A 230686-nucleotide genomic window follows, 5' to 3' on the forward strand; every position below is an offset into this window, starting at 1 on the left:
ACTGCGAACAGCATGGTGCTTTCCTTCGGCGGTGGCCGGTACCGGAGGCGCCGGTACCGAGGGGGCGGGGGTGGGGCGTTGGGTCCGGTCGCGGCGTCCGGTCCCTGGTCCGGTCTCAGGCCGGGTCGAGGACGAAGTCGTAGGTGACCTCATGGCCCTCGCCGCTCCGGGCGGCGGCCGGGGCGAGGATCAGCTCGGGCTTCACGGCCGAGGCGATGTCGTCGTCCACATGGCGGGTGCCCCGGAAGTAGAGCTGGGTGGTGATCAGTTGGTGGCCGGGGGCGGAGACCTTCAGATGGAGGTGGGCGGGGCGCCAGGCGTGCCAGCCGGCCGCCGCGATCAGCCGGCCGCAGGAGCCGTCGGTGGGTATCTGATACGGCGCCGGCTCCACGGTGCGGATCGCGAAGCCGCCCCGCTCGTCCGCGACGACGGTGCCCCGCAGATTCCACTCGGGCAGCCCCGGAGCGTACCGGGAGTAGAAGCCGTCCGCGTCGGCGTGCCACATCTCGATCCGCGCGCCGGGGAGCGGGGTGCCGTCCACCGAGGTCACCCGGCCCTGGAAGAGCAGCGGGGTGCCCGGCTCGTCCGCGCGCATCGGCAGGGCGGCCGCACCGTCGAAGGAGGGCGAGCCGGGGACGTAGTACGGGCCCTCGATGGTGCCCTTGCTGCCTCTGCGGTCCTCGTTGGCGACCTCCTCCACCACATGCTCGACCCAGACATCGAGGAAGAGGGGCCACTCGCCGTCCAGCCCGACCTGGATCAGCCAGGACTTCAGGGCGTCGTACTCGGCATAGCTCACCCGGTGCCGGCGGACCACCTCGTGGACGGCGGCCAGGACCTCGGAGACCAGGGTGTCGACCCGCTGGGTGTCGGCGGCGGCGCCCCCCGATGCGGACTGCTTGCTGCGGAAACGCTCGGTCGCGGCGGCCCCGGAGGCGGCGGCGCCGGCCTGCTCGGGCAGCGGGGCCACGGCGGTCCCGGTGGCGGTCCCGGTGGCGGTCGCGACGGCGGTCTCGATGTCGGTGTCGGTCATGGTGTCTCGGCTTTCCGTTCGGCTGGATGACGCGGGAGAAGGAGTCAGATCAGAGGGGTAAGGGGGGGCGGAGGGGGAAGGAGTCGGGCCGCTCAGCCGTCCTGGCGGTAGCGGGCCAGCTTGTCGGGGTCGACGACGATGCCGAGCCCCGCGCCCTCCCGTACCCGCAGCTCCCCGTCCGCGATGGAGAGCGGCTCGGCGAGGAGGTCGTCGCTCATGTCCAGGAAGTTGGACAGCTCACCGGCGTGCCGGGTGGACGACCGATGGGCCGCGCCGAAGGCCACCGAGCAGAGGGTGCCGATCTGCCCGTCGATCTGGTTGCCCATGACCACGGCCACACCCAGCCCCTCGCACTGGTGCAACACCCGCTGGGAGGCGGTGAATCCGGTACGGGCCGTCTTGACGCTGATCGCGGTGGCCGAGCCGCCCAGCAGCTCCCGGGTGACCTCGGCGGGCCGGGTCGCGCTCTCGTCGGCGATGAAGGGGACCGTGCACTGCCCCACCAGCCAGCGCCGCCCCAGCACATCGTCGGCCGGACACAGCTCCTCGGCGAAGGTCAGCCCGAGGTCCGCCATCTCCCGCAGCGCGCGGGCCGATTCGGCGGCCGTCCACCCCCGGTTGCCGTCGATGTACAGCTCCGCCTCCGGGCCGAGGGCCTCGCGCAGCGCCCGGCAGGCGGTGACATCGTCGGTGTACGGCCGCCGGCCCACCTTGACCTTGAAGGTGGTGATGCCGTACGTCTCCCGGATCCGCAGGGCCTCGGTGACCATGGCCCCGGCGGGGGCGAAGCCCACCATATGGCTCACCCGCATCCGGTCGGTCCAGCCGCCGAGGAGCGTGGCGACCGGCACCCCGGCGGCCTGGCCGAGGATGTCCCAGAGCGCCATGTCGAGGGCGGACTTGGCCGCCGGGTTGCCGACGGTCCGGTCCAGCAGGGCGTGGACGGTCTCCCGCTCCAGCGCGCAGAGCCCCAGCAGCTGGGGGGCGAAGACCCGGTCGATCACGGCGACGATCGACTCCTGGGTCTCGCCGTAGGTGTACGGCCTCGGCGGCGCCTCGGCGGTTCCCGTCAGACCGCTGTCGGTGTGCACCCGTACCAGGACATGTTCGGCGGTGTGCACTTCACCGCTGGCGAATCTCAGCGGCTTTCGGTAGGGAATGGCAAAGGGGATCGTCTCAATTCCGGTAATTTTCATGCCGTGCCCCGTCGGGATTCTCTCCTTGATGGTCGGGCCGATAGTCGGGCGGATACTCGGGCCGATATTCGGGCGGATACTCGGACCGGCACCCGATCTGGCAGCCGGACTGATGCCCGGGCTGTTTCTCCGGGTGTTCCCCGGGTGTGCCGAACATGCCGTGTGCTTCCAGGGTCTCCAGCAGATTCCTCAGCAGCGGTGAGGCGTCGTCCGCGCGCCAGGCCAGCACCAGACCCACGGGCGGCGCGTCCACGATCTCCTTGCAGACCACGCCCTCCCGGCGGGCGGCCCGGATGGAGTCCGGCAGCACGGCGACACCGAGCCCGGCGGCGACCAGCGCCAGCGCCGTGGAGGTCTCGGCGACCTCATGGGCGCGGCGCGGCCGGAAACCCGCCGCCAGACAGCCGCTGATCACCGCCTCATGGACGACGGAGCCCAGCTCGGCCCGGTACAGGATGAAGTCCTCCTCCCGCAGCTGCGCCATCCGTACCGACTCCGCCCCCCTGAGCCAGTGCTCCTCCGGCACCGCCAGGACCAGCGGCTCGTCCGCCAGCGCCCGGTGGGCGATGCCCTCCCGGCGGACCGGCGGGCGCAGTACGCCCATATCGAGACGGAGATCCAGCAGCCCCGCCTCCTGGGCGGGGGTCAGCAGCTCGGTGTGCACCTCCAGCGTCACCCCGGGCAGGGCGTGCTTGACCAGCCGCGCCAGGGCGGGCAGCTGACGATAGGAGGCGGATCCCGTCAGACCGATCCGCAGCACTCCCGCCGCGCCGGCGGCGAACCGCTCCACACGGGCCACCGCTTCGTCCACGGCCGTCAGGATGCGCCGTACATCGGCGTGGAACACCTCGCCCGCGCCGGTCAGGGTGACCTGCCGGGTGGTGCGGGCGAAGAGTGCGACACCGAGTTCCCGCTCCAGCCGGCGGACCGCCTGGGAAAGCGGCGGCTGGGCCATGTGCAGCCGCTCGGCGGCCCGGCCGAAATGGCTGGTGTCGGCGACCGCGGCGAAATACCGGAGGTGTCTGAGTTCCATCGGAATCTCCCTCGATTGCGCCTCATCGTAGGGACCGGATCCCATACGCAACAAATATCTGAATGCAGCGTATTGATATGCGGGAGATATCAATACCCCCCTGGGTCAACCCTGGGGAAACGCCTGGGGCCGCAGGCTTCACCTCGGTGTCATGGTGCTGAAAAGCAGCCGTAACGATCGAAGGGACCAGACCATGGCCGATGACCGGGGCCGTGCGCGGGCCATCCTCGAGGACGCTCTGGAGGAGGACCCCGAGAGCGGTGTGTACCGCGTCCGCCGGAGCGTCTTCACGGACGAGGAACTCTTCGAGCTGGAGATGAAGCACATCTTCGAGGGCAACTGGGTCTATCTCGCCCATGACAGCCAGATTCCCGGGCCCGGGGACTACTTCACCACCTACATCGGCCGCCAGCCCGTCGTCGTCACCCGCGACAAGCAGGGCGAGCTGCACGCCCTCGTCAACGCGTGCAGCCACCGGGGCGCGATGCTCTGCCGCCGCAAGACGGACAACCGCACCACCTTCACCTGCCCCTTCCACGGCTGGACGTTCAGCAATACGGGCAGGCTCCTCAAGGTCAAGGATCCGCGCGGGGCCGGCTATCCCGAGCAGTTCAACACCGACGGCTCCCACGACCTGACCCGGGTCGCCCGCTTCGAGAGCTACCGGGGATTCCTCTTCGGCAGCCTCAACCCGGATGTCGTCCCCCTCACCGAGCACCTCGGTGAGGCCGCGAAGGTCATCGACATGGTGGTCGACCAGTCGCCCGAGGGGCTGGAGGTGCTGCGCGGCTCCTCCACGTACACCTATGACGGCAACTGGAAGCTCCAGACGGAGAACGGGGCCGACGGCTACCACGTCTCCGCGACCCACTGGAACTACGCGGCCACCCAGGCGCGCCGCGCCTCCGGGGAGTCGGCCAATGACACCAGGACCATGGACGCCGGGGGCTGGTCCCGGCAGCAGGGCGGCTTCTACTCCTTCGACCACGGCCATCTGCTGCTCTGGACGAAGTGGCTCGACCCCGCCAACCGCCCCCTGCACGACCGGCGCGACGAGCTGGTCGCCGCGTTCGGGGAGGCGAAGGCGGACTGGATGATCGGCGTCTCCCGCAATCTCTGCCTCTATCCGAATGTCTATCTCATGGACCAGTTCAGCTCCCAGATCCGGCACTTCCGGCCGATCTCGGTGGACCGGACGGAGGTCACGATCTACTGCATCGCCCCCAAGGGGGAGAGCGCCGAGGCACGGACCCTGCGGATCCGCCAGTACGAGGACTTCTTCAACGCAGCTGGCATGGCCACGCCAGACGATCTTGAGGAGTTCCGCTCCTGTCAGAAGACCTATCTGGCGGGCGCGGCGCCGTGGAACGACCTCAGCAGGGGTGCGGTCCACCAGATCGACGGCCCCGACGAGGACGCCCGGCTCATCGGTCTGGAGCCCCTCGCCAGCGGGGTGCGCACGGAGGACGAGGGCCTCTACCCGATCCAGCACGGCTACTGGCAGCGGACCCTGCGCCGGGCGCTGGACGGCTGACCGACCCCGTACGGAACATCCGCGGCGACCGCGCCACGACCCGAAGGGACCCCCTACCACCATGACGCTGTCCGATGCCCCGGCCGATCCCGCGGTCGACGCTCCGGCCGATGCCCCCGCCGTGCCGCTGGAGACGGTCCGCCGCTTCCTCTACCGCGAGGCCCGCCACCTCGACGACCGCGAGTTCGAGAAGTGGCTGGAGTGCTACCACCCGGACGCCGAGTTCTGGATGCCGGCCTGGGCCGACGACGAGGAACTCACCCGCGACCCCCGGACCGAGATCTCACTGATCTACTACGCCAACCGGGGCGGCCTGGAGGACCGGGTCTTCCGTATCCGCACCGATCGCTCCAGCGCCACCAGCCTGCCCGAGCCGCGCACCGGCCACAACATCACCAATGTGGAGATCACCGGGGAGTCCGGCGGCGTCGTGGAGGTGCGCTTCAACTGGTTCACGCTCTACTACCGCTACCAGAGCGTCGACACCTACTTCGGCACCTCCTTCTACCGCGTCGACTTCTCCGGCGACGCCCCGCTGATCCTCAGCAAGAAGGTCGTGCTCAAGAACGACTACGTCCACCATGTCGTCGACGTGTACCACGTCTGACAGGTCCGAATCGAGTACCCCATGAGCACCCCCACGGCCTTCCAGGTCGCCCTGAGCTTCGAGGACGGCATCACCCGCTTCATCGACTGCCGACCGGGCGAGACCGTCGCCGACGCCTCGTACAAGGCACGCATCAATATCCCGCTCGACTGCCGCGACGGGGCCTGCGGCACCTGCAAGTCGTACTGCGAGTCGGGCAGTTACGACGGCGGCGACTACATCGAGGAGGCGCTGACCGACGACGAGGCCGCGAGCGGCTACTGTCTGCCCTGCCAGATGACCCCGCTGAGCGATCTGGTGCTGCGGGTCCCCGCCACCTCGGCCGCCGCCCGGACCTCGGCCGCCGTCCACACCGCGACGGTCACGGCCGTCGAGCGGCACTCCGGGCGCGTCGTCGGCCTCACCCTCGACCTCGACGACCGCCGGACGCTGGACTTCCTGCCCGGCCAGTACGTCAACATCACGGTCCCCGGTACCGATCAGCACCGCTCCTACTCCTTCAGCTCGGGGCCGAACCAGCGGGCGGCCTCCTTCCTGGTCCGGATCGTCGACGGCGGTGCGATGTCCGGCTATCTCACCGAGCGCGCCCGGCCCGGTGACCGGATCGAATTCACCGGCCCCATGGGCACCTTCTACCTCCGTCCGCTGACCCGTCCCGCACTCTTCCTGGCGGGGGGTACGGGGCTCGCCCCTCTGCTGTCGATGCTGGAGAAGCTCGCCCAGGGCCAGGGCCAGGGCCAGGGCCAGGCACCGGTCGCCCACCCCGTGCATCTCCTCTATGGCGTCACCACCGACGAGGACCTGGTCCATCTGGACACCCTCGCCGACTACGCCGCCGTCATCCCCGGCTTCACCTTCGACCACTGTGTCGCCGACCCGGCCTCCCGCGCACGGAACAAGGGCTTTGTCACCGGGCTCATCGACGCGGAGACCCTGCACGGCGGTGATGTGGACATCTATCTCTGCGGGCCGCCGCCCATGGTCGACGCGGTGCGGAGCCATGTCGCCGCGCTCGGGATCGCACCGGCGGCCTTCCACTACGAGCGGTTCGCCCCGGCGAAGGAGACCGCGGGGGCCGCCCGGTGATCGCGCATCCGGGCCGGTTCAGCGGCCGTACGGTCCTGGTCACCGGGGCCGCCCAGGGCATCGGGCTCGCCGTCGCCCGCCGGCTGGCGGCGGAATCGGCCCGGGTGGTCCTCGCCGACCGCGCCGAAGCCGTCCACGATGCCGCCGCCGAGGTGGGCGGGGCCGCCGTCGTCGCCGATCTGGAGCGGTACGAGGGAGCGGAGGCGGCGGTCGCGGCGGCCCTGGCCCGGGACGGCCGGATCGACTGCCTCGTCAACACCGTCGGGGGCACCATCTGGGCCAGGCCCTATGAGCACTACACCCCCGACCGGATCCGCGCCGAGATCGAGCGCTCCCTCTTCCCGACCCTGTGGATGTGCCGGGCCGTGCTGCCCCATCTCATCGAGCGGCGCTCCGGCACGATCGTCAATGTCTCCTCCGTCGCCACCCGGGGCGTCAACCGGGTGCCCTACGCGGCGGCCAAGGGCGGGGTGAACGCCATCACCACCGCACTGGCCCTGGAGGCCGCCCCCTATGGCATCCGGGTCGTGGCGACCGCCCCCGGCGGCACCGAAGCGCCCGCCCGCCGCATCCCGCGCGGGCCCGCGCCCGAGGGCGGCCGGGAGGAGGAGTGGTACCGGCAGATCGTGGACCAGACGGTGGCCTCCTCGCCGATGAAGCGGTACGGGTCGCTGGAGGAGCAGGCGGCGGCGATCGTCTTCCTCGCCTCCGACGAGGCCTCCTACATCACGGGAACCGTCCTGCCCGTCGCGGGCGGCGACCTGGGCTGAGCCGTTCCCGGCCGGCGGCGTCCGGTGCCAGGGGTCCTGCCGTGCCAGGGCCAGGGCCAGGGCCCGGTTCCGGGCAGGCGCGGTGCCCGTGCTGCGGCCGGAAGGGTCGCCTTGGGTCCGGGGGTTCGGTGTGTGGCCTCCTTCCCCGGGGCCGGTCGAGCGGGGGTCCCTTCGGATCGCCCGGGGCGTGCGAGGGGTCTGCCCGGCCCCGGCCCGGGACAGGCGTGGTGCCGGGGCTCTGCGCGGCGCTCCGGCCTGGCCTGTTCTCGCGGGCGTGGTGCCGCTGCTGGGGCGGGAGAGGGCTGCCCCCGGCCTGGGGTCTTCGGTACGGGGTGCTGCCCCGGCGCCGGTCGAGTGAGGGCTCCCGGGCCCGCGCGTGGTGGCCCGGGTCGGGTCGGTCCCGCCCGCGTTCCGACGCACGTGGTGCCGGTGCTGCGGCCGGAAGGGTCCGCCCCGGGCCCCGAGCCTCCACCCGGGACAGGCGCGGTGACGGGTCTCCTGCGTGGTGCTCCGGCCGGGCCCGTTCGCGGGAACGCCGTGCCGGGCCTCGGTCGGAAGGGTCCGCCGGGGGACTCGGTCCTCGGCGGCACGAGGTGCTCGCCCGGCCCGGGGTGAGCGCGGGCCCGGGGCAAGGCGGGTGTCGTGGCGGGCCGGTGGGTGTCGGCGGCCGCAGTGCTAGCGTGCTGACCCATGGAGAACCGCCCTGACCAGCGCGGTCCGATCGGACGGGCCGGGGAGATCGCGGCGCTGGCCTGTGCGCTCCGGGCGGCCCGCGCGGGCCGCCCCTCGGTGGTGCTCATCGAGGGCCCGGCGGGCAGCGGCAAGACGGCCCTCGCCGGGCATGTCCTCGCGGCGCGGGCCGCCGGGACCGGCCCGCCGCAGCCCGTACCGGACGGGCCGGCCCCGGCCGCCGGGCTCCCCGGACCCTCCGGGCGTACCGGGCCGCCGGTGTCTCCCGGGGCCGCCACCGCCCCTCTGGTCTCGCTCACTTCCCTGGCCTCTCCGGCATCGCCCGGGGACGAGGGCCCTCCGGCACGGGAGCTGCGGATCGTCCGGGTCACCGGGGTGCCCTGGGAGTCCGGGCAGCCGCTCGGTCTGGCGGAACAGCTGGCGCGGGCCTGCGCGCCGGCCCCCGCCCCCGGACCCGTCTCCCCTCGGACGGTCCTCGGCGCGGGCGCGTGCCTCCACCGGCTCTGGGCCGACGCCCAGCGGCAGGGCCCCCTCGCGGTGGTCGTGGACGACGCCCACTGGGCCGACCCGGAGAGCCTGCGCGCCATCGGCTCCGCCGTCCGCGCCCTCACCACGGAGCGGGTCCTCGTGCTGCTGCTCGCCCGGGACGACCTCCACGGACCCCATGAGGAGGTCCCCGTACAGACCCTGGAATTCCTCGACGGCCACCGCGACGGGGCGATACGGCTCGGTCCGCTCGGCCCCGAGGAGATCCGGGAACTGGCCCGTGCCACCGCCGGTCCCGCGCTCTCCCTCCCCACCGCCCGCCATCTCGGCCGGCACACCCGGGGCAACCCCCGGCAGATCCTCCGGCTGCTCGACGAGGTGCCCCGGGAGACCTGGCGGGACCGGCAGCCCGCCCTCCCCGCCCCGGCCCGCTGGACCGCCGATGTACGGCACCGGCTCGCCCGCTGCGGTGACGCGGCCCGCGCCCTGGTCGAGGCGTGCTCCGTCCTGGTCGACGGCGACAGCGGCGGCGACAACGACGGCGGGGGCGCGGACGCCGTCCCCGTCGCCTCGGCGGCCGCCCTCGTCCACCTGGCGGACGCCCTGCCCGCCGCCGACGAGGCCTGCGCCGCCGGACTGCTCACCGCCACCGTCGAACCGGGCCGTACCCTGCTCTCCTTCCCCCACCCCCTGACCCGGGCCGCCGTCCGTACCGGGATCGGCCTGGCCCGCCGGCGCGAGCTGCACGGCCGCGCGGCGGAGCTGGCCGAGGACCCCGGCCTGCGGCTCACCCATCGCGCCGCCGCCACCACGGCCGACGCCGAACTCGCCGGGGAACTCGACCGGTACGCCGCCGAGCGGGCCTCGGCCGGGGAGTGGGCCGCCGTCGCCGACGCCCTGGTCCGGGCGAGCCGGCTGAGCACGGACCGGGCCGCCCGCCAGGACCGGCTGCTGCGCGCCGTCGACGCCATGATCGCGGCCGGGGACGTACCCCGGGCCGCGGCCTTCGCCGCGGAGCTGGAGAGCTTCCCCGCCGGCACCCTCCGCGATGTCGTCCTCGGCTATCTCGCCATCATGCGGGGCCGCTCGGCGGAGGCCGAGACCTTCCTCGGCCAGGCGGAGAAGGGCTGTGTCCCCGGACAGCGGCCCGATCTGATGGCCCGGATCTGCCAGCGGCGGGTCCTGCACGCCCTGGGCCGCTGGGACGCGCCCGCCCTGGTCGCCTGGGCCCGGCGCGCGCTGGAGTGCGCCGACCCCGGCGACCCCTCCGCCATCGAGTCCGAGGCGGTGCTCGGACTCGGACTCGCCGCCCTGGGGCGCCCCGAGGAGGCCGTCGCCGTCTACGAGAGAGCCCTCGCCAAGGATTCCGGAGGGGCCCAGTCCCAGCGGTTCCGGCTCGGACGCGGCTGGGTCGACCTCGCCCATGACGCCCCCGAGGCCGCCCGCCGCGAACTGGAGGGGGCCGTGCCCACCGGCTACCGGATGGGCTCCACCCGGATCTCGCTCTGGGCCAGGGCCTGGCTGGCCCGTACCCAGTTCGCGCTGGGCGCCTGGCCGGAGGCGCTGGAGACGGTCGACCGCGCGGCGGCCCGGCTCACCGAGGTCAGGATCGAACTCGTCCGCCCGGCGGTGCACTGGACCGGGGCGCAGATCCACGCCCTGCGGGGCGACTGGGCGGCGGCCGAACGCCATCTGGAGGAGGCGTCGGCGGGTATGCACCACTACGAGGTCATGGTGGTCCCCTCCTGCCTGGCCCGCGCCCAGGTCGCGGAGGCCCGCGGCGACTACGCGAGGGTGGTCGAGGCCCTCGCCCCGGTGGTCCGGCTGCCGGACCGGGCGGGTATCGACGAACCCGGCTTCTGGCCCTGGCAGGACGTCTACGCCAATGCCCTGGTGATGACCCACCGCGTCGAGGAGGCCGATGCCTTCCTCGCCCCGTACGAGGAGCTGGCGGCCCGCCGGGGGCACCGGTCGACGCAGGCGCGGCTGGGCCTGGTCCGGGGGCGGATCACGGCCGCCCGGGGCGATGTCGCCGCCGCGCGCGAGGCGTTCGAGGCCGCCCTCGCCCACCTCGGCAGCCTCCCCCTGCCCTATGACCGCGCGCGGGTGAACTTCGCGTACGGGCAGACCCTGCGCCGCGCGGGCAAGCGCCGGGACGCCGACACGGTCCTCAAGAACGCCCGCGACGCCTACCGTGCCCTCGGCGCCCGTACCTACATCGACCGCTGCGACCGCGAACTCCAGGCGGGCGGGGTGAGCACCGGCCGGGGCACCTCGGGCCCCTCCCCGCTCACCGCCCAGGAACAGGCCGTGGCCCGGCTCGTCGCCCAGGGCGCGAGCAATCAGCGGACGGCCTCGGAACTCTTCATCTCCGTCAAGACCGTGCAGTACCACCTGACGCGGATCTACGCGAAGCTCGGCATCCGCTCCCGGGGCGAACTGGCCGCCCGCCGCCACGAGATCCCCCATCCCGAGGGCCCGGCTTCCGAGGGCTGACCTCCGGCACCACCGGGTCCGGTCCGCTCACCCCGGGGCCACGAGGAGGCGGTAGCCGGCGTCGATCTCCTCGCGGTCGAGCAGGTCGGCATGGCGTCGGTGCCACCGGCCCGATGACAGGTCGTCGGAGAGCCGCTCCAGACCCGGCCGGAGGACTTCCTCCGGGGCCCGGGCGAGAATCGAGATACCCGCCCTGACCCGCGGATCGAGGTAGGCCTCGGGCCGCCGCCAGAAGGCGGCGAGGAAGCCGTCGGTGCAGTCGTGCGGGACGGGGACGGTCTCCACGCGGGCACCGCCCAGCAGGGTCACCAGGCGATCGACCCCGAACGCCCGTGCGTCGTCGGCCGGGGTCAGCACCTCGGGCAGATACTCCTTCAACAGCCACATATCGCGGCTGACCCCCTGGTCGAAGGTGAGGACGACGATCCGTTCCCGGGCGATGCGGCGGAGTTCCCCGATGCCGGCCTCCAGGTCGCTCCAGTGGTGCACGGTCAGGAGGGCCATCACCGCGTCGGCCGAGTCGTCGGCGAGCGGGATCGACTCCGCGGACGCCCGCAGGGCCCGCGCGGATCCGGCCGGCCGCTGGGCGATCATCACCGAGCTGGGTTCGACGGCCAGGACCGTCTGCGGTGGTTCGTAGGAGCCGGTGCCGGCCCCCACATTGATCACCGTGGCGGCACCGCCGAGGGCCCGATGGATCCTGGCGGCGATACGGGGGTCCGGTCGCCGGGTGTCGGTGTAGCTCGCACCGATGCTGTTGTAGATCGCCACACCCCCAGTATGGGCCTGCCGCGCCAACACCGGGAGGAGTCCGAGGTGTTGGCGGCGTGGCGTCGTGTACGGCGTCGGCCCCGTTGGGCCGGGGGGGCTCAGTTCGGCCGGGTGGGGCTCAGAGGCTGCGGGCGGTGATGTCCCCGTACCCGGTGGTCGCGTGGATGGCCAGGCCGATGGTGCCGGCGCTGTTCGCGAGTGCGTTGTGGACACGGCCGTAGGTGGTGCCGGAGTCCAGGGAGGCGGCGACCCCGCGGGCGGCGGCGACCGACACATCGCCGGCCTCGGTGCGCAGTACGACCGTGCCGTGCACGGCCTCGGCGACGGTGATGTCGCCCTTCTGGGTGCTGATCTCCGCCGCGCCGCCCAGACGGCCGACCGAGATGCCGCCGGCGAGGAGGGTGAGGCGGGCGCTCGCGGTCTCGTCGAGCTTGATCGAGCCGTGTGCGCCCTGGAGGGTGACGTCGCCGAGGCGTCCCACACCCCGGAACTCGGCGTCGGCCGCCTTCGCCTCGACGCGGGAGCCGGCGGGCAGCTGGACGGTCACCTCGATGGACCCGGAGTGGCCGACGACCCGGTTCCCGGCCGGCGCGGCGCCGATCCGCAGGACACCATCGGCGTACTCCACGGTGGTCCGTTCCGCCGCCGTCACGTCGTGGCCCTTCGAGGCGTCCGCCGGCCGGACCTCGACGGTGGTGTCGGCCCGGTCGGCGGCGATGAACCGGACGCGCCCCGCGGGGATGTCGAGGACGGCGGAGATGGGGGCGGTGGTGTCGAACTTCTGCATGGTGTTCTCCTTGCGGTTCCGTGCTGGCGTCTCGTTGTTTCCGACAAGGGAAAAGCTACGTTGCGTTCGCGGAAGCATCAATAAGCGTGTTGCGCAGAATCGACATAAATGCAGGTCGGAGCGGTGAAATCGTTGCAACGACCTTTAAGGTTAACGCAATGAGGCCTCCGTGTTCGTTGCAATGGGTTGAGAGTGAAAGCTAAGGTGGGGGCACCATGGACCAGAAGAGGAGGCCACCGTGCCGGGAGGCAGGCTCACCCAGCAGGAACGTCGGCAGATCGCGTTGGGGATGGCCGACGGCCTCGCCTACGCGGAGATCGCCCGGCGCCTCGACCGCCCGACCTCGACGGTCACCCGTGAGGTGACGCGCAACGGCGGGCCCACCGCCTACCGCGCCGATCTGGCCCACCTCGCCACCGAGCGCCGCGCCCACCGGCGCCGGCCGGCCGCGACCCGGGAGGCCCCGGCCCCGGCACCCCTCCATGGGCGCGACGCCGAGGCCGTGCGCGCGTACGAGGAGCTGTTCACCACCGTCCTCATGGCCTCGGGCAGCCCCAGGATGATGGCCCGGGTGCTGGCCTGTCTCACCCTCACCGACACGGGCAGCCTCACCGCCTCCGAACTCGTCCGGCATCTCCAGGTCAGCCCCGCGTCCGTCTCCAAGGCGGTCGCGTTCCTGGAGGGTCAGGGCCTGATCCGCCGGGAGCGCGACGAACGCCGCCGCGAGCGCTATGTCGTCGACGACGACGTCTGGTACCAGTCGATGATGGCCAGCGCCCGGGCCAGCGCCCAGCTCGTCGAGATCGCACGGCAGGGCGTCGGTGTCCTCGGCCCCCGGACCCGGGCCGCCGACCGCCTGGAGAACATCGCCCGCTTTGTCGACTTCGTCTCCGAGAGCATCGCCCGCGCCGCCGAGCAGGCCCGCGAGATCCTCCACACACGCCCCGGACCACCGTCGGACGACACCGCCGCCCCGAGTGGCCCGAGTGCCCCGATCGGCTGAACGGCCCGCGGCCCGGGGGTGTTTCCCCCGGTCAGGACGGCGGCGCGGCGCGCGTTCCCCGTACCTCGGAGAGGATCCGTTCGGTGCGCCGGAAGCGCCGGAGCAGATGAGGTGCCCGCGCGCCGACGGCGGCGAGCAGCGTCATGGGCACCCAGCGGCCCGCCAGCACGGTCAGGGCGATGGACCACGGCGGGATGCCCGCCAGCGCGCACGCCAGCACGGCCACCCGGGGTGTCCACGGCAGCAGGGAGAGCAGGGCGAGGGCCCAGAGACCGTGCTCCGCCACCCGCGCGGCGGCCTCCCGCAGCTCGTCCCGGCCGGGAGCGGCGTCGCCGAAGGTCTCCAGCAGCCAGGGCCCGGCCAGTTGTACGACCGTCGCCGCCAGGAACGCGCCCAGGGCGGAGGCGACGGCAAAGGTCAGGGCGACGGCCGGCCAGCGCCGTGGGTGGAGCGCCGAAACCCCCATGAGCAGCATCTGGTTGGGCAGGACCGGCAGCGCGTAGTCGCCGAGCGGGAAGACGGCGAGCGCCGGAAGGAACCACGGCCGGTGCGCGGCGCGGTCGAGCCGTGCCAGGATCCGTCCGGTACGGGTGGTGGGCGCGCGGTGGGCGGCGGCCGGGGCGTCAGCCATGGCGCAGCGCCCGGTAGCCGACGGACGGGGCGATCCGCATCAGCGCGGGCAGCAGACGGGCCTTCCCGACCGGGATCTCCGCCCGGTCGCGGTGGATGCCCGCGATCACCGCACGGGCCGCCTCGTCCGGGCTGATCTTGTTCCGGCCCCGGCCCGCGGTCATATCGGTCTCCACGAGAGGGAGGATCACCTCCATCACCCGGACCTGGGGCGCGGACTCCTCGCACTGGTAGCGCAGGGCCCGGGTGAAGGTCCGCACCGCGGACTTGGCGGCGCAGTACACGGGTGCCGATGCCTTGGGGATGACGGCCAGCCCGCTGCCGATGTTCACGATCGCGGCCGACGGCCGGTTCCGGAGATGGGGGAGCAGGCCCGTGGAGAGGGTGATGACGGCATCCAGATTGACGGCCAGCTCCCGCCGGAGGACCGGCCGCAGATCGCGCGGATCGCCGTTCAGGAAGTCGCTGAGGTTCTGTACCCCGGCGTTGTTGACGACCACGGACAGCTCGGGATACCGGTCGGGCAGCCCGTCGCCGAAGGCGTCGACGGCGTCGGTGTCGGAGAGGTCCAGGATCTCGGCCGACACCCGGTCGCCGTACTCGGCGGTGAGATCCGCCAGGCCGCGGGGGTCCCGGCCCACGGCCACCACGTGCGTACCGAGCCCGATCAGCCGCCGGGTCAGGGCCCGGCCGACGCCTCGGGTCGCGCCCGTGACGAGCACTGTTCTGCCGGTGAGGTTCATGAGGTCCTTCTGTTCGTCGGTTCCTGGGTACGGGCCGCCGGCCCATCGGGGGCCGGCCGCCGGAACGCCGCGCGGTAGACCGAGGGGGTCATGGCGGTCCGCACCTTGAAGTGGCGGGTGAAATGGGGCTGGTCGGCATAGCCGCAGGCGAAGCCGATGACGCTGACGGTGTGCCCGCCGTGCATCAGCAGCTCGGCGGCGATCTCCGTACGTACGCGCGCCAGCAGTCCGCTGAAGCCTCCCGCGTCCCTCAGCCGCCGCTGGAGACTCCGGGGCGGAAGCCCCAGCTCGGCGGCGAGGCAGCCGAGTGTCCACCGCCGGGCGGGATCGGCGGCGAGCAGCCGGTACGCCCGCGAGGCCGCGTCCTGACCGGCGTCCTCGGCCGGGGCGCGTACGGGGGGTGCCGTATGCGGCCAGGTGAACCGCCACAGGGCGCTGTCCCGCAGTCGTGGCGCGGCCGTGAAGGCGCCGTCCGTGAACACGGTGACCGGCCCGTCGTGGCCGGTGGCGACCACGAGGTCCCGCGCCCCGCACAGCGACAGCAGCACCGTCAGCACACCGAGGACGAGGGCGTCCTCGGCGGGTTCCGGTGGCGCCGAGGGCGGTCCGATGTGCTCCGCCAGGAGATGGCCCGTGCCGTGCTCCCGGACCACCACCCGGTGGCGGGAGTGGGTGAACCGCTCCAGCCGCTGCCACCGTTCGAACAGATCGTGCGGGCCCACGGCGCTCAGCAGGGCCGAGACAGCGGGGTCGGAGGAGGCCGCCGGGAGCGCCGAGCCGACGCGCAGCAGGGGCAGCAGGCCGTGGTCGTGGGCGACACCCGTCAGGAAGGCGCGTTTCGCGGCGAACGGCAGCAGCGCGCCGTCGCTCACGGGCGGGACGGCATGGATGCCCTCGGCCGCCAGGGCGTGCCGGACCAGCTCCAGCAGCCTGGCACTCGCGTACTCCTCCGCCATGACCTCCCCTTCCCCGGGCCTCTCCCGCTCCGGGGCGAACGGTAGGCCGGGCGGCCGGGGGTGTCTTGAACGATCGCGCCACCGGGCCCGTGCCAGGGGGCCGCCCGTCACCCGAGGCCGGTGGCTGTCCCTCACCCGCCACCGGCGGCCTGCCCGTCACCCGTCACCCGAGGCCGGTGGCGGCCCGGAAAATCCCGCCGCCCACCCGTTCGACTGCTGCTACTGTCGGCGGCGCGGGGCGGCTCCCCGGCGGGCTTCCTTCTGACTTCCTTTTCGCGAGGAAAACCACTTCAGCGCGCCGAATTTCCGCCCCGCACCCTGATCCTGTGCCGGGGGACCTTGTGCCCGGGACCTGGTGGCCGTCCCCTCGTGCCCGGGACTCTATGTCCGGGGCCTGGTGTCCGGCCCCATGACGACGCACGGAGTTGAGGAGCACGGTGGGCAGGTCCACGAAGGGCGGTCGGCGTACCCTCGCCGAGGTGCTGCTCGCCCGGCGCGGCGCCGTCTACACACCCGAAGGGACCGCACCGGTCTCCGGGGGAGCCCCGCCCGTCCCCGCCGGCCTGGGCATCCCGCTGCTGGAGACGGACCTCCTCGACCGGGGCTTTCTGCTGGCACCCGGACTCCGCCGGGCGCTGGGGGCGCTCGACACCACCACCCTCGCCGGCGAGGGCACCGCCCTGCTGGCCGCCGTGGACTCCGCGCTCGGCGCCGACCGCGACCACACCCCGCTCTTCCGCGACTTCCCGCACAGCACCCCCCACGACACCGACGCCTTCTACGTCGACCGGGTCCTGACCCTGCTCCTCCAGGCCCCCGAACAGCCCTGTGTGCTCTGCGGCACCGACGGCACCGTGCGGCCGGTCCGGCCCTGCGCCCATCTGGTCTGCGGGGCCTGCTTCGACGGCGCCGACCTCTCGGCCTGCCCGGTCTGCCACCGCCGGATCGACGCCGACAGCCCCTTTCTGCGGCCCTCCCGCCCCCGGCCCGCAGCCGCCCCCGACCGGGCGCTCCCGGCCCGTACCCGGATCCTCGCCCACGGCGGCGGCCCCGCCGCCCGCGCCGCCGACGCGGCGGCGGAACTCGCCGCCCTGCTCGCCCGCCCGAACGCCCTCGGCCCCCAGGACACCGACGACCTCGCCGTGCTGCTCGACGAGGCCGGGGACCGCGCCGACACCTCATGGCTGCCCGGGGAGATACCCGGCCGGGAGACCAAGGCCCGGCTGCTGGCCTGGCTCCTCCACGACCCCGGGCACCACACCACGACCGTCCCCGCGGCGGTACGCCTGATCACCACGGCCACCGATGTCCTGCGGCTGCTCGTGGTGGGCTCCGGCGGCGACCCCGGCCTGACCGAACCGCCCCGCTTCGGCCCCGTACCGCGCCCGCTGCGCCGCGCCCTCCTCGGGGCCCTCGACGCGCTCGACCCCGTTCTCCTGACCGAGGACCTGCTGCGGCACCCGAAGGCATGGCTGCACGCCGCCGAGCGGCTCCACCCCTTCGAGAAAGCCGGCCGCCATCCACGTACCGCCCTCGGCTTCGCCGTGCTCCGGGGACTCCGCCTCACCGACGACGCGCTCTCCCGTACCCTGCGCGACACGGCCCGGGGACTCCCGCACATCGACGCCTCCGGCGACCGGGTGACGGTACGGTCCTGGACCGCCCGGGTCGAGGCGGCCGTCGCCGCCGCCGATGTCACCACCGCCCTCGATCTGCTCGCCCGGCGGCCGGGCGAACTGCTGCGCCGCCTCGACCATCTGCTGCGGCTGACGACGGACGGACCGGCCGCCGAGGCCGTGACGACCGTCCTGGAGAAGGCCGTCCCCGGGGCCGCTCCGGCCGTCCTCGTCTCCGCACTCGGCGCGCTCCGCGCCCGCCACCGCGGTGAGGGCGCCGCCGGGGAACGGGTGTTCTTCCCCAAGGGCGCGGCCGCGAAGCCGCACATCGAACCCGAGCGGCGCGACCCGCTGCCCCCCGGGGCCGCCGCCCGGGCCGTGGAGATCCTCGACGGCGAGGTGCTCCGGCGCGCCGGTGAACTGCCCCGGGCGGCCGTCGCCGTGGTGGACACCGCCCTCGCCGGTCTGATCGCGCCCTTCGGCGAGCGCACCGCCTCCCGCGCCCTGCACACCCTGCCGCGCGGCAGCGAACTCCCCCTGCCGGACGGCCGTACGGTACGGCTCTTCCTGCACTGGATGGACAACCCCGGCCCCGACGGCGACGATCTGGACCTCTCCGCCGCCCTCTTCGACGCCGCGTGGCGGCACCTGGGCACCTGCGACTACACCAACCTCCGGTACGGGACGGACGCCGCGGTCCACTCCGGCGACCTGACCAGCGCACCGCCTCCCGCCGGCGCCTCCGAGTTCATCGACCTCGACCTGGACCGGCTGGACCGGGCGGGCGTGCGCCACCTGGTCGTCGCGGTCTTCTCGTACAGCGACACCCCGTTCACGGAACTGCCCGAGGCCTTCGCCGGGCTGATGGTCCGTGACGGTCCGGGCGGCAGCGGACCGGTCTTCGACCCGCGCCAGGTCGAGCAGCGCTTCGATCTGACCAGCCCGGCCCGCGCCTCGGTGCCCCTGGTGATCGATGTGGCCGCCCGCACCCTGCGCTGGCTCGATGTGGTGCGCGGCGTCACCGGCACCCGCCACGCCGTGCACCGCCATGTGAACCATCTGACCACCCTCGGCCGGTCGCTCACCGGCCTGTTCGCCTCGGGCGCCCGGGTCGGGCTGCTCGAACTCGCCGTCCGCCACGCGGCGGCCCGCGCCCGCACCGTGGTGCTCCGGCACCCGGACGGCACGGCCACCGTCTATCGCCGCCGGGACACCGAGGACGCCGGGGCCTTCGCCGGCCGGATCGGCACACCGGACGACGACCCCGGGCCCGTGTCCGGCGCCGACGGACCCCAGCTGGGGTATCTCCTCCACGGCGACGCGGACCTCCCGGCGGGCAGCGAGGTGTACGCCCTGTACCCCGGCGCCCTGGACGCCCGCACGGTGCGCCTGCTCACCGCGTCGGACCTGGTGACCTCACTGGCCCCGGCCCCGTAGCCCGCGCCGCCGTTCACCCCGAGGCGTACGCGCGCAGGGGCGGTTCACGGTGGCCGCGCGGGGCCTCGGCGAGGGCCTTCGCCGCCGCCGGGGCCACTACGGTCGTCGCATGGGCGACTTCGAGGAGGCCGACTCCGGGGAGGTACGGATCGCCGAGACAGGCACCGGGCGGAAGGCGCCGGGGGTCGGCGGGGCCGGGGTGGCCCAGCGCGTCCTGGGCCAGCCGGAAGACCACCGAGTCGTAGACCAGGCCGATATGGGTCACCAGCCGGATGCCGCACACCTCCTGGACACCGATATTGCGCGCCCCCTCCTTCACCGCCGTCCGGTGCGGGGTGGCGACCATGTCGTCACGGGTGTGGATCGAGGTGTAGTCCACGTTCCCGGGGGTCTCGTCACCGGAGTTCAGCGCGGTGAGGAAGGCCGATCCCCGGGTCATCTGGTGTGCCGCCGCCGCACAGGGCAGGGTGCACAGCAGATCACCGGCGGAGGTGCCGTGCTCGGGCGTGCCGAGGCTGACCACGTCGTCCACCATCCCCCGCAGCCCCGGCCACCAGGTCAGCCCCCAGCGGATCTGGAGGCCGCCCTGGCTGTGCGCGATGACATCGGTCCTGCGGCCGGTGGCGGTGTGCAGCGCGGCGGCGGCGTGGACGACGTACTCGGCGGACTCCTGGATGTCCCCGGTCGACCGGTCCGGCAGATCGACGGTGCAGACGTCGTACCCCCGGTCCCGGAGCGCGGGGGCGTAGTTCCAGCCCCAGTTGAGATCGGCGTCCACCCCCGTGCCATGGACGAGGAGGACGGGCTCGCGCCGGGAGCGCGGGAAGTCCGCCGGGCAGTCCAGGGCCGCGGCCAGCCGCTCCGGCGGTGTCCTCAGCGGCGGGCCCTCGACCGTGACCCCGCCGGCCCATCGCGCGGGCTGCGCCGTCGCGGGCTGGACGGGGGTGGAGACGGTGGCCGTGAGAAGGAGCGCGCCGAGTACGCCGGAGAGACCGAGGAGGCGGCGGAAGCGGCGGGCGCGCCCCGGCCGTCGCCTGGGCTCCTGGGCTCCCTGAGTTCCGTGTGCTCCCTGTGTTTCCTGGGGAAGCGCTTCGTGGGGGTGCATGAGGGCTCCTTCCGCCCGGTGGTCCGGTGCTCCGGTGGTGGGGAGCCGCATCTCACCCGGGTACGGGCCGGTCTCGTCGGGAGTGCGCACCGTGCGGGGCCACCTCCGCTGGCCATGGGGTCCATAGGTTAGTGGCACTTCACTTGCTGGTCCATGGGCTCAGGAAAAAGCCGATGATAACTTCACAGAAATAGATGGATCCGATTCACTTGGGCCGGAGTTGACGCACCTTCGGGGAGGGAGCCGCGATGCCGTTGCGAGGACGGACCGGGACGGACGTACCAGGGGACGGGGAAGGCCCGGAGGATGCCGCGCGCCGTGCGGTGGGGGCGCCCTGCGGGGAACTCGCCGAGTTCTACCGTTTGATCGACACCGTCCTGGCCGCCTGCCGGGACTTCCACGGCGCCCTGGAGCGCGTGGAGGACTCCCTGGGGGAGCTGCGCGCCACCCGCCGGCCGGGCCCGCCGCCCGCAGTGCTCGGCGGCGGGTCCGCCCATACGGCGTGGACGGATCTCTCCGTCGCGTTCCGCGCCCTGAACGGCGCCCTGGCCGATGCCCGGGGGGAGGGCTACCGGGCCGCCGTCGACGACGGCGGCCTCACCCTCACCGAGCTGGCCCGGGTCTCCGGCCGCTCCCGCCAGCAGGTCACCCGGCTGGTGAACAGGGGCCGTGACGCCCAGCGGGCCGGTCCGGGGCGCCCCGCCCCCGGCCGCTGACCGATGCCCGCCCCCGGTGGCCGACCGGAGCCCGGCCCCGCCCACCGGCCATGACGGCCATGACGGCCATGACGGCCTGACGGCCTGACGGGCGGGCAGACAGGGCAGGCAGGGCGGACGGGGCCGGATCATCCGGCGCGGACGGGCCGGGTCGGGGCGCGGCGGTCAGAAACCGGTGACCCCGGCGCCGGCCGCGGCCTCCCGCGCGTCCCTGGGCAGCCGGGTGTCCAGCGGTGCCCGCTTCGCCCCCGGAGTCAGCCGGTTCAACTCCCAGCCGCCGCGGTCCCTGGCGGTCGCCCGCAGATTCCAGGACGAGGCCATGCCCGCGTACAGGAACCCCTTGTCCTCGAAGGGCAGGAAGACCCGCACCCCGTGCTGGGAGCGGTTGCCGAAGCCGTTCAGCGTCTCGGCCACGGCCGGCCGGGCCGGGTCGTCCATCCGCCAGACGTCCCCACCGCCGAGGGTGGCCTTCAGCGACGGGCCCACCACCGACTCCAGCTGCTTCTTCACCGTCCGCGACAGCCCGTTGTTGACCGCGGTGAAGTGCGAACCCGGGGTGATCAGCCCACTGCCGTCGAAGGTGGCCATGTACAGCCGGTCCTGGAAGACCGTGAAGGTCCAGGCGTACGAGTTGGCGACATTGCCGTTGAAGCCCGACGGGCCGAACTTCGGCTTCTGCCCCAGCAGATTGGGCTTGGCGCTCCACCGCTTGGTGTTCGGATCGAAGACCGGCAGCTTCTCCTCCCCGTACAGCAGGGTGGTCCGCTGCTTCTCGGTGCCCGGGTCGCTGATCCGGAAGAGCGTGGCCGGGCGGCTCGCCGAGATCATGTCCCGCTTGCGCAGGGTGTCGCCCTTGGGCTGCCCGTACGCCTTCCACAGGGTCTGGACCGCGCCCACCGACGCCTGGTTGTAGCTGCCGACGTACAGCTCGCCCCGCCACTCCGTGAGCGCGCCCCAGGCGACGCCCTTGCCGAGGACCGGGTCCGGGTCGTACGCGTCCCAGGAGAAGATCGGCCGCCAGGCCGCCGCGCCGTCGAAGGTGAGCCCCGACGACGGGATCGGCGGGCTCATCCAGACCTTCGCGGGGCCGCCGCTGACGGCGCCCCGCTCACCGGGGAGCTGCGTTCCCCAGCCGGAGGCGACCAGCCGGTCCTCGAAGGTGGTGAGATAGCCGGGGTCGTTCTCCAGCTGGGCGACGACCTCGAAGGCGAACGGGTTCTCCTTGTCACCGGTCCAGCGCAGCACCCGGCCGCCGTTGACCCCGGGCGCGCGGCCCGCCAGATAGAGATTGCCGTCCGGGGCCACCACCCCGCCGCGCGCGCTGACCAGGTCGGTGTAGTTCCTGGAGCCGAGGAAGGTGCCGGTGCTGCCCTCGAAGGCGAACATCGACAGACTCTGGCCCACGGCCTGGCCCTCGTTCACCGACTGTCCGAAGAGGAAGACCACGTCGTCGTGGGCGGCGGCACCGCGCAGCCCCAGGGTGCGCTTGATCAGCGGGTCCGAGGCCGGTGTCAGATCCTCCACCTTCTGGGTGTCGGCGTTGACGCGCAGCACCTGGGGGGTGCGGGCGTCACCGTAGATCCCGCCCAGCGCCCCGGCGTTGGTGCCCTTGCCGAACTCGCACACATCCGCGTTCTTCACGAGGTAGGGCGTGGTGTCGCCGGAGTAGGTGGAGGAGGCGTTGCAGGTGATGTTGGAGAGCGTGCCGAAGTAGGCGTGGTCACCGGAGCGTGCCGCGCTCCAGACATAGGCGCCGTTGATCTTCGGCTGGAAGCCCGACGGGCAGACCCCGCCCTGCGGTTGCGGGCGCGGGCCGCCGATGGACCGGAAGCACTCGTCCACCTGGGCGCGGGCCGTCTGCCGTACGTCGAGGACCGGCCCTCGGTGGGCCGCGGCTGCGGCGGAGGCGGGCCCGGGCTCCTTCGGTACGGTGGGCGCCGCCATGGCGCCGGTCTGCGGCGCGACAAGCGCCGCGAGGGCGGTCGCGCCCGTGGCCAGCAGCGCCAGACGGCGGCTGCGGGACGGTCGGCCGGTTCTGGACAGTCTCATGTCAGGGGCACCTCTGTGTCGTCGTCCGCTCGCTTCTGGGACACGACCGAGCATCGGGGCGCACGCTGGGGGTGCGTCAACGCCCTTCGCCCGGGGCCCGTGCCCTTCCCCGGGCCTCCGCGTCCTTCGCCGGGGCCCCTTCCGGATCACCCGGCCCGGGTGAAGCGATAGCCGGCGTGCCGGAGGACGCTGTCCCGGAATGTGCCGAAGGCCCAGAAGCCCAGGTCGTCCAGGTAGGTGATGCGCGAGCCGTCGATCCAGTAGCGCCCCCGATAGGCGCTCCGCCGCTCTCCGCGTGCCTCGTCGTACCGCCCGTCGGGCAGGAGTTCCTGCCGGACGAAGTCGTTCTCGTCGACCCACAGACCGGTGTACGGGTGGTCGGTGGTGTGGGAGGGGGCCGGGGGATCCGTCGCGTCGGAGGGGGCTCCGGGAGCGGTGCCGTCCGGGGTACGGCCGTTCCGGAGCCGGACCCGGCCGCCGATGAACAGCAGGTCCAGCCGGGCGCCCTGGGCCGGAAAGGCTCCCGGCGGTGCCGCCGCCGGCTCGTCGGCGATCCGCAGGACGGCGATGTCCGCGGGCGCCCCGGGGGTGAGGGCGGCGACCGGGCCGGGCGCGGTGAAGTCGACGGCGGCGGGCAGGACGACCGTGCCCGAGCAGTCGATGACGATCATGTTGTCGTCCTCGGCCGCCGTCAGCAGGCCCGGGCCCACCCCGACGATCACCGATCCGCCGATGAGGACATCGGCTCTCGCCCAGCCGCCCATCAAGGGGTCGGCGGTGATGACGCTGCCGCCGGTCAGGAGCAGCGGACGCCCCTGGATGCCCTGGAGTACGGCCGGGGTGGGACGGTCCGGGGTGGCGTCCGTGCGGGCGGGGTCCGTGCGGGCGGGGTCGGTGCGGGCGGGGTCGGTGCGGGCGGCGTGGTCCATGGCGACCTGCTTTCATCGGCTCGGGTGAGTGGCCGCCCGGCCGTGGTGCGGTACGCGGGTACCCGGCCGGACCCTGTCACCTTCGCCGGGGCCGGACTCCCCTTCCAGGCCCCGGTCTTCCTGGGTGCGCCGCACCCTCCCTGACGCCCTACGGCGCGCTCCCGGGGTCGGCGGACGGAACCACCGGCCCGTCGGCCGGGGCGCTCAGCGCGGTGAACGCCTCGGCGGTCGCGGTGGCCGGCTCGGCCTGGTAGACGATCAGTTGCTGATGGGGGGCGCCGTTCACGGTGAAGGCGGAGAACTGGATGTGCAGATCGCCCACGGCCGGGTGCTTGAGGTGCTTGCCCTCCTGGGACTTGCTCCGCACCTGGTGCCGCGGCCAGAGCACGGCGAACTCCTCGCTCCCCGCCGTCAGCTCCGCCACCACCTCCGCGATCGGGACCGACTCGGGATCATGGCCGTAGGCGGCCCGGATCTCGGCCACACAGGCATGTGCCGCCCGCTCCCACTCCTGGTAGAAGTCGCGGCCCGCCGGATCCAGGAACACCATCCGCGCCAGATTGTCGAACGCGTCGAACCCGGAGTGGAGCGCCACGGCCAGGGAGTTGGCGGCCAGCACATCCAGGGCGGGCCCCAGCACGAAGGCGGGGGAGCGGTGCCATCCGTCCATCAGCCGCACCAGCTGCGGGCTCACCTCCTGATGGGCCCTGCCATGGCGTGGACGCCGTACCGGGGCGAGGCAGAGCCGGTGCAGATGGTCGCAGGCCTCCGCGTCCAGCCGGAGGGTCCGGGCGATGGCGTCGAGCACCTGGGGCGAGGGGCTGCTCTCGCGCCCCTGCTCCAGCCGGATGTAGTAGTCGGAGCTGACCCCGGAGAGCAGGGCCACCTCCTCGCGCCGCAGCCCCGGAACACGCCGCCGGCCGTGTGCGGGCAGCCCCACATCGCCCGGTGCGAGAGCCCCGCGACGGGCTCTGAGGAAGTCACCCAGGGGTGTTCCATGGCTCATCCGGCCAGCGTAGACCGACGACGGGGAGCACCGTACGTCGAGAAAGCGCCTTCCTGGGTGTGGGGCACCCAGGAGGACCACGGCCTGGTTCGGGCCCGGGTCCGGGCCGACGCTGTGGACACCGGCGCGGCCGGACCCGGCTCTCCCGCCCCGGCCCGTACCGCCTCCCCGGCCCCCGTACCGCCCCCGTACCGCCCCCCTGCCCCGTCGTCCGATCGGAGCTCCCATGTATGCCGACACCACCGCCCGACCGGAGCTGCTCGCCCGGCTGTGCGCTCCCGACCCCCGCCGCAGAACGCTGCTGACCGGCGCGACCGTCGTCACGATGGACCCCCGGACGGGCATCCTGCCCCGGGGCGATCTCCTGATCGACGGCAGCCGCATCGCCGCCGTGGGACCCGGTCTCCTGGCCCGGGGCGCGGCCACCGACGCCGTGGTGGTCGATGTGAGCGGCTGCGTCCTGACGCCCGGCTTTGTGGACACCCACCGCCATGCCTGGCAGGCCCAACTGCGCCGGGTGATGCCCGATGTCGACGACCTCGGCACCTATGTACGCGCCACGCTCCTCGGCCACGCCCCCCGGTACCGGCCGCACGACATGTACATCGGGACCAGGCTGGCGGCGCTGACCGCGCTGGACGCCGGCATCACGACGATGCTCGACTTCTCCCACAACTCCCGTACCGCCGCCCACTCCGACAGCGCCGTCCGGGCCCTGCTCGACACCGGGATCCGCGGGGTGCACGCGGCGATGGGGCCGCACTTCGGGGAGTGGGACCGGCAGTGGCCCGCGGATCTCGCCCGGCTGCGGGACCGGTACCGGGACGATCTGCTGACCTTCCGCCTCGCCGCGCTCGCGACCGAGGAGATCGCCGGCCCGCAGCTTGCCTACGGCCCCGCCCTCGCCCGTACCGCACGTGAACTGGGGGTGGGCGTGAGCGTCGACGCCGTCTTCGGCCTTCCGTCGTCCCGGGCCGTCCTGGAGTGGGAACGCCAGGGGCTGCTGGGCCCCGACCTCACCCTCATCCATGCCACCGGCCTGACCCCCGAGGCCTGGCGCGCGGTGGGGGAGACCGGCACCACCGTCGCGCTGGCCCCGACGTCCGACGCCCAGATCGGCCTGGAGACCGCCGTTCCGGCCGTGGACGAGGCGCTGGGCGCGGGGGTACGGCCAGGGCTGAGCATCGATGTGGAAGTGGCCCTGGCCGGCGATATGTTCACCCAGATGCGCGCCCTGCACACCCTTCAGCGGATGCGGGCCGTCAACGCCGCCTACGGCACCGGGCGGGAGCCCTCCCGTATCCGTACCCATGACGTCCTCGACTTCGCCACCGCACAGGGCGCGCGGACCAACGGCCTCGCGGACGTGACCGGTTCGCTCACGGTGGGCAAACAGGCGGACCTGCTGGTGATCAGGGCGGAGGACATCAACAACATGCCGCTGAACGACCCGGTCGGGACCGTCGTCCTCGGCTCGGACGCCCGCAATATCGACACCGTGTTCGTCGCCGGGCGGATCCGCAAGTGGGACGGCCGGCTCCTCGGCGTCGACCTGCCCGCGCTGCGTGCGGAGGTCCACGCCTCGCGGGACCACATCCTGGGGACGGACGGCTGAAGTCCTCGGTCGCCTCCGCCGCGCGACGGCGCGGACACCGGCACCCGCCGGGACACCGGTACCCGCACCCGCCCGGACACCGGTGTACGTACCAGACCGGCCATGGGCGCGGCCTGTCCGGGCCACGGAGGCCGATCCCGCACAGAATGGAGCGATGCCCCTGTCTCCCCCCGGTCCTGAGCGACCCCGTCTCCTCGGGCGGCAGCGCGAGCGCGCCGCCCTGGACACCCTGCTCGAAGAACTCGCCGCCGGTCGCGGCGGTGCCACGGTGATCTGCGGCGAGGCCGGGATCGGCAAGTCCGCCCTGCTGGAGTACGCGCGCTCCGCCCCCGGGCCGCGCGTTCTGCGGGCCGAGGGGGCCGAGTTCGAGACCGACTTCGCCTTCGCCGCACTCCACCAGCTCTGCGGACCCGTCCTCCCCGGGCTCGCCGCCCTGCCGGCCCCTCAGCGGGCGGAGCTGGAGACCGCCTTCGGCCTGCGGGACGGCGACACCCCCGACCGCTTCCGGGTCGGTCTCGCCCTCCTCCATCTGCTGTCGAACGCCGCGGGGAGCACCCCATTGCTCTGCACCGTGGACGATGCCCAGTGGCTCGACCCGACCTCGGCACAGGCGCTCGCCTTCGCCGCGCGCCGGGTGCGGGACGAGCCGATCGCGCTGGTCATCGCGGTACGGGACCCGGCGACCCGCCCCGAGTTACGGGGCCTGCCGCGCCTGGCGCTGACCGGGCTGGCCGAGGCGGACGCCCGGAGCCTCCTCATGGCCCGGATCAGGGCACCCCTCGACATCCGGGTACGGGAACGGGTTCTCGCCGAGGCCCGGGGCAACCCGCTCGCCCTGCTCGAACTGCCCGGCGCGGGCGGACTCGCCGGGGGATTCGCCCGCCCCGACGCCTCCGCCGCACCGGCCGTGATCGAGTCGACCTTCCGGGCCAGACTGGCCGGACTCCCGGACCGTACCCGGACCCTGCTGCTGATGGCCGCCGCCGAACCCACCGGCAACCCCGCACTGCTGATGCGGGCCGCGGCCGGACGGGACCTCGGCACCGGCGACGCCCGCCCCGCCGAGGAGGCCGGACTGGTCACCTTCGGGACCTGGGTGCGCTTCCGCCACCCCCTCGTACGCTCCGCGGTCTATCGCTCCGCCTCCCCGGAGCAGCGACGCGCGGCACACCGGGCACTGGCCGATGCCCTCGCCCCGGCGGGCGACGGCGACAGCGGGCAGGAGAGCGACGGCGGGCAGGAGAGCGACGGCGACCGCGCGGCCTGGCACCGGGCCCAGGCCGCCGTCGGACCCGACGGGGACATCGCCGACGCGATGCACCGCTCGGCCGCCCGCGCACGGGCCCGAGGGGGATCCGCCGCGGCGGCGGTCTTCCTCGCCGAGGCGGCCCGGCTGACCCCCCGGCCGGGCCCGCGCGCCGAGCGGGCGCTGGCCGCAGCGGCGGCGAAACATGAGGCCGGAGCCCTCGACGAGGCCCTCGGACTGCTCTCCGTGGCCCGTACCGGACCCCTGGGACCCCTTGCGCGGGCCCAGGCCCTGACCCTGAGCGCCAGGATCGCCTTCGACCGGAACCGGGACGACGCGGCGGTCGCCCAACTCCTCGACGCCTCCCGCGCCCTGGCCGGGGTCGACCGCCCGGCGGCCCGCGAGACCCTGCTCGACACCCTCGCCGCCGCCGTCTTCGTCGGCCGGTTCGCCCACTCGGTCCGGATGTCCGAGGTGGCCGGGGCCGCCCGGGAGATGCTCGGTGACGACACCCCCGTACGCCCGCTGGATCTGCTCCTGGACGCGCTGACCACCCAGACCACCCAGGGTTTCGCGGCGGCGGTCCCGCTGCTGCGCGCCGTGGTACGGGTGTACGGGGAACAGGGCGACGGCGGCCGGCCCGCCACGGGTGAACTGTGGCTCGCCTGCTGCGCCGCCATGGACCTCTGGGAGGACACCGCGTGGATCTCCCTGGCCGGACGCCAGCTGGCGGACTCCCGGGCGGCGGGCGCGCTGACCGTGCTGCCCGTGGCGCTGAGCTACCGGGCGCTCGCCCATATCCACACCGGCGAGTTCGACGACGCCGCCACCCTCGTCGCGGAGGCCTATGCCATCGCCGACGAGGTCGGCGCCCCGGGCCTGGAGTACGTCGAGGTGACCGTGGCCGCGTGGCGGGGGGAGGAGAGACGGACCCTGGAGCTGGCGGAACGGGCCAGGGCCGGTGCCGAGGAACGGGGCGAGGGCCGGCTCGTCACCGCGGTCGAGTACGCCCAGGCGGTCCTCTTCAACGGCCTCGGGCGCTACGACGCCGCCCTGGAGGTCCTGCACCCCGCCTGCCTCCTGGACGAGCTGGGATTCCACGCCTGGCTCCTCACCGAGTTCCTGGAGGCCGCGGCCCGTACCGGGGAACGGGAACGGGCCGCACCGCTGCTCCGGCGGCTGCTGGAACGCACGGAGAGCACCGGAACCGACTGGGCGAGGGGCGTTGCCCTGCGCGGCCGGGCCCTGCTGACGGACGGCCCCGAGGCCGAGGAGTGGTACCGGGAGGCGATCGTCCGGCTCGACCGCACCGAGGGCGCGGTGCACGCGGCCCGCGCCCGCCTGGTCTACGGCGAATGGCTGCGGCGTGCGGGACGCCGTCTGGAGGCCCGGACCCTGCTGCGCGCCGCGCACGGGAGTTTCCGGGCGATGGGGGCCGGGGCCTTCGCGGCCCGTGCCGCCCGCGAGCTGGACAGTACGGGGGAGCACCCCCGGAGCCGTCGGGTCCCGGCCCCGGTCGGGCTGACGGCGCAGGAGTTCCGGATCGCCCGTCTGGTCGCCACCGGGGCCACCTCGAAGGAGGTCGGGACCCAGCTCTTTCTGAGCCCCAGGACCATCGACGCCCATCTGAGGAACATCTTCCGCAAGCTCGGCATCACCTCGCGCAGACAGCTCCGGCGGCTTCCGCTGCACCGTGATGACCTCCACGGCGACGGCTCCCCGGTCGACCGGAGCGGCTGAACGGCCCCGCATTATTGTTGACGTGTCCTCAAACGTGGGAGGGTGGGTGCGGCACCCGTGCCGCAGGGGTGGGGTCCGCCCATGGCCCTGCGCGGCCGGGGTCCGCCGACGGCGGCCGCAGCGGAGGAGGGGGACACCCACATGCCCGCACAGGGAGGGACACCCGAACCGCCTCCGGGGATACCGGGGATACCGGGGCCACCGGGGGCAACGGGAACACCCGGGAGCCCGGGGCTCGTCGGCCGGCGGCGGGAGATCCGGCGGCTCCAGCGGATCGTCGACGACCTCGCCGCCGGACGCGGTGGAGCCCTGCTGCTCCTCGGCGACCAGGGCATCGGGAAGACCGCCCTGCTCGCATCGGTGCGGACCCCACCGGGGACGACCGTCCTGCGCACCGGCGGCGGGGAGCGGTACGGGCGGCGCGACCACGACGGGCTGCGCCGGCTGTGCGCTCCTCTGTCGGCCTCGGTCGCCGGACTGCCGAAGCCGCGACGCCGGGCCCTGGAGGCGGTGTTCCACCCGGGCGCCGACGGTGGACCGGACCCCTTCCTCGTGGCGGCGGCCACCCTGGCGCTGCTCTCCGAAGCCTCGGCCGAACGGCCCGTGCTGTGTGTCATCGATGACGCGCACGGGCTGGACCGGGCCTCCGTCCGGGCCCTCGCCTTCGCCGCCCGCAGGGCCGGTGACACCCGGGTCGCCTTTCTCCTCGCGGCCCGCCGGCCCGATGACGGGACCGATGACGGGACCGATGACCGGCCCGGCGACCCGCCCGGTGACCGGATCGGCGACGGGGCCGATGACCGGGTCGATCACCGGGCCGATGAACGGATCGGCGGTCGGAGCGAGCTGGCGAGCCTTCCCTCCCTGCTCCTCACCGGACTTCCGGAGCGGGACGCGCGGGGGCTCCTGGCGCGGGCCCCCGTCCCCCTGGACCGTTCCGTACGGGACCGGGTCATCGCCGAGGCCGGGGGCAACCCCCTCGCCCTCCTCGAACTCTCCCGGGCGGCGGGCCTCCCCGCCCCGGACATGCCTCCCGGACCACCCCTGGAGGCGCGGCTCCGCGGACGCATCACCGCCCTTCCCCCGGACACCCGGACGCTCCTGCTGGTGGCCGCCGCGGAGCCCACCGGCCACCCCCTGCACCTGTGGCGGGCCCTGCGGCACCTGGGCATCGGTACGGAGGCGGCGGCCCCCGCCGAAGAGGCCGCCCTCCTCCGGGTCGACCTGTGGATCCGCTTCGGCCACCCCCGTATACGCTCCCTCGTCTGGTACGGGGCCACACCCGCCGAACGCCGGACCGCCCACCGTGCCCTCGCGGCGGCGGCGGAGGCCGCCGAGGAGCCGGACCGCCGGCTCTGGCACCACGCCCAGTCGCTCCCGGGCCCGGACGAAGCCACGGCGGGGGCCCTGGAACGGTCCGCCGCACCGGAGCGGGCACCGGGCCGGGCCGCCGCCTTCCTCGAAGCGGCGGCCCGGCTCACCCCCGACGCCCGGGACCGTGCCGCGCGCATCCTGAGCGCCGCCGCGACCCGGCGCGACGCCGGGGCCCACGACGCGGCCGAACGGCTGCTGGCCCTCGCCCGCGCCGCCCCCCTCGACCAGCGGCTCACGGCCCGTGCCGAGGCCCTGCGGGCCCGGATGGCCCTGGACCGGGGCCGGTACGACACGGCGGCCGGACTCCTTGGGCGGGCGGCCGCGCTGATGTCGCCCGTGGACGCCGCCCTGGCCCGGGAGATCCAGCTGGACGCTGTGGCCGCCGCCGGGTGCGCGGGCCGTCTCGCGACCGGGCAGCCCGCGCCCGGCATTCCCCCGGCACCCGGCCCCCCGCGCCCGCTCGACCTGCTGCTGGACGCCCTCACCGAACGGGAACGCGCGGGTCTCACGGCCGCCGCCCCCGCGCTGCGACGCGCACTCCGCGCCTATCTCGACGGTCGGCACACCCACCCCTACGGCCCCGGAGAGGCATGGGCCCTGTGCGGCGCGGCGATCGATCTGTGGGACGAGTCCGCATGGCGCCGGCTCGCCGACCGCCAGCTGCGCAACGCCCGGCGCGCGGCCGCGCCGACCCTGCTGCCCGCCGCCCTGAGCCGGCGGGCCCTGGTCCATGTCCACGCGGGTGACCTCGGCACGGCGGCGGCGCTCCTCCGTGAGATCGGCGCACTGCCGGGCGGGACCACCGGCTGGGGTGTCTCCGCCGTACGGATCGTTCTCGCGGCCTGGCGGGGAGAGCGGGCCCGGACGGCGGAGCTGGCCGTCGCGGCCCGGCGCGACGCCTTCGCGCGCGGGGGCGGCGAACTCCTCACGGCCGTCGGGTACGCCCGGGCCCTGCTCTCCAACGGGCTCGGCCGCCCCGCCGACGCCGTACGGGCCTGGCGGACGGAGCGTCACCTCGACGAGAGCGGCCCGTACACCTGGGGCCTGGTCGAGCTGGTGGAAGCGGCGGCCCGCGCGGGAGAGCCCGACCTCGCCCATGCGGCGCTGGACGGGGTCCTCCACCGCACCCGGGCCTGCTCCACCGACTGGGCGCTCGGGGTGTGCCTGCGCTCCCGGGCGCTCCTCGGCGGCGGCGCCGAGGCGGGAGACCTCCATGAGGAGGCCGTACGGCGGCTCGATCGCGGCGAGGCGGCCCTCGACGCGGCCCGGGGCCGCCTTCTCTACGGCGCGTGGCTGCGGGCCGGCGGCTACCGGGCCGACGCACGGACACAACTGCACCGGGCCTATACGGTGTTCTCCGCCCGGGGCGCCACCGCCTTCGCCGCCCGTACCGCCCGGGAGCTGCGCGCGGCCGGGGAGCCCGCCCGCGCGCTCCGGCCCGGCCGGCCCGACCCCTCCGCCCTGACCCCGCAGGAACACCGGATCGCCCGGCTGGTGGCGACGGGCGCCACCTCCAGGGAAGTCGGGGCCGAGTTGAATCTGAGCCCCAGGACGGTCGAGGCCCATTTACGCGGCGTATTCAAGAAGATGGGAATTCTCTCCCGCCGCCAACTGCACGACAGGATTCCCCTGGACGGTGCCGGTCCATCCGTGAAGTCCGGGGACCGGCAGGAGTTCTGTGCGGGTGTCCGGGAATGAGGAAATCCCGCACCCGCCCATGCGAAAGGCGTGACAGTCGGGGCCGAATTCGCCTCCGATGGCCCGCCGGCCCTCTGCTACATTCCCCTCCATGGGAGAACCGCGATGGCTGGACGACCGGGAGGCACAGGTCTGGAAAATGTACCGGGACCTGCGCCGGGATCTCCAGAGCGCGCAGGACCGCCAGCTCCTGCGGGACTCCGGCCTCTCGGGCGCCGACTACGCCCTGCTCGTCCCCCTCTCCACCGCCCCCGACGGCCTGCTGAGGTCGAGGGAGCTGGGCCTGGAGGTCGGCTGGGAACGCAGCCGGCTGTCCCACCAGATCATCCGTATGGAGAAGCGGGGACTCGTCACCCGGGAGCCCTGCGTCGACGATGCCCGGGGCTCCATGGTGCGGCTGACCGCCGAGGGGCGGGCCGCGATCGAAGGCGCCGCACCCCTGCATGTGGAGACGGTCCGCCGGTGTTTCTTCGACCCCTTGACCCCCCGGGAGATCGAAACCCTGGGAATCCTGATGGGCAAAATGCTGGACGCGGTCGGCCGCGAACAGGGATGAGGAATCCGGCCGGGGCCGAGGGGCGCTTTTCCGGCGGCCCGCGAGAGGTTCCACAAGTCCCGTAAGTCCCGCCGATCCTGTCGTCTCTGTCATCCCTGTCGTCCCTGTTGATCCCGCCGACCCTGCCGATCCCGTGGGAATTCCCGGACCGGACCGGGATCACAGCTCGCCGGGGGGCGCGTACCGGGTGAAGAAGGGCCCCATGTGTGCGGCGATGGCCCGGGTGAGGCCGGAGCTGTCCTCCAGCAGCCGTGCGCCGGGGTCGAGATCGCCGATGAGGACGGGGTCGAGACCGGCGTCCCGGATGAGCTGTTCGGTGATGCCCCTGGCCTCCGGATCGCAGGCGAAGAGAGCGCTCGGCCCGACCCGCTGCGCCGGGATCCGCTCATAGGTGGTGGCGAAGACCGTGGAGAAGGACTTGGCGGTCGGGCCGCCGACGATCGACTTGATCTGATGGGAGAGCGAGGGGAACGAACCGTCCCGCTCCCGGTAGATGTTGGTGGCGTCGATGGTCGTCCGGCCGGAGAGGCCGGACACCCGGCCCAGCGCCTCGGCGATGGCCCGGCCGGGCACCGCCACCAGCACGGCGTCGGCGCCGGTGGCGTCCCCGCCGTCCCGCCCGAGCGCGGTGACCGTATGGCCCGCGTCGGTCCACAGCCGGGCGAGCCCGCCGCCGACCCGGCCCCGGCCGACCACAGTGATCCTCATCGTGCGACTCCTCAGGAGGTCTGTCCGCCGGCCGTGGGGCACAGGGCCCCGCTCACCGCCGGAAGCCGGGTGGCGGGCGGGTCACTTCCCGTCGAGGCCGAGCAGCTGGAGTTCCCAGGCCAGGCTGGTGCCGAAGACACCGCCGTGCTCCAGCAGGATCTCGGTCATGCCCGGTACGGTCGCCTCACGGGCCCAGTCCCGCTGCCACTCCCCGATGACCGTTCCGGAACAGGTCGGTATCACCCCGGCCTGGATCATGCGCTGGATGCCGCGCTCATGGGCCTCGACACTGGTGGCGCCCGAGGCGTCCGTCACCGCGAACACCCGGTAGCCGTCGGCGAGGGCGTGCACGGCGGGCCAGGCCAGACAGATGTCCGTCCAGAGCCCCGCCATGACGATGTCCCGGCGGCCCGTCGCGGCGACGGCGTCCACCACCCGCTGGTCCTCCCAGGTGTTGATCGCCGTACGGTCGATCGGGGTCTGGTCGGGGAACACCTCCTGGATCTGGGGGATGAGCCGGCCACCCCGGTCCGCCACGACGGTGGTCAGGACGGTCGGCACCTCGAAGAGTCTGGCCCCCTTGGCCAGCGCGGTCACATGGTTGACCACCAGGGTCGCGTCCATGCTGCGCATGCCCGCGAACTGGGCGCCCTGATGGTCGATCAGGAGGAGAACGGAGTTCTCCGGCGTGAGGAGCGCGTCGAGGCCGGTGTAGGTGATGCCCTGGGCTGCCATGGATTCTCCCGCTGGTCGTATCGGTCCGCGGCCGTGGTGCCGCCGCGTCCCGACCCTTCCACCGTGCCGCACCCGCTCGCGTCGGTGACAACCACCTAGGTGAGGTCCGGGACACGAAGGACACGCCCCGGCGCCGTTCGGGGCGGAGCGGGCGGGCCGCAGGCCTCAGATGACCTGGGCGGTGGGGAGGACGGTGACCTCGGTGAGATTGACATGGCGCGGCACGGCGGCCATGAAGGCGACGGTCTCGGCGATATCGGCGCCCTGGAGGACATCGATGCCATGGATGAGGTCCGCCATGAGCCGGGAGGCGTCCGGGTCGGTGACATGGTCGGGCAGTTCGGTGTCGACCATGCCGGGTTCCACGGTGGCCACCCGGACCATCCTCGGGCCGAGTTCGACCCGCAGCAGACGGGTGAGATGGCTGATGTAGGCCTTGGTCCCGGAGTAGACGGAGAACTTCTCCAGGATGCGGGTGGCGGCGATGGACGAGGTGTTGATCAGGTCGGCGGGCCCGCCCCGGGCGGCGGCTTCCGTGAGCTGGGGCAGAAAGGCGGCGATCACGTTCATGACGCCGGTGATGTTCAGGTCGATCTGACGCTGCCAGTCGTCCACCCGCAGTTCCTCGATACCGGAGACGAGCTGGACGCCGGCGTTGTTGAGGACGAGGTCGGCCCGGCCGTACCGGTCGGCGACCTCCCGGGCGGCCGCGGTGACCGCCTCGCGGTCGGTGACATCGACGGCGAGGGCGAGCGCCTTGCCGCCCGCCGCCCCGATACCGGCGGCGACGCTGTTCAGCCTCTCCTCGCGGCGGGCGAGGAGGACCACGGTGGCCCCCAGCCCGGCGAGGCGTTCGGCGGTGGCGGCACCGATCCCGCTGGAGGCGCCGGAGACGACGGCGACCCGGCCGGTGAGGGGGGTGCCGGTGAGCAGTGCGGCAGACATGGCGATGTCCTCTTCCGGTGTGTGGTTCCGATACGTGGTTCCGATGTGTTGTCCGATGGACCTCCGATGGGTCCATGACATGAGTCTGTGCGGCGGAGCGCCGGGAAAGAAGGCCGGCTCGTTCCTGGGAGTACCGCACCCAGCCAGGAACGGATGGGTGTCATCAGCAGGAAGTAGGGGACCGATCCCGCCGACCCCGGGCTCGCACGGCGGCCCCCTGGTGTGACACATGGATACGGGCTACCTTTATAGGTATGTCACGTTCGGATGGGCATCCGGTCCCGGACCATGTGGTCGCGGCGGCCCTGCGGGTCGCCGAGGCCCGCGGGGTGGACGCGGCCGATGTGCCGCTGCTGGCCGTCGCCCAGGAGGCGGGGATCTCCCGCAGCACCCTGGTACGCCGGCTCGGCGGCACCCGGCGGGCGCTGGACGAGGCCATCCGCGCGGCCGGGGTCGACCCCGGCGGCAGGCTTCCGGTCCATGACCGGGCGCTGGCCGCCGGAGCCGCTCTGATCAGCGAGAACGGACTGGCCTCCCTCTCCCTGGAACGGGTCGCCACCGCCGCGCGATGCTCCGTGCACAGCCTCTACGCCGTCTTCGGCGGCCGCGATGAACTCCTCCGGGCCATCTTCGAGCGCTACAGCCCCATCCTGGACATCGAGGCGGTCCTCGCCGACCCCCACCAGGGCTTCGAGGAGCGGGTCCATGCGATCCACCGGCTCTTCGCCGAGGCCCTCGGCCGTGAACCCCGGGTCGTCCCCGCCATGCTCGCCGAGGCACTGGCCCGCCCCGGCGACGAGGCCGTCCAGGCACTGGTACGCCATGCCTTCCCGCGCATGCTCGGCGCGGTCGGCCAGTGGCTGGCCGCCGAGGCCGCCGCCGGGCACATCCGTGATCTGCCCCCTCTTCTGCTCGCCCAGCAGTTCACCGGACCGCTGCTCACCCACTTCCTGCTGCGCCCCGCCGTGCGCGAGGTGCCCGGGGTGCGGCTGCCGCCGGCCGACGAGGTGTGCGCAGCCTTCGCCGACGCCTTCCTCCGCGCCGTCGCCCCCACCTCCGCCACTCCGCCGTCCGCCGCCGACCCGGTGGCGCGCCCGAACCGCTCCCCTTGAGCCAGGCGGGAGCCAGCCCCTGGAGGCCGGAATGCCGCTCGTCATCGATCTGCACGCCATCGACGCCACGATGGTGCCCCGCGTCGGGGGCAAGGCCGCGAACCTGGGCGAACTGCTGCGCGCGGGGCTCCCCGTACCCCCCGGCTTCTGTGTGACCACCGACGCCTACCGCACCGTGGCCACCCCCCACGCGCCGGCGGGCCTCGCCCCCGAGGCGGCCCGGCGGGCCCTGCTCGACACACCGGTGCCACCCCGGGTGCACCAGGAGATCCTCACCGCCTACCGCGCGCTCGGCGACGACGTCCCGGTCGCGGTCCGGTCCAGCGCCACCGCGGAGGATCTGCCGTTCGCGAGCTTCGCCGGCCAGCAGGACACCTGTCTCAACGTCATCGGCGCGGACGCCGTCGCCGACGCGGTCCGGCGCTGCTGGGCCTCGCTCTGGACCGACCGGGCCGTCGCCTACCGCGAGACCAACGGCATCGCCCATGACACGGTGAGCCTCGCCGTCGTCGTCCAGCGCATGGTCGGATCGGCCGTCTCCGGAGTGCTCTTCACCGCCGACCCGGTGACCGGCGACCGGGGACGGATGGTGATCGACGCGGCCCCCGGGCTCGGCGAGGCCGTCGTCTCCGGCGCCGTCAACCCCGATCACTTCGTCGTGGCGGGCGACACGATCGTGGAACGGCGCCCCGGGGACAAACGGGTCGCCGTCCGCCCCCTGCCCGGCGGCGGCACCGAACAGATCACCGCCGACGCGGACGAGGAGCCCTGTCTGACCGGGGACCAGATCCACCGGCTCGTCGCCCTCGGCGCGGCGGTGCGCGACCACTACGGCACCCCCCAGGACATCGAGTGGGCGATCGACACCGACGGAGTGCTCCAGCTGACCCAGGCCCGGCCCATCACCACCCTCTTCCCTGTACCGGAGAGGGAGGGCTTCCACGTCTACTTCTGCTTCAGCCTCGCCCAGGGCCTGGAGCGCCCGATCACCCCCGCCGGACGCGCCGCGTTCCGCGAGATCGCCCGTACCGTCAACGAGATCGTCATCGGCGACCCGGGCGCCACCGGCTACACCGAGGCGGGCGAGCGGATCTTCCTCGACCTGACCCGCGCACTGCGCGACCGGACCGGCCGGGCGTTCGTCCTGCGCCTGCTCGGCCTCATGGAGGCCCGGTCCGCCCGGACCCTCGCCGAACTCTGCGACCGGGACCCCCGTCTGAGCCTCGACCGCACCTCGGTCCGGCCCGCCGTCCGCCGCGCGTTCCGCCTCGCCCGGCGGTTCCACGTCCCGGCCACCGCCGTCCGCGCACTCGTCCGCCCCGAGGCCGCCGTACGGCACGCGCACCGGCTGGAGGCCGGGGTCGTGGCGGGGGCCCGCGCCACGACCGCCCGGGGCGCCCTGCGCGAGCGGATCGTCCCCGTCCTCCCGGCCGTCGCCCCCGCCGCACTCGTCGGATACGGGCTGCTCGCCCTCGTCGGCCGGATCGTCCGCACCGGGCCGGGGGAACTCCAGACCGTGCTCCGCGGACTGCCGCACAATGTCACCACCGAGATGGATCTGGCCCTGGAGGGCCTCGCGGACACCCTCCGCGCCGACCCCGCCGCCGCCCGCCTGTTCCAGGACCCGGACCTCAATGCTGCCGGGGCCGCCCACGCCTACCGGGACGGCCTGCTTCCGCCCGCCGCCCAGCAGGGCCTCGCCGCCTTCCTGGACCGCTGGGGCCACCGCGCCGTCGCCGAGATCGACATCGGCCTGCCCCGCTGGTCCGAGGACCCCTCGTACCTCATCGGCGTCCTCGGCAACCTGCTGCGCACCGAGGACCCGGCGGCCCGGCCCGACGCCGTCTTCGCCCGCGCCCGCGCCGACGCCGAGGCCATGGTCGAACGCCTCGCCCGGCGCGCCGGGCCCCGCGCCCCCCTGGTGCGGTTCGCGCTGCGCCGCACCCGGCTCCTCGCCGGCCTGCGCGAATATCCGAAGTACCTCGCCGTCCGGGTGCTGGCCGTGGTGCGCGAACGGATCGCCGAACGCGGGGCGCAACTCCACGCGGAGGGCCGGATCGACGACCCGCGGGATGTGTTCTTCCTGGACTTCACGGAGATGGAGACCGAGGGAGGGGATCTGCGCGGTACGGTCGCCCACCGCCGGGAGAGCTACGCCCGGGAGCTGCGCCGCCGCCCGGTCCCCCGGGTCCTGCTCTCGGACGGCACGGCCCCCGAGGAACACCGCCCGCCGGCCGCGCCCGGCTCCCTGACCGGCACTCCGGCCTCCGTCGGGACGGTCACCGCCCCGGCCCGGGTGATCATGGATCCGGTCGGCGCCCGGCTGGAACCGGGCGAGATCCTGGTGGCCCCTTCCACCGACCCGGGCTGGACACCCCTCTTCCTCACCGCCGGCGGTCTGGTGATGGAGATGGGCGGCGCCAACTCCCATGGGGCGGTGGTGGCGAGGGAGTACGGGATCCCCGCCGTGGTGGGCGTGCGGGGGGCGATGGACGCCATCCGGACGGGGGAGACCGTCACCGTGGACGGGGGCGCCGGGGTGGTGTCGGTGCGCCGCACCTGAGACGGACCGGCTGCGCGCCGGGTCCGGGGCGGGACCGGGCCGGTCAGGTGTCAGGCGGCCGGCGCGCCGGGCTGGTCGTGGGTGGCGCAGTGGATCCCGCCGCCGCCCGAGGCCACGGTGTCGATGTCGACCTGGACGACGTCCCGGTCGGGGAAGTGCTCCCGCAGGATGCCCCGGGCGCGGTCGTCGGCCTTCCGGTCGCCGAACCGGGGCAGGAAGACGGAGTCGTTGGCGATGTAGAAGTTGGCGTACGACGCCAGGAAGTCATCGCCCACGCCCGTGATCCTCCGCAGATCGGGCTGCGGCAGATCGATGATCTCGAAGCGCCGGCCCCGGGCGTCCGTCGCCTTCGCCAGCACGGACTGGGCCTGATCGGCCGAGCGGGACCAGGAGTCCGGCGGGGTGCCGGGGAAGGCCCGGTCCAGCAGGACCACCCCGGGCTCGGTGAAGCGCACCAGGCTGTCCACATGGGCGTCGGTGATGTCCTCGCCGCGCACCCCGGCCAGCCAGACCACCTTCTCCATGCCGAGGGTCCGCTTGAGTTCGGCCTCGATCCGGTCCCGGCTCTTGCCCGGGTTGCGGTTGACATTGACGATCGAGCTTTCGGTGATCAGCAGCGTGCCCTCGCCGTCGGTCTCGAAGGAGCCGCCCTCGGAGACCAGCGGGGCCTGCTCGCGGGGGATCCCGTACTCCGGGAGCAGGGTGCGTCCGACTCGTCCGTCGTTGGTGTGCTCCTGCTTGTCGCCCCAGCCGTTGAAGTTGAAGTCGACACCGGTGACCCTGCCGTTCTCCTCGACGAAGACGGGGACGGTGTCACGGGCCCACAGGTCGTCCACGGCCAGGGGGATGACCTCGACCTGGGAACCGCAGGCCCGCTGGGCCGCCTTCACCTGGGCGGGCCGGGCCAGCATGACGACCGCCTCGTACTCCCCGATGGCCCGGGCGATCCGGGCGATGTCCTTCCGTACATAGGGCAGGTCCTGCTCCCAGACCGAGGTCAGGGCCGGCCAGGACATGAAGGTACGGGTATGGCTCTCCCACTCGGCGCCCAGCCGGCGCCCTTCGGCCTTCGTGGCGGACCGGGAGGATCCCTCGCTGGCGCGGGTACGGGCGGCGGGCTCGGCGGGCCCGCAGGCCGAGGCCCCCAGGACCAGGGTGCCGAGTCCGGCGAGGGTGCGAAGGGCGGACCGTCGGGTGGGGGAGAGGAAGGACACGGGCGGTTCCTGTCGTGGGCGGCCGGAAGGTCCTCCGGCCGGGCGGGCGGGTGTACGGGGTGGGCGGACGGCACGTCCCCGGCACCAGGATGCGCACAGGGGGCCGTGAAGGGCCGGTGCACACGACGAGGCGGCGGGGCCCCGGGCTGCCACCCTGACACTGACGGGATTTTCAGTCAACTCATGTCGCGGTGTGGAGTCGCCTGACCGCAGAGAGGTGTCGAATGGTATCCATCATCCCTTTTGCCGGATCGATGGCGGGTGTGCACGGGGAGGGAGGCCCGGGTGGATGCCGGTGTCGGGCGCTTCTTCCACCCTCGGGCTGAAATTCTGGTCAGGAAAGTGCCGGAGAAGGTCGGGAGAGGGCTGGGAGAGGTCGCGGAGAGGGGCCGGGGAGGGTCCGGGGAGGTCGCGGGACACCCGCCGGGGTACCGGGTGCCCAGCGGCCCGCACCCCCGGTGACCTGCCGCGCGTACCCCTCTCCCGGGCCCCGGTAGAGTGCCCGCCATGGCGTCTCGCAGCACTCAGATCCTTGAAGCCGCCGCCCGGGTGATCGCCCGGCGCGGGGTACGCGGCCTGCGTGTGGAGGAACTGGCGGCCGAGGCCGGCGTCTCCACCGCGCTGATCTACTACCACTTCAAGGACCGCACCGGGGTGCTGCGCGAGACCCTGGGATTCATCAGCGACCGCGCCGAGCGCTACACCACCGACCGGGACCCGCAGGCGCCGCCCCCCACCCCCCGCGAGGAGCTGGAGGACGCCCTTCTGCTGGAGCTCCAGGACGATGTGGAGGTACGGGAGAACAGCGCCGCCTGGGGCGAGCTGCGGGCGAGCGCGGTCTTCGAGGAGGCGCTGCGCGAGGATCTCGCGCGGGCGACCCTGGAGTGGATCCAGGAGGTCGCCGCACTGCTGGGTCGGGTCCAGCCGCTGGCGCCGCCCTCCTCGCTCGCCGCCGCCGCCGAACGGCTCACCGCGCTGCTGGAGGGGCTCAGCATGCGCTGGCTCAGCGGCGGGATCCGGCTCGACCACGCCCGGGAGCTGGTCCGGGGCGCCGTCGGCGCCGAACTGGAAGGGCTCCGCCGGGGCTGACCCCTGTCCCCTGTCCCCGCCGCCCCGGCGGCACCGACCCCCTCCGCCCCCCCGCCGGGCGGTGGCGTCACGGGGCCTGCCGCAGCCGGTCCCGGAGGGCGTCCGGGGTCGCCGGCAGCCCATAGGCCGATGTCAGCCACGGCCCCAGCTCGCCCGACTCCCAGGCCGCGCCGGCGGTCGGCAGTGCCCCGAGGGCCGCCCGTCGCCAGGGGGTCAGCTCCCCGGCGGGAACCGTGTCCAGATCGCCCAGCGCATCCACGACCAGACCCGAGGCCAGCTCCGCCGCGGTCTCCGGGGTCAACTCCCCGTCGCGCAGCAGACGGGCCACGACCGTGAGCGCCCCGTCCTCGCGGGACGGCGGCAGGCGCCGCAGGGTCGCCGTGATCAGCGCACCGACATCGCCCCGGTGGAAGCGGCTGCCCCGGACCGTCTCGTACGGCTCCGGGTCCAGGGCGATCCGGGCCAGCTCCGCGATCAGCGTCTCCACCACGGCGGGTGGGATGTCCGGCGCGGTGATACGGGCGAGGGCGACCCCGGCGGCCCAGCGGTCCACCCCGGCTCCGGCGGCCAGGACCGCCTCCAGACGGGCGATGTCGGAGCGGTCGCCCGAAGCGCCCGCGAGCAGCCCGAGCGCGATGAACGCGGTGGACCGCTCCGGTCCCGGGCGTGCCCGCTCGCAGAACGGGCGCAGCCGGGGCAGGATCTCGGCGGCCCGGTTCGGGAACCAGGCCAGCAGTTCCGCCGCGGCGCCCGCCGTCGCCGGGTCGTCATCGGCGAGACGGGGCAGCACGGCGCCGATCCCGTCGCTCAGCGCGGTATGCACGGCCCGCGCCACCGGCAGCCGGGTGTGCCGCTCCGGGTCGAGCCCGTCGGGCAGCCATCCGCCGTCCTCGGATTCCATCTCCACCAGGCCGCAGAGGAAGCCCAGCAGGCGCTGCGGCTCGGGGGTCGGTCCATCGGTGAGCAGCCCCAGCAGGAAGGGCACCACCGGTACGGCGGCGGGGTGGACGGCGCCCTGATGGCAGAGGTGGGTGTCCAGCCAGTGCCAGGCCGGGGCGCGGGCCGCCGCGTCCTCCGCCGTCAGGGCCCGCAGCCGCTCCGGGGCCTGCTCCAGAAGGTCGCCCGGCGTACCCCGGGACAGCTCGTCCACTTCCGCGAGGGGTCGCGTACCCGACACCGTTCCCCAACTCCCCTGTCCAGTACGGGAACCGGCTCGCCGGTCCGGTCCGGGTGGTGGCCGGAGCCATGACGGACGGCCGACCGTACCACCGTGGCCGAGCGGCGGAGCCGACCGTAACCGCACACCGTCCTGACAACTTCCTGACGTGTGCCGGTGAGTCTGGGGTCGCCCGTCCACCAGGGACGGGCCGGCGGCGGCCGGATGCCGTCGCCGCCGCGCGGGCGGTCGTTCCGCCGGAGACATGAAGAGGCAGGAGACCCGCATGGGGACGAGGCAGAGCGGGAAGGCCGTCGGCGGCCGGGTACGCGCAGGGGTTCTGGTCACGGGTGCCGCGGTGGCCCTGCTCGGGGCGGTCGTCCCCGCACCGGCCGTGGGAGCCGCACCGGTCAAGGGCCCCGCCCTGGTCGTCGGAGCCACCCCGGCCGCCGGGTCCGCTTCCGCCGCCGCCGGGTCCGCTTCCGCCGCTGCGGGGGCGGGTTCGGCCCCGGTGGGCCGGGCGACCTATGACCTGGGCGAGCTGGCGTTCGAGCCCGGCGCCCCGTACCGGGGCAGAAGCGAGCTGGCCGCGGTGGTCCACTACCCCCAGGGGCCGGGAGCCAAGGGCATGGCCCGGGGCAGGCATCCGCTGATCGTCATGCAGCACGGCTACTGGCACACCTGCGCGGACCGCGCCGCCCAGAAGCGGCTGACGGCGGCACAGAAGGCCCTGGCCGACGCCGAGAAGGCCGGCAACGCGGCCGAGGAGGCCCGACAACTGGAGATCATCGGGAAGATGAGCGACCGGCTGTGGGCCTGGCCCTGCCGACCGGGGACCGCGCCGCTCCCGAGCGGTTCCGGCTATGACTATCTGGCCCGGGACCTGGCCCGGCAGGGCTTTGTAGTGGTCTCCATGGGAGCCAACGGCATCAACGCGACCAGCGGCGGCCAGGCGGAGTCGGTCTACCGGGCGCGTGCCGGGCTGATCAATGAGCATCTGGAGCTGTGGCGGAAGCTCGACGCGGGCAAGGGGCCCCTGAAGGGCCGGATCAAGGACCCCGCCACCGGCCGGGCGAGCGATGCCTCCTTCACCGGGCGGGTCGATCTCGGGAGGGTCGGCACCCTGGGCCACTCCATGGGCGGCGGTGGCGTCATGGAACATGCCGCCGACGGGCGCCGCGGCGACTGGCCCGCCGGCGTGAAGGTGAAGGCTGCGATGGGCCTGGCACCCACCGCCACCTGGGAGAACGAGCCCATCACCCGGGTCCCGCTGGCCGTGCTGTGGGGCACCTGCGACCAGGTGAACACCGGTGAGTTCGTGAAGTGGAACAAGGGGCGGAACACGGCACCCCTCCATGGCATCACCCTCACCGGCGGCAACCACAACTACGCCAACACCCAGTGGTCCCCCCGCGGCGGACAGGTGGGCGGCGCCGACGACGCCGTCCCTGGCACCCGACCCGGCCGGTGCGTCGCCCAGGACGGGACCCAGAAGCAGCACCGGGGGCTCGACGAGGCCACCCAGCGCAAGATCACCCAGGGGTACACCGTCGCCTTCTTCCGCCGCCATCTGCTGGGCGACACCTCGGCACAGGCCCTGCTGACCGGCCGGGCGAAGCTGCCCCGCGTACCGGATGTGACGCGGGTGGAGTACGTGGCGCCGCGCTGACGGCCCCCACCGCGACCCGATGGCCCGGGATCAGCCGTGGTGGCTCAGCGGATCCCGCGAGGTGGTGCCGGTGACCGGGCCGTCCTGGGCCATCGGCTCCCGTGACAGGAAGCCGACGACCGGGCCGTCGTCGGTCTCCACGGCCCAGACCTCGAACTCCTCCCCGGGGAAGGCGTCGGCCAGGGCACCCCGCCAGGAGGCGCGGAGGGCGTCGGCGACGGCGGAGAGCGCCCGGTCGATCTCCTCACCGGCATCGCAGTGGATCACATCGGCCAGGACCAGACGGTTGAGAAACCCCTCGACGGCCCGGACATCACCCCCGCATTGGGCGAGCAGCCTGTCGACCAGCTCCCTGCCACCCGGCTGCTCCCGGAGCGTGCAGCCCCGGTACCGCACAAAGCGCGGCCGGAACACCCGCTGGAATGCCAGCCATTCGGCGATGCCCGTCCGGTCGGTGAGGAAGTCGACATGGTCGAGGCCGGCACCGGGAAAGCCGCTCGTCCACTCCTTGATCGGAGAGAAATCATCGGGGTTCATCCGGATATCCTCCGCTACGGCGATGATCCGGGCGGCCGGACCCCGGCAGGGCGGCGGTCCTGTCCCCGCCGGGAACACCCGGTGGCGTCCGCCGTGTCGGTGGCGGACCGTAGGGTCTCCGTATGGACGTCGCTCAGCAGAACGCGTTGCGGGCACAGGCGCAGCCCGGTGTGCAGTGGTACTACGAACAGTATGCGGAGGCCCTGGCCGAGCGGTACGAAGGGCTGAGCTTCCCGGAGCTGTACGAGGAGGTGCTGCCGCATCTCCCCGTACCGCCCGCCAGGGCCGCCGACATCGGGGCCGGAAGCGGGCGCGACGCCGCCGCGCTGGCCCGGATGGGCTGGCGGGTGACGGCCGTCGAGCCGGTGCGGGCGCTGCGGGAGACGGCGGCTCGGCTGCATCCGGAGGACGTGCGCTGGCTGGCGGATTCACTGCCGGAGCTGAGCGGTGTGGACGGCCCCTTCGAGCTGTTGCTGCTCTCGGCGGTGTGGATGCATCTGGACCACGACGAGCGGCCGGTCGCCATGGAGCGGCTGAGCGGCCTGCTGACCGGGGGCGGGCGTCTGGTGATCACCTTGCGGCACGGGGAGCCGCCGCGCGACCGGCGGATGTTCGACGTCCCGGTGGGCGAGACGGTGGGCCTCGCCGCCGCCCAGGGGCTGACCCTGCTGCACCGGAGCGGCGGCGAGGACCGGCTCGGCCGGGACGGCGTGCACTGGAGCCGGCTGGTCTTCGAGAAGGCGCCCGAGCCGGACGGGGAAACCGCCGGGGAGCCGGCCGAGCGGCAGGGGTGAGGTCCGGAGGCGGTCGGCCCCCGGGAGGCCCCCCGGGTGCTCCGCCCCCTCGCGGCACGGCGGTGGCGGCGCGGTCAGAGCCATCCGTTCCGCTGCGCCTGGAGGGCCAGCTGAAAGCGGTTGGCCGCACCCGAGCGGGCCATCAGCACCTGGAGACGGCGGAAGAGCGTACGGCGGCTGATGCCCAGCTCACGGGCGATGACATCGTCGCTCGCACCGCCCGCGAGCAGCCACAGCAGCCGCCGGTCTGCGGGGTGCAGACCGCCCGGCCGGGTGGTGCGGCCCTCGAACGGCAGCGCGCTCTGCCAGGACTGCTCGAAGAGTGCCATGAGCGCGGAGAGCAGACCGCACGGCTGCACGACCAGCATCGAGTTGTGCACATCCGCCTCCTTGATCGACAACGAGACCAGTGCATACGCCTCATCGATGATCACCAGCTTGACCGGTACCGAGGGCAGCACCCGCGCCTGCTCGCCGGCCCGTACACAGGGCTCGATCACCTCCTGCAGATGGCCCGGCTGCTCCAGTGACGCCCGCGAGTACACCACCCGCTGGATCACCCCCCGGGCCAGCGTGGCCAGCGCGTCCTGGGTGGCGCCGGGGAGCGGGAAGTACGGCGGTGACTCGAACTGCCGGATCTGCTCGCGGGCGCTCGCCCACGCCTGCCGGATCCTGGTGCCGACCGCGTCACCGGTCACCACCTCGACCAGATCGTCGTTGTAGGCGGCGAGCCGCTGCCGCCGGAACGACTCGAACGCACCCCCCACGGCGATCCGCGACTCCTCCACCTCCGCCGCCCGGTGCCGGGCGAGGATCTCCAGACCGGCGGTGGGCGGCACCGGCGCCACCACCGCCCCGCCCTCCTCGGCCGGGCTGGCCAGACCGGCCGCCACCAGCGCGCCGTACGCCCCGGCCAGCTCCCCGCCGTCCACCCCGGCCGCCACCGCGACCGTGCTCAGCGGGGCGGGGGCCACATCGAGCAGGGCCAGATACACCCGGGCCGCCACCGGGTCGAGCCCCAGATGCCGCAGGGCCTCGCTGAGCTTCGCGTTCGTCATGCCCCCATTGTCGACGGCTCCGGCCCGGCCATGGCCGATCCGTGCCACTGACATGTTCCGGCGCCGAGCGGCCCCGGCGCGGGATACGTTCCCCAGGCCGCGCCGCCCCCGCGCCCCTGGCCGGCGGGTCGGCCCACCCAGCGGAACCACTCCACCCAGAGGAAGGTGCACACCATGGCGAAAGGCCGGAAGAACGGTCTCTACTCAGGGATCTCCGAGGAACTGTCCGCCCTGATGCGCACGGGATGGGCGGACACCGAGCGCCGCGACCTCGTCCTCGACGAGCAGGCGCCCTACGCCGCCCGCCGCCGCGCCGCACTCTCCGCGCGCTTCCCGGGCGAACGCCTCGTCGTCCCCTCGGGGAACCTCACCGTCCGCTCGAACGACGACACCTACCCGTTCCGGCCGTACTCGGCCTATGTGCATCTGACCGGGGACCAGGCCCGGGACGGCGCCCTCGTCCTCGAACCCCGCGCGGACGGCGGCCATGACGCCTACTGCTACCAGCTGCCCCGGGACAGCAGGGACAACGACGAGTTCTGGACCGGCCCCACGGCCGAGCTGTGGATGGGCCGCCGCCGCTCCCTCGCCGAGGCGGAGCTGGTCCTGGGGCTGCCCTGCCGCGATGTCCGCACGGCCGCCGCCGACCTGGCCGCCTCCGACGCCCCCACCCGGATCGTCCGGGGCGTCGACCCCGCCCTGGAGGCCGCCCTCACCACCGACGAGGAGCGCGACGACGAGCTGGAGGAGACCCTCAGCGAACTCCGCCTGGTCAAGGACGACTGGGAGATCGCCGAGCTGCGCAAGGCCGTGGACTCCACCGTCCGCGGCTTCACCGATGCGATAGGCGAGCTGTCCCGGGCGGTGGCGTCCTCCGAGCGATGGATCGAGGGCACCTTCTTCCGCCGGGCGCGCCTGGAGGGCAACTCCGTCGGCTACGGCTCGATCTGCGCGGCCGGCGAGCACGCCACGATCATGCACTGGACGGACAACGACGGCCCGGTGCGCCCGGGGGAGCTGCTCCTCCTCGACGCCGGCGTGGAGACCCGTACCCTCTACACCGCCGATGTCACCCGCACCCTGCCGATCAGCGGGACCTTCACACCCGTCCAGCGCACGGTGTACGACGCGGTGTACGAGGCCCAGGAGGCCGGCATGGCCGCCGTCAAGCCGGGGGCCGCGTACCGCGACTTCCATGAGGCGTCCCAGCGGTATCTGGCGACCCGGCTGGTCGAGTGGGGCTTCATCGAGGGCCCGGCCGACCGCGCGTACGAGCTGAGCCTCCAGCGCCGGTTCACCATGGCGGGCACCGGCCATATGCTCGGCCTCGATGTCCACGACTGCGCCCAGGCCCGGAACGAGGAGTATGTCGACGGCGTCCTGGAGCCGGGCATGGTGCTCACCGTGGAGCCCGGTCTGTACTTCCAGCCGGACGACCTGACCGTGCCCGAGGAGTGGCGCGGCATCGGGGTGCGGATCGAGGACGACCTGCTGGTCACCGAGGACGGTCACGAGAACCTGTCGGCGGGCCTGCCGAGGTCGGCGGAGGAAGTGGAGGCGTGGATGGCCCGCTGCGCGGGCTGAGCACGCGCCGAACGGCCCGCCCGGTGCGGGCCGTTCGGCCGCTGTGGGGCAGTAGCGTTGTCGCGTCGACACCCCACAACGCACGGAGGTACCGCCCCATGACAGCCGAGAAGCCGGGTACGGGACAGTCGGCGATCGACACCCGCTCGCCGCAATCCGCCCGGGTCTGGAACTACTGGCTGGGCGGCAAGGACAACTACCCGGTCGACCAGGAGGTCGGCGAGGCCTTCCGGGCCTTCTTCCCCGGGGTGGTCGACCTCGCCCGCGACTCCCGCGCCTTCCTGGGGCGCACGGTCCGTCATCTGGCCGAGGATCTGGAGATCCACCAGTTCCTGGACATCGGGACCGGTCTGCCCACCGCGGACAACACACATCAGATCGCCCAGCGGTCCGTGCCGTCCGCGCGGGTGGTCTATGTGGACAACGATCCGCTGGTGCTCACCCATGCCCGCGCGCTGCTGGTCAGCACCCCGGAAGGCGCCACCGACTACATCGACGCCGATCTCCACGACCCGGGGACGATCCTGCGCGAGGCGGCACGGACCCTGGACCTCGGCCGCCCGGTCGGCCTCACCCTGATGCAGGTGGTCGGCCATGTCGCCGCCTACCGGGAGGCCCGGTGGATCGTGGACCGGCTGATGGCGGCCCTGCCGTCGGGGAGCTGTCTGGTGCTCAACGACAGTGTGGACACCCATGCGGCCAACGCGGAGGCCACCCGCCGCTACAACGCCAGCGGGGCCGCGCCCTATCAGCTGCGCGCCCCCGGGGAGATCGCCGGATTCTTCGACGGTCTGGAGCTGCTGGACCCCGGCGTCGTGCCGCTGGCCGAGTGGCGTCCGGACGCCGCCACGGGGACACCGGGCGAGGTGATCGCCGTGGGCGGGGTGGGGCGCAAGCGCTGAGCGGCGCGGGGCCCGGTACGCGATCCCGGTACGTGGCCCCGGTACGCGGAAGGCCCGCCGTCAGGCGGGCCTTCCCTCAGGGCCGGGGCTCAGTCCTCGAACTCCCCCGTACCGCCGTCGGTGCTTCCCGTGCCCGGCTCCCGGTCGCCGCCCTCGCCGTTGCCGTCGCCCTCTTCCTCGGAGGGGTCCGGCTTGGGCGGGTCGGGGATGTGGAGGCGGTTGAAGTCGGGTGCGTCCTTGTCGGCGAGGGCCCCGGTCATCGCCTGGCGCCAGACCGAGCCGGGGACATCCCCGCCGAAGACCTTGGCCTTGTAGCGGTCGCCGATGGTGATGTTGAACATCTTCACCTGCTGGGTCGGGCTGCCCACCCAGACCGCGCCGGAGAGATTGGGGGTGTAGCCGACGAACCAGGCGTTCTTCCGGCCGTCCGTGGTCCCCGTCTTGCCCGCGTTGTCCCGGCCGGAGAGCCCCGCCGTCCGGCCCGTACCGGCGTCCGAGACCACATCCTTCAGCAGCGAGTTGACCGTGTCGGCGGTCCGCTCGGACATCGCCCGCTCACAGGTGGACTTCGGCACGCGGAGCTTGCGGCCGGCGGCCGTGGTGACGGAGCCGATGGCGACCGGGGTGCAGTAGGTGCCCCGGTTGGCGAAGGCCGCGTAGGCGGAGGCCATGGTCAGCGGGGACATGCCCTCCGAGCCCAGCGTCAGCGAGGAGGGCTCGGCGAGCAGCTTCTTCCCGTTGCCGACCTTCAGCCCCAGCTTGTCGGTGGTCTTCACGACCGGGCAGAGGCCGATATCGGCGAGCATCTGGACGAAGTAGGTGTTGACCGACATCGCCATGGCCTGCTTGAGGGCGTACGGGCCCTTCTCGGAGGCCAGCTCGTTCCTGAGGTCGGCCCCGGCGCCGTTCACCCACGGGGTGCCCGGGGAGCAGGTCTTGATGGGGCTCGGGTAGCTCATCGAGTACGGGGACGAGTAGGTCTGGGTCGCCGGGCGGCCCTCCTCCAGGGCGGCGGCGGCCACAAAGGGCTTGAAGGTCGAGCCGACCGGGAAGCCGAAGTTGGAGCCGCCCATCTTCTGGTCGACGGAGTAGTTGATCTGGCTCTCGTTCCGCCCGAAGCCGTACGGGCGGGACTGGCCCATCGCGAGGATCCTGCCGGTGCCCGGCTCGACCAGGGTCACGGCGGTGGCCACCTGGTCCGTCCGGTGGACATACTCCTTGATCGACCCCTGGACGGAACTCTGCGCGGCCGGGTCGAGCGTCGTCCGGACGGTGAGCCCGCCGCGGTTCCAGAGCTTGGCCCGCTCCTCCCGGCTCTTGCCGAAGACGGGGTCGGTCAGGAAGACGTTCCGTACGTAGTCGCAGAAGAAGCCCGCGCCCTTCACGGCGGTGATACAGCCGTTGCGCGGCTTCTTGACCTTCAGCCCGAGCGGGGCGCGCTTCGCCTTCTCGGCGCGGTCCCGGGTGATGTCGCCCGAGGCGACCATCCGTCCGAGGACGGTGTTGCGGCGCTTCTCGGCACGCTCCGGGAAGGCGGTTGGGTCGAAGTAGGTGGGGGACTGGACGACTCCGGCGAGCATCGCCGCCTGCTCCAGCTTCAGCTTCTTCGCCGGGGTGGAGAAGTAGCGCTGTGAGGCGGCCTCGATGCCGTACGCCTGCTGGCCGAAGAAGGTGATGTTGAGATAGTTCTCCAGGATCTTCTTCTTGCCCAGCTCCTCCTCGACCTGGATGGCGTACTTCAGCTCACGGATCTTCCGCCCGGCGGTCTGCTGGGTCGCCTGGGCGAACTTGGCGGCGTCGTCGCCCGCCTCCTCCACGAAGACGTTCTTCACATACTGCTGGGTGAGGGTGGAGGCGCCCTCGGTGACCTCGCCCGAGCGGGCGTTCTTGTTGAGGGCGCGCAGGATGCCCTTGAGGTCGATGGCGCCGTGCTCGTAGAAGCGCGCGTCCTCGATGGCGATGATCGCCTGCTGCATGTACGGGGAGATGTCCTGGAGCGGGACCACGGTGCGGTCGCGCGAGTAGACCGAGGCGATGAGGTCCCCGTCGGCGTCCAGGATGGTGGTGCGCTCGCTGAGCGGGGGCCGCTTGAGGTTGGCGGGGATGCTGTCGAACTTGCCGGCGGCTCCCTTGGCCGCCATCCCGACCATGCCGACGCCTGGCAGGGCGATACCCGCGAGCACCACTCCGGAGAGGGTGCTGACGGCGAGGAACAGCGCCAGGCGCCGACCCTTCGCCGGGCCCATGCCGGGACGTTTCTTCTGCATGCGTGTCAACCTCGTTGTTCTCAGGCGGCCGGAGGGCGTAACCGGTGGGAGGGCGGCCTCCGTCCCGGCCGCCCTCGGTGTCGTTCGGTGGTGTCCCGGTGCCGGTCGCGTGCCCGGAGCGGGCGGACCGCACACCGTCGACCTCTGAGACAGGGAAGGGCCGGGCCGGGTTGTGCGGGAACCGTGTGATTTTTCTCCGGATCCGCGCGCCGGGGGCACACTCAGGTTCCTGTCGGCTGGCGGGGCCCGGCGGAGGGGCCCGGCGGTACGGGTCCGCCGGGCCCCGTACCCGGGTCAGGAGCGGTCGAGCTGCTTGAGGATCTCCGGCGGGATCTGCGTTCCGGAGTACGCGACCAGCAGCTTCGCCTCCGCCGGGGTGTCCCCGACGGCGATGGCGACCTCAGGGGCGACGCCCCGCACGGCATAGGCCGTGGCGCTCGTCCCGTCCCGCTCGTCCCGCTCGGGGCCGTCGGTGTCGTCGCAGGGCGGGGCGACGGCGGTGCCCAGCCTGCCGCCGACGGTGAACTCCCGCTCGGCGACGTCCCGGTACTCACGGCCGTCGTAGGTGACCTGATAGGCGCAGGCCGCCGCTGACTTCCCGCCATCGGTTCCGGTGGCCGAGCAGCCCACCGCCGTCACTCCGATGACCGCCAGCAGTGTGCCCGCGGTCCGTCCGGCCCAGTTCATCGTTGTCTCCTCCGTCATCGCCGGGTTGTCACGCGGGGAGGGCGGGCCTCCCGCTGGGGGAGCCCCGCCCTTTCCCTGAACGAACGACGGAGAAGGGGCCCGAAAGGACGAACTGCCACGTGTCATCACCGGGTGATGTGTGTCACGTACGCCCAGGGGCCCGGTCAGGGCGTCAGAGGACCACCGCACCGAGGACGAGGACGAAGGCGAGGGCGGTGAGGCCCTGGACGAGGGTGGCCGCCGTCTGGGCGCGGTAGGCGGTCTTCACATCCATACCGGAGAACTGGGAGACGACCCAGAAGTAGGAGTCGTTGACATGGCTGACGACCATGGCACCGGCGCCGATGGCGAGCACGGCCATGACCTGGCCGATCGGGATGGAGCCGAGGGTGCCGTCGAGTCCGAGGGCGGGCAGCAGGGGCTGGGCCAGGGTGGAGGTGATGATCAGTGCGGCGGTGCTGCTGCCCTGGGCGGTCTTGAGGAGGGCCGCGAGTCCGAAGAGGACCAGGAGGGCGGTGACGCCGCTGACCGAGGAGCCGTCCCCGATGAGCGAGGCGATGTAGTCGGCGATCGGGGTGCCCTTGATGACCGCGCCGAACGCGCCGCCGGCGCCGGTGATGACCAGGATGGGCGCGGCGTCCACCAGCCCTTCGGCGACCCAGGTGGTGAGCGCCTTGGCGTCCCGCTTGGGGGGCAGCAGGGCCAGGGCCAGCACGACGCCGATGAGCAGGGCGTTGACCGGGTTGCCGAGGTCGGTGAGGAAGGCCCCGAGAACGCCGTCGACCAGGGTGCCGCCGCCGTCGGCGGGGAAGGCGGCGACGGAGCCGATCGCCATCAGCACGATGGGGACGATGATCGGCGCCAGGGCGTCGCGCATCCGCGGCAGCCGCTCGAACTGCGCCTTGTACTCCTCGAAGGTCTGGTGCGCGTCGGGCAGCTTGCTCTCCAGGTCACCGGTGCGGCGCAGCGCCCAGGCGAGACCGGCCGCGGCGGCGACCAGGGAGACGGGGATGCTGAAGAGGATGACCCAGATGAGCCCGTCGGAGCCGATGCCGACATTGCCCGCGGCGGCGATCGGGCCGGGTGTCGGGGGGACGAAGGTGTGGGAGGCGTACAGCCCGGTGGCCAGCGCGGTACCGAGGACGACGGGGTTCTTGCCCGTCTTGCGGGCTATGGAGCGCTGGAGCGGGGAGAGCACCACATAGCCGGAGTCGCAGAAGACCGGTACCGAGACGACCCAGCCCATCAGGGACATGGCCAGGGCCGGATGGCGCTTGCCGACCACCTTGAGCACGCCTTCGGCGAGGGTGACGGCGGCTCCCGTCCGCTCCAGCACCTTGCCGATGATGGTGCCGAAGAGGATGACCAGGCCGATGCTGGCGAGGATGGAGCCGAAGCCCTCGGCGATCGTCCCCGCGAGATTGTCGACGAACTTCCGGTCGGCGTCGGTGGCGACCCCGACGCCCATGGCCAGCAGACCGAAGGCATAGGTGGCCAGCACGATGGCGAGGAAGGGGTGCAGACGGAACCGTCCGCACAGAAGGATGATCAGCCCGATGCTGGCCGCCAGGGCGGCGAGCAGGGCGGGACCGGCGGTGCTCATGGGACTCCTGCCAGGGGGACGGGACGGAACAGGACAAAACCATGGGGTGGTGCCGCGCCGGTGGACCGGCGGTCGGCGGTGCGCCCCGGGGACGACGGACGTGCGGCGTGCTCAGGGCGCGGGGTGTGCGGGGGTGCGGGTGCGCGGGGTGCGCGGGGCCGCGCCGCGCGGGCTCAGGCCCGGTGCAGGCGCAGCACCTGTTCGGCGGTGTCCGCCAGCAGTCCGGCGGCGGAACCGGTCATCGCGTCGAGGGTCCGGGGGCCGTCGGCGATGCTGAAGGCGGCGGTCAGCCCGAGGTCGTGCAGTGCGGTCAGCGGCGGGACGATCTGTCCGGCCACGGCCACGGCGGGGATACCGCGCTCGGCGGCGAGCCGGGCGACCAGGGAGACGACCTTGCCCCCGGCGCTCTGCCGGTCGAGCCGGCCCTCACCGGTGAGGACCAGGTCGGCGCCGTCCAGGGCGGCCGGCAGCCCGACGGCCCGTGCCACGAGTTCGCATCCGGGCAGCGCCTCGGCGCCCAGGACGGCGAGCATGCCGCCGCAGGTGCCGCCGGCGGCTCCGGCGCCCGGGACATGGTGCACGGCGATGCCGAGCCGGTCGGCGAGGACATCGGCGAGCCGGGTCAGCCCGCGTTCGAGTACCCGGATCGCGGCCGGGTCGGCGCCCTTCTGGGGGCCGAAGACGGCCGCCGCGCCCTCCGGGCCGATCAGCGGGTTGGCCACGTCGCAGGCGATCCGGAACTGTGTCCGGCGGACCTCGGCCGGCACCGCGTCGAACTCCACCCGGGCGAGCCGCACGAGGGCGCCGCCGCCGGGCGGGAGGTCGTTGCCCGAGGAGTCCAGGAAGCGGACGCCCAGGGCGCGCAGCAGCCCCGTACCGCCGTCGGTGCTGGCACTGCCTCCGACACAGACCAGGACCGACCGGGCGCCCCGGCGGATGGCGTCGGCGATGAGCTGTCCGGTGCCGGTGGTGTCCGCGCGCAGGGGGTCCAGGCGGTCGGCGGGGACCAGGGGGAGGCCGGAGGCGGCGGCGAGTTCGACCACGGCGGAGGAGCTTTTGGTGTCGAGCAGATAGCGGGCGGTGACCGGAGCGCCGAGCGGCCCGCTGACGTCGAGGGAGATCTCCCGGCCGCCGGTGGCCGCGCCGACGCAGTCGAGGGTGCCCTCCCCTCCGTCGGCCATCGGCACCCGGACGACCTGGGCGTCGGGAACGGCCCGGAGCACTCCCGCCTCCAGCGCCGCGCACACGGCGTCGGCGGTCAGGCTGCCCTTGAAGGAGTCGGGGGCGAGAACGACACGCACAGGCAGAGCCCCATTTCTGGAGGAAGGTGGGATAACGGTCTCTCGATGAGCCGTGTCGGCACTCTAGGCACTCCGGTCACGCGTGCGTATGGGTCGGGTGAACGGAATTCCTCCGTCCTCCGTCCCCTGAATTTATGCACGGTGCACAAGGGGGACCGGAAGGGTACGGGCCGTGCGCCACCTCCGCGGCACCCGCGGGTGCTCTCAGTCGGTCTCGCACAGATGCAGCGCGGCCTGGAGGACGGTGGCGTCCTGGAAGACCCGGGGGTCCCTGCCGGTCAGCTCGGTGATCCGGCCCAGCCGGTAGGTGAGGGTGTTGCGGTGCACCCGCAGCCGGGCGGCGGACTCGGTCACCCCCCGGTCACAGGCGAAGTAGACCGCCAGGGTCCGGCGCAGCTCGGCGGGGAGGGGCCCGAGTACCCGCTCGGCCGCCGCCGCGCGGACCGCGGGGTCGAGCCGGGCCAGCAGGACCGGGAGTTCCCGGTCGGCCAGCCGCACCTCCCCGGCCGGCGGGCGGCGCAGGGCGAGCCGGGCCCGCTCGGCCCGCTCCAGCAGTGCGGGAAAGTCCTCGGCCCGTCCCGCGTCGAGGAAACCGGCGGCCGGATCCGCCGCACAGAGCCGCGCCAGCCGGTGGCGCAGGACGACGGAGGCGCTGCCCCCGGTGACCATCCAGACCGTGCCGGTGCCGTCCGGGGCGATCAGCGCGGACCGTTCGTCGGCCTCCAGCACCCGGTACAGCTCGCGCGGCTCCCCCCGGTGGTTCGGGTGCGCCGCCCCCGCCGGGGCCAGTGTCCCCGCCGGGGTGAGTTCGCCGCCCCGGGCCGCGAGGAGGGTGTACGGGGCGTCCACGCGGCAGCCGCCGAGCTGCTGCCCCTGCCGCCAGCCCTCCTCGGTCAGCCGCCCGCTCAGCAGATCGCCGATCAGCTGCCGGCGGACCTGGTGCCGCCAGCCGGTCTCCCCGGCGAAGGTCTCCCGCATCACCATCAGCTCGGCGAGCCGGGCGACCGCCCGCGCGATCTCCCCCACCTCGTCCGGCTCGCCCCGGACCCCGACCACCCCCACGATCCGGCCGTCCACCCGCAGCGGCAGATTCACCCCGGCCTGGGTCCCGTCCAGGGCCCGTGCCGCGCCCCGGGTCAGTGAGAGGGGCTGCCCGGTGCGCAGGACCCGTACCGCCCCCTCATGGGTCTGCCCCACCCGTGAGCGGTCACTGCTGGCGACGATCACCCCGCGCTCGTCCATGATGTTCACCCTGACCCCGAGACGGGTCACGACATCGTCGACGATGGACTGGGCCACGGCATCCGCGAACATTCCCGGAATATAGCCCCGGCCGGGAGGGCCCGCGCGGGCGCGGCCCCGGCGGCCGGGGGCCGGACGGTTCGTCAGGCCGGCGGGGCGAACGCGTCGAGCAGGGCGGCCGCCGTCGTCACATCGTCGGTCAGCGGACGGTCGGCGGGGTTGTCCGGCAGTGCCCCGCAGGCCAGCTCGAAGGCGTCCCGGGAGGCGAGGCCGGGGGCGGGCCGCAGGCCGCGCAGGCGCAGGGCCCGGACCGCGGCGACCAGTTCGCAGCCGACGACGAGCCGGAACGCCCCGGCCGCGCGCAGGGTCTGCCGGGCGGCGAGCGAGGCGAAGCTGGCCTGTTCCTCCACACCCCGGGAGAGCACGGTGTGGCCGAGGGAGGCGGGGGCGGAGAAGGCTCGCAGATCGCCGAGGGCGGCCCCGGCGGCGTACTCCAGGATCATCACCCCGGAGCTGGCCGCTTCCCCGGCGGCGAGGAAGGGCCGGAGCCGGGTGAACGCCGGTTCGTTGAGGGCGGCGAGGCGGGAGGTGGAGAGCCGGGCGGTCTGGGTGAGGGCGAGCCGGAAGTGGTCGAGCGCGAGGGCGAGTCCAGCGAGATAGAAGCCGCCGTGGTGGTAGGCGGCCTGGTCGGGCGGGGAGATCAGGGGGTTCTCGGTGGCCGTGTTGACCTCGGTGGCGATGGCCGCTCCGAGGGCGTCGGCCGCCGCGTGCGCGGGCCCGTGTATCTGGGGCAGACAGCGGAAGCCGTACGGGTCCTGGATCCGGCCGAGCGGCGGATGGGGCCGGGCGGGCGCGCCGAGCAGGGTCCGCATCCGGGCGGCGACACCATGGGCCGGCAGGCCCGCGCGGGGGGCGTGGACGGGTTCGGCATAGGGCTCGTAGGAGCCGTCGACGGCCAGATGGGAGAGGGCCGCCACCACCTCCGTCGCCAGCACCAGGGTGCGCAGTTCGGCGAGGGCGAGGGCGGCCTGGCCGAGGGTGAGGGCGTTGGAGCTGATCAGCGCCAGGGCGTCGTTGTTGTCGAGGGGGAGGGGCGCGGGCGGGGTCCCGCCGCGCCAGGGATGTTCGCCCGCGAGGGCGAGGCCCATCTGGGCGAGGGCGGCGATATCGCCGGTGCCGACCGAGCCGAACTCGTTGACGACGGGGTACGCGCCGGAGTCCAGCGCGGCGCAGAGTGCGGTGATGACGGCGGGGTTGAGCCCGGCGCCGCCCGCGAGAAGCTGGTTGGCGCGGATCACGAGCATGGCACGGACCTCGCGGGCGGGGAGTTCACCGCCGATGGCCCCGGCATGGGAGCGGAGCAGCCGGCGGCCGTGGTCGGCTCCGCCGCCGCTGGGGACGGATTCGCCGCGGTTGGCGCCGACCCCGGTGGAGCGGCCGTAGACCCGTCCCGTGAGGGCGAGCCGGCGGGCGGTCTCCCAGGAGTCATGGGCGCGGTCGAGGGCGGCGGGGGAGGGGACGGCGCGGACCGATCCGTCGGCGATCCGGACGGCGGTGGCGGGGGAGAGGCCGAGGCCGTCGAGGGTCACGGTCCCGCCGGGCCGGGCCGGGCCCGTGGGTCCGGAGGCATCGATGGTATCGATGGTATCGGAGGCACCGGGGGCATCAGGGGCATCGGCGGGCGGGGCCGCCCCGGACGGTCCGGTGCCCGGCTCCGGCGGTGTCCCCGGCGACCCGCCCGGCGTGCGCGACGACGTCATGGGCGAAATCCCCCTCTCCGAACATGCCGAATTCCGTCATCCGGGCGCCGATCGACGGCGATTCACCCCGGGGCATTGACAACTTATTCAGACAGCGAGAACTCTGCATGACTATATGCAGCCGGGGCAAGGGGCGATTAATGATCGAATTCCGGGCAGTGCACAAACGGTTCCCCCAGGGCACGACGGCCGTTCACGACCTCACCCTCACCATGCCCGCGGGCGGGATCACCGTTCTCGTCGGCTCCTCGGGGTGCGGCAAGACGACCACACTCCGCATGATCAACCGCATGGTCGAACCGACCTCCGGCACCATCCATGTCGACGGCAGGGACATCGGCTCCCAGGACGCGGCCCTGCTCCGCCGTTCCATCGGCTATGTCATCCAGCAGTCCGGCCTCTTCCCGCACCGGACCGTCCTCGACAACATCGCCACCGTGCCGCTGCTGCTCGGCTGGGGCCGCCGCCGGGCACGGGAGCGCGCCGCCGCGCTGCTGGAGACCGTGGGCCTCACCGCGGAGGCGGGCCGGCGCTATCCGCACCAGCTCTCCGGCGGTCAGCAGCAGCGCGTCGGCGTCGCCCGCGCGCTCGCCGCCGACCCGCCGGTCCTGCTCATGGACGAACCCTTCGGCGCGGTCGACCCCGTCGTCCGCACCCAGCTCCAGGACGAACTCCTGCGGCTCCAGAAGGACCTGGGCAAGACCATCGTCTTCGTCACCCATGACATCGACGAGGCGGTGCGCCTCGGCGACCGGATCGCGGTCTTCCGTACCGGCGGCCATCTGGTGCAGTGCGCCACCCCGGCGGAGCTGCTGGCCCGCCCCGCCGACCCCTTCGTCGCCGACTTCCTCGGCGCCGAACGGGGACTCATGCTGCTCTCCCTGGTCCCGCTCGGCGATCTGCCCCAGGGGCCGGTGCCGGAGGGCGGCCGGTGGGAGCTGGTCCTCGGCGCCGGCCGCAGACCCGAGGGGTGGCGGGCCCGCCCGGGAGGCGACGGTGACGGCGCGCTCCTGCCCGTACGGCCGCTGCGGGACACGGATTCGCTGCTCTCGGCGCTCAACGAGTCGCTGGGCTCCCCCTGCGGACTGGTCGTCCGGGTCGACGCCGATGGCGCGCTGACCGGTGTCACCTCCCGCGAGGAGATCCACGACCGGGCGGGCGCGGCCCATGCGTCGGCGGCTCGTCCTTCGGCGGCTCGTCCTTCGGCCGCTCATCCGCCGGTGGCCCGGACGGCGGGAACACCCCCCGAGCCCGCCCCGCCCCCGGCCGCCCCCGCGGACCCCCGTACCCCCGGCGGCACCCCATGACCATCGAATGGGACTGGATCGCCGACCACACCGGCGAGCTGACCGAGCTGAGCGTCTCGCATCTCCAGGCCGCGCTGACCGCCGTCCTCCTCGGGCTGCTGCTCTCCCTGCCCCTCGCGGTCCTCGCCCACCGGGTGCGGTTGCTGCGCGGACCGCTCCTCGGGATCGCGAACATCCTGTTCACCATCCCCTCCATCGCCGTCTTCGTCCTGCTGCTCCCGGTCTCCGGGCTCACCCGGACCACCACCGTCATCGGTCTGACCGTCTACACCCTGGTCGTCCTGCTCCGTAATACGGTCGAGGGGCTCGACGCGGTCCCGGCGAAGGCCAAGGAGGCGGCGAAGGCGATGGGCACCCGCCCGCTGCGGACCCTGCTGACCGTCGAACTCCCGCTCGCGCTGCCCGTGATCATGGCCGGGGTACGGATCGCCACGGTCATGTCGATCTCCCTGGTCAGTGTGGCCACCTATATCGGCGACGGGGGCCTGGGCCAGCTCTTCACCGACGGCTTCCAGCGGAACTTCCCCACCCCCGTCTTCGCCGGGGTCGTCCTCACCCTCCTCCTCGCACTGATCGCGGACGCGTTCCTGGTGGCGGTGGAGTACCTCCTCACCCCCTGGAACCGGAAGGGACGGAGAGCCTGAGATGGGCGAACTCCTCAAGGATCTCGGTGCCTGGCTGACCAGCGGCGATCAGTGGTCGGGCGTCGACGGGATCGCCAACCGGCTCGGCGAGCACCTGGAGTACTCGCTGATCGCCACCGTCATCGCCGCCGTGATCGCCCTGCCGATCGGCCTGCTCATCGGGCACACCGGCCGCGGTGCCTTTCTCGCGATCAACCTCTCCTCCTTCGGCCGCGCCCTGCCGACCGTCGGACTGATCGTGCTGGTCTTCCTGGCCAGCGGGCTCTCGATGACCCCGGTCTATGTCTCCCTCGTCGCACTCGCCGTCCCGTCCATCGTCACCAACACCTATGCCGGGATGCGCGCCGTCGACCCCGACACCCGGGACGCGGCCCGGGGGCAGGGCATGCGCGCCCATCAGGTCCTGCTGAGGGTGGAGATCCCGCTGGCGCTGCCGCTGATCATGACCGGGCTGCGGCTGGCCCTGATCCAGGTGGTGGCGACCGCCACCATCGCCGCCTATGTCAGCTTCGGCGGGCTGGGCCGCTATGTCTTCGACGGGCTCGCCCAGCGCGATCTCGTACAGGTGCTCGGCGGTGCGGTGCTGGTCGCCGCCGTCGCCCTGGTGCTCGACCTCGCCCTCGCGGCGCTCCAGCGGGTCATGTTCGGCAACCGCCCCGCCTGAAGCCCCTCCTCCGGACCCCGCCGGCCCACCCGGCGCCGTCCTCCGGATCCGCCGGCCCCATCCGGCCCGAGCACCGCGCACCTCCCCGGCCCGCAGCAACGGCAGAACGGACGCATCATGCCTCGCCCTCTCCCCGGCTCTCCCACCCCCCGGCGCGCCCTGCTCGGCGGGCTGCTCGCCGCCGCCTCCGTACCCGCCCTGGCCGCATGCAGCGGCGGGATCACCTCCCTCGACGGCGGAGGTGATCTCTCCGGCGGCGGCTCCAGCGAGGACGGCATCACCATCGGCACCGCCAACTTCACCGAGAACCAGATCCTCGGCCATCTCTATGCCGCCGTGCTGAAGGAGGCGGGGGTGAAGGTCCGGGTCCGGCCGAACATCGGCAGCCGGGAGATCCTCTTCCCCGCCGTCCGGGGCGGTGAGATCGATCTGCTCCCCGAGTACCAGGGGGCTCTCCTCCACCATCTCGACGAGAAGGCGAAGGCGACGGAGGAGGGCGAGATGCAGAACCGTATCGCCATGGCCCTGCCCGCCGGGCTCCAGATCCTCCCCTACGGTCTGGCCGAGAACTCCGACGCGTTCGCCGTCACCCGTGCGACCGCCGAGAAATACGGTCTGCGCACCCTCGCCGATCTGGCGAAGCACAACGGCGAACTGACCATCGGCGCCCTGCCCGAGGTCAAGACCCGGGTGGTGGGGGTGGTGGGACTGAAGGAGGTGTACGGGGTCGAGTTCAAGGAGTTCAAGTCCCTGGACTCCTCGGGCCCCCTGGTCAAGGGCGCGCTGCGGAAGGGCGATGTGGATGTCGCCAACCTCTTCACCACGGACACCGACATCGAGGCGGAGGGGTGGGTCGTGCTCGGTGACCCCAGGAATCTGATCCCCGGCCAGCATGTGGTCCCGCTGATCGCGGACCGCCGCGCCGACTCCCGGGTGCGCAAGGCGCTGGCCGGGCTCGGGACCGTCCTGACGACGGAGGCGCTGACCGGACTGAACCGGCTGGTGGACAAGGAGAAGGAGGACGCGGACGACGTGGCGGTGGCCTGGGCGCGCGAGGCCGGGCTCATCGGCTGAGCCCTTCCGCCGACCGGGTCCGTCGGTCGGCGGCGAAGGCACGCGCGGTCGTGGGTGCGGTCGTGGGTGCGGGCGCGGATCGCCCGGCAGCGGCCCGTAACCCCGTGTGGATCAGCACAGTTGACCCGGTATGTCTGCGCATCGTCCCGCAGTGTCCCCGTCCGGTCCCAGCGGCGATCCGTCGATGCTGCGGGTCGCGTCGGCGTCGCTCGTGGGAACCGCCATCGAGTTCTACGACTTCTTCGTCTACGGCACCGCCGCGGCACTCGTCCTCGGGCCGCTCTTCTTCCCCACCTTCTCACCGCTCACCGGCACCCTGGCCGCCTTCGGCACCTTCGCCGTCGGCTTCATCGCCCGCCCGCTCGGCTCCCTGCTGTTCGGCCATATCGGCGACCGCTACGGACGGCGCCCGGTCCTGGTCGCGTCGCTGCTCACCACCGGGCTCGCCACCACCGCCGTGGGGCTCCTCCCGGCCTACGGCAGCATCGGCCTGGCCGCCCCCGTACTCCTGCTGGTGCTCCGCTTCGTCCAGGGGATCGGACTCGGCGGCGAGTGGGGCGGCGCCGTGCTGCTCACCGCCGAGCACGCGCCACCGGAGCGGCGCGCGCTCTGGGGCAGCTTCCCCCAGATGGGGCCGCCGCTGGGCTTTCTGCTCGCCAACGGCACGACCCTGGCCCTGACCGCGTCGCTCTCCCCCGCGCAGTTCCTCTCCTGGGGCTGGCGGGTGCCGTTCTGGGCCGCGGGCGTCCTGACCATCGGCGGTCTGCTGCTGCGGGCCTCGCTCGCCGAGACCCCGCACTTCCGGGAGCTGGCCGAGAGCGGACGCCGTGCCGACGCGCCCGCCCGTGAGGTGCTACGGGACCACTGGCGGCTGCTGCTGCTCACCGCGGGCGGCCTCTCCGTGGGGTACGGGGTCTTCTACGCCGTGAGTACCTGGTCGCTGGTGTACGGAACCGACCGGCTGGGCCTCAGCCCCGTCCTGATGCTGTCCCTGGTGACGGCGGCGGTCGCGGTCCAGGGGACACTGACGCCGTTCGCCGCGATCCTCGGCGACCGCTTCGGCCGCCGCCCGATGTGCCTGGCGGGCAGCCTGCTCGCGGCCGGCTGGATGTTCCCGTTCATCGCGCTGCTGCACACCGGTGAACCGGTGCTGATGTTCCTGGGCTTCCTGATCGCGCTGATCGCCCTGGTCACGATGTTCTCGGTGATCGCCGCGTATCTGCCGGAGCTGTACGAGCCACGGGTCCGGTGCACCGGTGCCGCCGTCGGCTACAACCTCGCCGGGATCCTGGGCGGGGCGCTCACCCCCATCGTGGCGACGGCGCTCTCCGGGGGCGACGGCCCGCCGTGGGGAGTGGCCGCCTGGCTCACCGGTGTCGGGCTGCTCAGCGCGGCCTGCTTCGCCGCGCTGCCGGAGACCCGGCCGGGGGCGGCCTGGGCCCGTGCGGCGGGCGCCGGCCCGGACGAGGAGCCCGCCCCGGCATGAGCGCCACCGCCGGAGCGGGCCCGGCGGCCCCGCGGGGAGGCCTCCCGCTCCGGCGGTCGGCGGCCCTGCGGGGACGTCTCCCGCTCCGGTGGTCGCGGGGGTCAGCCGGTCGGGAAGTTGTCCGCGGTGCGGATCTTGCCCCGGATCCAGACCCCGGCCTCCTTCAGCGGCGCCGTCCCGGTCCAGGGGCCGTTCTTGGCGCAGGTGCCCTCCTTGAAGACGGCGCCGCTGCGCTGGTCGTCGGAGAAGTTCCAGTTCACCCAGCTGATCTTCTTGCGGGCCATCAGCGACAGATACTTGTCGGTCATCGTGAAGTCGTTGGCGCCCTCGCCCGCGGCGTTCTGGGTGCCGAACTCCGAGACAAAGACCGGCACCTTGGCGGAGGCGCGGTCCAGGGCCTGGAGATAGCGGTCACCGTGCGAGGCGGCGTAGAAGTGGAAGGTGTACATGATGTTCGGGATCGTGAGCGGGTTGTTCACGACCTCGTTCTCGTTGAAGGCGCCGTTCGCGGAGGACATGCTGAAGGACGCCCAGTCGGGGGTGCCGACGAGCACCGGGGAACGGGAGTCGAAGCTGCGGATGTGCGGGATGAGCTGCTCGGCGTAGGACTTGATCGTCCACCAGTCGACGCGCTGGTTCTGCCAGTTCTGGCCGTTGGGCTCATTGGCGATCTCGTAGAGCAGGTTGGTCTTGTTGCTGTGCCGGGTGGCGATGGCCTGGAAGAAGTCCTTCGCCTGCTGCATATAGGTCCAGGGGTCCGCGTCCCCGGGCGTCCGGGTGGGGTAGTTGCCCAGCAGATGCCAGTCCACGATCACATACATGCCGCGGGCGCTGGCCTTCTCGATCAGGTCGTGGACCTGGTTGATGTAGTGGGTGGGGTTCTCCAGATAGCCCTTGTCCGACTGCGGGATGTACAGCGACACCCGCAGGACATCGGCCTTCCAGTCGTTCGCCAGCGCGTTCAGCGAGCCGTCGGTGTAACAGCCGGGGAACCAGCCGATGCCATGGGTGGACATGCCCCGGAGCTGGATGGGCTTGCCGTACTGGTTGCAGAGCTGGGTGCCGCAGACCTGGAGTCTGCCGTTGATGGCGACGGGGGAGCCCGCGGGCGCCCGCACGGCCGAGGTGCCGGGCTTCGCCGCCGCGGCGGGCACGATCCGCGGGGACTTCTCCGCCGGGGCGGGCGCGGCCGGGGCGGCGGGCGCCACGGTCAGCCCCAGGGCCAGCGCGGCGACGGCGGTGCCCGCGCCCGTGAGGACGCGGAGGCGCTTCTGTGCGGGCATGTCTGTTCTCCCTTGTGGGTGGGGTGTGGAGGTGCCGCCGCTTCCCATGGCGCGGGACGGGGCCCGGTCGGGGCCCTGCCGCTGTCTCCCGGCGGTCCTGCCCAGCCTGTACCGGGGCCCACCCCCGGCACATCGTGGAAATCCACGAACCACCCCGGGGCGGTCGTCCGGTGGCCGTGTCCCCACGGGCCGGCCGGACGGCCGCGCCGGGGAGCCGCGTCCGGCCCCGGGAAGTCCGTTCGGCTTCGGGGAGGCCCGTCCGGTCGGCCCGGCAGATGCCGGGTGCCGGGTGTGTGCGGGTGTGCGGGTGTGTACGGCTTTCGGGTGTACGGGCGGTGCCGCCGCGTCTCCACCGTGTCTTCGCCGCGGCTGTCGTGCCCCCGGGGCGGTCGTGTCCGGCCCGTCCGGGTGCGGCTCGGGCCAAGGGGCGGTCCGGGCGCCCGTGTCGGCACCGGGCGGTGCGCCGACGCGGCGGGGAAAGGCCCACGATCATGGCCGGAACTGGCGCACCCTTCCATGGAACGTACACCGATCAGTCTCCGTCCTCGTATCCGGCACCCGCACGCAGCGGGACCCACCGACCGAGGTGACGGGACCGGCCAGGAGGGGGCCATGGCGGTGGCAGGGGAACGGGACACGGCGCTCGCCGAAGCCGCGCGGTGCGCCGCCGAGGCGCGGGCCGGCCGGGGCGGCTGGCTGCTGCTCCACGGCGACACGGGCAGCGGGCGCACCGCACTGCTGGAGGAGATCGTCCGCCGCGAGACCGGCGCCGGACCCTTCCGCCCCCTGCGCGCGCACGCCGCGCCCGGGGAGACCCGCTTCGCCTTCGCGCTGATCCGCCGGCTCCTGGCGGCCTCCGCGGTCTCCGACGCCCTGCCCTTCGCCGAGCCCACCCCCGCCGCCGAGCAACGCCTCTTCCATGGGCTGATGGAGCGTCTGACCGCCCTGACCGCGCAGGGCCCGGTCCTGCTCGCGGTGGACGACCTGCACCTCGCCGACGGGCCCTCCCTCCGCTGGCTCGGCTATCTCACCCACCGGCTGGCCGCCCTCCCCGTCCTGCTGGTCCTGACCACCCGTACCCGCCCCGGCGCTCCGGCCCCCGGCGGCAGGGACACCGGACTCCACCCGGACACCGGTACCGACCTGCCGCTGCCGCCCCTCGACCCCGGCGCGGTCGCCCGGCTGCTCGCGCCCCACGCCCTGAGCGCCGACCTCGCCGAGCTGGCCGCCACGGCGGGTGCGGGCAACCCGATGCTGCTGCGCGCCCTGACCGGGCGGCCGGTTCCCCGTACCCCGCGGGATCTCGTCGGCGACCGCTACCGCGCCGCACTCGACCGCTGGCTGCGCAACCCCGCCGCCCCCGAACGGCGGCCGGCCGCGCTCGCCCTCGCCCTGCTCCTGGAGACTTCCGCACCGACCGACCCCGCGCTGGTCACCGCCGTCGCGGGCCTGCCCCCTGAGCTGTGCGCCACCGCGCTCTCCCCGGCGGGGCCCACCGGGCTCACCGCCATGCTGGCCCCCGCACCGGTCCGGGAGAGCGTCCTCGCCACCGCCGTCCCCGCCGAACTCCGGCGATACCGCCGCCGTCTCGCCCGCGCCCTCTACGAACGCGGCACCCCCGCCCCGGATGTGGCGGAGGTCCTGCTGCGGACACCTCACACCGGCGACGCGTGGATCACCCGGACCCTGGACGAGGCCGCGGACGACGCCCTGCGCCAGGGCCGGACCGACCGCGCGGCCCGGCTGCTGCGCCATGCGCTGACCGGTCCCGCCGACGCCGCCGCCCATCTCGGCCTCACCCTGCGGCTGAGCGCCCTCGACATGTTCGGCTCCGCCCGCGCCGGCACCCGCCGCCTCCAGGAGAACCTCCAGGGCGCGGAGTGCCCCGACCCCCATGCCGTCGCCTCGGCCCTCGGCGGCGCGCTCGCCGCACAGGGGCGGATCCCTACGGCGATCCAGGTCCTCGGCGACCTCGTCCGTACGCCCGGTGGCGACGTCCTCCGTACCCCCGGTGGCGACCTCGCCCGTACCCCCGGCGGCGATCCCGGCCGCGCACCCGACGGCGAGCGGTCCGCCACCGCCCTACGGCTGGCCACCGCCCGGTTCGCCGCCCATGACGCCCAGGAGTGGCACCGCGCCGCCCGGGAGCTGCGCGAACTGACCGGCACCGCGCCCCCCGACACCCAGCCACTGATCCATGCCCTGCTCACCCTGTACGAGGGCGGCACCGGCCGGATCGACGCCCGTACCACTCTCGACCGGGCCACCGCGCTGGCGTACGCACCGGTCGACCCCCGGTTCCGCGACGACCATCTCGCCGTCGTCGCCACCCTGTTGCGCTGGGCCGACCGGCCGGACGAGTCCCGCGCCCTGATCGGGCGCGGGCTGCCCGCCGCGCCGCTGCCGCCGGACCTCACCAGCCTCGGCCATCAGCAACTGCTGGCCATCCGTACCGCGCTGGACCTGGCGGCCGGGCGGTTCGCCGCGCTGGTCACCGATGGCACCCGCCTCCTGGAGCGCACCCGGGACCCCGCCGTCCGGCTGCCCCACCTCCGTGCCCTCACCGCCCTCGCCCACCATGAGCTGGGCCTCACCGAGCGGGCCCGGCACCAGCTGCACCCGCTCGACCCGCCGCCCGGGGACACCTGCTGGACCTGGGACGCGGTCCTGTACGCACGGGCCCGCCTCCACCTCGACACGGGCCGCTGGGACGAGGCCCTGACCGGCTTTCTGGCCTGTGGTGCCCGGACCGGCGCCCGGGGCTTCACCGGACCCCTGGGGCAGCCCTGGCGGTCCGGGGCCGTCCTCGCCCTCGCCCGGCTGGGCCGCCGCCCCGAGGCCCACGTCCTGTCGGACGAGGAGCTCCGCCACGCGCACGCCTGGGGGACACCCCGTGCGGTGGGAACCGCCCTCCGCTCCCGCGCCGCCGCCCTCGGCGGGCGGCCGGGACTCGACTGCCTCACCGAGGCCGTGGCGCTGCTGCGGACGGCACCCGCGCCGGTCGAACTGATCGAGGCCCTGACCGACCTCGGCCGCGCCCAGCGGGCCTCCGGCCACACCCACAAGGCCCGCACCACCCTCACCGAGGCGCTCGGCCTCGCCCGGGACCTGACCTCCGTACCGGAGAACGACCCCCGCGCCGACCGGCCGGCCGGACCACCGGGCGCGCCGCCCACACCCCCGCCGGTGCCCCGCCTGCTCGCAGGTGCCCAGCTGGCCCTGCGCACCTGCGGCGCCCCCGAGCCCGTCGGCCGCACCGCGCCCGCACCGTTACTGACCCGGTCGGAGCGCCGTATCGTCGACCTCGCCGTCCAGGGATTCACCAACGCGCAGATCTGTGCCAGCCTCCATCTCGCCCGCCGCACCGTGGAGACCCATCTGACCCAGGCCTACCGCAAGCTGGGCATCTCCCGCCGAACCCAGCTCGCCACCCGCCTGGGCGGCCCCGTGGGCCAGTGACACGGCCGGAGTCGTCCGGCGCCCTGGGGAGGCCGCTGCGGCCGCCCGGCACGCTCGTGTCGGCCTCCGAGCGTGCCCGCTCCTCACGCCGGGACCACCAGCCGCTCATCGGGCCACGGAACAGGATTCCGCGTCCTGTCCCAGGGGCTGCCTGCCCCCGGGTGCGGGTGGTGCTGTCATCACCCCCGCTCCGGGGGAAGCCTTCATGGCCGCCGGGCCTTCCGCCATGGCTGAATGATCTTGCGGCGGGTGACACGCCCGATATCTCGGCCCCCGGGCACCAGGGCGGTCGACCGCAGGAACCCATCCCCTCCTGTAAGGCATTCAGCATGACGCAGACACGGAATCCCGCCCCGGTACGCCGGGGGATCGCCCTGGGGGCGGTGGCGGTGGTCGTCGGCACGGCGGCGCTGGCGATGCCGGCCTCCACCGCCTGGGCGGGGGCCGGTGACGGGCCGTCGGAGCCCGCGTCGGCCTCCGCGGCCGCGTCGCTTCCCGGGTCCGGGCCGGGTTCCGGCTCCGCCTCCGGTTCCGGACCCGGCTCCGGCTCCGGTTTCGACAGGAAGGATCTCCAGCGGGGTCTGGACGACATCGTCCGCCACGACGGAGTGGTCGGCGCCCAGGCCACCCTGGTGGAAGGGGCCGAACGGAGCTACGCGCGCAGCGGCACCGCACGTCTCGGTGGCGACCGTCCCATGCCCCATCAGGGCTATCTCCGGATGGGCAGCAACACCAAGACCTTTGTCTCCACCGTGGTGCTCCAACTGGTCGGTGAGGGCAGGATGCGCCTGGACGACACCGTCGAACGCTGGCTGCCCGGCCTGGTCGGCGGCAATGGCCACGACGGCGCCAGGATCACCGTACGGCAGCTGCTCCAGCACACCAGCGGCCTGCCCGACTACGCCCCTCACCTGCCCATCCTGGACGAGAAGCAGTTCCTGGAGAAGCGCTACGACGACTTCCGGCCGGAGCAGCTGGTCGCGCTGGCCCTGCGGGAGCGGCCCCTCTTCGAGCCCGGTGCCTCCCACCGCTACTCCAACACCGGCTATATACTCGCCGGGATGATCATCGAGAAGGTGACAGGAAACCACTGGAGTCAGGAGGTCCACGACCGGGTCATCGAGCCGCTCGGTCTGAAGCACACCTTCTCCCCGGGATCGCGTACCGGACTGCCGAAGCCGCATGCCAAGGGCTACCACCAGTTCAAGCCGGGCGCCTCACTGGTCGACAGTACCCGGGTGAACATGACCTGGGGCGGCGCGGCGGGCGACCTCGTCACCACCTCGAACGACCTGGTGCGCTTCTGGCAGGGCCTGCTCGGTGGGAAGCTGCTGAAGCCGGCGCAGCTGGCCCAGATGCGGACGACGGTGGATATGCCCCCGGACGGCCGCCAGGTGGTCGAGAAGGCCGGGCTCGGCATCTTCTGGCGGTCCCTGAGCTGCGGCGGGGGCTTCTGGGGCCATGGCGGGACCACCCTCGGCCATCTGAACGCCAATGGCTTCACGGACCGGGGCAGGCGCGGGGCCGTCGTCATACGCACCACCAACGTCGCCCTCGACGACCGTGACGCCCGTACCGACCGACTCCTCGACGCCGCCCTGTGCGGCACCCGCAAGGGCTGATATCCCGGATTCCCGGAAGCCCGGAGCCCCGGCCCCCGTCAGGGTGCGCCGGGGTTCCGGCGTGGGGGAGACCGGGCGGGGGAACCCGTCAGGGGCAGGCGGGTTCACCCGTGTCAGGCGCCGAGGGTCCACCCTGGCACCCGTGTCAGGTGCCCGGGGTCCGCCCTGTCAGGAAGGCCGTTCCGGTCCGCGGGCCCTGCGGGGGTCGGGCACGGTCGCGGAGGGGTATAAGGGAAGTACCTTCCACGGTCCGGGCACACCGGCGGAGTGCTCGTCGAAGAGTCGGTGTCCCGACCGGAAGGTGTGCGTCTCTTCCCTGACCCCATGCCCTTGCCGCGGCTTCGAGGCCGGCAGCTGTCGTCCGCGTGCGGCGGTTCGGGCCGGTCGGGGATCCCATCCGACCGGTGCCGGGAAGGACACTGCCGATGACCTCCACCGCCGCCTCGTGCGGCCCCCCGCCGGACCGTGGTCCGGCCACCAGAGGTACCCGCTCCCGCAGGAACCCTGGCGACATCACCCATCTGCGGCTGGTCGTCGGTGATGCCGTCGATGTCGGTGATATCGCAGAGGAGGAGAACCCCTACCGCTGGCTCGAAGAGGACGCGGAAGGCTGCCTGATGTGCGGCTCTTGGCTCCACTGCGCCTGCGGGCGGTGGGACACATGACGGCAGGTATCAGGCGGCCCCGGGACCGTTCGGGCCAGGACAGCTGACGGTCCGTGCCAGGCCTGCGGGCGGCCGCGGGCCGGGGCGGGCGGTGGTCCGCCACGGGGCGCGGTGGCGGCCGGGAGGGGAACATTCTCGGCCATCCCTCATATGCCCCGTGAACGCGCGCCCTCTTGACGATGCGCTGTCAAGCGCTATGGTCCAGACCAAGTGGGCAGAGCGGTCACGTCCGGTATCCCCCGGCGATCGGTGCGACACGGCCGGTCGCCGCCCCGGCACGCCCGTCCTGCCCGGAGTGCTCCTCCCCCACACCCAAGGAGCTGACATGCACCGGAAGAAGACGCTGGCCATCGCCCTCGGCGCGGCAATCGCCCCACTCCTCGCCGTCATGCTGCCGGCGAGTTCCGCCAGCGCTCATGGATATATCTCCTCACCCCCGAGCCGCCAGGCCCAGTGCGCGGCCCGCACCATTCCCTGCGGACCCATCCAGTACGAACCCCAGAGCGTGGAGGGCCCCAAGGGCCTGCGCAGCTGTAGCGGGGGCAATTCCGCCTTCTCCGAACTCGACAACGACGGCAAGGGCTGGCGGGTCACCCCCGTCGGCCGGACGACCACCTTCAACTGGCGTCTGACGGCGGCGCACGCGACCAGCACCTGGCAGTACTTCGCCGGGGGCCGGAAGATCGCCGAGTTCAACGACGGCGGCGCACGCCCCGGTTACTCCGTGAGCCACTCCGTCAACTTCGGCAGCCTGAGCGGTAAGCAGAAGGTGCTGGCGGTCTGGAACATCGCCGACACGCCCATGGCCTTCTATGTCTGTGTCGATGTGAACGTCAGCTGACACGGACGGCGGACCCCGCACCGGCTCCGTACGGGCCCGGTGCGGGCCGCTGACAGGCCGGGACCCGGCACAGCGGTACGGGGCCGGTGGCCGTTCTTCCCCGAGGGACCTCCTCGCGGAAGCCGGCCGCCGGCCCCTCCGCGGACCGCCCCGGGCACGGTGCCGTACCGCGTCTGGGGCGGCCCGTGCGCGACCGGGCCGTGCTCCATGCGAGGATCCCTTTCATCCGTCCCGGCCGGACATGCCGGGAACGGGACTTCCCGGCGTGATGAAGGGTGACGATGTACGCGATATCCCTGGGCGGCGACGGAGCCGAGCTGTGCCCGCTGGAGCCCTGGCAGGCCGAGGAGTTCCTCGCCCATATCGACCGGGGCCGGGAGTTCATCGGCCGCCACAACGGGCTCCCCGACATCGTCACGGACCTGGACTCCAGCCGGGTGTTCCTCCAGACCTACGCGGACCGGACCGCCGCCGACGCCGGGCGCATCGCCGGTATCCGGTGGCAGGGCACCCTGGTCGGCGCGGTCATCCTGCGCAGACTGGAGGTGGCGCAGGGGGTCGCCGAGGCGGGCTGCTGGCTGGAGCCCGCGGCGGTCGGCCGGGGGCTGGTCACCCGCGCCGCCCGGGTGCTCATCGACTGGGCGGTCGAGGAACGCGGTGTCCACCGGGTGGAGTGGTGGGTGTCCCCGGCCAACGCCCCCAGCATCGCCGTGGCGCGGCGGCTCGGGATGACCCGGGAGGGCACCCTGCGGCAGAGCTACGCCTACCGGGGCGAGCGGCACGACGAGGAGATCTGGTCGGTGCTGGCACCGGAGTGGCGGGCGGCGCGGCAGCCCTGAACCCGGGTCCCCGACCACGTACCCCCGGCGCCCGCCGGCCCGTCACCCGTCGGCCCGCCCGCGGCCGGTCCGCCAAAGGTCCGGCCGCCGACCCGCCTGCCGTCAGTCCGCCTGCCGTCAGCCCGCCTGCCGTCAGCCCGCCGGCCGCACCGCCATGAGCAGCCCGCTCGCCCAGGTCATCCGTACCGAACGGAAGTCGGCGCGCTCCTCCAGCCGCTCCAGCAGCCCGGCCACCGAGGAGGCATGCCCCTCGGGCCACCCCGGCTGCGGCAGCAGATCGTCCACCAGATAGGTCCCCCCGGGCGCCACCAGGGCGAGGGCCCGGTCGAGATGGGTGAACTTGCCCGGCCAGGTGTCGGCGAAGACCAGGTCGAACGGTTCGCCGTCGTACTGTTCCAGCCACTCGCCGCCGTCCCCGGTGACCCAGGTGACCCGGGGGTCGGCCCCCAGCTGCTCCCGGGCGAGCGACTGGAGCGCGGGATCCAGCTCCACCGTGACCAGACGGGAGTCCGCGTCCATGCCGCTGAGCAGCCAGGCGGTACCCTCTCCCACGCCGGTGCCGAGCTCCAGGATCCGGCCCTGCGGCCGGGTGGCCGCCAGGGCCGCGAGGAGGCTGCCCGTGCGGTCCTCCGAGGACATGCCGAAACCGGCGGCACGGGCCTTCGCACGCAGTGATTCCAGCGTGTCGGGGAGGTGCTTCGGTGTGTCGTCCATGCGGAGATGATCGCCGTACCCGCCCCGCGTGGGCAATGGGTTTCGGCCAACTCCGAGAAGAGTGAGGGGTAGATGAACGGCTGGGCCCAAGAAGCGGTGGCCGGTGTCCTGCTGGTGGCGGTGCTGCTCTGTGCGGTGGTACGTCCCTGGGGCTGGCCGGAGGCGGTGGTCGCGGTCCCGGCGGCGGTGGTCGTCATCGCCGCCGGGGCGATCTCCCTGGACGACGCGCTGGCCGAGGCGGCCCATCTGGCGCCGGTCGTCGGCTTCCTCGCCGCGATCCTGGTGCTGGCGCACCTCTGCGACAAGGAGGGGCTCTTCCGGGCCTGCGGCGCCTGGATGGCCCGCGGCGCCGGCCGGCCAGGACCCCTGCTGACCCGGGTCTTCGCCGTGGCGTCCGTCGTCACGGCGGCGCTCAGCCTGGACGCCACCGTGGTCCTGCTCACCCCGGTGGTCTTCGCGACCGCCCTGCGCCTCGGCGTCCGGGCGAAACCCCATGTGTACGCGTGCACCCACCTCGCCAACACGGCCTCCCTGCTGCTGCCCGTCTCCAATCTCACCAACCTGCTCGCGTTCGACGCCGCCGGGCTCTCCTTCACCCGCTTCACCGCCCTGATGGCCCTGCCCTGGCTGGTCGCCATCGGCGTCGAGTACCTGCTGTTCCGCCGGTTCTTCGCGACCGATCTGCACGCCGGGCCGGCGGACGGCGCCGACCCGGACACCGAACCGGTGGAGGTACCGCGCTTCGCCCTGGTGACCGTGGTCTGCACCCTCGCCGCGTTCGTCGTCACCTCGGCGGCGGGGGCCGAACCCGTCTGGGCGGCCGTCGCCGGGGCCACCGTGCTCGCCGTCCGCGCGCTGCGCCGCCGGAGCACCACCCCGCGCGCCCTGCTGGGCGCCGCCGCCGTCCCCTTCCTCGCCTTTGTGCTCGCACTCGGCATCGTGGTGCGCGCGGTCGTCGACGGCGGTCTCGGCGAGGCGCTCGGCCGGCTCGTCCCCGACGGCACGGGGCTGGCGGCGCTGCTGGGTCTCGCGGTCCTCGCCGCCGTCCTGGCGAACCTTGTCAACAACCTGCCCGCCACCCTGGTCCTGCTGCCCTTGGTGGCCCCCTCCGGCGCCGGCGCGGTCCTCGCCGTCCTGATCGGGGTGAACATCGGCCCCAACCTCACCTACGCCGGATCGCTCGCCACCCTGCTGTGGCGGCGGATCCTCCATGCCCATGACACCGATGTGGGCCTCGGGGAATTCACCCGCCTGGGGCTCCTCACGGTGCCCGCCACCCTCGTACTGTCGACGGTGGCACTGTGGGGATCGCTGGCCGTCATCGGAGGCTGACATGGCCGTCGTCGTCTGGATCGTGGAAGGCACCTGGACCGCGTGTGTGGACGCGGCCCGCGACCGTCCACCCGGCGACGGGCGGACCGTCCTGGTGCACATCACCTCGCCGGACACCGCCGCGGCGGCCCGCGGCGCCTATGCCTCCCTCCTCGGCCGCGCCCGCCCCGGCCATGACCCCGCCGACCGGCTGGAGCGGCTGGCGGCGGTCTCCGCCGACGACCTCCTCGACCGGGCCGCCCGGCGGCTCGCCCGCCCCTGCGACCGGGTCGAGCGCACCGGCCGGGCCGAACGCGAGGTGGTGGCCGAGGCCGAGGGGGCCGAGCTGCTCGTCTGCGCCCGCGACGGCGACCGCTCCCGCCTCGGCCCCCGCAGCCTGGGCCCGGCCACCCGCTTCGTGGTGGACCACGCGCCCTGCCCCGTCCTCCTGGTCTGGCCCGGTTCCCCGCCCTCCCCGGCCGACCTCCCCCCACCGCCCCCGCACTGAGACCGCCGCTGTACGGGGATCGCCGCCGGAAAGCGGTCGCCTGCGGAAAAGCGGTCGTCGCGGGGCCGGGCGGCGCCGTACCGTCCGGATCATGACCTACGAGATCACCCTCGTCCGGGTGGGGACGGACTCGGCCACCGTCGCGGAGGCCCTGGACCTACTGAACGCCGGCTTCGACCCCGACGCCGACCCCGACCCGCTCCGGCTCACCGACGGCGAACGGGCCGGGTGGGACCGCCTCCTGGACCGGGTGACCCGGGAGATCGGACCGGTCGAGCCGCAGGAGTACCCGTACAGCCTGTCCTTCTGGTCCGATGGTCCGCACGGTTCGGTGCTGTTCCAGTACTACGGGAACACGGCCGCCATCGAGATCCCGTACCGCTGGAGCGGCCCGGCGGCGCTCCCCGTCATGGAGCTGGCCTACCGCATCGCCCGCCTCGCCGAGGACGAATGCGGTCTGACCGGCCATGACTTCGAGGTGGACCAGCCCACCCGCACCGGCGACCCGGTCCGGGCCGCGACCCTGTTCGGCGGGGTGACCGACTGGGCCCACCGGCACATCGCCGGGCGCCCGGCATAACGGCCCGCCCCCGCCCCTCCCCTCCTCCGACTGGAACCCGCCGCCGTTGTCAGTGCCCCGCCCTACAGTCGGTCGTATGAGGGAACACGCGGCGGGGACCCCGGTCCCCGAAGGGCGGACACTGCGTCACTTCGTCGGCGACGCCGTCTGGTCGGCACTGATCTCCCAGGCGTACGAGCGCTCCCACCCGGCGGGCACCGTCCTGCTCCGCCAGGGCGAGCCCGGCACCCATGTCCTCGCCGTGCTCGGCGGCGTGGTCAAGGTGGTCAGAGAGGAGCACGGAGCCGCCACCCTGCTGGCCTTCCGGGGCCCCGGGGAACTGCTCGGCGAGGTCGCCGTCCTGGACGACCAGCTGCGATCGGCGACCGTCCAGGCGATATCGCGCTGTGCGGTGGGCGTGGTCACCAAGGACCGGTTCCTGGACTTCGCCGCGGAGCGCAATCTCTTCCCCGTCCTGGTGCGCTACGCCCTGACCAGACTGCGCGAGTCCGACCAGGCGCGCGGCGCGGGCGATGTGGTGGCCCGGCTCGCCACCACCCTGGTCGCCCTGGCCGATATGGCCGGCCCCGGTACGGGGACCCCGGCCGGCCCCCTGGAGCTGGCCCTCACCCGCCAGGAGCTGGGCCGCCATCTGGGGCTCTCCCGCAATACGGTCACCGCCGCACTCGCCACCCTCGAACCCCTGGGAGTCCATCCCGCGCGCGGCCGAATCCTGGTCACGGACCTGGCAGCGCTGCGCCGTACCGCGGGATCCGGAGGCTGACCGACCCCGGTGGGCCCGCCCTGTGACGGGGCTCACCGTGATACCGCACTCGACGGGCACACCGGAGGACCGCCGCCCGCGAGGCTTTGATGTGCCCGGAGGCCGCCCACCGGCCCCGGCACGGCCCGTACCTCACCCGAGACACCGCCCCCGGGCGGCCCGAGGAGAGTTCCGATGACGAAGTCGCCCCTGCCCGGCCTCCCGCTGCCCGAGGAGACCGCCCACCCCTACACCCGCAGCCGTCCGCTGCCCCCGTACCGGGCCGTCCTCGCGGTCGACGCCAAGGACTTCACCGGCCGTCCGTCCGTCGAGCACGCCCCCATCAGCCGGGCCGTCGTCCAGCTCGTCGAGACCTCGCTGCGCCGGGCCGGCCTCGACGAGGTCTGGGAGAAGCGCCGATTCCCGGCCTCCACCGGGGACGGCTATGTCTTCGGCTTCGACCCTGCCCTGCTGCCCTTTGTGGTCCACCCCTGGCTGCACACCCTCCAGGAGCTGCTCGCGGAGTTCCGGGTGAACTCGCTGGGCGCGGCCCCGATCCGGCTCCGGGTCAGCCTCCATGTGGGCCCGCTCCCCGACACCGGGGACGCCTTCGACGGCAATGGCACCCCGCGCAACGACACCCACCGGCTGCTGGACTCCCGCCCGGTCAGGGCGGTGCTGGCCGCCTCCGGGGAGCATGTCACGCATGTCGCCGCGATCCTCTCCGACCGCTGCTTCCAGGACGTGGTGGAGGGCGGCTGGAGCGGCCGCCACCCCGACCACTTCATCGAGGTCCCCGCCACCGTCGAGGGCAAGACCTTCGACCAGCGGGCCTGGCTGTACATCCCCGCGCCGTCGGGACGGCTGTACGACCGGAGCATCCTCGGCGACCGGGTCATCGACGACCATGAGAAGGCGGCCGCGGAACGGGACGACACGGAGGCGGCGAGCGGAGCCGGGCCCGCCCCCACCCGGTCGACGGTGATCAACCGCGCGGACGGTGGAGCGGTCAACAGCGGCACGGTCCACGGCGGCCAGAACATCACCAACACCACCTCCACCACCGAGATCGGGGGCGACTCGATCGGCTCCATCGGCGGGGACTGGGTCGGCGGCAACAAGGCGGGCACCGTCCACGGCGATCAGGGCGACACCGTCGCGGGCGACAAGCGTGAGGGGCGCCGCCGGTGAACACCGCACCCGAACCTCCCGGACCCGGTGAGGAGGAGCGGTCCGCGCCGCCTACGGGCACCCCGCCGGAGGGCGCCGGAGACGCACCGGAGGGCACCCGGCGGCCCGACACCGGCGAGGAGGACATGGAGAGGCTCTTCGCCGAACTCCTGGAAACCTCCGCACGGGAGAACCAGGGCGCGCGCCCCTACATCAACTACACCTACGCGCCGAACGGGACCGTCAACTCCGGTGCGGTCCACGGCGACCAGCGGGTGGAGAACCAGCACGGCCCCACCGGCGGCGGCGCCCGGCGGATCAGGGCCCGCGAAGGGCCCATCCCGGCCGCCGAGATCCTCGACGCGGGCTTCGGCTTCGCCGAACCCGACTGGTTCCCCCGCGCACTGGAACAGCTCGACACCCGCATCCTCTTCCTCACCGGCGAACGCGGCACCGGCCGCCGCACCGCCGCGATCAATCTGCTGAGCCGCCACAGCGGGGGCGGCCTCAGCCTCCGCGCCGTGGACGACACCGAGAATCTCGCCGACTGGCGCCCCACCGGCACCGGCGTGGACGGCTATCTCCTGGACGGGCTGCTCCCCGCCTATCTGGGCCCCGGCATGATCGGCAACCTCCGCAGACTGCTCGCCGAGGCGGGCGCCCGGATGGTCGTCGTCCTCGCCGACGAGCCCGGCCAGACCCTCACCCTCGAACGCGACCTCCATCTCACCCCGGTCCACTGCGCACCCCCGCCACCCCGCGCGGTGTTCGACACCCGCCTCGCCGCCGAGGTACCGGACCCGGCGGAGCGGGCCCGGGTACTGGCCCGGTTCGCCCCCGGGCTGCTCGACGCGCTGCTCACCGCCGAACTGGTCCCCGCGCAGGTCGTGGAGGTGGTCTCGGCGGTGGTGGCGGCCACCGACGCGGCGGACGCCGCCGGGCTGCGGGACCGTCTGAGCTTCCTGGCCGAGCGGGAGGCCCCCGAGTTGCTGGGAAAGCTCGCGGACGACCCCGAGGCACTGGCCTTCGCCCTGGCGACCTGTGTCTTCGAGGGCCATGACCACCGGATCGTCCGGGAGCAGGCCGACCGGCTGCTCACCCTCGCCGACGGCCGGCTGCACAGCCTTCTGCCCGCCGGCCCCGACCGCGCCATGGGTGTCGACCGCACCCATGGCCCGGGTGAACCCCCGCACACCAACCCCGACTTCGCCCTCCACCGCTCCCTGGACGAACTGCTCAGGCTCGTGGGCGCCCGTATCGCGCCCAAGGAGGTCCGCACCGGCCTCCGCTACACCTACACCGTCGAACCGGTGCACTTCACCCGCCACGGCCGGGGGACCGCCGTGCTCCGCTACGCCTGGCGGCAGTACGGCCGGATCTCCGCCCTGCTCACCGACTGGCTCGGCGGAGTCGCCGCCCGGGACGAGAACGAACTCATGGTCCCAGCGGGCCGGGTCATCGGGCTGGCGGCGAGCTGGGGCGGCGGCCGCCGCGCGCTCCAGCACATCCATGAACTCGCCCGCTCCGATGCCGCCCGCTGCCGCTTCATCGCCGCCTACGCCCTCGGTATGGCCGCCGAGGACCCGGTGCTGGTCACCGAGATCAAGTACCGGCTGCGGGAGTGGAGCCGCCAGCGTGGCTGGCAGGTCCGGACCACCGTGGCGTACGCCTGCGCCACCGACTTCGGCGCCGCCCGGCCCGATCTGGCCCTGCGTCTGCTGCGGAGGATGCTCCGCACCCTGGACGACGAACACGAGCGCACCGTCGGCCGGGCCATCCGGGAGGCCCTGCTCGCCCTCTTCACCTCCGGCAGCCAGTCCTTGGTCTTCGAGGAGCTGGCGGGCTGGACCGAGGGCGGCGGCCCCGACGCGGAGCTGGCCCTGGGGCTCCTCCCCGAGCTGCTCCTCCGGGACCCGCTCTGGTTCCAGGAACGGCTGCGGGACGGGGACGCGTACGCCGCCACGACCGTCGCCCTGATCCGCCGCGCCCTCGCCGACGAGCGGCTCTACCCCTCCGTCGGCAGAGCCCTGCTGTCGTGGTGCCGGGCGGCGCGGTGGGAACCGGCCGAGCGCGCCGCCCTCGACATCCTGCTCACCACGCTCGCCCAGGGCATGGGCGTCGGCGAACTGCGGCTCTTCGTCGACATCGACCGGCACGGCGATCCGGAGCTGCCGGGCCGCGAGGCCGCGCACACCGCACTGGCCCGCTGGCGGAGCGGACCGCCCCGGGCGGCCGGCACGGGCGCCGCACCGGCCGGCGCCGACACTCACCCCCATGGGAGGACATGATGATCCGCACCGACGGGGCCCCGGCCCCCCTCTACACCCGGGCACCCCGTTCCCCCTGGTGGGAGATCATCCGCCGGCGCTGGTCCGCCCGGCAGGACCGGGCCCTGGTCCTCCGGGGCCGGGACGGCCTCCTCCATCTCCACGGTGCCCGCGAACCCCGCCCACCCGGTGCACCCGGCCCGGTGGACCCCGCCACGGCGGTCCACCGCTCGGCCCCCGTACCGGCGGCCCTGGGCGGCTACGACAGCGCCTACCACGTACGCCTGGACGAGCACCCGGCCACCCGTGTGGTCGCCCTGCCCACCGTCTACGGCACCGAACCCGTGGACCTCCAGGTCATGTGGTGGGCCCATGACCCCGTCCAGGTGGTCCGGAACGCGACCATCGACGGCTGGCCCGAGGTCCGCAAGGACCTCGACCAGCGGATCCGGGCACTGGAGAGCCACCGCGCCGCCCAGTCGGCCGAACTCTGCGCCGACGACCTCGCCGCGGAGCTGGCCGTCCCCTGGCCCCTCCACGAGGCCGGAATCACCTACCGCGTCACCGGAGCGCACGACCGGGAGATGGACGGTGAGCTGAGGCTCGGCCGCTCCGGCGGCGGAACCCCCAACTCCTGGACCCCGCACCACCGCGAGGAGTACGCCTTCTGCCTCGAAGCGGTGACCGGCGGCCCCGCCGCCCTGGCCGCGCTCTGGCTGCTGCGCCACCCGGACCAGGTCAGCCAGGTGCTCGACTGGTCCGTGGGCCACCAGAACCTCCTCCGCGCCCCGGCCGGCTGGCAGGACGAGATGGCCGGACTGCTGGGCCACCTCACCGAGCAGGAGCGGGCGGAACTCTCCCATCTGGTACGGGACAGGCTGCTGGCCCTGGGACGGCGGGTACCACCGGCCCGGACCGCCCCGCCGTCCGCCGGGACCCCGGGCGGCGCCCACCCCACCCCCGGGCGCCCGGGATGACCGCCACCGCCCCGGCCCCGCCCGCCATGGCCGGCCCCGGGCCCGCCGCCGCACGGCCCGCCCGCCCCCGGCACCGGCGGCGGACCGCCACCCGGGGATGGGGCGGCGGCCCCCGTACCACCCCCGTGGCCGCCATGGAACGGTTACTGGCCGCCAACAGCGCCGAGATCACCCGCGCCGACACCAAGGCCGCTGTCCTCCTCGGCTTCCTCGGCGCGGTCCTCGGCGCCTTTGTCGCGGCCACCCGGGCGGGCTCCGGGGACAGCGCCCCGGCCACCGACCCCTGGGACCCGCTCTGGTGGAGCGCCGTCACCCTCACCCTGCTGGCCATCGGCTGCTGTGTCGGCGCCATCGCGCCCCGCCACCGCGCCGGCCGCCGTAACGCCGCGACAGGACCCGGCTACTTCGAACATCTGACGGAGGGTGACGACACCGCCCTCCGCCACGCCTTCGACCGGGCAGCGCACGACCCCGCCGCCCCGCTGCTCGCCTCCCTGCGGAACACCAGTGCCATCATCCGCGCCAAGTACCGCTGGATAGAACGGGGCACGGCACTGCTGCTGCTCTCCCTGCCGCTGCTCATCACCGGAGTGCGCCCCATGTGAACCCCGCCGGGCGCGCCCTGCCGGGCGGTGAGCCCTCCGTCGGCCAGGATGCATCAGGACACAGACGGCCGGACCGGAGTGGAACGGGAGGCACGGGGTGACGGCGGAGACCGGCGGCGGACGGGTGCCGGGGGCGGCCCGGTGGTGGGCCCGGCTGGCGCTGCTCTGCGCCGCGGCCTCGGTGGCCGCGCTCGTCGGGGTGGTCGGCGGCGGCGGTCTCCTCGTGGTGGCGGGCGGGCTGGCGGGCCTCGTCGCCGCCGCCGTCGGCGGCTGGTGGGTCCTCGCCCACCGGGGCCCGCTGCGGGCCCTCGGCGTCCTGCTGCTCCTCGCCGCCCCGGTGACGGTCGTCGTCCTCTACACCGGCCATGGGCTCTGGGGCCCGGCCGTGCTCGCCATCGCGCTCTGGGCCGCCGCGATCGGCTCCGCCCGGTCCGCGCTGCGGCGCGCCCGCAGGCCGTCCCGGCGGACATCCGCCGTCCCCGCCCAGCGGCCGCGCCGGCCCGTGCTGCTGATGAACCCGGCCTCCGGCGGCGGCAAGGTCGCCCGCTTCCACCTGGCCGAACGGGCCGAGAGCCTCGGCGCCCGGGTGGTCCTGCTGCCCACCGACGGCCGGGCGGACATCACCGCACTCGCCCACCGGGCGGTCGCCGACGGCGCGGACCTCCTCGGGGTCGCGGGCGGCGACGGCACCCAGGCCCTGGTCGCCGCCGTCGCCGCCGACGAGGACCTGCCCTTCCTGGTGATCACCGCCGGGACCCGCAACCACTTCGCCATGGACCTCGGCCTGGACCGCCAGGACCCCGCCCGCTGCCTCGACGCCCTCACCGACGGCGAGGAGATCCGGGTGGACCTCGGCACGGTCGCCGGCCGGCCCTTCGTCAACACCGTCTCCTTCGGGGTGTACGCGGAGGTCGTCCGGGACCCCCGCTACCGGGGCGCCCAGGCGGGCACCATCCTCGACGCCCTCCCCGATCTGCTGCTCCAGGAGCCGGGGAAGCGGCTCGACGCGTACGCCGGCCAGGTCCCGCTCCCCGGCCTCCAGGCCCTGCTCGTCAGCAACAACCCCTACACCACCGGGGATCTGCTGGGCGCGGGCCGCCGGGCCCGGCTCGACGGGGGTGTGCTCGGGGCTGTCGGCATCCGGGTGGACGGCGCCGCGCAGGCCGCCGAGGTGGCGCTGCGCGGCACCCAGGCCACCGGGCTGACCGTGCTCACCGCGGACCGGGTCCGGGTCACCTCCACCGCCCCCGAACTGCCGGTCGCGGTCGACGGCGAGGCCCTGACCCTGCCCACCCCGGTGATCTGCGCACTCCGCCCCCGTGCCCTGCGGGTCCTGGTCCCCCGGAACCGCCCCGGGGTGCCGCCCGTGCGCCCGCGCCCCCGGTGGCGGCAGATCGTCCGGCTGGCGTCCGGCGGCCCGGCCTGAGCCGCGGGGAGGACCCCGCACGGTCACTCCCGGGGCGGGCCCGGGGGCCGGGCGGCGCGGGCCGCGCGGGACCGGGCCAGCGCCGCCTTCGCCGTCGCCGTACGCAACGCCGCCACCCGGCGGCGCACCTGGTCGTCCCCCGGGTCCGGGGCCCCGCACTCCACGGGCGCCAGCAGCGCCGCGAGCGCGCCGACGGCCGTCGACTCATGGACCAGATGGGCCGGCACCGCCCTGTCCAGCCGCCGCGCCAGCTCCCCGGCGACCGCGACCACCGCCACCGAATCGGCGCCCAGCGCGAACGGTTCGTCGTCGAGACCGACCCGCTCCACTCCGAGCACGGCCGCCCACACCTCGGCCACCAGCCGCTCCACCGGTGAGCGGGGCGCCCGCCCGGCCTCCTGCGGGACGGCACGCGCCAGCGACCGCAGCGCCGCCGTGTCCGCCTTCCCGTTGGAGGTGAGCGGCAGCGCCGCCGGGACCAGCAGCCGCCCCGGTACCTGGTACGGGGCCAGCCGGCCCAGCGCCCAGCGCCGCAGCTCCGGCACCCCGGGCGGTGCGCCGGGTCCACCGCACTCGACCGCGGCGCAGAGCCGGAGCCCGGTGGGGGAGTCCAGGGTGAAGGCCACCGCCCGGCGCACCCGGGGGTGTTCCTCCAGCGCGGACTCCACCGCACCCAGCTCCACCCGGAAGCCCCGGATCTTCACCTGCCGGTCCCCACGCCCGAGGAACTCCACCGTCCCGTCGGGGAGCAGCCGTCCCCGGTCCCCGGTGCGGTAGATCCGCTCACCGGGCGCCCAGGGATGGGCGGTGAAGCGTTCGGCGGTCAGCGCCGGGTCGTTGAGATAGCCGAGGGCGAGCCCCGCGCCCGCGACGACGATCTCACCGACCGCCCCCACGGGCGCCGGGCGCAGCCGTGCGTCGAGCACCTGCACCCGGGAGCCGTGCAGCGCCGCGCCGATCGGCACCGACCGCAGCGCGGCCGGGTCCCGGTCCAGCCGGTGGCAGGTGGAGAAGGTGGTGTTCTCGGTGGGTCCGTACCCGTTCACCAGGATCTCCCGGGGGACATGACGGGCCGCCTCCGCCAGCAGCCCGGGTGGCACCGCCTCCCCGCCGACCAGCAGATGACGCATCCCGGCGAGCCGCCCCGGGGCCGCCTCCACCATCCGGGCGAAGAGGGAGACGGTGAAGAACCCCGCCGTGACCCCCTGACGCTGGATCAGCGCGCAGAGCAGCGCCGGGTCCGCCGCCTCCGCCGGGTCGGGTACGACGATCGCGCCGCCGTTCACCAGCGCGCCCCACACCTCGAACGTGGCCGCGTCGAACGACGAGTTCGCGACCAGCGCGGTGCGGTCGGCCGGGCCCAGCGGCAGCGTCGCGTTCCCCCGTACCAGCCGGACCACGGCCCGGTGCGGTACGCCGACCAGCTTGGGCGTCCCCGTGGTGCCGGAGGTCGGCATCACATAGGCGAGCGAGTCCGGAAGGACCCGGACGGGGTCCTCCCGAGGCGGCGGGCCGGTGCCGGTATCCGCGTCCCCGGGGTCCAGGGCCACGGTCCGTACACCGGCGGGCAGATCCGCCCCGGCGGGCCCGTCGAGCAGGGACGCCCGGCCGATGACCACGGCGGCCCCGGAACGGCGCACCAGCTCGGTCAGACGGGTGGGCGCGTGTTCGGGGGCGAGCGGCACATAGCAGGAACCGAGCCGCACCACCGCGAGGAGCGCCGCCACCAGGTCCGGTGACTTCTCCAGGACGACCAGCGCCGGCCGCCCCGGCCCGGCCCCGGCGGCACGGGCGGCCCCCGCGATCCGGTCGGCCCGGCGGGCCAGCTCCCGATAGCTCAGCCGCCGCCCCTCCGCGATCACCGCGGGTGCGTCGGGCGCGGCGGCGACCTGACGCGCGAACAGCTCCGTGAGGGTGGTGCGCGGCGGCGGGTCGGGCAGCCGCCCCCCGAGGACGGTGTCCTCCTCCGCCGGGCCCATCGACGGCAGCAGGCCGACGGGGACATCCGGGTCCGCCACGACGGCGGCCAGCACCGCGTCGAGCGCCGCCGCCAGCCGGGCGACGGTCCCCTCCAGCAGTGGCCGGGGCCCGGCGGTCCAGCGGAGCAGCGGCCCCTCCCCGGGGGACCGGCCGAGCCGCACGGTCAGGTCGAACACCCCGGGCCCGGACGGCGGCGGCTGCCGACGCCGGACGACCGGATACGCCACCGGGGTCCGGCCGCCCTCCTCCACCAGGACGATCCGGGGCGGTACGGGCTCCTCGGCACCCGCCGGGGCCACCGGCTCGGCGGGCGCGCGCAGATGGGCGGAGAACGGCAGGGCGTCGTCGGCCTTCGCCCGTACCAGGACGGGTACGGGCCCGGGACCGATCGCCCACGGTCCCTCGCCGGGGGCATCGACCCCGACGACGGGATCGGCCCCGCGCCGGTGGAACAGCGCGGTGAGCGCCGCGACCACCACCGTCCGCAGGGTGACCCCCTCCCGGCGCGCCAACTCCTCCAGCCCCCGCCGGACATGGTCCCCTCCGGCCGACCGGACCTCCTCCTCCACCGCGCCCCCGGCCACCTCCATCGGCTCCGCCAGCACCCCTTCGGAGCCACCCACCGGCGCCTCCGCGACGACGCCGACGACGGACCCGCCGACTCCGGGGGCCGCGATGTGCGCGTGGTGCGCCGTACGCCCTGAGGACCCTGCCGTGTCGAGGGGGCGGGGGAGTCCGACCGCGCCCCCGGAAGCGGGTCCGGTGTTCGGCGCGGATCCTCCGCCGACCACCGGGACGGCGGTAGGCAGCGACCCCCTGACTTCAGGTGAGGCCTGGGCGTCGGGGGCCGCGATGTGCGCGTGGTGCGCCGTACGCCCGAAGGGCTGTGGCGTACGGGTGGGGGAGTCGGCTCCGATCGCGTCCCCGGCTGCCGGGCCCGCGACGGTGGGCGCGGTGTCGGTGACGGATCCCGGGGCTCCGGGTGGGGCGTGGGTGCCGGGGGACGGTGTCGTCCGTCCGGCGGGAGCCGGAGCCAGGGGCCCCGGCAGGCCGGTGGCTCGCCCGTGCGGTACGCCCCCGGGAGCCGGAGCCGGAGCCGGAGCCGGAGCCGGAGCCAGGGGCCTGGGGGGTACGCCGGCGGGTGCCGGGGCCGGGCGGGGGCCCGAGGTGTAGGCGTCGCAGAGGGACGCCTCGTACACCTCGGGCGAACGGCCGCCGAAGACCAGCGCGTCCGCCGCCAGCAGCAGCGCCGTCGTGCCCGGCGCGACCACCAGCTCGGCCCGCCAGCAGCCGGAGCGGACATCCGGGCGCCAGCGGCCGAGGGCGGCGGCCCGTTCGTCGATCCCTCTCGGGTCGGGCACCTCCCGTACCGGCAGATCGACCGTGTCCACCGGGCCGCCGACCACTCGGGACGGCTCAGCGCCGTCCCGGAAGACCGTCCGGAGCGCGTCCTGCGCGTTCACCACCTGGGTGAGGGCCGCCCGCAGCCGTACGGGGTCGATGTCCCCGGCCAGCTCCAGCACCTGGACACAGGTGGCCCCCGCATGCTCCGGGTGGGCCTCGCGCCGGGCCCACAGCGCCCGTTCGGCGGAGTCCCGCGCGGACGCGGTCATCGGGGACCCTCCGCGAGCAGCCCGGACAGATGCCGGGCGAGGGCGGTGGGGTCCGGGTGGTCGAAGACCACGGCGGGCGGCAGCCGCAGCCCGGTCGCCCGGTGGAGATGGTTGCGCAGCTCCACCGCGTTGAGCGAGTCGAGCCCCAGCTCCTCGAAGGCCCGGCCCGGCTCCACCGGCCGACCCAGCACCAGCGCCAGCTGGGCGTGGATCAGCTCCTCCAGCCCGTCCGGCGACGGCGGGGCCGCCGCCCGCCGGGCCGGCACCGGCTCGACCAGCCCCCGCCAGACCGCCGGGACCTCCGGCTGCCGGGCCAGCGCCCGCAGATCCATCGCCGAGGCCACCAGCGCCTCCGCGCCCAGCGCGTACGAGCGGTCCAGCAGGGCGAGCCCGTCCTCCGCCGAGAGCGGCAGCACCCCCGCCCGGCGGATCCGCTCCTGGTCGGTGGCGGTGAGACGCGCGGTCATCCCGCCCGGCGGCCCCCACCACCCCCAGGCCAGGGACTGCGCCGCAAGGCCGCGTTCCCGCCGGTGGCGGGCGAGCGCGTCGAGGAAGGAGTTGGCCGCCGCGTAACTGCCCTGCCCGGCCGCGCCCATCGTGCCCGCGATCGAGGAGAACAGCACAAAGAGCGGCAGCCCGCGGTCGGCGGTCAGCTCATGGAGATACCAGGCGCCGTCGGCCTTCGGCCGCAGCACGGTGTCCAGCCGTTCGGGGGTCAGCGCCGCGACCACCCCGTCGTCCAGGACGCCCGCCGCGTGCACCACACCGGTCAGCGGATGCCGCTCCGGGATGCCCGCGAGCAGCCGCCGCACCGCCTCCCGGTCCCCGGTGTCGCAGGAGGCGACCGTCACCCGGGCGCCCAGGGCCGTGAGCTCGCGGGCCAGCCCGTCGGCGCCATCGGCCCGGTCGCCCCGGCGGGAGACCAGCAGCAGGCCGCGTACCCCATGACGGGTCACCAGATGACGGGCGACCAGGGACCCCAGCATCCCGGTGGCACCGGTGATCAGCACCGTGCCGTTCGGGTCCGGTCCGGGCGGGAAGGTCACCACCAGCTTGCCGACATGGCCCGCGCCCGCCATCAGCCGGAAGGCGTCCCCGGCCCGGTCCGCCTCCCAGGAGCGGACCGGCAGCGGGGTGAGCACCCCCCGTGCGAAGAGCGCCATCACCTCGGCGAGCATGGCCCCCACCGTGTCGGGACCGGCCGTCATCAGGTCGTACGCCAGATACTCCGGCCCCCGCTCCGTGCGGAGGTCCGCCTTCCCCAGCTCCAGGAAGCGCCCGCCGGGCGCGAGCAGCCGCAGCGAGGCATCGGTGAGTTCGCCCTTGAGGCAGTTGAGGACGACATCCATGCGGGGGAAGCGCCGGGCGAAGTCGGTGCTGCGGGAGGAGGCCAGCCGCTCCTCGGGCACCCCCCGTTCGCGCAGGGTGTCCCATTTGGCGGGGGACGCCGTGCCGTAGACCTCCGCCCCCAGATACTGGGCGAGCTGGACGGCGGCGAGTCCGACCCCGCCCGCCGCCGCGTGGATCAGCACCTTCTCGCCGGGGCGCAGCCGCCCCAGCGACGCCAGTCCGTAGTACGCGGTGAGGAACGCCACCGGGACGGAGGCGGCCCGCTCGTCCGGCCAGTCGGACGGTACCGGCGCGATCAGCCGGTGGTCGGTGACGGCGACCGGCCCGAAGCCGCCGGGGAAGAGGCCGAGGACCCGGTCGCCCGGGGCCGTTCCCCGTACCCCGGAGCCCACCTCCAGGACCACTCCGGCGCCCTCGCTGCCCAGCTCGGCGACCGCGTCCGGATACATGCCGAGGGTGATGAGGACATCGCGGAAGTTCAGCCCGACGGCGCGCAGCGCCACCCGCACCTCCTGGGCGGCGAGCGGGGCCATGGCCTCGGGTGCGGGGATACGGCGCAGCCCGTCCACGGTGCCGTCGGGGCCCGGCGCCAGCCGCCAGGGCCAGGCGGGCGGCGCGTCCGCGCGGGCGAGCCGGGGTACCAGGACGGTCCCCGCGCGCAGCGCCGCCTGGGGTTCCCCGCCGTCCGCGACCGGGGCGAGCAGGAGTGCGGAGGCCGGGTCGTCGTCGGTGTCCACCAGGGCGATACGGCCCGGGTGTTCGGTCTGCGCCGAGCGGACGAGCCCCCAGACGGCGGCCCCGGCCGGGTCGCGCAGGGTGTCGTCCGGGAGCGGGGTCACCGCGCCCCGGGTGACGACGGCCAGCCGGGAGCCCGACCACCGCTCGTCCGTCAGCCAGGCGTGCAGGACGGCCAGGACCCGGCCGGTGGCCTCGCGGGTCCCGGCCACGGGGTCGGCGGTGGCGGGCGGGCACTCCAGGACCACCAGCGGGGGAGCGCCGGTCAGGGCGGCGAGCGCGGCGGCCGACCGCACCCGTGCCACCGGCGGGGCCATGGGCCGTGACTGCTCCGGGCCCGTGCCGGAGCCGGTGCCTGTGGTGCCCATGCCCATGCCGGTGCCGTGGCCGGTCTCGGTTTCGGTGCCGGTGTTCGTGTCCGGTGGCGGTACGGGCAGCCACTCCATCCGGAAGAGCGCGTCCTGACCGCTCTCCGGCGGCGTGTCGGCGGAGACGGCCGTGAACCGCCCGCCGGGCAGCGGCCGCAGGGTCAGCGAGCCGATCGCGAGCACCGGCCGTCCGGCGGGATCCGTCGCGGTCAGCCGTACGGTACGGGGGCCGGTCGCGGTGATCCGGACCCGCAGGGCAGCCGCCCCCGGGGTGTGCAGATCGACCCCGCCGAAGGCGAAGGGCGCCACGCCCGCGCGGATGTCCTCCGGCGGGACCAGCCCGCCCGCGACCACCGCGTGCAACGCGGCGTCCAGCAGGGCCGGATGGAGCCCGAACGCTCCGGCGCCGCCCGGCGCGCCGCCGGACGGGGGCAGGGACACCTCGGCGAGGACCTCGTCCCCGAGGCGCGCGACCGTCCGCAGCCCCTGGAACCCGGGACCGTAGACGAACGCGCCGTCCGGGCCCGGACCGTCGCCGGTGTAGAAGTCGGCGACCGGGACCGGAGTCGCTCCGACAGGCCACCCGGAGACCCCGTCGGGCCGCGTGGAGCCGTCGCCGGGCCACCCGAAGTCCCCGTCGGGCCAGGGGGGAACCCCGTCCGGGCCGGGGGAGGTTCCGCCGGTCAGCAGGCCCTCGGCATGGCGGGTCCAGGGGCTGTCGGACGGCTCCTCGGGACGGGAGTGCACGGTCACCGCGCAGCCGCCGCCCGCGTCGCCGCCGGGGCCGCCCGGGGCGGGGGCGACCATCACCCGCAGCGCCACCGCGCCCTCGGCGGGCAGGGCCAGCGGTACGTTCAGGCTCAGCTCGGTCACCCGTTCCCGGCCCACCGCCCGTCCGGCGCACAGGGCCAGTTCCAGCAGCCCGGTGCCGGGCAGGACCGCCGTCCCCGCGACGGCGTGGTCGGCCAGCCAGGGATGGGTCCGCAGTGACAGCCGGCCGCTCAGCACGGCACCGCCGTCGGGCAGTTCGACCACGGCGTCCAGCAGCGGATGCGGCGCCCGTGCGGCCACCGATGGTGCCGGGGTGGCCGGGGGCTCGTGCCGCCAGTGGCGTTCGTCGGCGAAGGGGTGGCCCGGCAGCTCCGCGTACGGATACGGCCCGGTGTCGTTCAGGGCGTCCCAGTCGACCGTGCCGCCGTCCTGCCAGACCCGGCCGAGCGCGGTGAGGAACGCCGTCGTCCCGTCGCTCCCGCCGTTCCGCCCGCTCAGGGGGACGGCGCTCACCCGGCGGTCACCGGCGATGCGCGGCAGCAGCCCGCTCAGCGCGGCGCCGGGCCCGGTCTCCAGATAGCGGTGGTGACCGTCGTCGAGCAGCCGTCCGACGGCGTCGGCGAGGCGTATGGGCTCGCGGCACTGGCGTACCCAGTACAGGGGGTCCGCCCAGTCGTCCGGGTCGATCCGGTCGCCGGTCAGGGTGGAGACGGCGGGGATCCCGGCCGGCCGGGGCGCGGCCTCCCGCACGGCCCGCTCGTACCGGCCGAGGACCGGGTCGAGGAGGGGCGAGTGGAAGGCGAGCGCGCCGGGGAGCCGGCGGCAGCGGACGGCGCGCCCGGCCAGCAGGCGTTCGGCGCGTCCGGCGGCGCCGGGGGTCCCGGAGAGGACCACGCGGTCGGGGGCGTTCACGGCGGCGAGGGCGAGTTCCGGGCCGAGGAGATCGGCTACCTCCTCGGGGCCCGCCGCCACCGAGAGCATCACCCCGGGTGCGGTGGCGCGCATCAGCTCGTCCCGTACCCGGGCCAGCCGCATCAGCGCGGAACGCTCGAAGACGCCCGCGAGATGGGCGGCGGCCAGTTCGCCGAGGCTGCTGCCGAGGAGGGCGTCGGGGTGGACCCCGGCGTGCGCGGCCAGCCGGGCACAGGCGATCCCGACGGCCAGCAGCGCGGGCTGGTACGGGTTGCCGCCCGGGTCGGCGGCGGCCGTCAGCAGGGCGGCGGGGTCATGGCCGAGGGCGCTGGCACAGGCGTCGATCTCCGCCCGGAAGACGGGGTGGTCGCGGTGGAGCGCGGCGAATCCCGCCGCCCCGGCGCCCGCCTGCCCGGGAAAGGCGAACACCAGGGGGCCGCCGACCGGTCCCCCGGGGGCGGGTCCGGTGAGGGTGCGCAGGGCCCGGGCCGCGTCCCCTGCCGCCCGGGTCACGACCACGGCGCGGGCGCCCCGGTGGGCCGCGCGCCCGGTGGCCAGGGTGCGGGCGATCGACGGCAGCGACGGGGCCGTGGCCTCCGGGCCGTCCACGCCCGGGAGACGAGCAGGTCTTCGCTGGACGGGGTGCGTGGTGTGCGTGGTGTGTGCAGGGTGCGCGGGTGGCCCGGCCGGTTCTGTCGTTACGGGGGAGTGCGCCGCCGCGATCGTGCCGCCGCAGCCCTCCGGGGCCATGGGCCGGTCCGGCGGTGTGCCGCTGTCCTCGGGAGCCGTACGGTCCTGCGGTGTGCCGGTGCCCTCGGGAGTCATGCGGTCCTGCGGCGCGATGGCGTCCGCCAATAACCGGCCGAGCCGCAGCAGCCCGTCCCGGTCGGGGGCCGAGACCGGCAGGGCCAGCGGCCGGGGTGTCCACGGCACCCGTCCGGCCGGCGCGGGCACGTACCGCTCGATCACCGCGTGCGCGTTGGTGCCGCCGACCCCGAACGAGCTGACGGCCGCCCGCCGGTGGGGCTCGTCCCAGCGCTCCGCCCGGGTCGGCACCCGGAACGGGGTCCGCTCCAGGGCGAGATCGGGGTGGGGGTCGACGCAGCCGAGGAGCGGGGGCCGGATACCGTCCCGTACCGCGCACACCGCCTTGATCAGACCCGCGACGCCCGCCGCCCGGCCCAGATGGCCGAAATTGGCCTTGAGGGACCCGAGGGCGCAGTAGCCGGCCCGGTCGGTGAAGAGCCGGTGGGCGCGGGTGGCGGCCTCGATCTCGATCGGGTCGCCGATCCGGGTACCGGTGCCATGGGCCTCGAAGTAGCCGATCGACTCGGCGGGCACCTCGGCCAGGGCCAGCGCCGAGGCGATCACCTCGGACTGTCCGCGTGCGGTGGGGGCCATGAAGCTGCTCTTGGCCCGGCCGTCGTTGTTGGTCGCGGTCGCCCGCAGCACGGCGTGCACGGTACGGCCCTGCTCCAGGGCGTCGCCGAGGCGCTGGAGGACCACCACCGCGCCGCCGTTGCCGTTGACCGTGCCGTTGGCGCGGGCGTCGAAGGGGCGGCACCGGCCGTCGGGGGAGTAGATCATGCCTTCCTGGTAGACATGGCCGAGCGCCTGGTCGGGGTCGACGGAGACACCGCCCGCGAGGGCGACGTCGCACTGTCCCGTGCGCAGGCTCTGGGCCGCCAGATGCACCGCGACCAGCGAGGAGGAGCAGGCGGTCTGGACGGTCAGCGCCTCGCCCCGCAGATCGAGCAGATGGGAGACGCGGGTGGCGAGGAAGTCGGGGGTGTTGGCGAGCATCCGCCGGTACTCCTCGAAGGCGTCCGCCGGGGCGCCGCCGACCCGGTAGCCGCTGGGGGCGGCGGAGGCGTAGAGGGCGACGCTCAGCCGGTCGTCGCCCGGTACCACCCGCGCCGACTCCAGGGCGTGCCAGGTGATCTCCAGGAAGATCCGGTGCTGGGGGTCGAGGGTCTCCGCCTCGGCGGGGCTCAGACCGAAGAAGGCGGCATCGAAGCGGTCCGGGTCGTCCAGCAGACCGGCCGCCGGGACCCGGCCGGGGTCGGTGGGGTCGGTGGGGTCGGGCTTCCCTACGGTCACACAGTCGTCTCCGGCCACACAGTGCCGCCAGAACTCGGCCACATCGGCCGAGCCGGGGAACCGGCCCGCCATGCCGACCACGGCGATATGGAGGTCCGGATCGAGGAATGGGGGGAGGGGGACTTCGGTCATGGTGCACTCCTGTCGGGGGGAACAGGGCGGACGACCCGGCCTCCGGTGCGGGAGCCGGGCCGTGTACAGGTGCTGCGTACCCGTACCCGTACCCGTACCGCGTGGTGCGTGGGTCTCGTGGTGCTCCGGTACGGACGCGCCCCGGTGCGGGCGCGGCACGGCGGTGCCTTGGGCATATGCGGTACGGGAGTTGCGCGTGCGAGAGAACCGTGCGGATGGTGTGGGAGCCGTGCGGGCAGAGAGTATGTTCCCTACACGGAGTGCGCAACAGTGCTCTCACCGTGACCCCAGTGCCGCTCTCACCACGCACAATGTGTCCCGGCCGCCCGGGATACGGCGGGCCGGGTGCCCCCGCTCGTGCGCCGACCCGGCCGTACACCGACCGCCCCGTAAACCGACCGGCCGTGCGCGGGAGCCGGGGTGAGGATCCGTCACCCCGGCCGGTCCGCCGGCGTGATCTCCAGCAACCCGGCGAGCGTCTCGTACGAACGGTCCCAGTCCCACGCGGAGGCCACCCAGCGCCGCCCCCGTTCCCCCATGTCCCGTGCCAGGTCCCCGTCCTGGATCAGCCGCACCAGGCGGTCGCCCACCGCCGCGACGGAACGCCCGTCGACCACATAGCCGCTCTCGCCGTCGAGCACCGCGTCCGGCGCGCCGCCCGAGTCCCCCGCCACCACCGGCAGCCCGGCCGCCGCCGCCTCCAGGAAGACGATGCCGAGCCCCTCCACCTCCAGCCCCCGGCGCCGGGAGCGGCAGGGCATGGCGAAGACATCGGCCGCCGCGCAGAAGTCCGGCATGGCGGTGTGCGGATGCCCGCCCGCGAAGACGACGGCGTCCGTCACCCCCTCGCTGTCGGCCAGCCGGCGCAGCTCCCGCTCGTACGGGCCGTCCCCCACCAGCAGCAGCAAGGCGTCGGGCACCACCCGGCGCACCCAGGGAAGCGCCCTGATCAGGGTGTCCTGCCCCTTGCGCGGGACGAGCCGGGCCGTGCACAGGACGACCGGGCGGCGGCCCAGACCGTACCGCTCCCGGATCCTCTCCCCGCCCGCGATCCGTCCCGTGGTCCGTACCGCGATCCGTTCCGTGCCGGAGGTTCCCGGGTGAGGGGCCCGTCCCGGGTCCGGGCGGAAGGCGTCGGTGTCGACCCCCGGCACCAGCCGTGCCACCCGTGTCCCCGGGGCGAGCGCCGCCGCGATCGGGGCCCGGGTGCGCGGCCCCAGACAGGTGATCACATCGACCCCCGTCCCGATCCGCCGCAGCAGCGACCGGGTGCCCGGGGTCCTCGCCCACCACACCTCGTGGCCATGGGTCGTGGCGACCGCGCGCACCACCCCGGCCGAGCGTCGCAGCACCGGGGCGAGCAGCCCCAGCGGTGCCGCCGCGCCGAACCAGACCCGGTCGCAGCCATGGGCCAGGGCGGTCGCCACGGCCAGCGCGCCGACGGAGGGCACCGGGAGCAGGGTGTGCGCGGGATGGCGGACCACGGGATACGGCAGTGCGGCGTCGTGGTCGGCCGCACCGGGCTCGGACGAGGTGAGCACCACCACCCCGTCCGCCGGGAAGCGGTCGGTCAGTTGCCGGACGAAGGTCTCGATCCCGCCTCGCCGGGGCGGGAAGTCATTGGTGACCACCAGGGTGCGGGTACGGGTCATATGCGGATGCCCTCGTCTGCTCGGCCCCGGCCGGTGGCCCGGGGGTGGTCGGTGGCCCGGAGGTGGTCGGTCGCGCGGATCGTCGATCCCCGGCGTTCCCATCGATCGTTCATGGGAGTCGACGGTAGAAATCCGGCCAGGTGAAGGCGTCAGCCGGGAGATCCCACCCCGTGGTCACCCCGTGGTACGACACCGGCCCCCACCCTCCACCCGTGCGGCGACGCGGCCCCCGCCGGCCGGCCGGGAGAATGGGCGCATGAGCACGTCATGGAGGGAGGTCCGGTCCCGACCGCGCACCTGGACCCCGGCACCCGGCCGCCCCTGGACCAGCGGTCACCCCTGGATCAGCGGGGGCGCCCTGACCGTCTGCGCCCTCGGGGAACTGGTGCTCTACCCGGGATCGGTGACCGTCACCGTCGGAGTGCTGCTGTCGGCGGCGTCCCTGATGTGGCGGGTCCACTTCCCGCCCCTCGCGGTGCTCACGGTCGCGGCCGGTCTGGTGGCGTTCGCCGCCGGGGAGAACCTCTATGTGGTGACCATCGTCAGCGGTCTCAACGGCCTGTACACCCTGGGGCGTCACCGGGTCCAGCACCCCGTCGTGATCGTGGTCTGCGGTGCGCTGGGCGCCCTCGCGGTCAACCTCTGGCACATCGCCCGCTGGACCCGGCCCGACGGTCTGCCCCTGCCCGAGCTGGGCGAGCCCGGCTCCCTCGGGCTGTTCACCGAGGCGTTCGTGCTGACGGTGGTGGTCATCGGCGCGGTCTCCATGGGGGACGCGGTCCGGGCCCGCGCGGAGACCCGCAGGGAGCGCGCCCTCGCACAGGCCCGGCTGATCGCCATGGAGCGGCGGCAGGCCGCCGCGGCGGAGCGGACCGCCATCGCCCGTGAGCTGCACGACATCGTCGCGCACTCGGTCTCGATGATCGCGGTGCAGGCGGAGAGCCTGACGTACACCACACCGGAGCTGAGCCCGCGGGCCCGCGACGGCATCCAGCAGATAGCGGTCACCGCGCGGTCCTCGATGACCGAGCTGCGCCGGCTGCTCGGGGTGCTGCGGACCCCTGACGGGCCGTCCGGCGGGGCCGCGCCCACCGCCCCCCAGCCCGGTCTGGACCATCTGCCCGCCCTGCTCGACCAGCACCGCGCGGTCGGCGGCGACGCCGGTCTCACGGTTCTGGGGGACCGGCCCGATCTGCCCGCCGGCTGGGAGCTGTCGGCCTATCGGATCGTGCAGGAGGCGCTGACCAACACCCGTAAGCACGCCCCCGGGGCACGGGCGGAGGTGGAGATCGACTACGGTTCCGACGGGTCGGCCCGCACGCTGACCCTGTGTGTCCGCGACAACGGTCCCGGGCCGGTGGCGACGGCGACTGCGGTGCCCGGTGGCGGCCATGGCGGACAGGGAGGCCATGACGGACACGGTCTGACCGGGATGCGGGAGCGGGCCGCACTGGTCGGCGGCCGGCTGACGGCGGGCGCGGGCCCGGACGGCGGATTCGTGGTGAGGGCGGAACTCCCGTGGTGAACGAGGGCGGAACTTCCGTGGTGAACAGCGTGAGCGGGGTGAGCGGGGTGGACGACGGCCTCGGGGCCTTCTCCCCGCCCGCAGCGGGTGCGGCGGCGGGCCGGGTGATCCGTACCGTGGTCGCCGACGACCAGGCCGTGGTGCGCACCGGGTTCGTCGGACTGCTCGCCACCCAGCCGGACATCGAGGTCGTCGGGGAGGCCGCGGACGGCGCCGAGGCGGTCCGGGTGGCGGCGGCGACCCGGCCGGATCTCGTCCTTCTGGACATCCGGATGCCGCACATGAACGGTATCGAGGCCGCCCGGGAGATCGTGGCCGCGTCGGACGGGGCCACCCGGGCGCTGATGCTGACCACCTTCGATCTGGACGAGTATGTGTACGAGGCGCTGGCCGCCGGGGCCTCCGGCTTTCTGCTGAAGGACGCGACCTTCCCCGAACTGCTGCATGCGGTACGGGTGGTGGCCGCCGGGAACGCCCTGCTGTCGCCGGAGATCACCAAACGGCTGATCGGGGAGTTCGTCAACAGCCGTGCGATGTCCCGCCGACCGGTCGCCACGGTGGCGGATCTGACCGCCCGTGAGGCCGAGGTGCTCGTCCTGATCGCCCGGGGGCTCTCCAACGCCGAGATCTCGGAGCGGCTGGTGATCACGGATCACACCGTCAAGACCCATATCAACCGGCTCTTCGCCAAGCTCGCGCTGCGGGACCGCGCCCAGGCGGTGATCATGGCCTATGAGCTGGGTCTGGTACGGGCGGGGGAGGGCGGCGGCTGAGCCATCGCCGACCGCTCATCGGGTCCACCGGGGAAGACTCCCGAGGACCCCGGCCCCGGTCTCGGTCCCGGCGGCTCGGGCTCCGGGCCCGGGGCTCCCGGCCGGGTGACCCCGGCGGGCCGGGTGCCCCCCGGGCGCACGTGACCCCTGTGGTGCCAGAGGTGGCGCCCCGCAGTGGCAGAAGTGGCGCCGGGCCTTGGCGCCCGACCCGTAACACCAGCGGTGGCATCCCCGGATCAGATCCATCCTGACCTGCGGGAATGACCATCATGGTGCCAGTGGTGCCATGGTTGCGCCACTCCCCCTTGCGGTGGCGCCATCATGGTGCCATAGTGGCGTAATGGACCTCACTCCGTATGTCGATCATCTTCGGCACGAACTCGCCGTCGCCGCGGACGCCGGCGGTGACGAAGCACGTGCCCTGGCCCAGCGGCTCACCGCGCCCCTGGAGTCCGCCGCCCGGCTCACCCTGCTGAACGCGCTCTCGGCGGCCATGGACGAGGTCACCCGCGATCTCGCGCCGGGCTCGGTCGATGTACGACTGCGCGGTCTGGACCCGGAGTTCGTGGTGACCGCGCCTCCGGGCGGCGAGGATCATGACGACCCGGGGGCGCGCCGGAAAGCGCCCGCCCCGGCACCTCCGCAGCCCGCGTCCGCCGCCGAGGGCGACGAAGGCGGCACCGCCCGGATCAACTTCCGGCTCCCCGCCCACCTCAAGGCCCGGGTCGAGGACGCCGCGAGCCGCGAGGGCCTGTCGGTCAACGCCTGGCTGGTCCGCGCGGTCGCCATCGCGCTGGAGCCCGCCGGGCCGGGCGGTCCGACCGCACGCGGCGGCCAGCGCGGCGGCGCCAGCTACACCGGCTGGGTGCGCTGACGGGCCCGCGCGGCGCACCCCTCCCCGCTCGTCCTCCCTGCCCTTGCCCCTGCCCCGGCCCGCTGTCCGAGCCCTCCGTTCCCGCTCCGCCGGTGCCGGGGCGGCCCCTCATGCCCCCCGGAACGTTCCTCCAAGCCATCACGACGGGATAGCCATGCCTCAGTTCGATACGCCCGAGCCCATCTCCGTGACCCTGGACTTCGAGGTCGGTTCGGCGCGGATCGCCGCCACCGACCGCGCGGACACCGTGGTCGAGGTGCTGCCCGACGACGGCGCCGCCGACGCGGACGTACGGGCCGCACAGCAGACGCAGGTGTCGTACACACGGGGCCGTCTCCTGGTCAAGGGCCCGCGCAAGCGGTCGCTCTTCGGCAGGAGCGGATCGATCTCGGTGATCATCGAGGTGCCCGAGGGGTCCTCGGTCCACGCGAAGGGCGCCGTGGCCGATCTGACCGCCGAGGGCCGTCTGGGGGAGTGCCGCCTCCACACCTCCGTCGGGGACGTCCGGGTCACCGAGGCGGACGAGACGAACGTACGGACCGGACTCGGCGATGTCGCGGTGGACCGGGCGACCGGCGAGGTGGTCATCACCGGAGCGGGCCGTGTGGACACCGGAGAGCTGCGCGGCAATGCCACGATCAAGAACCTCAACGGGGAGACGGTGGTGGGGGAGGTGTGGGGCGACCTCAAGGTCAATTCCTCCAACGGCAGGATCACCGTCGGCGTCGCCCATGCCCGTGTCGACGCGCGCTCCGCACAGGGCAGGATCCGGATCGGCAGCGTCCGGGGCGGCCCGGTCGACCTCCAGACCTCGGCCGGGGATCTGGAGATCGGCATCCCCGAGCCCATCGCCGCCTGGCTCGATGTCAACTCGCGCTTCGGCAAGGTCCGTAACTCCCTGGGACCCGCCGAGGGGCCGTCGGGCTCGGACGGGACGGTGGAGGTACGGGCCCGGACGAGCCTGGGGGATGTGGTGATCCGCCGCTCCTGACCCGTACCCGGTGGCACCCCGCCCCGTACCGCACAGTCCCGGACCGCACAGCCCCGTACCGCACAGCCCGGTACCGCCCTTCTCCCCGCCGCCTTGCCCCCTGCCGGCCTTCCCCGTGACCTGCTCACTCCCGGCCCCCTTACCGTCATGACCTCGGCATCCCACATACCCAGAAGGGGCATTTCCGTGATGACGGATATCGGCACCTCATCCGCCGCCGCCACGCTCGCGGATACGGTCCGCGAATCCGACGGGGTGCCTGCCGCCGTCGGCGCCACCGGCCGGACCGCGGCCGTCGACACCCGTCCCGCCGCCGAGGAGGCGCCGACCCCCCTGGTGGACCTGCACACCCTCTGGGCCGTCGTCAGGGTCGGCGGCGCGCTGCGGAGCTGCTGAGCCGCTCCGCTCCCACCGGGCCCGCGACCGGGCCCGGGTGACGGGGTCGGTGGACGCCGCGCGGCACCGTGGCGACCGCCCGGCGGCGGGGGACGGCCGGAGGGCCCGGCCGCCCTCCCGTTGGCCGATCCCGACCGATCTGTTTGATTACGGGCCGACCGGTGAGCGATACTCCACTGCCTCCCGCACATTTTGTCTTGATCTAATCTTCTTGTTTACGTCGTTTTTGATCACATGGTGATCGTCGCCTCCTGGGGGAACTGCCCGATGGGCGCAACTGTGCGTGCCGTACGTGCCCTGGTCCTGCTCGCCGGCTTCTATCTGCTCGGTGTTCTGCTGCTCGCCGTCCTCGGCGGCGTCGACTATCTGCTCTATCTCTTCGTCCCGGCCGGGATAGCCGCCAAGCTGTATCTGCTCTCCGTCCTGCTGGCGATACCGGTGGTGCGGGGCATGTTCATGCTGCGCACCCCGAAGGCGGAGGGGCCGGACGGAGTCCGGGTCACCGAGGCCGACGAGCCCGAGCTGTGGCGCACCGTACGGGAGCTGGCCGAGCGGGTCGGGACCCGCGCCCCCGCCGAGATCGTCCTCACCGCCGAGGTGAACGCCGCCGTCTTCGAACGCTCCCGGTTCCTCGGACTGCTCCCCGGCCCCCGCACGCTCATCCTCGGCGTCCCCCTGATGCAGGGGCTCGGCGAGGCCCAGTTGCGTGCGGTCATCGCCCATGAGCTGGGGCACTACATCAACTCCGACACCCGGCTGGCCGCCCTCACCGTACGCGGCCGGACCCAGATCATCCGGACCATCCGGCACTTCGAGGAGCGCTCCGGGAACGCGGCCGAGCGCGAGCGCGAGAAGATGCGCAAGAAGGCGGCCAGGGCCGAGGCCAAGGGTCGTACGCCGAAGGAGGTCCCCGGTGAGGACGAGCCGGGCCGGGCGGGGATGACCTACCGTGCCATGGCGCGGATCTACACCCTCTACGCGGACTTCTACTTCCGTGCCACCCGGGCCGGTGCCCGCCGGCAGGAGTACGCCGCCGATCTCGCCTCCGCCCGGATCGCCGGCCGGGAGGCGACCGTGTCCGCCCTGCGCGAGCTGCCGGTCCTCGACGCGGCCCATGACTTCTATCTGCGCTCGTACGCCACCCTGGGGCAGGAGGCGGAAGTGCTGCCGCCGCGCGGTGAGTTCTTCGGCGGCTTCGGACGGCTGCTGTCGGCCCGTGCGCTGGAACTGCTGAAGCTCCGGGACGAACTCCCCGCCGAGACACCGTCGCCGTACGACTCGCACCCGCCCATCGCCGACCGGGTCCGCCGGATCGAGGCCCTGCCCGACGACGGCAGGACCCATGAGAGCGCCGGGGCCGCCCTCGCCCTGCTGACCGACCCCGACCGCACCCTGCTCGCCCTGGAGGACGCCGTCCTCACCCCGCGGGCACGTGCCCTGCCGCGCGCCGACGACTGGCAGGATCTGCTGGAGCGGGCCATGGCCGGCCAGGTCGCCGACTTCCGTTCCCCGCTCCACCAGGCGGTCGCCCGCTACACCGGTGAGCAGCCGACCCTCTCCGTCGTCCTCGGACTGATCGACGAGGGCAGGCTCTGGAAGGTGGCCCAGCGGATGCCGCTCTCCGACGAGGCCGCGGCGGCCGAGGGACGTGCCTTCCGTGAGTTCGTCCGGCCGGCCCTGCACTCCTCCGTGAGCGGTATGGTCCTCGCCGAACTCGGCTCGCGCTCCCTGCTGCGCTGGGAGTTCTCCTGGTCCCGGCCGGCCACGGCCCAGCTGGCGACGGCGGCCGACGGCGGCGAGCGCGATCTCGACGCGGCGGTCGAGGCGGCCGTCGCGGACGTACCGGACACCCGCCCGCTGCGGGCCCTGCTGCCCACCCCGGCGCCCTGACCCCCGTGCCTCCGCCCTCCGGTCCGGTCGCCCGGACCGGCCCTCGTACCACTCCGCGTACCACCCCTCGTATCGCCCCCCTCGCTCACGAATTTTCACGAAACGGACGTCTGTTCCTTGTCCACACTGCTCTGGGTCGTTCTGACCCCCATCGTGCTCGCCCTGGCCGCGCTGGGTCTCTGGTTCCTCAAGGCCATCGTCCAGGGGGCGATCGAGGGCTGGCGCTCGGCCTCCGACGAGGACCCGGAGAACGGCGAGACGCCCGATGAGGTCATCGCCGAGGGCTTCCTCCCCGCCGAACGGCAGAACACCGATCACTCCTGCCCCGAGCCGGAGGCCCTGACCCGCGCGGTGACGGCCGCGGGCACCGGGGACTGGCGGCCCACCGCCGATCTGCTGGCGGCGACGGGGCGGGACTGGGAGTGGCGGGCCCGGTACTCGGAGCGGCTGTCGGGCGTCGCCGCGAAGGACGACGCCTGGCTGCTGGCCTGGGAGACGGAGCGGCCCGACGACCCGGACGCCGCGCTGATCCGTGCGCGCAGCACCGTACGACTGGCCTGGAACGTACGGGGCGGGCAGCGCGCCCAGCACACGACGGGGGAGCAGTTCGAGGGCTTCCACCGCACTCTGGCCCGCTCGCGCGAGGAGAACGCGCGCGCCGCGGCGCTCAACCCGGACGACCCCACGCCGTTCATCAGCGAGATCTGGACGGCCCTGGGCCTCGGCTACCCGCAGGCCGACATGGACCGTATCTGGGACGAGATCACCGCACGGGCGCCCCACCACTACGAGGCGCACTTCTCGGCGCTCCAGTTCTGGTGCGAGAAGTGGCGCGGCTCGAAGGAGCTGGCCATGGAGTTCGCCCAGCGGGCCGCGGCGGACGCACCGCTCGGTTCGCTGATCAAGGTGTTCCCGCTGATCGCCCACTATGAGCACGACGAGTCGGACGACGCCGAGGTCGAGCGCTCGCCCGAGATGCGGGCCCTGGTGGACGCGGCCCTCGCGGACGCGCACGCGGCCGATCCGGGCCACCCCCGGCTGGCGGAGGTGCGGCACATGCTGGCGTACTTCCTCTCGCTCCAGGACCGGGACGAGGCGGCGGTGGAGCAGTTCCGCCTGGTGGACGGGTATGTCGGCGCGCTGCCCTGGCGCTACTGGCCCGATGGCGCGGAGCGCTACTGCGAACTCCGGGACGAGACGGTGCTCCGGGTCATCGAGAGCCGCTGACGGAGGTCCCACCGCGCGTACCGGAGCCCCGCACACCCTGTGCGGGGCTCCGGGCCATGTGTGGGGCATCGGGCGGGGCTGTGTCCCCGGCGCCGCTATGCCTCCGCCCGCTGGGCGTGCTCGATGAGATCGACCGTCGCCCGGGGGTCGGACACCTCGACCACCAGCCGGGCGTACCGCTGATCGGCCAGCTCGATGACAACGGCCTTCGCCGGGTCGCGCACCGCCCAGAACACCCGCCCGTCGTCGGTGTGGAACGTCCCCGCGGTGATCACCCCGGGGAGATGGGTGCCGGGGGCGCGCAGGCCCTTGGGCTCCCGGACGATGCCGGGGTCCGAGGTCGCCCCGCGGACATGGGCCAGCGGGATGGCCAGCCGGTTCTTGAGCGCCCAGAACTTGTCCAGACCCTCCAGTTCCACGATCAGATCGTTGCCGTCGATGCTCACCAGTGCCATGGATACTCCTCGCGGGTGATGGTTCAGTGGCGGTCGAGCAGTCGTGCCAGAGCGGCGCCGGCCTCGGCGGCCTGCGGGCCCCCCGTACCCGACCGGACACGGAGGCGCAGTCCGATGAGCGCGGCCGTCAGGGCGCCCACCGAACCGCGCTCCGCTATCGGGACCCGGCCGGACAGCGCCTCGTCCAGAGCGGCGAATGTCCGGCCGACCAACCCGGCGACCTCGGGATCCGCAGGTGCTCGCTCGGCGGCGGCGAGCAGCAGCAGATCGAGCGCGCCGGGCCCGTCGGGGGTCCCGATGGCCTCGTCGAGCACCGGACCGGGGGGGCCGGAGCGGCCGATTCCCTCGATCAGCGGTGCGACCTCGTGCTCCAGTGACCAGCGCAGTGCCGCGAGATAGAGCCCCCGCTTGCTGCCGAAGGTCTTGTACAGACTGTTGCGGTGCAGTTCGAGATGGGTGACCAGGTCGTCGATGGAGACTCCGTCGTACGACCGGTCCGCGAAGAGCCGCGCGGCCCGTCGCACCACCTCTGCCTCGTCAAATCCTCTGGGTCGTCCCATGTCCTGACGGTACTCCTTTGAGGAACGATCGGTCAAGAACGAGCGTTCCTCAATTATTGACGAGAAGGCCCCCGGTCCGTCTCCCTCGGGGGTGAGGGGAGACGGACCGGGGGCCGGTCCAGCGGCGGGGCGCCGTGTCGGTGGCCCGACACGGCGCGGGTGCCGGGGTCAGTCGCCCGACATCGCCTGGGCCATCCGCAGGTGCGGGGCCGCCTCGGCGTCCCGCCCCTGCCGCTCCAGCGTGCGGCCGAGCATCAGGTGGGCGTAGTGCTCCACCGGGTCCAGCTCCAGGATCTTCCGCAGCTCCGACTCGGCACTGGTCAGCCGGGCGGAGTGGTAGTACGCACGGGCCAGCAGCAGCCGCTGGGCGACCTGCCCCGGCGCCTCCTCCACCAGGCCCTGGAGGATCCGGACGGCGGTGCCGTACTCCTTGGAATCGAAGAACAACTGCGCCCGGTCCCACCGATCGGCGGCGGTGCCGAACTCGTAGTAGGTCTCGCTCACGGGATCTCCTTCTCGGGTGGTGCTCGGGCGTCTTACGGACGGGTCAACCAGAGGGGTTGGTTGAATATTCCACCAGCCTGTCGGTGTGGGGGCTGACGGCGGCCGCCCGAACAGGAATAGGTTGAGCGTCATGAGCAATCTCGATCGCCAGGCGACCCCCTCCGTCTGCGGTGGGCGCGGCTTTGTCGTCGCCGAGCCGGTCCGCGAGCTCCTGAGTCCGCGCCGGGTGCGCCTCGGCGAGTCCACCGAGGTCCGCCGACTGCTGCCCAACCTCGGCCGCCGCATGGTGGGGGCATGGGCCTTCGTCGACCACTACGGCCCGGACGACATCGCCGACGAGCCCGGCATGCAGGTCCCGCCCCACCCCCATATGGGCCTGCAGACCGTCAGCTGGCTCCACCAGGGCGAGGTGCTGCACCGCGACAGCACCGGGAGCCTGGCCACCATCCGCCCCCGCGAACTGGGCCTGATGACCTCCGGCCGGGCGATCAGCCACTCCGAGGAGAGCCCCCGCTCGCACGCCCGCTTCCTCCATGGCGCCCAGCTGTGGGTGGCGCTGCCCGACACCCACCGGAACGTCGAGCCCCACTTCCAGCACCACCCCGACCTGCCCACGGTCACCGCGCCCGGCCTCAGCGCCACCGTCCTCCTCGGCACCCTCGACGGCGCCACCTCCCCCGGCACCACCTACACCCCCCTGGTCGGCGCCGACCTCACCCTCACCCGGGGCGCCGATCTCCGGCTGCCCCTGCTGCCCGACTTCGAGTACGCCGTCCTCGCCATGTCCGGCGAGGCCCATGTCGACGGCGTCCCCGTCCTCCCCGGCTCCATGCTCTACCTCGGCTGCGGCCGCTCCACCCTCCCGATCCGCGCCGAGTCCGACGCGGCCCTGATGCTCCTGGGCGGCGAACCCTTCGAGGAGGAGCTGATCATGTGGTGGAACTTCATCGGACGCTCCAACGAGGAGATCGTCCAGGCCCGTTCCGACTGGATGAACGGTTCCCGCTTCGGCGAGGTGAAGGGGTACGACGGCGGCCCGCTGGCGGCTCCCGAACTCCCGCCGGGGCCGCTGAAGAAGCGGGGGCGGGTGCGCTGACCTGGCGATTTGAGGAGTAGAGCAGCCCGGCTGTCGCCGTGGTCGCGGGGCTCCGGCCGGGCCCGCCAGGTCGGCCCGCGGGGCCGTTCCGGCGGGCGCGGAGCGGGCTGTGGTCATTCCCGAGTGTGGCGTTCTGTGGCCGGGTTAGGTAGACCTAATGCTGACCCAATGCTGACTTTACTGACGAGTAATCATTTCCGGTGGTAGGCGTGCGCTGGAGTTACCGCCGGGCAGTGCGAGCTTGTTCCTGTGTGCACATCTGGAGAGCTCGGGAGTGACTGGCTCATGCTGAGGCATTGGCTGTGTGCTTGAAGAACGGCAACGCGAAGCGCGGCCGAATTGTCGAGCAGCTACAAGACTTGGGCACCGGCTGCTTCGGTAGATGTTGAAAGAGATGGCTGGCAAGGAGGCGTCGAGCAGCGGAGTGGAACCGCAGGAGTCGCTTTGGCCGGCGCCCTCCAGCTGCTGCTGAGCCTGTCGCGCTGGGGCAAGTACCTGCGGGTACTCACGCACGGGTGCCGACGCGCACATCCCGCTCCAGTACGCCGAACGGGAACTGCGCACCGCGGGCCACACCCCCGACGCACGCGGCAGCGCACTGACTGCACAGGGGCCAGGCCGCACACCTCGCAGCCCAAGACCTCAACTTCCCGGGCGAGAACCGCGACCAGCGCTCGTACCGGGCGGCCCGCGAGCACGCGGTGGTGATGGTGTTCACGGACTGGCGGCAGGAGCCGACGACGTCGGACGCGCTGCAGATGGCGGGCTGGACCTGGTCCGGCACCATCCCGTGGATCAAGCCCGCGTCCCGGCCACTACATCGCCTCCCAGCCCCGCAAGGACCGGGTCCACATCACCCAGAAGCCCATCGAGGTAGTGCGCCGGCTCGTCCAGGTCGCCCGCCCCGGCGGCACCGTCCTCGACCCCTTCACCGGCTCCGGCTCCACCGGAGTCGCCGCCCTGCGGGAGGGCCGGAGCTTCGTCGGGATCGAGCTGTCCGACCACTACGCCGAAGTCGCCGAGCAGCGGCTGCGCCAGGCCGTCCTCACCCGGGACGACGTCGACCTCGCCGGACCGGAGCAGTGAGAAGACCCCGCCCCCGGGCCGGGGCGGAAACGAGACGAGGGCGGTTGCGGCACCCAGGATCACCCGGTGCCGCAACCGCCCTCGAACGCTCTCCAGGCTCAGCAGGCCTCGACGCTCCGCCGGATCAGATCACCGGCCCGCTCCAGATCGGCGTGCGATCTGATCCGCGCCTCCAGAGCCCCTGTGCCGTGGAATCCGATACCGCGGACGTCCCGGGTGAAGCCCTCGACCAGCTCCACCGAGTCCGGGTCCACCTTCAGCGTCACCACCAGCGTCCGCTTCCGGGGCTGCACCTTCACCGACGCCACGTTCTTCATCCGCCGGTACCCGAAGTAGCACTGGAGGGCCTCCCGCTGCACCGAGCCCGACTCCGTCAGCACCGCGCATCTCCAGCGCCACCACCGTGTGCGGCGTGAAGTCCCCCGCCACACACACGATCCGCGGACGGCTCCAGTACACCGACCCCGCCGCCTCCGCCCCGAGCCGGTCCCGCACCAGGCCCTCGAACTCGGCGTGGCTGTCGTTCAGCCACGCCAGGTACGACAGCGCCTGGGTCACCACCTCTTTGTCCCGGGTCCGCTTGTACTCGACGATCACCGGCGCCCCGGTCTCGTCCAGCCTCAGCGAGTCGATCCGCCCCCGGTGCCGCCCCGTCTCGTACTCCGACGCCAGGAACCGAATCCCCAGCATCGCCTCCATGTTCCCCTCAATGAGCGACTGCAGCTCCCGCTCCAGCGCCACCGACGACCCCGCCATCTTCACAGCACGCCCGCCATCCACACGGAACGCCTTCAGATCACCCACACGAACCCCCAGCCCATCGGCAGATCGACTGGGTCGAGAATCCCCCGGACCAGCGGATATTCCGCCGATACGGAAACGTGATCAGGGCGCGGGCGTGACAGCCGGGCACGGTGGCTATGGGCCGGGTTCGCCTTCGCCTGCCGTCCGGGCTCTCGGGTGGGCAGTCTGTCGCTGGCCCGAGGGGGGTGATCATCCGTCGCCCGTGTGGGTGATTGTCGGGTGTGGGGTGGGTGGTTAGCGTTGACCGGCTCGGTCGCCGGTCGGGCGGCTGTCGGTCACCGTGTCTCTCAGGAGGTCTTCTTGATGTACAGGCGTTTCCTCGCGGCGTTGTCCGCCGCTGCAGGTCTGGTGCTGCTGTTACCGGCCGCTCCTGCTCAGGCCCAGCCGGGGACGGGCCCGCACACGATCACCGTCGACAACTCCGGCAAGTGCCTGGGGCTGGAGCGGGACTCCGGGGACGACTGGGTGCGGCTGGTCACGGCGACCTGTGACGGCAGTGCCCAACAGCGGTTCACCCTGGCCGTCGCCGAGAACCTCCCGAGCACGTACCAGTTCCGCACGTCCTACGGGAAGTGCCTCTTCATGGTTCCCCACGACTACATTCCGGTGGCCCAGTTTCGGTGCAGGGATTCGACGACCGACTCGGCATTCGTCACCAGGTTTCACTGGTGGCCGGGTGAGCAGGTCAGGGTCTACAACGGCACCAACGTGATCTCTCTCAGCACACACTGCTGGCATGTGAAGGACGCCTCGATGGGGGACGGTTCGCCCGTCATCCCCTTCAAGTGCAACGAGCTCGGCCAGGGGATGCGCAACGACACCTTCCACTTCCACCCGGCCTGAGCCGCACCTGCCCCAACGCCTGCGGCGGACACGGCCGAACCGGCAGGCTCCGCCGACGGGCGGCAGACGGCGTGACCAGCGTCGCCGGGCTGCGGGCCCGGAGCGACGGCGGGTCTCCCCCGTGCGTCGACGGGCTGCTGCGGACGGGCTGCACCTGCCGCAGCCCGGCTCAGGCCGGGTGCGGACGGGGTGCCGTGTCCGACGGCGCGGGATGCGAGGCGGGGTCCGTGGCGCGTCCCGTCGGCGGCCGGATGGTTTCGGCCGCGCCCTGCGGGCGGTCCGCAGTCCGGCCCCGGCTGACGGACACGGCTCCCGCCGGTGCGACGGGTGGCCGGCGTGGTGGGGGCATGCACCTGGTGCGGGACGGGGATGGGCCTTCTCGCCCACCAGGGCATGATCGAATCCGGCCACCGGCGATCACTTGTGATCTTTCCCCGCGAACGGCCGGGCCGGGCTGATGGAATGACGATCGACCGATCACCTCTGTGCCACCGTGGAGTTCTCATGAACGTGCTCGAAGCAGTCCGGCGGATTGTCGATGCCCTTGAGCCGATCATCGTGCCCCTGATCACGAGCAACCGCGATGTGAAGCACGACATCAAGCCCCTCAGCTGACCCGTCCCGACGATCCAGCACACCGGCGAGCGGTTCCAGCACCGTCGCCGGCCGGAGTCCGCCATGCGTATCGCCGCCCTGGTCCGGGGGTTCGCCTCGACGTTCTTGAGGCCCCGGCCCCCGAGGACCGAGAGGGCCGAACCCCTCACCCGTACGCAGATCCTCGCCCTCCTGGACGACCTGCCCGTCAGCGAGTGGCGCTACGACTGGGACCCCGACACCCTGCACATCGGCCCCATGGCCCAGGACTGGCGGGCCGCCTTCGGCTACGGCCGCCGCGAGACGACCATCGACGTCGTCGACGGCCAGGGCGTGCTGATCGCCGCCGTCCAGGAACTCTCCCGCCGCCTGCGCCACCTCGAAGAACAACAGGCCGCACCACCACCCTGCCGCTGCGCCCACACCACCGAACCCGGAAAGAGGACTCCATGACCCTGACCGACGCCATCATCGCCCTGATCTACACCCTCGGCCCCGTGATCACCCCGCTCTGACCACTCGCCCGTCAAACCCCGTGACAAGGACCCGTCCATGACCGTCATCCGCCGCGCCGCGACAGCGGCCACCGCACTCCCCGCGTCCGCGTTCGCCCTGCTCGGGTCCGCGACCCTGCTGACGTTCGGGACCTCCGTACGCGAGATCTTCAGCCTCACCATCGGCATCGGCGCCTGAACCGGTGCCCCGCCGGGCCGGCCACGCCTTGCGGTGACCCGGCCGGTCCCGCCGTCCGGGAACGGCCGGTTCACCGCTTGCCGGCCCGCGCACCTGACCACCACGCTCCGAAACGATCGCATTCCCTACAGAAGGGGGTGCAGCGTCGGGCGAGGGGTGGCGGCATGAGGGTGCGCGGGATCGGCCGGTTCGGACGGGCGGTGGCGTCGGCACTGGGAGCGGTGCTGGTGACGGCAGGGCTGGTCGGCGTCGGTGCGGGGCCGGCGTCCGCGATCGTGGGCGGGACGGACGCCCCGGCGGGCGCGTACCCGTATCAGGTGTTGCTCCACTCCCGGGTTTCCGGCGGCTGGCAGCCCGGGTGCGGCGGGTCGGTCATCGGCGAGCGGTGGGTGCTGACCGCGGCCCACTGCCTGGAGAATGCCAGGGCCGACCGGATGCGGGTGGTGGTCGGGTCGAACACCATCGACCCGACGGGCACGGCCTACGGGGTGCAGGAGGTGATCCGGCACGAGAACTACAACGGCAACGCCGCCGGCGTCCCGAACGACATCGGGCTGCTGAAGCTGAGCACGCCGATCGTCTACACCCCGCTGGTCCAGCCGATCGCCCTCCCGGACCCGCTCGCGTACCCCGGCGGGAGCGCGACGGTGACCGGCTGGGGAAAGCTCAGCAGCGACGGCCCGCGGCCGAACACCCTCCAGCAGGCCACCGTCACGATCCTGCCCCTGGCCGAGTGCCAACTGCGCTGGCTGGGCCAGAACATCACCACCGGCCACGTCTGCACCTTCGACAAAGCCACCGGCCTGACCCCCTGCGAAGGCGACAGCGGCAGCCCACTCGCCCAGAACGGCCGAGTGCTCGGCATCGTCAGCTGGGGCCACTCCGTCTGCAGCAACCGGTTCCCCGCCGTCTACACCAACGTCGCCGCCCACCGCCCCTGGATCACGGCCAAGACCGGCATCTGACCCCACACTCCGTACCGTCGCCTGGACAGCCTTCTCGTCGGCAAGCTTCCGGACCGCTGCCTCCTCGCCTCCAGCCCCCGTGACCTCCCCGAAGAAGTGACTGTCGGATGACGACAAAGACCGCTTCCGCACCAGAGAGCGGCCGCCGACCGAGTATCGGCGGTCACCGGCAGCCATCAGGGGAGCGCGGACGCCTTTGGACGGTGCAATACGGCCCGGCATCCGGCGGACCGGCATCAGTGCTCTGATCAGGCACGACGGCATCCGGCAACACCAGCCGACACGGCCCGGCATGATCTCTCACGTGCTCGTAATGCATAGGTCACGGGTTCGAATCCCGAAGGCGACCTACTGAACCTCGCATTAGCTCAACTAGCTCAGGCCCAGGGACACGGATTCCTTCCCTCTCTTCGTCGGCCTCGATCACTTGCCCGTCAGCTCGGCCAGTCTGAACCCAGGTCTGCTGCTTACGATGGGGCGGTGCTCCGCCAGAAGTCTGGGCAGGAAGCGTGGTTCGGACGGGCGGGAGCACGGTCGGGTTGAGCAGGGCGGGGCGAGCTGGAGAAGTTGGCAGTGTCTTCCGGTGCGAGCTGGCTGTGCACCTCGCCGTGCACGGGCTCCGTGGCCGCCCGGTGTCGGGGCTGGATGTGCCCGCAGGGGTGTGGCCCGTCCGGCTGGACTTCGAGACCAGCGACCCGACCGACGACATCCGTGTCACCTTCTCCGACGGGCGTCGCGTGTATGTCTCCGCGAAGCGGAAGATCGACCGGGGGCGACCGCTCGAAGAGACGCTGACGGGGTGGGTGGGACAGGTTCCGACGCTCGGTCCCGACGATCTTCTGGTCATCGCCGGCGAGGAACTCGTCGGGCCGGTCAAGAAACTCGACGGGGCTCTGCGACGCCACCGTGCGGGCCTGGGCATGGAGACTGGTGACGAGTCCAAGGCCCTCGCACTCCTCACCGACCGGCTTCCTCCACAGTTGCACAAACTTGTCCTTGACCGGGCGCGTATCCTCCACCTACCTGGCGCGACCGGACCGGCACCGCACCGCGACCTCCTAGCCGCCCTGATGGACCTCGTTGTCGGGAACGAGCAGGGACACCAAGCAGTGAGTGCCCTGGCCGATTTATTTCACCGCCAGGCGGGCGAGGCGCTCGGGAGTTCTGCCGAGGATTGGGGTGTCGCTCTGGCTGCTGCCGGGGTGACCGTGCTCCCGGACCAAGAGGGATCGGTGGCGATGCGCCTGGCATTCCAGCGGAACGCCGTTGACGCGTATCTCACCCGACTCACGGCGGAGGCTGGACGCATTGACCTCAGCCTGCTCGCTGATGACCTTCGGCCCCTCGTCGTGAACAACCTCATCGGTGGCCTCCAGATCGACGTGGAGGGCCAGCACACCGCTACCTCCCTCCTCCCCATCCTGAGACGCTGGCGCCGCATGCTCATCGTGGGGCAACCAGGCTCGGGGAAATCGTTGGCGGTGCGGGAAATCGCGGCCCACTGCGCCAGCCGGGCTGACGCCCCCGTACCGATCCCCGTATCACTGTCGCGTCTACTCAAAGCGCAGCCAGGACGCCTGACCGTCGACGGTCTGATCGAGGACGCCGTGGAGAACACGGTGCCGGACTCGGACCGCGTGCCACTACTTGCGCACCTTCATGAGGAGATGAGCCAAGGGCGCGTGCTCGTTCTCTGTGACGGGCTCGACGAATGCGGGGCGCGCGCCCCTTGGGTCGCGCAGCAGCTCGAAGAAATCCTTACGTCCCTGCATCCCTCCTGCGGATTTGTGGTGACAACCCGGGCTAACGCCCAAGGGACCGCGGCACGAATTGGTCTGCCCCGTGTGGAACTCGAGTCTCCACGGGATCTCGATGCGACAGTCGACAGCATCCTCGTCGCCTGTGCCGAGACACGGATTCCCGATCCGGACCGAGCGGTTTTTCTGGCTACGCGACGCGCCTGGATCAAGAACGCCAAGAAGGAACACTCGCAGTTGCTCGCGGTCCCGCTGCTCGCTGCCCTGCTCGCTCTCGTTTGTGCGAACACACGGGACGCCGATCTTCCCAAGGGGCGCGCGGCATTGCTGCACCGCGCGGTGGAACAGTCCGTGCACCGGTGGGAACAGGAGCGACTGCGAGGGTCCTTCGCTGCGGCCCGGCCTTGGGCGCCTGCGCTGACGACGGACATGCTCCTCGACGGATTTGTCACGCTTGGACGGCTCCTCGACGGCGAAGCAACCCCGTCCGCCGGACGCGCCCTCGAGTCCTTGACCGGGATGCTGAGGGATCCTCTGCACTGGGCCATGGCACCCTCTGCGGCCAGGGAAGTGGCGGAACATGTGCTCCGGTTCTGGGACGAGCACGTCGCCGTGTTCGTGGTGAACGGCCAAGACGAACTGACCGCCCGGAGCAAGGTTTTCGCAGAGATCGCCACGGCCAGGTGGGCACGGTCATCCGGACGCGAGGAGCTGCGGGATTGGCTGCGCCATGCCCTCGTCCACACGGACTCTGACGGAGCGATCGCGCTCGCCGCCGGACTCGATCCCCGTACGGTCCAGGCTCTACTTGACGTCGGCGAGACACGGCGGGAGGCCACCCTGATGGTGACTGATCTCGCGGAACGCGGTGTCGTGACTCTTTCCGATGGTGAGACGGAACGGGTCCTGGGCCAGTTGGCGAACGGAGCCCTCGGCGCGCTCGCGGGTGAGCCAATCCTCCCGCGAGGCCCGAGTAAGCCCCCGAAGTTCCATCCGATGTTGTGGGACAAGACGCGTGCCGCGGGACCCTGGCCCTTCGTGGAGGCCGCGTGTCTGCTGGCCTTGCCGTTGGCCGCGCGACGGCGACGGGCGGACCTCGTGGCCCTGTCCCAGCTTGACAGCACCGCCGAGTCTATCGCTCGGGCCCTGTGCGCCCTGACAGACGCTCGTACGGACATGTCTCCCTTGAGCAGGGTGGATCTAGATGCGCTCCGCGCGGTACTGGAGCTTCCCTTGCCACAAAACCACGAGGTCGTCCGGAAAGGGCGGCGCAGTCGGGGAGCTTTCGTTGGAGGTCGGCTCGCACCGGGAGTGGAGCAGGTCGCCTTGGGCGCGATCGAGCATCTCGGTGAGCTTCCTGACGACGCAGGTGAACGTGTGTTCACCCTCGCGAAGTACGCGCCAGGTCGCGTCGCCGATCAGATCTACGCCGCGCTCACACGCATGGGATTCGACACACGTCGGCGTTGGAGAGATCGCTTTCCCAAGCTGCGGGACTGGACATCCGACATGCGGGATGACACGGAAGCCTTTCTCTCCGACCTTGTGTCCCTCGATCAGCCGTGCCCGGAATCCCCGGACGGAGACTTCTGGTCGCTCACCGCGCTCGGTGACCTCCTTGCGGCGACCGGATACTCCGATGCTCTGGTGATCGACGTCGATCGCGCCTTCGCCCACGACAGCACATCGGAACGCCGGGCATGGCTCGACGCGACTGCGGACGCGTACGGCATCGACAAGGCGGCCGTGGCTGCGCAGGCTTGTCGCATCCAGCTAAGCACGCCTGGCTCCCTGCAGGACGAATGGTTTGTCGTGGGCACATCACCTCTGGTCAAGCCGTCGCTACTACCCGATGTTGGGCAGGTCCTTACGGAGGCACAGCAGACGGCGCTGCTGGCGTGTCTGGAAGCGGACTCCTCGTGGATGGCGTACTCAGCGGCGAACGTGCTGATCAACGTCCGGGAAAGTAGGGTTCCCTGGGACGGTCAGAAGCTGTTCGACAGGGACATGACCCATTGGCCTCGCGACCGGGCGGGCCTCTTGTACGGCGTCGCCATCATGACCTCGGGTGATCGGCGCCCCACCCTCCTGGCACGGGCCGCTTTCTCGGAGTCGGCGGACTACCGGTTGGCGGCGAGGATGCTGATCTCCGCTGTGCCGCATCTCGACCCCAGCAGCGCGATCGGGGAGGCGCTGCGCCGGGACGCAGACCTGTCAGTCCGTCCGGAGGACGCGCATCAGGTCACGCCCGCCCCGACGCACTGGAGCTGTGACCACTGCCGGACGGTCCAGGCCCTCGACATTGAGGACTGTTCAGGATGTGGTGATGGTATGCGTCCTCAACCCTTGAGGGGTTGAGCTTGGCAGCAATACCGTTCGCAGCGCGTCGGGCGTAGGCGACCGTCGCCGGGAATGGAGCGGGTGGTCTCGCGCGAGCCACCGTTCATGAACGGCCACCAAAGAAGCGAGTGAAGTTCCTTCCCGATTGCGGACACTGTTCACCCGACCGCACGCTCGTCGCCCTTGCAACTGACGCCCAGCGCCACTGCCAGCCTGGACGGAGAAGGCCCTCCGGTCACCCTCGTAGTCTCCATCCCACCTATCGGAAATGAACGGTCGAGCCAAATCACACTCGTTGCCCATCCTTGGATCACCAGCTGATCGACGCATGGACGATCAACCGACGACAGCAGGGCAAAGGGCTCACGGAGGACAGAGATGGCTGCACAGTTCATGGACGTGAAGCAGGTTGCTGAGTATCTCAACATGTCGGTGACATGGGTGTACAAAGAGGCTCCCAAGGCCGGTTTGACTCCATACAAGTTCGGCCGGGGACGGAGCGCCAAAATCCAGTTCCGGGCTTCGGAAATTCAGATGTGGATCAAACAGCAGCGGCTCGGTTAGAGAGAACATGAGTCTCTGCCATCGGCGGCCGGGAAACCGTGGTGCCCTCCGTCTCCCATGGCGGAGGGCACCGTGCGTTGTCAGGCGGCGAGGCCGACGTCGAGGATCTTCGCCGCTTTGCTGATGGAGCCCGGCATGAGGTGGCGGTAGACCTTGAAGGTGATGTCCAGGCTCTTGTGGCCCATCCACTCGGCGACATCGGTGATCGGGATGCCGTGACCGAGGCAGTTCGAGGCGAAGAAGTGGCGGAAGCCGTACACCACCATGCCCTCGGGGATGTCGACCTCGCCGCCAGCCTTCATCCGGCGCCACTGGTTGTGGACGCAGTAGTACGGGAAGGGCTGGTCCGGCTTGCTCGGGTGGCGGAGCAGGTAGCCGTCCGCCGTCGTCCCGTACGTGTCGGCGTACCCCTCGATCGCCTCCTTCACCCGGGCGGGAAGAGGGACGTCACGGTAGTCGCCGGTCTTGCGGTGCTTGAGGCGGGCGTACTGCCTCGTGGTCTGGTTGACCTGTTCGGTGATGCGGTAGACGTCGTCCGCGACGATGTTCTTGAGGTTGACGGCCGCCGCCTCGCCGTTGCGCATGCCGCAGCCGCTCATCAGGTCGGCGACGAGGCGGAAGGCGTCGTCGCCTGCGTTGCGTATGCCGTGGAGCTGGGGCAGGGACGGGATGACGGCACGCGCGGGGTCGTACTGCGGGGGCTTCACACCGTCGAGCGGATTGTCCTCGTAGAGGCCGAGCCGGTTGGCGTCGAGCAGGATGGACTTCAGCCTGTCGTAGGCGTTGGCCTGGGTGGCGAGGCCGACGCCGTTGCGCTCCATCGTCCGGATGAAGCCGTCCACCACCTTGTGGTCGAAGGTGTCCATCCGCCGGCTCTCCAGAGCGGGCAGCAGATGGTGCTCCAGAAGCGAGTCCAGGTGGCGGAGGGAGGATGCGGCGAGGTCGCGCTGGCCCTCCTTCCACTCGGCCGCGTACGCGCCGAACCGCATGGAGCCGTACTTCTGGATGCGCTCGGCCTTGGTCTGGCCCCGGGCGGCTTCCTTCTTCGCCTTCTAGACCTTCGTCAAACGGTCGACGGCCTGGTCCTGGGTGGTGAACCCGGACTCCTCGACCTGGCGGCCCGTCGCGCTGCGATACCTGATGGTGTACGTGTGGGGACACCGGGTCCAGCCGGTCTTCGGGTGCGCGCAGTCCTTGAAGAAGCTGCCCATGCCGTGGGCCAGTGCCTTGGTGGCCATGGTCCGGTACCTCCCGCGTACGATGCTGACCTCTTGCTGACGGCGCATCGTGCGCGAAGCCCCTGACCTGCGCGAAGACGGGATCTACGTGGTATGTGGTGGAACTTCATCGGACGCTCCAACGAGGAGATAGTCCAGGCCCGTTCCGACCGGATGAACGGTTCCCGCTTCGGCGAGGTGAAGGGGTACGACGGCGGCCCGCTGGCGGCTCCCGAACGCCCGCCGGGGCCGCTGAAGAAGCGCGGAAGGGTGCACTGACCTGGCGTTTTGAGAGACAGCGCGGCGGTCGGTGCCGGGCAGCGGCCGGAACGGCCTGCCGGTGGAGGCTGGTGGTGCCGCCGTTGAGCGCCCCGCCGTGGAGGGTGGCGTCCGCCGATTCCCGTGTGGGTGGGGCGAGGAGTCGGCGGGCGCCGATCCGATTCCGGAAGCCCGGCGCGTACTGCTCCACCCGCCGTTCGATCCGGTCCGCCATGGTCTCCTGCCCGGCCGTGTTCCACATGCCGGTGAGTCCATCGTCCCCGGCGTCGGCGCGGATCTCGTGCGGTACGTGGGTGCAGGCCCAGGCGGACTCGGTGCTGGCGGGCGACCGGGTGGGGTCGGCGGTGGTCATCCGGCCGAGGAGCGGGAAGGGGCGGTCCGGGACCTGTCCCATGGCGATCTGTGCGGCGAACCGGGTGAGGCCGTCCACGGAGTCCGCGACGTGTACGGTGCCCGCGCCCGCCGCATGCCCGGCGGTCCAGGGGACGGGCGTGTCGAGGGCCCGGTCGACCTTGAAGGCGGCGAAGTCCCATGGAAACGGCGCAGATCGGCGAAGACGCGGGGCGGCAGGTCCTCGGGCGACAGCAGACGCGCCCCGATCCGCAGCCGCTCGAATGATCTGCTCATCGGCACCATCCCGCCTGATCGGGCAGATTTCTTCTACGCACGCGCGACACGGTCGGGGGCCGGGTCCTCCGCCGGTTCGGAGGGCGGTTCCCGGAACCGTGCGGGGCTTCGCAGGAGCGCGATCACCGGCACGGCGGCGAGCGCGAACAGTGCCGCGGCCATCAGGATGTAGAGGTGGACTCCGGCCGCCGTGCTCACCGGGGCGCCGTCGGCGAGAACACCGGGGATCCGGGTGGCCTTGAGAACTTCGCCTCCGGCGACGTTGAAGACGACCGATCCGAGGGCCAGGACGACCGACACCAGGCCGGAGACCGTGCCCTGCCGCTCGGGCGGGGTGAGACCGGTCGCCAGGTTGTAGCCGGACGCGGCGATCGCACCGGCGGCGGTGCCGAGTGTGGCGCCGCAGACGATCGCCAGGGGGAGAGCCGAGACCCCGGCCGGCATCGCGAGGGTCCCGACCGCCCCGAGGGCGATACCGCCGAGAAGGGGCGGCGCGGGGCCGAACCGCACCGCGAGCCGGCCGGCGAGCGTGCCGCCGACGAGGATGCCGAACGAGGGGGTGGCGAGCAGTACGGCGACCGCCCCGCCGTCGCCGAGCCCGTAGCCGAGACCGAGGTCCGGCGGCACCTGGGCGACGAGGCCCGTCAGCTGCATCATGCTCCGGAACGAACCTGCGGCCAGCAACAGGGCCAGCAGCGTCAGCACGATCGGACGGCTGAGGGCCCGGATGTCGACGATCGGCTCCTCGGTCCGCAGGGCGAGGGACACCCAGCCGGCCAGCGCCGCGACACCCGTCCCCAACAGGACGACCATGCCGCCGGACAGCCACCCGGAGTCCCCGCCGAGGGTGGCGTACGCGAGGACCGCGCCCAGGCCGCCGCCGAGCAGGAGCGCCCCGCGTACGTCGATCCGCCCCCCGCCCCGGACCGGCGTCCTCGGAATGAGGGCGTGGACGCAGAGCGCGGCCACCGCGGCGAGCAGTGCCCCCACGACGAACACGCTCCGGTAGCCGAGCAGATCGATGACCGGCTGCATCAGGAACGGTTCCAGCACTCCGACGAGCGCCGAGCCGGAGGTCACCAGACCGACCGCGGCCATCGCCACGCGCGGGGCGCAGAGCCGGAGCGTGAGGGCCACGGTGATGAAGACCGTGGCCAGGGCGGCGCCCTGGAGGAAACGCCCCGCCAGGAAGATTCCGATATGGGACGCGGTGAGGCAGACCAGCGCGCCCGCGCAGGTCAGCAGGAGCGTGACGACGAGTATCCGGCGCTCGCCGAAGACGTCGCAGCTCTTCGCGAGCAACGGCGACCAGATGGCCCCCGCCAGCATCGCGCTCACGTTCAGCCACGCGGCCTGGTCGGTGTCGAAGTGGTCGAGCATCTGGGGCAGGACCATGAGGGGAGAGGTGATGGCGAGGTCGGCCAGGACGGTGGCGAGGATCAGCACGGCGACCCTGAGGGCGAGCCGCCCGCTCCACTGGTGCTCCACGTCGGTCATGACGAACTCCTCACGGCCAGCGGCCGGCCGGCCGCCGCGCGCAGCCCCGCGTCCCGGGCGGCGAGATCGGCCCGGGTGGCCGGCAACAGACGGTCGCGGCCGGCTTCGGCGCTCGCTTGGGCGGAGGTGACGTAGGGGCGCTGTCTCGCCTCGTACCGTTCGAACGCGGTGGTGTGGTCGTCGCCGTTCCGTTCGAGTTCCTCCGCGAGGAAGCGGGCGCCGGTGAGCGCGAGTGACGTGCCCCGGCCGGAGAGGAAGGCCGGGCAGTATCCCGCGTCCCCGACGAGGACGACCCGGCCGCGGTGCCAGGACGGCAGCCGGATCTGGCTCGCGGAGTCGACGTAGAGGGTGGGGGCGGCCCGGACCGCGTCGAGCAGCAGGGGGATCCGCCACGACGTGACGCCCGCGAAGGCGTCGAGGACGATCCGTTTCCGGGCGTCCGTGTCGCGGTGGTCGTGGTCGAGGGGACCGGAGCGGAACTGGAAGACCGCGACGGTCCTGTCCTTGTACCGGAAGACGCCCGCGAGCCGACCGGGAACATTGTGGATCATGTTGACGCCGCCGGACCAGGTGTCGCCGGGGAGGTCGACGAGGGCGAAGTGGACGCCGAGATGCCGGAGATACTCCTTCTCGGGCCCGAAAACCAGCTCGCGTACGCCGGAGTGCTGGCCGTCGGCGCCGACCACGAGGTCGTACCGTCCGGTGCGGCCGGAGTCGAAACACACGTGGACACCGCCGCCGTCGCTGCCGTTGTCGCTGCCGTCGTCGTCGGTGAGTGACCGGACCGCGTCCGCGAAGCGGATCGTCACGGTGTCCGGGAGCGCGTCGGCAAGGGTGAGGACAAGGTCCTCGCGCAGGATCTCGATATCGGCGTCCTCGTCGGCCCCGCTCGTGTCCGCCACCGGTACGCGGCCCACCGGTACGCCGTCCCCGTCGACGAAGCAGCTGGACTCGGACATCCGGAGCCGCTGCTCCCGGATCCTCGCCAGCAGCCCCATCCGGTCCACGGCCCCGATCGCGTCGCCGCGGATGTCAACGGGTGTCCCTTCGAGCCGTAAGTGGTGGGCGTGTTCGACGACGGTGACGTCGTGGCCGCGGGCGCCGAGTTCGCGGGCGGCGGCGAGCCCGGCGATACCGGCTCCGGAGATGAGGATGTGCATGGTGCGCGCTCCAGGTTTCGGGGTCGGGCGTCGCCGAGCACTGCGCGGCGACTCTTAAAACGACAGAGTGTCGCTTTAGTGGGACCCTAGCCGTGTTGGGTTTGCACCGCAACGGCCGGCCTGACGACAATCGGCGTCCGAGCGGAGGAACAGGAGGTGGGCGCGGAATGGCCGACGGCATCGCGAACGGCCCGCAGGCACGTCGCCCCGGTGGCCGAAACGCGCGGGTGCGGGAGCGGATCCTCGGCGCGACGGCCGAGCTGGTGGCGCGCGACGGCATCGCGGGCTTCCGCTACGACGAGGTCGCCGAACTGGCCGGCGTCCACCGGACCAGCGTCTACCGCAACTGGCCCGACCGCGAGGAACTGGTCGCCGAGGCCCTGATCCAGTACGCCGAGGACCTCGCGACCATCGCCGACACCGGCGACCTCCGCCATGACCTGGTGGACTATCTGGTGGCCATCGCGGGCGGACTGGGCACACCTTTCGGCCGGGCGCTCGAACTGGCTCTCCAGCCCACTCACGAGAACCCCGCGGTCCGCGAGACGGTGGCGAGGATCCTCGAACAGCGCGGAGCCGCGCTGCGCCGGCGGGTGGACCTGGCCGTCCGTCAGGGCGAACTGCCGCCGGTCGACAGCGTCTTCCTCGGTGAGATGCTCTCCGGCCCGGTCCACCTCGTGGTGAACCGCGGTCTGCGCCCGTTCACGCGCGTGGACGCGGAACGCATCGTCGACGTGGTCCTCGCGGGTATCCGGGCCGTGCCACCGGCGCCGCGACCACCCGCCTGACCACCGGCGGCCCGCCCCGCCCCGGCAGTGGTCGCCCCGGAACCGGACGCCCCCTCCTGCACGGCCGACCCGGCCACCCGCTGCTGGTGGGCGTCTCGATCGCCCTCGGCCTGCCGGCCCTCTCCGCCCTCGTCGACATCGCCGCCATCCCGCGTCGGGGTGCTGGACCGGTTGCGGCGTTCGGAGACGATGGTGCCCGTGGTGTTCCTCACCGCCCGGGACGGTGTCGCGGACCGGGTGGCGGGACCGACCCGGGGCGGCGACGACTCTCTGGTCAAACCGTTCGCGGTGGAGGAGTTGATGGCCCGGCTGCGGACCGTGCTGCGGCGCAGCGCGCCCGCCCGGCTTCCAGCGCTCGGTGCTCCGGGTGGCCTTTCCCTGGGCGAGGACCTCACCCCCACCGAGTACGAGGTGCTGCGCTATCTGATGCGCCGCTCTCCGACCGTGCTCACCAAGGCCCAGATCCTCGACCATGTGGGGGAGTACGGCTTCGGAGGCCGGTCGAACGTCGTGGAACTGGTGGTGAGCAGGCTCCGCCGCAAGCTGGACGAGACCGGTGAACCGCTGATCCACACGGTCCGCGGCTTCGGGACCCCACTGCGGTCGGCGAAGACGGACCTGGTGGACCTGGTGCGGCAGGCCACGGACGCGTTCCGGGCGAGCCAACCCGGCCGTCCACTGCGGGTGACACCCGGAACGCCCCCGGTGTTGCCTGACCGCGGATGCGCGACGCCTGCGCCAGATACTGGACAACCTGCTGACCGGCGCGGCCGTGCACACCCCACCGGGCACCGAGGCGTCGGTCTCCGTCACGACGGAGGACGGGGTGGCCCTGGTGACGGTGGCCGACACCGGCCCCGGTATCCCGTCCGCCGACCGCGACCGCGTCTTCGGCCGCTTCTCCCGTGTGGACAGGGCCCGTACCCGTAACCGCGCTGGCAGTTGCCTGGGCCTGTCGGTCGCGGACTCCCTGATCCGCGCCCACAGCGGCACGATCGAGCGGGTGAGCAGCCCCGACGAGACGGTCTTCACGGTCCGGCTGCCGCTGCCACGCGGCGCGCAGCCCACCGGGCACCTGGTCAACGGCGTGGATGGGGCGGGGTGGCCAACCCGCAGGCCCTCACGCAGGAGCACCAATGGCCGGTTTCAGCCCCTCGGATTGCTTCTTGGTCACTGACCTACTTACGGTGTCATCACATTCTTGGTCGCTGACCTAGAGCTGATGCGGCACCTGCATCCGGTCGCCGCCGAACACAGGGATGGTCCATGGAAACGCAGCAGGTCGTCATCGTCGGCGGCGGTCCCGTCGGGCTCTGGCTCGCCTCGGAGTTGTGCCGGAACGCGCTCTCCGTCACGGTCCTGGAGCAGCGCACCGAGGTCGACCAGCGGTCGAAGGCGCTCACCGTGCATCCGCGCAGTGTGGAAGTACTGGCCTCTCGTGGGCTGCACCAGCGCTTCCTCGACGAGGCGTTGAAGATCTCCACCGGTCATTTCGCGAACCTCGCCGACCGGCTCGACTTCTCCGTCCTGGACACGCCGCACCCCTACACCCTCTTCATCCCGCAGGCCCGCACCGAGGAGCTGTTCGAGGAGCAGGCACTCGGGCTCGGCGCCACCGTCCGGCGCGGGCACCGGGTGACGGGGTTCACCGGGCAGGCCGACTCGGTAACGGTACGGGTGGCGGGTCCCGAGGGGCCGTACGAGATCCGGGCGGACTACCTCGTGGGCTGCGACGGCACCAGGAGCACCGTGCGCGAGGGCGCCGGGATCGGCTTCCCCGGCACGGACTCGACGTACCTCGGCTGGCTCGGCGATGTCACGCTCGGCAACCCGCCGCCGCCCGGATTCAGCAGCTTCACCGAGCACGGCGGTCTGATGGTCGTGCCGCTGCCCGACCGCCGGTGGCGTATCGCCGGCACCGACCCGGCCGGTGCGACCACCCAGTGGCCCGGTGACTTCACCATGGCGGAGCTGCGGCGGAAGACGATCGCCATCGCCGGTGACGACTTCGGGATGCGCGACCCGTCGTGGCTGTCCCGGTTCGGCAACGCCACCCGGCTGGCCACCCACTACCGGCTCGGCCGTGTCGTCCTCGCGGGCGACGCCGCCCACCAGCACTACCCCACCGGCGGGGTCGGCATGAACGTCGGCATCCAGGACGCGTTCAACCTCGGTTGGAAGCTGGCCGCCACCATCAACGGATGGGCTTCCGATGGTCTGCTCGACACCTACCACACCGACCGGTATCCCATCGGCGAGCAGCTCATGGAGCACAGCCGCGCCCAGACCTACCTGTTTCACGGCTTCACTCCCGAAGGGCGCGCCCTGCGCACCCTGCTCAGCCGGATGATCACCCAGTCGAAGGAGTTCGGCGACGTACTGGCCGGGCGGCTCACGGCGCTGGATGTCGCCTACCCCGCGACCGCACCGGACGCGCACCCCCTGGTCGGCGTCCGCGCACCCGCCCTCACCTTCATTGGCTCGGACGCCGACCTCTTCGCGCTGCTGCGGGCGGACGCGTACCTCCTGCTCGACCTCACCACCCATGGCGCACTCGCCGCCCACGGAGAGGAACGGATCACCGTGCGAGGTGGGGCACTCGACCATGTCCCGCACGGCTGGGAAGACGTGCGCGCCGCCCTGATCCGACCGGACGGACATATCGCCTGGGCCGGAACCGAACAGGACGACACAGAGCTGCGAGCGCTCGTGGACGATGCCCTCGCCGCCGCCCTGGGCCGCCGCTAGCACCCTGCGGGCAGGCGCCCCCGGAACGGACCGCCGCTCGTCGGCGAGCGCACCTCGCGGGCCGCGCCTCCGTCCCTCGGCCCATGGCCCCACCGTGTCCAACAGCACCCGTGGGCACAGCCGGACCACCATCGATGACAGCACGGTCGGCCCTCGGCCGGCCGGACAGGACAAGTACATGGATCTCGAACTGAAGGACCGCGTCTACATCGTCACGGGTGGCACCCGTGGCCTCGGCCACGCCGTCGCACGGGAGCTCGTCGCCGACGGCGCGAAGGTGATCGTCACCGGCCGTGAGGCATCCCGTACCGCCGAAGCGGCAGCCGGGCTCGGACCGAACGCGGTGGGAGTCGCCGTGGACAATGCCGACCCACAGGCCCCCCAGCGGCTGATCGCCACCGCGCGCGCATGTTTCGGCGGTTTCCACGGCATCCTCATCAGCGTCGGCGGACCCCCCGTCGGAGGTGTCGCCGACAACACCGACGAACAGTGGCTGTCCGCGCTCGACTCGGTTTTCCTCGGCTCCATACGGCTGGCCCGGGCCGCCGCCGCGGAACTCGACGACGGCGGCGCCGTCGGATTCGTCCTCTCCATCACCGTGCATGAACCCGCCCCCGCCATGACGATCTCCAACGCCCTGCGCCCCGGACTCGCGGGCTTCGCCAAGTCCCTCGCCGATGAACTCGGTCCCCGGGGCATCCGCGTCTTCGGCCTCCTTCCGGGGCGGATCGGCACCGCCCGTATGCGCGAACTCGACGGACTCTCTCCCGACCCCGACGCTCAGCGCGCCGTCAATGAATCCGGGATCCCTCTGCGCCGCTACGGGACGCCCCGGGAGTTCGGTCGCGCAGGTGCCTTCATGCTCTCGCCCGCGGCTTCCTACATCACCGGAGTCATGCTGTCGGTGGACGGCGGAGCCCGGCACGGCTTCTGATCCGTCACTCCGGAGCACGGGACGGCACGGTCCGGTACCTCCCGCGTACGAGGAGATAGTCCAGGCCCGTTCCGATCGGGATGAACGGTTCCCGCTTCGGCGCGGTGAAGGGCTACGCCGACGGCCCGCGGGTACGCCGGAACGGTCCGTGGGACGCCCCGGTGGGGCGCCTCGGCCACCGGGGAGCCGGACGTCCGGGAGACATCTCGCGCCTGCCGTCGTCAACTCCCCTTCGCTGCCAAGGGAATGCTCCACCCGATCGGGCGAGGGCGAAACGTTCCATGTGATCAAGACGGTCCCGGCATGCTCCGTGGGTTGTCAGCATCGTGGTGATCCGATTGCGGGAGCCCTCCGCGACCGGACCACCCCGATCCCCGAGGAACGGAACCAAGCCGTGGCACTGACGACCGCCAATATCGCGAGCGAACTCGAAGTGGCGAACCAGGCGGGTGACCCCGAGGCCGACAAGCTCGTGTCCGACCTGATCGACAACCGGGAGATCGACGGGGTCAACGCCCTGTTCAGGACCATCGGCACGCTGAAGCCCGGCCAGGACCTGTCCGGCCTGCCGCCCCGGCTGGCCGAGTTCCTCAAGGGGGCCACCGTCGACCCACCGGGGTGGAGCGGGGCCGATGTCTCGGCCGCCGAGAGCTTCTTCGACCATCACCATGGCGTGGCCTCGATGCTTCAGGGCACCGTCGGACTGATCGGCACCTATCTGTCGCCGGCGGGGGCGTACACCCTCCGCTCCACGGGCCGTCTGGGCGGGGTCAAGGGACCGGGCCGACGCCTGTCGCAGTCGTCACGGCTGTTCATCGGCATGGGCGACCGGGGCGCGCTGAGCGACGGCACCCTCGCGGCCACCGTGACCAAGGTGCGTCTGGTGCATGCCTCGGTGCGCCAGCTGCACAGGAAGAGCGGCGAGTGGGACCACGCGCAGTGGGGCGAGCCGGTCTCCCAGAAGTACACCTGCGGCGCCACCTATGTCTTCAGTGTGCAGATCCTCGAAGCGATGCGGAACCTCGGCCTCACCGTCTCCAGGAACGACGCACAGGGCTTCATGGCCGCCTGGCACTACATCAACCATTACCTCGGCACGCCGGAGCGGTGGCTGACACCCAAGGACGTCGGCCAGGCGACGGCCCTGTGGCTCGCGGCGCGCGACGACGAGTGGAAGCGGACCGAGGACGGCCGGTTCATGACCGCACAGGCGCTGAAGTTCTACCAGGAGGAATACCTGCCGGAACCCTCGTACTCCCCGTTCGTCGCGATGGTCCGCAGGGCGCTGTCCGACAAGTACGCCGACATGGCGGGTATTCCGCGCAACGCGGTCCTGGACACCGGCGCGAAGCTCGCGTCGGCCGGCCACGGCATGCTGAGCGGGATCGGCGGCGGACTGCTGGGCGGCTCCGCGGACAAGACCGTCGGGGTCAATCCGTACGATGAGATCATCGGGATCGCGTCCAAGCAGTTCAACAGGGTCGAGGACTACGCCCTGAGCCGCCAGGGCGACGACCAGCCCCAGATGCACGAGGAACTCGGCGACGACCGCTGAGAGTCGTCCCACAGCCGGGGCGGGGCCGCGTGAACCGGGCCCCGCCCCGGCCGAAATCACTCCGGGGTCACGGTGACGCGGGGCTGGCTTCGGGGAGGCCGGCCCGCTGCGACAGCGAGGTGGAGTAGCGGCGCAGCAGGAGGACCGCGGTGGTGGCGAGGCCGGTGAGGAGGCCGAGCCAGATGCCGAGGATGTCCAGCTCCAGGGTGTGGGCGAGGAGCCAGGCGGCGGGCAGGCCCACGGCCCAGTAGCCGACGAGGGTGATCCGGAAGCCGCTCCTGGTGTCGTCGAGACCGCGCAGCAGGCCGACGCCGATGTTCTGGGCGCAGTCGAAGAACTGGAGGAAGGCGGTGACGATCAGCAGGTCCGTGGCGATGCCGACGGCACGGTCCGCGCCGGAGTCCAGGAAGGGGGCGAGGACCAGCCCGGGGAGGGTGAGATAGACGAGGCCGACGGCGGTCATGACGGCGGCGGCGCAGGCGAGGGCGGTGTTCTTGATCCGCCGGGCGTGGTCGACACGGTCGAGGGCGAGTTCGCGGCTGACGTTGATGGACGCGGCGTGGGAGAGGCCGACCGCGACCTGGAAGACGATGTAGACAAGCTGGTTGACGGCGGTGTGCGCGGCGAGGGCCGCAGGGCCGAAGGAGCCCGCGAGGAGTGCGGTGACCGAGAAGAAGCCCGCTTCGGAGCCGTAGGTCGCGGAGATCGGGACACCGAGGCGGATCAGCCGGCGGACGGTGGCGGGATCGGCCCGGGTGATGTTCAGCGTGAGCATCGGCGCGAGTTCGGGGTCGCGCCGGGCGGAGGCGTACAGCGCGAGGAAGGAGAGCAGATGGACGAGTGAGCTCGCGATGCCGATGCCGTCGAGGCCCAGTTCGGGCAGGAACCCGGTGCCGTCCATGAGGACCCAGGCCAGTCCCGCGTTGACGGCGACCGAGGCGAGGGTGATCTGGAGCAGGCCCTGCGGGCGCCGCATGCCGACCGTGAACTGCCGTATCGCCTGGAACCACAGACAGGGCAGCAGGCCGGGGGCGAGGACGAGCAGCATGTCCTGGACGAGGGGGACGATGGCCGCGTCCTGGCCGAGCCAGGTCAGGCTCCGGCCGATGAGGACCATCAGGACGGCCCCGGCGAGCCCGGCGAGCGTGGCCACCGCCATGCTCGCCCGGACGATGGCGCGGACTTCGCCCCGGGCCGCCCCGGAGGAGCCCTCGTCGTTCTTCTCCGCTCGGGCCATCGCCGCGGCGATCTGGTTGCCGACGGAGGTGATCAGGCCGACGCCCATGGTGCGGAGCTGGTTGAAGATCACCAGGGCGAGGCCGCCGGCCGCCAGCTCGCGCGTGCCGAGGAGACCCATCATCACGGTGGAGGTGGTACTGAGGGCGACCTGGGCGAGCTGGGTGAGGATCAGCGGGACGGCGAGTACCGCGAGGGCGCGGCTGTCGCGGAGAAGAGTGGTCAGCATGAGGTCATCGGTTCCTGCGGAGTTTGGTGAGCAGTTCGTCGGTCTCCCGCTCGGCCTCCGGGGAGAGCAGGCCGCGGGCACGCATCCAGTCGTCGTTGTAGACCGTGTCGAGGTACTTCTCCCCGCCGTCGTTGATGAGCGCGACCATAGTCGTCCCGGGCGGGAGTGTGGGGAGCCGGGTGAGTGCCTCGTGGACGACCCCGCCGGCGGAGCCGCCGATGAGGAGTCCGGTACGGGCGACGGCCCGGCAGGTGGCGAAGGCCTCGACATCCCCGACCTTGACCCCCTCGTCGATGAGGTCGAAGTCGACGAGGGCACCGATCTCGGCGCCCTCGGGGGTGCCGGTGCCGGACTGGTAGTAGTCGTGGGCCGGGCCGCCGAAGGCGATGGAGCCCTTCGGTTCGACGCCGATGGTGGTGAAGCCGGATATCAGGGTGCGCAGTTCCCGGGCGGTGCCGCAGAGCATGCCGCCGGTGCCGACCGCACCGATGACGATGTCGACGCGACCGTCGAGGGCCTCGGCCAGCTCGTGGGCGACGGGGAAGTAACCGACTCCGTTGCTCGGATTGTTGTGTTGCTCGGTGAAGACGGTGTTCTCCTGACCGCGGGCCATCTCCTCGGCCAGTTCCTCGCGGGCGGCGGTGGCCAGTTCCTCGGCGCCGTCGTCCGCGACGGAGACCAGTTCGGTGCCCATGGCCTTCATCGCGCGGAGTTTGTCGGCGCAGGCGTGGTTGTCGACGATGGCGGTGAAGGCGTAGCCGCGTTCGGCGGCGACGACGGCGAGCCCGAGGCCGGTGTTGCCGGAGGTGGACTCGATGATCCGGCCGCCGGGGCGCAGCTCGCCCCGGCGTTCGGCGTCGAGGACCATCTGCCGTGCCATCCGGATCTTGGCCGTGCCGGTGGGGTTGAACATCTCCAGTTTCAGCAGCAGCCTGCTGCCGGTCTCGGTGGCGGCCAGCTCCAGCAGCGGAGTGGCGCCGATGAGGTCGGACACACGGGTGACCACGGCGGGTCGGGAGAGCGCTCCGGGCATGACAGGGCTCCTGGGGGCGTCGGCTTCAGTGGAAGTGCCGGTCGAGCCGCCAGCGCGGCCGGGGGCGGTCGGTGTGGTCGATGACGACCTTGGGTGGCAGGGGGAGGTCGTGGAAGGGTGATTCGTTGGAGTCCATCTGGTAGCCGGCGGTGTTGGGGTACACCAGCAGGTCACCATCGCGCGGTCGCCGGGGAAAGGTGATCTTCCGCCAGCTGAGCATGTCCGATTCCAGACAGGTCGCGGCGCCGACGGCGGCCCGGTGCGCTCCTGCGGGGCCCTCGGCCGCTCCGCTGCGTGCCTCGGTCCGTACCCCGGTCCGGTCCTCGGTGCGTACCTCGGTCCGGGCGACTCCGGTCCGGTCGGCGTCCGGGGAGATCAGCCGGGGGTCGGGCAGATACTCGCTGGCGAACCACTGCTCGGACAGGCTCAGGCTGGTGCCGTCGACCGTGAGCAGCAGATAGCCGGCGCGTTCCTTGACGCCCTGGATCCGGAAGACGCTGCCCCCGGCCCGGTCCAGCAGGGCCCGGCCGGGTTCGAGGAGCAGGGCGGTGCCGGATTCCCGGAGGAGGTCGGCCAGCGCGCGGTCGTGTCCCTCCGGGTGGGCGGCGAGCAGGGCCCGGAGCGCCCCGGCGCCGGAGACGCGGGAGTGGTACGGGTAGAAGTCGCCGGTGCCGAAGGACTTGCGGGCGTGGTAGTGGCCGCTGTGCTGGGTGCCGAGGAACTCCTGCCAGCTGGCGGCGTCGGTGTAGCTGATGGGCAGTCCGCCGCCGACGCTGATCCGGTCGGCCTCCAGGCCGAGGGCGCGGGCCCGGAGACAGAGCCCGATCGCGGTCCCGGCGACATCGGCGCGGGCCTGGATGTCGTAGCCGGAGAGATGGAAGCTGAAACCCTCGGTACGGAGCGCCGGTCCCGCCTTGGCGCAGCGGTGGAGGGCGGCCTCCAGCTCGTCCCCGGTGAGCCCGAAGCGGCTGTGCGGCTGGGCGGCGGGCAGGACTCTGAGCAGGACACGGGCCGGCCGGGCCCGGCCGCCGAGTGCGGTCATGACGACCGTGTCCAGCTCGTCCAGGGAGTCCACGGCGATCAGCGCGCCCTGGCGGACGGCGAGCCGCAGCAGTTCGGGGTTCTTGGCGGGGCCGGTGACCACCAGGTCCTCGCCGCGTACTCCATGGCCCAGGGCCTCGCGGAGTTCACCGGCGGAGGCGACGTCGACCCCGGCGCCGTGCTCGGCACAGCGCTCGACCCAGACGGCGGCCTTGTTGGCCTTCTTCGCGTAGTACACCTGCCCGTCGAGACCGGCCTCGGCGAGTACGGCGCGCAGGGCGGCGAGGTTGCGGTCGAAGGCGTCCGGAAGGAGGAAGTGGAACGGACCCCCGAAGGCGTACGAGAGTTCCTCCAGCAGTCCGCTGCCGAGGACGGCCTCGGCGGCGGGATCCGGGAGCGCGGGCAGTCCTGGCAGCACCGGGGTGGAGGTCACCGCCACAGCGCCACCTCGGTGCCCAGGCCCTGGGCGATGGCGAGCTGCGCGAAGCGGTGACCGAGGGCGATGTCCGTGACCACGAGACCACTGTTGTAGGCGAAGATCCGCTCGGTGGCGGTGCGGCGGCCGACGGCGGTACCCGCGACGACGGGGGGGAACTCCACGTCGACGGGAGGGAGTTTGCCGTCCGGGTCGGCCATGTCGGTTCCCGTGACGTTCATCTGTGCCTCGCTGGTGGCGATCACCCGGTCCGCGCGGTGCAGGGTGGAGGGGGCGAGCCCATGACCGACGAGGACGGAGAGCGCGCCGGGCCGGAGCCAGTCGGCCTCGACGGCTGCCGCGGTGTGCCCGCCGGCGGTCGCCACGATGACATCGGCCTCGGCGGCGGCGGTCCGCAGATCCGTGACGATCTCCACCTCGCGGTCGGGGAAGTGGGCGCGCAGCCCCTCCCGTACGGCGGTGATGCCCTCGGGGTGGCTGCCGGAGAGCATGAGCCGGTCGAGCTGCGGCAGGGTGGTCAGCAGGAACGGCAGCGCCAGCCGGCCCTGGGTTCCGGTGCCGATGACGAGGGCCGAGCGGGCGCCGGGGACGGCGCACTCGCGGGCGATCAGCGCGGAGACGGCGGGGGTGCGCAGGGCTCCGATCCGGGCGCAGTCCATCATCGCGAGCGGCAGCCCGGTGACATCGTCGTAGATCGAGAGGGTGGTGTAGTAGTGCTGCTCGGAGCGGTCCTTGTCCAGGCCGTGCTTGTACGAGGTCTTGACGGCGACGACCTCGCGGGACCCGTCGCGGCCGAGCATGGCGTACGAGACGGAGTGGCCGTCGGCCGGTTTGACGGTGAGCTTGCGGGGATTGTCGGACTGTCCCGCGTGCAGGGTGCGGTAGGCGTCCTCGACGGTCGCGACGACGTCCGCGAGGGGGATGTCGAGGCCCGCGAGGTCGCTGCGCGACAGCAGGCGCAGCCGCTGGTCGGCGTCGGCCGGGGCGTGCTGGGGGGTGTCGGTCATGGGGCTGTGGTCCCTCCGGTCGGTCGGCGGATTCCGGGGATGGGCGGTCGCCCCGGCCGGGCCCGGGTGGCGGGCCCGGCCGGGGTGTTCGCGGGAGTGCTTCAGACCGCCCGCGCGGTGCTCGCGGGCGCTTCGATCGCCCGCTGTCCGTAGCCGTGCTCGACGGTCTCGGCGGCCGGGCGGCTGCGCCGGCCCGGGACCCGGACCGAGGCCCGCTTGAGCCACCGATCGGTGCCGTCGTAGCGGGCGGTGAAGGGGACCCGGCCGTGGACGACGAGGTCGTTGTCGACGACGAGCACCTCGCCGGGGTGCAGGCTCACGGCGGTGGAGACGCGGGAGAGTTCGTCCGACAACCGGCCGTACGCGGCCCGGTAGGCGTCATCCGCCTGCTCCAGCGGGGTGTACGCCGGGTCGTAGCGGAGGGTCAGCCCCTCGTCGGTGGCGTACAGCGTCGGTACCGGCGGGGGCTCCCCGCCGGCGTACCCCTGGGCCTCGCTGTAGGCGTCGTCCGGCAGGATCGGCAGGACGGGCCGGGTGAGGAGTTCCAGATCGCCGTCGGAGAGTGCGACGCGGCGGACGCTGGCGGCGGTGGTCGCGATCCGGTCGTGGTTGCGCATGCAGCCGAGCATCAGCAGATGGGCCCGGCCGGGGTGGAAGGCGTCCTCGGTGTGCGGGCTGAGCAGCACCGAGCTGCTGGCGCCGGTCTGTTCCTCCTCGTGGCCGGGGGAGGGGACGATGTTGTGCACGAACCGTCCGTCCTGCTGGCCCTGCCAGGCGATGGGGTTGCCCATCAGCGAGGCGAGCAGCAGCAGGGTCAGGTCGTGGAGGGCTCCGCTGTCCCCGGCGGTGGCCCAGTTCGCCGGGGTGGGGCCGATGTCCTGGTCGTCGACGGTGAGGCCGGACAGGACGAAGAGTCCGTCCGCGGTGTCGACGGGGCGGCAGTGCTCGCGAACGCGGTCGCCGAGACCGGCCGCGGTCTCGGCGACGCGGTCCAGCAGGCCGGGTGAGGTCTCCGAGCTGCCCAACTCGGCCAGGAGGTCTTCGGCGGCCCGGTGGATCTCGGCCGCGGAGCGGGGGTCGAGCTGACGGGCAGGTGCGGCTGCCGTGCTCATGCGTGGGTTTCCGTTTCCTTCTGAAGGCGTCGAGGTGCGGGCGCGCGGGTGCGTGCTCCGGTGACTTCGCGTGCTGTGCGCGTCCGCGGTACTCGGGACGCGTCGAGGTGCTTCGCGGTGTGACGGAAGGTGTCGGGGCCGCCGGGGGACGCCGACGTCGTCGTCGGCGGGGCGGGCATCGGTCGAACGGCCGGTGCGGGCTCCGTCGGGAGCGGTGCCGCCCTCGGCCGGTTACCGATGCACCACGGACCGTAGCACTGAAGTTAGGTAAGGCAAACCTTTTTCAATTGCCCATGAATCGTCAAAGTTTGGACAACTGCCCCCCTGGTCGGCGGAGTTCAGGGGAAGGTGACGTGCGTCTCATGCGCGGCCGATCCGCATGTCTGACGGTCCATCAATTTGAGACGCGGGTTGTTATAAGGATAGGCAAGCCTAAGAATGTCGTGGTTCTTCCTCCGACGTGGATCGAGGCTGTACGTGAACGTGAACAGGCGACAAGCTCTGCTGGCCGGTGGGGCGATAGGCGTGACGGCGGTCCTCGCCGCCTGCTCGGACGGAAACGCCCCCGCCGGACGGCCCGCCGCCGGTGGCGGCAAGCCCAGGAAGGGCGGCACGCTCCGGGTCGGCGCCCTCGGCCGCGCCGGCGCCGTCACCCGCGATCCCCACGGCACCCAGGCCAATGAGAGCGACTACCTCATCATCGCCCTCCTGTACGACACCCTCACCGCGCCCGGAAGCGGCGACAGCAACACCGCGCCCCGGCTCGCCAGCGCCTGGAAGTCCTCCGCCGACCTGCGGACCTGGCGCTTCACCCTGGCCCCCGGGGCCACCTTCCACGACGGCACCCCCGTCACCGCCGAGGATGTCGTCTGGTCGCTGCGCCGGCTCCGGTCCACCCCCGCCGGGGCCTCCCGGCTGCCCGGCATCAAGGCCGCGAACATCACCGCCGACGGCGACACGGTCGTTCTCGTCTCCGACTACCCCAACGCCGAACTCCCGCTCCTGACCCGGCTGTCCACCTTCGTCCTCAAGAAGGACACCCCGGAGCGCGAGCTGGCGAAGGCCCCCGGTACCGGCCCCTTCCGCCTCGACTGGTACCGCTCCGGCAACGCCCGGCTCGTACGCAACGAGAAGTGGCACGGCGGAGAGGTCCTCCTCGACGCCATCGAGGTCAAGATCTTCGAATCCCCGCAGGCCATGGCCAACGCCCTCCTCGCCGGTCAGATCGACCTCGCCTCCAACGCCGGCGCCGTCGCCGCCCGTACCGCCGAGAAGCGCAAGGACATCCGGATCATCCGCCGCCCCGACGACATGGCCATGCCCATCGTCATGCGCGCCGGCTCCGGACCCTTCGCCGACCGGCGGGTACGCGAAGCCCTGCGGCTCGCCGTCGACCGCAAGGCCATGGTCGACCAGGTCCTCTCCGGCTACGGCAGCGTCGGCAACGACATCCTCGGCACCGGCGACCCCGCCTACGCCCGGGACATCCCGCAGCGCGCCCGCGACCTCCAGCGGGCCAAAACCCTGCTGAAGCAGGCCGACTTCGACACCTCGAAGACCTACCGGCTCATCACCACCGAGGACGTCCCCGGACTCGCCGAGTCCGCCACCCTCTTCGCCACCCAGGTCCGTGAGGCGGACGTCCGGATCGAGGTCGTCAAGCAGGAATCCGCCGCCTTCTACGAGAAGACCTGGCTCAAGGGCGACCTCTACACCACCTACTGGGGCACCAACGACTCCGTCGTCTTCCTCGCCAGCAAGACCATGGTCTCCGAGGCCGCCCAGAACGAAGCCGCCTGGGAGAACGCCGACTTCGACACCGCCTACCGCAAAGCCATCGGCACCCGGCACCCGACCGACCGCACCCGGGCCCTGCGCCAGCTCCAGCTCCTGGAGCACGAGCACTCCGGCTATCTGCTCTGGGGCGTCGCCGAGGGCATCGACCTCGCCACCGCCGCCGTCCGCGACCTCCCCGAGCTGCCCGGCTACGGACGGGTCCAGCTGGAGCGGGCATGGCTGGCCCGCTGACCGCGAGCGGCCCCACGGGCACCGCCGCACCGGGTTCCGACGCGGGCACACGCCTGCGTTGGGCCCTGTCCGGCACCCGGTGGCTCGGCGGGGTCCTCGCCCGTCGGCTGCTGCTGCTCGCCGTGCTGCTCGCAGCCGTCTTCGCCGCCGTGGAACTGCTCCCGGGCGACGCCGCGAACGCCACCTCCGAACGCGGCGAGACCAGCGCCGACATCGACGCCCGGCGGGTCCTGCTCGGTCTCGACCGCCCCGTCCACGAGCGCTTCGCCGACTGGATGACCGGACTGCCCACCGGGGACCTCGGCGTCTCCGCCCGCGGCGAGTCCATCGCGGACCTCCTCTCCCGCCCCTTCCCCAACACCCTGCTGCTCGGCGGCATGGCGCTGCTCATCACCCTGTTCGTCTCGGTCGGCCTGGGCTGCTGGGCCGCGCTGCGCCCCGGCGGGGCCGTCGACCGCACGGTCTCCGCCACCGCCACCGGCGTCCTCGCCCTGCCCGAGTTCGTGGTCGCGGTCGCCCTGGTCCTCGTCTTCTCCCTGTGGACCGGCTGGCTCCCCGCCGTCACCCTCGCGGGGGCGGACGGCACCCCCGCCTCCTGGGACATGATGGTCCTGCCCGTCCTGGCGCTGGCGATCCCGCAGATCGGCTGGAACATCCGGATCGTGCGCGCGGCCCTCGCCGACGAGGCCGACGCGCCGCATGTGGAGACCGCCGTGCTCGACGGGCTGCCCCGGCACCGCGTCCTCACCCGTCATCTGCTGCCCGGCGCGCTGCCCACCATCACGGCGGGGATCGCCACCTCCACCGGCATGCTCCTCGGCGGCGCGGTCGTGGTGGAGACCATCTTCAACTACCCGGGCATCGGATCCGTCCTCGCGGGCGCCGTCACCGACCGCGACAGTCCGCTCATCGCCGCCGTCGTGGCGGTGACCGGGACCGTCATCACCCTCGTCCTGCTGGCCGCCGATCTGATCCGCGCCTGGGCCTCCGGAGCACGTCTATGACCAGTGAGCAGCAGAAGCGCCCCACCCCGGGCCCCACTCCGGGCCCCGACCGGGGTCCGGACCCGGCACCGGAACCCTCGGCCGCTCCGGTGGCGGAACCCGTCCCGCCGGCACCGGTCCGGGAACGGCTTCCCGCACAGGCACCCGCGCCGGGTACGGAGAAGGGAGCAGCGGGGAGCACCCCGGGCAGGCGACCCGTGCCCACCGGTGTCCTGCTCCGTACCGTGCCCGCACTCCTTCTCGTCCTCGTGGCCGTCGCCGGCCCCTCGCTCGCCCCCCACGCCATCGACGTCCCCGTCGTGGTCCCGTACGCCGGACCCGGCGGGGACGCCCCCCTCGGCGGGGACCAGCTCGGCCGGGACGTCCTCAGCCGCCTCCTCGCGGGCGGTCGCGAACTCATCGTGACCTCCCTCCTCATCGCTCTCGTCGTCACCGCCCTCTCCGCTCTGCTCGGCACCGTCGCCGCCCTCCGCCCCGTCGTCGGGAGGGTCATCGAGCGCACCGCCGATGTCCTCATGCTGCTCCCGGCCGTACTCGGCATCCTTCTCATCGCGCTCTCCTGGCCGGACGGCGGACGCCTCGCGGTGGTCACCGCCGCCGTCGTGATGGGCGTGCCCTACGCCGTCCGCCTCGTCACCGGCGCGGCGGCGCCCATCGCGGCCTCCGGCTATATCGAGGCCGCCGCCGTCGGCGGCGAACGCCTGTGGCACCTCGCCGTCCGGGATGTGCTGCCCAACCTCCGCGCCACCCTTCTCGCCCTCTTCGGGCTGCGCTTCGTCGCTGCCGTCTACATCGTGGCGACCGCGGGCTTTCTCCAGGTCGGGCCCCAGCCCCCGGCCGCGGACTGGGCACTGATGATCCGCGAGAACGCCGCCGGGATCGTCCTCAACCCCTGGGCCGTCCTGGCCCCCAGCATCGCCATCGGTCTGCTGGCCATGAGCGTCAATCTCGCCGCCTCCGCGCTCATCCCGAGGAGCGGCCGGAAAGCGGTGAACACGCTGTGAACCACACTCCGCAGTGGTACCCGGAGGGCCGGACCGCCGGGCGCGAGGTCACCGTCGAGGTCACCGGGCTGACCATCACGGCGTCGAACGGCCGGCTCCTTCTCGACGGCGGCGACCTCCGCCTCGCCCCCGGCCGGGTCACCGCCCTCACCGGGGTCTCCGGGAGCGGCAAGACCACCCTGCTCCGCGCGATCGTCGGGGCACTGCCGCACGGGGCCCGCCGGACCGCGGGCCGGGTGGAGATCGACGGCCGGGACGTCCTGGACCTCGACCCCGATGCCCTGCGCGCCCTCCGCCGCCACCGGCTCGCCTATGTCGGCCAGGACCCCGCCACCGGGCTCAACCCCCATATGAGAGTGCGCGGACTCCTCTCCGAGACCGCCGTGAACCGCGACACCCGGGCGCTCATCGCCCTGCTGGAGGAGGTCCGCCTGCCCGGGGACCGAGCCTTTCTCTCCCGCCGCCCCGGTGAACTCTCCGGCGGCCAGCAGCGCCGGGTCGCCCTCGCGCGTGCCCTCGCCCGCCACCCGTCGATCCTTCTCCTGGACGAGCCGACCGCCGGACTCGACCCCGCCCTGCGGGACGAGATCGCCGAACTGCTGCGCCACCTCGCCCGCAGTCACCGGCTCGCCGTCGCCCTCTCCTGCCACGACGGTGACCTCGTGTCCCGGCTCGCGGACGAGGTCGTGAACCTCTCCCCGGCCGTGGGCCCCCGGACCGGTCCACCGGCCCGGCCCGTCCGCCGGATCGCTCCTGCGGCGGATGCGCCCGTGCTCTCCGTCAGCGGATTGCACGCCGCGTTCCGTCGCCGCGGTGCCGATGTGCCCGTACTGCACGACATCGCGTTCAGCCTCGCTCCCGGAGCCGTCGCCGGGATCGCCGGGCCCTCCGGCTCCGGCAAGACCACGCTGATCCGGGCCATCGCGGGACTGCACCGGCCCACCGCCGGCACGGTGTCCCTGGACGGCACCCGCCTCGCGCCCACGGTTGTGGGACGGAGCCGGGAGCAGCGCCGCCGCCTTCAGTTCGTTCCCCAGGACCCCCTGGGGACGCTCAATCCCACCCGTACCCTGGGGGCCGCCATAGGCCGCCCCTTGCGGCTGCACCGCCGGACCGCCGGCCGGGCCGCGACCGCCGACCGCGTACGGGAACTGCTGGCCGATGTCGGCCTCCCGGCGGATTTCACCGGCCGCTATCCATCGGAACTCTCCGGCGGCCAGCGCCAGCGGGCCTCCATCGCCCGGGCCCTCGCGGCGGACCCGGACGTTCTCCTGTGCGACGAGGTGACCTCGGCACTGGACGCCTCCACCGCCGAGGCCATCATGGACCTGCTGGAAAGGCTCCGCGGGGAACGTGCTCTGTCGGTCGTCCACATCAGCCACGATCTGCGCCTGCTGGCGACGTGTACGGACACGATGCTCGTCCTCGCGGACGGCCATGTCACCCGCTCCGGGCCCACGGAGGCGTCGCTCGCCGAACACGGGGACGTCCATGACGACAAGGCGGAGTCCGGGGGTGTGAGACCCGGCCACACCGTGCTGCCCTGATCACGTGACCAGGTCCGGCTCCGGACCCGTGCGGAGCCGGACCCTGCGGTGGGCCAGTGCCTCGGTGGCCATGGTCCGGAATGTCGTCGAATGGTCAAGGACCCGGAAGGCGCGCACCGAGAAGATTGCTCACGTGGTGTGCGCCTTTCATCTGTTCCTCCTCGGGTTGCATGTAGCGCTGGCTGAGGAAGGCGTAATCATGATCACCGCGTACGAGCTGCCGGTAGGCCGTCAAGCATTGCAGGATGTCGGGGATCAGGTCCTCGTCGCCGAGTGTGGCGACCTGGTCGAGAACCTGCTTTTCGAGGGAAATCATCTTTTTGACTTTTGTCGTCACTAAGTTGTTGACTCGGCGGACGGCCTCCGGGGTCGAGTGTTGGTGATTCTTCTCCAGGATGAACACCGCGTTGTGGGAGTACGCGGAGATGCGCTCCTTGCGGGCCGACAGGAGGTCGTTGTAAAGGCCGACTCTCTGGCAGGCGGAGTCACGAAGCTCGCGCCATGCGGGGAGTTGTCGTACCGGCTCGGGGAGATCGATAGCGCATGCAATCTCGCACATGTCCAAGTACATGGGCATTCCGACGGAGTAGATGCGGTGCATCTGGTATTCGTCGATGGAGGGAAGGCGACCACTCGTGCGGTCGATGGTCTCGGCATAGTAGGTCCACAGCCACTTGCTGACGTCAGTCCGGAAAGACCTGCGCCAGCTCGCAGACCGATCGGCGGTGAGTCGGTTCCAGAGGTCGAGCAGTGCTTCACTCAAGAGGTTGGTGGGCTCTGCGCCGTGCATGACTTCGGTGAGGTGTTGAATGGCTTCCGCGCTGAACGAGGGTTGCTTCCCCGCTGGTCCGTCGTCGAATTCGTCGTCGAGGATGAAGGCGAAGGCCGTCCACTGGCCGATCAGACCGACTACCTCGGGGGTGGCGTGGGGGTAGTACAAGGCGGAGACCAGTTCGGGCTGGGTGCGCCGCAGATAGCGTCGGTTGGCGGGCGCCTGGCAAATGCCCGCCGTGTCGATCCACTGCCATGTCGCGATCTCCGCCTGGGTGAGGGATTGGTTGGGTCCTGCCGGCGGGAACGGCATGGAGAAGTCTGTGCTGGAGAAGTCGAGTTCAGATGGCATGTGGTGAGACCTGCCCTTCCTGTTCCTTTGGTCGAGCCCAAAAGAGAGTGCAGGCCGACCGCGTGCGGGTCGTGGGTGAGCGCGCTCAACAGGGCAGTACCCACCTCGTTGCCCTCACCCACCGGGTTCAGCGGACGGGCAGTGCCCGCGCCCTTCGGATGGCCGATTGTGCGGGTGCGGAACGTTCTCTTCCATGTGGGGGCCAGGGTGTCGGCACGCTCTCTGAACGTCCGCTCCGGATACGGCGCGGCCGTGCCCAGGGCATCGACGAGCCCGTCCCGGGTCGCGACCCGGGACGGGCGGATTCCGTGCGAAGGTCAGGTCGATGTCGCAGACCGTTCCGCTGTCCTCGACGATGAGCGCGGTGACACGATGGGGATACCGGGCGGCGAACCGATAGGCGGTCACGCCGCCCAGGGAGTGACCGAGTACCGCGGCCTTCGTCGGCCCGCGCCGGTCAGTCGGTCGTCGCCGGGTGGGCGCGGTGCCAGGCGACCGTCGCGGTCACGGCATCGTCGGGAGCGGTGGTCTCCACGGGGCCGAAGGTGCGGCGGTACAGGCTGTCGTCGACGGTCCAGGGGCGGCTGAACTGATACCAGATGTCCACCATTTCACGGGCCGCCGGGTCGGCCAGGCCGGCGAGTCGCATCAGCGGTTTGGTGACTCCACGCATACGGGCGGGGCGGCCCGCCGCCGTGGCGAGCTGTTCGATGAAATGGCGCGGAGTGACAGCCGGGGCGGCGGGCAGGACGAAGGTCCGCCCGTCGGAGTCGTCGCGCTCGCCGAGGGTGACCAGGGCGGCCGCGATGTCCGGCAGATAGTGCAGGGCGTGGGGGACGTCGAGCCGTCCGGGCCAGTTCACCGTTCTGCCGCGCAGCACGGCGGGCACCACCGCGGTGCCGATGACGCTGTGGGTACCGCCGGGGCCGTAGTAGTCGCTGGCCTGACCGATGGTCACCTTCAGACGGCCGGTGCTGTGGGCCCGGAGGAGCCGGTCCGCCATCGCCTTGCGTACGGCGCCCTTCCGGCTTGTCGGCCGCCGGGGTGTCTGCTCGGACACCGGACCGTCGACCGGTTCGTACAGGTAGAGGTTGTCGGCGAGGACGAGTTTCGCGCCCGCCGCCGTGGCGCCCTCGATGACGGCCTCGGTGAGCGGGGGGAACTCCTGCGGCCAGCGGTGGTAGGGCGGCTGGACGCAGTGGTACACGACGGTCGCGTCCGCGCAGGCGGCGCGGGCACCCTCGGCCGTGGAGACATCGGCGGCGAGGGCGGTGACACCGGCCGGCTGGCCGAAGGCCGGGCGGCGCCGGACGGCGCGGGTGCGGTGGCCCCGGCGGGCCAGCTCCTGGACGACGGAGGAGCCGATGCCGCCACCGGCGCCGAGAACAACATGGAGAGGAGTGGACATGGTGCCTCATTTTCCTGGTGGTGCGTACGAGCCGCTCACCCGAAGGATCAGCGGGGCCGGGGCACAGGGGCGGAAGGGCGCTCGGCGTTTCCGGCCGGGTACGCCACCCGGCCCCGGAGCCGGCGGCCCTGACTCACCGGCGCCGGCGGACGAGGGTGACGGCAGCGGCCAGGAACCACAGATGCAGGAGAGCGGTGCCGACCGAGGTGGCGGCGCCCGGGTCGGCGCCGGCGATCTCCACCAGCGGCAGCGCGAGACCGGCCGCGGCGGCAAGGCCCGCGATCAGCAGCCAGCGGGGGGCGGTGCCGGTACGCAGGGCCGCGACCACGGTGCACACGAGCCAGCCCACGGCGAACAGCGAGACGCCCAGGACTTCGCCGATCCCGCCGCCGAAGTCGTTGAGCACCTGGTACTGCACGGCCACCGCCTCACGGAGGGACGCGTCGGACGGGTCGGAGGCGTCGCCGTAGGTCTGGGCCAGACCGGGCATCGGGAGCAGCCAGCGGGATATCCCGATCGTGCGGGCGAGGGTCGAGACAACGGCGAACCCGATGGCCACCCGGCTGAGCGCACTGTCCGTACCGCCGGTCAGCACCCGGGTGGTCCACACCGCGACGGGCAGGAACAGCACGGAGTAGGCCAGATAGACGGCGTACCCGGCGCGGACGGCGCTCTCCTGCTCAAGCAGCCGCGGCAGGGCGACGGCGGCCGGGTCGTCGAGGCCGGCGGGCCAGCCGATCGCGGGCCCGAGCACCAGCAGGGGAACGAAGATCAGCAGGCCCTCGACGGTCAGCAGGGCGGCGGCGGTACGCCGTGGGCCGAAGGCGCCGGGCGGCGCGTCGAGGGGATGGTCCGGCCGATGGGTGACGGACATGGCTGCGCACTCCTTGCGTCGGGCGTTCGCAAAGCGACGGGTGTTCGCACAACATAGAGTGCGTCGTTCACGATGTAAACGCTGTTCGCTCTTTGGTAGGGTGCCGATATGCCCGTACCCACCCGCCGTGACCGGCTCCGCGCCGAGACACTGGACGAGATCAAGGCCGTTTCCCTCCGCCAGTTGCGCGAGGTCGGGGCGGCCCAGCTCTCGCTCCGGGCGGTCGCGACCGCCCTGGGCATGAGCCCGGCCGGGCTCTACCGCTACTTCGACAGCCGGGACGCACTACTGACCGCGCTGATCACCGACGCCTTCGACCGGCTCGCCGACACGGTCGAGCGGGCCCGGGACGCCGACCCCGCCGCAGATGTGGCCGACCGGCTCTTCGCCGGACTGGTCGCCTACCGCCGATGGGCCGTCGAACACCCGCAGGAGTTCGGCCTGGTCTACGGAACCCCAGTCCCCGGCTACGCCGCCCCGCCGGACGGCCCGACCAGTGTGGCCACCCGTCGCATCGGTGAGGCCTTCCTGCCGCTGTTCGTCGAGGGCTGGCGGCAGGGCCGGCTCCGGCCGTCCGACGAGGTCGCGCCCGATCCGGCACTGACCCACTGTGCCGCCGCGATCCACCCCGACCTGCCGCCCGCCGCCGCGGCCGTCGTCCTCGGAGCCTGGACCCGTCTGCACGGCCTCGTCATCCTGGAGGCGTTCGGCCATCTCCGCTGGCTCGGGGACGACACCGGCCACCTGGCCGAGCAGCAACTCCGGCTGCTGCTCGCGGAGATCGGGCTGCGCCCCGGATCCGGCGCGCGGTGAGCCGGCCGAGCCGGCCGAGCCGTCGACGGCCGCCCCCGGCGCGGGTGTTCAGGGGCGGGTGAGCCCGCCCCGGGCGATGACGTCCGCGTACCAGCGGGCGCTGTCCTTCACCGTACGGCGCTGGCTCGCGAAGTCCACATGGACGATGCCGAACCGCTTGCTGTAGCCCTGCGCCCACTCGAAGTTGTCCAGCAGCGACCACAGGAAGTACCCGCGTACATCCACGCCGTCCTCGATCGCCCGGTGGACGGCGGACAGATGCGCCGCCAGATAGGCCACCCGCTCCGGGTCGTGCACCTGCCCGGACGGATCGGCGTAGTCGTCGTACGCGGCCCCGTTCTCGGTCACCAGCAGCGGCAGGCCCGGCAGTTCGTCGCGCAGCCGGGTCAGCAGCTCGTACAGTCCGTCCGCGTCCACCGGCCAGCCCATCGCCGTGCGGGGCCCGGCCGCCGGGGCGAACGCGACCCGCTCCTCCGCGCCCGCCCACGGCGACGGCGACGGTGACGGCGAACCCGACCCGCCCGCCGAGACAACACTGGGGGAGTAGTAGTTGATGCCCAGGGAGTCGAGGGGAGCGGAGACGATCTCCAGGTCGCCGTCCCGCACGAAGGACCAGTCGGTGACCGGCGCGGTGTCCTCGACCAGATCCTCCGGCAGCCGCCCGTGGAAGACCGGGTCCAGGAAGATACGGTTGCCGACCGCGTCGATCCGGCGCACCGCGTCCCGGTCCGCAGGGGAGTCCGTCAGCGGCCGCAACGCGTGCAGATTGAGGGTCAGCGAGATCTCGGCGGTGGACGGCAGCCGGTCGCGCAGCACCCGGGTGGCCCCGCCGTGCGCCAGATTGAAGTGGTGGGCGGCGCGCAGCGCGGCGGGATGGCTCGTACGCCCCGGGGCGTGGACGCCGTTGCCGTAGCCGAGGAACGCCCCGCACCAGGGCTCGTTGAGCGTGGTCCAGGTGGCCACCCGGTCGCCCAGCGCACCGGCCACGAGCGCGGTGTACTCGGTGAACCGGTGCGCGGTGTCCCGCTCCGGCCAGCCGCCCGCGTCCTCCAGCTCCTGCGGCAGGTCCCAGTGGTAGAGCGTGGCGACGGGTCGGATCCCGGCCGCCAGCAGCTCGTCCACCAGCCGCCGGTAGAAGTCGAGTCCGCGCTCCGCCGCGGGGCCCCGGCCGGTCGGCTGGACCCGGGGCCAGGAGACCGAGAAACGGTAGTCGGTGACCCCGAGATCCCTCATCAGCGCCACATCGTCCGGCATCCGGTGCAGATGGTCGGCGGCGATGTCGCCGGTGTCGCCGTTGCGGACCTTGCCGGGCGTCCTGCTGAAGGTGTCCCAGATGGACGGCGTGCGGCCGCCCTCCGCGGCCGCTCCCTCGATCTGATAGGCGGCGGTGGCCGTCCCCCAGCGGAATCCGGCGGGGAACCGCAGCGCCGCCATGGTCTCGGGGCGGGCATCGACAGCGGTCATGATTCTGACACTCCAGGGGGTGAGGGGGGTGAGGGGGGTGAGGGGAGCGGGGGGACCGGGGCCGGACGGGTGCGGAGGTCAGCCCTTGACGGCGCCCTGCATGATGCCGCCGACGATCTGCCGGCCGAGCAGACCGAAGACCAGCAGCACCGGGAGCGTGCCGAGCAGCGTGCCCGCCATGATCACCGACTGGTCGTGGACATAGCCGCCGCCCAGCTGCCGCAGCGCGACCTGCACCGTCGGCTCCTGCGAGGACAGGGCGACGATCGGCCAGAAGAAGTCGTTCCACGCCGTCATGAAGGTGAGCATCCCGAGCACCGCCATACCGGGCCGGGCGATCGGGATCACGATCGACCGGAAGATCCGGGCGGTGGAGGCCCCGTCCACCCGGGCCGCCTCGATCAGCTCGTCCGGCAGCGACTGCACCAGGTACTGACGCATGAAGAACACCCCGAAGGCCGAGACCAGCCCCGGCAGGATCACCGCCTGGAGCTGATTCACCCACTGGAGTTCGGCGATCAGCATGAAGAGCGGGATGACGCCGAGCTGCGGCGGGATCATCATCGTGCCGACGGTCAGGGTCAGCAGGGCGCCCCGGCCGCGGAACCTCAGCTTGGCGAAGGCGAACCCGGCCAGTGTGCAGCACAGCACCGTACCCACGGTGATGGACCCGGACACGATGAGGGAGTTCAGCAGCGCCCTGCCGATCTCCGCCTCTTCGAGCACCGCCTCGAAGTTCCCGATCAGATGCGGCCCCGGCAGCAGGCTCGGCGGGACCTTCGCGAGATCGGCGTTGGACCGGCTGGCGGCGACGATCGTCCAGTAGAACGGGAACACCGAGATCAGCAGCGCGAGGCCGAGGATCAGCCAGGAGAGCGGGCCACCGCGCAGGGCTCCGGCCCGCCGTCTCCTTCTCCGGCCCCGAGGCGGGTCCCGGTCGGTGCGGCCGGACCCGGGGGCGGCCGGCGGTGCGGCGAGCGCGGTCATCGGCCGGCCTCCTCGCGGGAACGGTGGCGGGCCACCGGGGCGTTGACCCCGACGAGCACCACGATCAGGACGAAGGTCACCCAGGCGACGGCGGCCGCCCGGCCCAGATGGAAGAAGCCCCAGCCCTGCTCGTACAGATAGAGTCCGAGCGTCTGGTACTGGTGCGAGATGCCACCGGACATGGACCCCTCGAAGAGCAGCGGCTCACCGAAGAGCTGGGTCGCGCCGATCGTCGACACGATGACCGTGAAGACGATGGTGGGCCGCAGCCCGGGCAGGGTGACATGGAGGAACTGCCGCCAGCGCGACGCGCCGTCCATCTCGGCCGCCTCGTACAGCTCGCCCGGGATGGACTGCATGCCCGCCAGATAGATCAGCGCGTTGTAGCCCGTCCAGCGCCAGACGACGATGGTGGATACGGCGATCTGCGAGGCGACCGTACCGGTCTGCCAGTCCACCGGACCGAGGCCGACCAGCCCCAGCAGATAGTTGATCAGGCCGAAGTCGCGTCCGAAGAGTTGCGCGAAGACAAGCGTGGCGGCGGCGACGGAGGTGGCGTACGGCAGCAGGATCGCGGTGCGGATGAACGTACGCCCGCGCAGCCGGTAGTTGAGCAGGTGGGCCAGGCCCAGGGCCATCGCGAGCTGTGGCACGGTGGAGAGGACGCCGATGGTGAAGGTGTTGCGCAGCGCGGTCCAGAAGTACTCGTCCGTGAGCAGCGCCGTGTAGTTGGCGAGGCCCCGCCACTCCATGTCACCGCTGGTCTGGAGATCGACCCGGTGGAGCGAGACAAACGCCGTGTAGAGCAGCGGGAAGAGGCCGAAGGCGATGAAGAGGGTGAAGAAGGGGGCGATATAGGTGTACGGGGAGAGCGCGCGCCAGGTGCGCCGGAGCGATCCGGCCCGGCCGTCGCCCGGCCGGGGTCCGTCGCCCGGGGCCCGGGGCGCGGCCTTCGCGGTGGCGGTGGGGGACACGGTACGGCCCTTCGGAATCGGGAAGCGGCGGGGGTACGGGCCGGGGGCGGGGTACGTGGTTCCGGGGGTACGGGGGTACGGGTACGGGGGAACACGGGACCCGGCCGGTTCCGGTGCCGGACGGTCGGCGGAGCGGTCGGCCAGCGGTGGAGCGGGGGCTCCGGCCTCCGGCGGCGGCGTCAGCCGATCACACGGGCCACGCCCTTCTTCGCTTTCTCCCATGCCTCGTCGGACGAGGTGCCCCTCCGCTCGACCTCGCTCAGAGCGTTGGTCAGCTGCTGGGCGATGTTCTGGTCGTGCACCCCCAGCACTTGCACCGGGGACTCCTTGGCCGCGTCACCGAAGATCCGGCCGATCGGCGCGTCGGAGAAGTACGGGTCCCTGGCGTCCGCCACCTTCGCGATGGCCCCCGTGGAGGACGGGAAGTTGCCCTGCTTCCGGAAGAGCTTCGCCTGCTGCTCGGGGGCGGTGAGCCATTCGATCAGCCGGTACGCCTCCTTCTTGTGCCGGGCCGCGCGCGGGATCGAGAGATAGGAGCCGCCCCAGTTGCCCGCGCCGCCGGGCAGCTTCGCGATGTCCCACTTGCCCCGGCCCGCCTCCCCGGCCTGGCCCTTGACATAGCCGAGCATCCACGCGGGGCACGGGATGGTGGCGAAGGACCCGGCGGAGAAGGCCTGGTTCCACTGCGGGGACCACTGGTCGAGCTTCGCGCTCAGTCCGGCGTCGGCCGCCTCCACCGCGGTGTCCCATGCCCGTCTGACCGCCGGGTTCCGCTCGTGGATCAGCTCGCCGGAGGCGTTGTAGTAGCGCTCCTTCTCCTGCCCGATCATGATCGAGTAGAGGCTGCCGACACTGTCCAGCCAGGCACTCCTGGCGGGGGCCTTCCGCTGGTACTCCCTGCCCAGCTCCAGATAGCCCTCCCAGGTGGACCACCTACGGGCCAGTTCCGCACGGCCGGTGGGGAGTCCGGCCCGCGCGAGCAGATCCGTGCGGTAGCACATCGCCTCGGGACCCACATCCGTGCCGAGACCGAGGATCCTGCCGTCCCCGGTGACCGCCGCCGACCACTTGGCCCGGGCGAAGCGGTCCTTGAGCCGGTCCGCGCCGAACTCCTTGAGGTCCTGGAATCTGTCGGACTGGCGCTGGGTGACAGATGCGATCCGGCCCACCTCGACACCCTGTACATCGGCGAGGCCACCGCCGCCGGCCAGCCGGGTCTGGAGCGACTTCCAGTAGTCGGCCTCGTCCTCGGTGTCGCTCTGCTTGATGGTCACCCCGGGGTTGAGCCGCTGGTACTCCTCGTACAGACCGGCCTCCTGGTAGCCGAACGATCCGAAGAGATCGACGGTGAGTGTGACCTTCCCGCCGGGGCCGGAGGAGTCCGGGGCGTCCCCGGATCCGCAGGCGGCGAGGAGTGCCCCGGCGAGGGCGGCCGCGCTGAAGCGGAGGGTGGCTCTCCTGGCGGCTCGGGCGATGGGCATGGGAAGCCTCCCTTGGCTGCGGGACGAACCGAGCGCATGAACCGAGCGCATGAACCGAACGGGTGAACCAGGCGCATGAACCGAGCGTGCACAGAGCGGGCGCCGGGCATGAACCGGGCGCCGGGCGTGAGCCGAGCAGGTACCGGGCGTGGGAAGAGCATGAACCGAGCGCTGTGAGAGCGCTCTCACCATCTGCGTCTGGAGCGTCCCCCGCCGCCCCGCCCCCGTCAAGACTCGAACACATATCGGCTCGCATTCTGTCCAACTCGCCTCCGCACGGGCTCCCTTGACACCGGCGTTTCAGGAGTTTTACGTTCCTTGGCATGTGAGAGCGCTCTCGAAAGCGCTCTTCACCCCCATGACTTCCGAGGTGCTGCCCATGCAAGCCTCCCTCTCCAGACCCGCATCGGCGCTGACACTGGCTCTTGTCCTGGCCGCCGTGGGTCTGGGCCCCGCGGCGGCCCCCGCGGTGGCCGCCACCATCCCCGCCGGCTCCGGCAGCTACACCGACACCCGCCCGGCCGGAACCTCCGGGCCGACGACCAACACCGGCACTCCCGTCACGCCCAAGCTGACCGCCGCCGCCCGGGACAAGCCGGTCCCGACCAACGACTGGTGGTCCTCCCTCGCCTACCAGCGCTACGGCGACAACCCGTACTCCACCCCGATGTACGGCCACCCCCTCACCTACCAGGCGAAAGCCTCCGGCCTTGAGGTCGGCTACCCGACCGAGCCCGCGATCGTCGGCGACGGCCGGCAGTACGAGTACGCCCACCGGGCCGATCTCACCGTCGGGCTCACCGGCCTCGCCTCCCCGGACACCAAGGCCGACGCCTGGTCCGACTGGACGGTCACCCCCTACTGGGCCGACGGCACCCGCACCTTCCGGGCCACCATCGGGCACGGCATGCCCTTTGTGTACGCCAGGGGCTCCGGCGGCGACGCCCGGATCACCACCGCCGCCGCGCCCACCGTCTTCGCCGACAGCGGTAATGTCCTCGGCATCACCGTCGCCGGACACCACTACGCCCTCTTCGCCCCGACCGGCAGCGACTGGAACATCTCCGGTTCCGTGATCACCGCCGGTCTCGGCGCCAAGGACTACTTCTCGCTCGCGGTCCTGCCCTCCACCGGCGCGCTCGCGACGTACCGCGCGTACGCCTTCAGCTTTGTCACCGGTTCCCGGGTGGCCTGGCAGACCACCGGCGGCAGGGTCAGGGCCACGTACACCCTGACCACGGAGGCCAGGGAGGGCACCGAGCGCGGCACGCTCCAGGCCCTCTACCGCCATCAGTGGCTGCACACCACGGACGCGCTGACGCCGTACACCTATGTCTCCCCGCGCGGCACGATGAAGGTACGGGAGTCCGCCTCCTTCACCACCAGCCAGCGGAGCAATGGCGTACTGCCCGCGCTCCCCGTGTCCGGCGGTGTCGACCGGGCGCGGCTGACCGGCTACCTCAACGAGGTGGTGAACGCCTCCGACCCGTTCTCGGGGGCCACGGACACCTACTGGACCGGCAAGGCGCTCGGCCGGCTCGCCCAGCTGGTGCCGGTCGCCGACCAGATCGGGCAGACGGCCGTGCGCGACAGACTCCTCGGCCTGATGAAGGGCCGGCTCCAGGAGTGGTTCACGGCGGACGGCGCCGCCGGGTTCAGCCATGACCGGAGCTGGCGGACCCTCACCGGCTACCCCGCCTCGTACGGCAGCGACACCGAGCTGAACGACCACCACTTCCACTACGGCTACTACGTCTACGCGGCCGCCGTCATCGCCCAGTACGACCCGGCCTGGGCGGCGGACCCGGCCTGGGGCACCATGGTCGGGCATCTGGTGCGCGACACCGCCAACCCCAGCCGTACCGACTCCGCCTACCCCTTCCTGCGCGGCTTCGATGTGTACGCGGGCCACAGCTGGGCCTCCGGACACCAGGGCTTCGCGGCGGGCAACAACCAGGAGTCCTCGTCGGAGTCGGTCAACCTCAGCGCCGCACTCGTGCTGTGGGGCTCGGCCACCGGCGACACCGCGCTGCGCGATCTCGGCGGCTATCTGCTGACCACCGAGTCCGAGGCGATCACCCAGTACTGGTTCGACGCGGACCAGCAGGTCTTCCCGGCCTCGTTCGGCCATGACACCGTCGGCATGGTCTGGGGCAGCGGCGGCGCGTACGCCACCTGGTGGACCGCGAACCCGGAGGAGATCCATGGCATCAACGTCCTCCCGGTCACCGGCGGTTCGCTCCATCTGGCCCGCGAGAAGGCGGCCATCAGGCGGAACATCGCCGAGATGGAGCGCGCGAACGGCGGCCCCGCCCAGGAGTGGCGCGATCTGCTGTGGGAGTTCGAGGCGCTGGCCGACCCGGCGGCCGCGAAGGCCAAGTGGGACGCGGGCGGCTCGGCGTACACCCCGGAGCAGGGTGAGTCCAGGGCGCACACCTACCACTGGATCGCCACGCTGGGCACGCTCGGCGCACCCGATATGACGGTGAGCGGATCCCTGCCGACCTCGGCCGTCTTCAGCAGGAACGGCACCCGCACCTATGCCGCCCACAACCACGGCCCGACCGCCACGACGGTGACCTTCTCGGACGGCAGGACGCTGTCCGTACCCGCACGGTCGACCGCGACCGGCACCGGTGCCGGGAACCCCGACCCGGGGGAGCCCCATCCGCCGACCGGGAACACCTTCCGGCTCGCGTCGGGCGGGATCCTCACCACCGCCACCGACGGACCGGCGGGAGCCGACACGCTGGCCTCGGCCGACGGCGTCAACCGGGACGGAACCCCGTACCGGCAGACGGTCTACGAGATCAGGAGGGTCGACGGAACGCTCGCACCCGGCGCCGCGACCGCCTTCCGGCTCCGGGTGGACGCGGGCACGACGGTCGGGCTCGCCCCGCAGGTCCGGGTCGGCTACGACCTGACCGGCGACGGTACCTTCGACCGGACCGAGACCTATCGCTACTTCGCGACCGACCCGGTCGCGGGCTGGGAGGAGTACACCCAGGCGGCGGGCGTCAAGGCGGTGACCGGCGGCCTCGGCGACCTGGTGGGCGGCACCGTTCGCCTGGAGATCTGGAACGCGCTCGGCAACGGGACCTCCCAGGTGCAGACCGGAACCGACGGGGCGGTGCTGAGGATCCCGTACGCGTAGGGGTCGCGGCCTCCCGGAGCGGACCGGGTGCGGCGGGCACCGGGCCTGGTGGATCAACGGCTTTGTGGGCCACCGGCCTGTCAGGCGGAGGCCCGCCGCACCAGCGTGGTCGGGGTGATGACCGAGTCGGGGGTGTCCGCTCCCGAGCCGTCCCGGTTGAGCCCGCGCAGCAGCAGCCGGGCCATCAGCCGGCCCTGTCCCTCGATGTCCTGGCTGACGGTGGTCAGCGGCGGATCGGTCGCCTCGGCCACCGATGCCATGTCGTCGAACCCGACCAGCGCGACCCGGTCGGGGACGGTGATCCCCCGCTCGCGCAGCACCCGCAGCGCACCCGACGCCATGAGGTCGTTGGCCGCGAAGACGGCGTCCAGGTCGGGCCGCCGCTCCAGCAGCTCGGCCATCGCCCGCGCCCCGCTCTCCACGGTGAACGCCCCGGCGGCGACGAGGGTCGGGTCCACGTCCAGCAGCACATCCCGGTAGCCGTCGAACCGGTCCTGTGCCGATGTCTGGTCGGGCGGCCCGGCGATGTGCGCGATCCGCTCCCGTCCGAGCTCCCGCAGATACCGCACGGCCACCCGCGCCCCGCCCCGGTTGTCGGCGTCCACATAGGGCACGGCCCCGGCCCCGGGGTCCGCCGTCCAGCCGGGGCGGCCCCCGTAGACGGTCGGGACGCCGGCCCGCCGGGTGATCGCGGGCAGCGGGTCGTCGGTGTGCAGCGAGAAGGCGAGCGCGCCGTCCACATGCCCGCCGGAGAGGTACCGGGCGATCCGGTCGAAGTCGCCGGGCCCCTCCACCAGCAGCAGGACGAGCTGGGTGTCATGGGCGGTCAGCTCCTTGCTGATGCCCCGTATCTGCTGGGAGAAGAACGGGTCCGAGAAGATCCGTATCTCCGGCTCCGCGATGACCACGGCCACCGCCCCGGTCCTGCGGGTGACCAGGGTCCGGGCGGCGTGGTTCGGGATGTAACCCAGCTCGTCGACCGCCTGGAGGACCTTGTCGACCAGGGGCTTGCGCACCCCGTTGCCCCCGTTGACCACCCGTGAGGCGGTGGCCCGGGACACCCCCGCACGGGCGGCGACGGCTTCCAGGGTGGGCCGGGACCCGGGGGACTGCTCGGGCAAGGCGGGCGCTCCTCGTCGACGGGGGCGGCGGCACGTCGTGCGGGCGATGCCGTGGACCGTGGCCGGAACGCCTACAGCCTAGCGTCGGGCGGCCGTCCCCATGAGAGCGCTTCCACCCCGCTCACCTCCCGTACGCGAGGCCGGTCGACTACAGCGGTGTGCGGGGGAGCCGACGGGAGGGTTCCCTGGTGGGCGGGGCGGCCGGCCGTGGAGGACCGCCGGCCGTTGGGTGGGCGGAGGTCTTCCGAGGGTCAGGCCCTCTTGGTGAAGACCAGCACCTCCGTGGTGGCGATGCCCATGGGTGCCTGGAAGGCGGCCTCCAGGTCGCAGCCGAGGGTCGCGAAGAGGTCCACACAGGTCCGGCGGGGCATGGCGGCCGGGAAGGAGTCGTGCCCCGAGCCGCCCCGTGTCGCCCAGGTGCGGACCGCGGCGGGATCCAGACAGGTCTCGGTCATGACATCGAAGACGATCCGGCCACCGGGTCGGGTGACGCGTGCCATCTCGAAGAAGTAGCGGGCGGCGCAGAGGAAGGTCACGGTGTTGAAGACCTTGTGGGCCTGTACGAGGTCGACACTGCCGTCAGGTGTCGGCGCGAGGCTGGATCCCTCGGTCGGCTGGGCGACCACGCCGAAGGTCTCCACCAGATAGTCGGCCCAGGGCTTCGCCGTCTCGTAGATCTCGTAGCGGCCCGGTGAACACTGCTTCAGGGTCTTCTCCAGATACCGTCCGGACCCGGGGCCGATCTCCAGCACCGTCTTCGGGCCGGGGGCGAAGACACCGAGAGCGCTCAGTTCGTCGATGGTGGACTGGGTGGCGCCGGGTGTCCCGTTCATGACCGCGTCGATGTGGTCACCGACCGACAGACCGGCCGCCCGCGCGGCCCGCATCGTCGCCTCGAACGGGATGAAGTCGTCCACGCCCCCCAGGTTGTTGGTGCTGCGCACGATGTCGAATCCGGCACGTCCCAGGAGTCGCTTGACCCCTGACTTCACTATGGACGCGCTCCTGCCTGCTGCCCCCATGAGGCATGCCCCCCCAGATCGGCTCCACCCTCGCTGTCAGCATAGGATCGCCGGCCCGGTCGCGCAGGCGGGACGGCGAATTCGCCCGGTGGCGGTCGAGGGTCCGCCCTGGCGCGGCCGCCCGCCCGGAACACACCTTTCCGGCCAGGCCACCGGCCGGTTCCCGGTGGCGGCGCGGTGGTGACGGGTGGCGGCGCGGGAGCCCCGGCCGGCCCGTTGCCGCCCGTACCCACTCGGCCTCTTCGCGCACCCGTTCGGACTCCTCGGGGGGTGCTACGAGGGTGCCGCCCGGCGGAAGGTAACGAGCGTGTGTCAGGGTGCGGCCCGAATGTCAGGGCCGGGACCCCTCGGCGCGGCCCGTGAGGGCGGCCCGAAGGACCATCATCACCCCAGGTCACCGCGTGTGTCCGCTGAGTCAGGGCGCCCATGGTTGGTCATCGGTCGGTGAATCCACTGTCAAAGCTTGAACACGAATTGCACACATCCCCTCTCCATACCGGCCCCGATGGTCTAGATTGACCGTGCTTCAGCTGTTCGGGCATGAGGCGAACAGTAATGATCTTTGGGTTCGGTACCAGGGGAAGCCGGTATTCGCCTCCCCGGCGCCGGGCGTGGGGGTGATCAATTCCTGGAGCCCGGGAGGGGGCCCCTTGGGTGCGGGGAGCACTCGGGGTCCCGGCGGGTTCCGTATACCTGGAGAGCCCGGCAGGACGTAGGAGTCCGCTGCCTCCGGGGTGGGTTGTTCACAGTGCACTGCAAGCCGGGATGTCCTGCGCGGGGGGCGGGGGCCTTCCGAGGGGAGGGACAGCACGGCGCGGGAGGCGGGGGCCTCCCGAAGGAGAGGAACAGTGTGGAAGCGAACACGTTGAACCGCTGGGGACCTGGGGGGGTTCTGTGCAGCAGGGGGAATTAGCCAGCCCGTTCCCGTCGGCGCGCGGGCGTCTGGCGAACGGGGCGATCAGTCGGCCCGCGATCGACTGGGAGGAGCGGTACCGCCGTACCGTGATCATCAGCGATACCGCGGCCACCGCTTTGGTGGTGGCGTCGATCGGCAACTTCTTCGGGGCCCGGGACGCGGCCAATTGGCATGAGAAATGGGGCATTCTCGCATTCGGCACCGAGCTGTTGGTGCTGGGCGCGCTGGCGGTGAATCGAGCCTGGGCTCCGGCTGTTCTCGGCCAGGGTGCCGAGGAATTCCGCAGGCTCGGACGCTCGCTTTTCACGGCGGCCGTCGTCCTGGCACTCGGCGGGATCGCCCTCACCTCGCGCAACATCAAACTCTGGATCTTCGTGGCGATCCCCGCCATCGCCCTCATCACCATGACCGAGCGGTATCTGCTCCGTCTCTGGCTGCACAAACAGCGGAAGGAAGGACGGTGTCTGCGCCCGGTGCTCGCCGCCGGGAGCCTGGCCACCGTGCGCGATCTGATCACCCGGGCCCGTAAGTTCCCGCATCTCGGCTGGCGGGTGGACGGGGTGTGCACCACGGACGGTCTCGGACTCGACGGCGACCAACTCGACGGAGTGCCGGTGGTCGGCCGGCTGGCGGATGTCGCGGGCCATGTCCGCCGCGACGGCTACCGGGTCGTCGCGATCACACCGGACCCGCACTGGTCACCGGACCGGCTCCAGCGGCTGGCCTGGAACCTTGAGGGCAGCGATGCCGAGATGGTCGTGGCCCCGGTCCTGATGGAGGTGGCAGGCCCCCGGCTGCATGTCGACGCGGTGCTGGGGATCCCGCTGCTGCGGGTCAGCATGCCGACCTTCACCGGGGGCCGCCGGGCGGTCAAGGCGGTCGTCGACCGGATGGGCGCGGCGATCCTGCTGATCCTGCTCGCGCCGCTGATGGTCTTCGTCGGGCTGCTGGTGCTGACGGAGAGCCGGGGCGGGGCCTTCTACCGCCAGCGCAGGGTCGGCAAGGACGGCCGCGAGTTCACCATCCTCAAGTTCCGCACCATGGTCGCCGGCGCCGACCGGGCACGTGACGCGCTCGCCGACCGCAACGAGGGCGCCGGGGTGCTCTTCAAACTCCGCCGGGATCCGCGGGTGACCCGGGTGGGAGCGGTGCTGCGCCGGCACTCGATCGACGAGCTGCCACAGCTCTTCAATGTGCTCACCGGATCGATGTCGCTGGTCGGCCCGCGCCCACCGCTGCCGGAGGAGTCCGCCGCGTACGGCCCGGACATCCGGCGGCGGCTGCTGGTCAAGCCCGGACTCACCGGCCTGTGGCAGATCAGCGGACGCAGTGACCTGCCCTGGGACGAGGCGGTCCGGCTGGACCTGCGGTACGTGGAGGACTGGTCGCTCGCCCTGGACACAGTGATCTTGTGGAAGACACTGCGTGCCGTGGTCTACGGGCAGGGGGCCTACTGATGCGCGGAGATCGTCGTCCGGACGGCGCGCGGACCGCGGGCCGGGAGGGCCTGCCTGGGGGGGAGAAACGGTTCATGAAGGTCAGCGTTTTCGGGCTCGGCTATGTCGGCTGTGTGTCAGCCGCGTGCCTGGCCAGCATGGGGCACGAGGTCATCGGGGTGGACGTCAACCAGGTGAAGGTCGACCTGGTCAACGACGGCAAGGCCCCGGTGGTCGAGGAAAGGATCGGCGAGCTGATCGCCGAGGTCGTGCGGACCGGGGCGTTACGCGCCACCGCCGACGTCCGTGAGGCGATCCAGGGCAGCGAGGTGTCCCTGATCTGTGTGGGCACTCCGTCCGAGCCCAACGGCAGCCTCTGCACCACCTATCTGGAGCGGGTCACCGAGCAGATCGGCGCCGCGCTGGCGGAGCGGGGCGGGCGGCAGACCGTCGTCTTCCGCAGCACCATGCTCCCGGGCACCTGTCTGAACCTGCTGGTGCCGATTCTGGAGAAGTCCGTCGGCGGAACGGCGGGAGTGGACTTCGGGGTCGCGGTCAACCCGGAGTTCCTGCGCGAGGGCACCAGCGTGCGGGACTTCTTCGACCCGCCCAAGACCGTCATCGGCGAGATCGACCCGGCGAGCGGCGACGCGGTGCTGGCCCTCTACGACGGCCTGCCCGGCGAGGTGTTCCGGGTGCCGGTCCCGACGGCCGAGGCGATCAAATACGCGGACAACGCCTTCCATGGCCTCAAGGTCGGCTTCGCCAATGAACTGGGCGCGGTGTGCCAGGCGCTCGGGGTCGACTCCCACCAGGTGATGGATGTCTTCCTGGCCGACCGCAAGCTGAACATCAGCCCCGCCTATCTGCGGCCCGGCTTCGCCTTCGGCGGCTCCTGCCTGCCCAAGGACCTGCGCAGCCTGGTCCACGCGGCCCAGCGCGCCGATGTCTCGGTGCCCATCCTCTCCAACGTACTGCCCTCCAACTCCGCCCATCTCCAGCGGGCGGTGGAGCTGGTCGAGCGCACCGGGAAGCGCCGGGTGGGCCTGTTCGGGCTCTCCTTCAAACCCGGCACCGACGACCTCCGCGAGAGCCCGCTGGTCGAGCTGGCGGAGAGACTCTTCGGCAAGGGGTACGACCTGCGGATCCACGACGCCAATGTGAGCCTCTCCCGGCTGCTCGGCGCGAACCGCGAGTACATCGAGACCCGGCTGCCGCACCTCGCGCAACTCCTCGCGGACTCCGTCGAGGAGGTGCTCGAACACGCCGAGGTGTGTCTGATCGGGACCAGGGATCCGGCCGTGCTGTCGGCCCTGCCCCATGGCGACGGCCCGCTGATCATCGACCTTGTCCGCCTTCCCGACGCCGAGGCGCGCCGGACCGAACCGGGGTACGTCGGCCTTGCTTGGTGACCATTCGTTCGATGAGACATCCGGCGGTGACCGGCCGGGCCGGCGTGCGCTGATCCTGGTGGAGAACCTGTCGGTGCCGTTCGACCGGCGGGTGTGGCAGGAGTGCCTGACCCTGCGCGACGCGGGGTGGGAGGTCCATGTCATCTGCCCCCGGGGGAGCAAGCGGGACACGGAGGCGGAGGCGGTGATCGACGGGGTGCGGATCCACCGCTACCCCCTGCGCGCGGCCACCGGAGGCCCGGCCGGCTATCTGCGGGAGTACGGATCGGCGCTGTGGCACACGGCCCGGCTGGCCCGCAAGGTCGGCCCGGTCGATGTGGTCCATGCCTGCAACCCGCCCGACCTGCTGTTCCTGCCGGCTCTGTGGCTGAAGCGGCGCGGTGCGCGCTTTGTCTTCGACCAGCACGACCTGGTGCCCGAGCTGTATCTCTCCCGGTTCGACCGGGGCGAGGATCTGCTCTACCGCGCCGTGTGCGCGCTGGAACGGCTGACCTACCGCACCGCCGATGTCGTGCTCGCCACCAACGAGAGCTACCGGGACGTCGCGATTCGCCGTGGCGGTCAACGGCCGGAGGATGTCTTCGTGGTGCGCAGCGCGCCCCAGACCGATCGGTTCCAGCCGGTTCCGCCCGAGCCGGAGCTGAAGCGCGGCAAGTCCCATCTGCTCTGCTACCTCGGTGTCATGGGCCCTCAGGACGGTGTCGACTACGCCCTGCGGGCCCTGGCGAAGCTCCGTGACGAGCAGGGGCGGACCGACTGGCACGCGGTGTTCGTCGGCTCCGGCGACGCCTTCGACGCGATGGTGGAGCTGTCCCGGACGCTCGGTCTCTCCGACCAGGTGCAGTTCACCGGGCGCATCCCCGACGCCGACCTGGTGCGCTATCTGTCCACCGCGGATGTATGTCTCTCCCCCGACCCGCGCAATCCGCTCAACGATGTGTCGACGATGAACAAGGTCCTGGAGTACATGGCGATGGGCCGGCCGATCGTCTCGTTCGACCTCCGGGAGGCGCGGGTCTCCGCCGGTGAAGCGGCGCTCTACGCGCCCGCCAACGACGAGGCCGCGTTCGCCGGGCTCATCGCGGAGCTGCTGGACGATCCGGAGCAGCGGGCCCGGATGGGGAAGTTCGGCCAGGAGCGGATCAGCGGACAGCTCGCCTGGCGGAACTCCCAGCGAGCCCTGCTCGCCGCCTATGACGTCGCCTGCCGCGACCACACTCCGGTGTTGGCGGGCGGCGCGGTCCGGACAGGAACGGCAGGCAGGGCAGGCACGACAGGCACAGCACAGAAGACAGGAAAGACAGGGAAGTGGCCGCGCCGTTGAGCGATGACACGATACGCCTGGTCACGATCGGGCGGATTATCCGTCGGCGGCGGCGGCTCCTCACCATCCTCGCTCTGGTGGGCGCGCTCGTCGGCTACGGCACCTCGGTGCTGTTCCCACCGCGTTACACGGCGTCGGCGTCGGTCCTGCTGCCGGGGCAGTGGGAGCAGCGCGAGCTGATGACCCAGGTCGAGATCGCCACCAGTTCGGCGGTGGTCGACCGCACGGCCGCCACCCTCGGCTGGCGGGGCGTCAGCGGAGCCGGGTTACGGGAGCGGGTGAGCGCCAAGGCATCGGACGGGAACATCATCACGATCTCGGGAACGGCCGAAACCCCGGAGCGCGCCCAGCGCCTCGCCGACCAGGTGGCGCAGCAACTCGTCGCCTTCGCCGCGCGGATCGCGGGCGACAGCACCGACACCGAAGAGGCCACCGGGCCCGAGACACTGCGGCAGAAGGTGGAGGAGACCCACCGCCGCATCACCGACCTGGCCAAGGCGGCCGATCCGGGGCAGACCGTGGAGAGCGTGCAGGCCCGTACCGCGCTGGAGAAGCTGCGCACCTCGTTGCAGGAGGCGATGGAGAAGCTGGACGAGGCCGACCCGGCGAACAACAAGGCCGGCCTGGTCGTCATGGGCCCGGCGGTCCGGCCGACCGGTGCCGCGCCGCCGACGAGAACGCAGCTCATCGCCGCCGGGGCGGTGCTGTTACCCCTGCTCGCGGTCATCGGCCATCTCGCCGCCGCACGGATGAACCGCCGGCTGCGCACCGAACCGGAGATCGCCTCGGCGCTGGGCTCGGCGGTTCTGGGTACCGTCGATGTGCCGGGTGAACGGAGCGTGCCGCGGCCGGAGGGCCGTGACCCGCGGGCCAGGATCCGCCGGCTGCTGGAGGTCGACACCCGGTGGGACGTACCGGCTCCGCGGAGCTCCGGCGACGAGGCCAGCAGACGGACCCGCTACCAGCGGGTGTGCGCCCGTCTCCGGGAGCAGCTGCCCGCCCCCCGCCGGCTGCTGGTGGTCGTACCGGACGGCGACGAGATCGCCCGGCGGGCCGCCGGACACCTCGTCGAGGAGGCCGGGACCGATCCTTCCCCCGCCTCCTCGGGCAAGGGAGACCCCGTGCTGCGGGTGGTGGAGGTCTCGGTGGACCGGCCGATGGTGCCGGACCGCGACACCGAGTCCGGTGCCCTGGTCGTCCTCAGCGCGGGCAACTGGACCGCGGGGGAGCTGGCCGGTATCGCCGGGGCCTGCGCGGACGGCGGGCACGAGGTCGTCGGCGTCGTCGTCGCCGGCCCGGTCCGGGCCCGTCCGGCGCCGCCCGACGGCCGTGCCGAGGACAAGGCCACCCCGGCGCTCACGGCCAGCGGCCACGCTACGGGGGAGTCAGGGTGACAACGAGCACGACCTCGGAGCCGGCGGCAGCCGCTCCGCTGCTGGACCTGCACGCGCTGGTGGTGGCGGTACGCCGACGCAGCCGCCTCTGGTGCGCCACGGCACTGCTGGGACTGCTGGGCGGTGTGGCGGCGGCGGTCCTGCTGGTACCGCCGCCGACCGCGGTGACCAAGGTGCTGGTCGCCCATCAGGAGGACCACCCCAACGACACCGGAACCCTGATGCGTACCGACATCGCCCTGCTGGGGACCACACGGATCGCCGGCAGGGCCCTGGAGACCCTCAAGTCCCCGCAGGACCCCGAGGAGTTCCTCGGCGAGTACCGGGGGACCGGCCTGACCAACAATCTGTTGCAGATCGATGTGACGGGGAAGAGCGACGCGGACGCGGTGGCCCGTGCCAAGGCGCTGGCCGACGCGTTTGTCGCGGACCATGTACGGCGGCTGCGGGAAGGCGCGACCGCCGAGGCCGAGGCCCTCCTCGACCAGCGTGACCGGATGAGGAAGGAACTCGCCCGGGTCAACAAGGAGATCGGGGACCGGTCGCCGGGGAACGACCAGGAAGCGTCGGCGGACGACCGGAGGGCGTCGGCGAGCACCGAGTCGCTCTTCGCCCGCCGGGCCGAACTCAACTCACGGATCGCCGACTTCGACCAGCGCGCCGCGGAGGCCCGTACCGGAAACCCCCGGGTCATCGCCGGCACCCAGATCGTGGACGCCCCCCGCGCGGTGCGGCACTCCCTGCCCAGGTCCGTGGCGACCAACGCCGCGATCGGGCTCGTCCTCGGGCTCGTCGCCGGAATCGCGCTGGCCGCGGTCGGCGCGGTGGTGGCGGACCGCCCCGTACTGCGCCGGGAGATCGCCGCGAATCTGGGCGCCTCGGTCATCGCGGAGCTGCGCCGGGTGCCCCGCCGGCCGGGCTGGTGGCGGCAGCTGCGGCGGACCCGGGCGGCACGCGACCGGCTCACCGCGACCCTGGCCCGTACGGTACGCGGCTCCACGGAGCCCGTGTCGCTGCTGGAGCTGGGCTGTGCGCGCGGCACGGGCGCGATGGCCCTGGACCTCGCCGAGGCACTGGCGGCGGAGGGGCCGGTGGTCGTTGTCGACGGCCTGCCCGGCCCGGAACTCACCAAGATCCGCCGGAAGCCGGACGGCCCGGCCGTGGTCGGCGGCGAGGAGGTCGCGACCGTGCCCCACGACACCCGCCGGATCGGGGTCGGCTCGGTCGCGCCCGGCACGGCATGGACCGATCTCCGCTACCTCGGCGGCCGGACCGTGCTCGTCGTGCGGGCCGGGCACGGCAGCGCCGCATGGCTGCACACCGTGGCACGGCAACTCGCGGACCAGTCCATTCCGGTGATCGGTGTGGTGCTGATCGACCCCGATCCGCGGGACCGGACCGACGGCACGCTCTGGGACGGGCAGCACTTCGCGCTGCGTGGCCATGACGAGCGGTCGGCCCGGCAGAACGGAGCGGGCCGGCTGCGTACGGAGCTGCTGGCCCGGCAGAACGGTACGGGCCGGCTGCGGACGGAGCGGCTGTCGACGCCGGCCGCACCGGGCCCGGACAGCGACCAGGAGGCACGGTAGAACATGTGTGGCATCGCAGGCACGTACCGATGGCCGGACGGAAAGGCCGTGACCGACCGGCTCACCGACATCCTCGCCCACCGGGGTCCGGACGGGGCCGGCCGGTACAGCCACTCCGTCGGCGACGGCGAGGTGCACCTCGGGCACCGCCGACTGGCCATCATCGATCTGTCCGAGGCCGGCGCCCAGCCGATGGTCTCGGACGGCCTCGTCCTCACGTACAACGGCGAGCTGTACAACGCGCCCGAACTCCGTACCGAGCTGGCGGCCACCGGGGTGCGCTTCCGCGGCACCTCCGACACCGAGGTACTGCTGGAGGCCTGGCGGCGCTGGGGCACGGACTGTCTGCCCCGGCTGCGCGGCATGTTCGCGTTCGCGGTCTTCGACGAGCGGACCGGTGAGCTGGTGCTCGCCCGCGACCAGCTCGGCATCAAGCCGCTGTTCCTGCTCCGGCGCGGTACGGGCCTGATGTTCGCCTCCGAGCTGAAGGCCCTCGCCGCCGTCACCGGCGGATCGCTGGAGGTGGACCACGCGGCGCTGGTGGCCTCCCTGCTGTACTACTGGGTGCCGGACTCGCGCTGCGCCTTCCGTGAGGCGGAGAAGGTGCCGCCGGGGAGCTGGCTGCGGTGCCGGCCCGACGGCCGGGTGGAGCGCGGCCGGTTCTGGAACCTCCGGGAGGTCGCCGAGGAGGGCCGGGAGCGGGCCCGTAGCGGCGAGCTGCCGGACCTGGCCGCCATCGTCGAGGAGTCGAACCGTCGGCATCTGCTCTCCGACGTACCGGTGGCGACCTTCCTCTCCGGCGGGCTGGATTCCAGCTATCTGACCGCGCTGGCCGCCCGCCACCAGCCCGGGATCTCCGCGTACACGATCGGCTTCCGCGCCGAGGACGCCCGGTTCGAGGCGATGCCGGACGACCTGCGCTACGCCCGGCAGGTGGCCGAGCGGTTCGGGGTCGATCTGAAGGAGATCGAGATCGCCCCGCAGGTGCTCGACCTGCTGCCGAAGATGACGTACCACCTGGACGAGCCCATCGGCGACCCCGCCGCGATCAACACCTTCCTGATCTGCTCGGCCGCCCGGGAGGCCGGGGTCAAGGTGATGCTCTCGGGCATGGGCGCCGACGAGCTGTTCGCCGGGTACCGCAAGCACCTGGCCAATCTGCTCGCCGTGCGCTACCAGCGCGTCCCGGGGCCCCTGCGGCGCGGACTCTTCCAGGCCGTGGACCGGCTGCCGGTCGCCACCTCCCGCCGGGGGTTCCGGTCGGTCCGCTTCGCGAAGCGCTTCCTCTCCTTCGCCGGTCTGCCGGAGGAGACCGCGTTCCGGCGCAGCTACACCATGTACGACCAGGAGGAGCTGCTCGGCCTCATCAACCCGGACCTGGCCGGGACGGTCGACGACGTCCTGACCGAGCACGCCGACATCTACCACGACAACGACCTCGACGACTTCGTCAACCGCATGTGCCTGGGCGACGCCCGGATGTTCCTGCCGGGGCTGAACCTCGCCTATACGGACCGGTCGAGCATGGCCGCGTCGACCGAGGTACGGGTGCCGTATGTGGATGTCGAGGTGGTCAGGGCGGCGTTCGCCGTCCCCGGTGACCGCAAGATCGTCGGACGGCAGGGCAAGGCCGCCCTCAAGGAGGCGGCCACCTCGATCCTGCCCCGGGAGATCGTGTACCGGCCCAAGGGCCTCTTCAGCGCCCCGCTGCGCGCCTGGATGAGCCGGGATCTGGCGCCGCTGGTGCGCGAGGTGGTCAACGACGGTGTGCTCGTCCGTTCCGGCTTCCTGCGCCGTGAGGCGCTGGCGCGGATGGTCGCCGAGGACGCCGCCGGGCAGCGGGACTTCTCCAAGCATCTGTGGCATGTGCTGACCCTTGAGTACTGGTATCGCTCCGCCACCTCTGGCTCCGGCCAGAGCCGGGCGGCCTGAAGGCGTGGAAACAAGAGGAGCTCGGGTGAAACAGGTTGTGCAGAACTACAAGAGCGGCGAGCTGGCGCTGCTCGACGTGCCGGTGCCGGGGTGCAAGCCGGGCGGGGTACTGGTCCGGAGCGCCTTCTCGCTGATCTCCACCGGGACCGAGCTCATGAAGGTCTCCGAGGCCGGTATGTCGATGCTGGGCAAGGCCCGCTCCCGGCCGGACCAGGTGGCCAAGGTCATGCAGAGCGTGGCCACCAACGGGGTGCCCGCCACCTACCGCAAGGTGATGGGCAAGCTGGACTCCTACACCCCGCTGGGCTACTCGCTCTGCGGAGTGGTCGAGCAGGTCGGCCCCGGGATCGACGATGTGAAGGTCGGCGACCTGGTGGCCTGCGCCGGCAATGAGCACGCGCTCCACGCCGAGGTGAACTGGGTACCGAAGAACCTCTACGCCCGGGTGCCGGACGGCCTCGCGCCGAGCCACGCGGCCTTCGGCACCGTCGGGTCGATCGCGATGCAGGGCGTCCGCCAGGGCGAGCCGCACCTCGGCGACGTGGCCCTGGTCATCGGCCTCGGACTGATCGGGCAGCTGGTGGTGCAGCTGCTGACCGCCTCGGGAGTCCGGGTCATCGGCGTCGACCCCGATCCGTCGCGCTGCGATCTCGCCGCGCGGCTGGGCGCCGAGGCCTGCGGCGATCCCGCCTCCGCGGCCGTGGAGAGCGCCGTCGCCGAGATCACCGACGGCCATGGCGTGGACCAGGTGTATCTGGCCGCGGGCGGCGGCAGCAACCAGCCCGTCGAGCTGGCCGCCCGCCTCTGCCGGGACCGCGGCCGGGTGATCGACATCGGTAAATGCCGGCTGGACCTGCCGTGGAACGCGTACTACGAGAAGGAGCTGGAGGTCCGCTTCTCCCGCTCCTACGGCCCCGGCCGCTACGACCCGGAGTACGAGATCGAGGGCCGGGACTACCCGATCGGCTATGTGCGCTGGACCGAGCGCCGCAATCTGGCGTGCTTCCTCGACCTCCTCGCCCGGGGCCGGGTCGATGTGGAGCCCCTGGTCTCCCACATCGCCGACTTCGACGACGCCGTCGAGACCTACCGGAGCCTGAAGGAGGGCGAGCTGAAGGCCGTGGCGGTGCTCTTCCGCTACCCCGGCGCCGACGGGGAGACGGCCGGGGCGGAGCCCCCGGCGGTGGCCGTGCCCGCGGTGCGGCGCGGCGGCGGAGCGTCCACCCCGGCCCGGTCCGCCCAGGCGCCGGTGCGCCTCGGCTTCATCGGCGCGGGGAACTACGCGACCTCCATGCTGCTGCCGCATCTGGCCGGGCGGGACGGTGTCGAACTGTCCACGGTCGTCACCACGACGGCGCTCTCCGGGGTCAACGCCCAGCGGAAGTTCGGCTTCGCCGAGGCGACCACCGACCTCGACACCCTGCTCGGCGACCCGTCCATCGACGCGGTCTTCGTGGTCACCCGGCACAGCTCGCACGCGGCGCTGACCCGGAAGGCACTGCTCGCCGGCAAGGCGGTCTTCGTGGAGAAGCCGCTGGCGCTCACCGAGGAGGAGCTGGCCGGCGTCCTCACGACGGTCGAGGAGTCCGGCAACGACCGGCTCCAGGTCGGCTTCAACCGCCGGTTCGCGCCCCTGCTGCGGGAGGCCAGAAAGCGGTTCGGCGCCCGGACCGGCCCGGCGAGCCTCCGCTACCTGGTCAACGCGGGCCGGCTCGACCACGGCAGCTGGTACCTCCAGCAGAACACCGAGGGCTCACGCTTCGCCGGCGAGGGCGGGCACTTCATCGACACGGCGAGCTGGCTGCTCGCCGCCGACCCGGTCTCGGTGTACTCGGTCGCCACCTCCGGCAACGACGACCTCCAGATCGTCCTGGGCTACCCGGACGGGTCCACCGCCACCATCAGCTATGTCACCACCGGCCCGGCCGGCTTCCCCAAGGAGACCCTGGACCTGATCGCGGACGGCAAGGTGCTGCGGCTCGACGACTTCGTCCGTGCCTCGGTGTACGGTCCCCAGCGGTGGAACAGCCCCCGGCTGTCCAAGGCCCGTGACAAGGGCCAGCGCGCCGAGCTGGACGCCTTCCTCACGGCGGTCCGGACCGGCGGGCCGATGCCGGTGCCGCTGGAGTCACTGGTCGCCACCACGGCGGCCACCCTCGCCGTACGGACCGGCCTGGCCGCCGGCGCTCCGGTGACCCTGGCGGCGGCCCGATGACCACGAGCCCGGGCTGGTATCTGCGGCGGCTGTCCCGGATGGGCCCCCAGGAGATCGGCGGCCGGGTGGGCGACACCGTGCGCAGACGGCGGTGGCGGTCCGCCCTGCCCGACTGCCCGCGGGTGACCGGCGCCCGCTTCACCGCCGTCCTGCCCGCCGGGACGGTCGACGCGGTGCCACCGGACGCCGCGAAACGGCTCACCGCCGAGGCGGACCGGCTGCTGGCCGGCCATGCCGAGTACTTCGGGGTGGAACGCGACGACCTGACCGACCCGGACTGGTCCTACGACCCCAGGACCGGGCGCCGGGCCCCCTCCGGCTACGCCTTCGACGTGCCGTACCGCAGCGAGGACGCGGTCGGGGACATCAAGCAGATCTGGGAGCTGTCCCGGCACCACCACCTCACCGTGCTCGCCGCCGCCTACGCGGTCACCGGGGACGAGCGGTACGCCGAGCGCGTGGCCGGACACCTCCGGTCGTGGTGGGCGGCCAACCCGCCGCTGCGCGGGGTGCACTGGATCAGCGGCATCGAGCTGGGGATCCGGCTGCTCTCCTGGGTGTGGATCCGCCGGCTGCTCGACGGCTGGCCGGGCGCGGCCGGGCTCTTCGAGGGCAACCCCGTGGCGATCCACCAGATCTGGCACCACCAGCGCTGGCTCGCCGCCTTCCCCAGCCGGGGCTCCTCGGCGAACAACCACATCATCGCCGAGACCGCCGGGCAGGCCGCCGCGGCCTGTGCCTTCGACTGGTTCTCCGAATCGGCGCGCTGGCGGGACGACGCACTGCGCTCGCTGGACCGGCAGCTGCGGAGCAACACTTTCGGCTCCGGCCTCAACCGCGAGCTGGCCAGCGAGTACCACGGACTGGTCCTGGAGCTGGGCCTGGCCGCGGTGGCCGAGGCGGACACCGCCGGTGTGCCGGTCCCCGCCACCCTCCGGCTGGTACTGCTGCGCATGACCGACGCGCTCGCGGCCGTCGTGGACAGCCGGCTGCGGCCGCCGCGCCAGGGGGACGCGGACGACGGGCACGGTCTGGTCGTGGACGGCGCGGGCACCGACCGCTGGGCCTCACTGCTGGCCACCGGGGACGCCGTGTTCGGCCGGCTCGCCTGGTGGCCGGAGGTCACCGGCACCGATGTGCGCACCCCGCTGCTGGCCGCGCTCATCCGGCCCGGGGCACCGGCCGTGACCCGCCCGGCGGACCGGCCCGCCCACTTCGCCGACGCGGGGATGACCATCCTGCGCGGCCCCGGGGAGATCTGGTGCCGCTGCGACGGCGGCCCGCACGGCTTCCTCTCCATCGCCGCGCACGCCCACGCGGACGCGCTGTCCGTGGAGGTCCGGCACGACGGGGTCGATGTACTCGCCGACCCGGGGACCTACTGCTACCACGGGCAGCCCGAGTGGCGGCAGTACTTCCGGTCGACCCTCGGCCACAACACCCTGCAACTGGACGACGCCGACCAGTCGGTCTCCGGCGGCCCGTTCCTGTGGACCCGGCACGCCCGCAGCCGGGTCCTGACCGCGGACACCTCCGAGGGGGGCACGGCCCGCTGGTGCGCCGAGCACGACGGCTATCCGGGCTCGGTGCACCGCCGCCGGGTGGAGCTGACCGCCGCGAGCCGGGAGCTGCGCGTGGTGGACGAGGTACGGGGCCCGCGCCGGGCCGTCCGCCTGGCGTTCCACCTCGGTCCTGCGATCACCGCGGAGCTGGTGGGGAACCGGGCGGAACTCACCTGGACCCGGGACGGCGAGGACCGCTCCGCGGAGCTGGAACTGCCCGACCGGCTCTGCTGGCGGGCGCATCGCGGGGAGACCGATCCACCGCTGGGCTGGTACTCCGCGGGCTTCGGGCGCAAGGAACCCACCACGACGCTGGTCGGCACCGGCTTCGCCGACGGCACCGCGCCGTCGGGGGAGTTCACCACCGTACTCAGGTTCCGCGGTTAGGGAGTTCTTGTGGATCAGGCCGGATCGACTCCGGAAGAGACGACCTGGGAGGGGGACGGGTGGGGATCACATGGCGTAACTGGGCGTTGCCGGCGGCGGCGCCGGCACTGCTGGCGAGCGGCTGTGTGAGCACACAGGGCGCCCCGGCGGAATCGGCCGCCACGCCCTCCACCTCCGTGGCCCGGGTGTGCGCCGAGCCCGTGGCCGGGCCGGCGAAGGCGCCGCCGGGCGCGGTGACGGTCGACCCCGCGGTCGTCGGCGACCTGGCGGCGAAGACCCGGAACAGCCCCCCGGCCACCACCTTCTGGCTCCGGCCGGGCAAGCACCGGCTGGAACCCGGCCGCTACGCCCAGGTCGTCCCCAAGAAGGGGAACCGCTACCTCGGCGCGCCGGGCGCGGTGCTCGACGGCCGCAGGACCAACCAGTACGCGTTCGGCGGTGCCGCCCCCGATGTCACCATCCGCCATCTGACCGTGCAGCGCTTCGTCGCGCCGCACAACGAGGGCGTGGTCAACCACGACTCGGCCGACGGATGGGTGATCGAGCACGCGACGATCCAGCACAACTCCGGCGCCGGGCTGATGGCCGGTGCCCGTCAGCAGGTCCGTGCCAGCTGTCTGCGCGGCAACGGCCAGTACGGCATGAACGCCTACAAGGCCTCCGGCGGGGTCAGGGACCTGGTGGTCGAGGGCAACGAGATCGTGGGCAACAACACCGACGACTGGGAGCGGCGGCGGCCGGGCTGCGGCTGCACCGCGGGCGTCAAGTTCTGGGCCGTCGACGGTGCGGATGTACGGGGCAACTGGGTGCACGACAACCGCGGGGCCGGGCTGTGGGCGGACACCAACAACAACGACTTCCGCATCGAGGGCAATGTGCTGGACGCCAACGACGGTGCCGCGCTGATCTATGAGACCAGCTACAACGCGGTCATCCGGAAGAACATGATCCGGCGGAACAACTGGGTCGAGGGCCGCAAACACGCCGACGGCGGCGACAGCTTCCCGTACGCGACCCTCTATCTCTCCGAGGCCGGCGGCGAACCACGGATCCCGGCCCGTACGGACCGGATCGAGATCCACCGGAACGTGCTGGAGAACAACTGGTCCGGCATCACCCTGTGGGAGAACGCCGACCGGTTCTGCAACAGCCCCGCCAACACCTCGTCCGGTGTGTGCACCCTGCTCGTCAAGGACCCCGACCGCTGCGCGCGGCCGGCCATCGCCACCGCACCCCTCTACACCGACTGCCGGTGGCGGACCCAGCGGGTGGAGATCCACAGCAACCGCTTCGTGCTGGACAAGTCCGTCGTCGACTGCACAGTGAAGTGCGACCGCATGGCGGTGCTGGCCAACTACGGCACCTATCCGGACTGGTCGCCGTACCACGGTGAGGGGGTGGCCCGTGCCATCACCCACCGGCAGCGGAACCGCTGGCACGACAATGTCTATCTCGGGCCGTGGAAGTTCGTCGCCCACGATCCGAGCCGGGTGCTCGACTTCGGACAGTGGCAGGTCACGCCCTATACGCAGGACGCGGGCAGCACCTTCGACCCCCGGGCCGGTGGTTGAGATGGGCGGCGAGCCGCGGCGGGACGGCCCGCCGGAGGGACCGGACACGGCCGGACCGCACACAGCCGGACCGCACACAGCTGGATCGGATACGGCCGGATCGGATACGGCCGGATCGGATACGGCGGGACCGAACACAGCGGGACCGCAGCCCGTCACCGTGCCCAAGGCGGTCGGGGTCGTCTGGGGCCTGCTGATCCTCAACACCCTCGGCTCCGCCGGGGCGGAGACCATCATCCCGCTGCCCCGCTCCCTCATCCAGATGGTCACCATGGGCGCCCTGGTCGCCGCGTTCGCGCTGGCACTGGCGCTCAACCCCCGGCTGCGCATCCGGCCCAGCTCCTATGTGCTCCTGCTCACCCTGCTGCTGGTGCCGAGCGTGATCTCCAGCCTGCGGCTGGAGTCCGGGTTCGGCGCGCTCTTCCGCTGCTTCCGGCTCTCCCTCTTCGTCGGCACCCTGTGGCTCCTCAGCCGCTGGTGGGACGGTAGACCGACCTTTGTCCGGCACCACATCCGGATGTACTTCGCGGTCCTCGGGTCGGTCGCCGCCGGCGCGGTCGTCTCGCCGGGCGCGGCCCTGCCCGATCTCTACGGAGGGCGGCTGGTCGGCGCGCTCTGGCCGCTCACCCCGCCGCAGATCGGCCAGTACGCCGCGGTGATCATCGGGCTCACCGTGCTGCTCGCCCTGGGCCGGCGGACCACCGGGGCCGGCGCGGCGGTGATCATCGTGCCGTCCTTCGTCCTGCTCGCGCTGACCCATACCCGGACGGCCACGATCGGCCTGCTCGGCGGGCTGGTGCTGGCGATCGGCTCGCTGATTCTGACCAGCTCCGCCGCCCGCCGGTTCTTCGCCTGGACGGTGGTGTGCGCCACGGTGGCCGCGGTGGCGTTCAGCTCCGCCGTGCAGACCTGGTTCCTGCGCGGCCAGAGCCAGGAGAACTTCTCCAACTTCACCGGCCGGGCCAAGGTCTGGGACGCCCTGCTGGCGGCCCGCCGGACGACCTCGGAGCATCTGTTCGGCGCGGGCCTGGGCGACAAGTCGTACGGCGGGCTGCCGATCGACAACAGCTGGCTGGCCGTCTACCACGAGCAGGGTCTGACCGGCGCCGTCATCGTGGCGGCGATCATCATCGTGCTGGGCGGCGTCGCCCTGCTGCGGCCACCGTCGCTCTCGCGGGCCTGCGCGATCTTCCTGATCAGCTACTGCGCCATCGCCTCGTACACCGAGGCCGGGCTGGGCGACGCCTCGCCGTATCTGCTGCATCTGGCCGTGGCCGCCTCACTGCTGGCGGCACCTGCCACGGCCGCGCCGCCCGCGCCGCCCGGCCTTCCGCGACGACGTCTCCCGCGCTGGGCCCGGGGAACGGAGATGACCTGACCATGCACATCCTCGTGGTGCACAACCGCTACTCCTCGGCACAGCCGAGCGGCGAGAACAATGTTGTCGACCAGGAGGTGGGGCTGCTGCGCGCGGCCGGCCACCGGGTCGAGCTGTTCGAGCGGCGCAGCGACGACATCGCCACCCGGTCCCTGCCGGGCAAGGTCGCGGTGCCGCTGCTCGTGCCATGGAACCCGGCGGTCCGCTCGGAGCTGGCCGGCCGGCTCCGCGGCGAGCGGCCGGATGTGGTCCATATCCACAATGTCTTCCCGCTGCTGTCGCCCGCGGTGCTGGCCGCCTGTGCCGACGCGGGTGTGCCCGCCGTCGCCACGCTGCACAACTACAACCAGATCTGCCCACCCGGCACCCTCCAGCGGGACGGCCGGCCGTGCACCGAGTGCGTCGGCTCGGGGCCGCTGCCCGCCGTCCGGCACGGCTGCTACCGGAACTCCCGGCTGGCGACGGTGCCGCTCGCGGTCAGCCTGTCGGTCAACCGGCGGCGCTGGTGGTCCGGTGTGGAGCGGTTCTTCTGCATCTCGGCGGCGCAGCGTGATGTCCTGGTACGGGGCGGTATGCCGCCCGAGCGGCTGGCGGTCAAGCACAACTTCGTCCCCGACCCCCAGGACCGCCGGACGGGACCCGGCGAGTACGTCCTCTACCTCGGCCGGCTCGCGGAGGCCAAGGGGGTGCGGCTGCTCATGGCCGCCTGGGACGAGATCACGGCGGGCGGTGGTGTGGGCGTGCCGCTGGTGATCGCCGGCGCGGGGCCGCTGGAGCCGGAGGTGACCGCCTGGGCGGCGGGCCGGGAGGACGTGCGGTATGTCGGCCTGTACGACCCGGAGGAGTGCCGGCGGGCCATCGCGCGAGCGGTCGCCGTGGTGGCTCCCTCGACCTGGCTGGAGGCGTTCGGCCTGGTGGTCGTGGAGGCGATGGCGGCGGGCGTCCCGACCGTCGCCGCCGGTCACGGCGCCTTCGTCGAACTGGTCGAGGACGGGGTGACCGGGCTGCTGCACCAGCCGGGCGAGCCCGCCTCGCTCGCGTCCTGTCTGCGCCGGATCGCGGGCGAGCCGGCCCGCAACCAGGAGATGGGCCAGGCGGCCCGGCGCCGGTACGAGTCGGGCTTCAGCCCGGCCGTCGGCCTGGAGCGCCTGGTGGATGGATACCGCACCGCGATGGCGGGTCGGTCCGGCGGCGGGGACAGCCCGCCGCCGGTGAAGGACGGAAGCACTGGCTCGCGGCGGGGGAACCCGCGCGGGCAGGGATGGGGCAGTCAATGACAGAATGCCGACTCTGCGGCTCGGCGGCGCTGGTCAGCGTGGTCGATCTGGGAGCGACCCCGCCGTGCGAGAGTTTCCTCGCCGCGGACCAACTGGACCAGCCGGAGCCCGCGTACCCGCTGCATCTGCGGGTGTGCACCGACTGCTGGCTCGCGCAGATCCCTCCGCTGATCACCCCGGAGGAGACCTTCACCCAGTACGCGTACTTCTCCTCGTACTCGACCTCCTGGGTGGAGCACGCCCGCACCTTCGTCGCCGACGCCGTACAGCGGCTGGAACTCGGCCCCGACTCCTCGGTGGTCGAGGTCGCGAGCAACGACGGATATCTGCTGAGGCATCTGGTGGACCGGGGGATCCGCTGCCTCGGCATCGAGCCGTCGGTGAATGTCGGGGCCGCGGCGCGGGAGGCGGGTGTGCCCACGCTCACCGCGTTCCTGGACCCGGCCACCGGCGCCGCCGTCCGCGCCGAGCACGGCCCGGCGGACCTGGTCGTGGCCAACAATGTGTACGCGCACATCCCCGATGTGGTCGGGTTCACCCAGGGGCTGCGGGCGCTGGTCGCCGACGACGGCTGGGTCTCCATCGAGGTACAGCATCTGCTGACCCTGATCGAGCAGAACCAGTACGACACGATCTACCACGAGCACTTCCAGTACTACACGGTCGCGTCCGCGATCCGGGCGCTGGCGAGCGGGGGACTCACCCTCGTGGACGTCGAGCTGCTGCCCACCCACGGCGGCTCCATCCGGCTGTGGGCCCGGCCGGCCGAGGTGGCGGGCGAGCCCTCCCGGAGGGTGGCCGACGTACTGGACCGGGAGAAGTCCGCCGGGCTCCAGGAGCTGTCCGGGTACACCGAGTTCTCCGCCCGGGTGGCCAAGGTACGCCGGGACCTCCTGCGGTTCCTCATCGAGGCGGCCGAGCGCGGTGAGACGGTCGTCGGCTACGGCGCCCCGGGCAAGGGCAACACCCTGCTCAACCACTGCGGCATCCGGCCCGACCTGCTCCCGTACACGGTCGACCGCAACCCCTACAAGCACGGCAGATTCACCCCGGGCACCCGCATCCCGATCCTGTCGCCCGAGCAGATCGGCACCGACCGGCCGGACTATGTCCTCGTCCTCCCCTGGAACCTCCGCGACGAGCTGGTCGAGCAGCTGTCCTTCGTCCACGCCTGGGGCGGCCGGCTGGTCTTCCCCATCCCGGAACTGAGCATTGTCGAGATCACCGCATGAGAGATCACCCCATGAAGGCTCACGGCATGAAGGTTCACAGCATGAGAGAGGTCACCGTATGAAGGTCGTCCTGTTCTGCGGCGGGTACGGGCTGCGGATGCGCAGCGGATCCGCCGACGACCTGCCCAAGCCCATGGCGATGGTCGGCGAACGACCTCTGATCTGGCATGTCATGCGCTACTACGCGCACTTCGGGCACACCGAATTCATCCTGTGCCTCGGCTACGGCGCCCACCACATCAAGAACTTCTTCCTCACCTATGAGGAGACGACCTCCAACGACTTCGTGCTGCGCGACGGGCGGACCGAGCTGCTGTCCACCGATATCGCCGACTGGACGATCACCTTTGTGCAGACCGGCATCGAGTCACCGATCGGGGAGCGGCTCCGCCGGGTACGGCACCATCTGGACGGCGACGAGATGTTCCTCGCCAACTACGCCGATGTCCTCACCGACGCCCCGCTGCCGGAGATGATCGACCAGTTCACCCGGCGCGACGCCGGGGCGTCGATGATGGTGGTACCGCCGCAGTCCTCGTTCCACTGTGTGGATCTGGGCGAGGACGGCCTGGTCGGCGGCATCACCGCGGTGAGCGACCTGCCGCTGTGGGAGAACGGCGGCTACTTCGTGCTCCGCCAGGAGGTCTTCGACCACATCCCGGAGAACGGGGACCTGGTCGCCGACGGCTGCGCCGGGCTGGCCAAGAGCGGCCGGATGGCGGCGTACCAGCACCGCGGCTTCTGGAAGCCGACCGACACCGTGAAGGAGCGGGCCGCGCTCGACGCCGCCTACGTCCGGGGCGACCGCCCGTGGGCCGTCTGGGAGAGGGACGGCGCGGGGGCGGTACCCGGCGGCGGGAACCGGGCCGGAGCGACCGCGTGATCCGTCTCGGAACCGGGCGCCCGGACAGGATCGTCGCGGTGGGCGCGCACTGCGACGACATCGCCATCGGCGCCGGCGGCACCCTGCTGACGATCTGCCTCGCCCGGCCGGGCATCCGGGTCGACGCCCTGGTCCTCTCCGGCGGTGGCGGCGAACGGGAGCAGGAGGAGCGGGCCGCGCTCGCCGCCTTCTGCCCCGGCGCCGACCTGCGGCTGACCGTGCTCAAACTGCCGGACGGCCGGCTGCCGGCCCACTGGGACGAGGCCAAGGCCGCCGTCGAGGAACTGCGCGCCCGCACCGAGCCCGAACTGGTCCTCGCCCCCCGTACCGAGGACGCCCACCAGGACCACCGGGGCCTGGCGAAGCTGATGTCCACCGCCTTCCGCGACCACCTCGTCCTCGGCTACGAGATCGTCAAATGGGACGGCGATCTCGGCCGGCCCACGGCGTACCAGCCGCTGTCGCCGGAGACGGCCGAACGGAAGGTGCTGCTGCTCCAGGAGCACTACCCCTCACAACGGCACCGGCCCTGGTACGACCGGGAGGCCTTCCTCGGCCTGGCCCGGATCCGTGGCATCGAATGCCATGAGCGCTACGCCGAGGCGTTCGCCGTCACCAAACTCACTCTCGATCTGGGGAAATGAACTGTGCGCGTACTGCTGACCGGACATCAGGGCTATCTGGGCACCGTGATGGCCCCGGTGCTCGCCGCCGCCGGCCATGAGGTCGTCGGCCTGGACGCCGGCCTCTTCGCCGACTGCGTCCTGGGCCCCAAGCCCGCGGACCCGCCGGGACACCGGGTGGACCTGCGCGACATCACCGCCGAACAGGTGGCCGGGGTGGACGCCGTGATCCACCTGGCCGCGCTCTCCAACGACCCGCTGGGAGCGCTGGCACCGGACCTCACCTACGACATCAACCACCACGCCTCCGTACGACTGGCCCGGCTGGCCCGCGACGCCGGGGTACGGCGCTTCCTGTACGCGTCCACCTGCTCGGTCTACGGCGCCGCCGGCGGTGGCGACCTGGTGACCGAGGACGCCCCGCTGCGCCCGGTGACCCCGTACGCGGAGTCCAAGGTACGGGTCGAGGACGACCTGCACGCGCTCGCCGACGGCGACTTCACCCCGGTGTACCTGCGCAATGCCACCGCCTTCGGCTACTCACCCCGGCTGCGCGCCGACATCGTGCTGAACAACCTGGTGGGCCACGCACTCCTGACCGGAGAGGTCCTGGTCCTCTCCGACGGCACCCCCTGGCGCCCGCTGGTGCACGCCGCCGACATCGCCCAGGCCTTCGCCGCCGCGCTGACCGCGCCGCGGGAAGCCGTGCACGACCGCGCGTTCAACATCGGCAGCGAGATCAACAACGTCACCGTCGCCGAGATAGCCGAGCAGGTCGCCGAGGCGGTGACCGGCGCGAAGGTGGTGATCACCGGGGAGAACGGGGCCGACCCGCGCTCGTACCGGGTGGACTTCTCCCGCTTCCACGCCGCGATCCCCGGCTTCGCCTGCGCATGGACGGTGAAGCGGGGCGCGCTCGAACTCGCCGACGCCTACCGGGAGCACGGGCTCACCCAGGAGGACTTCGAGCGGCGCTTCACCCGGCTGGCCGTGCTGCGCACCGCGTCCGAGACCGGCGCCGTCGACGACACCCTGCGGTGGCGCCGATGACCACGGTCGGCGAGGAGATGCACCAGCTGGTGGAGCGGCTGTACCCGCTCTGCCGGAGCATCACCGGCGACGGTGTGCGCGCCACCCTGGAGATCGTCGGCGAGTACCTCCCCCTGCGGGTGCACGAGGTCCCGACCGGGACCCAGGTCCTCGACTGGACGGTGCCACAGGAGTGGAACATCCGGGACGCGTACATCGCCGCCCCCACCGGCGAGCGGGTCGTCGACTTCGCCGCCTCCAGTCTGCATGTGCTCGGCTACAGCGTGCCGGTGTCGGCGACCATGCCCCTGGCGGAGCTGCGCGAACATCTGCACACCCTGCCGGACCACCCCACCTGGGTGCCCTACCGCACCAGCTACTACCGGCCGGAGTGGGGGTTCTGCCTGGCCCAGGAGACCCTGGACGCACTGCCGGACGGCGAGTACGAGGTACGCGTCGACTCCACCCTCGCCGACGGCCATCTCACCTACGCCGAGCATGTGATCCCCGGGCAGGTCCCCGACGAGGTGATCGTCTCCTGCCATGTCTGCCACCCGTCACTGGCCAACGACAACCTGGCCGGTGTCGCGGTGGCGACCTTCCTGGCCCGGGCGCTGGCGGAGAGAACACCCTGGTACACCTACCGGTTCCTGTTCGCGCCCGGCACCATCGGCGCGATCACCTGGCTGGCCCGCAACGCGGAGCGGGTGGACCGCGTCAAGCACGGGCTGGTGCTGGCCTGCGCCGGTGACCCGGGCCGGCTGACCTACAAACAGAGCAGGCGCGGCGACGCCGAGATCGACCGGGTGATGCGGCACACCCTGCTCGCCACCGACCGCCCGCACCACATCAACGAGTTCACCCCGTACGGCTACGACGAGCGGCAGTTCTGCTCACCCGGGTTCGATCTCGGCGTGGGCTCGCTCAGCCGGACCCCGTACGCCGGCTACCCCGAGTACCACACCTCGGCCGACAACCCGGACTTCGTCTCCCCGGAGGCGATGGCGGACACCCTCGACGTCTGCCGCGAGGCCTTCGCCGTACTCGACCGCAACCGGCGGTACCTCAACCTCAGCCCCTACGGCGAACCACAGCTCGGCCGGCGCGGACTGTACGACTCCCTCGGCGGCCGCAGCGACGCCAAGCAGGCCCAGCTGGCCATGCTCTGGGTGCTCAGCCTCTCCGACGGCGAACACAGCCTGCTGGATGTCGCCGAGCGGTCCGGGCTGCCGTTCGACACCGTCGCCGCCGCGGCCGACGCCCTGCACGGCGCCGGGCTGATCAAGGCGTGACACCGATGACCACCGAGAAGGAGAAGGCGACGACCCCGGCGGCCCGGCCGACCGCCCGGCGCGCCATAGCCGGCCGGCTGTCCTGGGGCCTGGCCGACCAGGCCGTCTGCAGCATGACCAACTTCGCGGTGGGCATCTATGTGGCACGCTCGCTGGGACTGGCCGCGTTCGGCGTGTTCAGCCTGGCCTGGGTGACCTACGGCGTGGTGCTCGGGGTCTCCCGAGGGCTGGCCACCGACCCGCTCGTGGTCCGCTTCAGCGGTGTGCCGACCGCGTCCTGGCGCGCGGCGGCGGCCCGGTCCTCCGGTACCGCGCTCGGCGTCGGTGTCGCCTTCGGCGCGCTGTGCCTGATGGCCGGGCCGGCCATCGGCGGCAGCGTGGGGGCCGCCTTCACCGCGCTCGGTGTCATCCTGCCGGGACTGCTGCTCCAGGACGCCTGGCGGTACTCGTTCTTCGCCGCCGGCACCGGGCGGAAGGCCTTCGCCAACGACCTCCTGGGGGGCCTCGCGCTCATCCCGGCCATGGTGGTGGCGGACCGGGTGGGCAGCGTGGCCGCCTTCGTCCTCGCCTGGGGCACGGCCGCCTCGGTGGCCGCCCTGTACGGCTGCCTCCAGTCCGGCATCCGGCCCCAGCTCACCGGAGCCCGCGCCTGGCTGCGCGAGCAGCGCGACCTCGGCTACCGGTATCTGGTCGAGAACGTCGGCGTCAGCGGCGCGGCCCAGCTGCGGGCGTACGGCCTCGGCCTGATCGTCGGGGTCAGTGCGGTGGGCGTGATCCGGGGCGCCGAACTGCTGCTCGGCCCGTTCCTCGCCGTACTCATGGGGCTGTCGCTGGTCACCGTCCCGGAAGCGGCACGGGTCCTGCGGCACGCCCCCCACCGGCTGGGCAGATTCTGCCTGCTGCTCGGCGGCGGGCAGGCCGCCGCCGCACTCCTCTGGGGCGCGGCACTGCTGCTGGTGCCCGACCGGGCCGGCGCGTTCGTGCTCGGCGGCGTCTGGCACTCCGCATCGGAGCTGATCGTCCCGGCCGTACTCGGCGTCGCGGGCGCCAGCCTCGGCACCGGCGCGGCGGCCGGGCTGCGCGCGCTCGCCGCCGCCCGGCGCAGCCTGCGCTGCCAGCTCTTCGCCTCCGCCTGCTATGTCGGCGGCGGGCTCGGCGGAGCGGCCGCCGCCGGCACGGTCGGCTCCGCCTGGGGCGTGGCCGCCGCGACCATCAGCGGCTCGGCCGTGTGGTGGCTCCAGCTGCGGGCCGCCCTGCGCGAGCACCACCAGAACCACATCCGTGAAGTGAGGACACCATGACCGCCCAACCCCGGCTGAGTATCGGCCTGCCCGTCTACAACGGTGAGGAGTACCTCGCCGAGGCGCTCGAAGCCCTGCTCGGCCAGACCTACGAGGACTTCGAACTGGTCATCTCCGACAATGCCTCGACCGACGGGACCCAGGAGATCTGCCGCCGGTACGCCGCCCGGGACCCGCGCATCCGGTATCTGCGGCTGCCCCGGAACATCGGCGCCGCGCCGAACCACAACTTCGTCTTCACCGAGTGCCACGGCGAGCTGTTCAAGTGGGCCTCCCACGACGACCTGTACGCCCGGGACCTGCTGCGCCGCTGTGTGGAGGCGCTGGACGAGCGGCCGGAGGTCATCCTCGCCCATGCCGACCAGGCGGTCATCGACGGCGACGGGCGGGTGAAGGTGCCGTACGACTACGGGCTCGCCACCGCCTCGCCGCATGCGCCGGAGCGCTTCCGCAGCATGCTCTTCGAGCCCGGCGGCGACGACTTCTACGGGGTGATGCGGGCCGATGTGCTGCGCCGGGTGAAGCCGCATGACAGCTACCACCACGCGGACCGCACCTTCGTCGCCGAGATCACCCTGCACGGGCCCTTCCACCAGGTGCCGGAGCTGATGTACTTCCGCCGCGACCACCCCACCCGCGCCGAGCGGGCGAACCCGGGCAAGCGCTCCCGGTGCGTCAATCTGGACCCCCGCCGGGCGGGCCCGCTGCACCCCACGCCCCGGCTGCTCGCCGAGTACCTCTGGGGCTTTGTCTCGGCGATCCGGCGGGCGCCGCTCTCCCCGGCCGACCGGCGCGCCTGCTACCGCCATCTGGCCGCCTGGATGACCAGCCGGGTCCGGCCGGGCGCCGGCGAGCGGGTCGAGGACCGCGCCCCGGTCGACCCGGACCGGATCACCGTCTCCGTCGACGCCCTCGTCGCCGGCCGGGAAGGCAGGCAGGCATGAGCCCCGCGTACGGGACTCCGGTACGTGTCGGGGTGTTCGGCCTGCTCGGCTCCGGCAATCTCGGCAACGACGGTTCGCTCGAAGCCGTCCTCGGATATCTCCGCGCCGAGCACCCGGAGGCGCCCGTGGACGCGCTCTGCGGCGGACCCGAGGTCGTCACGGCCCGGTACGGGATCCCCGCGACGCGGCTGCACTGGTACCGGGGCGAGTACCGGACCGCGTCACGCGCGCGTGCGGTCGTGGGGAAGGGCCTGGGTAAACTCGTCGATGTCTTCCGTACCGCCGCCTGGGTGCGCAGGCACGATGTGGTGATCGTGCCGGGCATGGGCGTCCTGGAGGCCACCCTGCCGCTGCGGCCGTGGGGCTTCCCGTACTCGCTCTTCCTGCTCTGTGCGACCGGCCGGCTCTTCGGCACCCGGGTCGCGCTGGTCAGCGTCGGCGCCGCCGCGATCAGCAGCCGGCCCACCCGGGCCCTGGTGCGCCGGTCGGCGCGGCTGGCCACCTACCGGTCGTACCGGGACACCCTGTCCCGCGACGCGCTGCGGGCGATGGGCGTGGACACCACGCACGACGAGGTCTACCCGGATCTCGCGTTCTCCCTGCCGGCGCCGCAGGCCGGCCCGGAACCGGGTGCGCCGGGCACGGTCTGCGTCGGCGTCATGGCCTTCCACGGCGGCGACGACGACCGGGCCCGCGCCGACGAGATCCACCGGCGCTACCTCGACGGGACGATCCGCTTCGTCCGCACGCTGGCCGAGGAGGGCCGACCGGTCCGGCTGGTCACCGGCGACGGGGTCGATGTGCCGGTGGTCGCCGCGATCCTGGACGCGGTGGACTCACCGCTGGTCACCGCCGCCGAGACGGCCTCACTGGCCGATCTGACACGGGAGATGGCGGTCGCCGACACCGTGGTGGCGACCCGCTACCACAATCTGATCTGCGCGCTGAAGGCCGGCACACCGACGCTCGCGCTCAGCTACGCGGCGAAGAGCGACGCGCTCATGGCCCAGATGGGTCTGGAGGCGTACTGCCACCCGGCGCGCGAGGTCGACGCCGACCGGCTGCTCGAACAGTTCCGGGCGCTGGAGCGGAGTTCGGCGGAGCTGCGGCGGACCCTCGCCGAGCGGAACCTCGCCGCCGCCCGGCGCCTCGACCACCAGTTCACCGCCCTGACCCGAGCCCTGTTCCCGGCGACCGCCCCCACCCACGCCCTGCGGGAGACCTCATGAAGGTGACCGGAATCCCGGCGATCACCGGCGCTTACCTCTTCGAACCCACGCCGTACGCCGACGAACGCGGCTTCTTCTGCCGTACCTTCGACGCCGATGTGATCCGCTCGGTCGGCCTCGACCCCGACCTCTTCGTCCAGGACAGCGTCTCCCGCTCGGTGCGGGGTGTCCTGCGCGGCCTGCATCTGCGCTCCGGAGCGGGCGAGGCCAAGCTGGTGCGCTGCTCGTACGGGAGGATCTTCGACGTCTTCGTGGATCTGCGGCCGGACTCGCCGACCTATCGCAACCGGGCCTCCTTCGAGCTGTCCGGCGAGACACAGCGGACCCTCTACATCCCGGCGGGGTGCGCGCACGGCTTCCAGGCGCTGACCGACATCGCCGATGTCTCGTACCGCATCGACCGCCCGCACGACCCGGCCGAGGACGTGACGATCGCCTTCGACGACCCGGAGCTGGCCATTCCGTGGCCGCTGCCGGCCGTCTCGATGTCCCAGCGGGACCGGGATGCGCCGAGCCTCGCCGAGGCCCTGAAGCACGCCGAGGTCCTGAAGCACCAGGAGAAGTGAGATCCGCATGGACACCGAAGAGTTCTCCCTGCCCCGGTCGCGCCAGGCGAACGAGCGGCTGCACGCCCTGATCCCGGGGGGCGCGCACACCTACGCCAAGGGCGACGACCAGTACCCCGAGGACCTGGCCCCGGTCATCAGCCACGGCCGTGGCGCCCATGTGTGGGACATCGACGGCAACCGCTATATCGAGTACGGCTCCGGCCTGCGGTCGGTCAGCCTCGGCCACGCCCACCCCCGGGTGAACGAGGCGGTGCGCCGGGAGATCGACCGGGGCGGCAACTTCGTCCGGCCGTCCATCGTGGAGGTCGAGGCGGCGGAGTGCTTCCTGGCCACCGTGCGGACCGCCGAGATGGTGAAGTTCGCGAAGAACGGCTCCGACGCCACCACCGCCGCGGTGCGGCTCGCCCGCGCCGTCACCGGGCGCCCGCGGGTGGCCATCTGCGGCGACCATCCGTTCTTCTCCGTCGACGACTGGTTCATCGGCACCACACCGATGACCGCCGGGATACCGGCGGCCACCAACGAGCTGACCGTGGCCTTCCCCTACGGGGATCTGGCCGCCACGGAGGAACTGCTCACCCGGTACCGGGACGAGGTCGCCTGTCTGATCCTGGAACCCGCCACCCACACCGAACCCCCGCCCGGCTACCTCGCCGGCCTGCGCGAGCTGGCCGACCGGCACGGCTGCGTACTGATCTTCGATGAGATGATCACCGGCCTCCGCTGGTCCGAGGCGGGCGCTCAGGGGCTGTACGGGGTCGTCCCCGACCTCTCCACCTTCGGCAAGGCGCTGGGCAACGGGTTCGCCGTCTCCGCGCTGGCCGGGCGCCGCGACCTCATGGAGCGGGGCGGGCTGCGCGACTCCCGTGAGCGGGTGTTCCTGCTGTCCACCACCCACGGCGCGGAGACCCACGCACTGGCCGCCGCGACGGCCGTACTCACCACCTATGCCGAGGAGGGCATCACCGCGCGGCTGCACGCCCTCGGCGAGCGGCTGGCCGCCGGTGTCCGCGAGGCCGCCGCCGGGATGGGCGTCGGCGACCATGTCGTCCTCCGGGGCCGGGCCAGCAATCTGGTCTTCGCCACCCTCGACGAGAACCGGCGGCCCTCGCAGGCGTACCGCACCCTCTTCCTGCGCCGGCTCCTCGCGGGCGGGGTGCTCGCCCCGTCGTTCGTGGTGAGCAGCGCGCTGGACGACACCGACATCGACCGCACCGTCGAGGTGGTGGCCGAGGCGTGTGCGGTGTACCGGAAGGCGCTGGACGCCGCCGACCCCACCCCCTGGCTGGGCGGGCGGCCGGTCAAGCCCGTCTTCCGCCGCCTGGCGTGAGGTGATGTCAGCGGCGCTCCCGCCGGCCGGCGTCGGCCGTCCGGTCGACCAGCCACGCGGTTGCCGGTACCACCGCCAGCGCGGTGCCCCAGCCGCCGAGGACATCGGTCGGGTAGTGGGCGCCCAGGGCGACCTGGGCCCATCCCATGGCCGCGCCGGCGACCAGCGCCGCGGCGAGTACCAGGACCGTGCCGGCCGTCCTGCCGAGGCCGAGCCGGCCGGCCGTGAGCAGCGCCACCATCAGGGCGAGTGCGGTGAGGAAGGCGGTGTGCCCGCTCGGGTAGGACAGGTGCTCGCCGTGGATGGTGCGTCCCACCAGGGGCTTGAGCAGCTTGGTCGCCCCCACGGCCAGCCCGGTGCCGACGACGACGAGCACCGCCGCGCGGGGTCGCCGCCGCAGCAGACACCCTGTCACGGCGGCCACGACCAGGATCGCCGCTCCGGCGGGCTCCGCCAGGAAGTCGATCGCCAGCGCGACGCGCCGCCACGGCGGCCGTACACCGTCCACCGCCGGCTGGATCCAGGTGTCCACGGCGCCGGGCCGGCCGTGGCCGGCGTACAGGACCCCGAGCAGGACGACCATCAGCGTGGCGAGGGCGGCGAGCGGCCCCAGCGACGCCCGCAGTGACGGGGGCAGCACCGAGGGCGTGGGACGTCCTGGGGCGGTTCGGGGGCGTAATCCTTCATCCGACCGGTGGGTGGTCATGAGTCAGCGGCTTCCTGTTCCCTCTGGTCCGGGCCCTCGTGAGGACTGCCCGCCACCCTAGCCAACAACGGGTCGCGGCAGACCGCCGTTTACCGCGTCGAGTCCTCCGTCCGCGCCGCCGTGGGAGACCGGTCCGGTGCCGGGCCGGTGAAGCGGCGGCGCCAGGCGAGGGCGACGTAGACGAGTCCGATGAGGACGGGGACCTCGATCAGGGGGCCGACGACGCCGGAGAGGGCCTGGCCGGAGGTGACGCCGAAGGTGGCGATGGCGACGGCGATGGCCAGTTCGAAGTTGTTGCCCGCCGCCGTGAACGCGAGGGTGGTGGTGCGGCCGTACGCCATCCCGAGCGCCTTGCCCAGGGCGAAGGTGCCGAAGAACATGATGGCGAAGTACACCAGCAGCGGCAGCGCGATCCGGGCGACGTCCCAGGGCTGGGAGGTGATCGTCCTCCCCTGGAGCGCGAAGAGGATCACGATGGTGAAGAGCAGCCCGTACAGCGCCCACGGTCCGATCCTCGGCAGGAACCGCGACTCGTACGCCGTCCGGCCCATCTTCCTCTCGCCGACCCTGCGGGTGAGGAACCCGGCGAGGAGGGGCACGCCGAGGAAGATGACGACATTGAGGGCGATCTCCCACATGGAGATGGAGAGCCGCTCCCCGTCGCCGAGGCCGAGCCAGCCGGGCAGCAGATCGAGGTAGAACCAGCCCAGCAGTCCGAACGCGAGCACCTGGAAGACGGAGTTGAGGGCGACCAGGACGGCGGCGGCCTCGCGGTCGCCGCAGGCGAGGTCGTTCCAGATGATGACCATGGCGATACAGCGGGCGAGACCGACGATGATCAGCCCGGTGCGGTACTCGGGGAGGTCGGGGAGGAAGATCCACGCCAGCGCGAACATCACCGCCGGGCCGACGACCCAGTTGACCACCAGGGAGGAGACCATCAGCCTGCGGTCGCCGGTGACCGCGTCGAGCCGGTCGTAACGGACCTTGGCCAGGACCGGGTACATCATCACCAGCAGGCCGAGTGCGATCGGCAGCGAGATGCCGCCGACCTCGATCCTCGCCAGCGCGTCGTTCATCCCCGGGATCAGCCGGCCAAGACCCAGGCCGGCGCCCATGGCGAGCAGGATCCACACCGCGAGATACCGGTCCAGGGTGGAGAGCTTGGCGACGATCGAGCCCCCGTCCGCCCCGTCCACTGCGTCCGCACCGCCCTGGGTGGTGGTTTCGGCGGCGGTCACGGGCAGGCCCGCTTCTTCTCGGCGGCGGTGCGCGCGGACTCGGCGAGCAGGGCGAACCTCCCCGACAGTGCGGCCAGTGCCTCGGGCCTGAGCCGGTAGTAGGTGAAGCGCCCGCACGGCTCCGTCTCCACCAGCCCCGCGTCCCGCAGGACCTTCAGATGGTTGGAGAGATTGGTCTGCTTGGCGCCGGTCTCCTCGACCAGGTGCGTCGTGCACAGCGTCTCCTTCGCCAGCAGATTCACGATCTGCCAGCGGAGCGGATCGCCGAGGATCCGCAACACATCGGTTTCGACTGAGGTCAGCATGGGGGCTGATACTGTCACATCACCACAGGCTGATACCAGCAGGTGCTGATGCGACAGGTGGCGCGGGCCACCGTGAGACAAGAAGGCGCCCATGCCCGAGACCCCCGGCCGCAAGCCGTCCGTCCTCTTTGTCTGCGTCCACAACGCCGGCCGCTCCCAGATGGCCGCCGCCTGGCTCGGTCATCTCGCCGGTGACCGCGTCGAGGTCCGCTCCGCCGGCTCCGCCCCGGGCGCCGCCGTCAACCCGGCCGCCGTCGCCGCCATGGCCGAGGTCGGCATCGACATCTCCGCCGCGACCCCGAAGATCCTCACCGTCGACGCCGTGCGGGAGTCGGATGTCTGCATCACCATGGGCTGCGGTGACACCTGCCCCGTCTTCCCCGGCAAGCGCTACCTCGACTGGACCCTCGAAGACCCCGCCGGGCAGGGCCTCGAAGCCGTCCGCCCCATCCGCGACGAGATCGAGCGCCGGGTACGACACCTTCTCCAAGAACTCCTGTAACTCCTGTAACTCCTGTAACTCACGGTCGACGGCGGTCAGCCCAGGCCGGGAAGGGCGGAGACGACCAGGTCGATCAGCTTGATGCCGACGAAGGGCAGCACAAGACCGCCGAGTCCGTAGATGGTCAGATTGCGGAGCAGCAGGTCATGGGCGGAGGCGGGGGTGTAGCGCACGCCCCGCAGGGCGAGCGGGATCAGCGCGACGATGATCAGCGCGTTGAAGATGATCGCCGAGGTGATGGCCGACGTCGGACTGTGCAGTCCCATGATGTTGAGCGCTTCCAGGCCCGGGTAGGCGCCGGTGAACATGGCGGGGATGATCGCGAAGTACTTGGCGACATCGTTCGTGATCGAGAAGGTGGTGAGGGCGCCCCGGGTGATCAGGAGCTGTTTGCCGATCTCCACGATCTCGATCAGCTTGGTGGGGTTGGAGTCCAGGTCGACCATGTTCCCGGCCTCCTTGGCGGCCGAGGTACCGGTGTTCATCGCCACGCCGACATCCGCCTGGGCGAGGGCCGGCGCGTCATTGGTCCCGTCGCCGGTCATCGCCACCAGCCTGCCCCCCTCCTGTTCCCGCTTGATGAGGGCCAGTTTGTCCTCGGGGGTGGCCTCGGCGAGGAAGTCGTCGACCCCCGCCTCCTCGGCGATGGCCCGCGCGGTCAGCGGATTGTCACCCGTGATCATGACCGTACGGATGCCCATGGCGCGCAGCTCCCCGAACCGTTCCCGGATGCCCTCCTTCACCACATCCTTCAGATGGATGGCGCCGAGGACCCGGGGGCCGTCCCGGTTGTCCACGGCGACCAGCAGAGGTGTGCCGCCGGCCGAGGCGATGGAGTCGGCGAACCACCGTGCCTCGGCGGGGACGGCACCGCCCCGCATCCGCACCCAGGCGATCACCTCGGTCGCCGCGCCCTTGCGGATCCGGTGTGCGGCGTTCTCCCCCCACCACAGATCGACCCCGCTCATCCGGGTCCGCGCGCTGAACCCCACGAACCTGGCCCGGCTCAGCTCCCCCTCGGCGGGCTCCGACAGCCCGTGCGCACGCCGGGCGAGGGCGACGATCGACCGGCCCTCCGGGGTCTCGTCGGCCAGCGAGGACAGCTGCGCCGCCCTGGCCAGGGACAGTTCGTCGACTCCTGGCAGCGGGAAGAAACCGGCCGCCTCGCGGTTGCCGAGGGTGATGGTGCCCGTCTTGTCGAGCAGCAGGGTGCTGATGTCGCCGGCCGCCTCGACGGCCCGGCCCGACATGGCGAGCACATTGCGCTGCACCAGCCGGTCCATGCCCGCGATGCCGATCGCCGAGAGCAGCGCCCCGATGGTCGTCGGGATCAGGGTGACCAGCAGCGCGACAAGAACCGTCATGGGCTGATCGGCACCCGCATAGGCGGCCATGGGCTGAAGGGCGAGGACCACCAGGACGAAGACACTGGTCAGAGCGGCCAGCAGGATGTTGAGCGCCAGCTCGTTCGGGGTCTTCCGCCGGGAGGCGCCCTCGACCAGGGCGATCATCCGGTCCATGAAGGACCGACCGGGGCGCGAGGTGACCCGTACGACGATACGGTCGGAGAGTACGGTGGTTCCGCCGGTGACACCGGAGCGGTCGCCGCCCGACTCCCGGATGACGGGCGCGGATTCGCCCGTGACGGCCGATTCGTCGACCGCCGCGACACCGTCCACGACCTCACCGTCCGCCGGGATCAGCGCACCGGCCTCCACGACGACGAAGTCGAAGGGCTGGAGATCGGTGGCGGCGACGGTCTCCGTCGCCGCGGCGGACAGCTGGGTGCCGATCCGCCAGTTGTCCCGCAGCCGCACCGCGACCATGTCCGTACGGGCCCGGCGCAGCGACTCCGCCTGGGCCTTCCCCCGGCCTTCGGCGACGGCCTCCGCGAGATTGGCGAAGATCACGGTCAGCCAGAGCCAGACACTGATCACCCAGGCGAAGACGGAGGGGTGGACCAGCGCGGACAGGGTGGTGAGAACCGACCCGGCGGCGACGACGAACAGCACCGGGTTCCTCGCCAGCGCCCGGGGACGCAATTTGTGCAGGGAGCCGGGGAACGACGTCAGCAACTGCACAGGGTCGAAGAGACCACTCGCCCCCCTGCGCCGGGCGGCCCGCCGACCGCCACCTCCCCCGCCGGGTGTGCGCGGCCGGGGAGCGGCCGGAGCCTTCTGGTGAGTGGCTGGAGACATGGCGGAGACCTTCTGATGGACGACGGCCACCCGCTTCCGGTGCGACCGGCGCGGGGGGCGTGGGGGAGCCGATCCGGCCCCGACCGGAGGGGAGCGCCGGCTGCCGTCATGCCACTGACGTGCGCGCCCTGGAGCGGCCGAAGGGGAATCTAGGCCCGGTGGGAGGGCCGGCGCGGTGACCCGCCCAGGAATTGACGGCCTCCTGACAGTGCGTCGGCCCCGGCGTCAAACCCCTGTCAAGAGAGGGGCGTCGGGCATCAGGGAGCCGTCAATCCGCCGCACGGGCGCCGGGGATCGGCCCGGAGCGGTACCCGGAGCCGGCCCGCCGTGCCCGCCTCCTTCCCGGGGTCCGCCCCGGGTCCTCCCCGGGGGCCCGCTCCGCCCCGCGCCCGCCGGAACCGCCGTGTAGGGGAGCCGTCAAGGACACGCCGACGTTCGTATGGGGTACGTCAAGGAGGCGCGGACCGGCCGGGGCAGGGGATTCCCTGGACCCGCACGGAGAGAAAGGCGGTACACCGGTGACCAGGGTGCTGGTGGTGGAGGACGAACCTCAGCTCGTACGGGCGCTTGAGATCAATCTGAGAGCGCGCCGGTACGAGGTGGACACCGCGCCCGATGGAGCCACGGCCCTCCGGCTCGCCGCCGAGGACTCCCCGGACATCGTCCTGCTGGACCTCGGGCTGCCCGATATCGACGGCATCGAGGTGATCAGGCGTCTCCGTGGCCGGAGCCGGGTACCGATCATCGTTGTTTCGGCCCGGCGGACCACCGAGGAGAAGGTCGAGGCGCTGGAGGCGGGGGCGGACGACTATCTCACCAAGCCGTTCGGCATGGATGAACTCGTGGCCCGGATCCGGGCGGCGGCCCGCCGCGCGGAGCGGGCGTCCCCCGCCGGCGACAGCGGTCTGATCGCGACCGGGGACTTCACCGTGGACCTGCTGGCGAAGAGGGTCAGACGGCAGGGGAACGAGGTCCGTCTCACCCCGACCGAGTGGCATCTGCTGGAAGTACTGGTCCGGCGCCGGGGACGGCTCGTCGGTCAGAAGGAGCTGCTCCAGGAGGTGGGGGGAGTCTCCCTCAGCGCCCGGACCAACGGTCTCCGGGTCTGCATGGCCCGGCTGAGGCGCAAACTCGAAGGAGACCCCGCGCGCCCCCGGCACTTCATCACCTTCCCCGGCATGGGCTATCGCTTCGACCTCTGAGACCGCCCCGGCCGCTGAACCCCAGCCGCTGAACCCCAGCCTCTGAGCCCTCTGCCTCAGAGGCCGCCTCGGCTCCGGGCCCTGTCCGGACGGACCCCCTCGACCAGGAGCGCCATCAGCTCCTCCGGTGCCTCGATGAAGCGGTAGTGCCCCCCGTCCAGCAGCTCGAAGGTCACTTCGCCGCAGGCCGGCCAGCCGCTCATGAGCGCGGGCGGAACCCCGGTGTCCCCGGTCCAGCCGATGGCGGTGAGGGGAGACGGCAGCCGGACCGGATCCGCCTTGTGGTAGCGCCTGTTCATCTCCACATCGTTACGGAGTACGCCCAGGTAGAGCGCGAGCAGACCCGGCTCCAGCGTGCCGCCCGGCTCCGCCGCGAGCCGGTGCAGCTCGTCGGCCAGCTCGTCGTCGGTCATATCGAGGAACCGGCCGTAGGGACCGTCCTGCGGCGCGACCTCGGCCGAGACGAACACCCGGGTGGGTGGCGGGCAGCCCTGCTGAACCAGCCGTACGGCCGTCTCGTACGCCGCCAGCGCGGAGCCGCAGTGCCCGAACAGGCCGTAGGGGCGGTCCAGATGGGGCCGCAGGGCCTCCGCGAGGCCCTCGGCCATCGACTCGTAGGTGGAGTACGCCGGTTCCCGCATCCGGTTCTCCCGGCCGGGCGGCTGTACGGGGCAGAATTCGACGCCGTCGACCGATGACGGCCAGTGGCGGTACATGCTCGCGCCGCACCCCGAGTAGGGCAGGCAGAACAGTCTCGCCGACGCCACCGGGGACGGCTCGCGGAGGAACCACCTACCGCTGGAACGCAGGGTCTGGGCGGGCACTGATGACCTTTCAGGGGAGGGGGTTCCGGACACGCGCGGTGATCGGGAGGTGGGTGAAGCCGGCGATGACGTTCGAGCGCATCCGCCGGGGTGTCCCGGCGGGTTCGATGCCGGTGAACCGGCCGAGCAGCTCCGCGAAGAGGATCCGCAGGGTCACCCGGGCGACGGTGTGTCCGACGCAGTAGTGGGCGCCCGCCCCGAACGCGAGATGCCGGTTGGGTCTGCGCCGGATGTCGAAGGTGTCCGGGTCGGTGAAGACGGTCCCGTCCCGGTTGGCCGACCCCAGCCATACGACCACCGCCTCCCCGGCCGGGATCGCCGTACCACGGAGTTCCACATCGCGGGTGGTGTGACGCATGAAGTGCTGGGTGGGGGAGGACCACCGCAGCGATTCCTCCACACCGCTGGAGAGCAGCTCCGGGTGGGCCGCCCAGTCGTCCAGGGCCTCGGTACCGGCCAGCTCCGCCAGGGCCGCGCTCGGCGGCTGGGCCGTGGTGACCGTCGCACCGAGCAGCAGGCTGTAGCAGTTGGACACGATCTCGCCCGGTGACAGCCGGCGTCCGTCCAGCTCCATGGTCAGCAGCACGCTGATCAGATCGTTTCCCGGCGAGCGCCGCCGCGCGGTGACGGTGTCCTGGAAGTAGGCGAACAGCTCACGGTGGGCGGTCACCAGGGTGGCGCCCGGTCCGCCGCCGCCGAGCCGGAACACGGGGTCGTCCGGGGCGACGCACGCATGGGCGAGCCGGGCCAGCCGAGGCCGGTCCGCCTCCGGCAGCGCCATCATCGCGCCGATCACCGCTGTCGGCAGGGCGGTCATCGCGACCGCGAAGTCGAAGGGGCCGCCGTCGGCCAGCGGTTCCAGCAGCCCGGCGACGACCCGGCGGATCTCCTCCCGGTCGTTCTCCACCGCCTTGATGGACAGCGCCTGGCGCAGGGGGCCGCGCAGATGGGTGTGGGCCGGCGGGTCGGTCACCGCCATCTGCCGGCCGCCGGCGGGGTCCTCCTTGCCGAGGAGGTTGAGGAGAGTGCCCCGTTCGGAGGTGAAGGTGTCATGGTCGCGCAGCACCTGTCCGGCCTCGGCGTAGCCGACGACCGACCAGTATCCGAGGGAGCCGGCCGACTGCCGGCTCACCGGGGCCCGGTGGCGCAGGTCGCGCCAGATCCGGTGGGCCCCGTCGCGCTGGTGGAGATCGGGGTCGATCAGATCGAGTCGGTGCGGCGCGAGGACCGGGCACCGCCCGGTGGGGGGAACCGCCGTCATCGGGACCGCCTCTCCCGCGCCCCGCCCGCCGCCGTACTCCCCGTACCCGTCGTACGGCCCGTACCTCCCGTACCCGCCGTCCTCAGCAGCGCCTCCAGCGCCAGGGCCAGTTCCGCGACCGTGGGCGACAGATAGAGGGTCTGTGCCGGAATGCCGACGCCGAACTCGTGCTCGACGGTGACCAGGAGTTCGCTGGCCAGCAGCGAATGTCCGCCGAGGTCGAAGAAGTCGTCGTCGATGCCGATCGGCTCGACACCGAGGAGGTCGCCCCACAGCTCCACCAGCCGCAGCTGGACCGGGGTGAGAGGGGCGGCGAACTCGTTGGCGACATTCCGTGGCACCCGGCCGACGGCCGGCAGGGCCCGGCGATCGACCTTGCCATTGCGGTTCAGCGGCAGCTCGGGGCGGATGAGCACGGCCCAGGGGATCAGATATCCGGGCAGTCTCTTCCGCAGCTCGCGGCGGAGCCGCCCGCCGAGGCCGACCGACCGCGACAGCTCCGGATCGGCGGGGACGACATACCCCAGCAACCGGGTGCCGCCCACCGGGTCGGACTGGGGCAGGACGACCGCATGCCGCACCTCGGGGAGCCGTTCCAGCTCGGCCTCGACGGCCCGGGGTTCGGCGCGGTACCCCTCCACCTTCACCTGCTCGTCCACCCGTCCGACGAACTCCAGCGTGCCGTCGGGCAACCAACGCGCCAGGTCGCCGGTCCGGTACATCCTGGCCCCGGGCTCGGCCCCGAACGGGTCGGGCAGAAACCGTTCGGCGGTCGCGGCGGGGCGGTTCAGATAGCCCCGCGCCAGACCGGCTCCGGCCGCGTACAGCTCCCCAGCGACGCCGACGGGCACCGGCCGGAGGTCGCTGTCGAGCACGGCGACCCTGGTCCCGCCGACCGGCCGCCCGATCGGTACGCTGCGCAGCGCCCCGAGGTCACGACTGGTCCAGCAGGTGGTGTACGTGGTGTTCTCGGTCGGCCCGTAGCCATTGGTGAAGACCAGCTCCGGGTAGCCGGTCAGCAGTCGCTCGACATGGGTCGGCGAGGCCACATCACCACCGGTGAGCACATGGCGCACACCGGCGAACGCCTCCGGATGGGAGCCCACCATCCGGTGGAAGAGACCGGTCGTCAGCAGCAGCACGGTCACGCCCTCGGCGCGGACGGTGCGCGCCACCTCTGCCGGTGTGATCGCGACCGGGGGGAAGACGACCAGCCGGCAGCCGTTGACCAGCGGAGCCCAGATCTCCAGCGTGGACGCGTCGAAGGCGACCGGCGCGAGATGGAAGAAGACATCCCCGGAGCGGATCTCCATCCAGTCCGCGCCCCGGACGAGACGGTCGATCGCCCGATGGGGCACCCCCACACCCTTGGGCTCGCCGGTGGAGCCCGAGGTGTAGCTGATGTAGGCGAGCCGGTCCGGGTGGGCCGGAACCACCGGCTCCGACCCCGGCCTTTCCGGCGGCTCTCCCGGTGGCCGTCCCGATGACGGTCCCGATGGCGTTTCCTCCCGTACGGTGACGATCCCATCGGGCACCCGGCCCCGCAGGGCCTCCTCGGCGATCACCATGCCGACGCCCGCGTCCTCGCACAGCAGCTCATGCCGGGCCGGCGGGTCGTCCGGGTCGAGTCCGAGATACGCCCCACCCGCGGCCAGGACCGCGAGAAGGGCCACGATCAGCTCCGGTGACCGCCGCACCAGTACGCCCACGACCTCCTCCGGCGCCAGGCCGGCCGCCCGCAGCCGGTCGGCGAGCCGGTGGGCACGGAGGACGAGCTGCTCATAGGTGAGGCTCTCGCCGTCGCAGCTGACGGCGGTCGCGTGCGGTGACCGCTCCGCCTGCCCGGCGATCAGTTCATGGATGCTCCGGGCGTCGAACGGCGGCCGTCCACTGCCGACGAACCCCGGAAAATCGGTGGTGAGGACCTTCTCGCTCAACTGTTTCCCGCATTTCTGTCCTGAAGTGACGCTGGTGGGGCTGTACGCACCCAGGTCGCGGCGGCGCGGCCCAGTTCCGTCCCGTCGCGGCGGAAGAGTGCGGTGGTGCAGGTGTGGACCCGTCCGGCGCCGGGTGTTCCGCGTCCGACGAGGACCAGGGTTTCGCCGACGCGGGGCAGGGCCGAGATCCGGGCCGACATCCGGCCGAGTACCAGCGGGCCGCTCAGCGGGCCGCTCAGCGGGTCGGGTGTCGGCGGGCCGTTCCGTGGATCGGGTGCCGAGGGGCCGAGGGCCCAGCCTCCCGGGCAGTCCAGCGCGGCCCACACCCATTCCTCGGCGACGGAGCCGGTTTCGGAGCCGGAGCCGGTCGCGGTACCCGCGTGGGGGCCCGGTGTCCAGAGACAGGCGACCCGGTCCTCCGAGCCGGGTACCGGGCCCGGTGCCAGTCGCCATCCGTCCCGGTGGCCGGGGCCGCAGACAAAGCAGGTGGGAAAGGGATGGGAGCGATGCCCGGTGTAACGGAGCATCGCGCGCTCCGCCAGGGCCGGCGGAACGAACTCCACCGGCTCCATCACCGACACCTGGTGCGACACGGTCGCGATGAGCCGCTCGCCGTGCCGGACATGAACCCGCCGGCCGGCCCGGACCGCCCGCAGACCGGTGTCCAGCGGTGGCGGTGCGTGCAGGTGGACCACCGGAGTGCCGTCGGCGCCCAGCATCCGGCTGGCCCGCGCGGCGATGAGCCCGCACGCGTAACCGCCGTTGGCGCTGTCCGGCGGCCCGTTGTAGCGCCGGTCGACCCGGATCAGCTGGTCCGCGGTGCCGGTGGATGAACGTTTCATCTCAGACCGCCGGGACATGGAAGAAGGTGTCCCGCGACGCGATGTGCCCCTGGGGAGTCAGCCGGAAGAAGTCCGCGAAGCGCAGCTCGACCCGGGCGCCGTCGTGGAGTTCGCCACGGAACAGACCGTGCACCGCGATCTCGTCATCGGCCGCCACCACGGTGGACAGGGTGTGCGTGCCGGTACGGATCACCCGGCGGTCGAGGTAGAAGCGCTCCAGTTCGGCATGGCCGACCATCGGGCGGTAGCCGGGCCGGTGGTACCGCGCGTCCGGGGTGAACAGGGCGACGAGGGCGGGGACGTCCCCGGCGTCGACGAGCCGGTAGTAGCGCCGGACCCGGTCCACCCCCAGCGCCGTGGCGGCCGTGGGGGCAGCGCCGGAGCCGGCGGCCGAGAAGGTGTGGATCATGACGAGGTACTCTCTGTGATCGCTGTCGGAGCCGTGGGAGCCGTGGGAGCCGTCGGTGTTGCCGGTGTTGTCGGTGCTGTGGGCCGCCGGGAGAGAGCCGGTGCCGGCGCGGTCTCCGGGGCGCTGTCGAGCGCTTCGGCCAGGCGTGCGGGTGTGGGCGCCCGGAAGAGCGCGCCCAGGGTGACTTCCCTGCCGAACCTCACCCGTACCCGGTTGATCAGCCGGGTGGCGAGCAACGAGGTCCCGCCCAGGGCGAAGAAGCCGTCATGGCGGTCCACGGGGGCGCGTTGGAGCACCTCCGCGAACAGGGCGCACAGGGCCTGCTCCACCGGGGTACCCGGCCCCTGCCCCTGCCCGGAAGGCGTCGACGCGATGTCCGGGGTGGGCAGCGCGGCTCGGTCGATCTTCCCGTTGGGGGTCAGCGGAAGGGCGTCGAGGGTGACGATCGCCGCCGGCACCATGTAGTCGGGCAGCAGGGCCGCGGCGTACTCCCGTGGCGAGGCCGTGCCAGCAGGCGCGTCCGGGGCCGGCACGATGTAGCCGATCAGACGCTTGCCGCCCGAGGCGCCCGGGACGGCGACCACGGTGGCCTGGGCGACACCGGGATGCCCGGCGAGAACCGCCTCGATCTCCCCCGGCTCGATACGGAAGCCATGGAGCTTGATCTGCTCATCGGCCCGCCCGACGAACTCCAGCGCGCCGTCGGCGTTCCAGCGCACCACATCGTCCGTGCGGTACATCCGTTCACCCGGGCCGCCGAACGGGCAGGGCACGAACCGGTCCGCGGTGAGCCCCGGGCGGTTCGCATAGCCGCGCGCCACCCCGGCACCCGCGATGTACAGCACCCCCGCGACGCCCTGCGGTACCGGTGACAGCGCCGTGTCCAGCACATACACCCGCCTGTTCGCCATCGGAGTGCCGATGGGCACGACATCGGGCACGGTCCGGCCGGGGCTCAGCACCGTGCGTGTGGTGAAGGTGGCGCTCTCGGTCGGGCCGTATCCGGCGACCACCACGGAGTCCGGACAGTGCGCCAGCACCCGCCGTACCGCGTCGGCCGGCACGATGTCCCCACCCGTCCACACCTGGCCGACCGGTGCCAGGGAGCCGGGGGACTCCTCGGCGACGACCCGGAACAGCCCGGCCGTCAGCCAGAGCGCGCTGATCCGGTGATCGGCGATGAGCCGCTGGTAGGCGGCGAGATCCAGCTCGCCGGGCGGGGCCATGACCACCTGGCCCCCATTGAGCAGCGGTACCCACCACTCGAAGGTCGAGGCGTCGAAGGCGTGCGGCGAATGGGCGAGCACCCGCTCGGCGGCCCCGGTCCGCCAGCACTCCTCCGAGGTCATGCTGAGGACATTGCGATGGCTCAGGGCCACCCCCTTCGGGGTGCCCGTGGACCCCGAGGTGTACAGGACACAGACCAGGTCCTCCGGACGCGGCGGCACGACGGGGTCGGCGGTCGGCTCGGCGGCGAGGCCGGGGTCCGTGTCGACGACGACAGCCGGTGTGCCCAGGGCGAGGCCCTGGTCCCGGGTGGCGCGATGGGTGAGCAGCACCGCCGCCCCGGTCCCGTCCATGACCCGGCGCAGGCGGGGCAGCGGCGATCGGGTGTCCAGCGGTACATAGGCGCCGCCCGCCTTGGCGACCGCCAGTACCGCCACCACGACCTCGGGCGAACGCTCCATCAGCACGGCCACCGTGCTCCCGGCGCGGACTCCCATCGCGATCAGCCGGTGGGCCAGCCGGTTGGCACGGGCGTTCAGCTCCGCGTAGGACAGGGTGGTGCCACCGGAGACCACGGCGGGCGCGTCGGGGGTACGGGCGACCCGGGCCGCGAAGGTCTGCGGCACGGTCGTCGGCGGCAGCGGACGGGTGGTGCGGTTGACCGCCACCACCGTGCGGTGCCGTTCCCCGGGGGTGAGGATGTCCACCCGGCCGATCGGCCGGGCCGTGTCGGCGGTGACGAGAGCGTCCAGGAAGCGGAGGAACCGCTCCTGGTGGGCGGTGAGTCCGGCGTCGGAGTAGAGCGCCGGATTGGCGTCGAGGTCGATCCGGGGCGCGGTGCCGTCGGACCGGTCGTAGACGGAGAACGAGAGATCCTCGACCGGTCCGTTGGAGAGATTGTGCGCGGTGGCGCGCAGCCCCGCGAACTCCAGGCGGTAGGGGAACGCCATGATGTTGGCGACGGGGCCGAACCGGACCCGGTCCGACGGGGCCGCCGCGCCCAGCTCCCTGCGGAGATCCTCGCCCCGGTAGCGCTGGTGCTGCCGCAGGGCGCCGATCTCCTCGGCCGTCTGCCGGACGAGTGCGGACAGGTCCAGCTCCGGGTGGACCCGGAGCCGCAGCGGGACCACGTTCGCCACCATGCCGGGGACGGTTCGCCCGGCGGACTCCAGACGCCCGGTCACCGGCAGGCTGAGCACCACGTCCCGCTCGCCGCAGAGACGGTGGAGGTAGGCGGCGATCACCGCGATCACGACCGTGGGCCAGCTCGTTCCGGCGTCCCGTGCGGAACGCCGCAGCGCCGCCATGGTGGGTGCGGACAGGTCGCCCGTACGCCGCAGAAAGCCGTCCGAGGCCACCGCGGACCGGCCGGCGGGGCTGATGGGGTCCGGCCGGCCGGCCATCCGCGCCAGCCAGAACGCCCGGTCCCCCGCCCGCTGTTCCGACCCCTGGTACTCCGCGTCCCGCGCCGAAAGCGAACTCAGCGAACCCGGCGAACCCGGCGAACCCAACGGCTCCAGCCGCCCGGAGGCCGGTCCGCCCCCGCCCGTACCTTCGAGCGGACCCGTACTGTCGACCAGACCCGTATAGATCCTGGCCACCCGGCGTGCGATGAGCGACATGCTGAAACCGTCGGCCACGATGTGATGGACCCGCTGGTACCAGAGGAAGCGGTCCGGCGCGATCTTGAACAGGGCCTGCTGGAAGAGGGGGTCACGGGTGAGTTCGACCGGTGTGGACAGATCGGCGCGCATCCGTTCCCGGGCGGCCCGCGACGGATCGGATGCCGAGGTGAGATCGACGTACCGCATCGACCAGTCGAGCGACGGGACGACGATCTGCCGGGGGCCCTGGGGACCGGCGGTGAGACGCACCCGCAGCGCGTCCGTCTCGTCCACCATCCGCCGCAGCGCCCGCTCGAACAGCTCCACATCGACGGCCCCCGGGATGTCCAGATACTCACCGACGTTGTAGACGGGGCTGCCGGGGCGCAGTTGGTGGGCGAACCAGATGCCCGACTGCGCCGACGACAGCGGTATCTCCGGTCCATCGGTCATCAGAGCTTCCCCCAGGCCGCCGCCAGCGCGTCCGCGAAGGAGCCGACATGGGGCGGTGACAGCATGTCGTGATGGTTGCCGGCCACCTCGACCACGCTCAGTGCCCGCTCGGTGCGCTCCTGCCACAGCGCCGGAACCACCACGGGGCCGGTCAGGGTGGGATGGGTCCCGGTGCTCAGGAACAGATGGATCGGTGTACGGAGCCGTGCCGTGGAGCGATAGCGCGGGACCGCACGGCCGTTGGCGGCGAAGACCCGCACCATGCGCCGCAGCTGCTCGGTCCGCATCCGTGCGGGCAGCCGCTCCTCGGCCTGCGCGTTCCTGAGCAGCAGCGCGATGATGTCCCGCTCGTCGAGGCCGTCGAGATCTTCAGTCGGCACCCCGGAAGCCGTCGCGAAACGGGCGGCCTCGCCGGGGTCATGACCCCCACGTACGCCCATCGAGCCGACCGGGTCCATCGAGCCGACCGGGTCCATCGAGTCGGGCACGCCCATCGAGCCGGGCGCGCCGACGTCGATGATCCCCAGGAACGCCGGTGGCCGCCCCTCCTCCTCCAGCAGACGGGCCATCTCGAAGGCGACCAGCCCGCCGAAGGACCAGCCCGCCAGCAGCCAGGGGCCCTCCGGCAGCACCGCCCGCAGCTCCCGCACATAGCGCTCCGCCTGCTGCTCCACGGTGGCCAGGGGCTGCTCGCCGGTGGTGTGGCCGACGGCCTCCAGGGCGTGGACGGGACGGTCCGCCGGGAGGTGCCCGGCCAGCGGGAGGTAGCAGCACACATCACCGCTCTGCGGATGCACCAGGACCAGGGGGGCCTTGCGCCGGTCGCCCTCCGCCAGCGGGACCAGGAGCCGGGGCGCGGCCGACGCGGCGGGCAGTTCCGCGCACAGGCCCTCGACGGTGGGGTGCCGGAACACCGTGCTGAGCGGTGCCGTGATGCCCAGCTCCCGCCGGATCGCCTCCACCAGCTCGACCGCCCTGAGCGAATGCCCGCCCAGCTCGAAGAAGTTGTCCCGTACGCCGATCCTGGGGGTGTTCAGCACCCGCTCCCAGATCGCGGTCATCCGCAGCTCCAGCGCGTCCCGTGGCGGCAGGACGCCCGCGTCAGGGGCGCGGCGGACGGGAGCGGGCAGGGCGGCCCGGTCCACCTTCCCGTTCGGGGTCAACGGGATCCGGTCGAGTGCGGTGAGCGTCGCGGGCACCATGAACTCCGGCAGGGTCTCGCGCAGGGAGTGCCGCAGGGCCGCCGGATCACCGGGCCGGTCCCGCCACACCACATATCCGGCCAGCTCGGTATCGGTCCCGTCGCCCCGTACCGTCACCACCGCCCGGTCGACACCGGGCCGTGAACAGAGCGCGGCCTCGATCTCGCCGAGTTCGACGCGGTACCCCCGGACCTTCACCTGCTCATCGGTCCGGCCGAGGAAGACCAGGCTGCCGTCGGGCAGATACCGCGCCAGGTCACCGGTCCGGTACAGCCGCCGGCCACTGCGACAGGGGTCGGGTACGAACCGCTCCGCGGTCAGCCCCGGCCGGTTGGCGTAGCCCCGGGTGACACCGGCTCCACCGATATGGATCTCGCCCGGCACGCCGACCGGCACCGGGGACCCGGCCCGGTCCAGCAGGTGGACATGGAGATTGCCGAGCGGCCGGCCGATGGGCACCGATCCCCCCGGCCGGACGAGATCCCGTTCCGCGTCCACCCGGTGGGTGACACAACCGACGGACGCCTCGGTGGGACCGTATCCGTTCCACAGGGTGGAGACCACGCCGAGCAGCCGCCGCGCCAGCCGGGGCCGGAGCGGTTCGCCCACACAGATGGCCTGGAACCGGCCGCCCCGCCAGCCGCTGTCCAGCAGCAGGAGCCAGGTGGCCGGAGTGGCCATCAGCGTGGTGACGCCGAACTCGCGCATCATCCCGGCGAGCCGTGGCCCGTCGACCGCGACCTCCGGCGGGGCGATCACCACACTCGCCCCCCGGGCCAGGGGCATGAAGACCTGGGGCACGAGGACATCGAAGGAGATCGAGGCCACCGAGGCGACCACATCGGCGGGGCCGAGATCCAGCTGCCGGCCGCGGACCGCGAGATAGTTGACCACGCCCGCGTGCGGGACCAGTACGGCCTTGGGGCGGCCGGTGGAACCGGAGGTGTAGATCGAGTAGGCGAGGTTGGCCGGCACCGCGTGGGCCGGGAGCGGCTCGTCGGACCGCTCCGCGATGAGATCGGCCTCGGTGTCCATCCATATGGTCGTGGCGCCGCTCGCCGGGAAGCACCCGGCCGTCGTCCGCTCGGTGAGCCGCCCGGCCGTCGACCGCTCGGTGAGCAGCAGCGGCACCCCGGCGTCGGCGAGCATGAACGCCAGCCGCCGGGGCGGCAGATCGGGGTCGAGCGGCAGATAGGCGGCACCGGACTTGAGTACCGCCAGCAGCGCCACGACCAGGTCGGCCGAGCGCGGCAGACAGACGCCGACCAGCCGCTCGGGGCCCGCCCCCCGCTCCCGCAGATACCGGGCCAGCCGGTTGGCGCCACGGTCCAGCTCCCGATAGGTGAGCCTGTGGCCACCGCACCGGACCGCCACCGCGTCAGGGGTCAGCCGGGCCTGTCGCTCGACCAGCTCATGGACGCAGAGATCCGAGGGAACGGGCTCGTCGGGGGCGCCGGTCCCGTCCGGCAGCCGTTCGCGCTCGCCGTCGGTGAGCAGCTCCAGGCGGGTGACGGGGCGTTCGGGGTCGTGCGACGCGCCGTCCAGCAGCCGCAGATAGTGACCGGCCAGACGTTCCGCGGTGGCCCGGTCGAACAGGTCGGTGTCGAAGGCCACGGTGCCGGTCAGCCCGGTCAGCCCGGTCAGCCCGGTCAGCCCGGTCGGGCCGTTCGGGTCCTCGGCCAGCACCAGACTGAGATCGACCTTGGCGGTGCCGTTGTCGACCTCGATCCGCTCGGCCGCCACCCCCGGGAGCCGTGGTTCGCCGGGGGAGCCGGACAGCGTCGCGAACATCACCTGGAAGAGCGGGTTGCGGTCGAGGCCACGCTCCGGCCGCAGCTCCTGGACCACGCGCTCGAACGGGACGTCCTGGTGGGCGTAGGCGTCCACCGAGGTTTCCCGGACCCGGCCGAGCAGCTCGGAGAAGCTGGGGTCGCCGGCGAGATCGGTCCGGATGACCAGGGTGTTGATGAACGAGCCCACCAGCGGATCCAGCTCCGGCCGGCCGCGGCCCGCGACCGGGGTGCCGACCGCGATATCGGTCTGTCCGCTGTAGCGGGCGAGCAGCGCCTGGAACGCGGCGAGCAGCGTCATGAACAGCGTCGCGCCGTGCCGCCGGCCCACCCGGCGCAAGCGCTCGGTCAGCTCCCCGGGCACCACGAAGGTGATCCGCCCGCCCCGGCCGGAGTGGACCGGTCCGTGTGGCCGGTCGGTGGGCAGGTCCACGGGGGAGACCCCGGAGAGCCGGGTGCTCCAGTGGTCCAGCTGCTCCCGGAGCCGTTCGTCCGTGAGCCGGGTCCGCTGCCAGTGGGCGAAGTCCGCGTACTGGATCGCCAGAGGAGGCAGCCCGTGCTCCCGGCCCGCCAGTCGGCTCCGGTACAGCGCCGACAGATCGTGCCACAGCAGCGGCATCGACCAGCCGTCGACCGCGATGTGATGGACGACCACCACCAGGAAGCAGTCGTCGGTGTCGACCCGTACCAGCGAGGCGCGCAGCAGCGGGGCGGCCGTGAGGTCGAACGGGCGCCGGATCTCGGCGTGGACGATTTCGAGAGCGCGTTCGGTTCTGTGCTCGGCGGGCCGGTCCCGGAGATCGGTCGTGGTCGGTACGAGGGGCCGCGCGGGCGCGACGACGGGGTCGGGCCGCCCGTCCCGCTCGGGGAACACGGTGCGGAGCACTTCGTGCCGGCGGATCAGCTCGGTGAGACTGTCGCCGAGGGCGGCCGTGTCCAGCGGGCCCCGCAGCCGGAAGACCTCGTGGACGTTGTAGGTCGCGGGGGTGTCGAGCAGGCGATCGGCCAGCCACATGCGTTCCTGGGTGAAGGAGACCGCCCGGGCCCCCTCGGGGCGGGGTGGCACCACGGACCCCGTGGTGTCTTTGGCGGTGTTCTCCCGGGCCGCGCGGATCCGCCGGTCGAGCAGGGCCCGTGCGGTGGCCGGTACGGTGTCGGGCCGTGCGGTGGCCGGTACGGTGCCGGTCGGTGCGGTCGCCGGTACGGTGCTGCCGTCGGCCGGTTCGGTGGGCCGGGGGTGACTCTGCCGCTCCGTCATGACCGCCGTCCCTCCCCGGCGGCGGCCGGGACCGCTGCGGAGGGGGCGCCGGTGAGTTCCCCCAGCAGCGCCGCGTCGATACGGTCGGCCAGCTCCGCGACGGTGGGGTGGTGGAAGAGCAGGGCGACGGGGAGTTCGAGGCCGAGCGCCCGGCCGAGCCGGGACATGAGTCTCGACGCCGGCAGGGAGTGCCCGCCCGACGCGAAGAAGTCGCTGTGCACACCGGCCGGCGCGGCGCCGAGGACCTCGGTCCAGACCTCGGTGACGAGGAGTTCGGTCTCGGTGGAGGGCCTGCCGGCCCCGGTGCACGCTGTCCCGGTGTACGAGGTCCCGGTGTACGAGGTCCCGGTCCCGGTGGACGGTGTGGCGGCCTCGGCGGAGGGCGCGCCGGTCTCGGTGGACGGGGTACCGGTCCCGGTGGACGGACCGGGCCCGGCCCGGCCCACCCGTGGGCCGAGGGGTGGCTCCCACTCCGATATCGGCCGCCCGGGAGAGCCGGCGAGATGGTCGAGCAGCGACCGGAAGTCCTGGACGAGCCGATGCGCCGTGCCGTGCGAGAACAGATCGGTGGCATAGCGCAGCACACCGGTGAAGTGATCGCCCCGGTCCGTCAACGAGACCTCGATGTCAAACTTCACCAGCGGGTACGGCACGGGAAGGGCACTCGCCCCGACCCCCGGCAGACCGGCCGGGAGCGCGGGCGGCTCGTCCAGCTGGAACATGACCGTGAACAGCGGGTGCTGTCCCGGATCACGCGCCGGCCGCACCTCCTCCACCAGCCGTTCGAAGGGAACGTCCTGATGGGCGTAGGCGTCCACGGCGACCTGGCGCACCCGCCCGAGCACCTCCGTGAAGGTGGGATCGCCCGACAGATCGGTCCGCAGGACCAGCGTATTGACGAAGAAGCCGATCAGCGGCTCCACCTCGATCCGCGTCCGCCCGGAGATCGGTGTCCCCACCGACACCTCGGGCTCTCCCGAGGAGCGCGCGATCAGGACCTGGAACGCGGCCAGCAGTGTCATGAACGGCGTCATCCCCTGGGCGTGTCCCAGCGCCCGTATCCGATCGGCCGTCCCCGGAGGGATCTCGATGCCGATCTCGTCGCCCCGGCCCGACCACAGGGCGGGCCGGGGCCGGTCCGCGGGGAACGCCGGGCGGCTCGGTCCGGAGAGCTGCTCCCGCCAGTAGGCGAGCTGATCCCGCGGTGCCGCTCCGGTCCCCGAGCCGTGCTGCCAGGCGGCGAAATCCGCGTACTGGACGGGCAGCTCCGCCAAGGTGGCCGCCCGCCCGGTCACGGCGGCCCGATAGACGGCGGAGAACTCCTGCCACAGCACCGACAGGGACCAGCCGTCGGCGGCGATGTGATGGATCACCAGCAGCAACAGATGGTCATCGGCGGTGAGACGGATCAGCCGGGCCCGCAGCATCGGCGCGACCCCGAGGTCGAACGGGGTGGCCATATCGGCGGCCACCAGCTCCCGACCCCGCTCCAGGGCCTGGGCGGGCGGCAGCCCCGTCAGATCGGTGACGGTCGGCACAAAGGTCCCGACCGGCTCCGTGACCTGGTACGGGCTGTCCTCGACCACGACGATCCTGCTGCGCAGCACCTCATGCCGGCGTACGACCTCCGTCAGCGCCGACACCAGCGCCGCTTCGTCCAGCCGGCCCCGCAGCCGGACCGCGGCCGGGACATTCTGATCCGGCCGCCCCGGCCGCAGCCGGTCGAGGAACCACAGCCGTTGCTGGGCGAAGGACAGGAGTGCCGGAGCTTCCATGCGCCGATCAGGGCCAGGCATGAGCAGTTCACCTTTCACAGCGATGGGGAATTTCCGTCGTAGGGAAACCCCGCTGATTCGCTGGTTTCGCGAGCAGTACGGCGGATGCTAGATCGGGTCCGGCGCGCCCGACAAGATCGAGCAGAGCGGCGGGGCGTCAAGAAATCTTTGCGGCGCTCTGACGGCCGGGCCGCTGGAATCGTCGTGTCAACGGGTTAGTCTGCTGGTGTTAGTGCTGGTCAGGCCCGCCCGGTGGGAGTACCGGGAGATGAATCGGCCAAGCGTCGGCGCTATCGTGCGGATCTCGGCTTCGCTGTGCCCACGCACAGCCCCAGGTGCTTTATCTTTTGCCGAGAACTGCTGGGACATCGCTTTCGTGTCAGGCCTTCATGGACAGTGAGATATCCGGGAGAGCCTGTTGCAAGAACTCGGGGAGACCATGATTCCGCAGCGGAATTTGGTGCAATCATTTGTCTCTCACGCCACCGCCTGTCCGGATGATCCGGCGCTGGTCCGGAACGGTGAAGAGACGACCTACGGCGAGCTGCACCGGCTCGCGCACCGGGAGCGCGCCCGGATCACCCGGCTCGCACCCGGCCCGGACGACCCGATCGGCATCCTGGCCGTCAAGTCGCCCTCGGCCATCGCCCAGGTGCTCGCCTGTCTGATGGAGGGACGGCGTTTCCTGCTGGCGTCGCCGCCCTCGGCACAGGGGCCGCCCCAGGGGCCGCCGCAGGGGCTGTTCCGCCGGGCGGGCTGCCGGGAGGTGCTGTCACCGGAGAGCCCTCCCGTACCCCCCGAAGGGCCCTGGCCACCGGTCCGGCCGGGGCGGCCGCGCCAGGTCGGGCCGGCGGACATCTCCTTCATGTTCACCACCTCCGGCTCCACCGGACGGCCCAAGATCGTGCCACTGAGTACCGGCGCCGTGGACCGCTTCACCGACTGGGCCGGCGCGCGGTTCGCCATCCGCCGGGGAACGACCGTCCTCAACTACGCCCCGCTCACCTTCGATCTGTGCCTGCTGGACATCTGGACGACGCTCAAACACGGCGGCCGTGTCGTCCTGGTGGACCCGGACCGGGCCACCCGGGCCGGCCATCTGCTCGATCTCATCGCCCGCCACGGGGTCCAACTCGTCCAGGCGGTGCCGATGTTCTTCCGGCTGCTGATCGACGCGGCGGCCGAGGGCGACCAGCGGCTCGACACGGTCGAGCACGCCATCTTCACCGGCGACAGCCTCCCCGCCCCCTGCCTCGCCGAACTGCCCCGGCTGTTCCGCAACGCCCAGCTGTACAACCTCTACGGCTGCACCGAGACCAATGACAGCTTCCTGTACGAGGTCGACGGCACCGAGCCGACGAGCGGCCCCCTCCCGATCGGCCGTCCGCTGCCCGGGGTCCATGCCGTGATCGTCGGCGCCGACGGCGAGCCGCTGACCGGGCCGGGAACCGGTGAGCTACAGGTCGCGACGCCCTTTCAGACCGATGGCTATCTCGACCCGGAACAGGACGCGGACCGGTTCGCGACCCATCCCGACGGAGCGCGGGAACGCCGCTACTTCCGCAGCGGCGACCTGGTGCGCCGCGCCGGGGACGGCCGGATCACCCTGGTGGGCCGGACCGACCACCAGGTCAAGGTGCGTGGTGTACGGGTCAACACCCAGGAGGTCGAACAGGTGCTGCTGGAGCACCGGGAGGTCACCGAGGCGGCGGTGGTGGCGGTGCCCGATCCGCTGGCCGGCCGGCTGCTCCACTGTGTGGTCCGACGGGACCCGGCCGGCCGGTTGAACAGCCTCGACCTGCGCCGGCACTGTGCCCAGCGGCTTCCCCCCGCCGCGATCCCCTCGGTCATCGGCATCGTGGACGACCCCTTGCCGAGAACCTCCACCGGAAAGATCGACCGCGCGTTCGTCCGGAGCGCCGGCGCCCGCCACCGTGAGACAGAGGAACGCTGATATGCGACACACCCCGGCCGTGACGCGGTTCATCATCGAGGAATTCCTGCCGGACATCGGCGAAGCCGACCTCGACCCCGACTACGACCTGGTGAAGGGCGGGGTCATCGACAGCCTCGGCCTGCTCAAGACGGTGGCCTGGCTGGAGGACCGGTTCGAGCTGCCCGCCGACGAGATCGACCTCGCCCCGGACACCTTCCGCTCCGTCCAGGCGATCAGCGCGTTCATCGAGCGCTCCCAGGGGCACCGGCCCGGGTCCGACGCATCCCGCACGGTGTGATCGGCCCATGCACGATGTGACCAGGGCCCTGCTGACCCGGAACCGCCCCGTCGACCGGCGGATGTGGCGCTCCTTCTGGGACGAGCTGCACAGCGGCGGCCTCCAGCCCGGCGAGACGGTGGCGCTGCTGGCCTCGCTCGCCACCCGTGGGCCCGATCCCGATACCCTGGGCGGGTTGCTGCGTTCGCTGGACGAGCGCCGGCCGGCGACCGTGGCACAGCCGGCGGGGACCGTCAATATCGTCGGCACCGGCGGCGGGCCCAGGACCTTCAACATCTCCACCGCGTCGGCCTTCGTCGCCGCCGCGATGGGTGTCCGCGTGGTCAAGACGGGTTCGCGCGCCCATACGGGCACCTGCGGCTCCTTCGATCTGCTCGAACACCTCGGGATCGGCCTGACCACCTCGTACGGGCAGACCGAAGCCGTACTGGAGCGCTTCGGCATCGCCTTCCCCGGGCACTTCGTGTACCCGCGCGAGCTGACCTCGCTGGCCCGGAGCATCCTCCCGATGGAGCTGCGGACGCTCGGCGGATTCCTCAACGGAATCGGGCCGTTCCTGGCCGCGATGCCGGTCTCCTGCCAGCTCGTGGGCGTCTCGGACCCTTCGCTGCTGCGGAGCCTGCGAGGCCTGGCCGCCCAGGTCACCGACAGAAGGATCTGGCTGTGCGCCAATGAGCTGGGGGTGGATGAGCTGGTCGGCTCGGTCGACAATGTCATCCACACCTATGACCACACCTATGACCCCGCAGGCACGGGCGGCGGCGGCACCGGTGAGATCCGGCTGCGCGCCGGCGCCCTGGTGCCCGCCTCCGGCGCGATCACCGAGCTGCGGCCGGCCGACGCGAAGGCAGAGGTGGTCGAGCACTTCCTCGGCGTACTCTCCGGAAGGGGTACGGGCCTCGCCACCGGAACCGTCTGTCTGAACGCCGCCGCGCTGGCGGTCGCGAGCGGTCACGGCGGTCAGTGGACCTGGACCGGGGCCGTCGCGGCGGCCGGGGAGGCGCTGCGCGGAGGCGCCGCACTCGACCTCGTCCACCGCCTCCGTGCGCAGCCGGCCCACCGCCCGATCGACACGGTGAGCCCGCGATGAGCGGGTTCTTCGCACGGCGGGCGCCGAACCGGCCCGGACTGGCGATGTTCCTCCACGCCGGAGACCCGCCCCTGCCCGTCCTCGCCGACCTGCTGCGGATGCTCGACGACTGCCGGGTGGACTGCCTGGAGCTGGCGGTGCCCTTTCCCGACTCCGTCACCGATGGACCCGTCAACCGCCGATCGGCGCGACGGGCCCTGGCCCAGGGGACCGGGCTCACGGAGGTGCTCGACTTCCTCGCCGGAATCCGGCCGCACCTGCGCCATCTGCGCATCGCGCTGCTGGCCGACTGGAGCCACACGGTGAGACCCCTGACGGTGCCCGGCTTCGTCCGCCGGGTCGCCGACTCCGGTGCCGATGGACTGCTGGTGCACGGCCTGCCGCCGCGCCTGCGGGCGGGCTGTCGCGAGGCGGTACGGACGGCCGGGCTGCCCATGGTGACGACCTGCTACGCCACCTCGGCGGCCGAGGTGAAGGCCGAGGCCGCCGAGCACGCCTCCGCCTATCTGTATCTGGTGGCCCACTACGGCCGCAGCGGCGGAGCGCTCACCACCGGCCGCCCCGAGCTGGCCGCCGCCGTGGCCGAGTTGCGGAGGGCGACCACCGCACCGATCGCCGTCGGATTCGGTGTGCGGTCACGGGCCGAGATCGATCTGCTGTACGACCTCGGCGCCGATGCCGCGGTCGTGGGCAGCGCCGGAGTGGCCCGGATCGAGCGGGCCCTCGCCGAACACACCGATGTGACCGACGCGTTCCATGAATTCGTCCGCACCCTTGTGCCGTATCCACCGAACCGGGCAGGAGATCCACCGCATGATTGTCCGACGTCTTGACGAGGTGACCACCGTCGACTGGGGCAATGGGCTCAGCCGCAGGTTTCTGCTCGCATCCGATGGCATGGGCTATTCGATGACGGACACCACGGTACGGGCCGGAACGACGTCACGGCTGGAGTACCGGCGCCATCTGGAGGCCTGTTACTGCATCCAGGGAACGGGCGAGGTGGTGGATGCCGACGGCACAGCGCACCCGATCGAGCCCGGTACCTTCTACGCCCTCGATCAGCACGACGCCCATTTCCTGATAGCGGGGGAGCGGGAGGACCTCCGCCTGGTGTGTGTGTTCTCACCCGCACTGAGCGGTGGGGAATGCCACAGCCTGGACTCGGCCGAGTTCAGCCAGTACTGACAGGACTGACATTGATCACGTGGAATGCCGACCAGCAAGCCTTGCGCCGGGGTATCGGCCGCTGGTCCGAGAAGCTCAGCAGGGGCCATATCGAGCGGGACGCCGAACGGGTATTCCCCCGGGACCAGTGGAAGATCGTCCAGGAGTCGGGCATTCTGGGTCTGCCGTTCGAGGAGCGGTGGGGCGGGCTCGGACAGTCCCTGCTCACCACCATGTATGTACTCGAAGAACTGGGCGCGGGATGCCGTGACGGCGGACTGAACTTCTCGGTCGCCACCCATATGGTCAGCTCCGGAATTCCCCTGCAAAAGTTCGGTTCGGAGGCGCTCAAGGAGCGGTACCTGCCGGGGATCTGTTCGGGTCAGACGATCGGCGCACACGCGATCACCGAGACCGGGAGCGGTTCCGACGCCCTGGCCATGCGCACCACGGCGACCCGCGAGCACGATACGTTCGTGCTGCGGGGCAGCAAGTCCTTTGTCACCAATGGACCGGTGGCCGATGTCTTCGTGGTCTACGCCCGGACCCATCCGGACGGCGGGCCGCTCGGCATCACCGCCTTCGCCGTCGACCGGGACACCCCAGGGCTCTCCGTCGGATCGCCCATCGCCACCATGGGGCTGCGTACCTCGCCCCTCGGTGAACTGCACTTCGACGCATGCAGAATTCCCGTATCCGCGGTGATCGGCCGGATCGGCTCCGGCTTCCTCATCATGGAACAGGTGATGAAATGGGAGATTCTCTGCTCTTTCATCATCACGGCCGGGCAGATGCGGAACCGCCTCGACCGGTGTGTCGCATACGCCAAGGCGCGCCATCAGTTCGGCAGTCCGATCGGCTCGTACCAGTCGATCTCCAACAAGATCGTGGACATGAGGATCGGCCTGGACACCACTCGGAAATGGCTCTACGACACGGCGGAGCGGCTGACCGCGGGCGAGAACGTCACCACGGACATCGCCATCGCCAAGCTCCTCGCCGGGGAGAGCAACCTCGCCTCCGCGCTGGCGGCCGTGCAGATCTTCGGCGGCAGCGGATATCTGACCGAGTACGGCCTGGAGAAAGATCTGCGTGACGCGGTGGCCGGCCCGATCTACTCGGGCACCTCGGAGATCCAGCGCAACCGCGTCGCGTCGATGCTGGGACTGTGATCCCCGATGCGGGACCTCCGATGCCGGGAGCTCCGATGCCGGGATCGCTCATGCCGCCGGTGCCGCCGATGCCGGGACCTCCGAAATTGGTGCCTCCGATGCTGGTGAAGATCTGCGGAGTCACCACGCCCGGGGACATGGAGCCGCTGGGCAGGGCCGGAGCCGACCTGGTCGGCCTCTGGCACGGTGTGCCAGGGGGCCATGCGGACCTGCCGACCCACGACCTGGCGCCCTTGGCCGCGGCCGCCCATCGGGTGCCGGGCCTCCGGCCGGTGCTCGTCACCTTCCTCCAGGACGCCGGGGCGCTGCGCACGGTGCTGGCCGGGGCGGGGGTGCGCTGGGTCCAGCTGCACGGCTACCAGCCGCCCGGCATGGTCCGCGCGCTGAAGAGCGCCGGGGAGTTCACCGTGGTCAAGGTGGTCCACCTCGACGCGGGCGGATGCGTGGAGCGGCCCCTGATCGCCGCGTACGAACGGGCGGGGACGGACCTCTTCCTGCTGGACACGGTCGCCCGGGACGGCCGGATCGGCAGCACCGGGCAGCCACCGGACCCCGGAGCGGTCCTGGCCATAGCGGACCGTCTGTCGCGGCCGTTCCTGCTCGCCGGGGGAGTCTCGGACCGCGACCGGGGGGACCGCCGGGCCGTGGGGGACCATCCCCTCTTCCGGGGGATCGATGTGGACACGGCGGCCAGGGACCCCGGCGGCCGGCTGCGGGCCGGCCGGGTCAGGGCCGTGAGCCGGAGCTGGCGGACGCCGCACGGCACCGGGGACGGCAGCGGGGCGACCCGGTGACGGGCCGGTTCACCGAGGCGCTGCTGGGCGCCCGCCGACCGGTGATCATGGAGCTGAAGCGGCAGGACGCCGAGGGCCGGAGCCTGTTCGGCGACCGATCCGTCGCCCGTATCGTCACCGAGTACCAGGACGCCGGCGCACCGTGCCTCTCCGTGGTGACCGGGCGCTGGTTCGGCGGCACCCGGGAACTGCTGCGCGAAGTCATGGCGCGGACCCACCTCCCCGTACTGCTGAAGGACTTCATCATCCGCCGGAGCCAGCTGGAGGAGGCCCACCGGGCCGGCGTCTCCGCCGTCCTGCTCACCGCCTCGGTGCTGCCCCGCTCCACCCTGGACACCCTGGTCGACCACAGCCTGCGGCTCGGTCTGACCCCCTTTGTCGAGGTGGCCTCCGAGGCGGAGATCGGCCGGGTGCCCCGCGCCGGGGAGTGCCTGATCGCGGTGAACAACAAGGACATCGCCACCCGCGAGCACGGCGCGGGCGACACCGGGCGAAGCGTGTCACTCCTGCCCGCCGTGGTGGGCACCGGCACCCGGTGCGCGGTGAGCGCCGGCGGGATCCACCGCCCGGACGACGCCGCCCGGCTGCTCCGGGAGGGCTTCTCCGGCCTGCTCATCGGGACAGGACTGCTGCGCGCCGACAGCCTGCCGGAGTGGCTGGACGTTTTCGACCGCTGCCGGGAAACGGCGCCATCCGTCCGCCGCCCCGGCGGACCACACGACCACGGACATCTGGAGGGAACGATATGACCGGCGAAGCAAGGGAAGAGTGGAAGGTCGTCGTCAACGACGAGGAGCAGTACTCGATCTGGTCCGCCGACCGCGAGTCACCGGCCGGCTGGTACGAGGTCGGCATCCGGGGTGCGAAGGACGAGTGCCTCGCACATATCGAAGAGGTGTGGACCGATATGCGTCCCCTGAGTCTCCGGACCGCCTCGGAAACAGGTGTCCGGTGAACCGGGCACCCGCCCGGCCCGGCGCCGTCGGGGTGGCCCGGCCGACGCTCTCCACCACGGTGGACCTGCCGGGGTCCGGGGCACGGGGCTGGGTGGTCGTCGACTCCCTGGTCGACGGGCTGGCCATGGGGGGCACCAGGATGACCCCGACGGTGACCGAGCGGGAGCTGACCGCCCTCGCCAGGGCCATGACCCACAAACTGGCCCTGGTCGGACTCCCCATCGGCGGCGCCAAGGCCGGTATCGCACCCGGTCCGGGGGCCACCGCCGAGCGGCACACGGTGCTGCGGGCGTTCGGCCGTGCCACGGCGCCGTTGCTGCACGGCGGGGTGTATCTGGGCTGCGACCAGGGCACCACCTACGCCGACCGCCATATGGTCTTCGAGGCCGCCGGATACGACGTCACCCGCCGGCCCGGTGCGACCCGCCTCACCGTCGGCTGGGGCGAACTGTGGGACCACATGGCCGACATCACCGGATACGGGGTGGCCGTCGCAGTGCTCGGCGCCCTGCGCGCCGCCGGCACCCGGGCCCCGCAGCGCGTCGTCGTCCAGGGCTTCGGCACCGTCGGGAGAGCGGTCGCCCATCATCTGGCCGCCCGGGGCCACCGGGTGGTGGCGGTGGCCGATGTGCGCGGCACCGTCGAGGACCCGCGCGGACTGCCCGTCGCCGAACTCATCGCACACACCGGCGGCGACGGAACGATCGACCGGACACGGCTGCCCACGGCGGTGCGGGTCCATGGGCCCGGCCGGGCCTGGCTGGCCGTCGACGCCGATGTGCTGGTACTGGCGGCATCCCCGGCCGCGGTCGACGAGGAGGCGGTGCCCGGGGTCCGTGCCGGACTGGTGGTCGAGGGCGGCAACCTGAGCTGTACCGGCCCGGCCCGCCGGCTGCTGCGCGAGTCCGGCCACACCGTACTGCCGGATGTGGTCGTCAATGTCGGCGGCGCGGCGGCGACCGGCTGTGTGCTCGCCGGGCTGGCTCCGTCCGATCTGCCGCTTCCGCGACTGTCGGCATGGCTGCGCGCATGGGTCGCCGACAGGATCACCGCGAACGGCGAGCTGGTGCAGGAGTTGAGCGCCTCGGGCAGCATCGATCCGGTCGCCGAGCTGCTCACCTCCCGCGGCGCTCGACGGCCGTCACCGGTCGGCGCCGGGCACTGACGTCGCTGCCGCACACGGACGGCTGGGCCGGACGCCGACGGCCGGGCCGGGTGGGCCGCTGTTCCTCATCAGCGCAGGGTCTGTACGGCGTACATCGCACCGATCGCGGTCGCGAGGCCCCCGAGCAGGAGCCTGAGCGCGGTTTCGGGAAGGCGGGGCTGGAGGCGGGCGCCGAGGTAGCCGCCGATCAGTCCGCCGAGGCCGCAGGCCAGGCCCAGGAACCAGTCCGGTGCGATGTCCCCGCCCCCGGCCAGGGAGAGCAGCGCGAAGGTGGCGGCGCCGACGATCGAGGTGGCGAAGGTCGCGGCGAGGGCCGCCGGTGCGACACGGGAGACCGGCATGCCCCGGCCGACGAGGACCGGGCCGAGGAGGGAGCCGCCGCCGATGCCGTAGATCCCGCCGACCACCCCTACGGCGACGGCGAGGCCGGTGACCGTCCGCGCGGACGGCTCGGCGGCGGCCCGCTCCCGTACCGGCCGCAGCGTACGGGCGCACAGCCACAGGCCCAGCGGGAGCAGCAGCCCGGCGATGAGAAGACGGAAGACGGCGGGGCCGGGGAGGGCGAAGACCCGGATGACGGCGCCGATGACGACCCCGGGGAGAGTGCCCAGGACCAGGCGCCGGGTGAGGGGGCCGCGCAGCGCACCGGTCCGCCGGTGCCGCCACAGGGCACCGGGTCCGGCGACGACATTGAAGAGGAGATTCGTCGGGGTGACCGCCGGGTTGGGCACGGCGAACACGCTCAGCTGGACCGGGAGCAGGAACACCGCACCCGACACACCGACCGGTGCGGTCACCACCGCTATCAGCAGACCGGCGGTCAGCCCGCCCAGCCCCAGCCACCAGTCCACCCCTGCCCCCGCCCCGGAATCGTGGGGCCAGTATCAGCCCGTCCGTCCCCGGTTCGGCCGCTCGGCAATGCGGTGTTCATGAAATGCGAGGGTCAGGAGGTTCCTCGTCCCGCCCCTGCCCCTGCCCCTCACACGACCGTGACCGCGACCGTGACCGCGCCTGTGGCCCCGGAGGCACTGGCCCGGTCGCGGACCTCGGCCAGTGCGCGGGCCACGGGGACGACGTCGGCGGTCGCCATCTCGATCCGCTCGTACACCTCCGGGTTGAGGATGGTGGTGCCGTCGAAGTCACCGGAGCTGAGATAGATCCCGGCCGGTGCGGTCCATGCCTGGAGGAAGCCGAAGAGCGGGCGCAGCGCGTGCTCGATGACCAGGGCATGGCGCTCGGTACCACCGGTGGCGGCGAGCAGGACCGGCTTGGCGGCCAGCGCGTACTGGCCGACGAGGTCGAAGAAGTGCTTGAACAGCCCGGGGTAGGACCCCCGGAAGACCGGCGTCGCCGCGATGACCAGGTCCGCCTCCTCCACCGCCCGCAGCGCCTCCTCGACGGCGCCGCCGGCCGACTCACGGTCGGGGGTGGTGGGCAGCTGTGCTCCCAGGGAGTGCAGTTCGATCAGCCGCCCGCTGATGTCGGCCCGCTCGGCGAGGGTGCCGAGGATCAGCTCGGCGAGGGCGGTCGTCTTCGAGGGGGTGCTCGGGCTGCCGACGACGGCGACGACCTTCAGCGGGGCGGTCATGACGTCGCCTCCGTCCGGCTCCCGCCACGGGCCGCGATCTCCCGGCGGACGACCGGCGCCACCTCGGTGCCGAGCAGCTCGATCGCCTTCATCATCTCCTTCTGCGGCACATCGCCGAAGCCGAGCTGGATCATCATCCGGTCGTGTCCGAAGACCTCGTGCTGGGTGAGGATCTTGTCGATGACCTCCTGGGTGCTGCCGAGGAAGAACGCGCCGGCGGGGGAGGACTGCGCCTCGTACGCCCGCTTCGGCATGGGGACGCCCTGGCCGCGCTGATGGTGGTTGGCCATCCACCCGGCCTGGAAGTACGGGTGGGAGACCTCGATGGCCTCACGGTGGGTCGCGGCGACAAAGCCGGGGGAGTTGACGGAGACCTTCAGCGTGGCGGGGTCATGGCCGTGCTCGGCGGCGGTCCGGCGGTACAGCTCCACGAAGGGGGCGAACTGATGGTAGTTCCCGCCGATGATCGCGAGCGAGAGCGGCAATCCGAGGCGTCCGGCGCGGACGACCGAGGCGGGGGTGCCGCCGACCGCGACCCACACCGGGATCTCCCGGTCGGGGCGGGGCGTGATGTCACCGGCCCGGAGCGGGGGCCGCAGGGAGCCCTCCCAGGTGATCGGGTTCTCCGCGCGCAGCTTCAGCAGCAGCTCCAGCTTCTCGGCGAAGAGCCGGTGGTAGTCGTCGAGGTCATGGCCGAAGAGCGGGAAGGACTCGATGTAGGAGCCCCGGCCCGCGATGATCTCCGCCCGGCCGCCGGAGAGCAGATCGAGGGTGGCGAACTGCTGGAACACCCGGACCGGGTCGTCCGAGCTGAGGACGGTCACGGCGCTGGAGAGCCGGATGTCCCGGGTGTGCTCCGCCATGGCCGCGAGGACGACCGCGGGGGCGGAGACGGCGAAGTCCGTACGGTGGTGCTCACCCACGGCGAAGACATCGAGCCCCGCCTCGTCGGCGGCCTTCGCCTGCTCCACCAGTTCCCGCAGCCGGACCCCGGGAGCCGGAGGGCGGCCGGTGGAGGGGTCGGGTGTCAGTTCACCGAAATGGTAGATGCCCAGTTCAAAGGCCATGGCACTTGCTCTTTCGACGTCATGTACTTGATTGCACAACGAACAACATGAAGAGCTGGGGGTGGTATTCCACGCCGTGCGCGAAGGGGTCCGCTCAGATGGTGGCGGTCACTCCAGGTGACCGTCAGGGGTCAGCAGGTGGTGGCGCGCTCGTCGAAGCCGAGCGTGCTCCAGATGTCGGCGAGGGAGTCGAGCTGCTCGTCGGTGAGCCGGTCGAGGAACTCGGCCCGCAGCTGGGTGAGGTGCACCGTGCGGGCGCGGCGGTAGGTCCTGCGTCCCGCCCCGGTGAGGACGGCGTCGAAGCCGCGGGCGTCGCTGGGGCAGCGTTCCCTGCTCACCAGGTCCTTGCGCTCCAGATCGTCCACGATCCGGGTGAGACCGCTGCGGCTGATCAGGAGGGCGGCGGCGATGTCCTTCATCCGGAGCCGGCCCCCGGGCGCCTCGGCCAGGGTGAGCAGCACCTCGAACGAGGACATCGAGAGCCCGGCCTCGGCGACCAGCTCGGTGTCGAGGGTGCGCAGCAGCTTGAGGTGGGTGGAGAGGAAGCCGAGCCAGACGGCGCGTTCGGTGCTGCTCAGGGCGCGGGAGGGAGAGCCGGAGCGCCCTTCGGCCGCGGCGGCCTGCCCGGTGGTGCGGGTGGTCAGGCTCATGGCGCCCTCCGTTTGTTCGTTCCGCAACGAATGATACGGGGCGGCCTGCTCAGGCGGTCGGCTCAGGCGACCGGCTCGGCCGGTGTGCCGCGGTGCCGTTCCCGGGTCGTCCGCAGGGCGGCGACCTCCTGGTCGACATCCGTAGGCGCACGGTCGAGATACCTGAGCCGCACCCGGTTGCCGTGGTCGCCCTGGGTGCCACGACAGTCTCCGGCCCGAACCAGCACCGCTGGAACGCGGGTTGAGCCCCATCCGGACCGGTGGCGTCTCCGCGCCGGGAGGGTCGGGCGCGGAGAACGGACGCGGGAACCGGGGCGTCGCCGTGACCGGCCGTCAGGACTCCTCGGTCGAGGCGCGGACGACAAGCCGGGGCGGGAACCGCTCGACCCGCTCCGCCCGCTCCTTGACGGGCGCCTGAAGCAGCGTCAGCCCGCGCTCCGCCATCGCGGACAGCGGATGCCGGATGGAAGTGATGGGCGGGTCCAGGAGCTTGAGCATCTCGGTGTCGTCGAACCCGGTGACGGCGATCTGCCGGGGCACGGCCACCGACGAGCGGTGCAATGTGCTCACCAGCCCCACCGCGAGGACATCCGCTCCGCAGACGACCGCGTCGACCCGGTCGCCCTGTTCGATGATGCGACGCCCCGCCGTCCGTCCTGCGTCGGTGGTGAAGCTGGGCAGCAGGATGGTGGTGGCGTCGGGCCCCTGCGCCTCGGTGAAGGCGGCCAGCCGTTCGGCTCCCGAGGACGACGCCTGATCGGCGACGAGCGCGATCCGGTGCCTCCCCATCCCCTTCAGGTGATCGAGGAGAAGCCGGACCGCGGACGCGTTGTCGAGGGTGACCGCGACGGTGCCGGAATCCCTGGCCCATCGGTCGAAGAGGACGACAGGACGGCGCCGGGCGGCATCGCGGATGGCGGGACCGGACGCGTCGGCCGATACGGGCACCACGAACAGGCCGTCCACCCGCCCACTGAGCAGGGTGTCGATCTGCTCGGCCTCGATCGCGGTGTCGTTGGCGGCGTCGGAGACCACGAGCGTGCCGCCGGCGGCACGCACCCGCTGGGCGATGGCTTCGGCGAGTTGGACGAAGTAGGGGTTGGCGAGCGTGGGGAGGACGACGCCGATGGTGCCGGTCGCGCCGGTGCGCAGCGCCCGTGCCGAGTGGTTCGGCTGGTAGCCGAGCCGATGGGCGGCGTCCTCGACACGGCGCGCCAGTTCGGGGTCGACGTTGCGCTGCGTCCCGGCGAGCACACGTGAGGCCGTCGCGCGGGAGACGCCGGCGGCCTCGGCCACGTCGATGAGTCGGGGCGCTGTCACGTAGGTGGTGTCCTTCTCGGTCGGTGGGTTAGGTCGTCTCTTTCGGATCTTGCTGGGCTCGCGTGCCCTGGCACCGCACTCCCCCTGGGCCTGGCGGCCCGGGAGGTGCCCCCACGCCGCGTTGTCGTCAATCACCAATGGCCCCCTGGGCCCTGGCGGGCCCGGGTGGGGGTGCCCCCAGTGCAACGAGGGGGAGTACCCCCACCGCAGTGGCTCAATCCTCCGCCTTGCGATGCACGTCACCAGACCCTCCCCCTACGCCCGAAGGGCGTGGGAGGTGCCCCCACTCCCTGACCCAGCCTCATCCGAAAGAAACTCCCTGGTGCGCCACGGCGGCGGGGCGAACGGGCACGACGAGGCTACTTGACGGCGCGGGGTCGCTGGTACAGCATGTCGGAAATCGATCTCCCAAGGAGTTCACATGTCGCTCATCACCGTCGTCGGTTCGGTGAACCGCGACTTCGTCCTGACCGTCGAGGACCTGCCGCACCCGGGCGAGACCGTGCTGGCGCGGCACTTCGTGGAGGGCGTCGGCGGTAAGGGTGCCAACCAGGCCGTCGCGGCGGCCCGGCTCGGATCGCGGGTGCGTCTCGTCGCCCGGGTCGGAGCCGACGCGGCCGGCATCCTCGACGCGCTCGTTGCCGAGGGCGTGGACATCGGCGCCGTACGGTCGGACGAGCGGGCCACGACCGGAATCGCCGCGGTCGTCGTCGACGGCGACGGCGAGAACACCATCGTCGTGAACCCGGGGGCCAACGCCGGCCTCGGTGTCCAGGACCTGCCGTCCCGGCTCGTCCGGTCGGAAGGAGAGATCGTCCTCGTCCAGAACGAGATCGCACCCGAGGTCGTCGACGCGGCGGTCCTGCGCGCCCGGGAACAGGGCGGGACCGTGGTCCTCAACCCCGCCCCCGCCCGCCCGGTCGACACCCGGGTACTCGCCGCCGTCGATGTCCTCGTCCCCAACCTCGGTGAATTCGCCGCACTGCTCGGCACCCACCGGCCCGCCACCGTCGATGAGGCACGAGACCTGCTGGAACGCGCCGCGCTCCCGTGCCGGGCCCTCGTGGTGACCCTCGGGGCGGACGGCGCGATCCTGAAGGAGGCCCACTCCACGACCACCCTCCATGTCCCCGCGCCGGCGGTGGACGCCATCGACACCGTGGGCGCCGGCGACACCTTCTGCGGTGCCCTGGCGGACGCCCTCGGACGGGGCACCGGCCTTCCGGCCGCCGTCGAACGCGCCGTCCGGGCGGCGTCGCACGCCGCCACCGGCCTCGGCGCCCAGACCTCCATGCCGTACGCGGCGCAGCTCGACGTATCCGCGGTCACCTCCGCTCTCTGACACCCCGCGGATCACCCACCAGCACTACGGAGAACCACCCATGAGGAATCTCAAGATCGGCGTGTTCGAGAACGCGCAGGCCAATGCGAGTGGCACGGCCACCTGGCGGCACCCCGACAGCCGGCGGCATCTCTTCGACTCCCTGGAGTACTGGCGCGATCTCGCCGCCCTGTGCGAGGACGCCAAGCTGGACTTCCTCTTCCTCGCCGACGCCTGGGGCTGGTCCGAGATCGACGGCGAGCGCCCGGCCATCGCCACCGAGGAGAGCCTCGACCTCCCGAGGCTCGACCCGATAGTCGTCGCGTCCACCCTGCTGTCCATGACGACCGACCTGGGTCTGGTCATGACGGGCTCCGTCCTCGTGGAACCGCCGTACGCGTTCGCACGCCGCATGGCCACGCTCGACCAGCTCTCCGGGGGCCGCATCGGCTGGAACATCGTGACCACCGGCACGGCCGACACCGCGGTCAAGGCGTTCGGCATGGAGATGGTGGCCCATGACGACCGCTACCGGATGGCCGAGGACTTCCTCGATCTGGTCTACAAGTACTGGGAAGGGGCCTGGGAGCCGGACGCGCTGGAGAAGGCGAAGGACGGAAGGTTCGCCGACCCCGCCAAGGTGCATCTCATCACCCACGAGGGCCCGTTCTTCCGCTCGCAGGGGTACGGCAACACCGCGCGCTCCCCGCAGGGCACGCCCGTGCTCTTCCAGGCGGGGGCATCGCCCGCCGGTCGCCGGGTCGGCGGCCGGCACGGCGAGTGCATGTTCGTCGGGAGCGGCTCGGTGGAGCAGCTCGCCGGGCACACCGCCGCCATCCGGGCGGAGGCGGTCAAGGCGGGGCGCCGGGCCGACGAGGTGAAGGTGATGTCGGCGTTCTCCTGTGTCATCGGGGCGACGACATCCGACGCGGAGCGGCGCTACCAGCGGATCCTCGACGCCCAGCGGCCCGAGGTGACCGTCGCCAGCTATGCCATGTTCACCGGGCTCGACCTCTCCTCCTACGCTCCCGAGACGCCCATGGCCGCTCTCTCCACCGAGCTGTCGCAGACCCAGGTGGCCCGCTTCGCCGACCGGACGGTCGGCGACGTCCTCGCCGACTGGCACACCCACGGTGTCGGGGCGCGGCCCGTCGTCGGTACGGCCGAGGAGATCGCCGACGAGATCTGCGCGCTGGCCGAAGGCGCCGACCTCGATGGCTTCCTGCTGTCGCCGGCGGTCCAGCCCTGCGGGACGGCGGACTTCGTCGAGTCGGTCCTGCCGATCCTGCGGGCCCGCGGAGTCTTCCGGGGGGCGTACACGGAGGGCGAGAGCCTGCGCGAGCGGCTCACCGGAGCACCGGACCGGGCGCTGCCGGCCAGCCACCCCGCGGCACGCTTCCGGCACTGAGAACAGAAAGCGCGACGAGAGGATGTCGAAGACCATGGCCACCTCCGCCCACCACCCGCTCCGGGCGTCCGCGCCGGCGGAGCTGGACGCGGCGACGCTCCGACGGGCGTTCGGGGCCTATCCGACCGGTGTGGTCGCGATGGGCGCGCTGCGCGGGAACGAGCCGGTCGGGTTCGCGGCCAGCTCGTTCGTCTCCATCTCGCTCCAACCGCCCATGGCGGCGGTCAGTGTGGCCCGCACCTCGACCACCTGGCCACGCCTGGCGGGGGCACCCGTTCTGGGGCTGAGCGTGCTCAGCAGCGGCCAGGGGGCGCTCTGCCGGCGCCTGGCCTCCCGGGAGGGCAATCGCTTCGACGGTGTCGCGTGGAAGACGACACCCGAGGGCGCCGTCCTGATCGAGGACGCCGCGCTCTGGCTGACGGCCCGGGTGAGCGCGACCTACGACGGCGGCGATCACGAGATCGTGCTCATGGAGTTGCTGACGGCCGAGTTGTTCTCCGGTGTGGAGCCGCTGGTCTTCCACACCAGTCAGTTCCGCGAGCTGACCCCCCATGGATGACACCCCGGCGGTGCCCGCGCACCTCATGGGTGCGGTGGTGCGCGGTGCCGGCCGGGGCCGTGGGCTCGGATTCCCCACCGCGAATGTCGCGGCCGACCCCGGCTCGCGGATCCCGCCCCCGGCGATCTACAGCGGCTGGGTCGTCCGTCTCGCCACCGGCGTCGTCCACCGCGGAACCATCAGTATCGGGTCCAACCCCACCTTCTGTGACACCGAGGATGTCCATGTCGAGGTGTACTGCCATGACACCTCGGACAACTTGTACGGCGAACGCGTCGGACTGTGGTTCGTGGCACGGCTGCGCGACACGGTGAGATTCGCTTCGCCCGACGATCTGGTACGCGCCGCCCGACAGGACGTCCTGAGGTCGGAGGCGCTGCTCGCCTCCGACCGGGGGCGCCGCGTCCTCACCCGCGCGCTCGCCGCGTACGGGAAAACCGCCTCTGCCTGAGGTATCGCTCCGCGGGGAGCGGCGTGCACAGCCGCCTTCCCGTGTCATCGCCGGCCTGGTCCGGACCCCCCACGCCCTGCCTTGCTCCGTACGAACAAAGGTGTGAGTAATGAGCGTATTCCATTGGCTGAATGAGCAGTTCAGCTTCTTCGGCCTGCCAGTCTACTGGTCCGACTTCCTCGGCAACATCCTGGCGCTCGCGACCGTCTGGCTGGCGCTGCGGAGATCGCTCACGGCCTGGCCGGTACAGATCCTCGGATCGGTGCTGCTGCTGATCGCGAGCCTCAACGTCCAGCTCGGAGGCAATGCGACCCGCCAGGTCGTGATCATAGCATCGGCCTCCTGGGGCTGGGCGACCTGGCGCCGCAGCAGGGAGAAGGAAGGCGCGATCAACGTCCGCTGGGCCTCGTGGCGGGAGCGTTCCGTGCTGCTCGTCGCCATGGTCGCCGGGACCTTCGCGTTCGGCGCCCTGCTCAAGGCGACCGAGGCGTCCTTCTACCCGGGTGCTCCCTGGTGGATGGTGCTCGCGGACGCCTGGATCTTCGTCGGCTCGATCCTGGCGATGTACTCCCAGGCCCGGCGGTATGTGGAGTTCTGGTTCGCCTGGCTGGCCGTCGACCTGGTCGGGGTGCCCCTCGCCATCCACTCCGAGCTGTACTTCTCCGGGATCGTCTACGCGATCTTCTTTGTGATGGTCGTCATCGGGATCCGCGACTGGGCGTCCCGCAGCAAGGACCAGGAGATCGCCTCACCGCTGGAGCCGGCCGTCGTCCTGGAGAGCCGGACCGACACCGCACCGGCCACGGGGCCCGACACCGCACCTGCCACCGGGCCGGACACCGCACCGGTCCCGGGGCCCGATACCTCGCCGGCCACCGGGAACACCTCCCCGTACTCCCCCGTCCACTCCCCGCGCAAGGGCACGGAGACCGTGAGCGGGACGGGCGCCGCCGACTGACGGCCCGGAAAGGTCTCCACCACTCAGGGATCCTCGCGAGCAGGGCCGGTCACGGTGGACTCGCGAGGACGCCCCGCTATAGGGTCGGGGCGCCCCGGCGGTCCGCGGTGCCGTCACCGGGTCACCGGGTCCGACCTGGAAGGAACCGACGGATCATGCGCGTCATCGAGACCCCGGGAAAGACGGAGGGCGTCCGGTGACGGCCTCCGGCGACGACCCCGTCCTGCTGCGCACCGAGGGGCGCGCCGCCTACGCCACCCTGAACCGGCCGAAGGCGCTGAACGCCCTCACCCTCGGCATGGTCCGCACCCTGGCCGATGCCCTCGACACCTGGGAGAAGGACCCCTCGGTCGGGACGGTGGTCCTCACCGGCGCGGGGGAGCGCGGTCTGTGCGCCGGAGGGGACCTGCGGGTCTTTCACCATGACGCCATGACCGGGGGCACCGCGTCGCTGGACTTCTGGCGCGAGGAGTACCGGCTCAACGCCCGTATCGCCCGCTTCCCGAAGCCCTATGTCGCCGTGATGGACGGCATCGTCATGGGCGGCGGTGTCGGGGTCTCCGCCCATGGCGGCATCCGTGTCGTCACCGAGCGCTCCCAGGTGGCGATGCCGGAGACGGGTATCGGTTTCGTCCCCGATGTCGGCGGTACGTATCTGCTGGGCCGCGCCCCCGGCGAGCTGGGCACCCATCTGGCGCTGACCGGCAGGGCCATCGGTGCGGCGGACGCGCTGCTGTGCGGGCTGGCCGACCACTTCGTCCCCGCAGGGGCCCTGCCCGCCCTCCTCGCCGACCTCGCCGTGGCCCCCGCGCACCAGGCGGTCGCCCGCCATGCCCGCGAGGCGCCGCCCGGCGAACTCGCCGCCCACCGCCCCTGGATCGACTCCTGCTGTACGGCGGAGACGGTCGAGGAGATCGTCGAACGGCTGGCGGGCCACGGTGATCCCGTGGCCCGGAAGACCGCCGAGACCCTGCTGACCAGGTCCCCGACCGCGCTCAAGGTGACCCTCGCCGCCCTGCGGAAGGCACGCGAGGCGGGGTCGCTGGAGCGGGTGCTGGACCAGGAGTACCGGGTGTCCCGCGCGGCGCTCACCCATCACGATCTGGCGGAGGGCATCCGGGCCCAGGTCATCGACAAGGACCGCCGCCCCCGCTGGTGCCCGCCCACCCTGGCGGAGGTCGGCGAGGACGAGGTGAACCGCTTCTTCGCCCCCCTCGGCGAACATGAGCTGGGTCTCGCCGCCGGAGCGGCGGAGGGCGCCGCACCCTCGGCCCGGCGTGCCCGGCACGCGGGAAATTGCCTGGACGTGGGGGACCGGGCTTGATCCGATGGTGGGATGACACATTTCTGGAAGGGCAGCCGGGTACGTCTCAGGGGCGTCGAGCCGGAGGACTGGACCGCGTTCATGCGCTTCGACGAGCACTCCGGCCATCAGCGGTCGAGTGACTTCCTGAGGCCGCCCCGCTCCGCCGAGGGCTATCGCACCTGGGCGGCGCGCATGGCCACCGAAGCCCCCGAGGGGGACTCCTTCCGGCTGGCGATCGAGGCGCTCGACACCGGGGCGGTGGTCGGCGTCGTCAACACCTTCAACGCCGAACCACAGGAGGGCAGTTTCTCGTACGGGATCGGCGTCGGCGGGGACCATCAGCGCAAGGGCTACGCGGCGGAGGCGGCGGTGCTGCTGATGCGGTACATGTTCGCGGAGCGCCGCTACCACAAGTGCGAGGTGAGCGTCTATGCGTACAACGAGGCCTCGCTGGCGCTCCATCGGCGGCTCGGCTTCACGGAGGAGGGGCGCCTGCGCGACCACGCCTTTCTGGCGGGGCAGTACCGCGATCTCGTCATGATGGGCATGCTCGCCGAGGAGTTCGCCGAGGCGCACTCACTGGGCGGGCTCTGAGCCGACCCGGCCCCGGAGGCCGCCGGTGCCGCCGCCCGCGCGCCGCCCGAGCGGTCCCCGCCGCCCCGGGGAGCCGCTGTGGCAGACTCCCGCGCATGCGGCCGGATCATATGCTTCTGCGGGACCTGGTCGACGGGACCACGGCGATCGTCACCCGGCCCGGCGCCGGCCGGACCGAGGCGGAGATCCGCGCGGCGGAGTCGGTCGTCGGCCCGCTGTCCCCTTCGTACCGGTGGTGGCTGACCACCTACGGCGAGGGGAGCTTCCAGCGGCAGGAGATCGCCACCGTGGGGCCGCCCCGCCATATCGCCGCGTCGGCCCTCACCGAGGGCTGGTCCGGCGGCGACCGGCTCTGGTTCCACCAGGACGGCGACTGCGGTGACCGGTACGGGTTCGCGCTCGACGCCGCCGGGGGAGCGGGCGCGGGCGCGGACACCGGAGACCCCGTGGTCCGGCGGGAGCACCCCGTGGTCCGGTGGGACGGCCACACCGGCGACGAGGAGCCCTTCGCCGAATCCTTCGCCGGATTCCTCACGGTACGGACGGCGCTCGCCGCAGGGCTGCGGGAGGGCCCGAACCCCAGCATGGCCCGTCTGTGGCGCTCCACACCGGGGGTGCTCCTGACCGGCGGTACGGTGATCTACGGGCCCCATGTCCTGCGCGAGCGCAACGAGACCCACCGGGTCCCCGCGTACGCGCCCCACTGGGTGCTCATCGGGGACGACGGCGCGGGCACCGGACTGTTCATGCGGCGCCACGGCCGGGACCGCGCCTCGGTATACCGCCTCGGCCTGAGCGCCGTCGAGGAGGACATCGCGAGCGGCGGCGAGTTGCTGACCGGCGATCTGCTCGGCTGGCTCGACCGCTGTGTCCATGAGGGCCGCCGCTGTTGAACCGTCCGGGCGCGCTGTCCGTGTTCACCACATCGACCTGCGGAGGACGGAGTGAATGGATGGCGGCACTGTGGTCGCGCGCCCGGCAGCGGACGAGTGACGAAGTACTGGTCCGGGCTCTCTACGAGGAACACGGCAGGGCCCTGCTGGCGTACGCACAACGGCTGACGGGTGATCGCGCCGCCGCCGAGGACATCGTCCAGGAGACGCTGATCCGGGCCTGGCGTCATCAGGAGAAGCTGACCAACGGCAGGGGTTCGATACGGGGTTGGCTGCTCACGGTGGCCCGCAATATCGTCACCGACCGCTCCCGGGCGAGGGCGGTGCGGCCCGCCGAGGTCGCCGAGAGCCCGACGAAGGTCCCGGTGGCCCAGGACCACGCGGAGGCGGTCGTGGACTCCATGGTGGTCATGGAGGCACTCGACCGGCTGTCGGCGGACCACCGGGAGGTTCTTGTGGAGATCTACTTCCAGGGCCGGACGGTCAGCGAGACCGCCTCGGTGCTCGGCATACCGGCCGGGACGGTGAAGTCCCGTTCGCACTATGCCCTGAGACAATTGAGAGAGTTGTACGCGGAGCGGACCGGAACCGGCCGGGGGCGGCTGACCGCGGTGAAGGAGGCGGCGGCATGAGCATCCAGCAGCATGACAGCACGCTGCTCGGCGCCTATGTGCTCGGCGCCCTGGACGAACAGGAGAGGCGCGAGGTCGACGCCCATGTGGCCGTCTGCGGGGAGTGCCGGTTGGAGCTGGAAGCCCTCAAGGACCTGGAGGCAGGCCTCGGGGAGATACCGCCGGAGGCCTTCCTCGACGGGCCGCCCGACGACGGCGATCTGTTGCTCCAGCGAACCCTGCGGCAGGTCCGCACCGAGCGCTCCCGGTCCGAGCTGCGGCGCCGCGTGGCCCTGTCCGCGGTGGCGGTGGTCGCGGCGGCGGCCGTCCTCGGCGCCGGATTCCTGCTCGGCCGTACGGGAAGCGACTCCGCCACGGGGAACGAGGCCGTGCCGCAGCGCATCCCGACGGTGGCGACCCCGCCGGTGGAGGGCATCCGGGTGGCCTCCGTCACCGACCCCGGGACCGGGGCGCGGATGTCCGTCCGGGTGACCCCGGCGACCGACTGGGTACGGGTCCACGCGGCGGTGGGCGGGCTGCCCGTCGGGGAGTTGTGCCGGCTGGTGGTGGTCGGGAAGGACGGCACCCGCGAGGTCGCGGGGAGCTGGCTCGTGGGCAGCAGTGAGAAGGGGGCCGGCCTGGACGGCTCGGCCGCCGTGGCGGCCGAGGACGTGAAGGAGATCGTCGTGGAGAACGCGGCGGGGAAGACATTCGTGACGGCCCGTCTGACCTGAGGCGGTGGGCGGCGGCCCGGGGCGGGGGCGAGTGCCCCGCGCCGGGCCGCCGCCGTGCGGATCCCTTCCCGGGGTGGCGCGGCCCCCGGGGGAGTGTCCTCAGCCGGCCTTGGGGACGGCGGTCAGCGCGTCGGCGGTGACACAGTGGAAGTCCCGCTCCAGCAGGCCCTCCACGATCGCGGGCAGGGCCCGGACGGTCTCCCGCCGGTCCCCGCCGCCGTCATGCATCAGGATCATGGAACCGGGCCGCACCCCGTCGAGGACCTTGCCGGTGATCTTCTCCGGGCCGGGCCGGGCCCAGTCCCAGGAGTCCACGTCCCACAGGGCCAGGGCGGGCCCGGCGTCGATGAGTTCGCCCAGGGTCTCGGGGGAGCGGGCGCCGTACGGCGGGCGGAAGAGCGTCGGGGCCCGCCCGATGGCACGATCGAACGCCTCACTGGTCCGGTCGATCTGGAGCCGGAACTCCCGCGGGGTCAGATCGGGCAGGAACGGGTGCGACCAGGTGTGGTTGCCGAAGCCATGGCCCGCGTCGGCGATGCGCCGCACCTCGTCCGGGAGGGCCTGGACATGCATGCCGACACAGAAGAAGGTGGCGGGGACGCCGTACCGGTCGAGGATGGCGAGTACCTCCCGGGTGAGGACGGGGTCCGGGCCGTCGTCGAAGGTCAGGGCGACCTCCCGGCGCTCGCGCGAACCGTGCGGGAACCACCGTCCCGCGCGGGTGAGGGCCTCCTCCACCGGGGCGCTGCGGCGGATCCCGCCGTGGTAGTCCTCCTCCCGCCCGATCTGGCTGCCGCTCTCCGCCGTCACGGGGGTGAGGGTGGCGAGGTCGCTCCGCGCCCGCTCGGCGAGGACACGGGCGGGGACGGAGCCGAAGCCGGGCCGCTCCGGCAGGTGCCAGGGGTCGGCGCGGTGGACCCGCAGCCCCGCCGCCGTCAGCAGGCCGTCCACCAGACCGCAGGTGGTCTCCACGGCGATGGCGCAGGGCAGGCCGCTGGTCCGTTCCAGCGCGCCGAACCAGTCGGTCAACTCCGGTACCCGCGAGGCCTCCCAGCGCGTGGGCGCGACGGCCGGCTCTCCGGCCGCGTCGACGACCTCCACCTCGTAGCCCTCTGCGGACCAGGCGATTCCCGCGTACAGCATGCGTACTTCCTACTCGCTCGCCCGGGGCGGCGGGCGCACCGGGGGGTCGGATGAAGGGCGCCGGAGAGGTACGGGGGCCGGGCGCCCGGTCCGTGTCCGTCACCGGTCTCCGGTGCGGGTACGGTGTCGGGCGTGGCCGGATCCCGAGGCTCCGGCAGATGTCCCGGCGTCCGGTGGGACGGGGACATCGCTCGGGAGGAGCCGGATTCGGGCCCGGATTCGGTGAGTTGCCGAAGTCGGAGATCGTCTTCCGTTTCCTGCCGGGTCGTACGCTCGCACCCTCTCTGACGAGGGATGTTGCCATTTTGATCATGGCCCGACAAGGTTCGGCCCGCGCGACCGATCCCCACCGATGTCCACGAACTCTCCATCATTGCGACACAAGTGCGACACAGGCACGCTATTGTTCGCCGTGCCCCGCCGTGATTGGTCCAGACCATATCCAAGGGTGACATCCGCGCGCTATGCCCATGACCGTCTCCTTTGCCAACGTGCCCTGGCTCAATCCGCCTGTGGCCCACCGCTCTTGGAGGGCATCATCAACGCTCAGCACGGACCGTTGACCGTCCCGGACCTGCTGGACTCCCGCGCCGGGAAACAGCCCGACGGCACAGCGATCCAGGTACGGGGCGGTGGCACCCTCACCTATGGCGCCTGGCGCGAACAGGCCGTCCGGGCCGCGCACGGGCTGGCGGACGCGGGGGTGCGCCCCGGTGATCTGGTGGCCCTGCGCTTCACCGGCGAGGAGTGGGACCGGTACGCCGTGGCCTTCCTCGCCACCCACTACGCCGGGGCGGCGGCGCTCCCGCTCCGCGCCGATCTCGCCGAAACCGAGGCCGAACGGCTCGCCGGGATCTGCGGCGCCACCGCCGTACTCCGCGGCGACCGGCTGCCCGGCCTCCCCGGGCCCCTGGCCACCGCCGACCATCTGCTGGAGACCCTGCTCTCCGCCCCGGCCGGCGACGGCCCGCCCCCGCACCGGCCCGCCCCCCTCGACCGGGCGCAGGTGGTCGGCACCTCCGGAACCACCGGCACCCCCAAGGGCGTTCTGGCCTGCCACGCCAACCTCACCTCGGGACAGCGGCTGAACCCGCGCCCCCGCCCGTACGCCCACTCCCGCCATGCCGTGCACGCCTTCCCCATCGGTACCAACGCCGGACAGATGATGCTGCTCGGCGCCCTCACCGGTGCCCCCACCACCGTCGTCCTGCCGCGCTTCGACGCGGAGGAGTTCGGCCGCACCGTGTCCGAACTCCGGGCCGGGACCGCCTTCCTGGTCCCCTCGATGGCGATCGAACTGCTCAACTCCGGTGCCCACGAGAAGTGGGACCTCTCCAGCCTGCTCCTCCTCAGCTCCTCGGCCGCCGCCCTGCCCGCTCCCGTCGCCCGTGCGCTCACCGAGGCCCTGCCCCGGGCCACGGTGGTCAATGTCTACACCTCGGCCGAGGCGGTGCCCGCCCAGCTCTCCACCGTGGTCGATCCGGCCAGGCCCGGCTCCGTCGGCCGCCCCACCGACCCCGGTGACCTGCGGATCCTTGGAGCCGACGGGACGGAGCTGCCCGCCGGGGAGACCGGCGAGGTCTGGCTGCGCCAGCCGGGGCCGCAGCGCGCCTACACCGGCGACCCCACCGCGGGCACCACCGTCTTCCGCGACGGCTGGGTACGGATGGGCGACCTCGGACGGCTGGACCCGGACGGCTTCCTCCATCTGGTGGACCGGGAGAGCGATGTCATCAAGTCCGGCGCCCTCAAGGTCTCCACGCTGCGGATCGAGGACGCGCTCCATGAACACCCGGATGTCGCCGACGCGGCGGCGCTCGGCGTCCCGCACCCCGTGATGGGCCGGGTACCGGTAGCGGTGGTGGTCCCCGCCGCCACCGGTCTCGACCTCGACGCCCTGCGGCTCTTCCTCAGCACCCGGCTGAGCCGCGCCGAACTCCCGGTACGGGTCCTGCTCGCCGACGACCTGCCGCGCAACGCCACCGGCAAGGTGGTCAAGCACCGGCTGCGCCCGCTCTTCGACACCGAGCACACGGCGCGTACCGAGGACACGGCGGCCGTCGCTGCGGGCGGCGCCCCCGCCCCGGCGCCGGTCCGTCCGGGCGGCGCGCCCCGTACCCCCACCGAGCTGCGGCTCGCCCGGATCTGGCAGGAGGTCCTGGGCCGTCCGGTACGGGATGTGGCCGAGGAGTTCTTCGCCCTCGGCGGCGACTCCTTCCGCGCCGTCCAGCTGGCCGCCGCCCTCACCGAGCACTTCGGCGTGGAGGCCGGTGCCGCGGTGGTCTTCGGCCGCCCAGCCCTGCGGGCACAGGCCGCCTGGCTGGACGAGCGCGCCTCGGCCGCTCCGGCGGGTTCCGCCACCGGCACCGGGGACACGGTGGCCGCTCCCGCCGGGCATACGGTGCCCGGGATCCCGCCCTATCTCACCGCGCTGCGGGCCCAGCCGCACGAGGTACCGCTCACCAGCCAGCAGGAGAACTTCCTGGACTGGATGGCCGAGGAGTCCGGCCGGGACGTGGGCGCCGTCATCGCCCTCTTCCGGGTGACCGACCGGCTGGAGCGGCCCGCCCTCGGCCGGGCCCTGACCGAACTCGTCCGGCGGCACCCCGCCCTGCGCACCCGCTTCGTCCCGGTGCCCGGCGCCGTCCCCGGCCTGGTCCGCACCGTGCTGGACGAGGAGCCGCACGCCCGGATCACCCTGCACGAGGCCCCCGGCGCCACCGACGAGGAGGTCGACGCGCTGCTCATCGCCGAGCGGGACCGCCTCACCGACCTCGGCACCGACCCGACCGCCCGGCTGCTGGTGGTGACCCGCGCACCCGAGGACCACATCGTCCTGCTCGCCGTCCACCACATGGTCGCCGACGGCTGGTCGATCGGTGTGCTGCTGCGGGAACTCGGCCTCGCCTACGACGCCCTGCGCCGGGGCCGCGAGCCCCGGCTGCCCGCCCACGCCCTGCCCTACCCGTCCCTGATCGCCTGGGCGAACAGCCAATGGGAAGCAGGGCGCGGGCACTTCGCCACCGCGCTGGCCGGCGCGCCGTCCGCCCTCGACCCCTTCCCCGGACGCCGCACCGTCGACCAGGTGCACACCGTGGCGCACCCCTTCACCATCGGGGCCGCGCCCGCCGCACGGCTGCGGGAACGGGCCGCCGCCCTCGGGGTCACCCCCTTCATGGCGGTGGCCGCCCTGTGGAGCGGAGTGCTGACCGCCCGCAGCGGCCGGACCGATCTGGTACTGATGACCCCGGTACCCGGCAGGACCCGGCCCGAGGCCCAGCGGACCGTCGGCTGTCTGGTCCAGTCACTGCTGGTCCGGATCGACTGTTCGGGCGGCCCCGGCTTCGCCGAGCTGGCGGAGCGGGTACGGCTGGCCGCCACCGGGGCGCTGGACCATCAGATGTATCCGTACGCCGAGTTCAAGCCCCATGTGGTGGCCTTCCCGGCCTGGCTGCGGTACGAGAACTGGGCGGCCGACGCCCATCTGCCCGGCCTGCACTGCGGGCCCTGGACGCTGCCGCGCGGGACCACCGTCCCCTGGCCGCTGCCCGGAGGGGACCTCGGGGTGCCCGAACTGACCGTGGTCGAACAGCCGGACGCCTCTCTGAACTGCTGGATCCAGTTCAACGCGCTCGCCTTCGAGGAGGACGTGATCGCCTCGCTCGCCGAGGAGTTCACCACCGCCCTGACCGCCGCGGGTCGCTGAGGGCCACCGCCCGGCCGACCCACCGCACCGTCCTTCCTGCCGTCCTCCCTGCCGTCCTTCGCTGTCACCGGGAGCCTCCCCACGGGCCCCGGTGACACACCGCCCGGCCCGCGTCCCCCGCCTCCTTTGCCTCTTTCCCCTGCCCTTTTCGCCCGCTCGTCTCCCCCGCTCGTCTCCCCTGCCCACTTCCCGGACCGGCCGAACGATCCCCGTGCGCACTCCCCTTCTCCCCTTCCCTGCCCCCTCCTGCCCTCGTTCCCGGTCCACCCCTGCCTCCCGCATCGACCGCCCCACCCGTCCCGACGCCGGACAGACTGAGGAATTACTGTGACCAGCATCCCCGCCGGCCCCGCCCAACAGGGCGTCTGGGTCAATGAGCGGCTCGCCCCGCTCGGCTCCGTCCACCACATGCCGTTCGCCGTCCGCTTCGAAGGGCCGCTGGACCTGCCGGCGCTCACCGCCGCCTGCGCCGATCTGGCCGCCCGCCACCCCGCGCTGACCTGGACGGTCCACGACGACAACGGTGTCCCGTACCTCACCCCCGGCCCGGCACCGGAGCCGGTCGTCCGCGACATCACCCCCGAGGCGCTCCCCGCCGAGCTGGCCGACGCGAGCGCGGCCCCCTTCGACCTGACGGCGGGACCCCCGGCACGCCTGATCCTCTTCCGCACCGGCGAGCAGCGCGCCACCCTGCTGGTGGTGGTGCACCACCTCGTCTTCGACGGCACCTCCACCGATGTCTTCCTCGGTGACCTCGCCGCCTGCTACGCCCATCGCACCGGCGCCGGGCCCGCGCCCGATCCGCTCGCCCCCGTACCCGTACCGCACGGCATCACCGGTGACGACCGGGGTGCGGCGGCGGACGCGGCGGCACTGGCGGCGGCGGGCGACCACTGGGCCGGGCGGCCCCTGCCCGATGCCACGGTGGCCCTGCCCGGTCTCACCGACGGGCCCGGCGGCTCCGACGGTGTGGGCCCGGGGGCGGCGGTCGCCTTCGACCTGGACCCGGGGCTGCGCGCGGAACTCGCCGACGCCGCCGAGAAGACCGGCGTCACCCTCTTCGAACTGCTGCTGGCCACCCTCCACACCCTGCTGCTGCGCTACGGCAACGAGCGGCCCGCCGTCGCCGTCGACCTGGGCACCCGCGGCCCCGAGGCCACCGGCCGGATCGGTATGCACGTCAACGAGTTGCCGGTGGTGACCGCGCCCGATCCCCGCCTCCCGTTCGAGGAGTTCGCCCGGGTGGTCCGGGCCGAGCTGCGGGGCTGCTATCCGCACCGGTCGATCCCGCTCGCCCGCGCCGTCCGGGGCGTACGGCCCGGAGTGGCCCTCGCCCCGGTCTCCCTCACCTACCGCCGCCGGATCGGCCCCGTCTCCTTCCCGGGGCTGCGCACCACCGTCGACTGGGTGCTCTTCCCCGGCACGGCCCGCGGCGCCCTGCGCGTCCATATGGTCGACGGACCGGACCGGTTCGGTGTCCTGCTGATGCACCGGACCGGGGCCCTGTCCGCCGAGCGGGCCGAGCGGATCGGCGCGCAGCTGCGCCGGCTGCTGGCCTCGGTCGCCGCCGCACCCGGCACCGCCCTCGCCGATCTGCCGCTGCTGGACGCGGCGGAGGCCGCCGGGCTGCGCGGCCCCGCCCCGGCGGCGGACGCGGCGGGTGCCACCCTGCCCGCACTGCTGACCTCCGCCTTCACCGCGCAGGCCACCCGGCCCGCCCTCACGGCGGGCGGCCGCACCCACACCTATGCCGAGCTGGCGCGGGCGGTGACCACCCTCACCGGCCGGCTCACCGAGGCCGGGGTGGGCCCCGGCACGGTCGTCGCCGTCTGCGCCGAGCGTTCGGCGGAGATGGTGGCCGCCGTCCTCGCCGTCACCCTCGCCGGGGGCGCCTATCTGCCGGTCGACCCCGCCTATCCCGCAGAGCGCACCGCCTGGGTACTCGCCGACGCCGGGGCACCGGTCGCGCTGGCCCAGCGGCGCACGGCAGGACAGGTCGCCGGATGCGGCCGGACGGTGCTGCTGGACGGTCTCTTCCCCACAGACACAGACACAGACACAGACGCAGACCCGGGGACGGGGACGGGTACGGGGACGGCGGCCCTGGACGCTCCGGCCGCGCAGGCCGCCCCGCAGGCCCGGCCCGGACCGGACGACCTCGCCTATCTCATCTACACCTCGGGCTCCACCGGCCGCCCCAAGGGCGTCGAGGTACCCCATGGCGCCCTCGCCCATCTGCTGCTCGCCTTCCGCGACACCCTCGCCGCCCGCCCCGGTGACACCTGGCTGGCCGTCACCTCGCTCTCCTTCGACATCTCCGCCCTGGAGCTGCTGCTGCCCCTGATCACCGGCGGCCGGGTGGTGATCGCCGACGAGAGCCAGGTCCGGGACGGCCGGGCCCTGGCCGACCTGGTCGGGCGGGAGTCCGTCACCCATCTCCAGGCCACCCCCTCCGGCTGGCGGCTTCTGCTCGACGCCGGTTTCGGCGCCCCCGACCTCACCGCGCTCAGCGGCGGCGAGGCCCTGCCGCTCCCGCTCGCCCGGCGGCTGCGCGAGCGGGTGGGACGGCTGTGGAATGTGTACGGGCCGACCGAGACCACCATCTGGTCCACCGCCGCCGAGGTGCCCGCCGCACCCCAGGAGATCACCGTCGGACGCCCCATCGCGGGCACCACCGCCCTCGTCGTGGACCGGTGGGGACACCCCGTACCCCACGGGATCCCCGGTGAACTCGCCCTGGGCGGCGCGGGTCTGGCCCGGGGCTACCGGGGACGGCCCGACCTCACCGCCGAGCGCTTCGTCACCGACCCCGTCACCTCGGAACGCCACTACCGCACCGGTGATCTGGCCCGGATCCGGCCCGACGGCACCCTCGACTGCCTCGGCCGCCTCGACGACCAGATCAAGCTGCGCGGCCACCGGATCGAACTCGGCGAGATCGAGGCCCGGTTGCAGGAACACCCCGCCGTCGCCGCCGCGGCCGTCGCCGTGCACGGGGAGAGCGACGCCCCCGGCGGACAGTCACTGGCCGCCTACCCGGTCTGGCGGCCCGGTGTCCCCGTACCCACCACGGCCGAGCTGCGCGCCTTCCTCGCCGCGACCCTCCCCGATGTGATGCTGCCCGGCATCGTCCATCCGCTGGCGGAACTCCCGCTCACCCCCAACGGCAAGACCGACCGCCGGGCCCTGCCCGAGCCGGACCGTACCGCCCCGGCCACCGCAGGGGAGAACCCGGCGGAGGATCCGGCCGAAGCCGCCGACGAGCCCTGGGACGAACTCACCGAGGAGACCGCGGCCATCTGGCGCGAGGTGCTGGGCCTGCCCGCCATCGGCGCCCATGACGATGTCTTCGACCTCGGGGCGCACTCCCTCACCATCACCCAGGTCTCCGCGCGCATCCGCAGCCGGCTCGGGGTGGAGGTGCCGCTCCATGTCTTCTACGAGGAACCCACCACGGTCACCACGGTGGCGGAGGCCATCGCCCTCGAACTGCTCGCCGAGGAGAACTGATGGAATCCACCGACCGCGTCGCACCCACCCGGACCGCGCCCCCCGCGCCCCCCGGGGCCCCCGCTCGGGCCCGCCGTACCCTCACCGCAGAACAGCGCGCCCTGCTCGCCCGTAAGCTGCGCGAACGCCCGGCCCCCGACCGGCGGGCCCCCGGTGTCACCCGCCGCCCCGAGGGCACCCCCGTCCCCCTCTCCCTCGCCCAGGAACGGCTCTGGTTCGTCGAACAGCTGACCCCGGGCACCGCCTCCTATGTCCTG

At 72.6% G+C, this 230686-nt stretch carries 181 protein-coding genes and 5 pseudogenes (2 of these 186 only partly in view); 112 read left to right on the forward strand and 74 right to left on the reverse strand.

Features of this window, described 5'->3' with window-relative positions:
• The 4 genes from ABT354_RS01635 to ABT354_RS01650 form a co-directional block, all read right to left on the reverse strand.
• On the reverse strand, positions 1 to 14 hold the 5' portion of the coding sequence (locus ABT354_RS01635) for a muconolactone Delta-isomerase (protein ID WP_351487454.1). The gene continues 271 nt to the left of window position 1, outside the view; the window shows 14 of its 285 coding nt (coding positions 1–14); the start codon lies at positions 12 to 14; its stop codon lies off the left edge, out of view.
• A 101-nt stretch (positions 15 to 115) separates the two neighbouring features.
• Positions 116 to 1033 carry a catechol 1,2-dioxygenase gene (gene catA / locus ABT354_RS01640; protein WP_351487457.1) on the reverse strand — a complete coding sequence of 306 codons (918 nt, stop codon included), beginning with the start codon at positions 1031 to 1033 and terminating at the stop codon, positions 116 to 118.
• Positions 1034 to 1125: 92 nt separating this feature from the next.
• A complete protein-coding gene (locus ABT354_RS01645) occupies positions 1126 to 2229 on the reverse strand; it encodes a mandelate racemase/muconate lactonizing enzyme family protein (RefSeq protein WP_351487460.1) in 1104 nt (367 codons plus the stop codon).
• A complete protein-coding gene (locus tag ABT354_RS01650) occupies positions 2210 to 3262 on the reverse strand; it encodes a LysR substrate-binding domain-containing protein (protein WP_351487462.1) in 1053 nt (350 codons plus the stop codon). Before ABT354_RS01650 ends, ABT354_RS01645 begins: the two co-directional genes overlap by 20 nt.
• A gap of 193 nt (positions 3263 to 3455) precedes the next feature.
• On the opposite strand from ABT354_RS01650, the gene benA reads away from it, so the two are divergent.
• The 5 genes from benA to ABT354_RS01675 all read left to right on the forward strand — a co-directional run bounded on the left by benA (position 3456) and on the right by ABT354_RS01675 (position 10931).
• Positions 3456 to 4796, forward strand: coding sequence for a benzoate 1,2-dioxygenase large subunit (gene benA, locus ABT354_RS01655; protein ID WP_351487465.1), 1341 nt, complete (start codon positions 3456 to 3458; stop codon positions 4794 to 4796).
• Between the two features lie 61 nt (positions 4797 to 4857).
• The gene (gene benB, locus ABT354_RS01660) at positions 4858 to 5403 is read left to right on the forward strand and encodes a benzoate 1,2-dioxygenase small subunit (protein WP_351487468.1); all 546 of its coding nucleotides are present in this window, start codon (positions 4858 to 4860) and stop codon (positions 5401 to 5403) included.
• A 21-nt stretch (positions 5404 to 5424) separates the two neighbouring features.
• Complete coding sequence (gene benC / locus ABT354_RS01665) at positions 5425 to 6489, forward strand: benzoate 1,2-dioxygenase electron transfer component BenC (protein ID WP_351487471.1); 1065 nt, start codon at positions 5425 to 5427, stop codon at positions 6487 to 6489.
• Positions 6486 to 7259, forward strand: coding sequence for a 1,6-dihydroxycyclohexa-2,4-diene-1-carboxylate dehydrogenase (locus ABT354_RS01670; RefSeq protein ID WP_351487473.1), 774 nt, complete (start codon positions 6486 to 6488; stop codon positions 7257 to 7259). The genes benC and ABT354_RS01670 overlap by 4 nt, the downstream gene beginning before the upstream one ends.
• Before the next feature lie 690 nt (positions 7260 to 7949).
• Entirely contained in the window at positions 7950 to 10931 is a 2982-nt protein-coding gene (locus ABT354_RS01675; RefSeq protein ID WP_351487476.1) for a helix-turn-helix transcriptional regulator, read from the forward strand.
• Between the two features lie 27 nt (positions 10932 to 10958).
• On the opposite strand, the gene ABT354_RS01680 is transcribed toward ABT354_RS01675, so the two are convergent.
• Together ABT354_RS01680 and ABT354_RS01685 are read right to left on the reverse strand one after the other, a co-directional pair.
• Positions 10959 to 11702: a class I SAM-dependent methyltransferase gene (locus ABT354_RS01680; protein WP_351487478.1), complete on the reverse strand. Its 744-nt coding sequence runs from the start codon at positions 11700 to 11702 to the stop codon at positions 10959 to 10961.
• Positions 11703 to 11820: 118 nt separating this feature from the next.
• Positions 11821 to 12489, reverse strand: a complete 669-nt coding sequence (locus ABT354_RS01685) for a DUF4097 family beta strand repeat-containing protein (RefSeq protein ID WP_351487481.1) — start codon at positions 12487 to 12489, stop codon at positions 11821 to 11823.
• 238 nt (positions 12490 to 12727) lie between these two features.
• Here ABT354_RS01685 and ABT354_RS01690 point away from each other — a divergent pair, with 238 nt between their 5' ends.
• A complete protein-coding gene (locus ABT354_RS01690; protein ID WP_351487484.1) occupies positions 12728 to 13492 on the forward strand; it encodes a helix-turn-helix domain-containing protein in 765 nt (254 codons plus the stop codon).
• Between the two features lie 31 nt (positions 13493 to 13523).
• Here ABT354_RS01690 and ABT354_RS01695 read toward each other — a convergent pair whose 3' ends face one another.
• Genes ABT354_RS01695 through ABT354_RS01705 form a run of 3 tightly spaced genes read right to left on the reverse strand, consistent with a single transcriptional unit; the run spans position 13524 to position 15821 of the window.
• Positions 13524 to 14123 carry a VTT domain-containing protein gene (locus ABT354_RS01695; RefSeq protein WP_351487487.1) on the reverse strand — a complete coding sequence of 200 codons (600 nt, stop codon included), beginning with the start codon at positions 14121 to 14123 and terminating at the stop codon, positions 13524 to 13526.
• On the reverse strand, positions 14116 to 14865 hold the full coding sequence (locus ABT354_RS01700; protein WP_351487490.1) for an SDR family oxidoreductase: 750 nt from the start codon (positions 14863 to 14865) through the stop codon (positions 14116 to 14118). The genes ABT354_RS01695 and ABT354_RS01700 overlap by 8 nt, the downstream gene beginning before the upstream one ends.
• On the reverse strand, positions 14862 to 15821 hold the full coding sequence (locus tag ABT354_RS01705; RefSeq protein WP_351487493.1) for a helix-turn-helix transcriptional regulator: 960 nt from the start codon (positions 15819 to 15821) through the stop codon (positions 14862 to 14864). Before ABT354_RS01705 ends, ABT354_RS01700 begins: the two co-directional genes overlap by 4 nt.
• Before the next feature lie 437 nt (positions 15822 to 16258).
• On the opposite strand from ABT354_RS01705, the gene ABT354_RS01710 reads away from it, so the two are divergent.
• Positions 16259 to 18874 (forward strand): MXAN_6230/SCO0854 family RING domain-containing protein, encoded by a 2616-nt coding sequence (locus ABT354_RS01710; RefSeq protein ID WP_351487497.1) that lies wholly within the window; start codon positions 16259 to 16261, stop codon positions 18872 to 18874.
• Positions 18875 to 18887: 13 nt separating this feature from the next.
• Here the strand turns inward: ABT354_RS01710 and ABT354_RS01715 are convergent, their stop codons facing one another.
• Positions 18888 to 19979 carry an esterase/lipase family protein gene (locus ABT354_RS01715; RefSeq protein ID WP_351487500.1) on the reverse strand — a complete coding sequence of 364 codons (1092 nt, stop codon included), beginning with the start codon at positions 19977 to 19979 and terminating at the stop codon, positions 18888 to 18890.
• A 248-nt stretch (positions 19980 to 20227) separates the two neighbouring features.
• Between ABT354_RS01715 and ABT354_RS01720 the strand changes: the two genes are divergently transcribed.
• Positions 20228 to 20695 carry a hypothetical protein gene (locus tag ABT354_RS01720; RefSeq protein ID WP_351487503.1) on the forward strand — a complete coding sequence of 156 codons (468 nt, stop codon included), beginning with the start codon at positions 20228 to 20230 and terminating at the stop codon, positions 20693 to 20695.
• Between the two features lie 165 nt (positions 20696 to 20860).
• Here ABT354_RS01720 and ABT354_RS01725 read toward each other — a convergent pair whose 3' ends face one another.
• The 3 genes from ABT354_RS01725 to ABT354_RS01735 form a co-directional block, all read right to left on the reverse strand.
• A complete protein-coding gene (locus ABT354_RS01725) occupies positions 20861 to 22744 on the reverse strand; it encodes a hypothetical protein (RefSeq protein WP_351487505.1) in 1884 nt (627 codons plus the stop codon).
• Positions 22745 to 22890: 146 nt separating this feature from the next.
• Entirely contained in the window at positions 22891 to 23673 is a 783-nt protein-coding gene (locus ABT354_RS01730) for an Atu4866 domain-containing protein (RefSeq protein WP_351487508.1), read from the reverse strand.
• 148 nt (positions 23674 to 23821) lie between these two features.
• Positions 23822 to 24679: a helix-turn-helix domain-containing protein gene (locus tag ABT354_RS01735; protein ID WP_351487511.1), complete on the reverse strand. Its 858-nt coding sequence runs from the start codon at positions 24677 to 24679 to the stop codon at positions 23822 to 23824.
• Between the two features lie 226 nt (positions 24680 to 24905).
• On the opposite strand from ABT354_RS01735, the gene ABT354_RS01740 reads away from it, so the two are divergent.
• The 4 genes from ABT354_RS01740 to ABT354_RS01755 all read left to right on the forward strand — a co-directional run bounded on the left by ABT354_RS01740 (position 24906) and on the right by ABT354_RS01755 (position 32908).
• Positions 24906 to 26294 carry an amidohydrolase family protein gene (locus ABT354_RS01740; RefSeq protein ID WP_351487514.1) on the forward strand — a complete coding sequence of 463 codons (1389 nt, stop codon included), beginning with the start codon at positions 24906 to 24908 and terminating at the stop codon, positions 26292 to 26294.
• 154 nt (positions 26295 to 26448) lie between these two features.
• The gene (locus ABT354_RS01745; protein ID WP_351487517.1) at positions 26449 to 29280 is read left to right on the forward strand and encodes an ATP-binding protein; all 2832 of its coding nucleotides are present in this window, start codon (positions 26449 to 26451) and stop codon (positions 29278 to 29280) included.
• Positions 29281 to 29421: 141 nt separating this feature from the next.
• Positions 29422 to 32352: an AAA family ATPase gene (locus ABT354_RS01750; RefSeq protein WP_351487520.1), complete on the forward strand. Its 2931-nt coding sequence runs from the start codon at positions 29422 to 29424 to the stop codon at positions 32350 to 32352.
• A 91-nt stretch (positions 32353 to 32443) separates the two neighbouring features.
• On the forward strand, positions 32444 to 32908 hold the full coding sequence (locus ABT354_RS01755) for a MarR family winged helix-turn-helix transcriptional regulator (RefSeq protein ID WP_351487522.1): 465 nt from the start codon (positions 32444 to 32446) through the stop codon (positions 32906 to 32908).
• Between the two features lie 159 nt (positions 32909 to 33067).
• Here the strand turns inward: ABT354_RS01755 and ABT354_RS01760 are convergent, their stop codons facing one another.
• The 3 genes from ABT354_RS01760 to ABT354_RS01770 all read right to left on the reverse strand — a co-directional run bounded on the left by ABT354_RS01760 (position 33068) and on the right by ABT354_RS01770 (position 35296).
• The gene (locus ABT354_RS01760; protein WP_351487525.1) at positions 33068 to 33616 is read right to left on the reverse strand and encodes an NADPH-dependent F420 reductase; all 549 of its coding nucleotides are present in this window, start codon (positions 33614 to 33616) and stop codon (positions 33068 to 33070) included.
• 81 nt (positions 33617 to 33697) lie between these two features.
• Positions 33698 to 34351 carry a hydrolase gene (locus ABT354_RS01765; protein WP_351487528.1) on the reverse strand — a complete coding sequence of 218 codons (654 nt, stop codon included), beginning with the start codon at positions 34349 to 34351 and terminating at the stop codon, positions 33698 to 33700.
• A gap of 165 nt (positions 34352 to 34516) precedes the next feature.
• Positions 34517 to 35296, reverse strand: a complete 780-nt coding sequence (locus ABT354_RS01770; protein ID WP_351487531.1) for an SDR family oxidoreductase — start codon at positions 35294 to 35296, stop codon at positions 34517 to 34519.
• A gap of 254 nt (positions 35297 to 35550) precedes the next feature.
• Between ABT354_RS01770 and ABT354_RS01775 the strand changes: the two genes are divergently transcribed.
• Together ABT354_RS01775 and ABT354_RS01780 are read left to right on the forward strand one after the other, a co-directional pair.
• On the forward strand, positions 35551 to 36408 hold the full coding sequence (locus ABT354_RS01775) for a TetR/AcrR family transcriptional regulator (protein WP_351487534.1): 858 nt from the start codon (positions 35551 to 35553) through the stop codon (positions 36406 to 36408).
• 31 nt (positions 36409 to 36439) lie between these two features.
• Positions 36440 to 38971 carry a PEP/pyruvate-binding domain-containing protein gene (locus ABT354_RS01780; RefSeq protein WP_351487537.1) on the forward strand — a complete coding sequence of 844 codons (2532 nt, stop codon included), beginning with the start codon at positions 36440 to 36442 and terminating at the stop codon, positions 38969 to 38971.
• 50 nt (positions 38972 to 39021) lie between these two features.
• On the opposite strand, the gene ABT354_RS01785 is transcribed toward ABT354_RS01780, so the two are convergent.
• Positions 39022 to 40185 (reverse strand): agmatine deiminase family protein, encoded by a 1164-nt coding sequence (locus tag ABT354_RS01785; RefSeq protein WP_351487540.1) that lies wholly within the window; start codon positions 40183 to 40185, stop codon positions 39022 to 39024.
• A 507-nt stretch (positions 40186 to 40692) separates the two neighbouring features.
• On the opposite strand from ABT354_RS01785, the gene ABT354_RS01790 reads away from it, so the two are divergent.
• On the forward strand, positions 40693 to 41274 hold the full coding sequence (locus tag ABT354_RS01790) for a TetR/AcrR family transcriptional regulator (RefSeq protein WP_351487543.1): 582 nt from the start codon (positions 40693 to 40695) through the stop codon (positions 41272 to 41274).
• A gap of 67 nt (positions 41275 to 41341) precedes the next feature.
• On the opposite strand, the gene ABT354_RS01795 is transcribed toward ABT354_RS01790, so the two are convergent.
• A complete protein-coding gene (locus tag ABT354_RS01795; protein WP_351487546.1) occupies positions 41342 to 42451 on the reverse strand; it encodes a hypothetical protein in 1110 nt (369 codons plus the stop codon).
• 265 nt (positions 42452 to 42716) lie between these two features.
• Between ABT354_RS01795 and ABT354_RS01800 the strand changes: the two genes are divergently transcribed.
• Entirely contained in the window at positions 42717 to 44099 is a 1383-nt protein-coding gene (locus tag ABT354_RS01800) for an alpha/beta hydrolase (RefSeq protein ID WP_351487548.1), read from the forward strand.
• A 30-nt stretch (positions 44100 to 44129) separates the two neighbouring features.
• Here the strand turns inward: ABT354_RS01800 and ABT354_RS01805 are convergent, their stop codons facing one another.
• Entirely contained in the window at positions 44130 to 44636 is a 507-nt protein-coding gene (locus ABT354_RS01805; RefSeq protein WP_351487550.1) for a hypothetical protein, read from the reverse strand.
• A gap of 122 nt (positions 44637 to 44758) precedes the next feature.
• Here ABT354_RS01805 and ABT354_RS01810 point away from each other — a divergent pair, with 122 nt between their 5' ends.
• Entirely contained in the window at positions 44759 to 45430 is a 672-nt protein-coding gene (locus tag ABT354_RS01810) for a class I SAM-dependent methyltransferase (protein ID WP_351487553.1), read from the forward strand.
• Positions 45431 to 45504: 74 nt separating this feature from the next.
• Here the strand turns inward: ABT354_RS01810 and ABT354_RS01815 are convergent, their stop codons facing one another.
• Positions 45505 to 46488 carry a LuxR family transcriptional regulator gene (locus ABT354_RS01815; protein WP_351487556.1) on the reverse strand — a complete coding sequence of 328 codons (984 nt, stop codon included), beginning with the start codon at positions 46486 to 46488 and terminating at the stop codon, positions 45505 to 45507.
• Between the two features lie 174 nt (positions 46489 to 46662).
• On the opposite strand from ABT354_RS01815, the gene ABT354_RS01820 reads away from it, so the two are divergent.
• Positions 46663 to 48072: an aminopeptidase P family protein gene (locus ABT354_RS01820; protein WP_351487559.1), complete on the forward strand. Its 1410-nt coding sequence runs from the start codon at positions 46663 to 46665 to the stop codon at positions 48070 to 48072.
• Between the two features lie 98 nt (positions 48073 to 48170).
• Entirely contained in the window at positions 48171 to 48974 is an 804-nt protein-coding gene (locus ABT354_RS01825; protein WP_351487562.1) for an SAM-dependent methyltransferase, read from the forward strand.
• An 89-nt stretch (positions 48975 to 49063) separates the two neighbouring features.
• On the opposite strand, the gene ABT354_RS01830 is transcribed toward ABT354_RS01825, so the two are convergent.
• The 6 genes from ABT354_RS01830 to ABT354_RS01855 all read right to left on the reverse strand — a co-directional run bounded on the left by ABT354_RS01830 (position 49064) and on the right by ABT354_RS01855 (position 57708).
• Positions 49064 to 51241 carry a transglycosylase domain-containing protein gene (locus ABT354_RS01830; protein WP_351487565.1) on the reverse strand — a complete coding sequence of 726 codons (2178 nt, stop codon included), beginning with the start codon at positions 51239 to 51241 and terminating at the stop codon, positions 49064 to 49066.
• A gap of 294 nt (positions 51242 to 51535) precedes the next feature.
• Positions 51536 to 51928, reverse strand: coding sequence for a DUF6281 family protein (locus ABT354_RS01835; protein WP_351487568.1), 393 nt, complete (start codon positions 51926 to 51928; stop codon positions 51536 to 51538).
• A gap of 172 nt (positions 51929 to 52100) precedes the next feature.
• Positions 52101 to 53531 carry a GntP family permease gene (locus ABT354_RS01840; RefSeq protein ID WP_351487572.1) on the reverse strand — a complete coding sequence of 477 codons (1431 nt, stop codon included), beginning with the start codon at positions 53529 to 53531 and terminating at the stop codon, positions 52101 to 52103.
• A 173-nt stretch (positions 53532 to 53704) separates the two neighbouring features.
• Positions 53705 to 54832 carry a glycerate kinase gene (locus ABT354_RS01845; protein ID WP_351487575.1) on the reverse strand — a complete coding sequence of 376 codons (1128 nt, stop codon included), beginning with the start codon at positions 54830 to 54832 and terminating at the stop codon, positions 53705 to 53707.
• A gap of 204 nt (positions 54833 to 55036) precedes the next feature.
• On the reverse strand, positions 55037 to 56146 hold the full coding sequence (locus ABT354_RS01850; protein ID WP_351487578.1) for a CdaR family transcriptional regulator: 1110 nt from the start codon (positions 56144 to 56146) through the stop codon (positions 55037 to 55039).
• A 71-nt stretch (positions 56147 to 56217) separates the two neighbouring features.
• On the reverse strand, positions 56218 to 57708 hold the full coding sequence (locus ABT354_RS01855; protein WP_502983304.1) for an aromatic amino acid ammonia-lyase: 1491 nt from the start codon (positions 57706 to 57708) through the stop codon (positions 56218 to 56220).
• A 266-nt stretch (positions 57709 to 57974) separates the two neighbouring features.
• On the opposite strand from ABT354_RS01855, the gene ABT354_RS01860 reads away from it, so the two are divergent.
• From ABT354_RS01860 to ABT354_RS01880, 5 genes are all read left to right on the forward strand, one after another.
• Complete coding sequence (locus tag ABT354_RS01860) at positions 57975 to 59141, forward strand: ABC transporter ATP-binding protein (protein ID WP_351487583.1); 1167 nt, start codon at positions 57975 to 57977, stop codon at positions 59139 to 59141.
• On the forward strand, positions 59138 to 59785 hold the full coding sequence (locus ABT354_RS01865; protein ID WP_351487586.1) for an ABC transporter permease: 648 nt from the start codon (positions 59138 to 59140) through the stop codon (positions 59783 to 59785). The genes ABT354_RS01860 and ABT354_RS01865 overlap by 4 nt, the downstream gene beginning before the upstream one ends.
• A 1-nt stretch (position 59786) precedes the next feature.
• On the forward strand, positions 59787 to 60449 hold the full coding sequence (locus ABT354_RS01870; RefSeq protein ID WP_351487589.1) for an ABC transporter permease: 663 nt from the start codon (positions 59787 to 59789) through the stop codon (positions 60447 to 60449).
• A 117-nt stretch (positions 60450 to 60566) separates the two neighbouring features.
• Entirely contained in the window at positions 60567 to 61523 is a 957-nt protein-coding gene (locus tag ABT354_RS01875; RefSeq protein ID WP_351487592.1) for an ABC transporter substrate-binding protein, read from the forward strand.
• Positions 61524 to 61707: 184 nt separating this feature from the next.
• Positions 61708 to 63009 (forward strand): MFS transporter, encoded by a 1302-nt coding sequence (locus ABT354_RS01880; RefSeq protein ID WP_351488038.1) that lies wholly within the window; start codon positions 61708 to 61710, stop codon positions 63007 to 63009.
• Between the two features lie 101 nt (positions 63010 to 63110).
• Here ABT354_RS01880 and ABT354_RS01885 read toward each other — a convergent pair whose 3' ends face one another.
• A complete protein-coding gene (locus ABT354_RS01885; protein ID WP_351487594.1) occupies positions 63111 to 64292 on the reverse strand; it encodes a glycoside hydrolase family 5 protein in 1182 nt (393 codons plus the stop codon).
• Between the two features lie 612 nt (positions 64293 to 64904).
• Here ABT354_RS01885 and ABT354_RS01890 point away from each other — a divergent pair.
• The 5 genes from ABT354_RS01890 to ABT354_RS01910 all read left to right on the forward strand — a co-directional run bounded on the left by ABT354_RS01890 (position 64905) and on the right by ABT354_RS01910 (position 71718).
• The gene (locus ABT354_RS01890) at positions 64905 to 67751 is read left to right on the forward strand and encodes a helix-turn-helix transcriptional regulator (RefSeq protein ID WP_351487596.1); all 2847 of its coding nucleotides are present in this window, start codon (positions 64905 to 64907) and stop codon (positions 67749 to 67751) included.
• A 329-nt stretch (positions 67752 to 68080) separates the two neighbouring features.
• The gene (locus ABT354_RS01895; protein WP_351487599.1) at positions 68081 to 69373 is read left to right on the forward strand and encodes a serine hydrolase domain-containing protein; all 1293 of its coding nucleotides are present in this window, start codon (positions 68081 to 68083) and stop codon (positions 69371 to 69373) included.
• Positions 69374 to 69798: 425 nt separating this feature from the next.
• Complete coding sequence (locus ABT354_RS01900) at positions 69799 to 70038, forward strand: hypothetical protein (RefSeq protein WP_351487602.1); 240 nt, start codon at positions 69799 to 69801, stop codon at positions 70036 to 70038.
• A gap of 325 nt (positions 70039 to 70363) precedes the next feature.
• A complete protein-coding gene (locus ABT354_RS01905) occupies positions 70364 to 70879 on the forward strand; it encodes a lytic polysaccharide monooxygenase auxiliary activity family 9 protein (RefSeq protein ID WP_351487604.1) in 516 nt (171 codons plus the stop codon).
• Between the two features lie 281 nt (positions 70880 to 71160).
• On the forward strand, positions 71161 to 71718 hold the full coding sequence (locus tag ABT354_RS01910; protein WP_351487606.1) for a GNAT family N-acetyltransferase: 558 nt from the start codon (positions 71161 to 71163) through the stop codon (positions 71716 to 71718).
• A 132-nt stretch (positions 71719 to 71850) separates the two neighbouring features.
• Here the strand turns inward: ABT354_RS01910 and ABT354_RS01915 are convergent, their stop codons facing one another.
• Positions 71851 to 72432: an O-methyltransferase gene (locus ABT354_RS01915; RefSeq protein ID WP_351487608.1), complete on the reverse strand. Its 582-nt coding sequence runs from the start codon at positions 72430 to 72432 to the stop codon at positions 71851 to 71853.
• A 72-nt stretch (positions 72433 to 72504) separates the two neighbouring features.
• Here ABT354_RS01915 and ABT354_RS01920 point away from each other — a divergent pair, with 72 nt between their 5' ends.
• The 9 genes from ABT354_RS01920 to ABT354_RS01960 all read left to right on the forward strand — a co-directional run bounded on the left by ABT354_RS01920 (position 72505) and on the right by ABT354_RS01960 (position 82018).
• On the forward strand, positions 72505 to 73764 hold the full coding sequence (locus ABT354_RS01920) for an SLC13 family permease (RefSeq protein ID WP_351487610.1): 1260 nt from the start codon (positions 72505 to 72507) through the stop codon (positions 73762 to 73764).
• A gap of 1 nt (position 73765) precedes the next feature.
• Positions 73766 to 74251 carry a universal stress protein gene (locus tag ABT354_RS01925; protein WP_351487612.1) on the forward strand — a complete coding sequence of 162 codons (486 nt, stop codon included), beginning with the start codon at positions 73766 to 73768 and terminating at the stop codon, positions 74249 to 74251.
• Positions 74252 to 74342: 91 nt separating this feature from the next.
• Positions 74343 to 74831 (forward strand): hypothetical protein, encoded by a 489-nt coding sequence (locus ABT354_RS01930; protein WP_351487615.1) that lies wholly within the window; start codon positions 74343 to 74345, stop codon positions 74829 to 74831.
• A 76-nt stretch (positions 74832 to 74907) separates the two neighbouring features.
• Positions 74908 to 75594, forward strand: a complete 687-nt coding sequence (locus tag ABT354_RS01935) for a Crp/Fnr family transcriptional regulator (RefSeq protein ID WP_351487618.1) — start codon at positions 74908 to 74910, stop codon at positions 75592 to 75594.
• Positions 75595 to 75768: 174 nt separating this feature from the next.
• Positions 75769 to 76764 carry a hypothetical protein gene (locus ABT354_RS01940; RefSeq protein ID WP_351487621.1) on the forward strand — a complete coding sequence of 332 codons (996 nt, stop codon included), beginning with the start codon at positions 75769 to 75771 and terminating at the stop codon, positions 76762 to 76764.
• Positions 76761 to 79031 carry an amino acid adenylation domain-containing protein gene (locus ABT354_RS01945; RefSeq protein ID WP_351487625.1) on the forward strand — a complete coding sequence of 757 codons (2271 nt, stop codon included), beginning with the start codon at positions 76761 to 76763 and terminating at the stop codon, positions 79029 to 79031. Before ABT354_RS01940 ends, ABT354_RS01945 begins: the two co-directional genes overlap by 4 nt.
• Positions 79028 to 79987 carry a hypothetical protein gene (locus ABT354_RS01950; protein ID WP_351487628.1) on the forward strand — a complete coding sequence of 320 codons (960 nt, stop codon included), beginning with the start codon at positions 79028 to 79030 and terminating at the stop codon, positions 79985 to 79987. Before ABT354_RS01945 ends, ABT354_RS01950 begins: the two co-directional genes overlap by 4 nt.
• Complete coding sequence (locus tag ABT354_RS01955) at positions 79984 to 80592, forward strand: Pycsar system effector family protein (protein WP_351487631.1); 609 nt, start codon at positions 79984 to 79986, stop codon at positions 80590 to 80592. Before ABT354_RS01950 ends, ABT354_RS01955 begins: the two co-directional genes overlap by 4 nt.
• Positions 80593 to 80689: 97 nt before the next feature.
• Positions 80690 to 82018 carry a diacylglycerol/lipid kinase family protein gene (locus ABT354_RS01960; protein ID WP_351487634.1) on the forward strand — a complete coding sequence of 443 codons (1329 nt, stop codon included), beginning with the start codon at positions 80690 to 80692 and terminating at the stop codon, positions 82016 to 82018.
• Between the two features lie 23 nt (positions 82019 to 82041).
• Here the strand turns inward: ABT354_RS01960 and ABT354_RS01965 are convergent, their stop codons facing one another.
• The 3 genes from ABT354_RS01965 to ABT354_RS01975 all read right to left on the reverse strand — a co-directional run bounded on the left by ABT354_RS01965 (position 82042) and on the right by ABT354_RS01975 (position 93631).
• Complete coding sequence (locus tag ABT354_RS01965; RefSeq protein WP_351487637.1) at positions 82042 to 85611, reverse strand: non-ribosomal peptide synthetase; 3570 nt, start codon at positions 85609 to 85611, stop codon at positions 82042 to 82044.
• Entirely contained in the window at positions 85608 to 91979 is a 6372-nt protein-coding gene (locus ABT354_RS01970; protein ID WP_351487640.1) for a type I polyketide synthase, read from the reverse strand. Before ABT354_RS01970 ends, ABT354_RS01965 begins: the two co-directional genes overlap by 4 nt.
• Before the next feature lie 431 nt (positions 91980 to 92410).
• On the reverse strand, positions 92411 to 93631 hold the full coding sequence (locus ABT354_RS01975; protein WP_351487641.1) for a glycosyltransferase family 4 protein: 1221 nt from the start codon (positions 93629 to 93631) through the stop codon (positions 92411 to 92413).
• A gap of 256 nt (positions 93632 to 93887) precedes the next feature.
• Here ABT354_RS01975 and ABT354_RS01980 point away from each other — a divergent pair, with 256 nt between their 5' ends.
• The 7 genes from ABT354_RS01980 to ABT354_RS02010 all read left to right on the forward strand — a co-directional run bounded on the left by ABT354_RS01980 (position 93888) and on the right by ABT354_RS02010 (position 101307).
• Positions 93888 to 95156 (forward strand): sensor histidine kinase, encoded by a 1269-nt coding sequence (locus tag ABT354_RS01980; RefSeq protein ID WP_351487643.1) that lies wholly within the window; start codon positions 93888 to 93890, stop codon positions 95154 to 95156.
• A gap of 104 nt (positions 95157 to 95260) precedes the next feature.
• A complete protein-coding gene (locus ABT354_RS01985) occupies positions 95261 to 95929 on the forward strand; it encodes a response regulator (protein ID WP_351488041.1) in 669 nt (222 codons plus the stop codon).
• A 340-nt stretch (positions 95930 to 96269) separates the two neighbouring features.
• A complete protein-coding gene (locus tag ABT354_RS01990; RefSeq protein ID WP_351487646.1) occupies positions 96270 to 96803 on the forward strand; it encodes a hypothetical protein in 534 nt (177 codons plus the stop codon).
• A 154-nt stretch (positions 96804 to 96957) separates the two neighbouring features.
• Entirely contained in the window at positions 96958 to 97794 is an 837-nt protein-coding gene (locus tag ABT354_RS01995) for a DUF4097 family beta strand repeat-containing protein (protein ID WP_351487649.1), read from the forward strand.
• A gap of 189 nt (positions 97795 to 97983) precedes the next feature.
• Positions 97984 to 98190, forward strand: a complete 207-nt coding sequence (locus ABT354_RS02000) for a hypothetical protein (RefSeq protein ID WP_351487652.1) — start codon at positions 97984 to 97986, stop codon at positions 98188 to 98190.
• A gap of 267 nt (positions 98191 to 98457) precedes the next feature.
• Positions 98458 to 100080 carry a M48 family metalloprotease gene (locus tag ABT354_RS02005; RefSeq protein WP_351487655.1) on the forward strand — a complete coding sequence of 541 codons (1623 nt, stop codon included), beginning with the start codon at positions 98458 to 98460 and terminating at the stop codon, positions 100078 to 100080.
• 117 nt (positions 100081 to 100197) lie between these two features.
• Positions 100198 to 101307, forward strand: coding sequence for a hypothetical protein (locus ABT354_RS02010; protein WP_502983298.1), 1110 nt, complete (start codon positions 100198 to 100200; stop codon positions 101305 to 101307).
• Positions 101308 to 101402: 95 nt separating this feature from the next.
• Here the strand turns inward: ABT354_RS02010 and ABT354_RS02015 are convergent, their stop codons facing one another.
• The 3 genes from ABT354_RS02015 to ABT354_RS02025 all read right to left on the reverse strand — a co-directional run bounded on the left by ABT354_RS02015 (position 101403) and on the right by ABT354_RS02025 (position 102826).
• On the reverse strand, positions 101403 to 101762 hold the full coding sequence (locus ABT354_RS02015; RefSeq protein WP_351487658.1) for a hypothetical protein: 360 nt from the start codon (positions 101760 to 101762) through the stop codon (positions 101403 to 101405).
• Positions 101763 to 101785: 23 nt separating this feature from the next.
• Entirely contained in the window at positions 101786 to 102322 is a 537-nt protein-coding gene (locus ABT354_RS02020; protein WP_351487661.1) for a TetR/AcrR family transcriptional regulator, read from the reverse strand.
• A 168-nt stretch (positions 102323 to 102490) separates the two neighbouring features.
• Complete coding sequence (locus ABT354_RS02025; RefSeq protein WP_351487664.1) at positions 102491 to 102826, reverse strand: tetratricopeptide repeat protein; 336 nt, start codon at positions 102824 to 102826, stop codon at positions 102491 to 102493.
• A 130-nt stretch (positions 102827 to 102956) separates the two neighbouring features.
• Between ABT354_RS02025 and ABT354_RS02030 the strand changes: the two genes are divergently transcribed.
• Together ABT354_RS02030 and ABT354_RS02035 are read left to right on the forward strand one after the other, a co-directional pair.
• Positions 102957 to 103922 (forward strand): pirin family protein, encoded by a 966-nt coding sequence (locus ABT354_RS02030; RefSeq protein ID WP_351487667.1) that lies wholly within the window; start codon positions 102957 to 102959, stop codon positions 103920 to 103922.
• Between the two features lie 629 nt (positions 103923 to 104551).
• A pseudogene (locus ABT354_RS02035) lies at positions 104552 to 105008 on the forward strand (DNA-methyltransferase); the annotation flags it as partial.
• Between the two features lie 98 nt (positions 105009 to 105106).
• On the opposite strand, the gene ABT354_RS02040 reads toward ABT354_RS02035, so the two are convergent.
• Positions 105107 to 105388, reverse strand: a complete 282-nt coding sequence (locus tag ABT354_RS02040) for a hypothetical protein (protein ID WP_351487670.1) — start codon at positions 105386 to 105388, stop codon at positions 105107 to 105109.
• A gap of 727 nt (positions 105389 to 106115) precedes the next feature.
• On the opposite strand from ABT354_RS02040, the gene ABT354_RS02045 reads away from it, so the two are divergent.
• From ABT354_RS02045 to ABT354_RS02070, 6 genes are all read left to right on the forward strand, one after another.
• Positions 106116 to 106655 carry an RICIN domain-containing protein gene (locus tag ABT354_RS02045; protein WP_351487673.1) on the forward strand — a complete coding sequence of 180 codons (540 nt, stop codon included), beginning with the start codon at positions 106116 to 106118 and terminating at the stop codon, positions 106653 to 106655.
• Positions 106656 to 107333: 678 nt separating this feature from the next.
• Positions 107334 to 107702 carry a tail fiber domain-containing protein gene (locus tag ABT354_RS02050; RefSeq protein WP_351487676.1) on the forward strand — a complete coding sequence of 123 codons (369 nt, stop codon included), beginning with the start codon at positions 107334 to 107336 and terminating at the stop codon, positions 107700 to 107702.
• Positions 107703 to 107801: 99 nt separating this feature from the next.
• Positions 107802 to 107942, forward strand: coding sequence for a hypothetical protein (locus tag ABT354_RS02055; RefSeq protein ID WP_351487678.1), 141 nt, complete (start codon positions 107802 to 107804; stop codon positions 107940 to 107942).
• Between the two features lie 164 nt (positions 107943 to 108106).
• Complete coding sequence (locus tag ABT354_RS02060) at positions 108107 to 108907, forward strand: serine protease (protein WP_351487681.1); 801 nt, start codon at positions 108107 to 108109, stop codon at positions 108905 to 108907.
• A gap of 596 nt (positions 108908 to 109503) precedes the next feature.
• Positions 109504 to 113022: an NACHT domain-containing protein gene (locus ABT354_RS02065; protein ID WP_351487683.1), complete on the forward strand. Its 3519-nt coding sequence runs from the start codon at positions 109504 to 109506 to the stop codon at positions 113020 to 113022.
• Between the two features lie 360 nt (positions 113023 to 113382).
• Positions 113383 to 113568 carry a helix-turn-helix transcriptional regulator gene (locus tag ABT354_RS02070; protein ID WP_351487685.1) on the forward strand — a complete coding sequence of 62 codons (186 nt, stop codon included), beginning with the start codon at positions 113383 to 113385 and terminating at the stop codon, positions 113566 to 113568.
• Positions 113569 to 113648: 80 nt separating this feature from the next.
• On the opposite strand, the gene ABT354_RS02075 is transcribed toward ABT354_RS02070, so the two are convergent.
• Both ABT354_RS02075 and ABT354_RS02080 read right to left on the reverse strand, forming a co-directional pair.
• Positions 113649 to 114557, reverse strand: a complete 909-nt coding sequence (locus ABT354_RS02075) for a tyrosine-type recombinase/integrase (RefSeq protein ID WP_351487688.1) — start codon at positions 114555 to 114557, stop codon at positions 113649 to 113651.
• A 63-nt stretch (positions 114558 to 114620) separates the two neighbouring features.
• Entirely contained in the window at positions 114621 to 114806 is a 186-nt protein-coding gene (locus tag ABT354_RS02080) for a hypothetical protein (RefSeq protein WP_351487691.1), read from the reverse strand.
• Between the two features lie 93 nt (positions 114807 to 114899).
• Between ABT354_RS02080 and ABT354_RS02085 the strand changes: the two are divergent.
• Positions 114900 to 115064 (forward strand): annotated as a pseudogene (locus ABT354_RS02085) (pirin family protein); the annotation flags it as partial.
• Between the two features lie 24 nt (positions 115065 to 115088).
• Here ABT354_RS02085 and ABT354_RS02090 read toward each other — a convergent pair.
• The 3 genes and pseudogenes from ABT354_RS02090 to ABT354_RS02100 form a co-directional block, all read right to left on the reverse strand.
• Positions 115089 to 115652: pseudogene (locus ABT354_RS02090) on the reverse strand (phytoene desaturase family protein); the annotation flags it as partial.
• Between the two features lie 72 nt (positions 115653 to 115724).
• Positions 115725 to 117188: an MFS transporter gene (locus ABT354_RS02095; protein ID WP_351487694.1), complete on the reverse strand. Its 1464-nt coding sequence runs from the start codon at positions 117186 to 117188 to the stop codon at positions 115725 to 115727.
• Positions 117185 to 118348: an FAD-dependent monooxygenase gene (locus ABT354_RS02100; protein WP_351487697.1), complete on the reverse strand. Its 1164-nt coding sequence runs from the start codon at positions 118346 to 118348 to the stop codon at positions 117185 to 117187. Before ABT354_RS02100 ends, ABT354_RS02095 begins: the two co-directional genes overlap by 4 nt.
• A 167-nt stretch (positions 118349 to 118515) precedes the next feature.
• Here ABT354_RS02100 and ABT354_RS02105 point away from each other — a divergent pair, with 167 nt between their 5' ends.
• From ABT354_RS02105 to ABT354_RS02130, 6 genes and pseudogenes are all read left to right on the forward strand, one after another.
• On the forward strand, positions 118516 to 119136 hold the full coding sequence (locus ABT354_RS02105; RefSeq protein ID WP_351487700.1) for a TetR/AcrR family transcriptional regulator: 621 nt from the start codon (positions 118516 to 118518) through the stop codon (positions 119134 to 119136).
• A 156-nt stretch (positions 119137 to 119292) separates the two neighbouring features.
• A pseudogene (locus ABT354_RS02110) lies at positions 119293 to 119745 on the forward strand (response regulator transcription factor); the annotation flags it as partial.
• Positions 119746 to 119908: 163 nt separating this feature from the next.
• Positions 119909 to 120313 (forward strand): ATP-binding protein, encoded by a 405-nt coding sequence (locus ABT354_RS02115; protein WP_351487703.1) that lies wholly within the window; start codon positions 119909 to 119911, stop codon positions 120311 to 120313.
• A gap of 89 nt (positions 120314 to 120402) precedes the next feature.
• Complete coding sequence (locus ABT354_RS02120; RefSeq protein ID WP_351487705.1) at positions 120403 to 121884, forward strand: FAD-dependent monooxygenase; 1482 nt, start codon at positions 120403 to 120405, stop codon at positions 121882 to 121884.
• Positions 121885 to 122062: 178 nt separating this feature from the next.
• Positions 122063 to 122818 carry an SDR family oxidoreductase gene (locus ABT354_RS02125; RefSeq protein WP_351487708.1) on the forward strand — a complete coding sequence of 252 codons (756 nt, stop codon included), beginning with the start codon at positions 122063 to 122065 and terminating at the stop codon, positions 122816 to 122818.
• Between the two features lie 394 nt (positions 122819 to 123212).
• On the forward strand, positions 123213 to 124373 hold the full coding sequence (locus ABT354_RS02130; RefSeq protein ID WP_351487710.1) for an oxygenase MpaB family protein: 1161 nt from the start codon (positions 123213 to 123215) through the stop codon (positions 124371 to 124373).
• 67 nt (positions 124374 to 124440) lie between these two features.
• On the opposite strand, the gene ABT354_RS02135 is transcribed toward ABT354_RS02130, so the two are convergent.
• From ABT354_RS02135 to ABT354_RS02155, 5 genes are all read right to left on the reverse strand, one after another.
• A complete protein-coding gene (locus tag ABT354_RS02135) occupies positions 124441 to 125838 on the reverse strand; it encodes an MATE family efflux transporter (protein WP_351487712.1) in 1398 nt (465 codons plus the stop codon).
• A 4-nt stretch (positions 125839 to 125842) separates the two neighbouring features.
• The gene (locus ABT354_RS02140; RefSeq protein WP_351487714.1) at positions 125843 to 126871 is read right to left on the reverse strand and encodes a cysteine synthase family protein; all 1029 of its coding nucleotides are present in this window, start codon (positions 126869 to 126871) and stop codon (positions 125843 to 125845) included.
• Positions 126872 to 126896: 25 nt separating this feature from the next.
• Positions 126897 to 128351 carry a type III PLP-dependent enzyme domain-containing protein gene (locus tag ABT354_RS02145; RefSeq protein ID WP_351487717.1) on the reverse strand — a complete coding sequence of 485 codons (1455 nt, stop codon included), beginning with the start codon at positions 128349 to 128351 and terminating at the stop codon, positions 126897 to 126899.
• On the reverse strand, positions 128342 to 129355 hold the full coding sequence (locus ABT354_RS02150; RefSeq protein ID WP_351487720.1) for an ornithine cyclodeaminase family protein: 1014 nt from the start codon (positions 129353 to 129355) through the stop codon (positions 128342 to 128344). Before ABT354_RS02150 ends, ABT354_RS02145 begins: the two co-directional genes overlap by 10 nt.
• 101 nt (positions 129356 to 129456) lie before the next feature.
• The gene (locus tag ABT354_RS02155; RefSeq protein WP_351487722.1) at positions 129457 to 130467 is read right to left on the reverse strand and encodes a TauD/TfdA family dioxygenase; all 1011 of its coding nucleotides are present in this window, start codon (positions 130465 to 130467) and stop codon (positions 129457 to 129459) included.
• A 477-nt stretch (positions 130468 to 130944) separates the two neighbouring features.
• Here ABT354_RS02155 and ABT354_RS02160 point away from each other — a divergent pair, with 477 nt between their 5' ends.
• The 4 genes from ABT354_RS02160 (at position 130945) to ABT354_RS02175 (ending at position 136050) form a co-directional block, all read left to right on the forward strand.
• Positions 130945 to 132495: an ABC transporter substrate-binding protein gene (locus tag ABT354_RS02160; RefSeq protein WP_351487724.1), complete on the forward strand. Its 1551-nt coding sequence runs from the start codon at positions 130945 to 130947 to the stop codon at positions 132493 to 132495.
• Positions 132480 to 133499, forward strand: coding sequence for an ABC transporter permease (locus ABT354_RS02165; RefSeq protein WP_351487726.1), 1020 nt, complete (start codon positions 132480 to 132482; stop codon positions 133497 to 133499). The genes ABT354_RS02160 and ABT354_RS02165 overlap by 16 nt, the downstream gene beginning before the upstream one ends.
• Positions 133500 to 133696: 197 nt before the next feature.
• Positions 133697 to 134503: an ABC transporter permease gene (locus ABT354_RS02170; RefSeq protein WP_351487728.1), complete on the forward strand. Its 807-nt coding sequence runs from the start codon at positions 133697 to 133699 to the stop codon at positions 134501 to 134503.
• Complete coding sequence (locus ABT354_RS02175) at positions 134500 to 136050, forward strand: ABC transporter ATP-binding protein (RefSeq protein ID WP_351487731.1); 1551 nt, start codon at positions 134500 to 134502, stop codon at positions 136048 to 136050. The genes ABT354_RS02170 and ABT354_RS02175 overlap by 4 nt, the downstream gene beginning before the upstream one ends.
• 94 nt (positions 136051 to 136144) lie before the next feature.
• On the opposite strand, the gene ABT354_RS02180 is transcribed toward ABT354_RS02175, so the two are convergent.
• From ABT354_RS02180 to ABT354_RS02195, 4 genes and pseudogenes are all read right to left on the reverse strand, one after another.
• Positions 136145 to 137173 carry a terpene synthase family protein gene (locus tag ABT354_RS02180; RefSeq protein ID WP_351487733.1) on the reverse strand — a complete coding sequence of 343 codons (1029 nt, stop codon included), beginning with the start codon at positions 137171 to 137173 and terminating at the stop codon, positions 136145 to 136147.
• Between the two features lie 114 nt (positions 137174 to 137287).
• Positions 137288 to 137611 (reverse strand): annotated as a pseudogene (locus tag ABT354_RS02185) (alpha/beta fold hydrolase); the annotation flags it as partial.
• Positions 137612 to 137630: 19 nt separating this feature from the next.
• A complete protein-coding gene (locus tag ABT354_RS02190) occupies positions 137631 to 138581 on the reverse strand; it encodes an NAD-dependent epimerase/dehydratase family protein (protein ID WP_351487735.1) in 951 nt (316 codons plus the stop codon).
• A 133-nt stretch (positions 138582 to 138714) separates the two neighbouring features.
• Complete coding sequence (locus tag ABT354_RS02195; RefSeq protein WP_351487739.1) at positions 138715 to 139455, reverse strand: DUF4386 domain-containing protein; 741 nt, start codon at positions 139453 to 139455, stop codon at positions 138715 to 138717.
• Positions 139456 to 139563: 108 nt separating this feature from the next.
• Between ABT354_RS02195 and ABT354_RS02200 the strand changes: the two genes are divergently transcribed.
• Positions 139564 to 140268 (forward strand): TetR/AcrR family transcriptional regulator, encoded by a 705-nt coding sequence (locus ABT354_RS02200; RefSeq protein ID WP_351487741.1) that lies wholly within the window; start codon positions 139564 to 139566, stop codon positions 140266 to 140268.
• A gap of 48 nt (positions 140269 to 140316) precedes the next feature.
• Here the strand turns inward: ABT354_RS02200 and ABT354_RS02205 are convergent, their stop codons facing one another.
• From ABT354_RS02205 to ABT354_RS02220, 4 genes are all read right to left on the reverse strand, one after another.
• The gene (locus ABT354_RS02205) at positions 140317 to 141732 is read right to left on the reverse strand and encodes a GH1 family beta-glucosidase (protein ID WP_351487744.1); all 1416 of its coding nucleotides are present in this window, start codon (positions 141730 to 141732) and stop codon (positions 140317 to 140319) included.
• Between the two features lie 78 nt (positions 141733 to 141810).
• Positions 141811 to 142719, reverse strand: a complete 909-nt coding sequence (locus ABT354_RS02210; protein WP_351487747.1) for a carbohydrate ABC transporter permease — start codon at positions 142717 to 142719, stop codon at positions 141811 to 141813.
• Positions 142716 to 143693 carry a carbohydrate ABC transporter permease gene (locus ABT354_RS02215; protein ID WP_351487748.1) on the reverse strand — a complete coding sequence of 326 codons (978 nt, stop codon included), beginning with the start codon at positions 143691 to 143693 and terminating at the stop codon, positions 142716 to 142718. The genes ABT354_RS02210 and ABT354_RS02215 overlap by 4 nt, the downstream gene beginning before the upstream one ends.
• Positions 143694 to 143872: 179 nt before the next feature.
• Entirely contained in the window at positions 143873 to 145174 is a 1302-nt protein-coding gene (locus tag ABT354_RS02220; RefSeq protein ID WP_351487750.1) for an ABC transporter substrate-binding protein, read from the reverse strand.
• A gap of 379 nt (positions 145175 to 145553) precedes the next feature.
• On the opposite strand from ABT354_RS02220, the gene ABT354_RS02225 reads away from it, so the two are divergent.
• On the forward strand, positions 145554 to 148328 hold the full coding sequence (locus tag ABT354_RS02225; RefSeq protein ID WP_351487752.1) for a glycosyl hydrolase: 2775 nt from the start codon (positions 145554 to 145556) through the stop codon (positions 148326 to 148328).
• 80 nt (positions 148329 to 148408) lie between these two features.
• Here ABT354_RS02225 and ABT354_RS02230 read toward each other — a convergent pair whose 3' ends face one another.
• Both ABT354_RS02230 and ABT354_RS02235 read right to left on the reverse strand, forming a co-directional pair.
• Positions 148409 to 149449, reverse strand: coding sequence for a LacI family DNA-binding transcriptional regulator (locus ABT354_RS02230; protein WP_351487755.1), 1041 nt, complete (start codon positions 149447 to 149449; stop codon positions 148409 to 148411).
• Positions 149450 to 149700: 251 nt separating this feature from the next.
• On the reverse strand, positions 149701 to 150471 hold the full coding sequence (locus ABT354_RS02235; RefSeq protein ID WP_351487757.1) for a methyltransferase domain-containing protein: 771 nt from the start codon (positions 150469 to 150471) through the stop codon (positions 149701 to 149703).
• Positions 150472 to 151365: 894 nt separating this feature from the next.
• Here ABT354_RS02235 and ABT354_RS02240 point away from each other — a divergent pair.
• The 21 genes from ABT354_RS02240 (at position 151366) to ABT354_RS02340 (ending at position 179296) form a co-directional block, all read left to right on the forward strand.
• Entirely contained in the window at positions 151366 to 152844 is a 1479-nt protein-coding gene (locus ABT354_RS02240) for a sugar transferase (RefSeq protein WP_351487759.1), read from the forward strand.
• A 74-nt stretch (positions 152845 to 152918) separates the two neighbouring features.
• On the forward strand, positions 152919 to 154235 hold the full coding sequence (locus ABT354_RS02245) for a nucleotide sugar dehydrogenase (protein WP_351487762.1): 1317 nt from the start codon (positions 152919 to 152921) through the stop codon (positions 154233 to 154235).
• Positions 154225 to 155559, forward strand: coding sequence for a glycosyltransferase family 4 protein (locus ABT354_RS02250; RefSeq protein WP_351487765.1), 1335 nt, complete (start codon positions 154225 to 154227; stop codon positions 155557 to 155559). The genes ABT354_RS02245 and ABT354_RS02250 overlap by 11 nt, the downstream gene beginning before the upstream one ends.
• Positions 155556 to 156953, forward strand: a complete 1398-nt coding sequence (locus ABT354_RS02255; RefSeq protein ID WP_351487767.1) for a Wzz/FepE/Etk N-terminal domain-containing protein — start codon at positions 155556 to 155558, stop codon at positions 156951 to 156953. The genes ABT354_RS02250 and ABT354_RS02255 overlap by 4 nt, the downstream gene beginning before the upstream one ends.
• Positions 156950 to 158542, forward strand: coding sequence for a Wzz/FepE/Etk N-terminal domain-containing protein (locus ABT354_RS02260; protein WP_351487769.1), 1593 nt, complete (start codon positions 156950 to 156952; stop codon positions 158540 to 158542). The genes ABT354_RS02255 and ABT354_RS02260 overlap by 4 nt, the downstream gene beginning before the upstream one ends.
• A 3-nt stretch (positions 158543 to 158545) precedes the next feature.
• The gene (gene asnB / locus ABT354_RS02265; RefSeq protein WP_351487772.1) at positions 158546 to 160474 is read left to right on the forward strand and encodes an asparagine synthase (glutamine-hydrolyzing); all 1929 of its coding nucleotides are present in this window, start codon (positions 158546 to 158548) and stop codon (positions 160472 to 160474) included.
• A gap of 25 nt (positions 160475 to 160499) precedes the next feature.
• Positions 160500 to 162689 (forward strand): bi-domain-containing oxidoreductase, encoded by a 2190-nt coding sequence (locus ABT354_RS02270; RefSeq protein ID WP_351487774.1) that lies wholly within the window; start codon positions 160500 to 160502, stop codon positions 162687 to 162689.
• Positions 162686 to 164638, forward strand: coding sequence for an alginate lyase family protein (locus tag ABT354_RS02275; RefSeq protein WP_351487777.1), 1953 nt, complete (start codon positions 162686 to 162688; stop codon positions 164636 to 164638). Before ABT354_RS02270 ends, ABT354_RS02275 begins: the two co-directional genes overlap by 4 nt.
• Positions 164639 to 164697: 59 nt before the next feature.
• Positions 164698 to 166209 carry a right-handed parallel beta-helix repeat-containing protein gene (locus ABT354_RS02280; protein ID WP_351487780.1) on the forward strand — a complete coding sequence of 504 codons (1512 nt, stop codon included), beginning with the start codon at positions 164698 to 164700 and terminating at the stop codon, positions 166207 to 166209.
• Between the two features lies 1 nt (position 166210).
• The gene (locus ABT354_RS02285) at positions 166211 to 167587 is read left to right on the forward strand and encodes an O-antigen ligase domain-containing protein (RefSeq protein ID WP_351487782.1); all 1377 of its coding nucleotides are present in this window, start codon (positions 166211 to 166213) and stop codon (positions 167585 to 167587) included.
• A gap of 2 nt (positions 167588 to 167589) precedes the next feature.
• Positions 167590 to 168864 (forward strand): glycosyltransferase, encoded by a 1275-nt coding sequence (locus ABT354_RS02290; RefSeq protein ID WP_351487785.1) that lies wholly within the window; start codon positions 167590 to 167592, stop codon positions 168862 to 168864.
• On the forward strand, positions 168861 to 170096 hold the full coding sequence (locus tag ABT354_RS02295; RefSeq protein WP_351487787.1) for a class I SAM-dependent methyltransferase: 1236 nt from the start codon (positions 168861 to 168863) through the stop codon (positions 170094 to 170096). The genes ABT354_RS02290 and ABT354_RS02295 overlap by 4 nt, the downstream gene beginning before the upstream one ends.
• Positions 170097 to 170154: 58 nt before the next feature.
• Positions 170155 to 170979: a glycosyltransferase family protein gene (locus tag ABT354_RS02300; RefSeq protein ID WP_351487790.1), complete on the forward strand. Its 825-nt coding sequence runs from the start codon at positions 170155 to 170157 to the stop codon at positions 170977 to 170979.
• Positions 170976 to 171623 (forward strand): PIG-L deacetylase family protein, encoded by a 648-nt coding sequence (locus tag ABT354_RS02305; RefSeq protein ID WP_351487793.1) that lies wholly within the window; start codon positions 170976 to 170978, stop codon positions 171621 to 171623. Before ABT354_RS02300 ends, ABT354_RS02305 begins: the two co-directional genes overlap by 4 nt.
• Positions 171624 to 171626: 3 nt before the next feature.
• Positions 171627 to 172652 (forward strand): NAD-dependent epimerase/dehydratase family protein, encoded by a 1026-nt coding sequence (locus tag ABT354_RS02310; protein ID WP_351487796.1) that lies wholly within the window; start codon positions 171627 to 171629, stop codon positions 172650 to 172652.
• Positions 172649 to 173923, forward strand: coding sequence for a DUF4910 domain-containing protein (locus ABT354_RS02315; RefSeq protein ID WP_351487799.1), 1275 nt, complete (start codon positions 172649 to 172651; stop codon positions 173921 to 173923). The genes ABT354_RS02310 and ABT354_RS02315 overlap by 4 nt, the downstream gene beginning before the upstream one ends.
• A 5-nt stretch (positions 173924 to 173928) precedes the next feature.
• The gene (locus ABT354_RS02320; protein ID WP_351487802.1) at positions 173929 to 175224 is read left to right on the forward strand and encodes an MATE family efflux transporter; all 1296 of its coding nucleotides are present in this window, start codon (positions 173929 to 173931) and stop codon (positions 175222 to 175224) included.
• Positions 175221 to 176168 (forward strand): glycosyltransferase family 2 protein, encoded by a 948-nt coding sequence (locus tag ABT354_RS02325; RefSeq protein ID WP_351487805.1) that lies wholly within the window; start codon positions 175221 to 175223, stop codon positions 176166 to 176168. The genes ABT354_RS02320 and ABT354_RS02325 overlap by 4 nt, the downstream gene beginning before the upstream one ends.
• The gene (locus ABT354_RS02330) at positions 176165 to 177397 is read left to right on the forward strand and encodes a polysaccharide pyruvyl transferase family protein (RefSeq protein ID WP_351487807.1); all 1233 of its coding nucleotides are present in this window, start codon (positions 176165 to 176167) and stop codon (positions 177395 to 177397) included. Before ABT354_RS02325 ends, ABT354_RS02330 begins: the two co-directional genes overlap by 4 nt.
• Positions 177394 to 177963, forward strand: coding sequence for a dTDP-4-dehydrorhamnose 3,5-epimerase (gene rfbC, locus ABT354_RS02335; protein WP_351487810.1), 570 nt, complete (start codon positions 177394 to 177396; stop codon positions 177961 to 177963). The genes ABT354_RS02330 and rfbC overlap by 4 nt, the downstream gene beginning before the upstream one ends.
• A 7-nt stretch (positions 177964 to 177970) precedes the next feature.
• Positions 177971 to 179296 carry a glutamate-1-semialdehyde 2,1-aminomutase gene (locus ABT354_RS02340; protein WP_351487813.1) on the forward strand — a complete coding sequence of 442 codons (1326 nt, stop codon included), beginning with the start codon at positions 177971 to 177973 and terminating at the stop codon, positions 179294 to 179296.
• 7 nt (positions 179297 to 179303) lie between these two features.
• On the opposite strand, the gene ABT354_RS02345 is transcribed toward ABT354_RS02340, so the two are convergent.
• From ABT354_RS02345 to ABT354_RS02355, 3 genes are all read right to left on the reverse strand, one after another.
• Complete coding sequence (locus tag ABT354_RS02345; protein ID WP_351487815.1) at positions 179304 to 180002, reverse strand: phosphatase PAP2 family protein; 699 nt, start codon at positions 180000 to 180002, stop codon at positions 179304 to 179306.
• A gap of 89 nt (positions 180003 to 180091) precedes the next feature.
• On the reverse strand, positions 180092 to 181243 hold the full coding sequence (arsB, locus tag ABT354_RS02350; protein WP_502983299.1) for an ACR3 family arsenite efflux transporter: 1152 nt from the start codon (positions 181241 to 181243) through the stop codon (positions 180092 to 180094).
• Entirely contained in the window at positions 181240 to 181548 is a 309-nt protein-coding gene (locus tag ABT354_RS02355) for an ArsR/SmtB family transcription factor (RefSeq protein ID WP_351487818.1), read from the reverse strand. The genes arsB and ABT354_RS02355 overlap by 4 nt, the downstream gene beginning before the upstream one ends.
• 91 nt (positions 181549 to 181639) lie before the next feature.
• On the opposite strand from ABT354_RS02355, the gene ABT354_RS02360 reads away from it, so the two are divergent.
• Positions 181640 to 182050 (forward strand): arsenate reductase ArsC, encoded by a 411-nt coding sequence (locus ABT354_RS02360; protein ID WP_351487821.1) that lies wholly within the window; start codon positions 181640 to 181642, stop codon positions 182048 to 182050.
• A gap of 35 nt (positions 182051 to 182085) precedes the next feature.
• On the opposite strand, the gene kdpB is transcribed toward ABT354_RS02360, so the two are convergent.
• Positions 182086 to 184248, reverse strand: coding sequence for a potassium-transporting ATPase subunit KdpB (gene kdpB, locus ABT354_RS02365; protein ID WP_351487824.1), 2163 nt, complete (start codon positions 184246 to 184248; stop codon positions 182086 to 182088).
• 518 nt (positions 184249 to 184766) lie between these two features.
• Here kdpB and ABT354_RS02370 point away from each other — a divergent pair.
• Positions 184767 to 185450: a response regulator gene (locus tag ABT354_RS02370; protein ID WP_351487826.1), complete on the forward strand. Its 684-nt coding sequence runs from the start codon at positions 184767 to 184769 to the stop codon at positions 185448 to 185450.
• 56 nt (positions 185451 to 185506) lie between these two features.
• Here ABT354_RS02370 and ABT354_RS02375 read toward each other — a convergent pair whose 3' ends face one another.
• From ABT354_RS02375 to ABT354_RS02410, 8 genes are all read right to left on the reverse strand, one after another.
• A complete protein-coding gene (locus ABT354_RS02375; protein ID WP_351487829.1) occupies positions 185507 to 186217 on the reverse strand; it encodes a thioesterase II family protein in 711 nt (236 codons plus the stop codon).
• 67 nt (positions 186218 to 186284) lie between these two features.
• Positions 186285 to 187535, reverse strand: a complete 1251-nt coding sequence (locus ABT354_RS02380; protein ID WP_351487831.1) for a cytochrome P450 — start codon at positions 187533 to 187535, stop codon at positions 186285 to 186287.
• Positions 187532 to 189472 carry a non-ribosomal peptide synthetase gene (locus tag ABT354_RS02385; protein ID WP_351487834.1) on the reverse strand — a complete coding sequence of 647 codons (1941 nt, stop codon included), beginning with the start codon at positions 189470 to 189472 and terminating at the stop codon, positions 187532 to 187534. Before ABT354_RS02385 ends, ABT354_RS02380 begins: the two co-directional genes overlap by 4 nt.
• Positions 189469 to 190314 carry a hypothetical protein gene (locus ABT354_RS02390; protein WP_351487837.1) on the reverse strand — a complete coding sequence of 282 codons (846 nt, stop codon included), beginning with the start codon at positions 190312 to 190314 and terminating at the stop codon, positions 189469 to 189471. The genes ABT354_RS02385 and ABT354_RS02390 overlap by 4 nt, the downstream gene beginning before the upstream one ends.
• A gap of 1 nt (position 190315) precedes the next feature.
• Complete coding sequence (locus ABT354_RS02395; protein WP_351487839.1) at positions 190316 to 190723, reverse strand: nuclear transport factor 2 family protein; 408 nt, start codon at positions 190721 to 190723, stop codon at positions 190316 to 190318.
• A complete protein-coding gene (locus tag ABT354_RS02400; protein ID WP_351487841.1) occupies positions 190720 to 194007 on the reverse strand; it encodes a non-ribosomal peptide synthetase in 3288 nt (1095 codons plus the stop codon). Before ABT354_RS02400 ends, ABT354_RS02395 begins: the two co-directional genes overlap by 4 nt.
• Positions 194007 to 198257, reverse strand: coding sequence for a non-ribosomal peptide synthetase (locus ABT354_RS02405; RefSeq protein ID WP_351487844.1), 4251 nt, complete (start codon positions 198255 to 198257; stop codon positions 194007 to 194009). Before ABT354_RS02405 ends, ABT354_RS02400 begins: the two co-directional genes overlap by 1 nt.
• Positions 198254 to 200053, reverse strand: a complete 1800-nt coding sequence (locus ABT354_RS02410; protein ID WP_351487846.1) for a condensation domain-containing protein — start codon at positions 200051 to 200053, stop codon at positions 198254 to 198256. Before ABT354_RS02410 ends, ABT354_RS02405 begins: the two co-directional genes overlap by 4 nt.
• Positions 200054 to 200492: 439 nt before the next feature.
• Between ABT354_RS02410 and ABT354_RS02415 the strand changes: the two genes are divergently transcribed.
• The 10 genes from ABT354_RS02415 to ABT354_RS02460 all read left to right on the forward strand — a co-directional run bounded on the left by ABT354_RS02415 (position 200493) and on the right by ABT354_RS02460 (position 208610).
• Positions 200493 to 201986: an AMP-binding protein gene (locus ABT354_RS02415; protein ID WP_351487849.1), complete on the forward strand. Its 1494-nt coding sequence runs from the start codon at positions 200493 to 200495 to the stop codon at positions 201984 to 201986.
• Position 201987: 1 nt separating this feature from the next.
• Entirely contained in the window at positions 201988 to 202266 is a 279-nt protein-coding gene (locus tag ABT354_RS02420; RefSeq protein ID WP_351487851.1) for an acyl carrier protein, read from the forward strand.
• Positions 202267 to 202273: 7 nt separating this feature from the next.
• A complete protein-coding gene (locus tag ABT354_RS02425) occupies positions 202274 to 203356 on the forward strand; it encodes an anthranilate phosphoribosyltransferase (protein WP_351487853.1) in 1083 nt (360 codons plus the stop codon).
• The gene (gene trpA, locus ABT354_RS02430) at positions 203353 to 204189 is read left to right on the forward strand and encodes a tryptophan synthase subunit alpha (RefSeq protein ID WP_351487855.1); all 837 of its coding nucleotides are present in this window, start codon (positions 203353 to 203355) and stop codon (positions 204187 to 204189) included. Before ABT354_RS02425 ends, trpA begins: the two co-directional genes overlap by 4 nt.
• A complete protein-coding gene (locus tag ABT354_RS02435; protein WP_351487858.1) occupies positions 204170 to 204544 on the forward strand; it encodes an ectoine synthase in 375 nt (124 codons plus the stop codon). Before trpA ends, ABT354_RS02435 begins: the two co-directional genes overlap by 20 nt.
• 11 nt (positions 204545 to 204555) lie before the next feature.
• Positions 204556 to 205695, forward strand: coding sequence for an acyl-CoA dehydrogenase family protein (locus ABT354_RS02440; protein WP_351487861.1), 1140 nt, complete (start codon positions 204556 to 204558; stop codon positions 205693 to 205695).
• A gap of 98 nt (positions 205696 to 205793) precedes the next feature.
• A complete protein-coding gene (locus tag ABT354_RS02445; RefSeq protein WP_351487863.1) occupies positions 205794 to 206489 on the forward strand; it encodes a phosphoribosylanthranilate isomerase in 696 nt (231 codons plus the stop codon).
• Entirely contained in the window at positions 206486 to 207238 is a 753-nt protein-coding gene (locus ABT354_RS02450) for a beta/alpha barrel domain-containing protein (RefSeq protein ID WP_351487866.1), read from the forward strand. Before ABT354_RS02445 ends, ABT354_RS02450 begins: the two co-directional genes overlap by 4 nt.
• Complete coding sequence (locus tag ABT354_RS02455; protein WP_351487869.1) at positions 207235 to 207444, forward strand: MbtH family protein; 210 nt, start codon at positions 207235 to 207237, stop codon at positions 207442 to 207444. Before ABT354_RS02450 ends, ABT354_RS02455 begins: the two co-directional genes overlap by 4 nt.
• Positions 207441 to 208610, forward strand: coding sequence for a Glu/Leu/Phe/Val dehydrogenase dimerization domain-containing protein (locus ABT354_RS02460; protein WP_351487872.1), 1170 nt, complete (start codon positions 207441 to 207443; stop codon positions 208608 to 208610). The genes ABT354_RS02455 and ABT354_RS02460 overlap by 4 nt, the downstream gene beginning before the upstream one ends.
• 68 nt (positions 208611 to 208678) lie before the next feature.
• Here ABT354_RS02460 and ABT354_RS02465 read toward each other — a convergent pair whose 3' ends face one another.
• The 6 genes from ABT354_RS02465 to ABT354_RS02490 all read right to left on the reverse strand — a co-directional run bounded on the left by ABT354_RS02465 (position 208679) and on the right by ABT354_RS02490 (position 213235).
• On the reverse strand, positions 208679 to 209461 hold the full coding sequence (locus ABT354_RS02465) for a sulfite exporter TauE/SafE family protein (protein WP_351487874.1): 783 nt from the start codon (positions 209459 to 209461) through the stop codon (positions 208679 to 208681).
• A 128-nt stretch (positions 209462 to 209589) separates the two neighbouring features.
• Complete coding sequence (locus ABT354_RS02470; RefSeq protein WP_351487876.1) at positions 209590 to 210198, reverse strand: NAD(P)H-dependent oxidoreductase; 609 nt, start codon at positions 210196 to 210198, stop codon at positions 209590 to 209592.
• A complete protein-coding gene (locus ABT354_RS02475) occupies positions 210195 to 211265 on the reverse strand; it encodes an LLM class flavin-dependent oxidoreductase (protein ID WP_351487878.1) in 1071 nt (356 codons plus the stop codon). Before ABT354_RS02475 ends, ABT354_RS02470 begins: the two co-directional genes overlap by 4 nt.
• A 131-nt stretch (positions 211266 to 211396) precedes the next feature.
• Positions 211397 to 211915 (reverse strand): MarR family winged helix-turn-helix transcriptional regulator, encoded by a 519-nt coding sequence (locus ABT354_RS02480; RefSeq protein ID WP_351487881.1) that lies wholly within the window; start codon positions 211913 to 211915, stop codon positions 211397 to 211399.
• Between the two features lie 62 nt (positions 211916 to 211977).
• Positions 211978 to 212142 (reverse strand): hypothetical protein, encoded by a 165-nt coding sequence (locus ABT354_RS02485; RefSeq protein ID WP_351487884.1) that lies wholly within the window; start codon positions 212140 to 212142, stop codon positions 211978 to 211980.
• Between the two features lie 106 nt (positions 212143 to 212248).
• Positions 212249 to 213235: a LacI family DNA-binding transcriptional regulator gene (locus ABT354_RS02490; RefSeq protein WP_351487886.1), complete on the reverse strand. Its 987-nt coding sequence runs from the start codon at positions 213233 to 213235 to the stop codon at positions 212249 to 212251.
• Between the two features lie 421 nt (positions 213236 to 213656).
• Between ABT354_RS02490 and ABT354_RS02495 the strand changes: the two genes are divergently transcribed.
• From ABT354_RS02495 to ABT354_RS02540, 10 genes are all read left to right on the forward strand, one after another.
• The gene (locus ABT354_RS02495; protein ID WP_351487888.1) at positions 213657 to 214577 is read left to right on the forward strand and encodes a ribokinase; all 921 of its coding nucleotides are present in this window, start codon (positions 213657 to 213659) and stop codon (positions 214575 to 214577) included.
• Between the two features lie 40 nt (positions 214578 to 214617).
• A complete protein-coding gene (locus ABT354_RS02500) occupies positions 214618 to 215964 on the forward strand; it encodes an NtaA/DmoA family FMN-dependent monooxygenase (protein ID WP_351487891.1) in 1347 nt (448 codons plus the stop codon).
• A 34-nt stretch (positions 215965 to 215998) separates the two neighbouring features.
• Positions 215999 to 216523: a flavin reductase family protein gene (locus ABT354_RS02505; protein ID WP_351487894.1), complete on the forward strand. Its 525-nt coding sequence runs from the start codon at positions 215999 to 216001 to the stop codon at positions 216521 to 216523.
• Entirely contained in the window at positions 216516 to 216974 is a 459-nt protein-coding gene (locus tag ABT354_RS02510) for a riboflavin kinase (protein ID WP_351487897.1), read from the forward strand. Before ABT354_RS02505 ends, ABT354_RS02510 begins: the two co-directional genes overlap by 8 nt.
• A 109-nt stretch (positions 216975 to 217083) precedes the next feature.
• The gene (locus tag ABT354_RS02515) at positions 217084 to 217932 is read left to right on the forward strand and encodes a nicotinamide mononucleotide transporter family protein (RefSeq protein WP_351487900.1); all 849 of its coding nucleotides are present in this window, start codon (positions 217084 to 217086) and stop codon (positions 217930 to 217932) included.
• Positions 217933 to 218128: 196 nt separating this feature from the next.
• Complete coding sequence (locus ABT354_RS02520) at positions 218129 to 219256, forward strand: enoyl-CoA hydratase/isomerase family protein (RefSeq protein ID WP_351487902.1); 1128 nt, start codon at positions 218129 to 218131, stop codon at positions 219254 to 219256.
• 12 nt (positions 219257 to 219268) lie between these two features.
• Positions 219269 to 219832 carry a GNAT family N-acetyltransferase gene (locus ABT354_RS02525; protein WP_351487904.1) on the forward strand — a complete coding sequence of 188 codons (564 nt, stop codon included), beginning with the start codon at positions 219269 to 219271 and terminating at the stop codon, positions 219830 to 219832.
• A 95-nt stretch (positions 219833 to 219927) separates the two neighbouring features.
• The gene (locus ABT354_RS02530; protein ID WP_351487907.1) at positions 219928 to 220725 is read left to right on the forward strand and encodes an SMI1/KNR4 family protein; all 798 of its coding nucleotides are present in this window, start codon (positions 219928 to 219930) and stop codon (positions 220723 to 220725) included.
• A 59-nt stretch (positions 220726 to 220784) separates the two neighbouring features.
• Positions 220785 to 221357, forward strand: coding sequence for a sigma-70 family RNA polymerase sigma factor (locus ABT354_RS02535; RefSeq protein ID WP_351487910.1), 573 nt, complete (start codon positions 220785 to 220787; stop codon positions 221355 to 221357).
• Positions 221354 to 222070 carry an anti-sigma factor family protein gene (locus tag ABT354_RS02540; RefSeq protein ID WP_351487913.1) on the forward strand — a complete coding sequence of 239 codons (717 nt, stop codon included), beginning with the start codon at positions 221354 to 221356 and terminating at the stop codon, positions 222068 to 222070. Before ABT354_RS02535 ends, ABT354_RS02540 begins: the two co-directional genes overlap by 4 nt.
• A 99-nt stretch (positions 222071 to 222169) precedes the next feature.
• Here ABT354_RS02540 and ABT354_RS02545 read toward each other — a convergent pair whose 3' ends face one another.
• Positions 222170 to 223213 (reverse strand): polysaccharide deacetylase family protein, encoded by a 1044-nt coding sequence (locus ABT354_RS02545; protein WP_351487915.1) that lies wholly within the window; start codon positions 223211 to 223213, stop codon positions 222170 to 222172.
• A gap of 559 nt (positions 223214 to 223772) precedes the next feature.
• On the opposite strand from ABT354_RS02545, the gene ABT354_RS02550 reads away from it, so the two are divergent.
• From ABT354_RS02550 to ABT354_RS02560, 3 genes are all read left to right on the forward strand, one after another.
• Positions 223773 to 226919: an AMP-binding protein gene (locus ABT354_RS02550; protein WP_351487918.1), complete on the forward strand. Its 3147-nt coding sequence runs from the start codon at positions 223773 to 223775 to the stop codon at positions 226917 to 226919.
• 327 nt (positions 226920 to 227246) lie between these two features.
• Positions 227247 to 230429 carry a non-ribosomal peptide synthetase gene (locus ABT354_RS02555; protein WP_351487921.1) on the forward strand — a complete coding sequence of 1061 codons (3183 nt, stop codon included), beginning with the start codon at positions 227247 to 227249 and terminating at the stop codon, positions 230427 to 230429.
• Positions 230429 to 230686, forward strand: the 5' end (the start) of a protein-coding gene (locus ABT354_RS02560) for a non-ribosomal peptide synthetase/MFS transporter (protein ID WP_351487924.1). The gene runs 5577 nt beyond the window's last position; 258 of the gene's 5835 nt are visible here — the first part of the coding sequence; the start codon lies at positions 230429 to 230431; its stop codon lies off the right edge, out of view. The genes ABT354_RS02555 and ABT354_RS02560 overlap by 1 nt, the downstream gene beginning before the upstream one ends.

Origin of the sequence: Streptomyces sp. NPDC000594 (genome assembly GCF_040299965.1) — a bacterium.
Classification (GTDB): domain Bacteria; phylum Actinomycetota; class Actinomycetes; order Streptomycetales; family Streptomycetaceae; genus Streptomyces.

What these genes read in the sequence shown, in the direction of transcription:
- catA (WP_351487457.1), bottom strand. Translation starts at nt 1,033, where the DNA reads ATGACCGACACCGACATCGAGACCGCCGTCGCGACCGCCACCGGGACC.
- ABT354_RS01645 (WP_351487460.1), bottom strand. Translation starts at nt 2,229, where the DNA reads ATGAAAATTACCGGAATTGAGACGATCCCCTTTGCCATTCCCTACCGA.
- ABT354_RS01650 (WP_351487462.1), bottom strand. Translation starts at nt 3,262, where the DNA reads ATGGAACTCAGACACCTCCGGTATTTCGCCGCGGTCGCCGACACCAGC.
- benA (WP_351487465.1), top strand. Translation starts at nt 3,456, where the DNA reads ATGGCCGATGACCGGGGCCGTGCGCGGGCCATCCTCGAGGACGCTCTG.
- benB (WP_351487468.1), top strand. Translation starts at nt 4,858, where the DNA reads ATGACGCTGTCCGATGCCCCGGCCGATCCCGCGGTCGACGCTCCGGCC.
- benC (WP_351487471.1), top strand. Translation starts at nt 5,425, where the DNA reads ATGAGCACCCCCACGGCCTTCCAGGTCGCCCTGAGCTTCGAGGACGGC.
- ABT354_RS01675 (WP_351487476.1), top strand. Translation starts at nt 7,950, where the DNA reads ATGGAGAACCGCCCTGACCAGCGCGGTCCGATCGGACGGGCCGGGGAG.
- ABT354_RS01685 (WP_351487481.1), bottom strand. Translation starts at nt 12,489, where the DNA reads ATGCAGAAGTTCGACACCACCGCCCCCATCTCCGCCGTCCTCGACATC.
- ABT354_RS01695 (WP_351487487.1), bottom strand. Translation starts at nt 14,123, where the DNA reads ATGGCTGACGCCCCGGCCGCCGCCCACCGCGCGCCCACCACCCGTACC.
- ABT354_RS01700 (WP_351487490.1), bottom strand. Translation starts at nt 14,865, where the DNA reads ATGAACCTCACCGGCAGAACAGTGCTCGTCACGGGCGCGACCCGAGGC.
- ABT354_RS01705 (WP_351487493.1), bottom strand. Translation starts at nt 15,821, where the DNA reads ATGGCGGAGGAGTACGCGAGTGCCAGGCTGCTGGAGCTGGTCCGGCAC.
- ABT354_RS01715 (WP_351487500.1), bottom strand. Translation starts at nt 19,979, where the DNA reads ATGCACCCCCACGAAGCGCTTCCCCAGGAAACACAGGGAGCACACGGA.
- ABT354_RS01720 (WP_351487503.1), top strand. Translation starts at nt 20,228, where the DNA reads ATGCCGTTGCGAGGACGGACCGGGACGGACGTACCAGGGGACGGGGAA.
- ABT354_RS01725 (WP_351487505.1), bottom strand. Translation starts at nt 22,744, where the DNA reads ATGAGACTGTCCAGAACCGGCCGACCGTCCCGCAGCCGCCGTCTGGCG.
- ABT354_RS01730 (WP_351487508.1), bottom strand. Translation starts at nt 23,673, where the DNA reads ATGGACCACGCCGCCCGCACCGACCCCGCCCGCACCGACCCCGCCCGC.
- ABT354_RS01735 (WP_351487511.1), bottom strand. Translation starts at nt 24,679, where the DNA reads ATGAGCCATGGAACACCCCTGGGTGACTTCCTCAGAGCCCGTCGCGGG.
- ABT354_RS01740 (WP_351487514.1), top strand. Translation starts at nt 24,906, where the DNA reads ATGTATGCCGACACCACCGCCCGACCGGAGCTGCTCGCCCGGCTGTGC.
- ABT354_RS01745 (WP_351487517.1), top strand. Translation starts at nt 26,449, where the DNA reads ATGCCCCTGTCTCCCCCCGGTCCTGAGCGACCCCGTCTCCTCGGGCGG.
- ABT354_RS01750 (WP_351487520.1), top strand. Translation starts at nt 29,422, where the DNA reads ATGCCCGCACAGGGAGGGACACCCGAACCGCCTCCGGGGATACCGGGG.
- ABT354_RS01755 (WP_351487522.1), top strand. Translation starts at nt 32,444, where the DNA reads ATGGGAGAACCGCGATGGCTGGACGACCGGGAGGCACAGGTCTGGAAA.
- ABT354_RS01760 (WP_351487525.1), bottom strand. Translation starts at nt 33,616, where the DNA reads ATGAGGATCACTGTGGTCGGCCGGGGCCGGGTCGGCGGCGGGCTCGCC.
- ABT354_RS01765 (WP_351487528.1), bottom strand. Translation starts at nt 34,351, where the DNA reads ATGGCAGCCCAGGGCATCACCTACACCGGCCTCGACGCGCTCCTCACG.
- ABT354_RS01770 (WP_351487531.1), bottom strand. Translation starts at nt 35,296, where the DNA reads ATGTCTGCCGCACTGCTCACCGGCACCCCCCTCACCGGCCGGGTCGCC.
- ABT354_RS01775 (WP_351487534.1), top strand. Translation starts at nt 35,551, where the DNA reads ATGTCACGTTCGGATGGGCATCCGGTCCCGGACCATGTGGTCGCGGCG.
- ABT354_RS01780 (WP_351487537.1), top strand. Translation starts at nt 36,440, where the DNA reads ATGCCGCTCGTCATCGATCTGCACGCCATCGACGCCACGATGGTGCCC.
- ABT354_RS01790 (WP_351487543.1), top strand. Translation starts at nt 40,693, where the DNA reads ATGGCGTCTCGCAGCACTCAGATCCTTGAAGCCGCCGCCCGGGTGATC.
- ABT354_RS01800 (WP_351487548.1), top strand. Translation starts at nt 42,717, where the DNA reads ATGGGGACGAGGCAGAGCGGGAAGGCCGTCGGCGGCCGGGTACGCGCA.
- ABT354_RS01805 (WP_351487550.1), bottom strand. Translation starts at nt 44,636, where the DNA reads ATGAACCCCGATGATTTCTCTCCGATCAAGGAGTGGACGAGCGGCTTT.
- ABT354_RS01810 (WP_351487553.1), top strand. Translation starts at nt 44,759, where the DNA reads ATGGACGTCGCTCAGCAGAACGCGTTGCGGGCACAGGCGCAGCCCGGT.
- ABT354_RS01815 (WP_351487556.1), bottom strand. Translation starts at nt 46,488, where the DNA reads ATGACGAACGCGAAGCTCAGCGAGGCCCTGCGGCATCTGGGGCTCGAC.
- ABT354_RS01820 (WP_351487559.1), top strand. Translation starts at nt 46,663, where the DNA reads ATGGCGAAAGGCCGGAAGAACGGTCTCTACTCAGGGATCTCCGAGGAA.
- ABT354_RS01825 (WP_351487562.1), top strand. Translation starts at nt 48,171, where the DNA reads ATGACAGCCGAGAAGCCGGGTACGGGACAGTCGGCGATCGACACCCGC.
- ABT354_RS01830 (WP_351487565.1), bottom strand. Translation starts at nt 51,241, where the DNA reads ATGCAGAAGAAACGTCCCGGCATGGGCCCGGCGAAGGGTCGGCGCCTG.
- ABT354_RS01835 (WP_351487568.1), bottom strand. Translation starts at nt 51,928, where the DNA reads ATGAACTGGGCCGGACGGACCGCGGGCACACTGCTGGCGGTCATCGGA.
- ABT354_RS01840 (WP_351487572.1), bottom strand. Translation starts at nt 53,531, where the DNA reads ATGAGCACCGCCGGTCCCGCCCTGCTCGCCGCCCTGGCGGCCAGCATC.
- ABT354_RS01850 (WP_351487578.1), bottom strand. Translation starts at nt 56,146, where the DNA reads ATGTTCGCGGATGCCGTGGCCCAGTCCATCGTCGACGATGTCGTGACC.
- ABT354_RS01860 (WP_351487583.1), top strand. Translation starts at nt 57,975, where the DNA reads ATGATCGAATTCCGGGCAGTGCACAAACGGTTCCCCCAGGGCACGACG.
- ABT354_RS01865 (WP_351487586.1), top strand. Translation starts at nt 59,138, where the DNA reads ATGACCATCGAATGGGACTGGATCGCCGACCACACCGGCGAGCTGACC.
- ABT354_RS01870 (WP_351487589.1), top strand. Translation starts at nt 59,787, where the DNA reads ATGGGCGAACTCCTCAAGGATCTCGGTGCCTGGCTGACCAGCGGCGAT.
- ABT354_RS01875 (WP_351487592.1), top strand. Translation starts at nt 60,567, where the DNA reads ATGCCTCGCCCTCTCCCCGGCTCTCCCACCCCCCGGCGCGCCCTGCTC.
- ABT354_RS01880 (WP_351488038.1), top strand. Translation starts at nt 61,708, where the DNA reads ATGCTGCGGGTCGCGTCGGCGTCGCTCGTGGGAACCGCCATCGAGTTC.
- ABT354_RS01885 (WP_351487594.1), bottom strand. Translation starts at nt 64,292, where the DNA reads ATGCCCGCACAGAAGCGCCTCCGCGTCCTCACGGGCGCGGGCACCGCC.
- ABT354_RS01890 (WP_351487596.1), top strand. Translation starts at nt 64,905, where the DNA reads ATGGCGGTGGCAGGGGAACGGGACACGGCGCTCGCCGAAGCCGCGCGG.
- ABT354_RS01895 (WP_351487599.1), top strand. Translation starts at nt 68,081, where the DNA reads ATGACGCAGACACGGAATCCCGCCCCGGTACGCCGGGGGATCGCCCTG.
- ABT354_RS01900 (WP_351487602.1), top strand. Translation starts at nt 69,799, where the DNA reads ATGACCTCCACCGCCGCCTCGTGCGGCCCCCCGCCGGACCGTGGTCCG.
- ABT354_RS01905 (WP_351487604.1), top strand. Translation starts at nt 70,364, where the DNA reads ATGCACCGGAAGAAGACGCTGGCCATCGCCCTCGGCGCGGCAATCGCC.
- ABT354_RS01910 (WP_351487606.1), top strand. Translation starts at nt 71,161, where the DNA reads ATGTACGCGATATCCCTGGGCGGCGACGGAGCCGAGCTGTGCCCGCTG.
- ABT354_RS01915 (WP_351487608.1), bottom strand. Translation starts at nt 72,432, where the DNA reads ATGGACGACACACCGAAGCACCTCCCCGACACGCTGGAATCACTGCGT.
- ABT354_RS01920 (WP_351487610.1), top strand. Translation starts at nt 72,505, where the DNA reads ATGAACGGCTGGGCCCAAGAAGCGGTGGCCGGTGTCCTGCTGGTGGCG.
- ABT354_RS01925 (WP_351487612.1), top strand. Translation starts at nt 73,766, where the DNA reads ATGGCCGTCGTCGTCTGGATCGTGGAAGGCACCTGGACCGCGTGTGTG.
- ABT354_RS01930 (WP_351487615.1), top strand. Translation starts at nt 74,343, where the DNA reads ATGACCTACGAGATCACCCTCGTCCGGGTGGGGACGGACTCGGCCACC.
- ABT354_RS01935 (WP_351487618.1), top strand. Translation starts at nt 74,908, where the DNA reads ATGAGGGAACACGCGGCGGGGACCCCGGTCCCCGAAGGGCGGACACTG.
- ABT354_RS01940 (WP_351487621.1), top strand. Translation starts at nt 75,769, where the DNA reads ATGACGAAGTCGCCCCTGCCCGGCCTCCCGCTGCCCGAGGAGACCGCC.
- ABT354_RS01950 (WP_351487628.1), top strand. Translation starts at nt 79,028, where the DNA reads ATGATGATCCGCACCGACGGGGCCCCGGCCCCCCTCTACACCCGGGCA.
- ABT354_RS01955 (WP_351487631.1), top strand. Translation starts at nt 79,984, where the DNA reads ATGACCGCCACCGCCCCGGCCCCGCCCGCCATGGCCGGCCCCGGGCCC.
- ABT354_RS01965 (WP_351487637.1), bottom strand. Translation starts at nt 85,611, where the DNA reads ATGACCGCGTCCGCGCGGGACTCCGCCGAACGGGCGCTGTGGGCCCGG.
- ABT354_RS01970 (WP_351487640.1), bottom strand. Translation starts at nt 91,979, where the DNA reads ATGACCGAAGTCCCCCTCCCCCCATTCCTCGATCCGGACCTCCATATC.
- ABT354_RS01975 (WP_351487641.1), bottom strand. Translation starts at nt 93,631, where the DNA reads ATGACCCGTACCCGCACCCTGGTGGTCACCAATGACTTCCCGCCCCGG.
- ABT354_RS01980 (WP_351487643.1), top strand. Translation starts at nt 93,888, where the DNA reads ATGAGCACGTCATGGAGGGAGGTCCGGTCCCGACCGCGCACCTGGACC.
- ABT354_RS01990 (WP_351487646.1), top strand. Translation starts at nt 96,270, where the DNA reads ATGGACCTCACTCCGTATGTCGATCATCTTCGGCACGAACTCGCCGTC.
- ABT354_RS01995 (WP_351487649.1), top strand. Translation starts at nt 96,958, where the DNA reads ATGCCTCAGTTCGATACGCCCGAGCCCATCTCCGTGACCCTGGACTTC.
- ABT354_RS02000 (WP_351487652.1), top strand. Translation starts at nt 97,984, where the DNA reads ATGACGGATATCGGCACCTCATCCGCCGCCGCCACGCTCGCGGATACG.
- ABT354_RS02005 (WP_351487655.1), top strand. Translation starts at nt 98,458, where the DNA reads ATGGGCGCAACTGTGCGTGCCGTACGTGCCCTGGTCCTGCTCGCCGGC.
- ABT354_RS02015 (WP_351487658.1), bottom strand. Translation starts at nt 101,762, where the DNA reads ATGGCACTGGTGAGCATCGACGGCAACGATCTGATCGTGGAACTGGAG.
- ABT354_RS02020 (WP_351487661.1), bottom strand. Translation starts at nt 102,322, where the DNA reads ATGGGACGACCCAGAGGATTTGACGAGGCAGAGGTGGTGCGACGGGCC.
- ABT354_RS02030 (WP_351487667.1), top strand. Translation starts at nt 102,957, where the DNA reads ATGAGCAATCTCGATCGCCAGGCGACCCCCTCCGTCTGCGGTGGGCGC.
- ABT354_RS02045 (WP_351487673.1), top strand. Translation starts at nt 106,116, where the DNA reads ATGTACAGGCGTTTCCTCGCGGCGTTGTCCGCCGCTGCAGGTCTGGTG.
- ABT354_RS02050 (WP_351487676.1), top strand. Translation starts at nt 107,334, where the DNA reads ATGCGTATCGCCGCCCTGGTCCGGGGGTTCGCCTCGACGTTCTTGAGG.
- ABT354_RS02055 (WP_351487678.1), top strand. Translation starts at nt 107,802, where the DNA reads ATGACCGTCATCCGCCGCGCCGCGACAGCGGCCACCGCACTCCCCGCG.
- ABT354_RS02060 (WP_351487681.1), top strand. Translation starts at nt 108,107, where the DNA reads ATGAGGGTGCGCGGGATCGGCCGGTTCGGACGGGCGGTGGCGTCGGCA.
- ABT354_RS02070 (WP_351487685.1), top strand. Translation starts at nt 113,383, where the DNA reads ATGGCTGCACAGTTCATGGACGTGAAGCAGGTTGCTGAGTATCTCAAC.
- ABT354_RS02075 (WP_351487688.1), bottom strand. Translation starts at nt 114,557, where the DNA reads ATGCGGTTCGGCGCGTACGCGGCCGAGTGGAAGGAGGGCCAGCGCGAC.
- ABT354_RS02080 (WP_351487691.1), bottom strand. Translation starts at nt 114,806, where the DNA reads ATGGCCACCAAGGCACTGGCCCACGGCATGGGCAGCTTCTTCAAGGAC.
- ABT354_RS02095 (WP_351487694.1), bottom strand. Translation starts at nt 117,188, where the DNA reads ATGACCGACGTGGAGCACCAGTGGAGCGGGCGGCTCGCCCTCAGGGTC.
- ABT354_RS02100 (WP_351487697.1), bottom strand. Translation starts at nt 118,348, where the DNA reads ATGCACATCCTCATCTCCGGAGCCGGTATCGCCGGGCTCGCCGCCGCC.
- ABT354_RS02105 (WP_351487700.1), top strand. Translation starts at nt 118,516, where the DNA reads ATGGCCGACGGCATCGCGAACGGCCCGCAGGCACGTCGCCCCGGTGGC.
- ABT354_RS02120 (WP_351487705.1), top strand. Translation starts at nt 120,403, where the DNA reads ATGGAAACGCAGCAGGTCGTCATCGTCGGCGGCGGTCCCGTCGGGCTC.
- ABT354_RS02125 (WP_351487708.1), top strand. Translation starts at nt 122,063, where the DNA reads ATGGATCTCGAACTGAAGGACCGCGTCTACATCGTCACGGGTGGCACC.
- ABT354_RS02135 (WP_351487712.1), bottom strand. Translation starts at nt 125,838, where the DNA reads ATGCTGACCACTCTTCTCCGCGACAGCCGCGCCCTCGCGGTACTCGCC.
- ABT354_RS02140 (WP_351487714.1), bottom strand. Translation starts at nt 126,871, where the DNA reads ATGCCCGGAGCGCTCTCCCGACCCGCCGTGGTCACCCGTGTGTCCGAC.
- ABT354_RS02150 (WP_351487720.1), bottom strand. Translation starts at nt 129,355, where the DNA reads ATGACCGACACCCCCCAGCACGCCCCGGCCGACGCCGACCAGCGGCTG.
- ABT354_RS02155 (WP_351487722.1), bottom strand. Translation starts at nt 130,467, where the DNA reads ATGAGCACGGCAGCCGCACCTGCCCGTCAGCTCGACCCCCGCTCCGCG.
- ABT354_RS02165 (WP_351487726.1), top strand. Translation starts at nt 132,480, where the DNA reads ATGGCTGGCCCGCTGACCGCGAGCGGCCCCACGGGCACCGCCGCACCG.
- ABT354_RS02180 (WP_351487733.1), bottom strand. Translation starts at nt 137,173, where the DNA reads ATGCCATCTGAACTCGACTTCTCCAGCACAGACTTCTCCATGCCGTTC.
- ABT354_RS02190 (WP_351487735.1), bottom strand. Translation starts at nt 138,581, where the DNA reads ATGTCCACTCCTCTCCATGTTGTTCTCGGCGCCGGTGGCGGCATCGGC.
- ABT354_RS02195 (WP_351487739.1), bottom strand. Translation starts at nt 139,455, where the DNA reads ATGTCCGTCACCCATCGGCCGGACCATCCCCTCGACGCGCCGCCCGGC.
- ABT354_RS02200 (WP_351487741.1), top strand. Translation starts at nt 139,564, where the DNA reads ATGCCCGTACCCACCCGCCGTGACCGGCTCCGCGCCGAGACACTGGAC.
- ABT354_RS02205 (WP_351487744.1), bottom strand. Translation starts at nt 141,732, where the DNA reads ATGACCGCTGTCGATGCCCGCCCCGAGACCATGGCGGCGCTGCGGTTC.
- ABT354_RS02210 (WP_351487747.1), bottom strand. Translation starts at nt 142,719, where the DNA reads ATGACCGCGCTCGCCGCACCGCCGGCCGCCCCCGGGTCCGGCCGCACC.
- ABT354_RS02220 (WP_351487750.1), bottom strand. Translation starts at nt 145,174, where the DNA reads ATGCCCATCGCCCGAGCCGCCAGGAGAGCCACCCTCCGCTTCAGCGCG.
- ABT354_RS02225 (WP_351487752.1), top strand. Translation starts at nt 145,554, where the DNA reads ATGCAAGCCTCCCTCTCCAGACCCGCATCGGCGCTGACACTGGCTCTT.
- ABT354_RS02235 (WP_351487757.1), bottom strand. Translation starts at nt 150,471, where the DNA reads ATGGGGGCAGCAGGCAGGAGCGCGTCCATAGTGAAGTCAGGGGTCAAG.
- ABT354_RS02245 (WP_351487762.1), top strand. Translation starts at nt 152,919, where the DNA reads ATGAAGGTCAGCGTTTTCGGGCTCGGCTATGTCGGCTGTGTGTCAGCC.
- asnB (WP_351487772.1), top strand. Translation starts at nt 158,546, where the DNA reads ATGTGTGGCATCGCAGGCACGTACCGATGGCCGGACGGAAAGGCCGTG.
- ABT354_RS02275 (WP_351487777.1), top strand. Translation starts at nt 162,686, where the DNA reads ATGACCACGAGCCCGGGCTGGTATCTGCGGCGGCTGTCCCGGATGGGC.
- ABT354_RS02285 (WP_351487782.1), top strand. Translation starts at nt 166,211, where the DNA reads ATGGGCGGCGAGCCGCGGCGGGACGGCCCGCCGGAGGGACCGGACACG.
- ABT354_RS02290 (WP_351487785.1), top strand. Translation starts at nt 167,590, where the DNA reads ATGCACATCCTCGTGGTGCACAACCGCTACTCCTCGGCACAGCCGAGC.
- ABT354_RS02295 (WP_351487787.1), top strand. Translation starts at nt 168,861, where the DNA reads ATGACAGAATGCCGACTCTGCGGCTCGGCGGCGCTGGTCAGCGTGGTC.
- ABT354_RS02300 (WP_351487790.1), top strand. Translation starts at nt 170,155, where the DNA reads ATGAAGGTCGTCCTGTTCTGCGGCGGGTACGGGCTGCGGATGCGCAGC.
- ABT354_RS02315 (WP_351487799.1), top strand. Translation starts at nt 172,649, where the DNA reads ATGACCACGGTCGGCGAGGAGATGCACCAGCTGGTGGAGCGGCTGTAC.
- ABT354_RS02320 (WP_351487802.1), top strand. Translation starts at nt 173,929, where the DNA reads ATGACCACCGAGAAGGAGAAGGCGACGACCCCGGCGGCCCGGCCGACC.
- ABT354_RS02325 (WP_351487805.1), top strand. Translation starts at nt 175,221, where the DNA reads ATGACCGCCCAACCCCGGCTGAGTATCGGCCTGCCCGTCTACAACGGT.
- ABT354_RS02330 (WP_351487807.1), top strand. Translation starts at nt 176,165, where the DNA reads ATGAGCCCCGCGTACGGGACTCCGGTACGTGTCGGGGTGTTCGGCCTG.
- rfbC (WP_351487810.1), top strand. Translation starts at nt 177,394, where the DNA reads ATGAAGGTGACCGGAATCCCGGCGATCACCGGCGCTTACCTCTTCGAA.
- ABT354_RS02340 (WP_351487813.1), top strand. Translation starts at nt 177,971, where the DNA reads ATGGACACCGAAGAGTTCTCCCTGCCCCGGTCGCGCCAGGCGAACGAG.
- ABT354_RS02345 (WP_351487815.1), bottom strand. Translation starts at nt 180,002, where the DNA reads ATGACCACCCACCGGTCGGATGAAGGATTACGCCCCCGAACCGCCCCA.
- ABT354_RS02355 (WP_351487818.1), bottom strand. Translation starts at nt 181,548, where the DNA reads ATGCTGACCTCAGTCGAAACCGATGTGTTGCGGATCCTCGGCGATCCG.
- ABT354_RS02360 (WP_351487821.1), top strand. Translation starts at nt 181,640, where the DNA reads ATGCCCGAGACCCCCGGCCGCAAGCCGTCCGTCCTCTTTGTCTGCGTC.
- kdpB (WP_351487824.1), bottom strand. Translation starts at nt 184,248, where the DNA reads ATGTCTCCAGCCACTCACCAGAAGGCTCCGGCCGCTCCCCGGCCGCGC.
- ABT354_RS02380 (WP_351487831.1), bottom strand. Translation starts at nt 187,535, where the DNA reads ATGACGGCGGTTCCCCCCACCGGGCGGTGCCCGGTCCTCGCGCCGCAC.
- ABT354_RS02390 (WP_351487837.1), bottom strand. Translation starts at nt 190,314, where the DNA reads ATGAAACGTTCATCCACCGGCACCGCGGACCAGCTGATCCGGGTCGAC.
- ABT354_RS02395 (WP_351487839.1), bottom strand. Translation starts at nt 190,723, where the DNA reads ATGATCCACACCTTCTCGGCCGCCGGCTCCGGCGCTGCCCCCACGGCC.
- ABT354_RS02400 (WP_351487841.1), bottom strand. Translation starts at nt 194,007, where the DNA reads ATGACCGATGGACCGGAGATACCGCTGTCGTCGGCGCAGTCGGGCATC.
- ABT354_RS02405 (WP_351487844.1), bottom strand. Translation starts at nt 198,257, where the DNA reads ATGACGGAGCGGCAGAGTCACCCCCGGCCCACCGAACCGGCCGACGGC.
- ABT354_RS02410 (WP_351487846.1), bottom strand. Translation starts at nt 200,053, where the DNA reads ATGCCTGGCCCTGATCGGCGCATGGAAGCTCCGGCACTCCTGTCCTTC.
- ABT354_RS02420 (WP_351487851.1), top strand. Translation starts at nt 201,988, where the DNA reads ATGCGACACACCCCGGCCGTGACGCGGTTCATCATCGAGGAATTCCTG.
- ABT354_RS02425 (WP_351487853.1), top strand. Translation starts at nt 202,274, where the DNA reads ATGCACGATGTGACCAGGGCCCTGCTGACCCGGAACCGCCCCGTCGAC.
- trpA (WP_351487855.1), top strand. Translation starts at nt 203,353, where the DNA reads ATGAGCGGGTTCTTCGCACGGCGGGCGCCGAACCGGCCCGGACTGGCG.
- ABT354_RS02435 (WP_351487858.1), top strand. Translation starts at nt 204,170, where the DNA reads ATGATTGTCCGACGTCTTGACGAGGTGACCACCGTCGACTGGGGCAAT.
- ABT354_RS02445 (WP_351487863.1), top strand. Translation starts at nt 205,794, where the DNA reads ATGCTGGTGAAGATCTGCGGAGTCACCACGCCCGGGGACATGGAGCCG.
- ABT354_RS02455 (WP_351487869.1), top strand. Translation starts at nt 207,235, where the DNA reads ATGACCGGCGAAGCAAGGGAAGAGTGGAAGGTCGTCGTCAACGACGAG.
- ABT354_RS02470 (WP_351487876.1), bottom strand. Translation starts at nt 210,198, where the DNA reads ATGACCGCCCCGCTGAAGGTCGTCGCCGTCGTCGGCAGCCCGAGCACC.
- ABT354_RS02475 (WP_351487878.1), bottom strand. Translation starts at nt 211,265, where the DNA reads ATGGCCTTTGAACTGGGCATCTACCATTTCGGTGAACTGACACCCGAC.
- ABT354_RS02480 (WP_351487881.1), bottom strand. Translation starts at nt 211,915, where the DNA reads ATGAGCCTGACCACCCGCACCACCGGGCAGGCCGCCGCGGCCGAAGGG.
- ABT354_RS02495 (WP_351487888.1), top strand. Translation starts at nt 213,657, where the DNA reads ATGTCGCTCATCACCGTCGTCGGTTCGGTGAACCGCGACTTCGTCCTG.
- ABT354_RS02500 (WP_351487891.1), top strand. Translation starts at nt 214,618, where the DNA reads ATGAGGAATCTCAAGATCGGCGTGTTCGAGAACGCGCAGGCCAATGCG.
- ABT354_RS02505 (WP_351487894.1), top strand. Translation starts at nt 215,999, where the DNA reads ATGGCCACCTCCGCCCACCACCCGCTCCGGGCGTCCGCGCCGGCGGAG.
- ABT354_RS02510 (WP_351487897.1), top strand. Translation starts at nt 216,516, where the DNA reads ATGGATGACACCCCGGCGGTGCCCGCGCACCTCATGGGTGCGGTGGTG.
- ABT354_RS02515 (WP_351487900.1), top strand. Translation starts at nt 217,084, where the DNA reads ATGAGCGTATTCCATTGGCTGAATGAGCAGTTCAGCTTCTTCGGCCTG.
- ABT354_RS02525 (WP_351487904.1), top strand. Translation starts at nt 219,269, where the DNA reads ATGACACATTTCTGGAAGGGCAGCCGGGTACGTCTCAGGGGCGTCGAG.
- ABT354_RS02530 (WP_351487907.1), top strand. Translation starts at nt 219,928, where the DNA reads ATGCGGCCGGATCATATGCTTCTGCGGGACCTGGTCGACGGGACCACG.
- ABT354_RS02535 (WP_351487910.1), top strand. Translation starts at nt 220,785, where the DNA reads ATGGCGGCACTGTGGTCGCGCGCCCGGCAGCGGACGAGTGACGAAGTA.
- ABT354_RS02540 (WP_351487913.1), top strand. Translation starts at nt 221,354, where the DNA reads ATGAGCATCCAGCAGCATGACAGCACGCTGCTCGGCGCCTATGTGCTC.
- ABT354_RS02545 (WP_351487915.1), bottom strand. Translation starts at nt 223,213, where the DNA reads ATGCTGTACGCGGGAATCGCCTGGTCCGCAGAGGGCTACGAGGTGGAG.